The organism is Nocardiopsis sp. CNZ308 (genome assembly GCF_004217075.1).
The window spans coordinates 6,314,117-6,544,802 of sequence record NZ_SHKJ01000001.1; the positions used below are offsets into that span (position 1 = coordinate 6,314,117).

Consider the following 230,686-nt stretch of genomic DNA (forward strand, 5'->3'; position numbering starts at 1 on the left):
ACCGCCGCCCCGCATTCCCCGCGCGCGCTGCCCGGTGGGCCCGCGTTCATCCAGAGGCACGCTCCGTACCCACCGAATGTCACTCTCCCCTGGTATCCCTGGAAAAGCCGACAACGGCACGGTCACCGGGCGTCACGGCGACCGGAACGGCTGAACACGTGAAGGAGGAGGGCGCACACCCCCGGCCCGCGCGCCCGCAGCCCCATGGCCACCACCCTCGATCCCCGACGCCGCCTTCCCCACCAGGACCGAGACCGGACCGACCGCGACCCCGTGGTGCTCGCCGACGCGCTCGGCGACGTCATGACCGCCCTCACCGACGTGGACCCCGACCTGCTCGTCGTCACCGACCCCAGAGCCTGAGCTCCGGGCGCACGCCCGCGAAGGACCCCCGCGCCGGGGCGGTTCCCGTCTGGTGGGACCGTCCCGGCGGCCGCCGGCGTGCACCGCTCCCTCCCGGCGGCGACCCGCTCAGGCGCAGACCACGCCCTCGGGGTGCTCGGGCAGGAAGGAGCGCACCAGCTCGATCGGGCCGACGAGGCGGGCGTTGAACGCGGCCAGCTCCCCGGCGGGCACCCACAGCTCCAGGATCGTGCGCCCACCGGCCTGCCGCACCGGATAGCGGGAGGCGAAGCCCGCGTCCACGCGAAAGCGTGTGACGTGCCCCTCGCCGTCGCGTGGCAGGTTCCACTCGCGGGCGATGCGCACCGCGTAGTCCTCGTTGAGCACGGGGTAGAAGATCGGCTGCTCAGGCAGGCGCGGCGGCCACTCCCGCCAGCCCGAATCCCCCACCAGTGCGAGTTCCGCGGGCCCGGTGGGCCGCCACAGGGTGAGGGTCGCGGGCATGGGAACCGCCTCCTTGGGTAGGGCGTGGTCAGGAGCTTAGGAAGAGCGGGGACAGTCCGCACCCGCTTTTTACCGGACGATCCGAAAATCGGTCCGTCCAGCGGGAACACCTCCTACAGGCGAAGCGTTCTTACAGGTGAAGCGCCCCAGACCGAACCCCGATCCCCACCACCCGCACCCGATCCGCAGGTCCTGTGAGGCGCACACCACAATCCATGCGCGGATGTCAGCGCTCGTGTCGGCAATGGGGGTTTCCGGCACGTACTCAGTCGCTACATCCGCCTTCCCAGCGGCCAGACCGCACTCAGTGCATCCTGGCCGCGCCCGCTGTGGCCCGCGTTGGGGGACGCGGGCCACAGCCATGTCCGGGGGCTTTCACCCCCCTCCCCCGCCGGGCCCGCGGTCCGCCTCCGCACGAACGGGCTCCGGCACCCCACGGTCACCACAAGTGACACAGTGGGATGGACACACGCATCCCGCCCCCTCCCGGCTCCCGGACGTCCCCGTGCGCCGGGCCGCACCGGTCCGCCCCTCCCGGTACGGACGGACGACGAAGGCGTGCCCGCCCCACGACCGCGCGACGGGCCACGACCGCGGCGATGACGGGACCCCGGACCGGTCCGCGAGGGGCACACGGCGAAGGAGCCCTCCTTGAACAGACCGAACGAGTTCCCCTGGGGCCGACCGGTGGTGCTGCGCGGCGGCGCGGTGCTGCCCATGGACGACGCGCGCACGGTCCTGACCGACACCGACGTCCTGGTCGTCGGCGACCGCGTGGCCGCCGTGGGACCGCGCCTGCCGGTGCCCGAGGGCACCGCGGAGATCGACGCCTCCGGCGGCCTGGTCATGCCCGGCATGATCGACACCCACCGCCACATGTGGCAGACCGCCATGCGCGGCTACGGGGCCGGCTGGACCCTCGCCCAGTACTTCGTCTGGTACTACCTCGAACACGGCACGCGGTTCCGCCCCGTCGACGTGCACGCGGGCAACACGCTCGCCGCCGTCGAGGCCCTGGAGGCCGGGGTCACCACCGTCGTGGACTGGTCGCACGGCCTCCAGACCCCCGAACACGCCGACGCGGCCGCCGACGCGCTGCTCTCGGTCCCCGGCCGCCACGTCCTGGCCTACGGCAACATCCAGCGGGCGCCCGCCGAGTGGGCCACCAGCCCTGAGCTGCGCGCCTTCGTCGAACGCCACCGGGGCGACGACATGCTGGGCCTCCAGATCGCCTTCGACGTCACCGGCGACCCGGAGTTCCCCGAGAGGCCCGCCTTCGAGGCCGCCCGCGACCTGGGGGTGGCCGTCACCACCCACGCCGGGGTGTGGGGCGCCACCGGCGACGACGGCGTCCGGCTCATGCACGAGCACGGCTTCATGGGGCCCGAGACGGTGTACGTGCACGCCGCCTCCCTGTCCACGGACTCCTACCAGCGCATCGCCGCCACCGGCGGGTCGGTGTCGGTCTCCACCGAGAGCGAGCAGAGCGCGGGCCAGGGGTACCCGCCCACCTGGGCGATGCGCGCGCACGGCATCCCGGTGTCGCTGTCGGTGGACAGCAGCGTGTGGCAGAGCGGGGACCTGTTCAGCGCCATGCGCGCCACCCTGGGCGCCGACCGGGCCCGCGAGCACCAGGAGGCGCACGGGCGCGGCGACACCGTCACCCACAGCGCCCTGCGCGCCGACCAGGTGGTGGAGTGGGCCACCCGGGGCGGGGCCGCCGCCCTGGGCCGCGACGACCTGGGCCGGATCGCGCCCGGCGCCAAGGCCGACCTCGTGCTGATCCGCAACGACGACTCGCCCGTGTCCTTCCCCCTGCTCAACCCCTACGGGCACATCGCCCTCCAGGCCCAGCGCGCCGACGTGCACACGGTCCTGGTCGACGGCCGGGTGGTCAAGTACGAGCACCGGCTGGTGGGCGTGGACCTGGCGGCCGTGCGCCGCGGTGTGGAGGCCACCGTCGAGCACCTGCGCGCCTCGGTCGGGGAGGAGGCCTGGGCCGAGGGGATGGACCCCGACGTTCCCGCGTCCAAGGTGCTGGACAACCCCTACACCTACACCGACTACCGCGACTCCGGCACCCGCGGCCGGTGAGCGCGGCGCCCGCGCGGCGACGGGCCGGTGCCAGAATGTGGGTCCGGGCCCGAGGACGCCGGGCGGCCCCGCGACCGCCGCCGGTCGCGGGGCGGTCGGCGCCCCGGGGCGGCGGCGCGAACCGGAGGAGGCAGATGTCGGAGAACGGGACGGGCGCCCATCGGCACCCGACGATGGCCGACGTGGCCGCGCACCTGGGGGTCTCGCGGCAGCTGGTCTCGCTGGTGCTGGGCGACCGCCCGGGCCCGAGCGCGCGGACCCGGGAGCGGGTCCTGCGCGCCGCCGAGGAGCTGGGGTACCGGGCCGACACCGCCGCACGGCTGCTGCGCCGGGCGCGCAGCCGACAGGTGGGCGTGCTCTTCGGCCTGGAGTACCCGATGGACGCCCACCTGGTCGAGGAGCTCTACCCGGCCGCCGCCGAACTCGGGTACGGCGTGGTGCTGAGCGCGATGGCCAGCACGCGCAGCGAACGCGAGGCGATCGACGAGCTGGTGGGGCTGCGCTGCGAGGCGCTGATCCTGATCGGCCTGTCCGCGGAGGCGCCCGCGGACCTGGCGCGGGTCGCCGAACGGGTCCCCGTGGTGGAGATCGGCCAGCGCACCGGCGCGGAGGGGACCGACAGCGTGGGCACGGACGACGCCGTGGGCGTGGGCCAGGCCGTCGGGCACCTGGTGGAGCTGGGCCACCGGGACATCGTGCACGTCGACGGCGGCGGGCTTCCGGGGGCCGGCGGGCGCGCGCGGGGCTACGCCGAGGCGATGCGCGGGTACGGCCTGGGCGGACGCGTCGAGGTCCTGCCCGGCGACTACTCCGAGGAGGCGGGCGCGCGGGCGGCGCGGGTGCTCCTGGCGCGGGAGGCCCTGCCCACGGCCGTGGTCGCGGCCAACGACCTGTGCGCGTTCGGGCTGCTGGCGACCCTGGTCCGCGCCGGGGTGAGCGTGCCCGGGGACGTCTCGGTGGTGGGCTACGACGACAGCCGGACCGCGCGGCTGTCCTTCCTCCAGCTCACGTCGGTGCGCCAGGACGCGACGCGCATGGCGCGGCTCGCCGTCCGGTCCGCGTCCGAGCGCCTGGACGGCGGGCGCACCGAGAGCAGGCACCTGCTGCTGGAGCCCGCCCTGACGGTGCGCGGCAGCACCGCTCCCCCGCGCTGAAAGCCCTGCGGCCCGGGACGGCCGTGGCCGGTGGTCCGCTCCGCTCCCCCCGTGGCGGCGGGCGCGGCCCGTCGGGCGGGGCGCCGCGTTCTTCCACGACGGCAGGTGCCGCAGGGACGCCCGTGTCCGGTGTCCTGCGACGTCTCCGGCGCGGGCACGCCGCTAAGAGCCACATCACACGCGAGGACGGTTGGCACAGGTCAGGAAAAGTCCGACACTGGAATTGGCACGTGCCAAATCACCCTCCGCTGTCATCCGGCCCCGCCTGGCCCCGGGAGAGCCCGAAACCCCGCGACCCGCGGCGCCCGGCACCCGTGAAACCCCGACCGACCCTTCGAAGGGGACCCGCCCATGCCTCTGGCCCTGCTCGCCCTCGCCGTCGGCGCGTTCGCCATCGGCACCACTGAGTTCGTGATCATGGGACTGCTGCCCGAGGTCGCCGCGGACCTCGGCGTACCGGTTCCGACCGCCGGATACCTCATCTCCGCCTACGCCCTGGGCGTGGTGGTCGGCGCCCCGCTGCTCACCGCGCTGAGCACGCGGCTGCCCCGCAAGACGGCGCTGCTGGTCTTCATGGGGCTCTTCCTGGTGGGCAACCTCGCCACCGTCCTGGCCCCGTCCTTCGGCGCCGTGTTCGCCTCGCGGGTCCTGGCCGGGCTGCCCCACGGCGCCTACCTGGGGGTGGGCTCGCTGGTCGCGGCGCACCTGGCCGGTCCGGGGCGGCGGGCCACGGGCGTCTCGCGGATGTTCCTCGGCCTGACCGTGGCCAACATCGTCGGCGTGCCCGCGGGCACCTTCCTGGGCCAGGCGATGGGCTGGCACGCGGCGTTCCTGGTCGTGGCCGGGATCGCCCTGCTCGCCATGCTCGGCGTCGCGGTGTTCGTGCCGCACCAGCCCGCGGCCTCCGGTACGGGCCTGCGCCACGAGATGCGCGAACTGGGCCGCTCCCAGGTCGTCCTGGGCCTGGTCACGGCGGTCTTCGGGTTCGCCGGGGTGTTCGCCGTCTACAGCTACGTCTCGCCGATGATGACGGAGCTGGCGGGCATGTCCGCGTCCGGGGTGCCGATCGTCCTGGCCCTGTTCGGCACCGGCATGACCCTGGGTTCGCTGATCGTGGGGCCCCTGGCCGACCGGGCGCTGCGCCCGACCATCTACGGGTCGCTGGCCGCGTTGGCGGTGGTGCTGGTGGTGTTCACGGTGACCGTGCACAACCCCTGGACGGCCGCGGTGACGGTGGTGGTCCTGGGCGCGGTGGGGTTCGGCGTGGCCACCCCGCTCCAGGTCCTGGTGATGAACAAGGCCGTCGAGGCGCCGACGATGGCGGCGGCCTCCAACCACTCGGCGTTCAACCTGGCCAACGCCGCCGGGGCCTGGCTGGGCGGCATCGGGATCAGCGCGGGCCTGGGGTACACCTCCCCGGCCGCGATCGGCGCGGTGCTGGCCGTGGTGGGCCTGGGCATCGCGGTGTTCGCGGGCGCCCTGGACCGCCCGGGGCGGCGGCGCGACCGCGAAGGCCGTCCGGTGGAGATCCCGGAGCCCAGCGCCCTGCGCTGACCCCGGGACCGGGAGGGAGCCCCGTTCCGAAACCTCGGGCGGGACTCGCCCTCGGGCCGGGAACGGGGCGACGGGGGCGGCGGAAGCCTGCCCGGTGCCCTTCGGCGGCGCGGTCCCTGCGAGGACCCGGGCACGCGGTCCCGCCCGCGGGCACCCGGCGGCGCGGTCCCCCGACGAAGGTCCGCGCCGTCCGGGCCCGACCGTCCGCCTACTCCACCCGGACGAACCGGATGAGGACGGGCTCCCCGAACTCCAGTTCCTCCCAGCCGAACTCGCTCTCCCCGACGGAGGCGGCGGACGTGCAGGAGACCAGCGACCAGGGGGACTCCGCCCCCGACAGCCCGGGAACGAGCTCCCTCACCCCCATACAGGCCAGCTCGCCGTCCACGAAGTGGGTGTGCACCCCGGTGCCGGTGTACCCCAGGGCGAGCTCCGAGCGCCCGCCCTCGCTCCCCAGCAGTCCCGCCACCTCCAAGGCGCGGTCGCACGACATCTCCCAGGCGTCCGCGCGCACCTGCCAGACACGTTCGTAGAACTCGAACTCTCCGCAGGCGGGCGCGTGGAGCACCTCCAGGCGTCCGCCGCCGGACTCCTCCCCCTCCTGGGGGTCGACCACCTCCACGGTGCCGCCCACCTCGGTGAAGTCGGCCCGCACCCGCCACAGGGCTCCGGCGTACTCCATCCGCACCGGGCCGCCCCGCCCGTCGACCTCGACCAGGCCCTGCGCGTCCTCCTCGACCACCTCGCCGTCCACCACGAGCCGGGACGTGAGCGGGCCGGTGTACACCCGGCCGCCCTCCTCCCCGGCCCCGCCCGCCTCCAGGTCCGGCGACTCCGCCATCGTGCGCAGCGGGCCGGTGACCAGCTCGGGGCCCAGGTCCTCGGCGGTGGCCTCCCACGCGGGCTCCACCGGCTCGGAGGCCTCGCCCTCCGCCAGGGCGGGCCCGTACACGTACAGCCGTCCGCCGCTGTGGGCGGCCGCGACGGAGCCCTGCCCCATCACCTCGCCGCTGGCCAGGAAGACGTCGCGGTCGGCCGCGTAGCGGTACTCGACGGTGGCCGTGCTCTCCTCCAGCACCGCCTCGACCGCCTGGCCGGTCCGCGCGGCGACCTCCTCGGCGTGCGCGTCGCTGAAGCGGCGCTCGACCTCGACCACGAACCCGCCGCCCTCCTCCAGGGTGGTCGCGGCGGCGGTGACGGCCTCCGCCGGGGCACCGCTGACCCGGTCGTAGACCACGTACCCGCCGGTCGCGAGCCCGGCGGCGACCAGCACGCCCGCACCGGCCACCGCCGTCTTGGATCCGGCCAGGGCGGTGAGGGTGCCGCCGGCGGTCCCCGCCGCCGCGGTTCCGGTGGCGGCTCCCGCGGCCCCGCCCGTACCGGCCGCGGCACCGCCGGTACCGACTGCGGCCCCGCCAGCGCCCGTACCGGCCCCCGCGCCGCCCAGCGCGCCCGCGGTGATCCCGGCCGCGGAGAGCACGCCCACGGCGGTCGCCCACGCGGCGGGGTCGTGCCCCGCGGAGTCGACCCCGCGCCAGTAGCCGCGCAGCAGGGCGCGCAGGGTCTCGGCGGCCGGGACCGGGCCGCCGCGCCCGCTCAGGCCGACCTCCTCGGGTTCGGGCAGCAGGGCGCGCATGAGATCGACCGCGCGCGGGCGCCGCGCGGGGTCGGCGGCCAGGGCGGCCTCCACCAGCGGCAGGACGTCGTCGGGCACGCCCGCCAGGTCGTGCTGACCGGCGGTGACCCGCTGGCGCAGCTGCCCGGGGGTGCCGCGGCCGAAGGGTTCGCGTCCGGTGGCCGCGAGCGCCACCAGGGCGCCCCAGGCGAACACGTCGGCGGCCGGGTCGGCGACCGCACCGGTGTAGCGTTCGGGCGCCACCCAGCCGGGGGTGCCGTAGGAGGCGCCCCGGTCGTTCGCGCGAGTGGTGCCGACGGCGGTGGCGATGCCGAAGTCGACGATCTTGGGGCCGTCCGGGGACAGGATGACGTTGCCGGGTTTGATGTCGCGGTGCGCGATCCCGGCGGAGTGCAGCGCGGCCAGACCCTCGGCGGTGCCCGTCGCGAACGCGCGCAGCATCTCCCCCTCCAGGGGGCCGAAGGCGCGCACGTGGGCGCGCAGGTTCCGGCCGGGGACGTAGTCGAAGGCCAGCCAGGGCACGCGTGCCGTGGTGTCGGCGTCGTACAGCCGCGCGGTGCTCACACCCCGGGCGCGGGCCAGCATGTCCACCTCGCGGGCGAAGGCCTCGCGGTGGCCGCGCCCGCGCGCGAAGCGGGCGTGCACGGTCTTGACGGCCACGCACCGCCCGATTCCGTCGATTCCGCCGTAGACGGCGCCCATGCCGCCCGCGCCGATCCGCCCCACGATCCGGTAGGGGCCGAGCGTTCGCGGGTCGCCCTTCTCCAGGGGTTCGAGGCCGGGCGGGAGGCCGGTGTCGCGGGGCTGCGGGGGGACGGGGGCGGGCGTGACGCTCATGGGGTCCTTCTCGTGCGGCGGAGGACGGCGTCCTCCCTACGCCCGTGGGACGCGCGATCGCCCCCGCGTGTTCGCTTTCCCTGCCCGGCGGGACGAGCGGACGAGGTAGGGGTCGGGACCGCCCTCGCGGTCCCGACCCCTACCGGTCATTGCGACGGGGTGCCTACACCCCGGTCCTGGTGCTCCGAGGGCTCGACTAGACCCTCGGCAGGAGACCTTCCATCATGGTGTAGACGTCGTGGGGGAACGCGACTCCCTGGAGGAGGAAGACCGTGCCGAGAGCTCCCGTCCAGGGACGGTCGACGCCGTCCGCGTGTCCGGCGCCTCCGATCACCACGCCGCCGTCGGCGTGCCAGGCGCCCTGGCGTTCCGCGTCCTCCTGGCGGACACCGTCGACGTAGAGGGCGAGTGTTCCGTCCACGTGGTCGTAGATACCGGTCAGATGGGTCCACCTCCCCGTCTCCGCCCAGGCGGAGGCGACGCGGCTGACCTCGGCTCCCTCGGAGTCCCCGGCCGATGTCTCGAAGACCCACGCCTTCAGTTCGGCGTCGTAGCCGAGCGCGAACCCACCGGTGTGCTCGCCGCTCTGCGAGAGCGCGACGGCGTCGGATCCACCCTCGTCCAACCGCATCCACACCGAGGCGGTGAAGCTGCGGTCGGTGCGCACAGCCGCTCGGTCCGTGCGCAGGTGCTCCTGCGCGGTTCCGTCGAGAAGGACCGCGGAGGTGTAGGTCCAGTCGTTGAACGCCCCCTCCCACACCGTCGCGGGGTCACCGTGCAGCGTCGCGTCCAGGCCGTGGTCGGAACCGTCCGCGGCGACCGCACCGCCGCTCTCCTCCAACATCCACCGGCCCTCCAGGGCCAGCGGCAGGTTGGCGTGCTGCCACACCTCCGACCGGCCGGTGCTGGTGTAGGGCGCGTCCTCGGCGATGAGGAGGCGGTCCCACACCTTGACGTGATCGACCGCTCCCGGCCAACTGTCCGAGAAGGCGCCCGCTTCCCGACCGCCTCCGATGACGAACGGGCCCCCGGCGTTCCAGGCGGAATCCCACTCGGTGCTTCCCTGATGGGCGCCCTCGACGTAGAGGGCGATCTCTCCGGCAGCCGGGTCGTACTGACCGCTGAGCTGTGTCCACACACCCGTCTGAGCGGGAACGGTGGAGAGCACGCGCTGGTCGAACCCGGCCTGCGGTCCGTCCTGGGGGGCCACCTGGAACACCCAGGCCTCCTCGGAGGCGTCGTAGCCGAGCTGGAAGCCGCTCAGGTGTTCGCCGTCCTGGGAGAGGACGACGGCGTCGGTGCCGGTCTCGTCCAACCGGACCCAGGCCGACACCGCGAAGGCCTCCGAGGTGTCGACGACCGCCGTGTCGGTGCGCAGGTGCCCGTCCGCCGTGGCCACGGCCGCGCCCTCCAACCGGTAACCGCCCCCCTGGCGCTCACCCACGCGGCCACGGGTCCAGACGATGTCGCCGTCCCCCGTAGCAGAGCGGTCCTCTGACATGACGTCCGAGGCACTCGTCCCCTCACCTTCGTCGAGGAGGAAGTAGGCCGCGGGGGCGGCCAGGGTAGCCACCAGGACCTCGTACACCGACTCGCACGCGGAGGTGTTGCCGTAGGCGTCGACGCTCCGGGCGTAGATCCACTGGGGTCCCGACCTCTGCGGTGTGATCGAGACGGTGGCGGAGGCACCGGGCTCATCGAGTTCGACCCGGGTGTTGCACAGGGGTTCCAGCCCGAGGTTGTACTCGTAGGAGACCGCGTCCAGCGTTCCGTTGTTGGCGAAGGTGAACTCCGCCGTCCGGCCGGGAGATCCCTGGAAACCACCATTGGGCAGGTAGTCGTCGGAGGTGACCCGCGGAGGCGCTTCGGGTCCGTCGGTGTTGGCTTCGATCCAGCACCATTCGGACCACTCACCCGGCTCGTGGTCATCATGGCCGCGCGCGCGATAACGCATGAGGGTGTCTTCGGGCAGGCCGCTCGCGGTGACCGACAGCGGGTAGGGATCACGGCCGGGATGGTGCCAGGTACTGGTCGACTCGGCCGCGCCGAGGAGTTCGTCGGTGCCGTCCAAGGCCCACTCGAACTCGGCCCTGATCCGCTGTGCCCCGGTCTCGGAGTCGGGATCGCGGAAGACCCCTCTCAGGAGGGGCGCTGCGCTGCCGATAAGGGTGGGGGCGTCCCTGTCGGTGGAGCACACCCTTCCCCGCGCGGTGAGCGTGGCGGTGTCGGGCCGGTCCGGGGGACGGTTGTCGTCGGCCAGCGCCTGTGACGGGGAGAGGAGTGACAAGGCCAGCACCGAGGCGGCCGCGACCGCCGTCGAACGGGTCAGGGAACGACGCATGAGGGGGATTGCCTGTCTGGTCGAGGGCCGCCTCGTGGGCGCACCCGGGACACGAACGGGAAAAAGCTATCCATGTGCTCACATAAGCCACAAGGTTCGCTTTTCTCCATCAAGGCCCACACATGTACTGACCTCACCCCAAACACGGGTGACCGCTTGTGGACACCCGTCCCTGACCGCTGCCCGGACACGGCCGGGAACGGCGACGCGCACGGACAGAACCCGGCCCCACGCTCCCGCGTGCGGCCTCCCCGCCGATCCTCCGGCTCCGAGTGACCGGAACCGCCCTCCGCACTGCCGCGCACGCGGCCGCCCCGCTGCCCCACTGCTCCGCTGGCCCCCACGCGAAGGGGCCGGGACCGCCCTCGCCGTCCCGGCCCCGTACCCGCCCCGTCCCGGCGGTCAGCCGCGCGGGGGCAGCGTGCGGCTGCGGCCCCGGAACTCGGCGACGACCTCCTCGCCCCGGCGGACCGTGACGTCGTACAGGCCGCTGCGGCCGAACAGCGCCCGCTCCCGGGCGGTGGCCACCAGCACGTCACCCTCCTTCGCCGGGGCCACGAAGGTCACGTCCGCCCCGGAGGCCACGGTCACCCCTCCCCCGTCCACGTTGCACGCGCACGCGAACGCGGTGTCGGCCAGGGTGAACACGAATCCGCCGTGGGCGATCCCGTGCCCGTTGAGCATCAGCGGCCCCACGGTCATCTCCACGACCGCCAGCCCGTCGCTGGCCTCGACCAGGCGCATCCCCAGGTTCTTGGACGCCATGTCCGCCTCGAACATCCGCCAGGCGGTCTCGTTGCGCGCGCTCACGCGTCGTAGTCCACGGTCACGGCGTCGCTCTCGGGCAGTGCCTGGCACGACAGCGCGTACCCCGCCGCCACCTCGGCCTCGGTGAGCGCGAAGTTGCGCAGCATCCGCACCTCGCCCGCGCACACCTTCACCCGGCAGGTGCCGCACACCCCGCCCTTGCAGGCGAAGGGCAGGTCGGGCCGGTAGCGCTGCGCGGCGTCCAGCACGGGCACCCCGCGCGGCAGCGTCAGGGTGGTGGTGCGCCCGTCCAGCACGAGGGTCACCTCGCTGGCGGGTCCCTCCACGCCGGGCTCCTCGTGGCGCGCCTGGGGCGGCGGCTCGGCGCCCTCCACGAAGAACAGCTCCTGGTGGATCCGCTCCCCCGGCACGCCCCGGCCCGCGAGCACCTCCTGGGCGTCGGTGACCATGCCGTAGGGTCCGCACAACCACCAGTGGTCGACGGCGTCGGCGGCCACGACCGTGTCCAGCAGCGCCTCCAGCTTGGCGCCGTCCAGGCGCCCGGTGAACAGCTCGGCCTCGCGCGGCTCGCGGGAGAGCACGTGCACCAGCTCGAAGCGCGTTCCGAACGCGTCCTTGAGGTCGGCGATCTCGTCGGCGAACATCACCGTGTCGCTGCGGCGGTTGCCGTAGAGCAGGGTGACGCGCGAGTCGGTGCGGCGCAGCAGCGAGGAGGCCATGGACAGCACCGGGGTGATGCCCGAACCGGCGGCGACCATCACGTGGCGGGCCGCGGTGTCCAGGTCGGGGACGAAGCGGCCGGTGGGCGCGCCCACCTCCACCTCGTCGCCGGGGCGCACCTCGTTGACCAGCCAGTGGGAGAACAGGCCGCCCGAGACCAGGCGCACGCCCACGCGGGGCGCCTGGCCGACGGGGGCGCACACGGAGTAGCTGCGGCGCTCCTCCACGCCGTCCACCTCGCGGCGCAGGGTCAGCGACTGCCCGGGGGCGAACGCGTACTCCTCGGCCAGGTGGTCGGGGACGTCGAAGGTGACGGCGACGGCGTCGTCGCACAGGCGCTCGACGGCGGCCACGCGCAGCCGGTGGAACGCGCCCCGGCGGCGCGCGGCCGCGGGCGCGGTCTCGGTGACGGGTGTGGTCACGGTCAGATCTCCTTGACGTGCTCGAACGGTTCGAGGCAGGACCGGCAGCGGTGCAGGGACTTGCAGGAGGTCGCGCCGAAGCGGGACAGCTCCTCGGTCCGGCCGGACCCGCACAGCGGGCAGCGCGGGGCGGTGCGGGTGGGCAGCAGGGTCAGCGGCACCGGCCCGGCGGCCCGCGCGGGCGCGCCGCCCGGCGGGGAGATGCCGTGCTCGGCGAGCTTGCGCCTGCCCTCGGCGGTGATCCAGTCGGTGGTCCAGGGCGGGGAGAGCTCGGTGCGCACCTCGACCCGGTCGAACCCGGCGGCGCGCACGGCGCGGTCCACGTCCGCGCGCATCTCGGCCAGGGCCGGGCAGCCCGAGTAGGTGGGGGTGATCCACACCGCGGCGGTTCCGTCGCCCTCGACCTCCACGCGGCGCAGGATGCCGAGGTCGGCCAGGGTGAGCATGGGCAGCTCGGGGTCGGTGACCGCGGCGGCGGCGCGCTCGGCGCGTTGGCGGGCCCGGTCCCGGGTGGTGGTCACCATGTCGCCTCCGGGTGCTCGCGGGCCACCCTCTGGAGTTCGTCCAGCAGGGGGGCCAGTTCGGCGGTGTGCTCGCCCCGGCGTCCGGCCAGGGCCGGCGCGGGGAAGGGCGCGGGGGCGTCCAGGGTGGCGGTGGTGAGCACCCGCGCCAGGACGGCGTGCACCTCCTCGCGCACGGTGGCCGGGTCCACGCCCACGCCCTGCCGTGCCATGCGGGCCTCGACGGGGTGGGTGGCGAACAGCTCGCCGGTGAGCGGCCACACCCCGGCGACGGCGGCGGTCATGCGCTCGCGGGAGTAGGGGGTGCCGTCGCCCAGGCGCAGGGCCCAGGAGACCGCGTACTCGCGGTGGTAGGCCAGCTCGTTGACCGCCTTGGCCGCGACGGCGGCCAGCACGGGGTCGCGGCTGTCGGCCAGGCGGGCGAACACGGCCAGGCGGGCGCTGGAGAGCGTCAGCAGGGTGACGACGGCGCGGGCGAAGTCGCCGCGGGGCGCCTCGGCCAGGTGGACGTTGCGGAACTCGGCGGGGCCGCGCCGGTAGGCGAAGGCGTCCTCGTCGCGTCCGGTGCCGTCGGCCTGTCCGGCGCGGGCCAGCAGCAGGCGGGCCTGTCCGAGCAGGTCCAGGGCGATGTTGGCCAGCGCGACCTCCTCCTCCAGTTCGGGGGCGTCGGTCACCCAGTGGACGAGCCGCTGGGCCTGGACGAGCGCGTCGTCGCCGAGCATCTGGCAGTACAGCGCCAGGTCGGCCCCGTCGACCCCCTCGGGCAGGGTGGTGTCCACCCCGGCGAGGGCGTCGGTGAAGCCGGTGCCGAAGGCCCAGCGGGTGTCGCCGCCGTGCTCCTCGCTCAGGGCCGAGTAGATGTGGTCGCCACTCAATGTCGTTTCCTTTGGCCTCGTGTGCGCCGGTCGTGCCGCCGCCCTAGATGTGCGGGACGTCCTCGGGGATGGGGTAGAACGTCGGGTGGCGGTAGACCTTGTCCCCGCTGGGCGCGAAGTAGGGGTCCTTCTCGTCGGGGCTGGAGGCGGCGATGTGCTCGGCGCGCACCACCCAGATGCTCACGCCCTCGTTGCGGCGGGTGTAGAGGTTGCGGGCGTTGTGCAGGGCCATGTGGTCGTCGGGGGCGTGCAGCGAGCCCACGTGGACGTGGTTGAGGCCGCGCTTGCCGCGCACGAAGACCTCGTAGAGCGGCCACTCGGGGCGGGCCGCCCCGGAACCGGCGGTGGTGTCGTCGCTCATACCGCGGCCTCCTCGGCGCTGGTGTGCTTGCGGGCGTAGGCGGTGGCGGCCTCGCGCACCCACGCGCCCTTCTCGTGGGCGGCCCGGCGGCGCTGGACGCGCTCGGCGTTCTTGGGTCCGGCGCCGGAGATGACCTGCTTGAACTCCACCCAGTCGGGTTCGCCGAAGTCGTGGTGGCCGCGCTCGGCGTTCCAGACCAGCTCGGGGTCGGGCAGGGTGACGCCGAGCTTCTGGGCCTGGGGGACGGTCATGTCCACGAACTTCTGGCGCAGGTCGTCGTTGGTGTCGCGCTTGATGCCCCAGGCCATGGACTGCTGTGTGTTGGGCGAGTCGGCGTCGGGCGGGCCGAACATCATCAGCGACGGCCACCACCAGCGGTCGACGGCGTCCTGGACCATCGCCCGCTGCCGGGGGGTGCCCTCCATCATGCGCATGAGCAGTTCGTAGCCCTGGCGCTGGTGGAAGGACTCCTCCTTGCAGATGCGCACCATGGCGCGGGCGTAGGGGCCGAAGGAGCTGCGGCACAGCGGGACCTGGTTGCAGATCGCGGCGCCGTCCACGAGCCAGCCGATGACGCCCACGTCGGCGAAGGTCAGCGACGGGTAGTTGAAGATCGAGGAGTACTTCTGGCGGCCCTCGATGAGGCGCTCGGTCAGGTCGGCGCGGTCCACGCCCAGGGTCTCGGCGGCGGCGTACAGGTACAGCCCGTGCCCGGCCTCGTCCTGGACCTTGGCCAGCAGGATGGCCTTGCGCCGCAGGCTCGGCGCGGAGGCGATCCAGTCGCCCTCGGGCTGCATGCCGATGATCTCCGAGTGCGCGTGCTGGGAGACCTGGCGCACGAGCGTTTTGCGGTAGCCCTCGGGCATCCAGTCGCGCGGCTCGATGCGCTGGTCGGCGGCGATCCTGGCGTCGAACTCGGCCTGGAGGAGGTCGGCGTCGGAGGACGCCTCCTGGACCGTCTGGGTGCTCACTGGTTTCTCACCTCATTCATAACCGAACGTTCGGTCAGTAATTAGTATCCCCGGATTCCCCCGCCCGGGCAAGTCCGCCGGGCGGGGAAACCGCCAGCTCAGCTCCCGGAGAAGGTCGGCTTCTCCTTGGCCAGGAACGCGCGGACCGCTCCGACGTGGTCGGCGGTCCGGCCCAGCTGGTTCTGGAGGTCGGCCTCCTCCTCCAGCAGCTCGGGCAGCTCGCGTCCGCCCACGGCGGCCGAGCGCACCTCCCGCTTGGCCGCCACGAACGCGCTGGTGGGCCCGGAGGCCAGACCCGCGGCCACGGCGTGGGCGCGCGCCTCCCAGGCGTCGTCGTCCACGACCTCGGTGACCAGGCCCAGCTCCAGGGCGCGCTCGGCGCCCACGACCGTGCCCAGCAGCATCAGCTCCATGGCCCGGGCCTGGCCCAGCGAGGCCACCAGGCGCGAGGCCAGCCCGGAGTCCGAGGCCAGGCCGATGCCGGTGAAGGCGGTGCCGAACTTGGCCCGGCGGGCCGCGATCCGCACGTCCCCGGCCAGGGCGAAGCCCAGCCCCGCGCCCACGCAGGCGCCGCCGATGCCGACCACGACCGGCACCTGGACGTCCTCCAGGGCCAGCACGACGCGGTTGTAGTGCTCGCGCACGGTGTCCAGTGCCTCCTGGGGGCGCTCCTCCAGGATCCGCGCGTGCTCGGCCAGGTCCTGGCCCACGCAGAAGGCCTTGTCCGAGCCCAGCAGCAGCACCGCGCGGGCGGTGGTGGACCCCGCCGCCTGACGCAGCGCCGCCAGCAGCTCCTCCTTGACCCGCCGGGTCAGGGCGGGCGTGTTCAGCCGTACCGTGGCCAGCCCGTCGGCCTCGGTGAACTCCGCCGCCGCCTGTCCGGCCGCCGTGTCCTCGCTCAACGCTCTACTCTCCCTCGTCCCAGGTGTGGAAGCCCTGTCCGCTCTTGCGGCCCAGCCTTCCCTCGGCGACCATACGGCGCAGCAGCTCCGGAGGAGCGAACCGGTCCCCCAGTTCGGCTGCCAGGTACTCGGCGATGGCCAGGCGCACGTCCAGGCCCACCAGGTCGGTCAGGCGCAGCGGCCCCATGGGGTGGCGGTAGCCCAGCTCCATGGCGGTGTCGATGTCGGCGGGCGAGGCCACGCCCTCCTCGACCATGCGGATGGCCTCCAGGCCCAGCATGACGCCCAGGCGGCTGGTGGCGAACCCGGGCGCGTCGCGGACCACGACCTCGGTCTTGCCCAGGGCGGCGACCCAGGCGCGCGCCGAGGCCAGGACGGCCTCGTCGGTCTCGGGGGCCACCACCAGCTCCACGAGCTTGGAGGCGGGGACGGGGTTGAAGAAGTGGGTGCCCAGGAAGCGCGAGGGGCGCTTGAGGGCGGCGGCCAGCTCGGTGACCGACAGCGAACTGGTGTTGGAGGCCAAGACGGTGTCCTCGCCCACGGCGGCCTCGGCGGCGGTGAGCACGGCGATCTTCAGTTCGGGACGCTCCGGCACGGCCTCCACGACCAGCCCGGCGTCGGCCGGGATGTCGGCGGGGGTGGTGACCGTGCGCAGCCGGGCCAGGTAGGCGGCCGGTTCGGCGTCGATCCTCCCGCGCTGGCGGGCTTTGTCCAGCCCGGCCGCCACACGGGCGCGACCGGCCTCGGCCGCCTCGGCGGTGGCCTCGACCAGCACCACGTCGGCGCCGCGGGTGAGGAACTGCTGGACGATCCCGGCGCCCATGGTGCCGCCGCCGACGACGGCGACGGTGGCGGGAACGCCCGGCGCGGCGCCGCTCCCCTGCTCGGTGGTGCTCAACGCTTCTTCCTCTCCAGGAAACGGGTCATGCGCTCGTGCTTGTCGGCGCTCTCGAACAGCACGGCCTGCGTCAGGTCGTCGGCCAGCGGGTGGGGGCCGTCGGCGTCCAGGACCATCTTGGTCATGCGCAGGGCCAGCGCGGAGGAGGCGGCCATGCGGTCGATCAGGGCGTGGGCGCGTTCGCGCAGCTCCTCGGAGGGCACGATCTCGGCGACCAGGCCGTGGCGCAGCGCGGCCTCGGCGTCCAGGCGGTAGCCGCCCAGCAGCACCTGCTTGGCCACCGAGGCGCCGACCAGCTCCCGCAGCCGCCAGCACGCGCCCGCCCCCGCGATGATGCCCAGACCCGGCTCGGGCTGGGCGAACACGGCGGCGGGGGTGGCGATGCGGATGTCGCAGGCGTAGGACAGCTCGGCGCCGCCGCCCAGGGCGTAGCCGTCCACGGCCGCCACGGTGGGCGCCCGGAGGCGGTGCAGGCGTTCGAACAGGCGGCTGTTGATCCCGGCCAGCGCCTCCTCGCGGCCGCGTTCGCGCAGCTCGGCGATGTCGGCGCCGCCCGCGAACACGGTGCCGTGCCCGGTCAGGAGCAGCGGCCTGGGCTCGGCCTCGATCCGCTCGCACACCCGGTGCAGTTCGGCGATCATCGTCGCGTTGATGGCGTTGCGGGCCTCGGGGCGGTGGAGCTGGACCACCACGCGGTCCTCGCGCCACTCCACGTCCAGGGTGGTGAAGTCCCCGTCGGCCCGGTGCGTAGTGCCGTCGTTCGCGCTCACGGGCGCTCCACCAGCAGTGCGACGCCCTGGCCCACGCCCACGCACAGGGTGGCCAGGCCGCGGGCGGCGTCCTCGCGCTCCATGCGGTTGAGCAGGGTGACCAGGATGCGGGCGCCGGAGCTGCCCAGCGGGTGGCCCAGGGCGATGGCGCCGCCGTCGGCGTTGACGCGCTCCTCCTCCAGCTTGAGCTGGCGCATCACGGCCAGGGACTGGGCGGCGAAGGCCTCGTTGAGCTCCACGGCGCCGACCCCGTCCAGGTCCCACCCGGCGCGGCCGAGCGCCTTGCGGGTGGCCGGGACCGGACCCAGGCCCATGACCTGCGGGTCCACCCCCGCGGAGGCGGAGGCGACCACGCGGGCGCGGGGGGTCAGGCCGTAGCGGCGCACGGCCTCGGCACCGGCCAGCACCAGCGCGGAGGCGCCGTCGGAGAGGGAGGAGGAGTTGCCCGCGGTGACGATGCCGCCCTCGCGGAAGACCGGGCGCAGCCCGGCCAGGCTCTCTATGCTGGAGCCGGGGCGCGGGCCCTCGTCCGCGGTGACCTCGCTGGTCTGGCCCTTGCGTCCGCGCACGGTGACGGGGACGGTCTCGGCGTCGAAGCGGCCCGCCTCGGCGGCGGCGACCGCGCGCTCGTGGCTGCGCAGCGCGAAGGCGTCGCACTCCTCGCGGGTGAGCCCCTCCAGGAGCGCGACCTCCTCGGCGGTCTCGCCCATGGACAGGGTGTAGCGCAGGTCGTCGGGGCCCGCGTCGGCGGGCGCCTCGGCGTCGGCCGCGGCGAAGCGCGGGTTGGTGAAGCGCCAGCCCAGGGAGGTGTCGGCGACCTCGCCCGGCTTGGCCCAGGGGGTTCCGGGCTTGGCCATCACCCAGGGGGCGCGGGTCATGGACTCCACGCCGCCCGCGACCACCACGTCGGCCTCGCCCGCGCGGATGGCCTGCGCGGCGGAGGAGACGGCGGTCAGGCCGCTGGCGCACAGCCGGTTGACGGTGTAGCCGGGCACGCTCGGGTCGAGTCCGGCCAGCAGCGCCGCCATGCGCGCGACGTTGCGGTTGTCCTCGCCGGCCTGGTTGGCGGCGCCCAGGATGACCTCGTCCACGGCCTCGCCGGGCACGCCCGCGCGGCGGACCGCCTCGGCCACGGCCGTGGCGGCCAGGTCGTCGGGGCGCACCGCTGCCAGGGCGCCGCCGTAGCGGCCCTGCGGGGTTCGCACCCCGTCGACCAAGTAGACCTCGCTCACGTGCGGCCTCCCGTGGTAAAGACGGTGGTCGGGGCCACCGTCGCCTGTGAAATCATCGACATTTCTCCTTGACACCGCTGCCCGGAGACTGCGTTAATGCATTAGTAACCGAACGTTCGGTCAGTAAGCAAGTCGGTCCGATCCGCGACGGACCGCACCGCCACGAGACCAGCGCACCCACCCGCCCACCCCACCCAGGCGCCCACGTCCTGGCGGGTCCCGCGCACAGTACACGGAGAGGCCCATGGCAAGCCACGACACCACCACGCTGCCGGCCGGAGCCACCGCCCGCCTGGGACAGGCGCCCGCACCCGAGATCCTGGACCCGGCCGAGCGCATGAGTGTCGACGAGCTGCGCGCCCTGCAGCTCAAGCGCCTCCGGTGGACCCTGGAGCACGCCTACGCCAACGTGCCCCTGTACCGCCGCAAGTTCGACGAGGCCGGGGTGCGCCCCGAGGACCTGCGCGAACTGGCGGACCTGCGCCACTTCCCGCACACCACCAAGGCCGACCTGCGCGACAACTACCCCTTCGGGATGTTCGCCGTCCCCCAGGACAGGGTCAGCCGCATCCACGCCTCCAGCGGGACCACCGGCCGCCCCACCGTCGTGGGCTACACCCGCGAGGACATCGACACCTGGGCCGAGGTGGTGGCCCGCTCCATCCGCGCCGCGGGCGGACGCCCCGGGCACAAGGTGCACGTCTCCTACGGCTACGGGCTCTTCACCGGCGGGCTGGGCGCCCACTACGGCGCCGAGAGGCTCGGCTGCACGGTCATCCCCGCCTCGGGCGGACAGACGGCCAAGCAGGTGCAGCTCATCCAGGACTTCGAGCCCGACATCATCATGGTCACCCCCAGCTACATGCTGACACTGATGGACGAGTTCGAGCATCAGGGAATCGACCCGCGCACGACCTCGCTCAAGGTCGGGATCTTCGGCGCCGAGCCCTGGACCGAGAAGATGCGCACCGAGATCGAGGAGCGCTTCGACATCCACGCCGTGGACATCTACGGCCTGTCCGAGGTGATGGGCCCGGGCGTGGCCAACGAGTGCGTGGAGACCAAGGACGGCCTGCACGTGTGGGAGGACCACTTCTACCCCGAGGTGCTCGACCCCGTCACCCAGGACGTGCTGCCCGACGGGTCCAACGGCGAACTGGTCTTCACCTCGCTGACCAAGCAGGCCATGCCGGTGATCCGCTACCGCACCCGCGACCTGACCGCGCTGCGCCCGGGCACGGCCCGGCCCATGCGGCGCATGGACAAGGTGACCGGCCGCAGCGACGACATGATCATCCTGCGCGGCGTGAACGTCTTCCCGACCCAGATCGAGGAGATCGTGCTGGGCCTGGACGGGCTGGCCCCGCACTTCCAGCTGGTGCTGACCAAGGAGGGGCGCCTGGACCGCATGGCGGTGCGCATCGAGGCGGCCCCGGACTGCACCGCCGAGCGGCGCGTGACCCTGAGCGAGCAGATCGTGGCGACGGTCAAGGACAGGGTCGGCGTGAGCGTGACCGTGGACGTGGTCGACCCCGAACAGATCGAGCGCTCGGTGGGCAAGTTCCGCCGCATCATCGACCAGCGTCCCAAGGAGTGACGGGACGCGGGTGACGCACGGCCGCCGCGGGGCGGATGGGAGGACTCCGCGGCGGCCGTGTCGTGTGCGGGCCGGTCACACCGGGCCGTTCAGCGGCCCGGGGCCGGGCGGAGGCGCCGCGCGGGGCGGGATGTCGCACCGCGCTGGCAGAGTGTCGCCCATGCCCGTGACGCACCCGTTGACCTTCCCCCGCCCTCTCGTGCTGCCCGGAGCGCACGAGGACGGCGCCTACTCCCACCTCTCCCACGTCGCCGCGGACTTCTCCCCGTCCGGGGACTGCTACGTCCTCTCCGCTCTGCGGCAGTACTCCGCGTGCGGGACGCGGGGCATCAGGGTGTGGACGCTCTCCCGCCACCGTCCCGACGGCACTCTCGCGTCCCACCTGGTGCTCCTCCACGACAGGGACGAGGAACCGCAGGCCCGTACGGGGCTCAGCTCATACGTGACGGACCTGTGCGTCCTGCCGGACGGCACCCTCGCCCTGTCCTCCGGCGAGAACCGGACCTTCCTCGTGGACGCGGACCTGACCACGCTCCTCGGCTCCTGGGAGGGCGCTCCCAGAACCGGCCGCCACCGGGAGCACCTGGACGTCGCCGAGCACGTGGAGGGCTCCTTCGCCGCGGCGATCCGCACCACCCCCTCGGGACGTCTGCTGTGCGTGGTGTCGGAGTTCGGGGTGCACAGGTGGTCGGGCGCTCACCCCAACCTCATCGGCCTGGCGGAGGGGCCCCTGACACCCGGCCACCGGCCGACGGTCGAGGTCTTCGCCTGCCTGCACACACCCGAGGAAACCCGCCGACTCCCCTCCGAAGGCGGCGACACGAGCCTGCCCGTCCCCCACACCGACCACCGCGGCGCCCCGGCCGGAGGCGGCAACCGCCCCTCCCCCGGCATCGTGGCGGCGGCGCGTGCGCGTTGGCCGGAACTGGGCAGACAGCTCCAGGCGAGGACGTTCCGTGCGCACCTGAACGCCTACGCGGTGGTGGCCGACGACCTGTTCGTCGTTCCCGTCTTCGACGACTGGCGGCCGACCAAGAGCAGCGCGTACGCCTACGCCCTCGTCGACGACACCGGGGCGCTGGTCGGACGGCTCGACGGACCGGGCACCGACAAGCGCTCCCCCGAGCCCGGCGACCACCACGCCGTCGCCGCCGACCCCGCCCGCGGGCGCATCTTCCACGTCAACCAGTCCGGCCTGTACGTGTGGTCCGCCAACGGCACGCTCCTGACCGTGCTGCCCACCACCGAGAAGGCCTACCGCCCGCTCAGGCACCTCAAGCTCATGGGCTGCGGGCCGGAGGGCGACCTGGTGCTCGTCCGTCCCGAGCACAACCTCCTCACCCGGGTGGAGGCGCCCGACGACCTGGACCGGCTCGGGGACGCGGTCGCGGCGGCCCTGGCCGACCACACCCGCCAGCGCACCCGCCTCAGGAAGCAGCTGGCGCCGACCGGCTGGCTGTGGACCGGCGAGGAGGCCCCGGCCTTCCTGTGAACCGTTCCGCCCGCGTGCCTCGCGGGGTTCCCGGGCGGCCGGAACCGCACCCGGTGGCCTGGTCGGGGGTTTCGCGGCCGGATCGCGCCAAGGCCGGTCCCGAGCGGTGCGCGCCGGGGGCGGCGCCTCAGGAGGCGTCGGCGCGTCCGTGCAGCAGGCAGAACTCGTTGCCCTCGGGGTCGGCCAGCACCGTCCACCGGGCGTCCTCGGGCTGGCCCACGTCCACCTTCACCGCGCCCAGTCCCAGCAGCCTCTCCAGCTCCTGGGCCACCGTCAGTCCGTCGGTGACACGCAGGTCCAGGTGCAGGCGGTTCTTGACGCTCTTGCGCTCGGGCACGGTGAACACGTCGACCCCCAGGTCCGCCCCCTCGTGCGGAGCGAGGCTGAACCCGTCCTCGGCCTCCTCCACGATCGGCCAGTCCAGCACACGGCTCCAGAACGCGGCCACGGTCTCGGCGTCGACCGCGTCGATGGCGATCACACAGATACGGCTTCCCATGCCCGCACCCTACGGGCGGCCACCGACAACCCGGGCACGGCTATCCCGCGCGGCCGTCCTCCAGGCGCGCGTCGCGCACCGCGTTGGCGACGAGCACCCGGTTCGGCGCGTCCAGCTTGGCCATCACCCGGCCGACGACCGCCTTGACGTTGCTGACGCTCATGAACAGGTCCTCGGCGATCTCGGTGTTGGACAGGCCCCGGCTCACGGCCAGGGCCACCTCGCGCTCGCGGTCGGAGAGCACGGCCACGCGTTCGCGGGCCCGGTCGCGCGCCTCGTCGTCCCCGCCGCCGACGGCCAGGCCGATGAGACGGCGGGTGGCCGAGTCGGCCAGGCGCGGGCGCCGCTGGTGGACCGCGAGGACGCCCTCGACGAGTTCGTCCGGGGGCGCGTCCTTGAGCAGGAAGCCGCTCGCGCCCGCGCGCAGGGCGCGCACCAGCGCCCGGTCGGAGTCCAGCGTGGTGAGCACGAGCACGGGCGGCGCGCCGGGAGCGCTGCGGATGCGCTCGGTCGCGGCCACCCCGTCGGTCCCGGGCATGCGCAGGTCCATCAGGACCACGTCGGGGGCGTGCTCGGCGACGACCCGCACCGCCTCGTCTCCGTCACCGGCCTCCGCGACCACCTCGACCGCGCCGCCTCCCAGGAGCAGGCGCAGGCCGCGCCGGACCATCGGGTCGTCGTCGACGACCACCACTCGTACGGGTTCGCTCACGGCGACCATGGTAGGCGCACCCTCAGTTCGAAGTGGTCCCCCGTCCGCCCCCAGAGCAGGGAGCCGCCGCAGATGGCGGCGCGTTCGGCCAGTCCCACGAGTCCGACGCCGGCCCCCTCTCCCGGATCCCCCTCCCCCGGGTCGGCGGCGGCCGGACGCGGGCGCACGGGGTTGCGGACCTCGATGAGGACCGCGTCGGTTCCGTCCGCGACGACGCGCACGCGCACCGGCCCGGGCGCGCCGTGCTTGCGGGCGTTGGTGAGGGCCTCCTGGACGATGCGGTAGGCGTGGCGGCCGGTGTTGGCGGGGGCCGGGAGGCGTCCGCTCACCTCGTCGTGCACCTCCAGCCGCATTCCGGCCCTGCGGTTCTCCTCCAGGAGCCGCCCGAGCCCGTCGAAGGTGGGCTGGGGCCGGTCCGCGTCCTCGTCCTGCCCCGAACGCAGGTCGGACAGGATCCCGCGGACCTCCGCGAGCGACTGGCGGGTGTTGGTGAGGATCTCCTCGGCCAGGGCGTCGCGGTCGGCGGCGGCCAGGTCGGGGCGGTGGGTGAGCGCGGAGGCGTTCAGCGAGATGAGCGTGAGCCGGTGCGCGAGGACGTCGTGCATCTCCCGGGCGATGCGGCCGCGCTCCTCCATCCTGGCGTTCTCCACCCGGAAGCGCTGCTCCCGCTCGGCGTCCAGCGCCCGTTCCCGCAGCACGCGGACCAGGTCGGCGCGGGCGCCCCGGTAGGCCGAGGCCGCGGCCAGGGCGGCGACGGCGGCGGCCACGAGCAGCAGTCCGACCCACAGGGGCCGGATCGGCTCCACCGGGGTCCAGGGGTTGTGCAGGCCCGCGGCCAGTGCGGCGGCCAGGACCCCGCACAGGGGCGCGGCCGTCCGCCACCGCCTGCCCGACGCCTCGCGGGCGGCCACGAGCGCGGCCAGACCGACGGAGGCGGTGGACACGGCCGGTGCCGCCGCGACCAGCCACCGGCCCCAGCCGCGGGCCGTCCACCAGCGGCTTGCCGTGACGAGCACCGCCCCCAGCACGGCGTCGGCCGCCAGCAGGGGCCAGGGGACGGTGATCATGTTGCCGAGGTGGGAGTCGACGGCCGCGAGGACGACGAACACCACGGTCGACCAGGGGAGGAGGTTGCCGAGAATCCGCACGGCCCCACCGTATAACCGCTGTTCACCGGGGCCTCCCGGGACGGAGCCCCCACCGCGGAAGGGGTACCGTGGCCGATCCGCGACGGTACCTGGGGCCACTCGGGCGAGACCTTCGGCCACCCCGCCGCGTCCCCGGGTCCGCGCTCCCCCGACCCCCGGCCACCCCGCCCGGGCCCCGCGCCACCGGACCCGGCACCGAAGACACTGCCGCCCGCCGGGGCCCCTGCCTAGCGTGGCCGGTGCTGCTCGGGAACACGTCCCGGGCACGTCCACGACGACAAGGAGTCGCATGTCAGCGGTGCTCTTGGTCGCGTCGATGATCGCGTTCGCGGGCGCGGTCACCATCGCGGCGGCCCGTTTCCTCTCACCCGGCGAGACGGGGAAGGGGGCGTACGTCCTCCCCGGCGTCCTCCTCCTCGTCTACGCCGTCCTCTTCGGCCTGTGGATCGTGGTCCCGTGAGCCTGATCGACATCCGCGACGTCTCCATGGCCCACGGCCGCCACCGCGTCCTGCACCGGATCGACCTGCGGGTCGAACCCGGTCGGGTCTACGGGCTGCTCGGCCCCAACGGCTCGGGCAAGACCACCCTGCTCAAGTCGGTCCTGGGCGCCAACGACCACACCGGCGCCATCGAGCGCGCGCCGGGCCTGCGCGTGGGCCGCCTGATCGAGTACCCCGCGTTCTACGGCGGCCTGACCCTGCGGGAGAACCTGGAACTGCACGCCCGCTACCTGCGCACCCCCCTGGACGAGGTCCCCGGCCTGTTGGCGGAGGTCGGCCTGGGCGAGCGGGCGGACCTGCGCTTCTCGCGCACCTCCCTGGGCATGAGGCAGCGGCTCGGCATCGCCCGGGCGCTCCTGGGCGAACCCGGGCTGGTGCTGCTGGACGAGCCCACCAACGGCCTCGACCCCATCGGCATCCGCGACATCAGGGAGCTGGTCCGGGCCGTCCAGCGCGAACGGGGCACGAGCATGATCGTCTCCAGCCACAACCTGACCGAGATCGCCTCCCTGGCCGACCACCTGCTGTTCATGAGAGCGGGCCGGATCGTACGGCGCATGGACGCCGACGAGGTCGAGGGCGACCTGGAGGACCTGTACGCGACGGTCCTGGGGGAGGACGCGTGAGGACGCTGCTGGCCAACGAACTCCGCAAGATCCGCCGGGAGCGCTTCGTCTGGGCCGTCCTCGTGCTCAACGTCGTCCCGCTGGCGATGGTGGTCGTCAACTACGCCGTGAACGGCGGGGAGCCCACCCTGGAGCGGTTCTACTTCACCTTCCACAACCAGTACACGATGGTCCTGCCCCTGGTGGTGTGCGCGACCGTCGCGGCCTGCTTCCACACCGAGTTCCGCAACGGCACCTACTTCGAGTGGCTCACCTGCGGCCGTTCCAAGCCCGCGCTGTGGGCCGCGAAGCTGGCCGTCGCGTGCGCGCTGGTGGCGGTGATGGCGGCGGTGAACCACGTGGGGTTGGTGGTGTTCCTGCTGCTGGAGAACCCCGGCGCCGGGATCGGGCGGATGAGCGCCGCCTACTGGCTGCTGGTCGGCGTGTGCGTCGCCCCGGTGGCGCTGCTGTGCGCCCTGCTGACGCTGGTGACCCGCAACGTCGTCATCGTGAACGTGTTCGGGATCGGCCTGACCGTGGCCACGCTGGTGTTCATGGCCGCCGACTTCTCGTACGTGGTCCCGACCTGCTTCGCCTACCGGCTCAGCGTGGGCGTGGTCGTGCCCGACGCGGCCTACCCCGACCTCGGACAGGCGCTCGCGGTCGGCTGGACGGTGACGGCGCTGTCCCTGCTGCTGCCGCTGGCGGCCAACCTGCTGGTCATCACCCGGCGCCGCTACCTGCGCTGACCCCGCCCCGCCCCCGACGGCGGCCGCGCCCGGCCGGGACCCCGCGGTCAGCCCGCCGCGGCGGCCCGCACGAGGACGTCGTAGCCGTCGGTGGTGCGCTCCAGGTCCGCGCCGAGCGAGCGCACCCACGCGTCGAGCCGGGCCTGGACCGCGGGGCCGTCGCGGTCGTCGTCCACGGTCATCTCGACCTCCAGGAACACGCCCACACCGCGCAGTTCGTCCACGCACACGGTGATCGCGCCCGCCCGGCCGACCCGGCGGGTCTTGACGATGCGCAGGACCGGGACGTAGCCGAACTGGAGGAGGACCCGGTGCATCTGCTCCCGGTCGGCGACGGCGGTCTCGTGCTCCACGTACTCCAGGGGGTTGGCGGCCGGGGTCTTGGCGGTGAGGACGTGCTCGCCGCCCTGGGTGCGCAGCCGGGCGAAGGCGCGTCCCGCCTTGGGCGTGCCGAACTCCCACCCGGGCGGGGCGTAGGCCTGGTCGTCCTGCTCGGCGGGCGCGGAGAGGGCGACCCCGGCGGAGTCGAGGGCGGCCAGGAGCGCGGCGGGGTCGGCGACGCGGTACTTGGCCTCGATCTCACGCATGCGTGTGCTCCTGGGCAGAGTGGTACGGGAGTTGCCCAGGAGCTTACCGAGGGTGAGGGCCGTCCCGCGCGACTGCCGCACGGCCCCTCCTGCGCGACGGACCGGGACGGCAGGTGCCGCCGCGAAGGCCCAGGTCGCCGGGGTGCGCGAAATCCCTGGCCGCCTCCGGCATGCGCGACCCCCTACCGGGCAGAGGGTAAAGACAGTCCCCCTGAACGGTGTGCTCCACCCCATGCACGGGCCGGTGACGCCGTCCGCGGACCGGGGGGACCACGCCGTGTGGCGCGCGGTGCGGCGCGCCACGCCCCCTGAAGGAGTACACCGGGTGGACGAGACAGTCGGCAGGGCGGGCTCGGGAGGACGGGTCGAGGACTACCTGGCCCTGCGCCGCCGCAGGTGGTGGCAGCGCGAGGCGCGCAGGCCCCAGGACGCCGTGATGGGCCGGGAGTGGACGATCGCTCCGGCGGACGAGGAGACCGAGGTCCCCGTGTCGTCGCTGGTGGTGGAGATGTCCGACCAGGAGGCGTGGTACTGGGGGTTTCGCGCTCCGGACAGCCTGCCCACGGACATGCGCTGGAGGGTGACCGTGCCCTACTCCCTGCCCGAGGGGCACCGGGGGCGGACCGCCGTGCAGGTGCTGCTCACCATGGGCAACAGGGCCGAACTGGTGACGCCGCTGCACCCGGCGACCGCGCCGCTGGACGTCCCGGTGGAGCGGATCGTGACGGACACCGACGTACCCGCCGAAGAGCTGCCGGGGATGTGGCTGAGCGTGGCGCTGCTGGGCGGAGCGGACGCACAGGGGTTCCGCGCGCTCTCCTGAGCGCCGCGTGCGCTCCCGGCCCCGGTTCGGCCGCACGCGCGGGCCCGCCGCCCCGCGCCGCCGGGTCCGGTGACCCGGCGGCGCGGCCGGTCAGCCCTTCAGGTCCGTGCGGCCGTCGGCGTCCACCCGGGTCTTCTGGGCGGTCCAGGCGCGGGCCTGCTCGCTGATCGTGCAGCCCAGCCCCGGCCGGTCCGGAACGAGCATGCGCCCGCCCGCGGTCTCCAGCCGCTCCTCGAACAACGGCTGGAGCCAGTCGAAGTGCTCCACCCAGGGGTCGAGTTCGTAGGCGGCGGCCAGGTGCAGGTGGATCTCCATGGCGAAGTGCGGCGCCATCCGCACCCCGGCCCTGCGTCCCTGGGCCATGACGTCCAGGAACGGGGTGATGCCCCCGACCCGCGGCGCGTCCGGCTGCATGAAGCCCACGGCCCCGGCCTGGATCAGCGCCTCGTGCTCGGCGGGGCTGGTGAGCATCTCGCCGGTGGCGATGGGCGTGGCCAGCTCGCGCGCCAGGTCCGCGTGCCCCCGGACGTCGTAGGCGTCCAGCGGCTCCTCGATCCAGACCAGGTCGAACCGGTCCAGGAGGCGCCCCATGCGCGCGGCCGAGCCCCGGTTCCACTGCTGGTTGGCGTCGACCATGAGCGGGAAGTCGCCCAGTTCCTCGCGCACGGCCTCCACGCGGGCCAGGTCCACCCGGTGGTCGGGGTGGCCGACCTTGATCTTGATGCCGCCGATGCCCGCGGCGCGGGCGGCCCGGGTGTTGTCCAGCACCTCCTCCAGCGGCGCGGACAGGAACCCGCCGGAGGTGTTGTAGCAGTCGACCGCGTCGCGGTGCGCGCCCAGGAGCTTGGCCAGCGGCAGTCCGGCCCGCTTGGCCTTGAGGTCCCACAGGGCGATGTCCATCGCGGCGATGGCCTGGGTGGCCAGTCCGCTGCGCCCGACCGAGGCCCCGGCCCACACCAGGCGGGTCCACAGGCGCTGGATGTCGCTGGGGTCCTCGCCGATCAGCTCGGGGGCCACCTCGCGGGCGTGGGCGTACTGGCCCGGGCCTCCGGCGCGCTTGGAGTAGGTGAAGCCGACGCCTTCGAGCCCCTGCTCGGTGGTGATCTCGGCGAAGAGCATCGACACCGAGGTGAGCGGCTTCTGGCGGCCGGTGAGCACCTTGGCGTCGCTGATGGGGGTGGACAGGGGCAGGTCGACGCGGGACAGCGTCACCGAGGCGATGGCGTCGGTGGCGGTGCCCCCCGCGGTGCCGGTGCGGGTGCCGCCCCGCGGCTCGGCGGGTGTGTTCATGGGGTCTCCGGAAGTGGGGGGGACGGGGGGAGGTTCAGCGCACCATCGCGGGGCGCTTGGGGTCGAAGGTCCAGTCGGGGATGAGGTGTCGCATGGCCGCGGCGTCGTCGCGCGCGCCCAGCCCGTGCTCCAGGTACAGCTCGTGCGCGGCGGCCAGGGCGTCGCGGTCCAGCTCCACGCCCAGGCCGGGGGCGGTGGGCACGGTGACGGCGCCGTCCTCGATCCGGAAGGGCCTGCGGGTCAGGGCCTGCCCGTCCTGCCAGATCCAGTGGGTGTCCAGGGCGGTGATGTCGCCGGGGGCTGCGGCTCCCACGTGGGTGAACATCGCCAGGGAGATGTCGAAGTGGTTGTTGGAGTGCGAGCCCCAGGTCAGACCGAAGTCCTCGCACAGCTGGGCCACGCGCACCGAGCCGCGCATGGTCCAAAAGTGCGGGTCGGCCAGCGGGATGTCCACCGCGTTGACGCGCACGCTGTGCGCCATCTGGCGCCAGTCGGTGGCGATCATGTTGGTGGCGGTGCGCAGGCCGGTGGCCCGCCGGAACTCCGCCATGACCTCGCGCGCGGAGTAGCCTCCCTCGGCGCCGCAGGGGTCCTCGGCGTAGGCCAGGACGCCGTGCAGGTCGGAGCAGAGCGCGGTTGCCTCGGCCAGCGACCAGGCGCCGTTGGGGTCGATGGTGACGCGTGCGTCGGGGAAGCGCTCGGCCAGGGCGCGGACCGCCGCGGCCTCCTCCTCGCCCGCCAGCACCCCGCCCTTGAGCTTGAAGTCGCGGAAGCCGTAGCGGCTCCGGGCCGCCTCGGCCAGGGCGACGACGGCCTCGGGGGTGAGCGCGGGCTCGGTGCGCAGGCGCTCCCAGTCGTCGGCGGGGTCCTCGGCCCCGGGGTAGGGCAGCGGTGTGCGGTCGCGGTCGCCGACGTAGAACAGGTAGCCCAGCATGGGCACCCGCTCGCGTCGGCGGCCCTCGCCGAGCAGGTCGCAGACGGGCACGCCCAGGTGCTGGCCCAGCAGGTCGAGCAGGGCCGACTCCAGGGCGGTGACCGCGTGCACGGTGGTGCGCAGGTCGAAGGTCTGCTCGCCCCGCCCGCCCCGGTCGCGGTCGGCGAAGGCGTCCTGGACACGGCGCAGGAGGGGGTTGAGCTCGGCCACGGGGCGTCCGACGAGCAGTTCGGCGGCGTCGGCGATGGTGGCGCGGATGGGCTCGCCGCCGGGGACCTCGCCCAGGCCGGTGCGCCCCTCGCTGTCGGTGAGGATGGCGATGTTGCGGGTGAAGAAGGGGCCGTGGGCGCCGCTGAGGTTGAGCAGCATGCTGTCGCGTCCGGCCACCGGCACCACGTCGACGGAGGCGATGGTGGGCGTACTCATGCGGGGTCTCCTCCGGGCACGACGGTGCCCTCGACTCGTCGGTTCAGCCGCCAGGGGTTGTCCTGGCGCAGTGCGGGCGGCAGCAGGGCGTCGGGCATGTCCTGGTAGCTGACCGGCCGCAGGAACCGGTGCAGGGCCAGGCTGCCCACCGAGGTGCCCCGGCCGTCGGAGGTGGCGGGGAAGGGACCGCCGTGGACCATCGCGTGGGTCACCTCCACCCCCGTGGGCCAGCCCCCGAACAGGACGCGGCCCGCCCGGCGCTCCAGCACCGGCAGCAGGGCGCGCGCCGCCGCCAGGTCGTCGGCGTCGCCGGTGTCGGCGTGCAGGGTGGCGGTGAGCTGGCCCTCCAGCCCCTCCAGCGCGGCGGGCAGCGCGGCGGCGTCGGGGTAGCGCACCACCGTGCCCGCGGCGCCGAAGACCTCCCCGCTCAGACGCGGGTCGGCCGTGAGGTCGGCCAGGGACACCTCTGCCAGGGCCGGGGCCGGCGCGTTGGGGCCCTCCCCCTCGCCGCCCCTGGCCCGCAGCACGACCTCCGAACGCCCCTCCAGCGCCTCCACCCCGTCGCGGAAGGCCGCGGCGATGGGCGCGGTGAGCATCGTCTGGCCGGTGGAGTCGGCCACCAGGCGCGCGGCGGCTTCCACGAACCGGTCCCCGTCCGGGGCGGAGGGGACGAACACCAGACCGGGGTTGGTGCAGAACTGCCCCGATCCCAGGGTGAGCGAGGCGACGTAGGCCCCGGCCAGGTCCTGGGCGCCCTGCCCGGCGAGCGCGCCGGGCAGCACGAACACGGGGTTGACCGAGGACATCTCGGCGAAGACCGGGATCGGCTCGGGGCGCTCGGCCGCCACCCGCATCAGGGCCAGTCCGCCGCCCCGCGACCCGGTGAAGGCCACGGCCTTCACGCGCGGGTCGGCGACCAGCTCCTGTCCGATGCCGTTGCCCTCCCCGAACAGCAGGGAGAACACGCCGCCGGGCAGGCCGCTCCCGCGCACCGCGTCGGCCACGGCGCGCCCCACGAGTGCGGCGGTGCCGGGGTGGGCGTTGTGGCCCTTGACGATCACCGGGCACCCGGCGGCCAGGGCCGCCGCCGTGTCGCCCCCGGCGGTGGAGAAGGCCAGGGGGAAGTTGCTCGCGCCGAAGACCGCCACGGGGCCGACGGGGATGTGCGCCAGGCGCAGGTCGGGGCGGGGCTGGGGGGTGCGGTCGGGCAGCGCCGGGTCGATGCGGGCGCCGAGGGCGTCGCCCTGGGCCACGACGTCGGCGAACATGCGCAGCTGGCCGGTGGTGCGGGCCCGCTCCCCCGTCAGGCGCTGGCGCGGCAGGCCGCTCTCGCGCACCGCCCGGTCCACGAGCGCGTCGCCCAGGGCGTCGATGTTGTCGGCGACGCGGCGCAGGAAGGCGGCGCGCTCGGCGGGCGGCTGGGCGCGGAAGGCGTCCAGGGCCCGCTCGGCGGCGCGGGTCGCCTCCTGGATCTGGCCGGAGTCCACCAGGCCCACGGGCTCGCCGAACTCCTCCCCCGTGGCGGGGTCGGTCGCGCGCAGGGTCCCGGCCCGGCCCTCGACGGGAGCGCAGGCCACCAGCGGTCCGAGGACGTCCGTGCCCGTGTTCGTGCCCGTGCCCTGCGGGTCCGGAGTGTGCTCGGCCATTCAGGCGACCTTTCCGACCAGCGCGGACAGCTCGTCGCGCTCGGCCTGGGTGAGTGCGGTCAGGGGCGGCCGGACGGGTCCGCCGTGGCGCCCCACGGCGTCGAGCCCGGCCTTGACGATGGAGACCGCGTAGCCGCGCATGCGGTCGCGGAGGTCCAGGTAGGGGATGACGAAGTCGTTGAGCTTGCGGTACACCGACTCCCTGTCGCGGGCCTGCACGTCGGCGAAGAAGCCCAGGGCGAACTCGGGCGCGAAGTTGTACATCGCCGAGGAGTAGGTGCTCACCCCCAGCTCCAGCAGCGGCAGCGCGAAGGTCTCCGCGGTGGGCAGGCCGCCGATGTAGGCCAGCCGGTCGCCGACCCGGGCGTAGATGCGGGTCATCGCCTCGATGTCGCCGACGCCGTCCTTGAAGCCGATGAGGTTGGGGTTGCGCTCGGCCAGCTCGGCCACGGAGCGGTCGTCGAGCACGGCGTTGGCCCGGCTGTAGACGACCACCCCCAGGTCGGTGGCCCGGCAGACCGCGCTGACGTGCTCGACCAGGCCGGGCTGCCCGGCCTCGGTGAGGTAGGGCGGCATGAGCAGGACGCCGTCCGCGCCCGCCTCCTGGGCGGCGCGGGCCTGAAGGGCGGCCGCCGCGGTGCCGCCGGTGGCCGGGGCGAGCACCGGGACCCGGCCCCCGACCTCGTCGACCGCCGTGCGCACCACGCGGTCGATCTCGGCCGGGGTGAGGGAGAAGCCCTCGCCGGTGCCCCCGGCGGCGAACAGCCCGGCCACGTCGTGGCTGGCCTGCCAGGCCAGGTGCTCCCGGTAGCGCCCCTCGTCGAAGGCCAGGTCGCCGTCGAAGTGGGTCACGGGGAAGGACAGGAGCCCGGACCTGAGCCGTCCGGCCAGGTCGTCTGGGTGCATCGCGTTCACGTGTCGTCCTCGGTTCTGCGGCTCGGGCCCCGGGGGTCGCGGGCCCGCACGGTGTTGCCGCTACCGTACGGAGCGTCGTTCGATGCTGTCCAAGATTCGTTGGGCATCAACTGATACCCACCGGGTATCAGGAGGCTCCTCCGTCGGCGGCGGGCCACGCCTGGAGCACCCTCGCCACGACGGGATTGGGCGAGTCGTGGGTCCAGATGAGGTGGAGTTCGACGGGGTTCTCGGGCAGCCCCTCCAGCTCGCGGTAGGCCACCCCCGCCACGCCCAGACCGGTCGCCGAGGCGGGCACGAAGGCGACCCCGCGCCCGGCGGCGACGAGCCAGACCATCGTCATGACCTGGCTGACCGTGTGCACCACGTTCTGGTGGGCGATGGGCAGCAGGCCGACCACGAGGTCGTAGAAGTAGCGGGCCTTGATCGGCGAGTGCATGATCAGCGGCACGTCCACCAGGTCCTCGGCGGACAGCGGACCCGTGCGGCGCGCCAGCGGGTGGGCCTCGGGCACCGCGACCAGCAACCGCTCGCGGAGCTGGACCCGCGACCCGAACAGGTCGGTGTCCAGGGGCGGCCGGGCCAGGCCCATGTCGATCTCACCCGAGAGCAGGGCCGCGGCCTGTTCCTTGGTGACCATCTCGAACAGCTCGACGGTGATCTCCGGCAGCTGCCTCTCCACGGAGTTGACCATGTCCCCGAGCAGGCCGTAGGAGGAGGCCGCGGTGAAGCCGACCCGCAGCGTGCCCCGCGACCCCTCGGAGATGCGCCGCGCCAGGTCCGGCGCGCTCTCGGCCAGGGACAGCAGGCGCCGGGCCTCGATCAGGAAGGCCTCCCCCGCCGCGGTCAGGACCACGTGGCGCCGGTCGCGCTCCAGCAGGCGCACGCCCACGACGCGTTCGAGCTTCTGGATCTGGCGGCTGAGCGGGGGCTGGGTCATGGACAGCCGCTCCGCGGCCCGCCCGAAGTGGAGTTCCTCGGCGACGGCGACGAAACCACGCAACTGGTCGAAAGAGAACATGATGCACGGAAGGTATCAGGTTATGCCGTATTCGACTTGGACATGCATGATCGCATGTTCCTATGCTGCCACTCACCGAAGTACGTGACCGCGTTCACACAGAACCCTCCGACGTGTGCGGACGGCGGCCACAAGAAAGGCGAGGAACCATGACCCATATACCGCGCAGGAGCCGCGCCCGCCGGGGCGCGGCCTCGGTCCTCGCAGCGGGGCTCACCGTGTCGTTGGCGGCCTGCGGCGGGAACCTGTCCGGTGGGGGCTCCGCCGAGGGCGAGTTCCCCCGGGGGCCGATCACCGTGATGGTCGGACAGGACCCGGGCGGCAGCACCGACCTCATCGCCCGAGCGCTGGCCGACGGCGCGCAGGAGGGGCTCGGCGTCGCGCTCCCGGTGGTCAACACCCCCGGCGCCAACGGCGCCCTGGCCGCCAACGAACTCGCCTCCCAGGAGCCCGACGGCCAGAACCTGCTCGTCATCAACGCCTCCCTCACCGCGATCACCCCCCTGGCGGTCTCGGAGGAGGAGGCGGTCGACATCGCCGACTACGAGGTCGTCACCGGCGTCTCACGCGACGACTACGTGCTCGTCACCGCGGCCTCCTCCGACTACGACACCCTCCAGGACCTCGTCGACTCCGGCGACGAGGTCGACTACGGCACCACCGGGGTGGGCACCGGCAGCCAGCTGTCCCAGGCGCTGCTGTTCGAGCAGGCCGGGATCTCGGGCACCCCCGTCCCCTTCGACGGCGGCTCCCCCACCCTGACCGCCGTCCTGGGCAAGCAGGTGGACGTGGCCTCGGTCCAGCTCGGCGAGGCGATCGCCCAGATCGAGGCCGGTGAGATCACCCCCCTGGCCACCTTCGCCGAGGAGCGCAACCAGTACCTGTCCGACGTCCCCAGCGCGGTCGAGGCCGGGTACGACGTGCGGGTCTCGCAGTACCGGGCCGTGGTCGCCCCCCAGGGCACGCCCGAGGAGGTCGTGGAGCGGCTGCGCACGGCGTTCACCGAGGTCTTCGCCAGCGACGCCTACCAGGAGTTCAATGAGAACAACCTGCTCACCCCGCACGAGCTGGAGCCCGCCGAACTGACCGAGGAGTGGTCCTCCTTCGCGCAGGAGTACGCCTCCATGGTGGAGGAGTACGGCATCGACATGGGCGAGGGCCGGTGAGCGCGCCCCGCACCCGGCGCGCGCAGGGGTCCGCGTCCGCCGCCGGGGAGCCCGCCGCGAGGGAACCCACCGCGCGGGAGGCCGCCGGGCGGGAGAGCCCCCAGCAGGAGAGCGCCCGGCAGGAGAGCGCTGCACGAGAAGGCGGCGCGCGGGAGAGCGCGGCGCGGCGGGCCGCCGCGGAGCAGGCCGGTCCGGAGCGGGAGACCGCGGCACGGGACGCCGCGCCCGCGGACCCGGAACCCGGCGCGGGACAGGCCGAACCGCAGCGTGTGGGGCCGGAGGGGGCCGCCCCGGAGCGGATCGTTCCGGAGGAGGTGGTTCCGGAGGAGGTGGTTCCGGAGGAGGTGGTTCCGGAGGAGGTGGTTCCGGAGCGGACCGCTCCGGAGGGGGCCGGGTCGCCGGAGGCCCAGCCGCAGGAAGCCGCGCCCGGCCCGGAAGAGGACGAGGAACCCCCGAAGCCCCTGGGCCCCCGGGCCAACACCGCGGTGGCCCTGACCGTCACCGCCCTGGGCGCGGCCGGGATCGCCGGGTCCTGGGCGCTCGGCCCGGGCACCCCCGCCGACCCGGGCTCGGGCACCTGGCCCCTGCTCGTCAGCGTGGCGATCGCCGCGCTGGGCGTGGTCCTGCTGGGACTGGCCCGCCGCACCGCCGACACCGAGGTCTTCTCCGCCTCCTCCTGGAAGGTCCTGGCCGGGGTCGCCACCATGGTCGGCTTCGTCGCCGTGGTCGGCGTGATCGGCTTCGAGATCCCCTCCGCGCTCCTGGCCTTCGTGTGGCTGCGCTTCCTCGGGGGCGAATCGTGGCGCCTGTCCGCCATCGCCTCGGTCCTGATCGTGGTCGCCTTCTACGTCGTCTTCGTCGGCCTGCTGGCCGTGCCGATCCCCCACCTCTTCTAGGACACAACGATGGATTCCCTGACACCCATGATCAACGGGTTCGGTGTCGTCCTCGAACCGGTCAACCTGCTCTACTGCCTGATCGGCGTCGTGGTCGGCATGCTGGTCGGGGTCCTGCCCGGGCTCGGCCCCGCGGCCACGATCGCGATCCTGCTGCCCCTGACCTTCGGCCTCGAACCGGTGACCGCGATCATCATGCTCGCGGGCATCTTCTACGGCGCCCAGTACGGGGGGACGATCACCTCGGTCCTGCTGCGCCTGCCCGGCGAGGCGTCCTCGGTGGTGACGGTCTTCGACGGCCACATGCTGGCCCGCCAGGGCCGGGCCGGGACGGCGCTGGGCATCGCGGCCGTAGGCTCGTTCGTGGGCGGGACCGTGTCGATCGTGGCCCTGTCCCTGGTCGCGCCCCTGGTGGCGAGTTTCGCCCTGGACTTCGGCCCGCCCGAGTACACCGCGCTGGCGCTGCTGGGCATCCTTCTGGTGTCCACCGTCGGCAACGGCAGCCGGATCAAGGCGATCATCGCCGCCTGCGTGGGCCTGTTGCTGGCCACGGTCGGCCTGGACACCTTCACCGGCGCCGAACGCTTCACCTTCGACTCCATGGCGCTGTCCGACGGGATCGACTTCGTGCCGATCGCGATGGGCCTGTTCGGCATCGGGGAGATCCTGCACAGCCTGGAGGAACACCACCGGGCGCCGAAGAAGCCCCTCAAGGTCACCAACACCTGGCCCTCGCGCAAGGACCTGCGCCAGTCGTCGGGCGCGATCGGGCGGGGTTCGGTCATCGGCTTCGTGCTGGGCATCCTGCCCGGCGGAGGCGCCACCCTGTCCTCCCTGGCGGCCTACGCGATGGAGAAGCGGCGCTCGCGCAACCCCGAGCGCTTCGGCAGGGGCGCGGTGGAGGGCGTGGCCGCGCCCGAAACGGCCAACAACGCCGCCGCCACCTCCTCGTTCATCCCGCTGCTGACCCTGGGCATCCCGGCGAACGCGACGATGGCGATCATCTTCGGCGCGCTGCTCATCCAGGGCGTACCGCCGGGGCCGGAGCTGGTGACCCAGGAGCCGGAGCTGTTCTAGGGCGTCATCAACTCGATGTACGTCGGCAACATCCTGCTGCTGATCATGAGCATTCCGCTGGTGGGGCTGTTCGTGCGGATCCTGCGGGTGCGCCCGACGATCCTGGCCCCCATCACGGTGCTGATCACGCTGGTGGGCGTGTACACGGTGCGCAACAGCGTGTTCGACATCGTGCTGGTGGTGGTCTTCGGGCTGTTGGGCTACCTGATGAAGAAGTTCGGCTTCGACCCGGGGCCGCTGGTGCTGGCCTTCGTCCTGGGCTCGCTGCTGGAGAGCTCGCTGCGCCGGTCGCTGCTGCTCTTCGACGGGGACCCCACGGGGTTCCTGACCCGGCCGATCTCGGGAACGCTGTTGCTGCTGTTGGCGGTGGTGATCGTGCTTCCGCTGGCGCGTGCTCTGTGGCGGTGGTACCGGGGCCGCGGTAGCGATAGCGGTGACGGTGGCGGTAGGGGTGGTGGTAGCGGCGACGCCGGTAGCAGTAATGGCCGTGGCGGTAGCAGTGGTGACGGCAGGACCGAGGAACCCGCAGGAAGGACGGACGCCTGACCGGTTCCCGTCCCTCTCCGTGTAGTGTTCCGGCCCCGGGCGATCGCCCGGGGCCGTTCCCGTGTTTTCCACAGGCGGGGGTTAGGGGTGGCCGTGGGTGGAGTGGTGATGGTTTCCTGGAAATAGGGGGGATCCCACCCAGTAGGCGTTTCGGCATGCCCTGAAACACTCGGCGCTCAATAAGGATAATGGATTGAGGGGCAGGGAGGGGCCGCCCACAGGTCTCTCCCCTACGCCATTCCTGTCGGGGGTTGCTGGCGGCAGCGAAAGCGCGCCAGCTGCCGCGAAGTGGAATGGTCTTCGGCAAGCGGCTGGTGTTGGGTGGGGGTGGACGCGGCCGACGAACAGCGGCACCAAAGGCGGGAGCGACCCCCGGAGGGCGGCCAACGCCCGGGGTGTGGAGGTGGTCGGGCTCTGCGACGTCGGCACCAACGGCAAGCGGACCCTCCAGCCTCGGGTAACGGATCCGGCCCCTGGGGTTGGGGCGGCTGGCGGTGACACCAACGGCGAGTTCCCGTTCTGGACGCTCGTTTTCGGACACCTTTTGAGTCCGCCTTAAATGTGGCCACCCAATCAAGTGAAGTCCTCGGAAGAAAGGCGTCTAATTCGGGGTTGTGAATAGTGGAGAAAGGGCGGATGCTCGCCTATAATAAGAAGTATGGAGATGATGATCGCAGCGCCCAAGGCGGCCCCCGGGGAATGTTCCCCGGCCGTGGCCGCGCTGGCCGGTGCGCGCGAGATCATCCACCAGATGTTGAACGCCGAGGTGCCGCCCGGGGCGGACGAGAGTGCGGCTGAGGAGGTCGCGGCGCTGTGGGCCCAGCTGGACCAGATCCGCTACCAGGCGCTCGCGCGGATGGCGCGCCTGTACGCACGCGGTGAGATAGCCCGCTACAGCGGTTATTCCACGCTGGACAAGTGGATCACCCATCGGTGCAAGGTCCCTACCGCTCAGGCCAAGGACCTGGCCCGTCTGGCCCAGCACGTGCACGAGGAAACGCTGCCTGCCACGGTGGAAGCGGTGGAGGAGGGTGCTCTGGCCTTGGGTGAGGCGGTGGCGATCGCCAAGGCCACCGATAAGGCCATCCAGACCCGGGACGAGGACCACTTCCCCGATCAGGCGGAGTACCGGCAGGGGTTCGAAGCGGCGCTGGTAGCCGCGAAAACGGAGCGGCCCGCGTTGTCGGTCAACCAGCTTCAGTCGGTGGCCCGCCAGGTCGCTTACCGTTTGGATCCGCACCGGTTGGACCGTGACCACGAGGCTGCTCACGCGGCCCGTGGACTAACACTCCATGACACCTTCCAGGGCAGCTACCAGTTGCAGGCCTGGGGCGGGTCTGGGGATGCGTTGATCGTGCGCGCGGCCATCGACACCTTCACCACCCCACCCGGGGAGGGTGACACCCGGTCCCGGTCCCAGCGTGAGCACGACGCGCTCATCGCCGCGCTGCGCTTTGCCACCACCCACACCGGATGCACTCATGCTCCGGCTCCGCTGGCGCAGATCCGCATCGTCGTGCCCGTGCAGACCTACTTGGACGCTCAGAGTCAGGAGGTTCCGGCGTTGGACGAGCACGGTCGGGTGATCCCGGTCGGACTGGTCCACGAACTCGCCGCTGACTCTGAGGTGGTGCGGATGCTCACCGCCCCGCCTACCGGACAGGTGCTGGATGTGGGCCATAGCCGCCGCTTGGCCTCAGCCCGCCAGCGCACGGCGGCCTTTCACGGGCACAGCACCTGCGCCCACCCGGGCGGATGCGAAGTACCGGTCGCCCTCTGCCAAGCCGACCACGTCACCTCCTTCTCCCGGGGCGGGCGCACGGTGGTGGCTAATCTGCAACCGTTGTGCGGGCCGCACAACCGGGCCAAGTACCAACGCGAACTCCGCACACACCCACACCACTACCCAGGACGGGACCGGGGACGGGACCACCCGCCCGGCAGGGACCCGGATCCACCACCCCGCACATGACCCCCGCGCCCACCGTGGTCGCTGCCTCCGTCGCTTGCCCCCGCCCCAGGGGCCCGGACCGCTGCCCGGGGCCCGACAGTCCCGCTGCCTTTGGTGCCAACGCAGCAGAGCCCAGCCGCCTCCAAAGGCCAACCGTTAACCGCCCTCCCGGGCCACTACGCGGCAGCTGACGCCGCTACCTCCCGCCACCATCAGCAGGTGGGGCGTTGAGCGGAGTCCCCGGACACCCGCCGCCTTTGGTGCCGACGCAGCAGAGCCCCACCACCCCCGAACCCCGACCGTTGGTCACCCTCCCGCACCACTGCGCGGCAGCTGGCGCCGCCGCCTCCCGCCACCATCAGCAGGTGGGGCGTTGAGCGGGGTCCCCGGACACCCACCGCCTTTGGTGCCGACGCAGCAGAGGCTGACCACACTCCGACCTCAGGCGTTGGTCACCTTCCCAGGTCACTTCGCGGCAGCTGATGCCGCAGGAGCGAGCAACCACACTCGCACAGCAAGCGTTGTCTGTCTGCGGGACCCGCTTCCCCGAACAGGTGTGGCGGGGAGCCCCGAAGAACTCCCCGCCACACCTTCACGGGCCCCGGCGCTCTTCGCCGACCGGCGGAACCAGCCCCATCACGTCATCTCGCGCCTCATTCCGCCCCACCCCGACCTGCCCCGACCTGCCCCGCCCCGGAACGTCCCGTCCCGGCCCGGACCGTCCCGTCCCGGACCGCCCAGCTCGGCCGACCCGTCACAGCGAGGCGCGCACCCTTTCCACGATCCGGGGCACGGACACGCCGTAGCGGTCGTAGAGGGTGGGCAGCGCCCCCGCGTCCAGGAACTCGTCCGGCAGTCCGATGTGCTCCACCCGCCGGGCCACCCCGCGCTGGACCAGGGCGGAGGCCACCGACTCGAACAGCCCGCCCACGACCGAGTGGTTCTCCAGCACGAACACCTTGCGGTCCCGGCCCACCTGCTCCAGGACCGTCTCCACGTCCAGCGGCTTGATGGTGGGCGCGTGCAGGACCGCCACGCCGATCCGGTCGGCCTCCAGCTCGGCGGCGGCGCGCAGCGCCCGCTCGGTCATCATCCCCGAGGAGACGAACAGGACGTCGTCACCGCCGCGCAGGAGCGCGGCCTCGCCCAGCCGGAACTCGTAGTCGTACTCGTCCAGCACCGTGGGCACCGCGCCGCGCAGGATGCGGGTGTAGGTCGGTCCCTCGTGCGCGATCAACTGCGGGACCGCCTGCTCGATGTCCACCGAGTCGCACGGGTCCACGATCACCATCCCGGGGATGCCCCGCAGCAGGGCGATGTCCTCGGTGGCCTGGTGGCTGGGCCCGTAGCCGGTGGTCAGGCCGGGCAGCGCCGCGACGACGTTGACGTTCAGGCGCGGCTCGGCGATGTCCAGGCACAGGAAGTCGTAGGCGCGGCGGGTGGCGAAGACCGAGTAGGTGGAGGCGAAGGGCACGAACCCCTCCATGGCCAGCCCGGCGGCGGCACCCATCATCACCTGTTCGGCCATGCCCATCTGGTGGAAGCGGTCGGGCATGGCGTCGCGGAAGACGTGCATGTCGGTGTACTTGGCCAGGTCGGCCGACAATCCCACGACGCGCTCGTCCTCGCGCGCGGCGCGTACCAGGGCGTGCCCCAGGGGCGCCTGGACGGTGCGTGCGCCCTCCTCCGCGATCGAGGCGATCATGGCGTCCGACGTCAGCTTCCTGCCGCCGACGCCACCGACGCCGCCGGTGCCGGCGCCGCTGGTGCTGCTGCTGGTGGTGGTGCTCATGCCGTGTACCCCTCGTATCCCTGGCGCAGCTGCTCGCGTGCGGTCTGCCACTCGTCCTCGGCCACCCGCATGAAGTGCAGCTTCTCCCTGCTCTCCAGCATCGGCACCCCCGCGCCGATCCTGGTGTCGCACACCAGCGCCGTGGGCGAGCCGCGGTGCTCGCGCAGCTCGTCCAGGGCCGCGGCGACGGCGGCCACGTCGTTGCCGTCCACCCGCAGGGTGTGCCATCCGCTGACACGCAGCTTCTCGTCGGCGGGTTCGGTGCCCATGACCTCCTGGGCGGGACCGTCGGCCACCTGGCGGTTCATGTCCACGATCGCGGTGACGTTGTCCAGGCGGTGGTGGGCGGCGGCCTGCACCGCCTCCCACGTGGAGCCCTCGCTGAGCTCGCCGTCGGAGAGCAGGTTGTACACGCGGGCGGGGTTGCCCTTGCGGCGCAGCCCCAGTCCGACACCCACCGCGATCCCCAGCCCGTGGCCCAGGGAGCCGCCGGAGATCTCCATCCCCGGCGTGTAGGTGGCCATGCCCGACATCGGCAGGCGCGAGTCGTCGGTGGCGTAGGTGGTCAGCTCCTCCTCGGGGATGATCCCCGCCTCGGCCAGGGCGGCGTAGAGGGCGATGGCGTAGTGGCCGATGCTGAGCAGGCAGCGGTCGCGCCCCTCCCACTCCGGCTCCTCGGGGCGCAGCCGCAGGTGGTCGGCGTACAGGGCGGCGAGCACGTCGGCGAACCCGAGGGCCTGGCCGATGTAGCCCTGTCCCTGGACCTGGGCCTGGGTGAGGGCGTTGAGCCGGATGCGGTAGGCGGCGGCGCGCAGCCGCTCCAGCCTGGCGGTGTCGACGCCGCCTCCGGGTCTGGTGGCGGTCTGGTGCATAGGGACCTTCCTCGGTGTACGAAGGGTGTGGTTCGGGGGGAAGGACGTGGTTCGGGGGAAGGGTGTGGTTCGGGGGCGGCGCGTCCCGTCCGGGGCGCGGGGGTTCAGACCAGCGCCCAGGTGAGGCTGACGAGGGCGAACCCGCTCGTGCCCAGGACCGTGACGAGCACGCTCCAGGTGCGCAGGGCGTCGCGCACCGACAGGCCCAGGTAGCGCGAGACGATCCAGAAGCCCGAGTCGTTGACGTGGGACAGGCAGATGGCGCCGCAGCCGATGGCGAGGTTGACCAGGGCGACCTCCAGGCCGCTGTACCCGCCCGAGGCGATGGCCTCGGCCAGGAGCCCGGAGGTGGTCAGGGCCGAGACGGTGGCCGATCCCTGGGCCGCCCGCAGCAGCGCGGCCAGGCAGAAGGCCAGGAGCAGCAGGGGCAGCCCCAGGCCGAGCATGCTCTCGGAGAGCACCTCGCCGATGCCGCTGGCGGTGAGCACCCCGGCGAACGCGCCGCCCGCTCCGGTCACGAACACGACCACCGCCGCGGGGGCGAGCGCGGCGTCCATGACCGAGCCGACCGAACGCATCGACCAGCCGCGGCGCACGCCCAGCAGGTACAGGGCCAGCAGGCAGCCGGTGAGCAGTGCGAAGGGCGGGGCCCCGACCATGGTCAGGAAGCGCAGGGACGCGGAGCCCTCCTCCAGGAACATCCCGGCGACGGTCTGGAGCCCGATCATGAGGATGGGGACAGCGATGACCGTGATCACCGCGGCGGCGCTGGGCGGGCGCTGCGGCTCCACCCGGGGGCGGGCGGAGACCTTGGCCGTGTCGGAGGCGCCCGCGCCGTCCGTCCCGCCGGCAGCGCCCGTGCCGCCCGGGCCCCCGGTGCCGCCGGAGGGCTCCGTGCCGCCGGTTCCGGGTTCACCGGTGTTCTGCTCGTACAGTGCGGCGGTGGAGGGCAGCATGGCGTACGCGCGCCGGTTGAGCAGCTTCGCGGTGTAGTGGGCGATCACGCCCACCGGGAGGATGAGCGCGGCGCCCAGGAGGGTGACCAGGCCCATGTCGGCGCCGGTGAGCACGGAGCTGCCGACGATGCCGGGGTGGGGCGGCAGCACCACGTGGATGAAGAGCATCAGCCCGGCGATGGGCAGGCCGATCCGCATGGGCGAGGGCAGGCGGGCCGCCCGCGAGAAGGCGTAGATGATCGGGACCAGGACGATGAACGCGACGTCGAAGAAGATCGGCACCGCGATCACCGACGAGGCGATCAGCAGCGCCACGCCCACCCTGGCCGGGCCGAGCAGCGCGCTGAAGCGTTCGGAGAGCGCGTCCGCGCCGCCGGAGTGCTCGACGATGGCGCCGAGCATGGCTCCCAGCCCCACCAGGAGGGCCACGTTGCCCAGGGTGCCGCCCAGCCCTTGCACGATGGTGGGCACCACGTCCTCGAAGGGCATGCCGGTGGCCAGGGCGGTACCGACGCTGACCAGCAGGAGCGCGACGAAGGCGGGGACGTTGAAGCGGATGATGAGGACGAGTAGCGCGCCGATCGCCCCCAGGGCGATCAGTGCGAGTACGAGGGCGTCCATGGCTCGGGTTCTCTCTGTCGTGGCGGCGCGGGTCCCGCGCACCGCTCCGGGAGGCGTTTTCCGGGCATGCTGGGGGGACCGTCGGCGCCGCGCGGGGACGGGGGGCGGTGAGGGGCCGGGTACGGGGCCCGGCGGGGGTCAGTCCCGGTAGACCCGGATGACCTGGGAGTCGTCGTGGTCGAGCAGACCGGCCTCGGCGGCCCTGGTGTAGGCGTCGCGGGCGGCCAGGAGCAGCGGGGCGGAGAACCCGGCCTCCTCGGCGGTGTCGGCGACGAGCCCGGAGTCCTTGACGAAGATCCCGATGGTGCTGGTGATCTCGTCGGGGCCGTCCGGCAGCATGCGCGGGCCGCGGTCGCCGAGCATCCAGGAGCCCCCGGCGCCGCCGGAGACGGCCTCCAGCACGTCGGCGGGGTCGAGCCCGAGGCGTTCGGCCAGGGCCAGCGCCTCGGCCGCGGCGGCGATGTGCACCGAGCACAGGAGCTGGTTGACGACCTTGTAGGACTGTCCGCGTCCGGCCTGGTCCCCGCAGTCGCGCACCGTGCCCATGGCCTCCAGCACCGGCCCGCACCGCCGGAGGGCCTCGGGGTCTCCGGCGGCGAACAGGGTCAGGGCCGCGCGCCGGGCCCCGGCCACCCCTCCGGTGACCGGCACGTCCAGCAGCCGCACCCCGCGTTCGCGCGCGCGGTCGGCGACCTCGCGCACGGGGCCGGGTCCGACGGTGCTCATGACCACGAGCACCGCGTCGGCGCGCATGGCCTCCAGGGCGCCGCCCGGGGCGGTGACGGCCGCGCGCAGCTGGTCGGGGGTGGCGACCATGACGATGACGACGTCGGCCTCACCGATCCCCTCGGTGTCGGGCTGGGTGCGCAGGCCCTGGTCCCGGGCCTCCTCGCGGCGCCGCGGCGAGGGGTCCACGCCGACCACGGTGTGCCCGGCCGCGGCGACCTGCAGGGCCATGGGCAGGCCGATGGCGCCGATGCCGACGAACATCACGGCCGTTTTCGGGCATGGCTGTGGAACTGGTGTGGTGTCCATGTGTCTTCCTTCTCCCCCGCGGGGGGTGTTTCGGGCCGGGCGGTGTCCGGCTAGCGCCCGTCGGCGGGCGCGGCGCCCTCGGTGATGCGGCGCCACAGGGTGAAGTGCTCCACCATCGCGGCCGCGGCGGCGCTGCGGTCGTGCGCCTCGACGGCGTCGACGATGGGCGTGTGGACGGTGTCCGTCCTGCGGGGCCCCTCGGCGTCGCCCTCGGCGGCGCGGGCCTCGATGTCCAGGGCCAGGGCCCGTTTGTGGGCGAGGACGTCCTTGAGCGCCAGGCTCATGCCGTCGACGAAGAACTCGATCACCGGGTTGTCGGCGATCTGGAACAGCTTCTTGTGGAAGGCGTAGTCGGCCTCGTGCCCGGCCTCGGCGTCGCCCGCGGCGGTGGCCCGGACCATGTCCTCGACGTGGCCGCGCAGCACGCGCACGTCCTCCTCGTCGGCGCGGTCGGCGGCCTCCTGGACCACGGCGACCTCCATCATCTCCCGGGCGCGTTCGACGCTGCCGTCGTCGATGTGGCCGAACTTCGACATCAGGCCGAACAGGAACTGGACGAAGGAGGCGTCGGGTTTGGTGAAGAACGTCCCCGCCCCCTGGGTGCGGCGCACCATGCCGAGCATCTCCAGGCTGCCGAGGTTCTCCCGGACGGTGGCCCGGCTCGTGCCCAGACGCTCGGCCAGCTCCCGCTCCGTCATCAGGCGCGACTCGGTGCCCGAGGCCCGGGCCTCCGGCGCCAGCGCCTCGACCAGGGCGTCGAAGTTCGTGTCCACCACACCTCCTGATTGGCCTGACCAATGTGAGGAAGCGTACAAGTCGCAGGTCGCGGGCGTCAATGGATTGGTAAGGCCAATATTTCCGCCATGTGAAGGACCGGTGTCGTACCTCCCCGAAAGGCCGATGCCGTACCGCCCCGCAGGGCCCGCGCCCGCCCGGATCCGGAACCGGGGCCCCTCCCCCGCCACGGGTGCCCCCAGCCCCGGCCGCATCCCGGACCGGCCCCGCACACAGCGCGGCGGGCGGCCCCGAAGGACTGCCCGCCGCCTCGGGCCCGGCTCGCGCCCGGCCCCACCAGCCTCACACCAGGTACAGGAACACCGTCAGCACCAACCCGGCGATGGCGATCACCCACGTGTAGGGCAGCGTCGAGAGCATCGACCGCTCCGGGCGCACCCCCGCGTACTGCGCGCTCCACACCGTCTGCGTGCTGGTGGGGTCCGACACCCCCAGCACCTGGCCGTAGGAGGCCATCAGCCCCAGCACCGCCGGAGCCGGGTAGATACCGCCGGAGATGAGCACACCGGCCACACCCGCGCCCAGGCCGAAGATGTTCATCGGCCCCCGGTACAGGGCCAGCGGCACCAGCACGGCGAAGACCAGCACGAACAGCCACGGGCTGCTGGGGCTGATCGCGGTCACCACCGGCGTGAGCGCCGAGACGGCCCCGGGCAGGTTCACCGCCGCCAGCAGCATGCCGATCGCGATGAACAGCACGATGGGCGGCGCCGCCACGTCGAAGGCCCGGTAGAGCGTGCGCAGCGCGGTGGAGGACATCTCCCGCCACGGCACGGCCGTCAACAGCGCGAAGACCACCCCGGCCAGCAGCGAGGGCACGATGGGCACGTGCAGCCCCAGCGCCAGCACGATCGGCACCAGCGGCGTGACCAGCGCGTACCAGGGCGCGTCCCCGCGCCGCCTGCGCCGCTCGGCGGCCCGCTGGCGGCGGCTCGGGGGCCTCGTCCCGGCGCCGCCGGAACCGCTCCCCCCGGCCCCGGCCGGGACCCGCACCGCCCAGGTGTGCCGGGCGCCCCTGCGGCGCATCTCGATGAGGATGTAGGCCAGCCCGCCCACCAGCGCGATCGGGAACAGGCGCAGCTGGAAGTGCTGGACGGTGGAGACCGGCACCCCGATGGCGTCGGACAGGAACTGCCAGTTGATCAGCTCCAGGGGCAGCCCGGCGGCGATGCCCACCAGCACGGTCCCGGCCGCGACGGTGGGGGTGACCCCCACCGCGATCATCGCGGGGATGCCCACCACACCGGCGAGCATGGCCGCGGGCGCCGAACCGGTGATGCTGCCGCACAGGATCGCGACGACGAAGACGCCGACGGCGACCAGCGAAGGGCGTTCACCGCCGAACTCCACGATCTTGCGCACGAGGGTGGAGGCGATCCCCGCCTCGGACATCAGCGTGCCCAGCCAGCTGCCCAGGAGGATGGCGATCATGGTCGCGGCCAGGCGCGGGGCGCCCTCCTGGATGACGGTCCCGGTGACACTGCCCTCCTCTCCCATGAGGGGGGCGCCCGCGATGAGCGCGATCGCGACGGAGAGCAGGACGAGGGCGAAAGCGGTGGGCAGGCGGCGCGTCAGCATCAGGCCGACGCCCACCGCCATGGCGAGGAGGATCGCGAAGGCGGTCACGGGCGTTCTCCGGGAGAGGTTCGCGGGGCGGGCCGGTCGTGGCCCGTACCCCGGTGGGCAAGGGTGGCGGCGATGGCCGCGGTGAGCGCGATCGGACTGCGGCGCAGCCCCGCGCGGCGGCGGGCGTAGGCGTGCGCGGCGATCTCGTCGGCGCCGACCACGTGGCCGCGCAGGCGCAGCGGCCCCAGGCGCACCAGGACGTGGTCGAGTTCGCGCCGCAGCGCGCGGCCCCGTCCCTCGTGCAGCATCCGGTGGGCGTGCTCGTGGGCCAGCGCGGTCTCGCGCAGGGCCGCGCGGGTGAGGTCGCGGCCCCATCCGGCGTCGCGGGCCACGCGGTGGGCGTGGTCGAGGGCGTCGGCGTAGACGACCACCCGGTCGCCGGAGGCCCGGTGCAGGTACTCGGCGAGCAGGACCTCGCCCGGACGCAGTCCGCCGGAGGCCCGCTCCTCCACGCGCGGGCCCGAAGGACCCGTGCGGCTCGGAGCGCTCACCGCACCCGAGAAGCCCGTGGCACCCGGGGCACCAGAGCCGCTGGGGCCCTCAGTGGTGTCTGAGGTGCCGGACCTGCTGGGGACATCTGAGGTCTCTGCGATGTCTGGCCTGCTCGGGCCCTCAGAGGCGCCTGAGCTGCATGAGGTCCCTTGAGGGCTCTCAGAGTCCCCTTGGGTCCTCGCGCTCCCTCCCGTCCTGGCGACCCCGGCGGGCCCAGCGGGCCCAGGATCCCCGGCCGCTCCTGTGCTCGCGGCGTCCTCCTCGGCCATCCGCTCACCGAAGCGCAGCGCCGTGGCTGCCCAGGACAGCAGCAGGTCGCGGTCGCGGCCCTCGTGGGTGGCGGTCAGCGCGAGCAGGTCGGCGGCCAGCTCCTCCTCGGAGGCGGCGCCGATGCGCGCGTACTCCTCGGCCAGCTCGGGGGCGAGGCCCGCGTCGTGCCCGCCGGGCGCCTGCGCCCGCTCCCCCGTTTCCCGCCGGTCCCGCCGGTCCGGGCGGTCCGTGTGCCACGGGGGCTTCGGTCGGCCCGCGCGCCCGGGGCGTTGCGGTGTCCCGGACGCGGGGGAACGCGGTTCGCGGGCCGCACGCGGCGGCGTGTGCGCGCTCACCGCCGCTTCTCCATGACCGCGATGACCGTCTCGTCGGGGGCGCGGCGGGCGATCTCCGCCGAGGCCAGCGCCACCAGGTGCCCCGGATCCAGCACCCCCGACAGGTCGGCGAACTTGGGCCCCAGCAGCAGCCACACCGCCGGGGGCAGCGCCCCGCCGTCGCCGTAGGCGGTGCGCTCGGCCACCAGGTCCTTGAGCCGCCCCTCGGCCTCGGCGGCCACCAGCGTGTCCACCTGGGCGTCGGCGCTGTGCAGGCGCACCACCCCTTCGGCGTCCACCACCCGGACGTGGGTGCGTTCGCGGGCGAAGCGCCCCAGCGGCCCGCCGGGCCTGCGCACCAGCCCGAACACCCGGTACTGATCGTTGGCCGCGTACTCGGTGAGTTCGGCCGGCGCGGCGCCCAGACTGGCCGCCGCGGCGGCCCGCGCCCCGGCCCCGGCGTCGGCGGTGGCGGTGCGGTCCTTGGTGCGCAGCTCGGTGGCGCCCGTGGCCACGGCCGCCACCAGGTTGCGCTGGGGGTCCACGGTCACGTCCACCTCGATCCCCGCCGGGTCCGCGCCCTGGCGCAGCACCGCCTGCTCGGCCTCGGCGCGCACCGCGAGCACGTCGGCGTGGGTGGCGCCGGGGATGATGCGCTCCACCGACTCGCGCACCAGCGCCAGCGCCACGCCCAGGGGGCTGATGACCTCGCTGTGCGCGGCGATGCGCGCCTCCAGCCCGGTGCGCTGGCCCAGGTAGGGGGTGACGGTGGCCGCGCCGCCGCCACCGCCGACCAGGGTGCACACCTGCCGGTCCAGGCCGTAGTCGCCCGCCATCTCGTCCACGACCGCGGCCACGCGCTCGGTGGCCTTGTGCAGCACCGCGCGGGCGGCCTCCTCCACCCCCACGCCCAGGGCCTCGGCCAGGGGCGCGAGGGCGGCGCGGGCCGCACGGGCGTCGGCGCGGGCGTAGTCGCCCTCGGGGACGAGCCCGGCGGCGTTGGCGGCGCAGGTCACGGTCAGGGCGAAGCGCCGCCCGCCGCTCTCCAGGACGGCGTGGTCGCCCGGGTCGGAGGCCATGGGGCTGATCCGCACCAGGCGGGCGCCCTCCAGCTCGGCCGGGTCGGCGAAGCAGGCGTAGGGCAGCCCGGCGATGTGGGCGCTGCGCGGCCCCACGTCGGTCAGGCCCGCCCGGCCGGGGCCCTCGCCCCCGCCGACGCGGACGAGGGAGCCGCCGCCCACGCCGACGGTGCGCACGTCCAGCGCCGACAGGTAGGTCTCCTTGCCGCCCAGGCGGGCGTGGCGGATCTGCACCCGCCCGCGCCGGATGACGCTGATGTCGGTGGAGGTGCCGCCGGTCTCCAGGAACACGCCCTCGCTGACCTTCTCGCCCATCAGGGCGCCCGCCACGCCCGCGGCGGGTCCGGAGAGCACGGTCAGCAGGGGCCGGTGGCGCATCTCGGGCAGCGACATCACGCCGCCGTCGCAGCGCATGACCATGAGCGGGGCGGTGACCCCGGCCTTGTGGATGCTGCGCTCGACCAGGTCGGCGGTCTGGAGCATGCGGGGCATGACCCCGGCGTTGAGCGCGGCGGTGCGGGCGCGTTTGCCCAGACCGTAGAGCTGGGTGATCTCGTGGGTGGCGGTGACGGGGATCCCGCGGGCGCGGGCGGCCTCCAGCACGGCCAGCTCGCCGCGGGGGTCGTCCACGCTGAAGGGTTCGACGGCGACGACGACCTCGGCGCCCTCGGCGATCACCTGGTCCACGCTGGCCAGGGCCGCGCCCTCCCGTTCGGGTTCGCGCAACGCGGCGTAGCGCACGGGCAGCGGGTGGCCCGAGTCCAGTCTCAGTTTGCCCAGGGAGCGCAGCCTGCGGGTGGCGAACGCGTCGTAGCCGCTGCCGACGCCGACGATGCCGATGGTGGCCACGTCGCCCTCCAGCAGGGCGTTGGTGGCCTGGGTGGTGCCGTGGGCGAGGAAGCCCACGTCCTCGGCGCGCACGCCGATGTCGCCGAGCAGGCGTTCCAGCGCGGTCATGATGCCGTGGGCCACGCCGTCGGCGTGGTCGTGGCTGGTGGGCACCTTGACCTGGCCCAGCAGGGCGTAGGTGGTGGCGCTGACGGCCACGGCGTCGGTGAAGGTCCCGCCGACGTCGATGCCGATGCGCACGGGACCGGGACGGGAACCGGGGCCCGGGGACGGGGTTGGGGTCGCGTCGCTCATGGTCACCCCTTCTGTGGGGAGTCGGGCGGTGGGGAGTGGGACAGCGGGGAGTCGGGCGGACGCCCGAACGGGGGGGAGGATGCCGCGCGCGGCGTCCGTCGCGGGTGGCGGCCCTCCCGCCGCCCGCCGGGGGCGGGCGGCGGCGGGTGACGGGCGGGCCGAGGCGGATGGGTGCGGGCGGGGTCAGTAGCCGCGCACGTCGGGCCAGTGGCGCTCGACGCCGGTGCGGTCCAGCACGGCGGTGAAGGCCTCCAGCAGCTCGTCCTTGGCGCGCACGGCGTGCGGCGTGGTGCCGTGCTCCAGGGCGAAGGCGGCCAGCCGCCCGGCGGCCTCGCCGATGTTCCACTCCACCGGGTGCAGCCGGAAGCAGCCGTTGGTGATGTGGGTGGTGCCGACGTTCTTGGCGGCGGGCAGCAGGTTGGTCTCCCGCTCGGGCAGCAGGGCCCCCAGCGGGATCTCGAACGGGACGCTGGCCACGTCCACGTAGTTGTCGCCGCCCGTGGAGGGGTGCAGGTCGATGCGGTAGCTGCCCACCCCCACCGAGTCGTGGCGGCGCACGATGCCGTGCGGGCCCAGCAGGTCCAGGGACACGTCGTGCTCGGTGACGGTGGTGACCGCCCGGACGCGCCGGGACTCGCGCACGTAGGCGGCCTTGGCCAGACCCGTCCGCGTACCGGTCACGTCGGGCCGCGGTCTGAGCCCGGGGAAACCGGTGCCGCCGTCGGCGCGGGGAGCCTCGGTCTGGAGCCAGTACAGCACCGACAAGGACAGCTGACGGGCCTCCTCGTGGGCCTCGCGGATGGTCTGGGCGTCCACCAGCCCCTCGATCTCCAGGGCGGGCTTGAGCCAGTAGTCGTTGAGCGGCCAGTTGGCCAGGGTGATGTCGGAGTCGAAGGCGCCGGGCAGGTGCATGCGCCGGGCCAGGATGCGCCGGAAACCCCACAGCTCCTTGTCGCCCGCGTCCGCGCTCTGGTCGGCGGCCACCGCGAGCGGGTCGGTGTCGGGGTTGGGCACGAACGTGCGCGCCACCGGCTCCAGCGTGCGCGGGTCGGGCGCGGAGAAGCCCAGCAGCGGACCCGGCCAGAACTCGGGCGTGTAGGAGCGCCAGAAGTCGTACATCGCCGGGCGCTCGATGGTGTGGTCCTCGCCCTGGTGGTGCGACATCGCGAAGCAGTAGGTGATGCCCTGGAGGTTGGTCGGGTCGGCCACCTCCGGGGCGTGCGGCTCGTCGTGCTCCGAGCGCGCCTCGGCGCCGGTGACGTGGTCCAGGCCCGCCATCGGCAGCAGGTCGCCGTTCTCGGTGGCGTCCAGGACGTAGGCGGCGCTCACCGTGCGGCGGCGCCCCAGCTCGTCCTCCAGCTCCACCGCGCTCACCCTGTCGCCGTCGGTGTGCGCGGCCACCGGCCGGTGGCGCAGCAGGACGGTCAGACGCCCGGCCGCCCGGTGCGGGCCCACCATCTCCTCCAGCACCGCCAGGGCCACACGGGGCTCGTGGCACAGCTTGCTGACCCGGCCCGCGCCGGGGTTGAGGGTGAGCGAGGAGGCGGCCTCGGCCCGCAGCGGGTAGGCGCGCCGGTAGTGGTCGCGGATGCCCTCGCGCAGGCGCCGGTAGGAGGCGGTGGAGCCGAAGCGCTCGATCCACGGGTTCTCGTCGGGCGGCACCGCCTGCGCGGTGAGCTGCCCGCCGATCCAGTCGGTCTCCTCGGTCAGCACCACGCGGCGGCCGGAGTCGGCGGCGGCCAGGGCCGCGGCCACACCGCCCAGCCCCCCGCCGACGACGAGGATCTCTGTGCTGGTCTCGGTCATCTGGGGCCTTTCTCAGGTGTGTCGTGTCCGGGGCGCGGCGAGGGTGCCGCCCTCCACCGGCTCGCAGGGCAGCAGGCGCCGGGGCGTCTGCCCGTGGGCGCCCGCGATCAGTTCCAGCAGCAGACGGACCGCGTCGCGGCCCATCGCGCGCAGGGGCGCGTCGAAGCCGCCGTAGGCCGCGCCGCCGCCCGGGGCGCGGCCCCGGGTCCCGGTCGGCGCCCCCAGCAGGGCCAGGGAGAGGTCCTCCGGGCAGCGCAGACCGGCCCGGTCCACGGCGGCGGCCAGGCCGTCCAGGGCGGCGCCGGTGTCGGTCTGCTCGACCACGACGGCGGTCACACCCTCCTCCAGCCAGCGCCGCAGCAGTCCGTCCAGGTCGGAGCCGTCGGTGCGCACCACCAGGCGCGCGGTGTCGATCCCGGCCGCGCGGGCGCCCCGCAGCACGCCCCGCTCGCGGTCGGTCGAGGCCGGGGCCTGGTCGTGCTCGCGCAGGTACCGCAGCTCGCGGTGGCCCAGACCGGCCAGGCGCGCCACCACCTGCGCCGAGGCCGAGACGTAGTCGGCGCCCACGTAGGGCACGCCGGGCTCGTCGCGGCGGCCGATGTAGACGAACGGGAAACCGTCCTCGACCAGACGCCGGATGGGCTCGTCGGGCACGTGGCGGCCGAAGAACAGGCAGCCGTCGGCCACGCGCACCCGCCGCACCGCGGCCGGATCGTCGGCGCTGGCGGCGGCCCGCGCGGACCCGGTGAACAGGATGAGGTCCTGGCCCTGGGCCGCGGCCTCCTCCTCCACCCCGACCAGGACCGGGTAGTAGGAGTGCGCCACGTCGGTGGGGAAGGTGGCGCTGAAGGTGTACAGCCCCAGCATCGCGTTGCTGGCCGAGGCCAGCCGGGTGGCGACCGGGTCGGGCACGTAGCCCAGCTCCTCGGCGGCGTCGAGCACCCGCTGGCGGGTCTCGCGGGCCAGGGACATCCCGGTGGGGGTACCCCGCAGCACCAGCGAGACCGTGGCCTGGGAGACCCCGGCCACCCGCGCGATGTCGGACTGGCGCGGGCGCCGCGGCCCCGCCCTCCTGACGTGCGTCACCTGTTTCTCCTCCTGCGAGCCGTGTTAATGCGCATTAGTTGACGACTGTGAGCCGCGCCACGGCAGATGTCAAGAGGATGACGGGCGGATTTCCACCCGGAAGCAGGATCTTTCGTTAATACGTATTAGAACCTTGACCGACGCATCGGCGCTGGTGAAGACTCTGGGGCCTCGGAGCCTCCCCCCGACCCGCTCCGGAAGGGAACCGTCATGTCCGGCGACGCTCACCCCCGCCGCTCCACCGCCGCCCCCGACCGCCGCACCGTCCTGCGGGGCGCCGGAGCCGCCGCGGCGGGCGCCCTCCTGGCCCCGGCACTGCTGACCCCCGCGTCCGCGGGCGCCGCGACCGCGACCCCGGCCGCCGGCGGCGCGGCGGCCGACGTCCTGCCCGCCTACCGGTTCCTGCGCGAGGCGCTCGACACCGCCGAACTCGGCTACAACCCGACCGGGGAGCTGATCTTCCCGTGCCTGCGCGGGACCGCGGGCCGCCTGCCCGACGCGCCCGGCCGCTTCCTGCTCTACTACGCCCCGCACGAGAGGCCCGGCGGCATCTGCCTGGCCTACGCCGACAGCCCCGACGGGCCCTTCACCGAGTACCCGCACAACCCCGTCGTGGCCAACGTGTGGAACCCGCACTACGACGTCAGCCACGTCTCCTCGCCGCACGTGATGTGGAACTCCGAACACCGCGAGATGTGGCTGTACTTCCACGGGGAGAACACCACCACGCGGCTGGCCCGCTCACGCGACGGCATCGACTTCACCTACGAGGGCGTGGTGCTGACCACGGCCATGGTGCCGGGCACCACCGAGGCCTCCTACGCGCGCGTCTTCGAGTACCGCCTGCCCGACCGGGGCGCGCGCTACGTCATGGTCTTCATGCGCAACGACACCAGCAACCACCGCTCCATCGGATGGGGGTGGTCGGCGGACGGGATCACCTTCGACTTCGACCCCGACCCGCTCGTGGACCACGCCGACGTGGGGGTGTCGGACCTGTCCGGCCCGCACCTGGTCGAACGCGCGGGCAGCACCTACGTCGCCTACCACACCAACCTGGGCGACATCCGCCTGACCGAGGTGGGGCGCGACTTCGGCCTGCGCCGCCACCTGGGCACGGTGCACACCCCCATGGCCGGACCGCCGGACTCGGGCCGCAGCGCGGCGCCCTCCTTCGGCTCCGACGGGGGCGTGCAGTACATGTTCTACGAGGCCGGGCACCGGCTCGGGGCGACCATCGCCATCGCCCGCGCCGACTGAACCGCGACGCGGCCGGGACCCCGCCGTCCGGAACCGGTCCCCTCGACCGGACGCACCACGGCGCCCCGCCCACGGGGGCGGGCGCCGTGGCCCACCCCCCGCGGGAGGCTCAGGCCTTGCGGGCCACGCCGCAGTACTCGGCCACCGGACGCGCCCCGCCCACCTCGGCGGGGGCCGGACGCCACAGGGAGCAGGAGACCACGCCCGGCTCCAGCAGCTCCAGCCCGTCGAAGAGCGCGCCGATCTGCTCGGCCGTGCGGATGGTGAGCTTGGGGGTGCCGCGCTCGTTCCAGGCCGCGGCCACCTGGTGGGCGCGTTCGCGGTCGATGTCGTCGGTGGGGTGGGACAGGACCAGGAAGCTGCCCGGGGCCAGGGCCCCCAGGAGCCCGTCCAGGATCGCGCGGACCTCGGCGTCGTCGGCGACGAAGTTGACCACGCCCAGCAGCATCAGCGCCACCGGCCGCTCCAGGTCCAGGGTCCGGGAGGCCTCCCGCAGGATGGCCTCGGGGTCGCGCAGGTCGGCGTCGACGTAGTCGGTGGCCCCCTGGTCGTGGCCGGTGAGCAGGGCGCGGGCGTGGGTGAGCACCAGCGGGTCGTTGTCGACGTAGACGACCCTGGACTCGGGCGCCACCGCCTGGGCCACCTCGTGGGTGTTGTTGTGGGTGGGCAGACCGGTGCCCACGTCCAGGAACTGCCGGATGCCCTCCTCACGCGCCAGGTGGGTCACGGCGCGCACGAGGAAGCCACGGTCGGCGACCGCGTTGTCCACGATCTCGGGGAAGAAGGAGCGGATCTGCTCGCCCATCTCCCGGTCCACCGGGTAGTTGTCCTTGCCGCCCAGCCAGTAGTTCCAGATCCGGGCGTTGTGGGGGACGGAGGTGTCGATCCGGGGGGCGGAAACCTCAGGGTTCTCAGGGGGCACGGGCCTGCCTTCTACGCTCGTTCTGGGGAGAAAAGGGGCGTACCCGGACAAGTAAAGGGCTCCCAGGGCCCACCGGCAAGCTCCCCCGGGCGTGTCCCCCGACCACGGGACCACCGGCCCGCCCGCCCCGCCCCGCCGCCGAAAAGCACTCGTGCCCCCGCCACCGAGGCCGATAGCGTGCCGGACAGCGCACCCACCAGCGCACCCAGCACCCGATACCCGACAGAAGGGAGCCGCGGGTGAAGCACTCCAGCCCCGAGTTCGCGCGGATCGCGCACGAGGGAACCGTCCTGCGGTGCCAGGTGGGCTCCGAGGCCCACGGCCTCGCCCTGACCGGCCGGGCCGACCGCGACGAGATGGGCATCTGCGTCGAACCCCCCGAGTACGTCATCGGCCTGCGCCCCTTCGAGCAGTACATCCACCACACCCGCCCCGAACACACCCGCTCCGGCCCCGGCGACCTGGACCTGACCGTCTACTCCCTGCGCAAGTGGACGCGCCTGGCCCTGGACGGCAACCCCACAGTCCTGCTCCCCCTGTTCGTCCCCCCGCACGAGATCGTCGCCATCACCCCCACCGGACACGACCTGCGCGCCAACGCCGCACGCTTCCTGTCCCGCCGGGCGGGCCAGCGCTTCCTGGGCTACCTGCGCGCCCAGCGCGACCGCATGGAGGGAACCCGCGGCGGCAAACACACCAACCGCCCCGAACTCGTCGAACGGCACGGCTTCGACACCAAGTTCGCCTACCACATGGTCCGCCTGGGCATCCAGGGCGTGGAACTGATGGAGACCGGCCGCATCACCCTGCCCATGCCCGAACCCGAACGCACCTGGCTGCTCGCACTGCGCCGCGGCGAGCACAGCCGCGACGACGCCCTGGACCGGGCGCGCGAACTCGAACAGCGCCTGGCCGAGCTGTGCCGGACCTGCGACCTGCCCGCCGAACCCGACCACGCCTGGGCCGACGGCTGGCTGGTCAGCACCTACCAGCGAACCTGGGCCCAACGCTGACCCCGCCCCGCGACCGTGGCCACGACCACGCTGGTCACAGCGGCCACCCGACGCGGGACCGGCACGGGACCGGGATAGGGTGAACCCCCGAAGAGGTAGGCGCCGCTCCCGGCTCCTGCGGGCGCTCCCCGCACGGCGGACGCCGCGCACCGCGCCCGGAAACAACGAACACTAAGGAAACACCATGGTCGGAACCATCGCCTTCGTGCTCATGGTCGTGGGCCTGACGATGATGCTCGCCACCGGGCTCATCGCGGCCGTGATCAAGACCCGCTAGGGCAGCACGACCCGGCTCGGTGACGGGTGCGTCCCCACGGCCGCACCCGTCAGACCGTCCCCCGCACACCCCACAGCCCCGAGAAGCGCTTTCGGCCCCCGCCCCCGACCACTACCGTGATCCCCGCGAACGACGCGTGGCTCGACAGCGGAGCACCCGGCTCGGGACGGCGGGGCGCGAGGGGCTGCACTGGATGCTCCAGACCGCCCCGCAGGGCGCGGACCGTTCCTGAAGTCCGGCAGCGCGCCGACAGCACGGCGTGACCGGTGCGGGGCATCCGTCCACGCTGCCCCGCACCGGCGGTACGGGCGCACCCGCACGGATCCATTTTACGGACTCGGGGAGAAGGGCGACCAGCGGTCCGGGAAATTCGTGCGGTGTTCGGTTCTCCGAAGCGGGGCCGCTCCGGTCGTCCACCAGGCGGAGGGTGTCCGATTCCCAGCCCCTTCTTCCGGCCGCCAAGGGTCGACATCGAACACCGTTTTCATGTGCGTTGTTACTCTTTGTTCCCCTTGTGTAACAATATAGGGAAGCTCTACCTTTATGTTGTAGATTTCTAGTTGTCGAAACCCGTATGCCCCCGGACACGGCGTCCCGCCGCGCGGACGCACCGCGGACCTGGGGCCGACCCGGGCCGCCTGGCAGGTGTGCACGCGGCCCGGCCGGCCGTGGTCCGTTCGGGTTCGCAGGGGAAGGTCGGGGCTCGTTGGCGCGGCTGGCATGGACCCGGGGACGCCCGGGTACGGCCCTGAAGCCGCCACGGAGTCCCCTGGAGCGCGGGCGTCGGCTCCGTCTCCGACACGCTCCCCCGACCAGCCGCGCCGGTCCGGTGGGTGCCGCCAGCATCCAACGGCACACCCCCGGCGGACAACCCCAGCGGCACCCCGGGGCACAGGCGTAGGCACCCTTCCCTCGCGTAGACCGCGATCCCAGGAAGGCCGGTGACGCCCGGCCGCGCCCTCGCGACGGCCCGGGGACCCACCACGCGGAGCCGGGCCGCGGGGTGGGGCCGCCGGAGCCGCTCCGGACGGGAAGGGGGCGAGCCAGGCCGCCCGGAACCGTGCGGGACGGGCACGGCGCCGCCGAAACCGCCGCACACGACCATGGGGTGAAAATCCCTTTTGTGCAATATGCAGAATAACTCCACCCAACACTGTCTTTAGGGTGTTTTTTTCTACCGAAAGACCACCATCAGAGGGTCTCACCAGGAAAGACATCCAATCGGTAGCCAATTCTCCCCCCAAGCGGTAAATTCTCGGACGGACTGATCTTGGGCCGCCGGACATAGGACACTGTCCGTTTCCATGTCATGCGCCCCCCATGGGTCAATTGTCCGATCGAGAAAAGAACTGGTCCGTTTCCGGCCGTGAGGAGAAACGTGTGAGCACGGCGACGACGCCCGAGGACAACACCGATCGGCGGGCCCGCGTCGGCGCCGCCGCGCGCGCCGCACCGCAGGAGGCCCTGGACGAGGGCCACTGGCGCTTCGTCACCTGGCTCGACGACGGCGGCTCCGCCGTCGGCCTCACCGTCCACGTGGCCCGGCACAGGATCGGGGGCGCGGGCGACGCCCTCCGGCACGCTCACGCCGCCACCTGGCACGTCCGCCACCGCGAGGCGGTCGACCGCGTGGACGCGTCCTGGACCGATGCCGGGTTCCTCGACCTGGTGCGCACCGCCACCGAGGCCGATCCGTTCATGGACCGCAGTGTGCGCGCCGCGATGCTGGACCTCCTCAAGCCCGGCGACGGGCTGTATCCCGACCGCGAACTCCCCGGACCCGCGACGGCGGCGAAGGACGGGAGCGACCTCGACCTCGGCGGCGTCGTCCGCCTGCGCGCCCGCGGAGAGCACCTCCTCCTCGACCTTCGCGGAGACGACGGGACCTGCTGGCGCCTGCGCCTCACCCCCGAAGTCCCCGCGGCCCCCCACACGGCCGTGGACGGCGCCCCCTCGGCGTGGCGGTCGCGGGTCGTGCCGCGCCTGGCCGTGGAGGGCTTTCGGGGCGACTCCGACGGTGAGCGGCCCGTCAGCGGTTCGGGCTGGTACGAACGTGTCCTGCCGGGCTCCCCCCGCGGCGCGGTCGAGCCGGTCATGGACGGCGAACCCGTGTGGACCCGTGCCGTGGCGCTCCTGGACGACGGATGGACCGTCACCGCCACGCGGCGCGGCCGGGTGGACGCGTCCACCGGCCGGACCCGCACCGACCCGGCCGAGGTCCTGCTGTGTTCACCGGAGGGGGAGCACACGGCGGTGAGGGCGAGCGTCTCCGACACCGCGACCTGGTCGTCCCTGGTCAGCCTGCGGACCCACCCCACCGAGTGGGTGGTCGAGGCCCGCGGGCTGCGCCTGCGGGTACGGGCGTGGTCCCCCGCCCAGGAGTCCCGCGCCCTCCTCCACGGCACCGGCGCGCTCGTGGCCCACGCCGACGTCGAGGGCACCCGGGACGGTGTGCCCGTCCGCGGGCACGGTCACCTGGAGTCCCGCCCGACCGGCAGGATCGCGCACTTCGAGTCGCACATGCGCGGGATAGGCACCGTGGTGGAAGAGGAGATCAGGCGCGTCTACCCCGACCACCCGGACCGGGCCGCCCTCGGTGCCCTCGCGGGTACGGAGGAGCGCCCCGAAGCACTCGACGCCTCGGTACTGGAGGACCTGCACGCCGCGCTCGTCCAACCGGTCCGCCACATCGCGGACGGTCCGAGCAAGGGCATGCGGTCCTATCTGTGGTTGCAGATCGTGGACCTGTACGGGGGCGACCCCGAACGGCTCCGGCCCATGCTCGCGGTCATCGAGGGCCTCCAGGCGGGCAACCTCATGATCGACGACATCCAGGACCGCTCACCCATGCGCAGGGGCAGGCCCGCCGCCCACACGGTGTTCGGGGACGCGCTGACGATCAACGCCGGGACGGACGCCTACTTCCTCGTCGACCAGGTGCTCCCCCCGATCGTGGCCGGGGACGAGGGCCTGCTCCTGGCCGTGTACCGGATCGTCATGGGCATGATGCGCGTGGGTCACGCGGGCCAGGCCCTGGACATCACCGGCCACACCGGGGCGATGGACGAGGCCGTGCGCACCGGCGAGCCCGGCCCCCTCCTGCGACGGATCCGCACCGCCCACCTCCTCAAGACGGCCCTGCCCATCAGCGGCCTGGCGGAGATCGCCGCGCTCCTGTCCGGGGCCTCCCGGGAACAGGTCCGGGCCGTCCGCGACTACGGCGAGAAGCTGGGCCTGGCCTTCCAGATCGGAGACGACGCGCTGGACCTGAGCGGAGTCACCGTGCGGGACCCCTCCGGAACGCTGGTGTCCACCAAGTACCGGGCCGAGGACCTGCGGGAGGGCAAGGTGACGATGCCCCTGGCCCACGCCGTCGGCCTCCTGCCCCCCGAACGCGCACGCGCGCTGTGGGGCCGGATACGGGCGGGGGTGGACGACCAGGCGGAGGCCGGGCGGATCGCCGACGAACTCATCGGGTGCGGCGCCGTACGGGCCTGCGAGGAGGAGTGCCGCGCGCTGGTCGCCCGGGAGTGGGACCGGCTGCGGGGAACCCTGCCCCGGCGCTGGTCGGCGCTGGGACTCCACGCCCTGGGCACCTGGACCGTCCACCGGAACGGGGAGTGGTGACCGTGGTACGCCTCCCGTGGCCTTCGGAGAGGACGGCCGACGCGCCCGCCTCCCACACTCCCACGCTCCGTGTTCGCGGGGTCCACAAGTCCTATGGCCGCCACCGCGTACTCGGCGGTGTCGACCTGGAGCTGCCTCCGGGGTGCCTGGGCGGAGTGGTCGGCGAGAACGGCTCCGGAAAGTCCACCCTCCTGCGGGTCCTCGCCGGACAGTTGGCTCCCGACCGGGGCACGGTGTCCTACGCCGGCCGGCTGGGGTACTGCCCGCAGCACACGGTCCTCAACCCGTCCTTCACCGTGGAGCAGCACCTGCGCTTCTTCCAGGTCGCCTACGACCTGCCGGACCTGACGCTGGCCCGCGAACTCCTGGAGACCCTGTCGTTCGCCGGGTACCTGCGCCACCGCGTGGGCGCCCTCAGCGGAGGCACCCGGCAAAAGCTCAACCTCGTCCTGGCCCTCATGCACGATCCGCCCCTGCTGCTCCTGGACGAGCCCTACCAGGGGTTCGACTGGGACACCTACGAACGGTTCTGGGAGCTGGCCGCCCGCCTGCGCGACCGGGGCCGCTCGGTGCTGGTGATCTCCCACATCGCCTTCGACACGGCCCGCTTCGACCGCCTGTGGCGCCTGGAACACGGACGATCGGTGCTGGTGTCCGCGGACGCCGGGGAGGAGCGGTGAACGTGCGACGTACCTGGACCCGCTACCGGACCGCGACGGTGTTCGCGGTCACCGAACACCTGCGCAACCGCCTGGCCCTCGTCCTGGTGCTGGGCTTCGTGCCGCTGTGGATCACCCTGGTCCACCTGGTGATCGCCGACGCCGACGTCACCTTCCTGCTGCGCGCCAACGACGAGTACGTGACGGTGAACGGCAACCACGTCAGCCAGATCTCGGGGGCGGTCAACGCCGTCACGCTCATCGTCGGCTTCATGATGTTCGTGGTGACGTTCCGTTCGGTCGGCTTCGACCACCGGCTGGTGATGGCGGGGTATCCCCGCGGCCACCTGCTGGCGGCCAAGCTCACCGCCCTGCTCCTGGCGACCGCGGTGGTGTGCGCCTACGCCGTGGCGGTGACGACCGTGTACTGGGAGCCCGAACGGCCGGTGGCGCTGTGGATGGCGGTGTGCGGGGCCGCGCTGGCGTTCGGCGGTATCGGGATCGCTCTGGGGGTGACCCTGCGCGGGGAGCTGGAGGGCATGTTCATCGTGATCATGCTCAGCATCATCGACATGGGGCTCCAGAACCCGGTGGCCAATCCGGCCGCCGACAGCGACGTCGTGCGCTACCTGCCCTCGTACGGGAGCATGCAGGCGGGAACGGCGGCGGGGTTCGTGGAAAGGGTTCCCTGGCCGCACATGGCGCTGGGACCGGTGTGGTTCGTGTGTGCGGTCGTGGCGGCGGGCACCGTGCTGTGGGCGCGTACCCGTGACCGCCGCTCGCCTCTGGCCGGGATGCGCGGGAGGGCGGCCCCCGGCGCCCCCGCGGGTGGGCGCGGCACCGCGTGAGCGCGTAGGACGCCCGGGACACCGGCCAAACGCACACCCCCGCCGCGTCGGCCCGGGGACGGGAGGTACCCGCTGGAACAGTTCCCACAGCTCGTCCGGCACCAGCCGTTCCACTATCGGCACGCGGCCGGGGGAAGCCCGACCCGGGCTTCAGTGGTCTCCGGCCTTCGCCCGTGCGGCAGGCGTCCCCCCTGCCGGGGAGGCGAGGAGCGTGAGGCGGTCCGCGCTCTCCGGATGTGCGTGGTCGGGGTGGTAGATGACGAGCAGTTGCTCGTCGGTGTCGTCGATGGCGAGTTTGGACACGTTCAGATCCATGGCCCCGACCCGGGGATGGTCGACGCGGACGAGGCCGCCGCGGGGTGGACGGACATCGTGACGTGCCCAGGCCCGCCGGAAGGCCACACTTGTCAGGGACAGCTCTTCCACCAGTTGTGCGACTCGCGGATCGCGCAGATCCGTTCCTACGCGTTTGCGGAACATCGCGACCATCTCCTGCCGGTCGAGGTACAGGTGGTGGTCCGTGTTGAGGAAGGCCGTGCGCAGCAGGTTCTCGCCCGGCCGCAGACCCGGGGAGAGCGCGCGTGCCAGAGGGTTGCTAGCGAGCACGTCCGTGTACCTCCCGGCGACGAACGCCGGTGCGTTGACCGTGCGGAGAAGGTCGAGGACCCGAGGAGCGAGGGTCTCCCGCCGACGGGGTCCACGACGCGAAGGCCGCGGGGCGGTGCTCAGTCCGAGCAGGTACTGGGTGGAGGACTCGTCCAGTTGCAGCACCCGCGCGATCGACCCGAGCACCTGGGCTGAGGGGTTGCGGTTACGTCCCTGCTCCAGCCGCAGGTAGTAGTCGGAGCTGATGCCCGCGAGCAGGGCGACCTCCTCGCGGCGCAGCCCGGGAACACGGCGGCGGGAGTCCTCGGGAAGGCCGACCGCCTGGGGGGTCACCAGCTCCCGTCGGGCACGCAGGTACTCACCCAACGGGTTCTGGCTATCGGCTCCGCGTCCTGTCATCACCCCGGATGGTATCCGCCCGGGCGGGGAGACTGCCTGGTCCCGTCACTCCCAGGATGAAGGCGGCCTACCCGGGGCCGGCGGCGATAGCGGATCGTCGCTGGGGAGCGCGGCGCATGCCGACGGGTGCCCGCGCTCGGCCCGTATGTCCGACCCGAACAAGGGAGGTCCTCGTGTCCTCGGATCGAATCGCTCTGGTTACCGGAGCCAACCAAGGTATGGGCAAGCAGGTCGCGAAGGAGCTGACCGCCGACGGGGTGACCGTGTTCGTCGGATCCCGCGACGCCGACCGCGGCAAGGCGGCCGCCGCCGAGATCGGAGCCGGCGCGACCCCGCTCCAGCTCGACGTGACGGACCCGGAGTCGATCGCCTCGGCGGCCCAGCGGCTCCGCGAGGAGGCCGGTCGACTCGACCTCCTCGTCAACAACGCCGCCGTCTCCACCACTCGGCAGGGTGTCGACATGGCCGAACTGCGCTCCTTCGCAGCGGCGAGCGTGGTCCCGCTGGAGGAGGTGCGGGCTGTCTGGGAGGTGAACGTCTTCGGGCCTGTGGCGGTGTACCAGGCCGTGCTCCCGCTGCTTCGCCTGTCGTCGGACGCACGCATCGTCAACGTCACGAGCGCGCTCGGTTCTCTGACGACCGCCACCGACCCGGCTCTCCCCTACCACGCGCTCTTCGAGCCGGTCTACGCGGCGTCGAAGGCGGCGCTCAACGCCGTGACGGTGGCGATGATGGCCGAGCTCCGGGACTCCGGTGTCAAGGTCAACCTCGTTTCGCCGGGGTTCGCGAACACCTCGCTGGTCAACTTCGAGGGCACGGAGTCGGTCGAGGACGCCGCTCGTGAGATCGTGCGTGTCGCCCGGCTCGGGCCCGAAGGGCCCTCCGGCACCTTCACGACGTGGGAGGGAGCGAACCTCCCGTGGTGAGTCCACAGGGCTGATCCGTCAGCGCCGCGTGCTCTCAGCCGTACGGGCACGACCCACCGATGACAGGGTGCGGCACCTGTCACACGGGACTTCGGGGGCATGGGCGGCGGGTTCCGGCGTTCTCAGACGGTGTGCGGGGAGGGTTCGCTGAAGGGCCGCCGATGCGGGCCGGGCCCCATCGGCGGGTGCAGCGGAGTTTGGTCACGCCGCGTTCGCGGCGGGCGGGGGTGAGCGGCGCGGACGGCTGGAGGCGTCGTCCATCCCGGCCTGGCCCTGGGCGCGGCAGCGGTCGGCCCGGCATTCGGCGGTGGACCGCGTGCGTGCGACCGTCAGCGGCGTCCGCCGTGCGTGCGCGGGTCGAACGAGCCGGGGACGTCGGCGTTGGTGTCATCGGCGGCGGAGAGACCGTGGACGGTGCGGGCCACCCCGTCGGCGGCCTGCCTCTGCGCCACGGCAACGTAGTCGAGGAGTTGCCAGAGGATCTTCTCCGCCTCGCCCAGGGTCTCCTGCATCCGCTTCGAGTACTCCCCCTCGTCCCCCCAGGGCGCCTTCTCGAAGGACGTGATCGCGTCGCGCGCGTCGGCCACCACCTCGTCCGTGAAGTCGGCGGCCTCGTAGACGAGCTTGTTGTGCCGTCCGATCCCGTCTACGTCGACGGAGAGCCGGCCGTGTGATGCGGACATCGTTCTTCTCCTGTTCGCTGTCTGATGGCTGCGGTCGGACCGTCACTCCAGGTCGCGTGGGGAGAAGCCCAGTGTGCGCAGGGTCTCCTCGACGTCCATCTCGCCGCGTAGCACGGCGGACGCGTCGACGCCTTCGGGGGAGGCGAAGTCGTACGCCTGCACGGCCCGCTCCGCCATCCGCCGCTGGGCGCGGGCGATCACCTCGACGATCGTAGCCGAGAGCTCGGCGGCGGCCATCTTCTGGTACCCGTCGGTGTGGAACACGAGCCCGGCGAGGTCACCGGTCGCGTCGACCTCCGCGGTCACCAGCCGGTTCCTGGACGTGGCCTCCTCGGTCTCCGACTCCAGGCCCTCGCCCGCCTCCATGAGCTCCCTCAGTGTCGTATCGAGCCGCCGCAGTTCGGCTTCCATCTGCTCCCGTATCGGTGAACTCATGCCTTCAGGATCTCCTTCAAGGTTTTACTCAGGTCGTTCACGACAGGAACGGCCCGTGGAAGCACGCTGCGGACGGCGCTCCGGACGGCGGCCGGGACACCACCCGGCCCCGCTGTTCCGCAGCGGCGCCCCGGACACCCGCCGAGCACCGCCGGCGCGTCCGCCCCAGGGCCGGGGAAAACCGACACGCCGGAAATCCGGTCTCGGTCACGCAGCCCAGCGCGACAAAGGACACCGCACCGGCACGCCTTCCGAATGGGACGGAGAACTCCGTTCGCGGTCGGTTCCCACCCGGCTTCCCGAGTGGGCGGTGCCGCCCCGCCCCGGGAGATCGGAGGCGTGCCCGGGCCGGCCCCGGCCAGCGATCCCGGTAGCCGCGGCCAGTCCGGGTCCCGGCAGGAGGCCCTCCCCCGGCGACGCACACCGGAAAAAGGAACAGGAAAGCAATCACGGACAACAGAACAGGGGACGGAGGAAGGGGAAGCGCCGCGCGGGACCGGGCCGCCCCGGCGAATCATTCCCTTCCGCCCGACACAACAGGTACCGCACCGGGTGAGGTGAATGCAACCCGCGGAGTCGTGACTATACATAGGGGTCATCCCCCTCCGTATTCGGCACCCGATCGGAAAAGCCCGGAAACACGGACGCAACAAAATCCCGCGTCCGCACCCGCGGAACACCTCGGAACCGGGGGGCGGCTTCCACTCCTGCGCGCGATGATGTTACCTTTACCCTCGCTTCAGATGCGCGTGGTGTGGAAAGGGGTCGGGAATGCTGTTCGACCCCCAGAAAATGGGTGACTCAGCACACGATTTCGTCAAAGTGGTGCTGGGCATCGACCTTCCCCGGGCCAGCGCACCGGCCATGCGCGCCGCTTCGGAGGTCTACGACCTCCTCGACAAGCAACTGCACGAGCTCTCCAACGTCATGGACACGACGCGCACCAACGTTCGGAGGCACTTCGGCGGAGCGGCCTCCGACTACTACAACCGCTCCCTGGCCGCCTTCACCAGCGGCGACAGGGACTACATCGGCAACGCGGCGAGCACGAGCCGCATGCTCTCGACCGAGCTGCGCAAGGCGGCGGCGAACGTCGACTACATGGTGGCGATGGTCTGGGTCCAGGTGGCCCAGCTCATCGCCGAGATCGCCTGGGCCATCGCGACGGCCAAGTTCACCTTCGGCGCCTCCCTGAAGTGGATCCCGGTCTTCAAGGCGATCCGGAGCCTGGCCATCCGGCGCCTCATCGCCTGGTTCCTCGTCACCGTTCCGAGTCACCAGGTCGTCAGCCAGGTCTTCGCGAGCTTCGGCGCGCTGATCCAGCGCGTCCAGATCGCCAACGGCGACCGGGACGGGTTCGACAAGCGCTTGGCGCACGACGCGCACGTGGGGGCCGTAATCGAGGGGCTCGTCTCCGCCGGCGTCTCCGGGGGCGTCGGAGCGTTCGTCAGCAGCGGTTTCGCGAACGCCTTCAGCCGCAGCATCGACGACCTGCGCGGTCTGCCGGACCCCGTGCCCCCGCCGCAGGTCAGGAACGGCGTGCCGGACCCCGTACCCCCGCCGAGCACGCTCAACGACGACCTCGCCGACCTCTTCACCCGCCACCGGGACGAGATGCTGGTCCCGTTCCACCCCAACTCCCCCACCGGGGCGCGCTCCTGGGACAACGTGGTCGAACAGAACGCGTTCCGCGCGGAGGTGGCGGACGTGTTCCAGCGTTCCTTCGCCGAACGCATGGGCGCCGACCAGGCGCGGCGGCTGGGCGACGACTACGCCGACACCCTGATCCGCTCGTGGGGCGACCCGGACCTGGGTTCCCGGCTCTCCCTGGCGATCGGCGACCGGCTGCCCCCGCCCCTGCGCGAGCACCTGTCCGACGTCCCGCAGAACCTCGCCGGGTCGCTGCACCAGAGTGCGCAGGGGTTCCTGCCCTACGTGCGGGGCCTGGGGCTGGGCGCGGGGACCGGGGCCGCGGAGGGCTCCCTGAGCGAGGGCCTGGGCAACCTCGCCAGCGGCCAGGGGTTCGTCGTCACCCCCTGGTCCGCCACGTCCGGCGCGACCATGAACACGACCCACCAGCTGACCACCGACTCGGCGCTGGCGGGCATCGACGCGCTCAGCGGCCCCGGCGGCACCCTCCTTCCCCCCGACCTCCCCCCGCCCCCGGAGCCGGAGCGGCCGGCCCGGGCCGAGGAGGATCCGGCGCGGGGCGGGGCTCCCGCGCCGTGGCCCGCCAGCGGCGACGGCGGCGGGAGGCCGACGCCCGTCGGCGGTCCCGTCGCCCCCGAGATCACCGTCGTACCGCCCGTCGGCGTCGATGAACCCGCCCCGGTACGGGACGACGGAGACGGATCGCGCGGCGGCGGGGACGAAGCCCCGGCGAGCGGCACGGACGCGCACCGCCCCGGCGGTTCCCCGGCCGCCGGAGACCGGGCCCCCGGAGACCAGGGCGCCCCCACGGTCCGGAGGTCGCAGGACCACGACTCGGACGGGGCCGACGGCGCGGACGCGAGCGGGTCCGCGAACCCTCCCGAAGGGGTTGCCGGAACGCCGGAGGGCCCGGCCGCCCGGACTCCGCGGGACCACGGACCCGACGGGGAGGACCGCACCGACGCGTACCGTCGCGAAGACACCCCAGGTCCGCTCACCGGCGGCCGGGACACCCCGGCCGCCGGGACTTCCCAGGACCGGGCTCCGGCCCCCTCCCACGAGGAGGGAGCCGGGGTCCCCCCACCGCCCCCGGCCGCCGTGACGCCCCCGATCGGCGCCGACCGCGCCGCACCCCCGCAGGGCACGACTCCCTCCGGCCGCCCGTCCGGCGAGGCGGGCCAGCAGCCCCGACCGGGAACACCGGAGGCGCCGCGGTTCCAACCGGAACCGGCCCCCGCCGGAGAGGCCGGTCTCGAGCGGGACGGCTCCCCTCCTCCCGTCACCAGCGGCTCCTCCTCTCCCGTCCCCGCGGAGTCCCCCGCCCCGGCCGACGGTCGCGATGCCGCGGTCCCGCCGACGGAGAGCACGCCCGTCCCGGGTGTTCGGTCCCCCGCCGGAACCGACCGGCCGGGGACGGACGCGCCCCCCGCGCCGCCGGCGGCCGCCCCCTCCCCCGCGGACCGGGGCGGGAGCGCGTCCCCGTACTCGTTCGACGCCTCGCTGAACCCCGTCGACGGTGTCCCGGACACCCTGGACGGAGCCGACGACAACTCCTCCCTCGGGGACACGGACTCCGACGCGTCGTCGCTGTTCGACGACGCCGCGTCCGAAACGTCGAGCCTGGACACCGCGTGGTCGGACACCGAGGAGGCACCGCTCGTCGAGGCCGCCGCGCACCCGGCCGTGAAGGACACGAAGGCCCCGGGGAGCGTTCCCGGCGTCCCGGACGCGGCCCCCGGGGGCGGACTCCTGGCCTTCCCCGTGACCGAGGACGGCCCGGCCCCGGCGGCCGTGCGCACCGACCTGCGGGCGCCCCAGCCCGACGCGACCGCCCCCTCAGCGGACCGTCACGACGCCCCCCGGAGCACCGGGCCCGGCGACACGGGCGAGGGGTCCGGAACCGGGCGTGACGCCGTCCGCGGCCAGGGCGGTGACGGTGCTCCTCCGGCCCGTTCCGGCACCGGCCCGTCCGAGGAGGGCGCGAACGGGACCGCGCCCCCTGAGTCGGACAGCGGCGAGGCGGCCCCCGGGAACGACCTCGCGGACGCACGCGCCGAACGCGCCGCGGACCTGGTCGCGCAGGCTCGACGGCACCTGGATGACGGGGACGTCGCGCGGGCGCGGGCGGTGGGCGCGGACATCCAGAACCTGCTCGCCCCGCGGCCCGACGACGGCTCCCCGCCGAACCCCTCCGTGCGCAGGGCCCGCGCCCTGGCGCTCGGGCTGGTCTTCACCCTGTCCGACCCGGCGAACCTGCGGGTTCCCGCCGCTCCGGACGCCTTCCCGGCGGACAAGGCCGAGGACGCCGCCACACTCCTGGGGGGCGTCGAACGCAACCTCCGGGACCGCCACGACCCGGCGCGTGCACGGCTCTGGCTCCCGGGCGGCAGCCTGACCACGCAGTACGTCCGCGACACCCTGCCCTCCGCCCCTCCGGCGAGCGCGACGCAGAACAGCGGGGCACCGGCAGCGGGCGCTGGGGACGCCCCGCCCGCCGCCGAGGCCACGACGCCCGACACCGCCGAGGGCACGCCGACCCCCGCCCGGAGCGCGGACACGGACGCGCCCGCGGCACCGCCCGCCGCCGGACCCGAGCACGCGGCGGACAACGGATCCGACACCCCCGCACAGACGCGCACCGACCCCGCCGCCTCCGGGATCGACCCGAGGGCCGACGCCCGCGCCGCGTCGGTCCTGGACCGCCTGCCCGAACTCACCCGGGCCCTCGCGGACAAGGACATCCCCAGGGCACGGGCGCTGGGAGCCGAGTTCTGGAGGCAGCTGCGACCGATCGACGGTCCGGTCCCGGAGAACCGCTCCATCCGCGAGGCGCGCACCCTGGCGCAGGCACTGGTGTACACCGTCTCCGACCCCTCCGACAGGCGCGTCCCGCTGAGCGGCGGGTCCGTCCCTCCCGAACGCGTCCGGGACGCCGAGACCCTGGCCCGCGGTATCGGCCGCCACCTCCGGGACCGCCACGACCCGGTCCGCGCCCGGCTCTGGCTGCCCGGCGGGCGGCTCACGACGGACTACGTCCGCTACGCGATGCAGGACCCGGCCAACCGGGGCCCCTCCCCCTACGGCGCACCGTCCCCGGTGACGACCGTCAACACGGCGCTGATGGACGGCGACGCAGACGCACCGGCACCGCGAGGACGGCCCGGTGAGCCGTCGACGCCGGACCGGACCGGGGCCCCCGAATCGCGCGCGACGGACGCTGACACCCAGGGCTCGCCGCCCCCGCTCTCCCCCTCCGAGGCCGAAACCGTGGCGCAGCGGGCCAGCGAGACGGCGGAGAACGCCCTGGGGCTGGCACGCGGGGCCGCGGACCGGGTGACCGCAGCTGCCCGGACGGCGGCCGACGCCGCCACCGGGACCGCGGACGCCGTGACCGCCGCCGAACAGGCCGCCCGGGCGCGCGAGGAGACCGCCCGCGCGGCCGGAGCGGCGCGGGACGCGGCGCGCCTGGCCGTCGAGGCCGCCCGCGGGACGTCCGCCGCCCTCGACCGTGCCGAGCAGGCGGTACGGGAAGCGGCTCCGGGCACGGACGCCCACCGCGCCGCCGCCGACGCCGAGGCCGCCGTCCGCGCCCGCCACGAGGAGACGGTGCGGCTGCGGGACGGGGCGCAGCGCCACGCGCGGGACGCCGACGCCGCGCTCCGCGACGCCGCCGCGACCGCGGACGACGCCCTGACGACCGTCTCCCGTCGCGTCGCCGGAGAAGCGGAGCGGACCGCGACCGCGGCGGAGCGGGCCGCCAACGGAGCCGCCAACGCCCTGCGCGTCACACGCGAGGCCGCGGACCGGGCCGCGCGGGCGGCTCGGGACGCGGCCGACGCGGACGACACCGCGTCCGCCGTCACCGCGGCGGAACAGACCGCCCGGGAACGGGACGCCGCCGCCAACGGAGCCGGATCGGTGCGGGTGGCCGCGGAACAGGCGGAGGGGTTCGCCGGTCGGACCGCCGCGTCGGTCGCGCTGGCCGAGCGGATCGCCCGGGCGGCCGCCCCCGGCACGGACGCCCACCGCATCGCCACGGACGACGAGGCGGCCGTCCGGGCCGGCCGCGACCGGGCGGACCGGCAGCGGACCGAGGCCCGGGCGCGCGTGGAGGAGGCAGCCACCGCACGCCACGACTCGACCACCGCGGCCGTCGAAGCCCTCACCGCGGCCGCGCACCGCGCGGCGTCCGACTCCGCCGGTATCCGGATGGCGGCCGACGACGCCTACCGGCGTTCCGGGATCGCGCGGAACCGGCTCGCGCGGGCGGAGGACGCCGTCCGGGCCGCGGTCCTGGCCGACACCGCGCGCCCCCGCCGGGCGCAGGAGTCCCGGGACGCGGCCCGGCGCCTCACCGATGCCGTCGGTGAGGCGCGGGAGGCCGCGGACGCCGCGCGGCGGGCGCGTACCGGCGCGGAGTCCTTCGCCGAACCCGCACGCGTCGCCGGTACCACCGCCGCTTTGGACTCCCTGGGCCGGGTGTCCGCCGCGCTGCGCTCAGCCCCGGACAGCGCCCATCCGGCGGCCGCGCGGGTCGAGACGGACCTGCGGCGGACGGACGCACTGGTGGGAGGCGCCCGCGACCTGCTCGAACGCACCGCGCAGGACCTCGCCGACGCCCGGCGCCACGCGCGGGACACCGCGCTCTCGGCCGACCGCGCCGAGGCGCTGCTCCCCCGGGACCTCCCGTCGGCGTCCCGCCTGCGCGAGAGGACGGACGCCCGGTACGACCTGGACTATCTCGTCACCTCGCGGCTGAGCGGCCCCGACCGCCTGTTCACCAGGGCGGTCCACCAAGCGGTCGCGGGCATCGTCGGACAGCGGATCGCCGACCCGCCGCCCGACCTCCCCCAGCTGGTCGACGCGGCCCTGAACCGGGTGGCGCACGAACACGGCATGTCCGCCTTCTTCGCGTCCGGGGGCCGGGAGATCACCGTCACCGACCCCGGGACGGACGGCGCCGCCCCCAGGTCCTGGACCGTCCGGGTCTCGCTGGCGTCCGAGGACCCCGCCGGGTACCGGCACCTGGACGTCGAGCACCGGAAGTCGGGAGCGCCCCTGGAGTCCCGGGAGGAGGAGCGCAGCCGCTCCGCCACCACCGGGGGCTCATCGTCCTACGACCCGCGCCGTATCCTCGCGGCGCGTTTCACGGGAAGCCCGCTGCTGCTCGGCGACGTCACCGGGTCCGCGGCGGGACCGTGGGTGACGGCCGGCGGCAGCTTCTCCCGCGGGCAGCGCGCGGCGTCCCACGGCGGGACGACCACCGCCGCCTCCAAGATCGAGTACACGACCTTCGCCAAGCCCGAGTTCTACGCCAACGACCTGCGGGTGTGGGCCGAGGTGACCGCACGGCCGGAAGTGGCCGGGGCGGCAACCGCCGCGGGCGAAACCAGCGGGAGGGACGCCGGTGAGGCCCCTGCGCCCGCCGTGGACCTCCCCGTCGGCTCCTCGGTGATCCGTGACGGCATGGTGTTCACCCTGGCCGGCGAGGTCCAGGGGCGGCCCGACGGGATGCCGGGGCGCATCGACCTCGCCCCGGGTGCCGGGGAGGGGGACGGCCCCGGTCGCCGGCCCCGCAACCTCGGCCCGACGGGCGGCCTGCCCATCGCCGTCCACAGCGTCACGCCGAACGCCCCGGCCGGACGGGGCCCGGCGCACACCGACCTGGGCTCCTGGGTCGCCGACTACCTGGTTTCCGACGCCTACCGGCTGAACAGGGAGGCGACCAGCGAGAACACCGCGGTCCAGTGGATGAAGGACCTCACCGGGCCTGGCACCGGCCAGGACATCGCGCGGTGGCAGCACGAGATTCGACACGTCCTCGACAACGACTCCTTCCAGGAGTACCTCCCCCACCTGGACCGGGGTCCGGTCACCGTGAGCGCCTCCCATCCCCGCCTGGGCGAGGTGATGATGGAGTTCTCCGCGAGGCCGCGCGACTACCGGATCAAGGACCACAGCCCGCTGATCGACGACGCGACCTTCAAGGAGAGCGTCAAGGACGGCACCAGCCTCACCCAGAGCCGCAACACGAGCTTCACCCTGACGGGGGGGACCGGTTTCGGCCTGGTGGCCGAGCTCCCCTCCGGAGGGACCCTGCGTGTCAACGCCCCCCATGTGGAGGCCACCTGGTGGCAGTCGCTGCACTCCGAGAGCCACAACGCCTCCGGCTCGGGCGAGCACCGGTCCCTCAGCCGCTACGTCTCCTCCACGGAGAGGTTCGCCGCCTACGAGGCTTCCCACGACCTGTTCGTCCACGTCCAGGGCGAGGCGGCGCCCCACCACTTCACCGTCACCGGTGTGGAGCTGCTCCCCGGCGAGACCGCGGGTCGGCTGGACCGGGCGGCACGGGGCGAGGAGTCCGCCGACAGCGGGGGCGAGGGCGAGCGGCGCCCGCCCTTCCCTCACCTGGACACCGAAAACCCCGTCCACTTCCGGGGGTCCCACTTCCTCGGCCTGGAGTGGAGCTCTCCCGCTCCCGGCGCCGGGAGCGACGGGGACTCCGACGGCTCCCGGGGGACCGATGCCCCAGGCACCTCCGGGGCGTCGGCACCGCCGGTCACGTCGGACGACCGGCGCGGCGTCCTGGACCGGTACCTGGACGACGTGCTGGCCGGGATCGCGCGTGAGCACCCGGGTCTGGTCATCCCCGAGCTGGCCCGTGACCGGGGCACCTACGCCCGCAGGCCAGGACGGGAGGAGGCCTCCTACTTCGAGCGTTCGTTCCGTGAGCGCTGGGGGTTCCGCCGCTCCTACGACACCGCCTACAAGAACACGATGCTGGTGCGCGACACCCTCCAGAGCACCCTGGGCAAGGACGGCCTCGAAAGACTCGCCCGCCCCGGGGAGGGCCTGCCCGTCCGGCTCCGGGAGTCGGCGACGGTGGACCCGACCCTGATGGCGAGGCTGAAGGAGTTCCTCCGCCCGGACACGGTCACCGTCCGGCTGCACGCGGAGTTCGGACGGCTGTCCCATGACGGGAAGAGCACCGCCGAGACGGGCCTTCGGGTGCGCGGCACCGCCTCGGCCTCCACCGAGTCCGCGACCGGGAGCGCGTTCACCCTCGCCGTCTCCGCGGGTTCGGGCATGGTGCGCTCGGCCGAGGGCGACGCCCGCGGATTCGCCCGGCTGCTCGGCGGGTTCATGGCCTCGGCGGGCTGGAACCGGGTCGACCACTTCGACGCGGCGTACGGCCTGGAGCACAAGTCCGACGCCCGCCTGTTCTTCCCCGAGGGCTCGGACCGGTGGAGCGGCGAGGTGATCCTCAGCGCCCGCCTGCACGACCACGACGCCGAGGAGCAGGCCGACGGCACCAGCCGGGGGACGGAGCTGCTGGACCGGCCCATCAGGGCCGCCTACTCCGTGGTCACGCCCACCACCGTCGGCGACAACCTGGTCTCCGCACGGCCGGACCCGGACCGGGCCGACCGGGACCGGTCGGGAATGACCCCCGACGAGGCGCGGGAGATGCTCGACCCCCGCCCGGGGCGCCGCGACTCCCCCGAGGAGGACGCCCCGGGCGCCGAGGACGGGACCGCACCGGCCGAAGAGACCTCGCGGACCTCCGGGGCCGAGGGGGAGACCCCTGTCGCCCCGCCGACCGACAACACGCGTGTCCTGCTGGACCACGGCGCGATCATCGAGCACGTCAACCCCCTGCTCCGGGAGGCGGGCGACACGGGACCGGGCCGCAACCTCCTGCGCCGCACCCTCGACGCGTTCTCCCGTCCGCGCCGGTTCTGGTCCGACGGGGGGCGGATGAAGCTCTCCTCCTTCCTGGACAGCGTCGGCGGATCGGCCCTCCTCTCCAACCTCGTGTCCCCCACCGCGGTCGCCTCCGACCCGGCCTCCTTCGCGGAGACCGGCCGCCGCAGGCGGATCGAGATGCGGGGCACCTGGTTGTCCCCCAACGACATGCGGGCCACCGGCGTCACCAAGGTCACGGTCGGTGAGATCACCGACCTGAGGCTGGCCAAGGCACAGGTCACCGTCCAGTCCGAGACGGTCTCGACGGCGTCCGCCGCCGTCACCAGGATCAGCGGCTTCTTCGCCCGGTTCACGGGCTTCGCCGGGGGACCACCAACTCCATCGAGGAGGGCGGGGCCGAATCCGGCGCCGACCGGTCCACCGCCGACGGCATCGTCCCCATGGCCGGTCCCTCCCACAACAGGAGCTTCCTCCGCCGCGGCGAGACCACGGACTCCGGGGTCTCCTCCGCCTCGGGACTCCTCCTGCTGCCCAAGGCGGCGGCCGTCTACGCCTTCACCGCCGCGGGCTCGATCGCGCAGGCGTGGGAGTTCAAGAAGCACCGCGGCCTCAACCTCCCCAACTGGTGGACCCACAGGTACGCCGGATGGAAGGCACGGGTCGACGACCTCGTCTCCGGCTACATCACCGCCCGCGACGCCGAGCAGGCCGGCGTCATCACCGACGCCGTGACCCACGGAGACGACGGCGCGCCCGAACCCTCGACCCAGGCCAACCCCGCACCACCGCCCCACGCCCGCGTCCGCGCCGGATTCGACAGCGCGGGCAGGCAGACCCTCCCCGTCGACCCGGCCCGCGCCGTGGACGCGTTGGAGACGAGGCTGCGCACCCACGGGCTCACCCTCAGCCGCGGGGGCAAGGAGCGCCTGCTCGTGACCCTGTCCGAGCAGTTGGGGACCGCGACGGACGCGCTCCCGCCGATCCCCGTCAACGTCGTGTCGACGGACCGCAACGCCCACTTCTCCAAGCCCGCACGGGTCCTGGTGAAGTTGGACAGGACCAATCCCCGGGTCGACTACGTCACCTCGGCGGCCGCCACCGTGGAGTCCCACTCCTGGCAGGCCGAGCACTCGCACGAGGACTCCCGGCAGACCTCGCACACCACGGGCCTGGACTTCGTTCCCTGGCAGCCCAGCGGCACGAACGGCGGCAGTGACCGGCCGCCGGACAGCAGCCTCCTCTTCGTCTCGCCCGCCGCGGGGGCCGGTGGAACCCGGAACGCGTCCGAGGGCTCGTCCTCGTCCTCGGAGACCACCCACACCATCGTGATGGAGTCCTCCGGCCCCTACGTGAAGATGACGGAGGACGCGTCCCTGACCCTGACCATCGAGGTCGACGGCGACGGGCTCGTGCCCACCGCGGGGGTCCGGCGGGGAGAGAGGGCGCCGTACCTGGAGTACAAGCGACCGATCGTGGAGACGGCGACGGTGGACGGCGGGCGGGTCCGCACCTTCCACCTGGGTTCGTCGCTGGACTTCACCCCGCCCGCGGTGCCCGCCGCACCGCTGGACACGGTGCCCGCACCGCCCACCGCCGCCCCCCGCGCGGGCGACACCCTCGCGGGCGCCCTCACCACCGCCACCGGGGAGCTCGCCCCGCCGCCGGACGCGCTGCGCGACGCCGTCATCATGCCCACCGCCGTCCACGGACCCGACCTGCGCGACACCGCGCTGCGGACCGTCGCCGCGTCGCTCGGCTGGGAGCCCCCGGCCGCCCCCGACTTCGGAGGCGACCCGACCGCCGAGCAGCTCGACCGGCTCCGCGCCCACCACGCCCGCGCCACCGACGACGCCCGCCGCCACATCGCCGACCGCCTCGAACTCGACCCCCGCTACACCCCCATCGACAACTCCCTCAACCCCGTGGCCCTCAAGGGTCTCCTCTCGCACAACCTCGGCCGCCCCTCCGGTACCGACATCCTGCGGATCGGGCGCACCCAGTGGCGTGTCGCCGCCACCCCCGACTTCACCGGCGCCCGTATCGTCACCGCGCGCCCCGACGCCCGGCTCGTCCACAAGGAGGCCGAAGGACGGAGCGTCTCCCACAGCCGCTCCCAGGGCGGCGGAGCCACCGCCACCACGGCCTTCCGGCCCACCGGCCACCACACCGTGGACCCCGACGACAGCGACCGCAACGCCTACCTCACCGGCTCCGGAGAGGCCACGGCCCGCACCATCACCGGTGACTCGCCCACCGGAGACGGCCTGGCCAGCGGAGAGCCCTCCGACATGGAGCGCCAGCGGCTCGGCACCGCCTACCTGGTGGAGTTCGACACCACCTGGACCACCGGCGCCCGAACCGACGAGAAGACGTTCTTCGGCGGCACCGCGCCCCGGCAGTTCACCTCCCACCACACCAACAGGACCAGCGCCTGGATCTCCCGGAGCGACGCCGTCGCCCTGGGCGTCCTCACCTCCGAGCAGGCCGACGCCGCCGAAGCGCCCATCACCGCCGAGTACGACGCCGCCAAGGCCATGGCCGACGCCGAGGCCGCCTACACCGAGCAGCGCGCCAAACTCCCCGCGCTGGTCAAGGCCTACCTCGACGCGTACAAGGCCCACGCCGCCGACCCCACACCCGCGAACCGCGCGGCCCTCGACGGCGCCCGCACCGCCTACGGAACCCAGGACACCGCCTACCGGACCGCCCTGGACGCCTACAACGACGCCGTCGCCGCCTGGACCACCGCGACCAACGCCACCGCCGCCCACCTCGCCGGTATCACCCCGCCCGACGCCCCGCCGGCGGCGTCCCGCCCCACCTCCAGCGCACCGCTGGGGGACCAGCTCCGCCCGGTGTTCGGCCTCACTCCCCGGGAGGCCCCGGCCGCGCCCGACCCGAGCGGCACGACGACGGAACCGGACCCGCGCACCCCGGCCCCCGCGGCCGGGCCGCCGCACCCCGGGACCACCTCCCGCACGACCGTCTTCGCCATGACCGACATCGCCGGAGAGGTCCGGGACCCGGACGGGGACGGCGCCGGGATGAGCGACACCGACCTCGACTCCCTGGCCCGCGGCCTGGGACTGACCGACCATGACGCCCCCGCCGCGTCCGGGTCCGGGACGATCCGCCGGCTGCCGACCGCTGCCGACACCGACCGCTACGGCGACCTCCTGCACGACCCCGACTACAACCCCAACACCTTCGACACGCTCCCCACCGCGACCCAGGACGCCGTCTCCGCCTACACCCGCTCCTCCTGGCTCAACCGCTTCGCTCGTCTGAGTCCGCTCAACGAGGCGACGGTGCAGGCCGAACTGGACCGGATCCGGGAGGAGAGCCGGTCCCACCCCGGATGGCAGGTCTACGAGATCGGCGGCGGCCGATGGCCCGACCTGGCACAGCTGCAAGAAGCCGCGCGGCAGGGGACACTGAGCCCCGAGCAGGTGCGGATCGTGCGGGGCGTCCTGGACAACCCCTATCCGCAGGCCGCACTGGACAACCTCCAGGTAAGCTCCGGAAGCGCGGGCCGGATCGCCGAATCCCTCGCCCTGGGCGGGGAACCGGCGCACTTCCCCGACGCCCCGGAAGTCCTGACGCTGCTCCGGCGCCTGGACCGCGCCACCGGCCACCCCTTCCCCGAGGGTTTCGAGGCCGTGCACGGCATGTACCACCACCAGCACCTGCTGGGCGAGAACAGCACCGACCCCTACACCCTCGCGGGAACCACACACGTCGAACAGGGCTACCTCTCGGTCTCCCTCGGTACCGTCCCGTCCGCGGCGGGCGGCTCCCCCATCGACCTGATGCGGCTGACCGTGCCGCAAGGCTCCCACGGGCTGTGGGTCGGCGACCGCAGCCAACACCCCCGCGAACGCGAGGTGATCCTCACCCGGGGGACCCGCTACCGGATCACCTCAGTCGAACCCTGGGGGCGCGGCTACCTCTTCCACGCCCAGATCCTGCCCTCCGCTCACGACGACGGGGCCACCACAGCACCCCCGGCCTGGACGGGCGAGGCGTTGGACCGCATCGACCGGGCCCTGAACGCGGACGACACGGCAGCGGCCCTGGACGGGATGGGCCAGGCGGCGGAACGCTTCACCGAGGACCTGGCCTCCACTCTCCGGGATGCCGCCGGCCCCGACCGGACCGCGACGATCGACCGCCTCGAAGGGCTGCGGGACGCCGCCGAGCACTTGGCGGACCGGGCCTGGGAGACCGCCGACACCGCCCCGGAGGCGGTCGCGGCCACGGTCGCCCTGGCCGCGGACCTGGCCGCCGCCGCGCAGAGCGTCGCCGCGCGCGCTGGCGCCGACGCGGCCGCGGCCCGCGACGCGGTCCCCGAACCGTCCGGGGTCGACCCCGAGAACCCGGACCGGATCACCGACGCCGCACGCGAGCGCGACACGGCCCTCACACGGGCCGGGGAGGCCGACACCGCCCGCCAGGACGCCGAACGCGCCGCCCACATCGCCTACGAGGCCGCCGACACCGCAGCCCGCACCACACGGACCACCGGGCACGATACCGGGACCCGGGCCGAGGAGGCCCGCGCGGCCGCCCAGAGGGCGGACACCCATCGCCGCGACGCGACGGCGGCCGCCCAGGACGCGGCCGACCGGCACGGGCGCCTCGCCCACGACGTCAACGTGGCCGCGAACATCGCCGTCGGTATCGCGCTCAGCGACGCGGCCTCCTCACGCGGCGACGCCGCCGCGCGGGCGGCCGCCCTGGACCGGGCGCGGTCCATCGCCGACCTGACCCCTCCGGGCTCCGTCGCGCGCGCGAGGCTGGACATGCGCGTGAACATGCCGGGGTTCTCCGGCCCGTTCGGCTCCGACAACCCCGTGGTCATGGCCGTGACCGACCTCGCCGGAGAGGTCCGGGACCCCGACGGGGAGGGCACCGAGGCGAGCGGCGCCGACCTCGACTCCCTGGCCCGCGGCCTGGGGCTGACCGGCACCGACGACGCGGAGCCGGCCCGGTCGGAGGCGCCCGGCCCCGCGACCGGCACACCCCCCAGCGCCCCGGCGGAGCGGGAGCCGGGGGCGCACCCCGCGGCGGACTCGCTCCTGGACACGTTCCACAGCGCCCTGAACACGCAGACCCCGCCCGGCCGGAGCGGACCGGTGACCGGAGAGGAGGCCTCCGACCCCGGAGCCGCGCCGTCCCCGCGGCCGGTTCCGGCCCGGTCCGCGCCCGAGCCGAACACGAGCGACGAGACCACCGTGTTCCTGATGGAGACGGCCGACGAGGACCCGGCCGAGGAGGGCGGACGCCTCCCCGAACCCGGGTGGACGCGCGAGCGCGAGGACGGGATGGCCGACCTCCTGGGGCTGGAGGATCCGGCCGCCCGCGCCGCGGGGCTCGACGATCCGGGCACCAACCCGCACACCTTCGACGCGCTGCCCCGAGAGCAGCGCGAGGCCGTCGTCGCGCAGGCGGCAAGCGGCTGGCTGTCGTCCCTCACATGGATCCCCTCGCTGGACACCGACTCCATCCAGAACAGGCTGGAGGACCTGACGTACGACGCGGGCGACAACGCGAGCGGTGACGACCTCAACGGCTGGCCGCTCTACGAGAAGAACGGGAACCGGTGGCCGACGCTCACCGAGATCCGGGAGACCCACTCCGACGGCGGGTCCACCCGCACCTTCGACCGGCTCGTCAACGACATCTTCAGGGCACCGGACCCCGGCCGACGGCTGCGCCACTGGTACGACAACGCGGACGAGGCCGGCGCCCTGGCCAAGGCCGGCGGCGGCGTCTACCCGACGGCCGACGAGGTCCTGGACACCCTGCGCACCCTGGACGCCGCGACCGACCGCCCGCTTCCCGGCCCCGTGGAGGTGACCTTCGCGCTGAGCGGGGACGAAGGCCTCCAGGGACTCGTCGGGTACGTCGAGGGCGACCCCTCCTCACTGGTCGGCACCGAGCAGCGGGAGGCGGGGTACCTGCGCACATCCCTGGACCGCTCACCGGCGACCGGCGGTGACGGCACGGCCCTGGTCCGCCTGACCGTGCCCGAGGGCGGGCACGGCCTGTGGATCGGCGACCGGGCGGACGCCTCCGACCCGTACACGCTCCTCCTCCCCCGCGGCACCGGCTACCGCGTCACCGGCGTCACGGAGTCGGACGGGGTCGTGGAGATCACCGCCGTGGCCCTGCCCGCGGAACCGCGACCGGTGGCCGCGGCACCGGCGGGGCCCGCCGCGGTCCACGACCACGCGGACCGCGGGGGCGACGAGACCGACGACGGCACGGAACCGGAGTCGGACGCCGAGGACTCCTCGGACGCGGAGTCGGACGCCTCGGATGACGAAGACTCCGACGGCAGGGGCACCCTCGACGAGGACGGCATCCGCCGTTTCGACTCGTCCGGGGAGATCGACGGGCAGGACCGGTGGCTCCAGGACCCGGCGAACAACCCCCACGCCTTCGACACCCTCACCCCCGACCAGCAAGGGATGGTCGACGCCTACACCAGGTCGGCCTGGATCACCCGTGTCGCCCGCATCCGGCCCTTCCTGCCCCAGACCGTCGCGCGACAGCTGATGGAGTGGCGCTCCCAGTCCCGGGCCGAGGCGGCCGACCCCGACACGGCGCAGACTGCCCACGGCTGGGACCTGTACGAGGCCAACGGTCTGGTCTGGCCGTCCGTGGAACGGCTGCGCCAGATCGCGGCCTCCCCGCGGCCGGTGCCCCCGCGGACCCGAGGGCTCATCCGGTACGTCCTCGACGCCCCCGACCCCCGTGCCGAACTCGACCACTGGTTCCACAACGCCGGTTACGCGGGGGTCATCGCCCGGCTCAACGGAGGCGTCTACCCCGACGCCGCCGCGACCCGGCGGCTGTTCCGCCTCCTGGACAGCGCGGTGGACCGCCCGCTGCCCGAGGGCATGGCCGTGTCCCGCGGCATGCAGTCGATCGACCACCTCCTGCGCACGACCGGGGGCACGGACCCCCGACTGCTGGTGGGCACCGTCCACACGGAACCCGGCTACATGTCCACCACCCTGGGCGACTCCCCGTTCAAGACGGACTCGGACGGATTCCCCTTCCTGCTGCGCCTGGACGTGCCCCAGGGGAGCCGCGGCCTCTGGATCGGTACGCGCAGCCACGACCCGGAGCAGATGGAGCTCACCCTCGGCCGCGGCACCACGTACCGCATCACCGGCGTCCAGGACAGGATCGACCCCGAATCCGGCGGTCCGCAGACAGTGCTCACCGCGACCGTGGTCGCCCTGCCGCGGGCGGTGCCCGACCTCTTCTCGGAGGGGAGCACCGGCGAGGACGGCGTCCGCAGGTTCTGGAGCCCGGAGGAGGCCCACTGGTACGGCCACCGCCTCCACGACCCGGCGCACAACCCGTACGCCGTCAACGCGCTCCCCCGGGCGCGGCACGACCTCGCCCGCGCCCTCAGCGCGCTCGCGGGAGGATTCGACCTCACCCGGACCGGCCCGGACGGCGCGCGGGAACTGCTGGAGTCCCTGCGCGCGGCGAGCCGTGTCACCCAGGCATCCACCCCGGCGGACCGGCAGCGGGTCCTCGGGTGGGAGCTGTACGAGGCGAACGGCCTCACCTGGCCCTCCCCCGACCGGCTGCTCCAGCTCCTGCCCGTGGAGCAGGGGCGCAACCCCGCGCGGGCGCGGTTCATCACCGACATCCTCAGGCACGGCCCCCAGGAGGCGGCACGCAGGCTCGGCGGGCTGTACAACACGGCCGGAGCCGCCGGGGTCCTGGCCCGCGCGAACGGGGGCGTCTACCCCTCTCCCGAGAGGCTGCTGGACATGCTGGCCTCCTATGAGGACGCCGTCCGCCGTCCGCTGCCCGAGGCGGTCGAGAGCACCTGGCACCTGGACCACGCGGCGGCGCGGGAGCAGCTGCGCGGATTCGACCCGCACGACCCCTCCGCGCTGGCCGGGACCGAGCAGACCACCCGGGGGTACACCGCGGTCGCGCTCAACCCGCGGCCGACCGGTCCGGGCGGAGGGACGGCCGCGGTCGTCCGCCTCGTCCTGCCGCCTGGGGCGCACGGACTCTGGCTGGGCGACGCGGGTCCCCGCCCCCAGAACCAGGAGGTCGTCCTCCCGCCGGGGACCGCGTTCCGGATCGACTCCGTGGACACCTCCGGCGACCGCCCCGTGATCACCGCGCGGGTGCACGCGCCGACGGGCGGCTCCCCCGCACCCGCGGTGGCGGACGGCACCCCCGCTCCCGCGGCGGTGAGTGCGCCGCCCGCCGCCGAGGCCGCGGCCGACGGGACGAACGACGCCGCCGGCGGGACGGACGCGCTCCGCACCGGGCGCGGGCCCGGCGACGGACGGGGGTACGTCGACGGGAACGGGATCCGCAGGTTCCGCACCGAGGAGGAGCTCGACGCCTACGACCTGTGGCTCCACGACCCGGCCAACAACCCGCACGCCTTCAGGGCCCTGGCCCCCGAGCACCGGGACCGGGTCATCGGCTACACCATCGAGGGCTGGCTCAACACCGTGGCCCGGGAGTCCATGAACGCGGGCCAGGTGGCGATCGTGCTGGACCTGATGCGCCAGGACACCGTCGCGGCGTTCGAGACCAACCCCATGGGCTCGCGCGGCTGGGAACTGTACGAGATGAACGGCCTCGCGTGGCCGACCCTGGACCGGCTGCGCGAACTCCTGGCGCAGGGGGGTGTTCCGGAGAGGGCCGAGGGCTTCGTCCGGTACATCCTGGACGCGCAGGACCCGCAGGAGGAACTCGACCACTGGTACGTGCACGCCGGTGAGGCCGGGGAGATCGCCAGGTCGAGCGGCGACGCGTTCCCGACCCCCGAACGCGCGCTCGAACACCTGCGGACCCTGACGGAGGCCATCGACAGGCCCCTGCCCGAGGGGCTCGAGGTGATCCGCGGCCTGGAGGAACTGGACCACCTCGAAGGCTTCGACGGCAAGGACCCCTACTCCCTCGTGGGCACGGTCCACACCGAGCGCGGGTTCATGTCCACGTCGCTGGGGAACGAGCTCGCCGGGGTCACGGCCAGGTACGCGCACGCGGTGCACCTGGTCCTCCCCCGCGGTTCCCGGGGCCTCTGGATCGGTTCGGAGAGCAGGTACCCCGGAGAGCGCGAGCTGATCCTCCCCCCGGGTACGGCCTACCGGATCACCCGAGCGGGTTGGGGAGGCTCCCGCGGACTGGAGGGCCTGTACATCGAGGCCGAGGTGATCGTGCCGCCGCGGCCGGGTACCGACCCGGCTCCGCCGCGGGTCGAGGAGTCCGCCGACCTGCACGTGTTCACCGCGGAGACCGACACGGACGCCACTGTCACCGATGCCGACGAACCCGGCCTCGGCGCGGACGAGGAGGCCGGGCTGGCCGCGCTCCTCGGACTGGAGGACTCCGGGCACGAGAGCGACGACGACGCGTACGACGACCGGCCGCTCCTGGACCGCTACGACTCCGACGACGACGCCTACGACGACCGCCCCCTCCTCGACCGCTACGACTCCGACGACGACGCGCCGACGGCCTCGGCCCCGCTCGGCCGCACGGACGACGACACCGCGGTCGCGGCCCCCGAGACGAGCGGCGGGGAGGCCCGCGGGTTCCGCACCCGGGAGGAACTGGACGCCTACGCGGAGCGGATGGACGACCTGGACGGCGCCCCGCACACCTACGGCGCCCTCCCGCCGGAGCTGCGCGCCCTCATCGGCGCGCACACCGCGAACCCCTGGCTCAGCGACCTCTCCCGGCTCGCGGCCTCCGACCCGGCGTTGGTCCAGGACCGGCTCGACCGGTGGAGCAGGACCAGCCTGGAGAAGGCCGCCGACCCCGACCGCCCCAACGGGTGGGTGCTCTACGAGGCGAACGGCCTGTCGTGGCCCTCGCTCGACCGGGTGCGGGAACTGTACGCCGGGGGAGTCCGCTCCCCGGCGTTCGCGGCGATCGCGGCGGACGTCTTCGGGTCCTCCGACCCGAAGACGCGGCTGGACCACTGGTACCGGAACGCGGACGACGCGGGGGAGATCGCCCGGGCCAACGGCGGTGTCTACCCCACCGGGAACAGGGCCCTGGAGCTCATCCGGGACATGGACTCGGCCGTGGACCGGCCCCTGTCCGGCCCGATCGCGGTGTCCTTCGCGTTGGACGTCGACCGGGACCTCGCCGAACTCGACGGATACGACTGGGACGACCTGACCGCCGTGGTGGGCAGGGTCCAGCGCGAGCGGGGATACACCACCGTCTCCCTGGGCGACTCGCCCTTCACCACCGCACCGCGCGACACCGTGGCGGTCGTCCGCATGGTCCTCCCCGAAGACGCCCGGGGCCTGTGGGTCGGTGACCGGGGTTCGGCGGGCGACCGGTACGCGCTGGTCCTGCCCCGGGACTTCGCCTACCGCGTCACCGACGTCCGGATCACCGCCGACGGGATGGAGATCGACGCCGAGCCGGTCACCGCGGACATGTCGGCGCGGGAGCCGTCCGCGGAGGACCGGGACGACGACTCGGACGCCTCCACGGTCGTCGACGAGGGGACGCGCCTTCCGGCGGGCGACGGCCGCGGACACGTCGGCGACGACGGATACCGGCGCTTCCGCTCCCTGGACGAACTGAACGCCTACGACCGATGGCTCCACGACCCGGCCAACAACCCCCACGCCTTCGACACCCTGCCCGCCGACCGGCGGAGGGTGGTCGACGCCTACACCAGGTCCGCCTGGATCACCCGGCTGGCCCGGATCCGGCCCCTGTCCCCGGCCGGTGTGGCGAGCCAGCTGGAACTGGTGCGGACCGGGGCCCGGCACGAGGCCGGTCGTGAGGCCACCGTGGCGACCTCCCACGGCTGGGACCTGTACGAGGCCAACGGACTCACCTGGCCCACCCTCGACCGGCTGCGCGAGATCCGGGCGAACCCGGACGACCTCCCCCCGCGCACCGCCGGACTCGTCGACTACGTCCTCACCGCACGCGACCCCGCCGCGGAGCTGCGCCACTGGTTCCACAACGCCGGGTACGCCGGGGTCATCGCCCGCCACAACGGCGGGACCTATCCCGACGTGGACCGCGTCCTGGAACTCTTCCGCCTCCTCGACGACGCCGTCGACCGCCCCCTGCCCGAGGGCCTGGTCGTCTCCCGTGGCATGCACTCCATCGACCACCTGCTGCACGCGGTGGGCGGGTACGCCGCCAACGACCTCGAAGGCACGGTCCACACCGAGCCCGGGTACATGTCCACCACCCTGGGCGACCAGCCCTTCAAGACCGACTCCGCCCCCTTCCGCTACCTCCTGCGGCTCAACGTCCCCGAGGGAGCGCACGGCCTCTGGATCGGCTCCCGCAGCCACGATCCCGGGCAGCGCGAACTCACCCTCGCCCGCGGTTCCACCTACCGGATCACCGGTGTCCGGGACGCGTTCGACCCGAACACGGCCGGGGTCGTGACCGTGCTCTCCGCGGAGGTGGTCCTGGGTCCGGAGGCCTTCGCGGACCCGCTCTCGGACGGACGGGTGGACGCGTCCGGTGTCCGGCGGTTCCGAACGCCCGCTGAGGCCGACTGGTACGCGCACCGGGCCGCGCGCGCGGAGCGCGGTATGCCGGTGCCGGACACCCTCCCCTCGGAGGCGCGCCGCGTCGTCGCCGCGTTCTCGGACACCCCGTGGCTCGCGGACCTGGCGCTGGTGCCCCCGGGCGACATGCGGACGCAACTCGACCGGTTGCGCTCGATGAGCCGTATCGAGCGGCCCTCGGTCGTGGACCCCCGCGGCCGCAGCGGCTGGGAGCTCTACGAGGCCAACGGACTCACCTGGCCCACCCCGGAGCGGCTGCGGGAGATCGTGGACGCCGCTGAGGAGGGAACCCCCCGGACGCACTTCCTGTGGTCGGTCCTCACGCTGGGGCGTCCCGAGGAGCGGCTGGCCGAGCTGTACCGCAGGAGCGGTACGGCCGGGGCGCTGGCCGCGGCCAACGGGGGGAGCTACCCCTCCGTCGAGGGCGTGCGGGAACTGCTCGAAACCTACGACGAGGCGTTGGGGCGCCCGCTCCCCGAGGCGGTCGAGGCGACGTGGGTCCTGCCCCACACCCGCGGCCTCCGGTTCCCGGAGGGGTACGACGAGGGGGATCCCTCCGGCCTCGTGGGCACGGTCCAGAGCAGTCCGGGGTACACCACGGTCTCCGTGAACCCGGAACCGGTGGGCCTGGGGCACCCCGCGGCGACCGTCCGGCTGACCCTGCCCGCGGGCGCGCACGGGCTCTGGCTGGGGGCGGAGGGTCCGCGGCCGTCGAACCACGAGATCGTCCTGCCCCGGGGGATGTCCTATCGGGTCACCGGCGCGGAGAGGACCGCCCACGGCCTGCTGCTGTCCGCCGAGGCCATCCTTCCTGAGCGGGCCGGCACCGCGTCCGGGGCCCGGCCGCCGACCGTGGAGGACGCCCCTCCCGCGACCGGCGGGACCGGGAAGGACACGGCCGCTTCCGGCGGGGAGGAGGAACACACGGCCCACACCGACGCCTCCGCGGACACCTCCGTCACCGGGACCGGGCTCCCGGTCGACACCGTTCCCGCCGACGACGGCAGGGGGTACGTCGACGACCGGGGCGTGCGGCGGTTCCGCTCCGTGGAGGAGACCGACGCCTACGGCCGCTGGCTCCACGATCCGGCGAACAACCCGCACGCCTTCGACACCCTCCACGAACGGCAGCGCGAGGACGTGCGCGGGTACACGGCCGACGGGTGGCTCAACGCGGTCGTCCGCGGCAACCTCCCGGCCGAGCGCATCCAGGACTCCCTGGACAGGGTGCGGGAGTCGACCCGCGTCCAGGTCGGCACGGATCCGATGGCGGCCCGCGGCTGGAGCCTGTACGAGCTGAACGGCCTGTCCTGGCCCACCGTCGAACGCCTTCGCGAACTCCTGGCGCGGGACCTGGTCCCCGGACACACCGCGGGCTTCGTCGGGTACATCCTCGACGCGCCGGACCCGGAGGCGGAACTGGCGGGCTGGTACGCGAACGCGGGCGGGGCCGGTACCGTGGCGCGGTCCAACGGGGGCGTGTTCCCCACCGCGGCCGAGGTGGCCGCGTTCCGGGACCGCCTCGACCAGGCCGTCGACCGCCCCCTGCCCGAGACGGTCGAAACGGTCCGCGGCCTGTCCGACGTCGCGTTCCTCGACGGGTTCCGGGACATGGACCCCTACTCCCTGGTGGGCACCGTCCAGACCGAGCCCGGTTTCATGTCCGTGTCGCTGGGCAACCGGCTGGCCGGGCACCACAAGGCCGAATCCCGGCATGTCGTCCACCTGACCGTGCCCGCGGGCAGCCGCGGCCTGTGGGTCGGCGCGAGGAGCGACTACCCGGAGGAGCGCGAACTCATCCTCGCCCGGGGCACCACCTACCGGATCACCCGCGCGGGCTGGAGCGGATCGTTCGGACTGCCGGGGTTCCACATCGAGGCCGAGGTGGTGGTCCCGCAGCGGCCGGAGACCGTTCCGGCCCCGGAGCAGCAGGCGGGGGACACCTCGGACCTCCAGGTGTTCAGCGTGCAGACCAGCACGTACACCACCGTGACCGGCCCCGCAGCGGCAGAACCCGGCGACAGCACCGAAACCTTCCTGACCGCGCTCCTGGGGCTGGACGCCGCCGCCGGAACCGATGCCGCGGCCTCCGGGGGAGGTCCCGCCGGGCCGGACCTGCCCGACGACCGCCCCGGACACGTCGGCCCCGACGGCGTGCGCCGGTTCGCCACCGACGGCGACGGCGCGGGGTACGGCAAGCTCGTCCTCGGCGGCCGGTTCCCGTCCCTGACCGCGGAGCAGCAGAACTCCGCCCGGGCCTACACGAAGAACGCGCAGTTCTACAACGACTTCTCCCGGCACGCCAGCCCCGAGTCCGAGGTCCTTCGGCTCAGCGAGCACCGGTTCTTCGGCGCGTGGGTCGAGAAGTGGTTCGGCGGGCACATCCCGTCCAAGGAGAACGCGGAGGAGACCTGGGGCCTCCTGCGCGACGGGATGGACATGCTGGACCGGGCGATGGAGCCGGTTCCGGAGACGGTCGAGGTACGGCGCTCGGTGTTCAGCGTGGGCTTCATGGCCCCGCCGGGCCGGCCCTTCCACGACCCCACGGACCTGATCGGCACGGAGTTCGTCGAACGGGGCTTCCTCTCGGGGTCGCTGGGCGTCGATACGGTGAACCGGACCGCCGCCTACCAGTTCCACCTGGCCGTGCCCGCGGGGCACCCGGCCCTGTGGATCGGCGGCGACAGCGTGCACCGGTCCGAGCGGGAACTCCTCCTGCCGCGCGGAACGCGCTTCAGGGTCGACGACGCGCTCCAGGACCCCGACACCGGGCAGTGGACCCTGCGGGTCACCGTGCTGCCGTTCACACCGCGACCGTGACGGAGGAGGAGGGATGACCGACGAGGAGTGGGCCGCGCGGGACGGGTTCCGCCCGGACTTCGCGGGTGCCGAGCCCAGGTTCGCCGCCGACACCGACGGGCCGGTACTGCACGTCCCGGTGCTGCGGGGGGACGGGAGCGTGCTGGGCCGCCTCTGGGCTTCGCGGGACGGGGCCGCCGCGGGGTTCCTGCCCGTGCCCGGTCCGGCGGGGCTGAACGCCAAGGGCGCCTGGGTGCGCCGCCTGATCCTGGCCCGGGCCGAGGGGTTGGACGCCCTCGGCGCGCTGGCACGCTGGACCGGGGCCCCTCAGGACGACCGGGCCGGGGCGGTCCCACCGGGGAGCGTGCCCGAGCACGCCGACCGCCTGCTCGGAATCCCTCCCCCCTGATCCGGGCAGGGCCCCCGACACCGCGGTGACTGATGGAGACGAGAGGAAGTGAGGACGGCCATGGACGGTGGGAACTCACCCGAGGACGGGTACCGCACGGACCGGGGTGGGGCGGACTCCGAACCGTCCCGCGGGGCCGACGGCGCCGAGGGCTCCTCCCGCGCGCCGGGGGCGGGGCAGGAGGTGTTCGACCGGTGGAGCGACGAGGCGCTGGCCCCGGTGCTGGTCGGCCGCTCCTACGCCCCGACCACGGCAGGTCCCGTGCTGTACCTGCCCGTGCACCGGGACGGCGTCCTCATCGGCTACCTGTGGGCCTCCGATACCGAGGAGGCCAGCGACTTCCAGCCCCTCCTGCCGCCCGACGCGGCGGGCAACGCCGCCCGCGGCTGGTGGACGATGGAGCACGTGCGCCTGCGCGGTGAGGGGCTGACCGCGCTGGAGGCGCTCCGGTCCTGCGCCGGGAGGGTCGACGACCCCCAGGGGGGACGGGTGGACGCCGACGCCCCCGAGTCCCGTGCCGCGAGCCTGGAGGAACTGCGCGCCCTCGCCCGGGGCTGAGGCACCGGCCCCGGGCCTGCTAACGAGTTGGTGCGTGACAGCAGGTGAAGGTCTCGCTGGAGGACGGTGGCATGCTCTGGTCGTGAGTCCCAGCCAGGGACCGGCCACAGCACAAGCAGGCCCAAGCCCACGCGGACAGGGTGCCGCTGTGCTGGTGCACGCACGGCGGACGGCCTCCTCGACCACGGTGCGCGATCACGGGGGAGAGTCTTCTCAGGTCTGCTCGTCTTGGTGGCGAAGGGTCCGCGCCAAGGCGTCGGCACCGGCCGGTGGGTGTGCGTGCGCTACGGGGCCCACGACGGCGGCGGCCTGGCCCGCGCCGTGCTGGTGGCCGACACCGGCGGGGGGCGCCGACACCGTGGTCGCGGGCGAGCGCGAGGGCGGCTGGGAGTGCAGCAACCTCGACCGGCAGGTGGCGGCGGGCGCCTGGTGGCAGGACGGGGAGGGCCGGTGGCACTACCTGGCGGCGGCCTCCCGGGAGGCGGACCGGATCAGCGTGCGGGGCGCCGTCAGCGGCAGCGGGGAGGGCGGCGAGGCCCTCGCCGTGGAGGGGCCCGAGAGCGGGGAGCCGCCCGCCGGGGAGGTCGGACTCGTCGCCGTGGACGTGCGCGGGGAGGAGATGACCGTGCTCGCCCGCTGAGCCGCCCGGGCCCCGGGGGAACCGCCGCCGCGCGGCGGTGGCCGGTTCCGGCCAGCACGCGTGTGTCCGGACGCCGGAATACCCCGGGCCGCCCGGTGGTATCACTGGTCTGGACTCCCCCGCGCAGACCGGAGCCGACTACCGAAGCGCGACAGGGCCGGGGTTTCCCGGCCCTGGGAACAGTGGACTGCCCGGCCCCGGCCGTAGTGAGGTGTGACCTATGTCGATCTGGTCCCGTGGTGACCGCACCGGAAGGGTCGAGGAAGCCCTTCTGATGCTGGAGGGACAGGGGATCATCGACGGCCTGGAGATCCTGCCGGGCGAACCCAAGCCCTACCGGGTGCTCGTGCCCGCGGGCCTGGTCCACATGGACGAGGACGAGGCGTCGATGTTCGCGCTCGGCGCGGTCGTGGGGGCGTTCGGCGCCATCGCCCGCCAGCACGCCTGAGGCCGGGTCCGGCCCGGCCCGAGCCCCGCTACCGGGCGGCCTCCGTGCGGCCCATGGTGCGCAGCACCGCGTCCAGGAGCAGGTCCCGGACCATCGCGCGGTGCTCCTCGGTGTGCGCCGCGGTCAGCTCGTTGTTGAACGTGGACAGGCACAGGCCCACCACCATCTCGGCGAGCGGGCGGGCGGGGCGGCCGTCCTCGGGCAGCTCCTCCACGAAGCGGGCGATCTCCAGCGCCTCGCGCACGGCCTCCACCCACGGTTCGGTGCGCTCGCGCCACCAGTCGCGCTGCGGCCCGGGCTCGGAGCCCAGGCCGGAGGCGGCGGCGAGCAGCCCGCCCGACTCCAGCCACAGTCCCGTCCAGGCGTCCACGAGGCGGCCCATGTAGCCGTCGATGGTCTCCATGCGGCCGAAGGTGAGGTCGAGCCGGGAGGCGAACGCGGTCAGCCGCACGTCCACGGCGGCCTGGAGCACCTGGTTCTTGTGGTTGTAGTACCGGTAGACGGTGGAGCGGTCGATGTCCACGCCCTCGGTGATCTCCTTGTAGGTGATCCGGCTGAAGGGCTTGGCGCGCAGCAGCTCGACCAGGCTGTCCTGCAACTGGAGCATGCGCCGCGCGGCGCGCGGGCTGCCGCTCGTGCTCCGCCCCGCCTCCCTCGGCGCCGCCGTGCCCGACCCGTGCTCCGCCATCCGTCCCCACAGCCCTCGTCGACCGAACCTCCCCCAGCCTGCCGCACGGGGGGGCTTTCTCCAACACGGCGTTGGGGATGTCGGACACGTGGTCAGGCGCGGTGCCGCCCCGTGCGGGCGGGCCGGGCGGCGGGGGCGGGCCCACCCGGCGCGGTGGGCCCCCTCCCCGCGCGGAGGCGCCGGAGGGCGGCTAACCCTCCCACTGGGTGGCGAGCTCCTGGACCCTGCGGGCGCGGTGCGAGGTCAGGAAGTCGCGGTACCAGTGGTAGCTGTCCTTGGGGTGGCGCTCCAGGCGGTCGTAGTCGACGCGGACCAGCCCGAAGCGGCGGTCGTAGCCGTAGGCCCACTCGAAGTTGTCCAGCAGCGACCACACGAAGTAGCCGCGCACGTCCACCCCCGCGTCGATGGCCGTGGCCAGGGCGCCCAGGTGGTCGCGCAGGTACTCGACGCGGCCCGTGTCGCGGACCCGGCCGGTCTCGTCGGGCTGGTCGTCCTCGGCCGAGCCGTTCTCGGTGATGAAGATGGGAGGCAGGTTCGGGTAGCGCCGGTCCAGGTCGATGAGCAGGTCGGCGAAGGTGGCCGGGACCACCGGCCAGTCCATGGTGGTGTGCCGCACGCCCTCGATGCGCACCTGCTCGGTGCGGATGTCCACGGCGGTGCGCGCGGCCGGGTCGGCCTCGCTGTGGGGGGCGTCGCGCAGCATGATGGGCCGGTAGAAGTTGACGCCCAGGAAGTCCAGCGGCTGGCCGATGATCTCCAGGTCGCCGTCGGCCCGGTAGGAGCCGTCGGCCATGCCCTCCCAGACCTCGTCCTCGTTGTCGGGGTAGGCCCCGGCGAAGATGGGGTCGAACCACACGCGGTTGTGCAGGGTGCGGGCCCGCTCCACGGCGGCGCGGTCGGCCTCGGAGTCGGTGGCGGGCAGGAAGTGGTCCGGGTTGAGGGTGATGCCGACCTCCCCGGCGGCGGCCGCGCGCAGTTCGCCGGTGGCCATGCCGTGGGCGAGCAGCAGGTGGTGCGCGGCGGCCAGGGCGGGCGTGCCCTCCCGGGTTCCGGGGGCGTGGCGGCCGACGGCGTGGCCGACGAAGGCCGAGCAGAAGGGCTCGTTGAGGGTGATCCACCGGTTGACCCGGTCGCCGAGGCGGTCGGCGACGATGCGGGCGTACTCGGCGAAGCGGTAGGCGGTGTCGCGGACCCGCCAGCCGCCCTCGTCCTCCAGTCCCTGGGGCAGGTCCCAGTGGTAGAGGGTCAGGGCGGGTTCGATCCCGGCGCCCAGGATGGTGTCCACCAGGCGGTCGTAGAAGGCCAGCCCCTCCGGGTTGGGGCGGCCCTTGCCCGTGGGCTGGACGCGCGGCCAGGCCACGGAGAAGCGGTACAGGTCGACGCCCAGGTCGGCGAGCAGGGCGACGTCCTCGCCGTAGCGGTGGTAGTGGTCGCAGGCGACGTCGCCGCTCTCGCCGCGGGCGACGCGCCCCGGCGTGCGGCAGTAGGTGTCCCAGATGGAGGGACCCCGTCCGCCCTCGTGGACGCCGCCCTCGATCTGGTAGGCGGCGGTGGCGGTGCCGAAGAGGAGGCTGGCGGGCAGGGTGGGGTCTTCCATGGTGTTCCTTTCGCGGGAGCGCTCCCAATCGTAGCGAAGGCGACCTCCGACACCAATCATCCTTAAGTAGTCGAACAAACACCCTGAGCACGCGAAACACCGGCGCGCGCCCTCCTCCCGCGGCCTCCGCCCGCTCCGGCCCGACCGACGGCACGGCGGCGTCACGCGGACCGGACGGCCTCCCGTATCGTCGCACTGCACGCGCGCCCCCTTCCCCCGCCGGCCCCCGCCCGCCCCGCGCGAGAAAGGACCCCATGAGCGACTGGATCGACTACTCCCAGAACCGGAAGATCCGGGAACTGGAGGAGAGTCTCGGCTCGGCCCACTACCAGATGGCCGCCGAACGCCGCAGCATGCGCTCGGAGCTGTCCCGCGTCCGGGGCACCCTCGAACAGAGGCTGGACCGCGTCTCGGCCTCCCTGGACGCCTTCATCGAACTCAGCGACGTGCGCGCCGTCCTGGCGATGTTCGACGGAGCCGCCCTGGCCCGCCACCGCACCCTCCAGATGCTGGACGGCGTGCCCCCGGCCCTCCTGGACCTGGAGGACGTCCCCGGCTACTGGCTGGTCCCGGCCGCCCTCGGCCTGCACGCGCTGCTGGAGGGCGACACCGACGCCGCCCGCGTCCGCTTCGACGAGGCCGCCCGGCGCGACGCGGAGCGCGCGGGCCACTTCGCGGCGCTGGCCACCGCCCTGACCAGCGCGGGCCACGCCCGCGCCATGGACACCGCCGCGACCGCCGACCTGCTCCCGCACCTGCCCTCCCCCGCCGAGGAGGTGACCCGGGGCCAGCGCGCCCTGTGGCTGCTCACCGCCGACGGCTCCTTCGGCGACGACGCCCGAGAGCACCTGCTGCTGTCCACGCTGCGCGCCTGGTCCGAGGCACAGGTCCGCGTCCCGGCCTCCGCGGGCCTGTCCGCCCTGGCCGCGGACGCCTCCGACGCCCCGGCCCCCGACGCGGGGAAGCCCGGCGCCCCGGCCGCCCGGGGGAAGCGGACCGGCGGTCTGGCCGGGCGCGCCGAGGCCGCGCGGCGGATCACCGCGCTGCGCGAGGGCGTCGCCCGTGTCGTCGCGCTCGACGGGCAGGACGCCTCCCCCGCCGCGCTCGCCCCCGACGAGGTCAGCGCGGCGTTCCTCAACGAGACCCTGCGCCTGCTGGTGGAGGAGGGCAGCCCCGAGGAGGCCCCGCTGCTGGCCCGCGCCCGCGAACTGCGCGCGGTCATCGAGAGCAGCGGCGAGGGCGCGGCGCCGCGGCGGTGGACCGACCCCGTGGGCACCGTCGCCTCCCTGCTCGGCGACGACCTGGCCCGCCAGGACGGGCCGCCCCACCGCCGGACCTTCGCCCTGGCCCTGCAGCGCTCGGCCGTGGCCGAGCGCGCCGAGGAGCTGGTGCGCGAGGCCACCGCGCCGGTGGAGGACTCCACGACCCTCCAGGCGCAGGGCGTGCGGGTGACGGTCTCCTCCCACGGCGCCGAACCCCGGGAGCTGGAGCGCGCCCGCACCCAGCTGCGCGGGCGCTGGCGCGACACCGGCCCCGCCCGGACCTACGCCTGGGGCCTCCTCTCCATGGCGGGTCTGCTGGCGCTGCTGGGGCTGACCTCGGGCAGCGGCCTGGTCTGGTTCCTGTGCGTGGCCGCCGCGGTGGGCGCCGGGGTCGCGCTGGTGATCGACCGCTCCAGGCGCGCCGAGGCCCGCGACACCGCCGAGGCGACCGTGCGGCGGCTGGACGTGCAGGTCGCCGAGACCGCCGAGAGGTGGCGCGAGTCGCTGCTGGCCTCGGAGGAGCACGCCGTCACGGCCAGGCACGAGGCGGGACGGATCGACCGCCTGCTCGACACCGGAGAGAAGTAGAGGACACGAGGGGACATGGGACTGTTCTCGGCGCGGACCAGGCTCCGCAGCGACCCGCAGGGGTTCTTCCAGGGCCCGATGGCGCACGCGCTGGCCTCCGGCGCGCACATGCCCACGGCCAACGGCGGGGTGTGGAACGCGGTGCACTCCTCGTGCTCGTGCTGCGACGCCCAGGACGAGCGGGACAAGCTCCGCGACTCCTGGGGCGTCACCGACCACGCGGGCTGGGACCGGGCACTGCGCCGCCTGACCGACGACGCGTACTCCGCGACGGCGCTGTCGATCGTGCTGGACCTGCGCTCCCGGGCCATGGCGCAGGCCCCCGGGTGGCCCTTCGACGCGGGCGTCTGGCCGGACCTGATCGTGCGCTGGTGCCGGGAGCAGAACGCCGCCCCCGGCCTGTACGAGGAGCTCGTGACGGCGGCCGCGCAGGTCTGGGAGTACGAGGAGCGCATGGTGCGGGACGGGGTGCTGCCCCCGGGCACGCCGGTGCGCACCGTGCGCGCCTACGACTTCGGACGGGCGGTCAACCTCGCGCGGTGGGGCGTCAACGCCGGGTACGCCGACGAGCGCGCGGCGCACGCGCACATCCTGCGGGCGGGCGCGCAGTCCATGCGCTACCACGGGTCGTGGCAGGAGATGTCCGCCGGGTTCGTGCTGGGACGGGCGATGGCCTTCGACGAGGGCGCGTTCGGCCCGTACTACACCGACTCGGTGCGGGCGCACGCGGTACTGGTCAAGGACCCGCAGAGCCCGTGGCTCCACCTGCCCTGGCGGATGTGAGGGGCGGTGCGGGTCAGGCGTCTGAGTCCACCGGTCCGGCCGCGAGCAGGCGCATCTCCAACGGCAGGTCGCGGATCCCCCGCGTGGTCAGCCCGGCCGAACGCAGCAGCGCCTCGTACTCGCGCTCGGTGCGCTCGGCCCCGGTGGTCATCACCATCATGTGCGCGTCCAGGACGGCCGTGAGCCAGGGGGCGCCGTCGTCGGGCAGGACGCGCTCGGCGATCAGCACCAGCCCGCCGGGGGCCATCGCCTCGCGGCAGTTACGCAGCACGGCGCGGACGTCCTCGTCGGACCAGTTGTGCAGGACCCGGCTGAGCAGGTAGACGTCGGCGCCCCGGGGCACGCCACGGAGGAAGTCGCCCTCCACCAGCTCGCAGCGCCCCGCCTCGACGTACGCGCCGAGGCGGGCGCGGGCGGCGGCCAGCGCGGGCGGGCGCTCCACGAGCACCCCGCGGGTGTGCGGAGCCCGGGCCAGGACGGTGGCCAGCAGCTCGCCGTCCCCTCCCCCGAGGTCGACCACCGTGCGGGCGCCGGTGAAGTCGTGGACGTCGGGGACGGCGGTGGAGAAGCGGCCGCTCGCGGCCATCCCCGCCGTGTAGCGCGCCGCGTCGCCGGGGTGGCGCTCCAGGTGGGCGAACACGTCGGTGCCGTGGGCGGCCTCGAAGGCGGTGCCGCCGGTGCGCACGCTCTCGCCCAGGCGCGCCCACGCGGCGGTGAACATGTCGCTGTCGTAGAGCAGCGCCAGGTCGGCCATGCCCGAGGGGTGGTCCCGGTGCAGGGCGGCCCCGACCTCCGTGGGCCGGTAGCGCCCGTCGCGGTGCTCCACGACCCCCACGGCCGCGAGCAGGCGCAGCAGGCGTCCCAGCCGGTCGGGGTGCAGGTCCAGTTCGGCGGCCAGGGCCGCTGCGTCGGCGGCGCCACCGGCGAGGCGGTCGAGCACCCCCAGTTCGACCGCGGTGGCCACCGCCCGGGCCACCCACGGCCCGGTCATGAGCCGCAGCACCTCGCGCTCGGCGGATCCGTCCCCCGTCATCCCCACCTCCGTCAACAGGCTCTCAGAGCCAACCGTTGCGACGGAAGACAACGTAGAGGCTCAGGCTCGTCAGCGCCATGAGGGCCAGGGACAGCGGCCAGCTGAACGCCCAGTGGTAGTCGCCGCCCGGGGAGATGTTCATGCCGTAGACGGAGGAGATGAGGGTGGGCACGACCAGGATGCCGCCCCAGGAGGAGACCTTCTTCATCGCCTCGTTCTGCGCCTGGTCGATGAGGGCGCTGTTGACCGACATGATGTTCTGCAACAGCTGGCGGAAGCCGTCCACGCGCTCGCGCACGGCGGCGACGTGGTCGGCGACGTCGCGCAGGCGGTGGTGCAGCTCGCCGCGCCGTTCGGCGGGGATGCGGAAGGGGTCGGCGGAGGCCAGGCCCTGGCGGCGCGTCGGGGGGCGGGCCCCCTCCGGTTCGACGAGGGCGTCGGCGAACGGCCGCGGGTCCGGTGGGCCGGGGCGTTCGGGGTCGTGGGCCAGCGGCCCCATGAGCCTGTCCAGGACGGTTCCGAGGGGTTCGACGGCGCGGGAGAGCAGGATGACCTCGCGGGCGAGGCGGTAGGTGCGCCGGGAGGCCCGGGAGTCGCCGCCGAAGACCTGGTTCTCCACCTCGTCGATGTCGTCCTGGAGTTCGGAGACGACGGGCGCGTAGCCGTCCACGACCAGGTCCAGGACGGCGTGGACCACGGCCAGGGTGCCGTGCGCCAGGACGCGGGGCTCGGCCTCCAGGAAGTCGCGGACGCTCTCGAAGTCCACCTGTTCGGTGTGGCCGATGGTGACCACGAAGTCCCGTCCCGCGAAGAGGTGGATCTCGTCGACCTCGACCGACTCGCGCACGGTGTCGTAGCGGGCCGGGCGCAGCACGAGGAAGAGCACGCCCCGGTAGACCTCGGCCTTGGGGCGCTGGTGGGCGACGATGGCGTCCTCCAGGGCCAGGGAGGGCAGGCCGAAGAGGCGGGCGACCTCGGTGAGCTGGTCGCGGTGGGGGGCGGTCATGCTGATCCAGGCCATGAGGCCGGGGTCGCGCTCGGCGGCGCCGCGGGCTTCGGCGACGGTGTCGGTCTCGCGCTCGCGGCGCCCGTCGCGGTAGAGGACCGCGCGGACCGGGCCGGGCGAGCCGCGCTCGGGCAGCGCGGCCCTCCTGCGGCCCAGGTCCATGATGCGTTCCGGCGCGGAGTCGCTCATACGTGGTCTTCCCCTCCCGTGCGTGGTCGGACTGCGCGCCGCCCTGTCGGCACCGGACCGGCGGGCGGGCGCTCTCAGGAGGGACTGCCCCGAACGGGGCGGGGCAGTCCGGCCGGGGCCGTCCTCCACCGGGGAGGGCGCGGCGGTGCCGGGTCCCGGACGGGGGCCCTCAGCCGCGCAGCCCCGAGGCGCGGACCGTGATGTTGAGCCGCCCGTCCAGTCCCAGGGCGGGCGGCGCGGTGCCGGGCCGGGTGCGGGGGACGCCGTGGTAGGCCATACGGGAGGGGCCGCCGAAGACGAACAGGTCCCCGCTGCGCAGTTCGACGTCGGTGTGGGGGCGGTTGCGGGTCTCGGTGTTGCCGAAGCGGAACACGCAGGTGTCGCCGAGGCTGAGGGAGACCACGGGTGCGCCGGAGAGCTCGTCGCGGTCCTGGTGCATGCCCATGCGCGCGTCGGCGTCGTAGAAGTTGACCAGGGCGACGTCGTAGGGGTCGGCGTCCGGTCCGGGAGGGGCGCCGTAGGCGGCCTCCACGGCCCGGGCGGCCAGGTCGCCGAGCGGGTCGGGGAAGGGCTGGACGGGTGTGCCGTCGGGCAGGAGACGGGCGTAGGAGTAGGCCTGCCGGTGCCGGGAGGGCCCGGGGCCCCGCGCGCCCCGCCGCTCGGCGTGGGGGTTGGGCCCCGGCGACCAGTGCCAGCCCAGGCTGACCGTGCGCACGCTCATCACCCCGCCGCGCGGCATGGTGTGGCGGCGCATCCCGGCGGGTCCGCGCGCCCAGTCGCGGCAGCGCCGGACCAGGTCGGCCTGTTCCTCGGGGTCCAGCCAGCCGGGCACGTGCACGGCGCCGGGCGCCACCTGCGCGGGCGGGCGGTCGAACAGCGCGTCGCTCATGGGTCCCATGCTGCCCCGCGCGGGCGGTGGGCGCCAGCGCGGGGCGGAGCGGGTCAGCGGCGCAGGAGTTCGCGGACGTTGACCACGAGCAGCAGCACCACGATCACCGCGACGGGGACGGTGATGGCGATGCGCCAGTTGACCACGAACGCGGCCACGACCCCCACGACGAGTCCGACGACCACCGCGATGACCGCCAGCCCGATGAGGTACTGGACGAACTTGCGGCGGGCCACGGAGTCGACGGCGGCGAAGACCACGACCACGCCGATCATCGCGTAGAAGGTGTACTGCCCGTTCAGGACGAACATGGGCAGCGCGAGCGAGATCAGCAGGAGCGGGGTGCTCAGGGCCACCCACAGGTGCAGGAAGCGGGTGGAGCGCTGCGTCCCCGAGGAGTAGGGCAGGTGCGGGGCCTTGAGGTGCCCGGTGGGCGAGGGCACCAGGGGGGTGTCCGCGGCCAGGGCGCGCAGGTGGGTGTCGCGCTCGTCGGCGGTCAGCACGCGGGTCTCGTAGACCTCGCCCAGTTCCATCTCCAGGGCGGCGATGCGTTCGGCGTACTCGCGGGCGCGGGGCCGTGAGTGGGCCTCGCGCTCCAGGACGATGCGGGCCGAGTGCAGCTGGCGCAGGCGGTCGCGTCGGCTGATGACGTCGGCGTCCAGGGTGCGCAGCCGATCGTCCAGGGCGCGCACGTGGGCGCGCAGCTCGGCGCGGGCGGCGGGTTCGGTGGGGGCGACCTTCTGCAGGCCCACCCACGCCAGCGGGTCGGCCCAGGAGCGGCGGATGGTGCCGTCGCGCTCGTAGCGCGGGCCGCTGGGGGCGCGCTCGCCGTCGAAGAAGTCGCCGGTGTCGCGTCCCCACAGGCCGCGGTACCCCGTCAGCCAGGGGGTGTCGTCGTCGATGAGGACGGCCGACCACTCGCGGTCGCCGCCGGGGCCCAGGCGCATGCCGTCGCCGCGGGCGTAGTCGACGAAGGGGACGCCGATGCCGTGCCGGTTCAGGACGCTGTCGGCGCGGAAGATGCGGTGGGTGATCCACCGCCAGGCGCGCATGGGGCCGCGCAGGAAGGAGGGGTCGACCTGGATGAGGTAGTCGCCGGGGAGCATCTGGTGGGAGTGCGACCCCGCGCCGACGTAGACGATGGGGTGGTCGCCGTCCCGGTGCAGGTCGGGGTCGTCCCAGCTGCGGCGCAGGTCGTCGCCGTGGTACTCGTGCGAGGAGGCGCCCACCCAGACGGGGCGGGTGGTGCCGTCGGGGTTGTCCACGACGTAGACGGTGACGCGCTCCCAGTCGGCCTCGTGGTCGTTGACGCCGCCGTAGATGGTCCGCCAGTCGTTCATCGCGTAGAAGAACCAGTACTGGAGGATGGTGTAGCCGCCCTCGCGGGTGACGCGGCCGTAGTAGGTGACGCCGCCGTTGTCGACGCGCTCGCGGTAGCGGGTCACCGCGGCGAAGGTGAGGCCGCCGGGGACGGCCCCGCGGATGAGCAGGGAGAGCTTCATCAGGATGTCCAGGACCCGGCCCAGGACTCCGACGGCGGCCAGGCGGCCGCTCTTGGGGATGACGGTGCGGGCCACGCCCTTGTAGCGGCGGGCCTCCTCGCGCAGGGTCTCCTCCTGGACGAAGCGCAGGTGCTTGTGGCGTCCGGGCCACTCCGCCTCGGCCCGGCCGAGGCGGTCGAGGGTGAGTTCCCCGGCCGGGACGAGGCGGCGCTCGCCGCCGCCCGGCTCCTCGATCCACAGGCTGCAGTTGCGTACGTAGGCGTCCACGTCGGTGGGGAAGAAGAGCTCCCCCTTGGTGCACATGAGCACCGGTTCGTAGGCGCGGAGGAGTTCGAGATCAGATTTCGCGGCCATGGTTCGCACCAAGCTAGTGCATTCCGGAGACGCTCCGTACCGGCGCGGCGAAGTGGCGCGAGTGACGGATGTCGCTTGTGGGACGGGGCTGGCGCGCGCGTCCCAGGAGCGTGTTCCGTCGAGGAAATCACTTGCCAAGTTGGAAAGTGAATGCCATGCTGACAACAGGTTGAGCGAACGGAGAACGGCATGCGCAGGAACGAGGCGCTGGACGCGCTGGAGCGGGCGGAGACGGTGGGGACGCGGACGCGCTCGCGGGGCGGGTGGTACGCGGTCTACGGCGCGGTGTTCGGCGTCGCGACGATGGCCCTGGTGCTGGTGGTGGGCCTGTTCCCCTCCCCGCCGGTCATCGCCGCCTCCACCGCCGGGTTCGGGGCGGCCATGGCGGTGATGACGGTGTTCGCCGTGCGCCAGCCGGTGCACCCGCGTGGGTACGCGTCCCTGCACCTGTGGACGATGGGCGTGTGGGGCGTGCTGTACACGGTCACCCTCTTCGTCGGCATGTACGCCTTCCCCGGGGAGCCCGCCTGGTGGGTGCCCGGGGCCCTGGCCTGCGCGGCGCCGCCGCTGGTGGCGGCCTACGTGTCCCTGCGCCGGAGCAGGAGCGCCTGATGGAGCACCCCCGCGGCAGGCTGGACGAGGTGATCCACTCCCCCGTGCGCTTCTCGGTCGTGGCGGCGTTGGCCGCCGTGGACCGCGCGGAGTTCCGTTTCGTGCGCGACACCGTCGAGGTCTCCGACTCCGTGCTGTCCAAGCAGGTCACGGTGTTGGAGAACGCGGGCTACGTGAAGGTGCACAAGGCCGCGGTGGGGCGGCGCACCCGCACCTCCCTGTCCCTGACCGGTGAGGGGCGGGCCGCCTTCGACCAGCACGTGCGGGCGCTGCGCGAGATCGCCTCGGGAGCCCACGTCCGCGTCCCCGGGGCCGAGTGACCCCGCTCCCTCAGGCCGCCCGGCCCGACACCGCTCCGGCCTCCTCGGGCAGGGCCTCCCCGTCGGACGGGTGCGGGTCGGCTGCGGTCGCCGCCGCCAGATCGGGCACGGCGGGGCGGCGGGAGCCGTCGCCCCGGGCCGCGCCCGCACCCGCGACCACCACCAGGACCATGCCCGCGACCTGGATGGGGGCGGGCGCCTGGCCGATGACCACCAGGCCCATCACCAGGGCGACCGCCGGTTCCAGGCTGGAGAAGGTGCTGTAGGCGGTGCGGCTCATCCGCTGGAGGGCCACCATCTCCAGCAGGAACGGCACCATCGGGAACAGCAGCGCGATGAGCAGGGTGAACAGCACCAGGTCGAGGTCGGGGTCGGCGACCAGGCCGGGGGCGCCCAGCGGCGCGCTGACCAGCGCGCCCACGGTCATGGTCAGGGCCAGGCCGTGCACGGCGCCGAACCCGGCGCCCACCCGCTGGGTCAGCACGATGTAGCCCACCACGCAGACCGCGCCGGCCAGGGCGAAGCCGACCCCGACCAGGTCGAGTTCGCCCTGCCAGGGGCGGGTCAGGCAGAGCACGCCCGCGACCGCGGCGAGGATCCACACGAGTTCGCGGCGGCGGCGCATGGCGGCCACGGCCACCACGAGGGTGCCGAGGAACTCGATCGAGGTGGCGGTGCCGAGTTCGATCCGCGCCGTGGCCTCGGAGTAGAACAGCATCATCCCCGCGCTCGCTGTGCCCAGGATCACCACGGCGCCCAGTTCGCGCCGCGACGCCGCGCGCACCGCCCGCCACAGGGAGCGGCCGCCCAGGGCCAGCAGCAGGAGCGCGGCCCAGCTCAGCCGGAGCCAGGTGACGGTGGCGGGGCTGGCCTGGGCGAAGGCCGTGACGGCCAGCGCGCTGCCGGTGTGCAGGGTGAACATGCCGATGAGCAGCATGAGGGGCGCCGGGACCCCGAAGCGGGCACGGCGGAGCGAGGGAGCGAGAGAGCGGATCACCCGACCATTGCACCGACGCGGTTCGTTTCTGTCCACGGACCATTGGTTGATGGATCGTGTAGTTCCGGTGGATGGTCGGGTAGCTTCTGTGGATGGACTTCACCCGGTTGCGTCTGCTGGTCGAACTGGAACGGCTGGGCACGATGGCCGCCGTGTCCGAGGTCACGGGCATGAGCACGTCGGCGGTCTCCAAGCACTTCGCCGTCCTGGAGCGGGAGGCGGGCGTGCCGCTGATCGCGCCCGACGGGCGGCGGGTGCGCCTGACCCCGGCCGGGCGGCGGCTGGCCGAGCACGCGGTGGGCATCCTGGCGCGGGTGGAGGCGGCGCGGGCGGAGTTCGACGGCGAGGGCGAGCCGGTCGGCCGCGTCGACCTGGTGATGTACACCACGGCGGCGCCCCTGGTACTGCCCGCGCTGCGCCGTCTGCGGCGCGACCACCCCGGGATCGACGTCCACCTGACCGAGCACGAGTCCGAGCACGCGCTGGAGCTGCTCCAGGACGGGCGTGCGGACCTGGGGGTGGTGTACCAGTACAGCCTGCTTCCCCGGGATTTTCCGGGGACGCTGACGGTGCACCCGATCGGGAGCGAGGACCTGCTGCTCGCCCAGCCCTCGGAGGGTGCCGACAGCCGCACGCTGACCCGTCGGCGGCTGCGGGAGCTGGCGGAGGCGGCGTGGATCGTCAGCCCCTACCGGCGCGACGAGGAGGCGCTGGTGCAGCGCATGTGCGCCGAGGCCGGGTTCACGCCGCGCGTCGTCCACCGCATCGACAACCTGGAGCTGTTCGAGCAGCTGGCGGCGGAGGGTCTGGGGGTGGGCGTGGTGCCGCGGTTGTCGGCGGTGACCCGGCGCGGGGTGGCCCACGCGCCCCTGGGCGAACTCGGCGGGGTCCGCCGCGTCCACCTGGCGGGCCGCACCGGCGGATGGGCGTGGAAGCCCATCCGCCTGGTGGCGGAGTACCTGCGCGAGTCGGCCGCGGGCGTGCTGGCCGGGTAGGGCGGCGCCTCAGCCCGCGATGGCGAAGGGCCCCACCGACGGCACGGGGACCTTGCTGGCGGCCTCGCGCATGGCGGTGAGCAGGGGTTCGGGCGAGGCGCCCGCGCGGGAGAGGGCCACGATGTGCCGACGCGCGCTCTCGCGCACGCCCCGCACCACGATCCGCGGCGTGCTCAGGCCGGTCCAGGCCAGGCGCGGCATCAGGGCGATGCCCAGCCCCGCCTGCACCAGGGAGAACACGGCGCTGAAGTCGTCCACGGTGTGCACCACGCGGGGCTGGAAGCCCACCTGGTGGGCGGCGCCGGAGACGCACTCGTGCCAGGCGGTGCCGGGCGCGGACAGGATCCAGTCCTCGTCGGCGAGGTCCTCGGCCAGGTGGAGGCCGGTGCGCGCGGCCAGCGGGTGCTGGTAGGGCAGGATCGCGTCGAACAGCTCGACCATGACCGGGTCGACGCGAAAGTCCGGGTCGCCGCTGGCGGGCAGGTGGCCGGTGGACATGGTCAGGGCCATGTCCAGGCGGCCCGAGCGCACCATCTCGGCGCTGTGCTCGGGTTCGGCCTGGACGACCTGGAAGGACCAGTCCGGGTGGCTCGTGCGCAGGCGCGCCAGGGCCGGGGCGATGAGGTCGCTGATCCCGGTGGAGAAGGCGCCGATCCGGACGACGCCGCGGTCGCCCTCGGCGTATTCGGCCAGGTCGGCGCTGGCGCGCTCCATCTCCGCGAAGATGACGTGCGCGCGCTTGAGCAGGACCCGGGCCGCGCCGGTGAGCAGGAAACGGCGGCCGTTGCGTTCGACGAGGGGGACCCCGGCCTCCTTGGCCAGGGCGGCGAGCTGCTGGGAGACCGCCGACGGGGTGACGTTGAGCGCCTCCGCGGTCGCCGCCACCGTGTGGTGGTGGTCGAGTGCCTGGAGGAGCTGTAGCCGCCGAACGTCGATCATGGCCTCCAACTTATGGCAGCACGTACAGATTTCAGGGTGGTTTCGTACGCGTTGCGCAGGTTAGGGGCGTGATTCCATGCACATCGTCAGCGGGGTCCGCGCTCAAAGAAAAAAACGAGCTTCTTTTCTTTCGGCAATCTCTGACGCCTCTTTCTCCGTGTCGGGCGCGTTCCGGTCGATACGGACACGTACAGTCGGTGCCACAGCTCAACCACGGGTGAGGCCCGGGGGGATCAGCACCCAATGCTGGTGGAACGGGTGAGAAAAAGATGCAAAATTCGCTGATGACCAAACCTCGACAGTCCGACGTCGGTGTGCTCAGCTTCCGCTACCTGGGAGCCCACGAGGTGGAGGAACTCGCGGACCTGTGGGGCGCCCTCCACCAGCAGCACACCCTGACGGCCCCGCACCTGGCGGACATCATCGGCCCCGTGAGCCTGGACGAGTCCTGGAGGCGCCGCCGCGCCCAGTACACGGCCTGGCTCGCCGACCCCGAGACCCTGGCGATCCTCGCCGAGAGCAACGGCGACCTGGCCGGGTACGCGATGGTCACCATCCGCGAGAACGCCCAGGGCAGCTGGGACCGCGGCGCGCGGGGCGCGGTGGTGCAGACCTTCGCCATCGACCCCGAGTACACCGGAAGCGACGTGGGCTCCAAGCTGCTGGAGGAGGTGCGCCGCCAGCTCGCGGGCATGGGCGTGCGCGACATCGAGTTCTCCGCGCTGGCCACGGCCTCCGAGGACATCCGCTTCCTGGAGGAGGAGGGCTTCCGCCCCTTCGTGACCACGATGGTCTGCCGCGTGGACGCCTTCGGCGCCCACGACTAGGACCCGCGGGCGCCCGAGCCCCCTTTCCGGCCTCCGGGGCCGGGAAGGGGGCTTTCGCGTCGGCCCGCGCCCGCGGGCCGCGGTCGGCCGTCCTCCCCCGGTGGAGCGCGGGTGCCCGGTCGCCGTGCCCGACACGCCTCCGCGCCGCGCGGGGGCGAACCGCTACGCTCACCCCGTGGCCTCCGACTCCAACACCTGCAACTTCCCCGGCTGCGACCGGCCCGTGCCCCGTGCCTCCTCGCCCGGCCGCCCGCCGCAGTACTGCGACCTCCCCGAGCACACCCGCTGGCGCGCCTGGAAGGAACGCCAGCGCCAGACCCAGGAGGCCGAACGCCAGGAGGAGCTGGCCCGCGCCGCCCAGGAGTCCTCCGCCGCCGACTCCGCCGCGCCCTCCCCCCACACCGCCGGCTCCTCCCCCGCTTTCAGCACCGAACCGGTCACCTCCGCCCGCCTGCGCGCCGACGACCTGCTCACCCGCTTCGCCGTCCAGAGCGAGCAGCTCACCGCCACCCTCCAGGCGGCCACCGAGGCCTTCTCCACCATGACCGACCCGGCCGCGGCCGAGGCCCAGGTGGAGGCCGCCCGCCTGGCCGGGGCCCGGCACGCCGCCGAGGCCGACGCCGCCCGCCTGGAGGCGGAGAACCGCCGCCGCGAGGCCGAGAGCGCCCGGCGCGTGGCCGAGGACGCCGCCGCCTCCGCCGTCTCCGCCACCCAGGAGGCCGAGCGCATCGCCGAGGAGGCCCTGGCCGCCCGGGACGCCGCCGAGGCCGAGCGCGACCGGCAGCGCGCCCTCGCCGACGGGGCCCGGACCGAACGCGACGCCGCCGTCGCCGAGGCCAACGCCGGGCTGGCCGCCGCCGAACGCCGCATCGCCGAGCAGGCCGCCCGCGCACGCGAGGAGCTGGAGCGCGAGCGGACCGAGGCCGCCCGGCGGCTCCAGCACGCCCGCGCCGAGGCCGAGGGGCTGCGCGCCGAGACCGCCGAGCACGCCCGTCGGCGCGACGAGGCCGTCCTGGCGGCCGAGAGCGCCCGGGCCCGCGCCGAGACCGCCGAGGAGCGCGCGGGCGAGGCCGCCCGGACCCTGGCCGCCGAACGGGACCGCTTCGACGCCGAACTGGAGCGGACCCGCGAGCGCCTGGAGTCGGACCGCGCGGCGGCCGCCGACGAGCGCGAACGCCTCACCGCCGAGCTGGAGCGGCTCCGCGCCGACCGCGAGCGCCTGGCGGCCGACCTGGACACCCAGCGCCGCAACGCCGAGATCACCCTGGCCGAGTCGCGGGAGGCCGCCGCCGCGCGCCTGGCCCTGGCCGAGGAGGCGCGCGATCGGGCCGTGGCCCGCGCCGAGCTGGCCGAACAGCGCGCGGAGGGGGCCGGGGCGTCCCCGGCCGGGCAGGACGCGGAGCGCACCACCACGTAACAGCCCGCTCCGAACTGCCGGGCCCCTGTCCACGGCCCGCCCCTACGGATGTTCAGTAAGTCACCTAAGTGCCGGTTCGTCCCGGTCTAGGATGGGAAACGTGCGAGATCTGGGAACCACTGGAGACACCGGACCGATGAACGTGGGTGGTTCCCCCGGCGAAGGACACGGACCCGAACGCGTCGAGGTGGGCGAACGCCCCCACCCCAGGGTGGACCTGCGGGCGCTGTTCGGACTCCAGTCCGGCGCCTGGGCGTGGACCACCGCGGTCAAGGCCGCCGTGTCCATGTCGCTGTCCTTCGCCCTGGCCACGTGGCTGTTCGGCTCGGAGGTCGGCACCCTGGCCGCCCTGGGCTCCATGACCGTCCTGTACGAGAAGAAGACGCCCTACGCCTACCGGTCGGCGGCCCTGGCCCTGGTCGGCCTGGGCTTCGTCGCCAGCGTCACCCTCGGCTCCCTGGCCTCGGCCCTGGCCTCCTGGGCGCCCGTGTTCTCCATCGGCCTGACCGCCGGGATCGCCACCTGGCTGTGCGCCGCCTGGCGGGTGGACAGGCCGGGCCCCCTGTTCTTCGTCCTGGTCGGCGCGATCTCCACCATCGCCCCCGGCGGCTTGGCCGACGTCCCCCTGCACGCCCTGGTGGCCGCCCTCGGCGCGGCCATCGGCTGGGCGGTGTCGATGTCGGGCGCGCCCGTGCGCGCCCGCCACCCCGAGTACCGCGCCGTGGCCGAGGCCTACCGCCAGCTCGCCTCCCTGCTGCGCGCCGTGGGCACGCCCGACCTGGACCACGCCCAGCACGAGGCCTCGGTGGCGGTGGCCGAGGCCTGGCGGATCGTCCTGCTGGCCCAGACCCGCGGCTACCGCACCAGCCCCGAGGCCGCCCGGCTGCGCTCCCTGCTGCGGTGGGTCTCCGACGTGCACCTGGCCACCACCCAGGTGTGCATGGCGCGCCCCACGACCCTGCCCGAGAAGGCCGCCGACTTCGCCGATCGCATGGCGCCGGCCGTGGCCGACCCCTCCCTGGGACCCGACCCCGACGAGCTCGACGAACTGCGCCGGGGCCTGCGCCCCCGCTCCCTGGAGGCCCGGCTCTACGGCCAGCTGGCCCGGGCCGCGCAGGCAGCGCGCCGCTCCTCCCACGATGACGACGAGCACGCCGCGACCCTGCACGACGAGCGCTATCCGGCGCTGTGGGACGCGCTGCGCTCCAGCCTGGGCTCGGACTCGCTGGTGCGCCCCACCGCGCTGCGCATGTGGATCACGGTGACCGCGGCGGGCGCGTTCAGCCTCCTGCTGGGCCTGGACCACTACTACTGGGTGGGCCTGACCGCGACCGCCGTCCTCCAGGCGGGCAGCGTGGTCCTGACCATGAACCGGGCCCTCCAGCGGTCCCTGGGCACCCTCGTGGGCGTGTTCATCGGCGCCGCGCTGATCGCGACGCACCCGCCGCTGGCGGCGGTCATCGTGCTCGCCGGACTGTTCCAGGGGCTCACCCAGCTGGTGGTGGGCCGCAACTTCTTCTACGCCTCGGTCCTGGTGACGCCGATGGCGCTGCTGCTGGCCGCGACCGCCGCGCCCGACCCCATCACCGACCTGGCCGGGTCGCGCATCATCGACACCGTCGTGGGCTCGGTGTTCGGCCTGCTGGGCTCGCTGCTGTTGTGGCGCAGGGCGTCGGCGACCCGCCTGCCCCAGGCCATCACGAGCGTGCTGGAGACCTCGCGCGAGTGCATCATGGCGGTCCTGGACCAGGACGTGGAGATCGGCCCCGAACGGCGCTACCGGCTGCGCAGGGACATGCGCGCGGCCCTGGTCAACCTGCGCGGGGTCTACGACAGCGCGATCGGGGACGCGCCGCGCGCGGCGTCCACGCTGCCGCTGTGGCCGGTGGTGGTGGCCACCCAGCGCACCGGCTACCTGGCGCTGTCGGCGCTGGCCCGGGACCGGCCCGAGTCGGCGGGCGTCATCACCCTGCAACGGGTGGACCTGGCCTTCGGCGAACTCATCTCCTCGATGAGGGAGCGCCGCACGCCCCGCATGGGCGCGATCCCCCGGCTGCCCGCCTACCCCAGGATCAACATGGAGCTGCGGGCGCTGTCCAACGCGATGACCAGCGCGGTCGCCCAGGACGAGCGCGCCGCGCGCCAGGAGGCCGAGCGGCGGGCCCAGCGCGAGCACCGCCGGGCCCAGAAGGACCTGGACGCCGACCTGTGAGCCCGCTCCGCGCCCGCCCCCGGCCTCCGGGGGCGCGGCCGGTCAGTCCACGAGGGCGAAGGCGCGCACGGGGAAGGCGGCCATCCCGCGGATCTTGGCGGGCACCGCGAAGAAGGTGAAGCCCTCCTCGGGGAGCTGGTCGAGCAGGCACAGGTGGGAGACGACGGGGACGCCGGCGGCGAGCAGGACGGCCAGCGCCGGGCGGGCGCCCTCGGCTGCGGGAGAGGGGTCGTCCACGCCGACCGCGTCGATGCCCACCAGGGTGGCGCCGCCGTCCACGAGCGCCTTGGCCGCCGCCTCGGTCAGGTAGGGGTGCTCGGGGTGGCCGTAGGACTCGGTGCGCCAGTGCCGGTCCCAACCGGTGCGCACCAGCACGGCGCGTCCGCGCACGTCCAGGCCGGAGAAGGCCTCCGGGCCGACCCGGGCGGAGCCGACGGAGACGACCACGCCGGGCAGATCGGCCACGCGGGCCAGGTCCAGGTCGGCCAGGTCCGCGCCGTCCCGGTAGCGGTGGGCGGGCGTCTCCACGTAGGTGCCGGTGGCGCCGACCATCGTGACGCGGCCGCTGCTGGTGGCGTGGCCGGGGACGGAGCCCGCGACGGCGGTGCTCTCCTCGACGGCGGGTTCCGGCAGGCCCGGAGAGGTGGTCATCCCGTCGGTGATCTGGTGGCTGACGTCGACCAGTTTCGGCATGGCTGTTCTTCCTCGCTCGCGCGTCCGGGGAAAGGACCCCTGACCTGCACCAGAGGTCTAGACCATAGCCTAGCGCGTGTGACCGGCGCCACGGCACCCGCGCCCGGCCCGGATCACGTCCTCCGGCCACGTCCTCCGCTCCGCGACCCCGATAAGCTCGGGAGACACGGACACGGGAGCCCTCCGCATGTCCGTCACCCCCGCGCGGACCACCCCACCCCACCCCGAGAAGAGGCGACCGAGTGACCCTGTACGGAGCGGCCAAGACCGTCATCGCGCCCGCCACCCGTGTCGTGTGGCCCCAGCGCGTGGAGGGCGCGCACCACGTCCCCCGTCGCGGTCCGGTGATCCTGGCCGTGAACCACCTGGCGCTGATCGACCCGCTCTTCATCGGCGTGGCCTGCCCCCGGCCGGTGCGCTTCATCGCCAAGCAGGAGCTCTTCGACGAGGGGACCCTGCCCCGGCGGCTGTTCACCCGCGCGCTGCGGGCCATCGGCCAGCTCTCGGTGGACCGGCGCCCGGGCCAGAGCGCCCAGGAGGCCATGGACAACAGCCTCGGGGTGCTGGAGAGGGGCGAGGTCTTCGGGATCTTCCCCGAGGGGACGCGCTCCCCCGACGGCCGCCTCTACCGCGGGCAGACGGGTCTGGCCTGGCTGGCGCTGACCACGGGCGCCCCGGTGGTGCCGGTGGCCCTGGCGGGCACCGAGCGGATCCTGCCCCCCGGCCGCAGGGTGCCCTCCCTGAACCGGGTGGGCGTGCGCTTCGGCGAACCGGTGGACCTGTCGCCGTGGGAGGGCCAGGCGGACCGGGCGCGCCCGCGCCGCGAGGCCACCGACGCCATCATGGCCGCCATCGCCAAGCTGTCCGGGCAGGAGCAGGTGCACCGGTTCGCCGCCTCGGTCAAGGCCGAGCTGGAGCGGGGACGCCCCTCGGGCGCGTAGGGTCGGCTCTCGGGGGAGTCGGACTCCCCCTCCCCCGGTGCGGCCCCCGGGACGCGGGACCGCTCCGGCGGGCGGTGACTTTCTTCACAGCCCGTTCGGAACTGGGGAACCGGTGACGGGGCGTTGACCTGTTGTTGAGGGACCTCTCGGGGCGCCGGCGACAGCCTCCCCACCTGGTCCTACCGGGTTCCGCCCGGGCCGACGGCCCCGCGGGACCTCCGGGCCCGCCGTGCGGGCCCGGGACGGGGAGCGGAATTCTCTACCTTTATAGTAGGTTTTCCCGGTGCCGACACCGGATAGATTAGGCAAGCCTTACCTTTTGATGGCGTCCGACTCTGGCGCGAAGACTTGGAGCTGTGCGATGACGCGACCACTGCGAGTGGGAATCGTGGGTGCGGGCCCCGCGGGGATTTACGCCGCGGACCTGCTCACCAAGGACGAGACCCTGTCCGCGTGCGGCACGTCCGTCAGCATCGACATCCTCGACAAGCTGCCCTCCCCCTACGGCCTGGTCCGCTACGGCGTCGCCCCGGACCACCCCCGCATCAAGCAGATCCAGGGGGCGCTGCACAAGATCCTGGACAAGCAGGAGATCACCTTCTACGGCAACGTCGAGTACGGCGTGGACCTCAAGCTGGAGGACCTGCGCCACCACTACGACGCGGTCGTCTTCGCCACGGGCAGCGACCGCGACCGGCCGCTGGACATCCCGGGCATCGACCTGCCCGGCAGCCACGGCGCCGCCGACTTCGTCTTCTGGTACGACTCCCACCCCGACGTGTCGCCGTCCTGGCACGTGGAGGGCACCAGCGTCGCCGTGATCGGCGCGGGCAACGTCGCCGTCGACGTCGCCCGCATCCTCGCCAAGAGCGCCGAGGACCTGCTGGAGACCGACATCACCGACAACGTGTACGAGGGGCTGCGCGCCAAGCAGATCACCGACGTGCACGTCTTCGCCCGCCGCGGCATCGCCCAGTGCAAGGCCACCCCCATGGAGCTGCGCGAGCTGGACAAGCAGCCCGGCGTCGAGGTCATCGTCTACCCCGAGGACTTCGACATGGACGAGGGGAGCCTCCAGGCCTGCGAGGACTCCAACCAGGTCAAGACCAACGTCAAGGTCCTGCAGAACTGGGCGATCCGCGACCCGCGCGGCGCCGAGCGCCGCCTGCACCTGCACTTCCTGCACAGCCCGGTGGCCGTGCTCGGCGAGGACCGCGTCACGGGCCTGCGGACCGAGCGCATGGAGCTGACCGGCGACGGCGGCGTCCGGGGGACCGGCGAGTACGTCGACCACGAGGTCCAGGCCGTCTACCGCGCCATCGGCTACCTGGGCTCGCCCCTGGCCGACCTGCCCTTCGACGAGGAGCGCGGCGTCGTCCCCAACGCCGAGGGCCGGGTCCTGGACCTGGACGAGAAGCCGATGGACGGCGTTTACGCCACCGGATGGATCAAGCGCGGTCCCGTGGGCCTCATCGGCCACACCAAGGGCGACGCCCTGGAGACGGTCACCAACCTGGTGGCCGACCGCGAGGCCCTCACCCCCGCCTCCGAGCCCGACCCGGTCGCCTTCCGCGCCCTGCTGGAGGACCGCGGCGTCCACTACACCACGTGGGAGGGCTGGCAGCGGATCGAGGCCCGCGAGGAGGAGCTGGGCGCCGAGCGCGGCCGCAAGCGCCTCAAGCTCCTCTCCCGTGACGAGCAGACCAGCATCGCGCGCCAGGGCTGACCCCCGGTTCGCGGGCTTCCCGGCCGGTCCCGCGCCCCTCTGCGGGACCGGCCACCGCATTCCCTCCCCCGGGCCGCGAGTACCGTGAGATTGCGCATGCGCCGCTTCTCGCGGTGGCGGAACAACGGCCCGGCCCGATGGGTTAGAGTCACTGTTGGTCGGTGTGGTAGCAAGTGTCCCCCGGGCCTCAACAATTGCCTTCGCGGAATACCGCGTCCGGCCCCGCCTCCGGGTGGGTGACCGTACGGCCAGGAGCCCCGTTGTGCCCCGCGCCGAGAGGCGACCGCCATGCCGACCCTCACTCTCGTGCCCCGCTCCCACCGAGGTGGGAGCGGGGCATCGTGGTATCTCCAGCCAACCCAGTGAAGGACGGTCAGGCGTGGACGAACGGTCCCCCCGGCAGCCGGATTCCTCCGGGCCGCCCGAAGCATCGCACGAGCCCCCGGCGTACCCCTCGCGCCCCGCCAACCCCTACCGCATCCCCCAGCGCACCCAAGGACCTCCGCCCGAGGAACCCGCGGCCCCGTCCGCTCCGGTTCCTCCCCCGCAGCCCGACCTCCCGCAGGGGTCCGCCGGGTCCTGGGACTCCCCCGCCGCGTGGGACGAGCCCCCACGTGGAGGAACCGCCGACGACGGATGGGGCGCCCCCTCCGCGCACGCCTGGGAGCCCTCCCGGCACGAGGGCCCCGGCGCCCACGGCAACGCCGGGCGCCCGCAGGAGCCCTCCTCGTGGGACGAGCCCCCGCACGGCCCCGACCGGGGCGGCGCCCAGGACTGGAACACCCCCTACCCCTCCGCGCAGGGCCCCTCCGGCGGCTGGGACGGTCCCCGGTCCCGAGGCGACGAGGAGCACGACGCCTGGCGGGACGAGGCGCACGACTCCTGGCAGGAGGCCCCGGCCTCCCGGCACGGCGTGCGCGAGCCCGCAGCCGGACACGGTCACCCGCACGGCCGCACCGACACCTGGGACGACGACCCCTACCCGGGTCAGCCCGTCCACCACGGCGACGCCCCCTATCCGGGCGACGCGCCCCATCCCGCGCCGGACCACGGCGGCCGCGGGGAGACCGGCCCCGGCCAGGGGTCCCCGGACGGCTTCGAGTACCTCTACAGCGGCGGCGGCCCCGGCTCGGGCGGACCGGGCGACCCCGACCCCCACGGGGACGACGGCTACGACCCCGGTCCCCCGCCGCGCAAGTCGCGGCGCGGACTGCTCATCGGCGTGCTCTCCGCCGTGGTGGTGCTGCTGCTCGTCGGCGGCGGCGCGTCCTGGTACGTCCTGACGATGCCCGAACCAGAAGAGGCCACCGCCGAGTACGAGGCCGCCTGGGAGGCGCAGGACTACGAGCGCCTGGCCGCGGTCACCCGGGGCGGCGACGCCGCCGCGGTGCTCGGCGGCATCGACTCCGGGCTGGGCGTCGACTCCATCGCGGTGGAGGTCGGCACGGTGACCGCCGACGGCGGCACCGGCAGCGCGCCCTACGAGGTCACCGTGTCGCTGACCAACGCCGACGACTGGGGCTGGGAGGGCGAGCTGCCGCTGGTCCGCGAGGACGGCGAGTGGTGGGTGGAGTTCTCCCCCGAGGTCGCCTACCCCGGCCTGGGCGAGGGCCAGGTCCTGGCCCGCACCGCCGTGTGGGGCGAGCGCGGCAGCATCCTGGCCGCCGACGGCACCGCCCTGGACGGCGGCAACGTCTCCGGTTCGCTCCAGATGATCGCGGGCTCCCTGGGCGAGGCCACCGAGGAGGACGTCGAGCGGCTGGGCCCGGCCTACAGCGTCGGCGACACCGTGGGCGTCAGCGGCCTCCAGCGCACCTACGAGGAGCGGCTGGCCGGAGAGGCCGCCACGACCATCCTCATGGTCGACGCGGCCGCCGCCGAGGACAGCGACTCCCTGGAGGCCACCGAGGAGAACACGGTGGCCACCCTGGACGGCGCCGACGGCGAGGACGTGGTCACCAGCATCGACATGGCCGTCCAGAACGCGGCCTCCAACGCCGTCATCGACTCCGCCGACCCGGTGGGCCTGGTGGCGGTGCGCCCCTCCACCGGCGAGATCCTGGCTGCGGCCAACGTGCCCGGCGGTTTCAACCGGGCCTTCGAGGGCCAGTACCCGCCCGGGTCGTCGTTCAAGATCATCACCTACAGCTCGCTGCTGGACAACGGGATGGGCATGGACGCCACGATGAACTGCCCCAAGGAGTACGACCTGGGCGGGTGGCCGTTCGTCAACGCGGGCGACGCCGAGTACGGCGCCCAGACGGTGACCGAGGCGTTCGCGACCTCCTGCAACACCGCGCTGGTGGAGCAGGTCGGCGACCGGCTCAGCTCGGACACGCTCCAGGCCAGCGCCGAGCAGTTCGGCATGAACGCGCCGCTGGACATCGGCGTGCCCACGCTCGAACCGTCCTTCCCGCCGGTGGACAGCGCCACCATGCTGGGCGCCCAGAGCATCGGCCAGGGCCAGATCCTCACCTCGCCGCTGCACATGTCCACGGTGCCCGCCGCGGTCGCCGACGGTTCCTGGCGCCACCCGGTCCTGGTGACCGAGCCCGCCCAGGAGGGCCTGCCCGAGCCCCGCGCGATCGCCCAGGCCGAGGCGCTGCGGACGATGATGCGCGCGGTCGTCACCGAGGGCACCGCCGAGGACGTGCCCTTCCAGGGCGAGGTGTACGCCAAGTCGGGTACGGCCGAGTTCGGCACCGCCGAGGACGCCGACGAGGACGGGGAGCTGCCCAGCCACGCCTGGATGGTCGGCTTCAAGGGCGACGTGGCCTTCGCCGTGGTGGTCGAGGGCGGTGGCGGCGGCTCGTCCGTGGCCGGTCCCCTGGCCGCCAGCTTCACCAACGGCCTCTGAGGCCCAATCCGCCGCGACGGCGCGCACCGGCACCGCCGGTGCGCGCCGTCGGCGTGCAGGGCGCCCGTGCGCCACGCGGTGCTCCCCCGGGGAAGTACGGGGTCCGCGGCCCCCCGGCGGTGCGGCGGGCCGCCCCCGCGAGGGGGTGCGGCCCGCGGTGAACCGCCCGGAACCGGTCCGGCCGCGCGCACCCGCGACGGCGTGGCCGGTGTCGGCGCCGGTTCCCGGCGTCTACGATTCCCCTGGTTCCGCAGAGTGCCGCGGCCCCGTCCCGGTCTCTTCCGGGGCCGGTCGGCGCCCTCTCCCCGGCCGTGGGCATGGGCCCACCTCAAGCAGGAAAAATCCGACCCAAAACAACCAAGTATTACTTTAAGCTATTTAGTAACTACTTAGAGTTAGCGAGCGGGGACCCGGGGCAGATCTACGGATGGCGCCAGGAGAACGGTTCTCCCGAGGGTCGAGCTGGGGGGACCGGTGCCACCGGACCGACAGATCGTCGTTCCGCCTCGAAAGGACACAGGATGAACCGCAAGACTCTCACTCGGATCGCCTTCGCCTCCGTCGCCGTTCCGGCCCTGGCCTTCGGCGCCCCGGCCACCGCTATGGCGGACAGCTTCTTCTCGGGTGAGTCCAGCGCCGCCGGTATCGACGGCGCCGCGAGCCACAGCGTGACCGCTGTCGCCTTCGACGGCAACGGCAACGGCCACGGCCACGGCCACGGCCACAAGGGTGGCAAGGGCGACAAGGGCCACGACCACTGGGACAACGGCGGCTCCTTCTACAAGAAGAGCGCCACCTGGGCGGGCCACGACGGCGCCGCCTCCCACAGCATCGTGAGCGGTGCGAACTAGGCATCCCGTTTCCGTCGGGCGCGGCGGCCGTGTCGGCCGCCGCGCCCGGCGGGCGTGACCCGACCCAACCCGAGGAGGGGAAGGACGATGGTCCGACTACGACGAGTGCTGTCCCTGACCGGTGTGGCCTTCGGCCTGGCGCTGGGTGCGCCCTCGGTCGCGATGGCCGACGCGGTCTTCGAGAAGGACTTCGGCAGCGCCAGCGCCGAGGGCGCCACCATGACCGTGGTCCACAGCCGCGTCGGCGACGACGGCAAGGTCTACTACGAGTACGTGACCTACACCGCCTCCATGCACGGAGCCACGGTGGACAGGACCACCAGCAAGGCGAACTGAGTTCCCGCGAGGTTGCGGGCGGACGGCCTTCACGGCTGTCCGCCCCTGGTGTGCGCGGGCGCGGCGCGGTACACGCTCCCCCCGCGCACGGGAGGTGGAAAGACATGCGAAACCTGCTTCGGGGCCGTGCCCTCGCGGGGATGGCCGCGGCGGCCGTGTGCTGCGCGGGTGTGACCGGCGCGGCCGACCCCGGCGACGTGTTCGCCGGTGGCGGGGCCCCGTCCGCGGTCCAGGGGACGGGATCCGGCGGCGGCTGGCCTCCGCCCTGGTCCCAGGAGGAGCCGGCCGACCCCTGGACCGAGGCCGAGGCCGAGGTCGTGCGGCTGGTCAACGACAAGAGGCCCGGGTACGGGTGCGGGAAGCTGAGCACCCACGAACTGCTCACCCAGGCCGCGCGGGAGCACAGCCAGGACCAGGCGGGCGACAGCGGGTTCCCCGGCGGCGGCTTCTTCGGCGGCAGCTCGTCGGCCAGGGACCGGGCCCGCGGCCTGGGCTACGCGCACCCTTCGGGCGAGATCGTGGCCAACGGCTTCGAGACGGCCGAGGAGGCGGTGGAGGCCTGGACGCGCCGCGGCCACAACCAGGTGCTCGCCGACTGCGAGGCCGAGCACATCGGCGTGGGCGTGGTGAAGGGCGACGGCGGCCCCTACTGGACCGTCGTCCTCGGCCACGGGGCCTGAGCCGCACGAGCGCGGTCCAGGGCACGTGACGGGCGGTGTGCGGCGGGTGCACACCGCCCGTCACGTGTCCCGGGAGAGGCCGCGCGGCCGCGGAGCGGGGCCGCGCTCAGGAGGTTCCGACGGTCTCGGGTCCCTCCGGCGCGGGCTCCGGGTCCGGGTCGGGCGCCGGGTCCCCGGTGGTCTGCGAGGTGTCGATGGGCGCCGCGGGCGCGGACGGCTGCGGCGTGCTCGGGGTGAGCACGAACAGCATCACGAGCAGGCCCGCGGTGACCGCGGCGATCAGGCCGCACGCCACCCACGGTTTCCAGCCGCCCAGGCCGGGGTCGACCGGAGCGTCGGGATCCCCCGACCCGAAGGACGCCAGCCGTCCGGCCAGGTCCGGTTCCTCCTCGCTGAGCTGCCGCTCGATCTCCGCGAGGATTCTTCTCTCGTGCTCTCTCAGGGACATGGAACCCTCCTCGGCCACGGGGGGAAGGACAGTCGTCGCCAGACTTACAGTCTCCCCCGGGTGTACCTGAGATATCCAGGTGTGCACAGGTTTTCCGATGTGGGTTCCTATGCCCGATTCTGGGTAGAAAAATCTGTTTCCTCTGCGGGGGATAACCCTCCGCCCCGGGCCCGAACGCGCTCCGCGCCGACGCGGCCCCGCGGGTCGGACCCGCCGGGGGTCAACCCGGGTAGCACTCGACCTCGGCGGCCTTGACCCCCGCCCACACCGCGTCCCCCCGGGCCAGCCCCAGCTCGGCCAGGGCCGCCGGACTGATGTCGGCGGCCAGGGAGGGGTTCCCCGCCAGGTGCACCCGCACCTGGTCGCCGAACCGCTCGATCCCCTCCACCGTCAGCCGCCACACGTTGCGTGGGCTGCCGTGCGGACGGTGCGGGTACAGGGCCACGGCGCGCGGCGGGAAGGCCACCAGGGCCGGTCCCCGGTGCGCCTCGTGCGCCTCCACCCGGACGGGCCCGCCGGGTCCGTCGCCGTCCAGGGTGACGGTGGTGCCCTCGGCCGTGCCCCGGAAGAGGTTGAGCCCCACCAGCCGCGCGACGTAGGCGGTGCGGGGGCGCCGCGCCACCTCGGCGGGCTCGCCCTGCTGGACGACCCGGCCCCCCTCGATCACCGCCACCCGGTCGGCGAGCACCATGGCGTCGAGCGGGTCGTGGGTGACCAGCACCGTGGCCCCGTCGAACTCCTCCAGCAGGTGGCGCAGCCGGGCGCGCACGTCGATGCGGGTGCTGGCGTCCAGGGCGGCCATGGGCTCGTCGAGCAGCAGCAGGCGCGGGCGCACGGCCAGGGCGCGGGCCAGCGCCACGCGCTGGGCCTGGCCGCCGGAGAGGCGGCGCGGCCGCACGCGCGCGTACGCGGACAGGTCCATGTGGGCGAGCAGTTCGGCGGCGCGCTCGCGGGCCGCCGCCCGCGACAGGCCCTGGCGGCGGGGGCCGAAGGCCACGTTGTCCAGGGCGCTCATGTGCGGGAAGAGCAGGTAGTCCTGGAAGACCATGCCGATGGGGCGGTGCTCCACGGGTGTCCTGGTCTGGTCGCGCCCGTCCACGAGGACGCGCCCGCCGCTGAGGGGCGCCAGTCCGGCCAGGGCGCGCAGCGCCGAGGACTTGCCCGCGCCGTTGGGCCCCAGCAGGGCGAGGATCTCCCCCGGGCGCACCGTCAGGGAGGCCTCCAGGGTGAAGGCCCCCCGGCTCAGGCGCAGGTCCGCCTCCAGCGCGGGCGTGGACACGGATGCTGGCGCGGACGCGCGTTCGGGCCCGGAGGCGGGTGCGGCCGGGATCGGGGCCGTGCGTTCGGAGGCTGGTGCGGGGCCGGATCCGGGTTCGGGTGCGGTCTCGTCAGGGTGGTGGTTCGGGGCCATCAGGCGTTCGTCCACCTCTCGCGCAGGGTGGCCAGGACGGCCAGGCAGACCGCCAGCAGGATCAGGCTGAGCACGATGGCGGCCTCGGGGTCGCGCTGCATGGCCACGTACACGGCCAGCGGCATGGTCTGCGTGGTGCCCGGGAAGTTCCCGGCGAAGGTGATGGTGGCGCCGAACTCGCCCAGGGCCCGCGACCAGCACAGGACCGCTCCCGCCGCGATGCCCGGCAGCACCATGGGCAGGGTGACCCGGGCGAAGACGGCCGCCCGGCTGGCGCCCAGGGTGGCGGCGGCCTCCTCGTAGCGGCGGTCCGCGCCGCGCAGCGCGCCCTCCACGCTGATCACCAGGAACGGCATGGCGACGAACACCTGGGCCAGGACCACGGCGGCGGGGGTGAAGGGCAGGGTGATCCCGAACCAGGCGTCCAGGTGGCGGCCCACGATCCCGTTGCGCCCCAGGACCAGCAGCAGCGCCACGCCGCCGACCACCGGCGGCATCACCAGCGGGACGGTGACCAGGGCGCGGACCAGGCGGCGCCCGGGGAAGTCGGTGCGGGCCAGCAGCCAGGCCAGCGGCACCCCGAGGAGCAGGGACACGGCCGTGGCGGCGGTGGCGGTGGACAGGGACAGCCACAGGGCCGCCAGCACCTCGGGCTCGGTCAGGCGGCCGCCCATGGTGGACCAGGGCGCGCTGACCAGCAGGCCCGCCATGGGCAGCACGAGGAAGGCCGCGCCCGCGAGCGCGGGCAGCACCAGGATCCAGGGCGGTCGGCCGAAGCGCCGTCCCCGCGGCGGACGGCGGCGCGGCGCCGCGGCGGCGGGCTCGGCGGGGGCGCGGTCGGGCGTCATGGCACCTCGAACCCGGCGGCCCGCAGGACCTCCCCGCCCTCGGGGGAGCGCACCAGTTCCACCCAGGCGGCGGCGAGCGCGGCGTCGGAGGTGGTGGAGACGACCCCGACGGGATAGTCGTTGACCACCTCGTCGGACTCGTCGAACACGATGCCCTCGACCCGGTCGCCCGCGGAGACGACGTCGGTGGCGTAGACGAGTCCGGCGTCGACCTCGCCGAGTTCGACCTTGGTCAGGACCGCGCGTACGTCCTCCTCGTAGGTGTCGGGGGTGATCTCCAGCCCGGCCTCGTCCAGGACCGCGGCGGTGGCCGCGCCGCAGGGGGCCTCCTCCGCGCAGAAGGCGACGGCGGTGCCCTCCTCCGCGAGGTCGGCCAGTTCCCCGACACCGGCCGGGTTGTCCGGGGGCACGGCGATGCGCAGGGTGTTGGCGGCGAAGACGACGCCCTGCGGGCCGTGCTCCGCCGCCCAGTCGGGGTGCAGCCCCTCGCCCTCGACGACCCGGTCCATGGTGGCGGTGTCGGCGGAGGCGAAGACGTCGGCGGGGGCGCCGGAGTTGATCTGGAGGGCCAGGTCGCCGCTGCTGGCGAAGTTGAGGACCACCTCCGTGCCGGGGTTGTCCGCCTCGAACCGCTCGGCGAGGTCGGTGAAGACGTCGGTGAGGGAGGCCGCGGCGAAGACGTTGAGCCGGTCGGCGGACCCCTCCCCGGGGGAGCAGGCGCACAGGACGAGCGCGGTCGCGGCCAGGACGCGGGCCAGCCGGGGAGCGCCGGACCGGGGGCCGCGGGGGGCGGGCTCACGCATGGCGCTCCCCGGTGGTCTCCACGACCACGTTGGTGGACTTGACCACCGCCGTGGCGACGCTGCCCACCTCCAGACCGAGTTCGTCGGCGGCCTCGCGGCTCATCAGCGAGACCACCCGGTGGGGTCCGGCCTGGATCTCCACGCTGGCCATCACCCGGTCGCGGACGACGTCGGTGACCAGGCCTCGGAAGCGGTTGCGGGCGGAGGACAGGCGCCGGGCCGGGTCCTCGTCGGCACCCGTGCTCATGAACCCGGCCAGGTCCGCGCCCTCGATCAGACGCCTTCCGGAGGCGTCGCGGGTGGCGGACAGGCGACCGGAGTCGACCCAGCGCCGGACGGTGTCGGCGCTGACGCCGAGGAGGTCGGCGGCCTCGCTGATGTGGAAGGTCGGCATGGGGCCAACCTATATCCGGCATCTGCTGGGGCAAAAGGGGCTTTCCGCTAGCAGATGCTTACTTTTTCGCCCTTGTATTGGGTTTTTGCGACAGACGGGCGCATGGAACCGGAGCGGCGCCGGAGCGCGCCCGGAAGGACGCCGGACCGGGCGTCCCGGAGAGGGACCGAGGGCCCACGCCCCGGCGAACGGAACGGGCTCCGGCCGGGGGACGCCTCCCCCGGCCGGAGCCCGCGCGCTCCCTGTGCGGTCATCCGCGCACGTCGGCGGCCTCGCTGACCGGCCCCTGGGCGCGGTAGTCGTCCAGCGCGGTGACCACGTACCCGGCGCCGTCCTCCAGCGGCGCGGTGTCGGTCAGCGCGGTCCGCCCGGTGAGGCCCACGAGGTTGTCCGCGGCGACCGCGGCGCAGCGCTCCTCCTCGGACCCGGCGGCCGCGTCGGCGGGCAGCCGGTAGACGGCGTAGAAGCGGGCGCCGTCCACGGCCTCCCACGCCACGTCGACCCCCTCGTCGGCGGCCCGGGCCGTGACGCCGCCGACCGTGCCGACCAGCGGGCCCCGGCCCTCGGGCGCGTCGGAGAGCGGCGGCAGGGCGGGGGCGCCGTAGTGCTCGTCGGCCAGCGCGGCGTAGGCGTCGGCGGCCCGCTCGCGCAGGTTCTTGATGGAGAAGTAGACGTCGCCGTCCACCTGGGGCAGCTCGCCGGAGTAGTCCAGCTGGGTGCTGAGGGCGTCCTCGCCGGTCCAGCCGTCCTCGCCCACCCGGTAGGCGGCCTGGCCGATGTACAGGTCCACGCCGGTGCCCTCGACCTCCCGGGCCCACCAGTCGGCCAGGACCTCGTAGTCGGCGGTCTCGAAGCCCCGCTCCCAGTACAGCTGCGGCGCGACGTAGTCGACCGTGCCCTCCTGGATCCAGGTGCGGGTGTCGGCGTGCTGGGCGTCGTAGGACTGAAGGCCCGAGCTGGCCGAGCCGCTGGGGTCGGTGGAGTCGTTGCGCCAGATACCGAACGGGGAGATTCCGAAGCTCACCCAGGGCTTGGCGGCCTCGATGCCCTCGTGGACCCCGGCGATGAGCTGGTTGACGTTGTCGCGGCGCCAGTCCTCACGGTCCTCGAAGCCGTCGCCGTGCTCCTCCCAGGAGGCGTCGTCGTCGAACTCCTCGCCCTCCTTGGGATAGGGGTAGAAGAAGTCGTCGAAGTGCACGCCGTCGACGTCGTAGCGCTCCACGACGTCGAGGATCACGCGGGTCACCCACTCGCGGACCTCGGGGTTGCCGGGGTCGAGGTAGGCCTCGACCCCGTAGTCGACGAGCCACTCGGGGTTCTCCCTCGCCGGGTGGTCCCCGGCCAGGTTCTCGACGTCGGGGTCCTGGAAGCCCACCCGGTAGGGGTTGAACCAGGCGTGCAGCTCCAGGCCGCGCTCGTGCGCCCCGGCCACCGCGTACTCCAGCGGGTCGTAGCCGGGGTCGCCGCCCTGCTCGCCGGTGAGGTAGCGCGCCCACGGCTCCAGGTCCGACTCGTAGACGGCGTCGGCGGTGGGCCGCACGTGCAGGAAGACCGCGTTGAGCCCCAGGGCGGAGGCGTCGTCGAGGTAGGCGTCGAGTTCGGCCTTCTGCTCCTCGGCGGACAGGCCCGGTTCGGAGGGCCAGTCGATGTTGCGGACCGTGGTCAGCCAGGCCCCGCGCATCTGCCGCCGCTCCCCGCCGTCCCCGCACCGGAGGACGGCGGCCGCCCCGGAGGCGCCGTCGGACGGCGGCTCCTCGTCGGCGCCCCGGCCGGTGCACCCCGCCAGCAGGACGGTGGCCGCGGCGGCCGTCGCGGCCCACCGCAGCGCGGCGCGCGTCGGGGTCACGGCACGGGCCACTGAATCCATGGAACAGGTCTCCTCTGAGGGGATGGGTCGCGCACCGCCGTCACCGTGACGTCGCACCGCGAACCAGAGTAGGCCAGACAGTCAATTTTCGGACACGATTGCGCCCATCTGTGGACAACCTCGCATCCCCGGTACAGGAGGGACGTTCCGGCAGGTCGACGGAGCGCCCGCGCGGACGGCGACGGAGCGTGATCCCCGCCGGAGGGCGGCGGGGGCCGGGTCACCGCGGCGGCCCCGGCCCGGGAGGGAGCACGTGCGCACCCCGGCCACCACGGCCGATACCGGACACACCGCCCCAGACGAGGTTCTAGACTCGGGGACCGTGAACGCCCTCCTGAGCCCGCCCCGCCTGTCCGTCCGCACCGTCGCCCTGCGCGACGACACCGCCAGCCTGGTGCACCGCCTGCCCGCGGACTCCCCCCTGGCCTGGCTGACCGGCGACGAGGGCGTCGTGGGCTGGGGACAGGCCGCGCGGCTGGACCTGGACGGTGAACCCGAGTCGGCCGAGCCCACCGACACCACCCGCTTCACCGAGGCGGCCCGCTGGGTCGGCGCCCTCACCGAGCGCGCCGAGGTCCACGACGAGGTGGGGGTGCCCGGCACCGGCCCGGTCGCGTTCGGCACGTTCGCCTTCTCCCCCTCCTCCGCGGGATCGGCCCTGGTGGTGCCGCGCGTGCTGGTCGGGCGGCGCGGCGGCCGCTCCTGGCTGACCACCGTCACCGAAGCGCCCGGGGCGCACCCGGCCGAGCCGCTCGGCCCGACGCCGGAGCCGCGGCCCGTCGGCCCGCTCTCCTGGAGCGCGGGGTCGCTGACCGGCGAGCAGTGGATGGGCGCCGTGGTCGGCACCGTCGAGCGCATCCGCGCGGGAGAGCTCGACAAGGCCGTGCTGGCGCGCGACGCCCTGGCCGAGGCCGACGCCCCCATCGACGTGCGCACCCTGCTGGAGCGGCTGCGGCTGCGGTTCCCCGGTTGTTTCACCTTCTCGGTGGACGGCATGGTCGGAGCCACCCCCGAGCTGCTGCTGCGCCGCGAGGGCGACCAGCTCTCCTCGCTGGTGCTGGCCGGTACCCGCCCCCGGGGCGAGGACCCCGACGCGGACCGGCTCCTGGCCGAGGAACTGCTGACCTCGGCCAAGGACGTGGACGAGCACCGCATGGCCGTGGAGTCCCTGCGCACCGCGCTGGAACCGCTCACCGAGGAACTGGACGTGCCCGCCCGGCCCCGCCTGCTCGCCCTCGCCAACGTGCAGCACCTGGCCACGCCGGTGCGCGCCCGCCTGTCCCCCGGGGTCTCGGCGCTGGAGGCGGTCGCGGCCCTGCACCCCACGGCGGCCGTGGGCGGCACCCCCACCGCGGCGGCCATGCGGCTGATCGCGAAGTCCGAGGGCATGGACCGGGGCGGCTACGCCGGTCCGGTCGGGTGGCTGGACGGCGCGGGCAACTCCGAGTGGGGCATCGCCCTGCGCTGCGCCCGCGTGGAGGGCGCGCGCGCCCGGCTCTTCGCCGGAGGGGGCATCGTCGCCCAGTCCGAACCGGAGTCGGAGCTGGCCGAGACCGAGTCCAAGTTCCGGGTGATGCGCGAGGCCCTCACCGACCCCGTCTGAGCCGGGGCGGGACCGCGCTCCGGGCCGGGCTCAGCGGTACGCACGCGTGCGGCGCTGCGCGGGGGTGACACCGCGCACAGAGGCCGTTGCCCACGCGGATTTCACGGCCGCGAAACACGGCGCCGCTAGCGTGGCGCCCATGCGTGTCCACGAGGTTTCCTGGGACGATTCCGACGCCGTCGCCCTGCGGGCCGGCCAGCGGGCGGAGATCGCCGAACGGTACGGCACCACCGACTCCGAGCCGGGGGTGGCCCCCTCCGCCGGGGACATCGCGGTGTTCGTGGTGGCCCGCGACGCCTCGGGCGCGGCCGTGGGCTGCGGCGGCCTGCGCGAGCTCGGCGACGCGGCGGGCGAGGTCAAGCGGATGTACGTCCGGCCCGACCGGCGCGGCTCGGGCGCGGCGGCACTGGTCCTGGCGGCCCTGGAGGAGTGGGCCCGCGAGCGGGGCTGGAAGTGCCTGCGCCTGGAGACGGGCGACCGCCAGCCCGACGCGGTGCGGTTCTACACCCGTTCGGGGTACACGCCCATCCCCGGTTTCGGCGCCTACGCCGACGAGCCCTCCTCGCTCTGCTTCGAGAAGGTGCTCTGAGGGCTACGCGCCCCGGGCGGGGGCCCGGAGACGAGGAACCGGCCCCGGCAGCCCCCACGATGGAAGCCGGGGCCGGTGGTCGTCGTCCCTACCGGTGGGAGGGAAGCCCGGCTACCTGCCGACCTCGCGGCCCGCGGTGTGCCAGATGCACACCACGGAGGGGCGCGGGAAGTCGCCGTCGGGCCAGGTGCTGGTGGGCGCCTCGAAGGTGCCGCCGTCACCCGGGTGCTGGGGGCCCAGGAACACCGTCTTGCTGTCCTCGGTGACGAAGGGGCCGCAGGCCTCCGCGCCGACCGGGACGGTGGCGAAGGTCTTCAGCTCACCGCGGAAGCGGCCCTCGACCGGCATGACGTGCAGGCCGTCGTTGATCCCCAGGGCGCCGGGCTGGCCGTCCGTGGAGATCCACAGGTTGCCGTCCTTGTCGAAGGTCAGGTTGTCCGGCGCGGAGATCGGCATGACCTTGGACTTGTCGAAGCCCGCGTAGTAGGTGTCGTCGTCCTCGGGGTCACCGCACACCAGCGGCACGTTCCAGGCGAAGGTGGTGGCGGCGGCGTCGTTGCCGGACTCCACGATCTCCAGGACGTGGCCGTGCCGGTTGGGGCCGCGCGGGTTGGGCTCGTCGGCCTGGCCGGGCTCGCGGGCGGAGTTGTTGGTCAGCGCGCAGTAGACCTTGCCGGTGACCGGGCTGGGCTCGAAGTCCTCGGGGCGGTCCATCTTGGTGGGGCCCATGACGTCGGCGGCCAGACGGGTGTGGACGAGCACCTCGGCGACGCTGAAACCGGGGACGAAGCTCTCGGTGTCGGTGCACAGGGCGATCCACTCGCCGGAACCGTCGAACTCGCCGTCCGCGGGCAGCGCGCCGGAGCCGTCGAACTCCTCGGCGGGGCTGTTGCCGGAGAGGCGGGCCACGTACAGCGTGCCGGTGTCCAGCAGGGAGAGGTTGTGGCGCCGGGAGCCCTCGACGTACTTCTTGGCGCTGACGAACTTGTACATGTAGTCGAAGCGCTCGTCGTCGCCCATGTAGGCCACGACCCGGCCGTCGTCGGCCAGGCGGGTGGTGGCGCCCTCGTGCTTGAAGCGGCCGAGCATGGTGCGCTTGAGCGGCTCGGACCCGGGGTCGAGCGGGTCGACCTCGACGATGTAGCCGAAGCGGTTGATCTCGTTGGGGTGCTTGGAGAGGTCGAAGCGCTCCTCGAAGCGCTCCCAGCGGCGTCCCGTGGCGCCGGTGCCGACGCCGTAGCGCCTGGTCTCGGCGGACCCGGAGCCGTTGGCGAAGTACTGGTTGAAGTTCTCCTCGGCGGTGAGGAAGGTGCCCCACGGGGTCATGCCGCCCGCGCAGTTGTTGAGCATGCCCCTGACCAGGGTGCCGGTGGGGTCCTCCGCCGTCTTGAGCAGGGCGTGCCCGGCGGCGGGGCCGGTGATGCGCATGGGGGTGTCGGCGGTGATGCGGCGGTTGAAGGAGCGCTCGCCCGTGGAGAGCACCCACTTGCCGGTGCGGCCCTCGCGCTGGAGCTCGACGATGGAACCGCCGTGGGCGGCCATGGCGATGCGGACCTGCTCCTCGGTGGCCGCGTCGCCTCCGGCGTACCCCGGGAACATGAGTTCCTCGTTGGTGTACTCGTGGTTGACCCACATCAGGGCGTGGTCGTCGTCGAGCTGGTGGAAGCCGACGTAGTCGCAGTTGTAGCCGAACTGCTGGGCCTGGGCCTCGGCGGTCTGGTCGTACACGTCGAACTCGGGCGCGCCGGGCAGGACCGGCTCGCCCCAGCGGATGATGACGTGCTGGTCGTAGCCCCGGGGGATGGTGACCTTGTCGTCGTTGTTGGGCTGGACGCTGGTGAAGGTGGGCCGCGGCGAGGGGTGGGGGCGGTCGGGGCCGCGGCGGTCGGCCGAGGCCGGGCTGAGCGCGGCGAGTCCGAGCGCGCCCGCTCCGGCGCTCACGGCGCCGGCCTGGATGACGGAGCGGCGGGAGAGCGCCTTGGCGAAGATGTCCCCGAAGTAGGGGTTGTCGCTGGTGTTGGGAGCCGGGTGGAAACAGGCGTCGCCGCAGCGCAGTCTGCATGTCGCACGGGAACGACCGCCACCGACCTGGCCGATCAACGGCAGCTGGCGGCGGCGGGGCGCGGATTCGGGCACACCTTCTCCTTGGGGATCGTGCTGCTCCCACGCGCTCCGTCGGTGCGGGGTCTGACCGGGGCGCGCGGATTGTCTCCTGGTCCGGCGGGGTGCTCCCCCGGACGCTCTCGACCTTGGCCGAAATTCCAAACGCGCAGGTGAAACCAAGATGAACGCGCCTACAACTCCGGCGCATGCCCTGGTAGGTCACGCTGGGCGTCCATAGGGCCACACATCGTCGGGTTCCGGTCGTGATCATGGCGCACCGCACCCGCCGGGTCCACGTGACACGCCCGTAACCGTCCCCGGAGTTGTCGGCCCTCCCGTGATTCGGCGCCGGGCACAGCGGTGCGGCGCGGGGCCGGGGCGGGGCGGAGGCGGGAAAACGGTTGCCGGTCGAAGGGGTTTTAGGGCATGCCGACGCCGGGGCGGGCGAGGGGTCGAAAAGGGGAGCGGGTGCGACGCCCGGCGCCCCGGTGGAGGGTCCGGCCCGCGCGGTGGCCCCCGCCCGCTTCGCTCAGGGGCGCGCGCTCAGAGCGCCTCGTCCACGGCGGCGTCCACCGCGGCCTGGACCCGGCGGCGCAGCGCGGCGCTGCCCGCGCGGTGCGTGCACACCTCGATCAGGCGCGGCCCCTCGCCCAGCAGCGCCTTGGGCAGGTCGGTCGCCCACTCCAGGCGGGTGTAGGGCACGTCGGACACCGCGGCCACCCGTTCCATCGACGCCCCGTGCGGGGTGCCGAACACCCGCTCGAAGTCGGGGTGCCCGGCCTGCTCCAGGCCGGAGAAGATCCCGCCGCCGTCGTTGTTGACCACCACGATCGCCAGGTCCGGGCGCGGCTCCCCCGGACCGATCAGCAGCCCGTTCTGGTCGTGCAGCATCGCCAGGTCGCCCAGCAGCGCGTAGGCGTGTCCCCCGCCCCCGGCCTGGTGGGCCAGCGCCGCGCCGATCGCCGTGGAGACCGACCCGTCGATCCCGCTGACGCCCCGGTTGCCCACCAGGCGCACGCCGCAGCGCGCCCGCATGGTGGCGTCCAGGTCGCGGATGGGCATGCTCGAACCGGCGAACAGCAGCGAACCGGCGGACATGTGCGCGACCAGGTCGCGGGCCAGCCGGGGCTCGCTGAGCACCTCCTCCTCGTCCAGCACCGCGTCCAGGGCGGCGCGGGCCACCGCCTCCGCCTCCGACCAGGTCCGCGACCACTCGGTGCTCCGCGGGGAGCCGGGGTCCAGACCGGCGGGCGGCGCGACCGCGGCCACCACGTCGGTGGCGGTGCGCACCGGGTCGGAGAAGGCGTTGAGGGAGCTCGCCGACGGGTCGCCCAGCGCTCCCGCGCTGACCACCACGTGCCGTTCGGCCCGGCGCAGGTAGGCCAGGATCTGCCGGGACAGGTTGGGGCGTCCCACGCTCACCACCAGCTCCGGCGCCGGCCGCGCGACCACGCGCGGCGAGGCCAGCAAGTGCCGGTAGGTGGACAGCGCGCCCGCCCGGCGGGCGTTGGAGGTCGGTTCGGCCAGCAGCGGCCACCCGGTCGCCTCGGCCAGCGCCAGGAACGGCACCGGGTCGTAGTCCCCGTCGCCGCACACGATCACACCGCGCTCGACGTCGGGCAGGGCGAACGGCGCGGGTTCGGTCAGCGGCCCCGGGCGGCCGATCCACGCCCGGCCGCCGTCGCGCCCCTCCAGGGGCTCGGGCCACGCGCCCGTGTCGGCGTCGGGGGTCAGCGGGTCGCGGAAGGCCACGTTGAGGTGGACCGGGCCGGGGCGTCCGCCCAGCGCCGAGCCCCACGCGCGGCAGGCGAGCGAGCGCCAGTAGGCGACCATGCCGGGCACCGGGTCGGGGGTGCCGACCTCGGCGAACAGGCGGACCGCGCCGCCGTACAGGCCGATCTGGTCCACCGTCTGGTTGGCGCCGGTCCCGCGCAGCTCCGGGGGCCGGTCGGCGGTGAGCACCAGCAGCGGCACCCCGCTCTCGTCCGCCTCCATCACCGCCGGGTGGAAGTTGGCCGCGGCCGTGCCGGAGGTGCACACCACCGCGACCGGGCGGCGCGAGACGCGGGCCAGGCCGAGGGCGAGGAAGGAGGCCGAGCGCTCGTCGATGCGCACGTGCACCCGGATTCCGGGGTGGGCGACCAGGGCCAGGGCGAGCGGCGTCGAGCGCGACCCCGGCGCGACGACGGCCTCGGCCAGGCCGCAGCGGGCCAGCTCGTCGACCAGGACACGCGCCAGGGCGGTGGACGGATTCATCAACTCTCTCGATCGTCTCAAGGTGTACCCAGTATCACCATGTGGACCCGGCCCCTACAGTCAACCCCCACTCGGGGCCCGCGGAGGACGAACACGACTGTTACCCCCCACACACGCCAACCGGACATTCGGCCCCCCGTCACCGGGCGCCCCAGGCGTAACATCAACGCCGGTCACGGCGCGGTCATCCGGCGCCGGGGACCTCGTCGGCGGCCGACCGCGCGGCCTCGGCGCGGGCCCGCCAGGCGGCGGGGTCGACCTCCACCGCGCGCAGGCTCGCCTCGTCCACCGCCACCGGGCGCACGGGCAGGAACCCGTTCTCGGGCAGCAGGGGGTCGGCGGTGACGTCGGCGGTCAGCATCTGCATGGTGGCCAGGCCGCACGCGTGGGGCAGTTCCGGCAGCGCGGCGGCCAGGGCCACCCCCGCCGCCAGGCCCACCGAGGTCTCCACGGCGCTGGAGACCACCACCGGCAGTCCGCACGCCTCGGCCACGCGCAGCGCGGCGCGCACCCCGCCCAGCGGCTGCACCTTGAGGACCACGATGTCGGCGGCGCCGGCGGCGCGCACCCGCAGCGGGTCCTCGGCCCTGCGGACGGACTCGTCGGCGGCCACGGGGACCGACACCCGGCGGCGCACGGCGGCCAGCTCGTCCAGGGTGGCGCACGGCTGCTCGACGTACTCCAGGCCGAAGCGGTCCAGTTCGCGCACCATCCGCACGGCGGTGTCGACGTCCCAGGCGCCGTTGGCGTCCACCCGCACCAGCCCCGAGGGGCCCAGGGCGTCGCGGACCGCCTCGACGCGGGCCAGGTCCTCGGCGGGGTCCTGGCCGCGTTCGGCCACCTTGACCTTGGCGGTGGCGCAGCCGCCCGCGGCGACGATCGCGTGGGCCCGCTCGGGGTCCACGGCGGGCACGGTCACGTTGACCGGCACGCGGTCGCGGACGGGCGCGGGCCAGCCGTGGTGGGCGGCCTCCTCACAGGCGGCCCACCAGCGGGCGCACTCGCGCGGGCCGTACTCGGCGAAGGGGGAGAACTCCCCCCATCCGGCGGGCCCGCGCACGAGCATGCCCTCGCGGACGGTGATGCCGCGGAAGCGGTTGCGCAGGCCGATCGAGAAGGCGCGTCCCCCGGCGGGCGTACCCGCCGGGTCGGGTTCGGCAGCGGTCACGGACGACGCGGGAACTTGTCGAACTCCGGGCGGCGCTTCTCCTTGAAGGCGTCGCGGCCCTCCTGGGCCTCCTCGCTCATGTAGTAGAGCATCGTGGCGTCACCGGCGAACTGCTGCATCCCGGCCGCGCCGTCGCTGACGGCGTTGATGGCGCCCTTGAGCATGCGCAGCGCCAGCGGGGACTTCTCCAGCATCTCCCGGGCCCAGGCCACGGTCTCCTTCTCCAGGTCCTCCAGCGGCACGACCGTGTTGATCATGCCCATGTCCAGGGCCTCCTGCGCGCTGTACTGGCGGCACAGGTACCAGATCTCGCGGGCCTTCTTCAGGCCGACGGTCTCGGCGAGCAGCCAGGAGCCGTAGCCGCCGTCGAAGGAGCCGACCTTGGGGCCGGTCTGGCCGAACTTGGCGTTGTCCGCGGCGATGGTCAGGTCGCAGCAGACCTGGAGCACGTTGCCGCCGCCGATGGACCAGCCGGCGACCATGGCGATGACGGGCTTGGGCAGGCGGCGGATCTGCACCTGGAGGTCGAGCACGTTGAGGCGGCCGATGCCCTGGCGGGCCACGGCGTCGTCGCCCATGTAGCCGTCCTCGCCGCGGATCTTCTGGTCGCCGCCGGAGCAGAACGCCTGGTCACCGGCGCCGGTGAAGATGATCACGCCGACCGAGGAGTCGTCGCGGGCGAGGTTGAAGGCGTCCTGGAGCTCGAACAGCGTCTGGGGCCGGAAGGCGTTGTGCCGCTCGGGGCGGTTGATCGTGATCTTGGCGATGCCCTCCGCGGTCTCGTAGATGATGTCGGAATACTCGCCCGACCGCTGCCAGTCGATCACGCTGCTCACGGCTACTGCTTCTCCTCAACGGGGACACTGTGGACGGCGCGGACGTGTCACCACGTCCACGCGACAACCCTACGCATTGTGCCAGGCGGGCGGGGACGGGCGGGCAGGGCGGTACTCCTTGCGCCCGGGTCCGCCGCCCGGCGCCGGACCCGACCCCCGGGGCGGGCGCGCCGGACACGGGCGTACCCTTGCCGTCGTGGCACGCGAGAGACAGGTCGAGGCAGGCGCAACACACCCCCGTGACCTGGAGGGGCGCCCCCTCCAGGCGGTGCGCGGACTGGCGCCGGAGCGCCTGGGCGACCTGTTGGCCCGGGCCCTGGACGGGCACGGCCCCGCCCTGCTGCCGATCCCCGACGGGACCCCCGACGCGCGCGTGGACGAACTCCTGGCCGCCATGCGCCCGGCCTCCCTGCGCACCCCGGACGGGGTCGCCGCGCTGGACGGCGCCCGCCCGGCGCTCGGGGACACCGCACTGGTCATCACCACCTCGGGCTCCACCGGCGCGCCCAAGGGCGTGGAGCTGTCCGCCGCCGCGCTGCGCTCCTCCGCGCGGGCCTCGGTGGCGCGGATCGGCGCCGCCCCCGGCGACGCGTGGCTGTGCGTGCTGCCCGCCGGGCACATCTCCGGCATCCAGGTGATCATGCGCGCCCTGGCCACGGGCGGCCGGGTCGAGCACGCGGCCTTCTCGGTGCGGACGGTGGTCGGGCTCGCGCGCGGATCGCGACCGCACGTGTCCCTGGTGCCCACCCAGCTGCGGCGCCTGCTGGCCGCCGGGACCGACCTGTCGGTGTTCGGGACCGTCCTGCTCGGCGGCGCCGCCGCCGACCCCGCCCTGCTGCGGGAGGCCCGCGGGGCCGGGGGGCGGGTGGTCACCACGTACGGCATGAGCGAGACCTGCGGCGGGTGCGTCTACGACGGCGTTCCGCTGGACGGGGTGCGGGTGCGCGTGGAGTCCCCCTCGGCCGACGGAGCCGGGCGGATCCTGCTGTCGGGGCCGGTGCTGCTGGGCGGCTACCGCCTGGCGCCCGGGGTCCGCGCCGATCCGGGCGCCCTGGTCACCGACGCCGACGGGACGCGGTGGCTGCGCACCAACGACCTGGGCCGCCTGGACGGGGACGGGCGGCTGAGCGTGCTCGGACGCGTGGACGAGGTGGTCAACACCGGCGGCCACAAGGTGGTGCCGGGGCAGGTCAACGCCCGGCTGCTGGAGCACCCCGCGGTGGCCGACTCGGTGGTGGTGGGCCGCCCCGACCCCGAGTGGGGCGAGCGGGTGAGCGCCGTCGTGGTGCCCGCCGACCCCGACGCGCCGCCCTCCCTGGAGCAGCTGCGCTCGTGGGTGCGCGAGCGCCTGCCCGCCTACGCCGCGCCCCGCGAGCTGGAGGTGCGCGCCTCCCTGCCGGTGCTGGCCTCGGGCAAGCCCGACCTGGTGGCCCTGCGCGGCCCGCGCGCCTGAGCGGCGGGAGCGTCCCCGGGCGCGTGTACCGGCACGCCCTCCACCCGTGGGACCCTGGGGCCCGTCGGGTACCGCGCCCCACCACGTCGGTGCCCGTCGAACAGCAGTGACGGCCCGGGGTCGGGCGGTCCGGCCGCTCCGCGCGGAGCGGCCGGTCACGGACGTGTCGGACAAAAGGCGGGGAACTTCCCCGGGCCCTTCGACGTCTACCTGAGTAATCCGGCCCCTCGGCCCCTCTCCCAAGGAGGTCCGCAGTTGGTGACAGCCCTCGGCCCACACGTTCGTGCCCCTGCGCTCTCCCCCCAACCGGCCCCCCTTCCCCGCCCGCAGCGGTTCCGGGCACGCTCCTTTACCCGCTCCCTACAGCGTTTGGCCACTCCCGCCGCAGTGATCTACGCCACTTCGGCTGATATCCAATCGAGACAGGGAACATTTGACTCCCCAACACGTTGGACATATTGGCGCGTCCAGCCGGCGGGAACCGTCCGCCGCGTGCCACACGTCTTGGAAGGGAGGGAGGTGCCCCGATGACGAGCACTGCCCCAGCCGCTCCGGCACCCACCGCCGGAGCCCCCGCTGACACCGCTCGCAGCGACGACGCGTCCGCCGACGCGGTCCTGACCGACCTGCTCGACCGCGGACGCGCCCAGGGTTACCTGTCCCTCTCCGAACTGCGTGCCGCTTTCACCGCGGCCGCCGTCTCCACCGGCGACGGCCGTTCCATCCTGCGTGAACTCACCGAGAACGGGGTCAGGCTCGCCAACGGGGGCGACGACTCCGCACCGGTGGCCGATCCCGACGCCGAGGACGACGTGCTGGAAGACACTCTCATCGCCACGGTGCCCGACACCGACGAGGCACCCAGGGCCGAAGGCAAGACCGCGCCGCGCAAGGGCCCCTCCCCCCGGAGGAAGACCCGCTCCACACGGCGCGTCAAGAAGGCCGAGCCCGCCCAGACCACCACCGACGCGGAGACCGGCGAAGCCGACCTCGACGACCAGTCCCCCGCCATGGGCGACTCGGTCCACACCTACCTCAAGGCCATCGGCCGCCGCCAGCTCCTCACCGCGGAGCAGGAGGTCGACCTGGCCAAGCGGGTCGAGGCCGGGCTCTACGCCGAGTACCGGCTCGGCCTGCACGGCGAGGTGGACGACTCCGCTCCGCTGGCCGAGGTCGAGGTCGAGGAGCTGGAGTGGGTGGCCGAGGACGGCCGCAAGGCCAAGTCCCACATGCTGGAGGCCAACCTGCGCCTGGTGGTGTCGGTGGCCAAGAAGTACAGCGACCGGGGGATGTCGCTGCTCGACGTGGTCCAGGAGGGCAACCTCGGCCTGATCCGCGCCGTGGAGAAGTTCGACTACACCAAGGGCTTCAAGTTCTCCACCTACGCCATGTGGTGGATCCGCCAGGCCATCCAGCGCGGTTTCGCCGACTCCGCGCGCACCATCCGCCTGCCCGTGCACGTCCTGGAGCTGCTGAGCAAGGTCAGCCGCCTGGAGCGCGACATGCACCAGGCGCTGGGCCGCGAGCCCACGCCGGAGGAGCTGGGTCTGGAGCTGGACAAGACCCCGGCCCAGATCGAGGAGCTGCTGCGGGTCACCCGCCAGCCCATCAGCCTGGACTCCACCATCGGCGAGGACGGCGAGACCCGCATCGGCGACCTGATCGAGGACGTGGACGCCTCGGAGGCCTCCGAGGTGGTGGACCGCCAGCTCATGGCCGACCAGCTGCGCAACGCGCTGTCGGACCTGGAGCCGCGCGAGGCCACCATCATGTCCCTGCGCTTCGGCCTCATGGACGGCCGTCCGCGCACCCTGGACGAGATCGGCAAGCACCTGGGGCTGACCCGCGAGCGCATCCGCCAGCTGGAGAAGCAGTCGCTGTCCAAGCTGCGCCACCCCAGCCGCGCCCAGCAGCTGCTGGACTTCGCCAGCTAGTTCCGGGGCCGGACCGAAAGTCGACACGGGGCCGCTCCCCAAACGGGGGGCGGCCCCGAGCCGTGTCCGAAACCCTCAGGGCGAACCCTGGTTCGTCCCCGGTATCGCGCTCGTCCCGGACCGCCGCGGACGCCCCGGTGCGACGATGGTGCCCATGACCGACCACCCCCAGCGCCACAGCGACGAGATCGCCGCCGCACTGCGCGCCAGCCGTGAACTCGGCCCCGAGTACGACGAGGCCGTGGCGGCCTCCCTGGTCGAACGCATCGACGGCACCGTCGAGGCGCGCGTGCGCCACCACATGGCCGCCCAGGCGCGCACGGAGACGGCCAAGGCGGGCCTGCCCTCCAACACCGTGCGCTTCGTGCTCTCCCTGGTGTGCCTGGGCGTGAGCATCCCGGTCTCCGCGATCACCGCGGCCGTGGGCAGCCCGGCGGCGCTGCCGCTGGTCTGGCTCGGGCTGATCCTGTTCTACGTCGTCTCGGTCGTGGGCCTGCGCCGCTGACCGGTCGCCGGACGTGACCTGGAACATATCGATTCCGCCACGGATCATCCCCGCCGCTTAACTGCCCGTATGCACCCTGTGTCCGAACCCCTACAGTCGTGCCCACCACGGACCAGACCGGTCCCACCAGGGGGAAGGACACGATGGCAGCCATCGAACAACGCAGGACGACGTGGAAACAGATCGGTCCGGGCATCGTCGTCGCGGCCACCGGCGTGGGCGCGGGCGACATGGTCGCCACACTCATCGCTGGCAACCAGTTCGGCTACGCCCTGCTGTGGGCCACCATCGTCGGCTGCCTGGTCAAGATCTCCCTGGCCGAGGCCACCGGACGCTGGCACCTGGCCACGGGGACCACCATCTTCGCCGGCTGGAGCAGCCTGGGCAAGTGGACCACCGTCTACTTCGCGCCCTACATCGTGCTCTGGGGCTTCGTCTACGGCGCCAGCGCCATGTCGGCCACGGCCCTGCCCCTGGCCGCGCTGATGCCGGGCGTGCCGCTGGAGGTGTGGGCCGTCCTGGCCGGGGTCTCCGGCCTGGTGATCGTCTGGTTCAACCGCTACGCGGTGTTCGAGAAGATCATGACGGTGCTCGTGGGCGTCATGTTCGTGACCGTGGTCGGCCTGGCCATCTACGTCGTCCCCGACATCGGCCAGACCCTGCGGGGCCTGGTCCCGATGCTCCCCGAGGGCTCGGTGTTCTACACCATGGGCCTGGTCGGCGGCGTCGGCGGCACCATCACCATGGCGGCCTACGGCTACTGGGTCAACTCCAAGGGCTGGCGGGACTCCTCCTGGATGCGGATGATGCGGCTGGACAACCGCGTCGCCTACATCACCACCGGCGTCTTCGTCGTGGCGATGCTCATCGTGGGCGCCGAGCTGCTCTACGCGAGCGGCATCACGCTCCAGGAGAGCGACCAGGGCCTGATCCAGCTGGGCGACGTCCTGCGCGAGCGCTTCGGCGGGTTCGTGGCGACGGCCTTCCTCATCGGCTTCTTCGCCGCCGCCTACTCCTCCATCATCGGCGTGTGGAACGGCGTGAGCCTGCTGTTCGCCGACTTCGTCAACCACCTGCGGGGCAAAACCAACACCGACCCGGGGGAGAACCAGAAGAGCTGGGCCTTCCGCGGCTACATGCTCTGGCTGACCTTCCCGCCGATGCTGCTCCTGCTGATCGGCAAGCCCTTCCAGCTGGTCATCGCCTACGGGGTGCTGGGCGCCTTCTTCATGCCGTTCCTGGCCTTCACCCTGATGTGGCTGCTCAACTCCTCGCGCACCCCCCGCGAGTGGCGCAACGGCTGGCTCAGCAACGCGGGCCTGGCCCTGGCCGGATCGCTGTTCGTGGTGCTGTGCGTCTACGAGCTCTACGGGATCGTCACCGGGGCCTGAAGCCTCGGGGAGGCGCGGCGGGCGCGCGGGGCGGTGTCAGCCCCGCAGCGCCGCGCGCAGGATCTCCACCGCCTCGTCGTGGTCCAGCCCCACCCGGGAGATGACCTCGGCGTAGGCCCGGGCGGCGGCCAGTGCCTCGGCGCGCTGGTCGTCGCCGCCCGCCGCGACGAACGTCCCCGAACGGCCGCGGGTCTCGACCACACCGGCCTGCTCCAGCTCGCGGTAGGCGCGGGCCACGGTGTTCACCGCCACCGACAGCTGACCCGCCAGCGCGCGCACCGTGGGCAGCCGGTAGCCCACCGGGAGTTCACCGTTGGCGACCGCGATGGCCACGATCGACCTGATCTGCTCGTAGGGCGGGACCCTCGACGTCGGATCGACACGGATGAAATCCGCCATGTGCCACTGCGCTCCCCACCGTCGCCTGCCGCGGTGTCCGGCCGCGGACCGGACCGGACCGGACACCAAGTTACCGTGCGTGCACCGGCCCCAGGTTGGGGGTCGGGACCGCCGGTGTCAGACCGCTTGGCGCGGCACCCGCTGGATCCCGTGCAGGCGGTGGGTCTCCCGGGCGGTGAGCAGCCGCTCGGCGACCCGGGTGGCCTCGCGCACCTGCGGACGGGCCAGCCGCTTGCGCCGGTAGATCCGGTCCTCGTACCCCTTGGCCCCCACCAGGGTGCGCTCGCGGGCGTAGGCGGCGCGCATCGCCTCGGTCAGCGCCGTGTCCAGGTCCACGCCCCGCTGGTTCAGCTCCTCCACGGGCGCGTTGTGGGTGCGGGCCCGCTCCAGCGCCTCCTGCGCCTCGGCCACCGCACGCAGGAGTTCGGGCAGGCGCTCCGCGCGCTCCTGGTCGGAGGCCAGGCTCTCCCGCGCCTGAGCCGTGCTCTGCTTGGCAAGTCCCATGTGTGTGCTCCAGACCACGCGTAACGTCGGACGGGGCCACTCTAGAGGTGACCCATATCATCTGGCGAGCCGGGCCGCGCGTCGTGGTGGCCGCGCCGCCCGCGATCTGCCACCTTTACGGCGCACACCCCCGAAAGGACCATCGTGAGCAGGAACTACGCCGGACTCAGCCGTGAGCGCATCATCTTGGAGGCGCTCCACATCATCGCTGGCCGCGGGCTCGGCGGCCTGTCCATGCGCCGCCTGGGCGACGCGCTGGAGGTGGAGGCCATGGCCATCTACCACCACTTCCCCCTGGGCAAGGAACAGCTGTTCAACGCCATCGCCGCCTACGTCACCTCCCCCGCGGCCACCGGCACCGTCCCCCTCGACGACGAGGCGGAATCGGAAGGGGCGGAGGGGGCGGAGGAGCCCGAGGAGGACACCCGGCCCTGGGACGTGCGCCTCACCGAGTGGGCCGAGGCCTACCGGGAGCGGCTGCTGGAGTTCTCCGGGGCGCTCTCCCTGCTGGTGCACCGCGCCCCGCGCACGCCGAGCAGCGACGCCACCCGCGCCCTGGTCCGCGACGCCCTCACCGAGGCGGGCCTGGAGGGCGAGGACCTGGAGCGCGCCGCCGACGCCCTGCACTCCCACTGCGTGGGCGCGGTCGTGCACCAGGTCCGCCACCAGGACGAGGAGGACGCACCCGACGCCGCGGAGTCCCTGGCGCGTTTCCGGTACGGGCTGCGCGCCCTGCTGCGCGGGCTCACCTCCTGAGCCGCGCCCGGGCGGGGCGGACGGCGGGGTCCTGCGCGGATCGGTCCCGAGCCGTGCCCGGGCGGGAGGGCCCCGGCGTGATCGGCCTCCGCTGACCCGCCCGCCCCGCCCCGGACCGGAGCGGGCGGAGACGGCCGATGCGCCCGGCTCCAGCGTCCCGCCCCGGGAAACAGGGACCTTCGTCGGGGAACCGAGCGCGCTCTCCCGGCGTCGTTACCAGGAGACAGCCCCCGACCCCGCCCCTCCTCCCGGCGCGGGGCGGTACAGAAAGGTCATCCATGGTTCTCAAGCGCCTGCTCGCCGGTATCGGATTCGGCGGGGCCTCGGTGGAAACCACCCTGCACTCGGCCGTGGCCACCCCGGGCGGCACCCTGCGGGGCACCGTCGTCATCGAGGGCGGCAACGTCGAGCAGCGGGTCGAGCGGCTCACCGTCGGCCTCCAGGCCCGGGTCGAGGTCGAGAGCGGCGACCACGAGGGCGTCCGCGACCTGGAGTTCCACCGCGTCCAGGTCGGCGGCGGCGTGACCCTGGCCCCCGGCCAGCGCTTCGAGGTGCCCTTCGAGCTCTTCGTGCCCTGGGAGACCCCCGTGACCGTCCACCGGGGCCGCCACCTGCACCGTATGAACGTCGGTGTGAACACGCGCCTGCACGTGGCGGGCGCGGTCGACCCCGGCGACCTGGACCCGGTGGCCGTGGAGCCGCTCCCCTCGCAGCTGGCCGTGCTGGACTCGCTGGCCTCCCTCGGGTTCTCCTTCAAGCAGGCCGACCTGGAGCAGGGCCGCATCCTGCGCACCCGCCAGCAGCTGCCCTTCTACCAGGAGATCGAGTTCTTCTCGCCCAGCCGCTACCGGGGCCTGAACGAGCTGGAGCTGTCTCTGGTCACCGACGAGCGCGGCATGGACGTGGTGCTGGAGCTGGACAAGAAGCCGGGTCTGCTCTTCTCCGAGGGCCGCGACACCTTCCACCGCTTCAGCGTCGACCACCACGAGGGCGCCGGACGCGACTGGTCGGGCCACCTGCACCAGTGGATCGACTCGCTGGCGGGCAAGCGCAGCATGTTCTGATCCCGGCGGGGCTCCGGGGGCGGGCGTCCCCGGAGCCCCGGCGCCGTCGGCCCGCGGTTCACCCGGCCCGGGCATTCACCCCGTCCGCTGGCGGGCGCGCTCCGCGCGCAGTTCGCGGGCCTGGTCGGGGTCCAGCACGGGCGCCGCGTTGAGCAGTTGGCGGGTGTAGTCGCTGGCGGGGTTCTCGTACACCGCGTCGCTGTCACCCATCTCCACCACCTCACCCGCACGCATCACCGCGACCCGGTCACTCACCTGACGCACCACCGCCAGATCATGGGCCACGAAGATGTAGGTCAACCCGAAGTCGTCCTGCAACTCCGACAACAACCGCAGCACCTGGTCCTGCGTGGACACGTCCAACGCCGACACCGGCTCGTCACAGATGATCAGCTTCGGCTTGAGGATCAGCGCCCGCGCGATCGCGATCCGCTGACGCTGACCACCCGAGAACGCGTGCGGGAACCGGTTGTAGTGCCCCGGCTCCAACCCCACCCGCTCCAACAGCTCCTGCACCTGGGCGCGGATCTTCTTGCCGTCCCTCTCCCCCTGCACCCGCAGCGCGGTCCCGATCGCGTCGCCCACCGTCACCCGCGGGTTCAGCGAGGAGTAGGGGTTCTGGAACACCATCTGCACGTCCCGGCGCAGCGGACGCAGCGCCCGCTCGGGCATGTGGGTGATGTCGCGGCCCTCGAACTCCACCCGGCCCCGCGTGGGCTCCAGCAGACGCATCACCATCCGCGACAGCGTGGACTTACCCGACCCCGACTCCCCCACGATCCCCAGCGTCTCACCGCGGTGCAGGTCGAAGGAGACCCCCTTGACCGCCCAGAAATCCGTGGCCCGACCCCACATACCGCCGCGCACCTTGAACCGCTGCGCCAGATCCTCCACCCGCACCAGGGGCTCGCCCCGCTCCTCCTTCGGTTCGGGGATGAAGGGCCGGAAGACCTCGTCCGGCCCCCGGCGCCCCGCCTCGCCCGCCGCGGCCGAGCCCGACCTGCGGCGCTTCTCCTGGTCCTGGCGCTGGTCGCGCTCGGCCCGGTCGCGCGCCCGCCTCCGTGCCCGGGAGACCTCCACGCGCGGCACCGCGTCCAGGAGCCCCCGGGTGTAGGGGTGCTCGGGCTCGGAGAGGACCTTGCGCACGTCGCCGCGCTCGACCGCGACGCCGTGGCGCATGACCACGACCTCGTCCACCGAACCCGCCACCACCGCCAGGTCGTGCGAGACCAGGATCAGCGCCATGCCCAGGTCGCGGCGCAGCTCGTCCAGCAGGTCCAGGATCTGCGCCTGCACCGTCACGTCCAGGGCGGTGGTGGGCTCGTCGGCGAGCAGCACCTTGGGCTCGCACATCAGCCCCATCGCGATCAGCACGCGCTGGCGCATACCGCCGGAGAACTCGTGCGGGTAGGAGTTGATCCGCTTGGCGGGCTCGGGGATGCCCACCCGCTCCAGCGACTCCACCGCGCGCTCGCGGGCCCGGGACCGCGACACCCCGGACCGGTGCACGCGCAGCGCCTCCACCAGCTGGTTGCCGACGGTGAACTGGGGATGCAGCGACTGCATCGGGTCCTGGAAGACCATGGCGATGTCGTTGCCGCGCATCCGCCGCAGCCCCTTGTCCGGGGCGCCGATCACGTCGGTACCCGCCACCTCGACCTCCCCGGTGATCCGCGCCCGGCTGCCCCGGTGCAGGCCCATGAGGGCCAGCGAGGTCACGCTCTTGCCCGAGCCCGACTCGCCCACGATGCCCAGCGCTCCCCCGACGGGCACGGCGAAGGACAGACCGTCCACCGCCCGGACGTCGCCGTCCATGGTCGGGAACACCACCCGCAGGTCCTCCACCCGCACGACCGGCCCCGACGCCGCGGACTCGCTCACACGACCCCTTCCTTTCCGTTCCCCGGGCACGGCGGCCCGGGCCGTGTTCGGCGCACCTGTGCGACCGGCACGGTTATCCGTGGATGCGCACGCGCGGGTCGATCAGCGGGTACAGCAGGTCCACCACCAGGTTGCAGAGCACGATGAAGAACGCGCCGAACAGCGTCACGCCCAGGATCACCGGCAGGTCGCTCTGCATGATGGCGGTGACCGCGTACCGGCCGATCCCGTTCAGGGAGAAGACCTGCTCGGTCAGGACCGCGCCGCCCAGCACGAGCCCCAGGTCCAGGCCGAAGATGGTCACGATGGGCGTCAGCGTGGGGCGCAGCGCGTGCTTGAGCACCACGCGGCGCTCGCTCAGTCCCTTGGCGCGGGCGGTGCGGATGTAGTCCTCGCCCAGGGTCTCCAGCATGCCCGCGCGCGTCTGGCGGGCGTACATGGCCGCGTGCAGGAAGGCCAGTGTCAGCCACGGCAGCAGCAGTCCCTGCGCCCACCTGGACGGGTCCTCGGTGAGGGGGACGTAGCCCGGCGTGCCGAACAGCCCCCAGGCGTGCACGAGGAAGGCCAGGGCCAGCAGCCCGGTGAAGAAGATCGGCAGCGACACCCCCGCCAGGGCGACGGCCATCGCCAGCCGGTCGAACAGACTGCCCTTCCACACCGCCGAGACCACGCCGACCAGGATGCCGCCCACCAGCCAGACCACCCCCGCGCCGAGGGCCAGTGAGGCCGTGACCGGCAGACGCGCCACGATCTCGGGGAAGACCTCCTGGTAGGTCTGGAAGGAGTAGCCCAGGCACGGCGCCGCGCACTCGATCGTGTCGTTGCCGAAGCGGTACTCCGCGCCGAGGAAGAGGCCCCGGACGAACTCCCCGAACTGCACGACGACGGGCCGGTCCAGGCCCAGCCGGTCGATGGTGGCCTGGATGGCCTCGGGGGTGGGGGCGCGGCCCACGTACATCGTCGCCAGCTGTTCGACGGTGCGCCCCGCCCACCGGGGCACCACGTAGAAGATGGCGAAGGTGACCATGGTGACCACGGCCAGGAGCAGGAGTCCGGCGCCCAGGCGGCGCAGGATGTAGGTCAGCAACGCGCGTGCTCTCTGTCGTCGGGGCCGGGGCGGGGGCGGGACGGGTCCGCGAACGGTACCCGCCCGCAAGCAGACAGTAACCCACTGTGATCATCTGGTCGCGCCCACCCGCCCAAAAGGCCTCGGCGCGGTTCTTCACCATCGCCCGGAGCGCCGAGATGTGGTCCGGGTGGGACGAGATGGCCGCTGCTCACCGAAACCACTGACAGTAATCGTGCGGCGGGCTACTCTCAGTGACAGGACCCCTCACCCCTTGTGGAGGACACCGTGGGACGACACGCCGATCCCGACAAAACCACCGATGGCGGTAGCGGAGGCAGCGCCGCAGGTGACGGCAAGGACCCCAACGAACACGGGGCCGAACCCATCCCGCCCCAGTCCGGCGACGGCAAGGACCCCAAACGGTGACCGCACTCCCCGGCGCCCGGCTGGCCCGCGCGCTCACCATCGCGGGTCAGGTCATCGACCCCCAGTGGCATCGTGCGATCCTCGCTGTGGACCGTGCACAGTTCGTCCCCGACACCGTGTGGGTCACCTCCACAGAACACCCCGGCTACTACGTACCGGTCACACGCGATGACCCCGACCACGCCCGTTGGGCGCATGAGGACTACGCGCTCGCGACCCAGGTGGACGACGGCGACCCCGCCGGGGGCCCGGACGGGGAACCCGGGTGGGGCAGGTTGCGTACCTCCAGCCTCAGCCAGCCCTCGCTCGTGGTCGCGATGCTCCAACAGCTCGACGCCGTCGATGGGCACCGGGTACTGGAGATCGGGACGGGCACCGGGTACAACACGGCGTTGCTGTGTCACGCGCTCGGGGAGAAGGCCGTGGTGTCCGCCGAGATCGACAAGGAGCTGGCCAGGGTCGCGGTCGACAACCTCGCGCGGGCCGGGTACGCGCCGATGGTGTTGGACACCGACGGGACAGGCCCCCTGGAGACGGGTGTCGGCGCGGATATGTACCACCGGGTGCTCTCCACGGTCGCGGCCCGCGGGCGGATACCCCACGCCTGGGTTCGGCAGGTGTGGCCGGGCGGGGTGATCGTGACCCCGTTCGAGGTGGGGAACGTGCCGGGGGTGCTGGTGCGCCTGGTCGTCCAGGAGGACGGCACCGCGACGGGACGAATCGTGGACGACGCGCCGTTCATGGTGTTGCGCTCGCAGCGGCCCGACCCCCGTCGGGTCCGGGAACTGGTGGACGAGGACGCCCCCGGGGTGCGGGCCGGGAGTACCGACGTGAACCCGCGTCTGGTCGCCTACCGCGACCAGGGGTGGCAGCTCGTCCTAGGTCACCTGGCACCGGACCTGAGGTACGCCGTGTACGAGGCCGCCGAGGACCGCCCCGAGTGGGCGGGTGAGGCCAGCGTGTACGTCGCCACCCCGGACGGGTCGTGGGCGCTCGGAGAATACGTTCCGGCCGGTGGCCCCTACAGCACGAAGCGGGCCGGGCCCCGGGACCTGTGGGCGGAGATCGGCGCCGCGTGGGAGGAGTGGACGCGGTGGGGGAAGCCGGGCCGGGACCAGCTCGGCGTGACCGTGGACCAGGAGGGAACTCGACTGTGGGCGGACGCCCCGGCAGGGGTCCTTCGGCCTCTGGGCACGGCCGCCGCTGCGGGGTAGCCTCACCCCGTGTCAGCACGAAACCGACCCCGCCCAATGTGTCTGGGCGGGGTCGGTTCTTCGTACTTGGCTACTAGCTGCGGATTGCCGCGAGCAGGGCCGTCCACTCAGGGGCCGGTGCCGACAGGTAGCCCAGTTCCCGGTTCTGGGTGTCACGGATGTCCGCACCCTCCGCAGACTCCCGGGCCTCAACACAGTTCTGCCCACCCGAACTGTATTTGGACTTGTGCCAGTCAGACCTCACAGATCACCCCTTCGTGACGGCGAGAACAGCAGTCCACTCCTGGGCCTGAAACTCAAGGTGCCCGGCGTGCCGGTTCTGCGTGTCCCGAACCAGCGTCTCGGCACCCTCGCAGACCTCGACACAGTTTTCCGCAGCGTTGCTGTATGAGGACTTGTGCCACTCCGTTGTCATCGGGATTCCTCAGCCTTCTTCATCAGTACTTTGACGGTCGCTTCCGGGGCCCGGGCCCTGGCCTGCAACTCACTAAACAGCATCCCATACTGGCGTACTCGGCCAGGGTCATCGGTGGTCTGACCGAGGTACAGGGACTCGGTGTAGAGCACATCCGGCGCGTCCGCACTCGACAGGAGAGAGAACGGTCCGCCTAGCCCGAGCTGGGGAAGCACCTCCCATGGATACACCTGGAGGATGATCCTGTCGGACTGCACCAGGTTCACCAAGGCGTTGAACTGGTCGGCCATCACCTTAGGATCAGCTACTCCTCGGAGCACCACGGCATCGTCGAGAACGACATGGTAACGCGGCTTTTCTCCCTTGAGGATCTCTTCACCCTGCGACTTTCGCAATTCCACACGCTCGTCAACTTCTTCCGAACTGAACCATGGAGCACTCGCGCGAATCACTGCGCGCGCATAGTCCGGGGTTTGGAAGGCAGCAGGAACGATGTTCGGATGGTATTCGCGAATGAAGTGAGCAGACTTCTGGAGTCCGTGAAACTCGTCTAGCCAGTCAACCGTTTCCGGCTGGTACAGCTCATCATACTGTCGCACCAGGACACCGCCCGCTTCGAGCACTTGGTCGGTTTTTTCAACTCGCGCCGGATTTAGGGGACAGTGTCCGTTTTCGACGTTGCCAACGTGAGACGAGCTGCAACCAAGCTTGTCAGCAAGCCACTGCTGGGTGCGTCCACGCTTTTTGCGCGCACGCATCAAAGCTGCACCAAAACGGACATCCGAGGAGGCTTTTTCCTTCACCATGCCGTCACTGTAATGGAACCCTTGAAAACCCTCAAGATCTATTATTCCAAAATCAGGAAGCTTCAGCTTTCCTGGAAGTCCTTTCCAAGAGCTTCCACAGCGGTGTTTTCTTGTGACATAGCAAGGGCCGCCCTGTCACCAAGCCAAGGGGTCAAGGGCGGCCCTGCATGAAAAGCCCCGGCGGTCGAAGTGGAGAGCGACCGCCGAGGCCAAGTGCCCCACCCCGAGTCAGCCGAGGTGAAACATGCAAAAGTCTACCGTTCCGCCCATCCCGCTTCCACGCCGACTGTGCGGAACCAGCACCAAATCAGGCATTCTGCTCGGCCCCGACCTCGGCCACGTCAGGATCGCCCGCCGCTGGGCCGCCCAAGCCACCCGCTCCCGGCCGAGCCTGGCCGAACCCGTCGGCATCGCCGTCTCCGAGTTGGTCACGAACACCCTGCGCCACTCGGCCTCCGGGCTCCCCGGCGGCACCATCCGCGTCGAGATCGAACGCACCTTGCGCCACCTCGAACTCCGCGTCACCGACAACGGCCCCCGCCCCGGCGAACAACCCACCTTCCCGGCCGTACCCACCTCAGAACCCCTGCGCCCCAGCGGCAACGGACTGCGCCTGGTCGAGGCCCTGTGCTCCTACTGGGACTGGAAGCAGCACTCCTGCGGCGCGATCACCGTCCGCGCCGTCTTCCCCTGGTAGCCCGCTTCCCGGCAGGCGAGCCCTTCCAGACTCCGCACCACCCGATCTGTCCCCCGGGCCGATGCGGACGGGCCGATGCGGAAGGCACCGGCCCCGTGGCCTCGCCCTCCCCTTCCCCGGGAGGGCGGGGCCACCCCACCAACCACAGAGCACAGAGCACAGAGCAAGAACATCGAACACGGAAAGCCCCTCATGCCCGACTACAGCTACCTCCTCGACGGCCGCCCCGACGTCCTCACACCCAGCGAAGTCGCCGCCCTCTTCAACATCCGCCCCCGCAGCCTCCACCGAGGCGAATGGGACACCGTCCTCAAACCCTTCCGCACCCCCGGCGGAGCACGCCGCTACCCCAAAGAACACATCGCCACCCTGCTCAACCAGCCCGACCCCCCGACCTCACCCTGAGCCGGTACGGCGCTGGTGGCGCTGGCACGGCGGCTGAGGCGCCCGCCCGGGCGGGCGCCTCAGCCGAGCACGGCCCGCCCCGCGCGCAGCGCGGCGCACGTCTCGGGGTAGTCGAACAGCTCCCCTTCGAGGAGTTCCAGGACGCGGGCCACCCCCACCGCAGGAACCCCCCGCACCTCCAGCACACCCCGGGTCCAGGCCAGGAAACGGGTGAAGACCGCACCGTCGCCCACGTACAGCGACGTCAGCAGGAAGTCGGTGATGTGCCCCAGGTCCTCGACCGTCCGGTCCAGGTCCGCGCCCTCCAGGCTGGCACCCCGGGCCGCGTAGAGGGCCCGCGCGTGCTCCACGCCGGTCCGCACCAGGTCGCGGCGGCGCTGCACCAGGCTCGCGTACTCCGCGGCCGGGGTCAGCGCCTCCCCCCTCGGCCGCAGGGACGACAGCGGCAGGCGCCGCTCCAGCAGATCGGCGGCGGAGCGGGCATCGGCCGCCCACAGGCTCGCGCCCAGCCGGAGCGCGAGGGAGGAGTCCGGCCCGAATCCGCGCCCCCCGGCGATGACGGGCACCCCGGTGCGCGCCGCGGCGGTGATCATGGCGTGCGCGTTGACCAAGTGCGAGGGCAGGGAACAGCTCAGCGCCACCGCGTCGGGCGCGGTCTCCTGGAGGTGCAGGGTCAGGTGGTGGGCGGGCACGCTCGCCCCGAGGAAGGTGACCCTCCACCCGCGCAGGCGCAGCACGTCCCCGAGCAGCCGCGCGGGCAGGCCGTGCCACTCCCCCTCGACACAGGCCACCACCACCGAGCCCAGCGGGCGTTTCCCGGCGACGCGCGCCAGCCCGTGTTCGAGGACCAGGCCCAGGGCGAGTTCGCCGATGTGGGTGGCGGCGTGCTCCCCGGCCACCGAGAGATCGTTGGTCTGCCACATCATGCCCACGCGCATCTGGGACACCGCGATCACGTCCAGGACCAGCGACTCGTGGTCGACTCCGGCCGCCAGCGCCTCCCGCACCACGGCCAGGGCCCCCGCGTCGTCGATGTCGCGCACGCGCGCGAAGAAGTCGTCGGCGACGTCGGCGGGCGACACGGGGGCGGCCCCGTCCAGCAGGGTGTCGTGGTCAGCGGTCATCGGCGCCGCCTCCCCGGGCGGAGCGGGCCTGCACGGTGAGCACCGTGATGTCGTCGTGTTCGCCTCCGTCGAGCCAGTCGCCGACCACCTGGGCGATCCGGTCCGAGACGGCCGGGGCGGGCATGCCCCCGCACTCGGAGAGCAGCCGGGCCAGGCGTTCCTCGCCGAGCATCTCCCCGCCCAGCAGGGGGTTGCGCGCCTCGGTGACCCCGTCGCTGTAGACCACCATCGTCTCGCCGGGGGCCAGGGTGAACTCGGTCTCCCGGAAGAGGGCCTCCTCCACCGCGCCCACGAACAGGCCCCCGATGGACACCTCCCGGACCGCGCCGTCCACGCCCACGACGAGCGGGGGCGGATGGCCTCCCCCGGCGGCGCGGACGCGCAGCCCGCCGCCGGGCAGAGGGCTGGCGAGTCCGAGGAGCATCGTGCTGAACTTCTCGGGGTCGGTGCGCAGCAGCAGGACGTTGAGCAGCTCCAGGAGCCGCCGGGGGTCCTGTTCGACCAGCCGCAGCGCCTCCAGGGACTGGCGGATCATCCCGGTCAGGAGGGCGGCGTCGTTGCCCTTGCCGCACACGTCCCCGAAGGAGAAGTCGAAGCCCTCCTCCAGTTCGTTGACCTGGTAGAAGTCGCCGCCGATGCGCTCGGCCTCGACGGCGGAGCGGTAGGCCGCGCCCAGTGCGGCGTGCGCGACGCCGGGCAGGGGCGCGGGGACCAGCGCGGCCTTGAGGGTGGAGGCGGTGCGGGCCTGGTACTGGTACATGCGGGCGGCGCTCAGGGCCGAGCCCACACGCTCGGCGTACTCGGTGAGCGCCTCGGTGTCCGACGCGTCGAAGTACCCCCGGGCGCGGTGGAACAGCAGTGCTCCGGCGGTTCCGGACAGGCCGGGGACGGCCACGGCGCACAGCGCGCCCCGGACGCCGCCGTACCCGGCCAGCTCCAGGAGGAGCTTCTCGACGGGGTCTCCGGGGGTGGGTTCGGCCACCGTGCGCGCCCCGTCCACGACCTCGTGCAGCCAGGCGGCGCCGTCCACCGTGCCGCGGTCCCAGACTCCCTCGCCGGTCCCGACGCGGCGGCGGCCGCCCTCGGAGGTGAACGCCGCGGTCCAGCGCACCGAGCCGTCGGGCTGGGCGAGGAAGAGCGCGCACAGGTGGGCCGCCTCCGGTACCGGGAAGCGCACCGTCTGCTCCACGAGGCGGGCCGGGTGCAGGATGTTGCCCAGTTCGCGGGCGGCGCGGCGGAGTCTGGCGGCCGCGGCGGGCGCCGGGGCCGCGCCGGTCCGTCGTCCGCCGACCGGCCCGGCCCCGTCGTCCTCCAGAGGAGCGCGGTCGCTGGTCCCCGAAGCAAGCACTGGTGTTCCACTCCCCACGCGTCGCGGCGTACGGCCCGTGCCGGGCCGTACGGGCGGCTCCGCCGAGCACGTTCACGTACGCGCGGTGCGCGTGTGGTCGTGGGCGGGTGCCGCGGAGCGTCGTTCCTCCGCTGGCGCAGAGGGCGCACAGGGGGGCGTAGGGGCCACCGGCAGCGGGGAGACGACGCCCGGATTGCCACGCTACCCGCCATACTCCGCTGACACACGGTCCGGGAAGCGAAAGTTGCCGTCCGACAAAATTTCAGTGCCGTGTGTTATCGTGCGGGCCCGCGGCCCCGGGGCCGGCCCGGCTCCAGCGGGGTCGGCAGGCCCCCGGTTCCGCCCCATGGTTGCCCCACAGGGGTCGGAGGGGGCCTGCCGACCCGCACTGCACGAGGTTCTACCTGCCGTTTCTCACTACCGCGTGGTTCCCAGCGCCATGTAGTCGTACATGGAGTAACCCGAGTGGTAGTACACGTTGGTCAGGTTCGGCGGCCGGTAGAGCACCGTGCGCTCGAACACCGCGGGCAGGATCGCCGCCTGCTCCATCGCCCGCCGGTCGATCCGCGTGTAGACCGAGGCGCGCTCCTGGGGGTCCCGCACGGTGATGACCTCGTCGAACCACCCGTTGATCCGCTCGTCGTCCAGCTCCGAGATGTTGGCGTTGCCCGCGTCCTGGATGGCGTCGCCGTCCAGGATCTTGCTCATGAACCCGTAGCCGCTCGCCCAGTCCGGGGCCCACCCGTACACGGTCAGGCCCAGGTCGTTCTCCTCCACGAAGGACGGCGACCCGGCCTGGGTGTTGGTGTAGGTGTCCGAGGGGTACTGCTTGATCCGCGTCTCGATGCCCACCCTGGCCAGGGCCTGCTGGAGCGCCTCGGCGGTGCTCACCTCGGAGGGCCGGTCGGCCCGGACGCCGATGGAGGTGGAGAACCCGTCGGGCTCGCCGCACTCCTCCAGCTTCTGCCGGGCCTTGTCCAGGTCGCCCTGGTTGTCCTGGGAGGCGTACAGGTCGATGCCGGGATCGGCGCCCGGCAGCGACGCGGGCATGATCTGGGTGGCGATGTCGCCGCCGGTGTCGCCGCCCCAGGCCCGCTGGAGGGCGTCGCGGTCGGCCGCGTACATGACCGCCTCGCGGCAGGCCAGGTCGTCCAGGGGTTCCAGGACGGTGCTGACGTTGACGTAGCGCAGCGTGTTGCTCTGCGGGTTGTCCACGCTGTTCCTGCGCGCCTCGTCGGTGAGCAGGGTGCCCCGCATGGCGGGTCCCACCCCGGCCCCGGCCAGGTCCACGTCCAGGTCGCCGCTGGCCAGGCGCTGGTCGATCTCGTTCTGGTCCACTCCCAGCTGCACCTCGACCCGGTCCGGCAGCGCCTCGCGGGTCGGGTCGGTGGCGGGGTCCCACTGGTCGTTGCGCACCAGGTTCAGGGAGACGCCGGGGCGGTACTCGCCGTCGAACTTGTAGGGCCCGGAGGAGACGACGCGGCTCTGGTACTGCTCACCCCGGTCGGCCCCGGGCGGGACCGGCGCGGTCTGCGGCTGGATGAGCAGGTACGGGAACTCGGCGAAGGGGTCCTTGAGGTGGAAGACCAGGGTGTGGTCGTCGGGGGTCTCGATCCCGTCGAATCCGGCCAGCGGGTCGTCCTCGTTGGCGTAGGGGCCCTCGTAGTCGTCGCTGTCGGCCAGCAGGTCCTGGAAGTACTTGGGCCCGTTGGGCAGGGCCTGCGCGCCGAAGTTGCCGCGCGCGATGGCGTACTCGATGTCGGGCGCGGTGATCTCGGAGCCGTCCTCGTAGCGCAGCCCCTGTTTGATGGGCACCGTCCACTCGGTGAGGTCCTCGTTGGGCCGGGGCATCTCCGCGGCCAGGTCGGGCTGGAGTTCGGTGCCCTCCTCGCCGGGCGCGCCGACGTAGGTGAGCAGGGTGCGCGCGTAGTAGCGGCTGAAGTTCCAGCTGAACGCGTAGTAGGTGTTGCCGGGGTCGGGCGAGTCGAAGTCCGAGGAGATGGCGTAGCGCAGGGTGCCGCCGGTCTGGTCGGAGGGGTTGACCACCTCGGTCTCGCCCTGGTTGAACTCGGCGTCGACCGGGCCGCCTCCGCCCCCGCCTCCGCCGTCCGCGCCCCCGCAGGCGGCCAGCAGCAGCGCCGCGGCCGTGCCCGCGGCCAGGGACGCGCTCGCCCGGCGGCGTCCGCGGCGCCGCGAGGGCGCCGCGCCTGTGTGGTGGTCGGTGGTCAAGCTTGCCTCCTGGTCGGATTGGCTGGCGGGGGCCGGTGCCCGGCCCGTGACACGCGACGGGCGCGGCCCGTCAGTCGGAGGAGCGGGGGTCGAAGGCGTCGCGCAGCCCGTCGCCGAAGAGGTTGAAGGCCAGGACGGTGACGAAGATGGCCAGCCCCGGGATCAGCACGAAGTGCGGTGCGATGGTGTAGAAGCGCAGGGCGTTGTCGAGCATGCCGCCCCAGGTCGCCATGGGCGGGTTGATGCCCACGCCCAGGAAGCTCAGGGCCGCCTCGAACAGGATGTTGGTGGGGATGAGCAGCGTGGAGTAGACCAGGATCGGCGTGACGAGGTTGGGCAGGATCTCGCGGAAGACGATGTGGGCGCTGCCCGCGCCGAGGCTGCGGGAGGCCTCCACGAACTCGCGCTCCCTGAGGGTCAGGGTCTGCCCGCGCACGATGCGGCCGATGTAGGGCCAGTTGAAGAACCCGATGATGAAGACCAGCACGCCGATGCGCAGGCCGTTGCCGCTCAGGCCGAAGGAGCCGTCGGGGATGACGCCGACCAGGGCGATGGCGAAGAGCAGCAGCGGGAAGGCCAGGAAGATGTCCATGGCCCGGCTGATGACGGTGTCGACCCAGCCGCCGAAGTACCCGGCGACCATGCCCAGGACGGTGCCGATGACCACGCAGACCAGGGTGGCGACCGTGGCGACCAGCAGGGAGGTGCGGGCGCCGTGGACGATGCGGCTGAACAGGTCGCGCCCGTTGACGGGTTCCACGCCGAGCAGGTGGTCGGCGCTGATCCCGCCCCAGGGGTCGAGCCCCAGGGAGGGGTTGGCGGGGTCGCGCAGGACACCGCCGGTGAGCGGGTCGATCAGCTCCTGGTTGAACTGGTTGGGCGGGTAGCCGAACCAGGAGGTGAGCAGGGGCGCGAAGACCGCGACCAGGATGAGCAGGATGACGACGACGCCCCCGGCCATGCCGATGCGGTCCCTGCGGAAGCGCCGCCAGGCGATCTGGCGCAGGGACCTGTTCGCCGACCCGCGTCCTCCGGCGGCCGCCGCCTCGGGGTCGGCGTGTTGGGAGGACTCGGGCGCGTCCATCGGCACGGACATGTGCACCCCTGCCAGTTGACATGACTTTTCGTATCCATGAAGACACGAAGAGTTTGCACGAGCGGCGCGGGGGTTTCCAGCCTCCGCGCCGGTGTCCCCGCACGGGGTCGGGTCCGGGCCTTGACCGGAGCGGTCCGCCGCTCCCGGGCCGCGCGCGGGGCGGGCGGCCCGGGAACGGCCGGGAGGGCTACACTCCGGCCGTGTCCTGCCCGGCCACGGCGCCGTCGGCCAGCCGCAGCTCCGACCAGGCCCAGTTGCGGCGCAGCCACCGGTCGTGCGAGGCCACCACCACCGCGCCGGGCGCGGTGCCCAGCGCCTCCTCCAGCTCCTCGGCCAGTGCCAGGGACAGGTGGTTGGTCGGCTCGTCCAGCAGCAGCACGTCCGGGGCGTGTCCCACCAGCATCGCCAGTGCCAGGCGTCGCCGCTGCCCCACACTGAGCCTGCCCACCGGCCGGTCCAGGTCGCGCGGTGCGACCAGGCCCAGGTCGGTCAGGCGGGGAGCGCCGGGCAGGGCGCCGTTGAGCCCCTCATAGAGCGAACGCGGGGTCCGCTCGGGGTCGGGGAAGACCACGTCCTGTTCCAGCAGGGCGACCGCGGCCCCGCGCCGCCACAGCACCTGGCCCGACGCGGGGCGCAGCCGGTGCCCCAGGGCGTACAGCAGCGTGGACTTGCCCGCACCGTTGGGCCCGGTGACCAGCAGGCGCCCGTCCGAGGGCACGTCCAGGCGGTCCAGGCGCAACCGGCCCGGCACGACCAGGTCGCGCACGGTGATCGCGTGGCCGTCGGCCGTGCCCGGGTCACGGGTCAGCGAGGCGCTGAACTCCAACGGCCTGGGCGGTTTGCGCACCTGGTCGCGCTCCAGTTCCTCCAACCGGTTCCGGGCGTTGCGCACCCGACGCGAGACCTGCTTGTCCACGCGCCCGCCCAGGAAGTCGTAGCCCATCTTGTCGTTGTCCCTCGGGGCGCGGTTGTGCGAGACCTGCCGGGAGGTGGTGCGCACCGACTCGCGCAGGCCCTTGAGGGTGTCCTGCTCGTCCCGGTAGCGCTGCTCCCAGCGTTCGCGTTCCAGCTGTTTCTCCCTCAGGTAGAAGGAGTAGGCGCCGCCGTAGTGGACGGGACCGTCCACGGCCGGGTCCAGGTCGAGCAGGCCGGTGCACACCGCGTCCAGGAACACCCGGTCGTGGCTGGCCAGCACCACCACTCCCGGCAGGCCGCGCAGGTACCCCTCCAGGAACTCCAGCGCCTGGTCGTCGAGGTGGTTGGTGGGCTCGTCCAGCAGCAGGGCGCGCGGGCGGCGGATGAGCAGGGCCGCCAGACCCAGGCGTCCGCGCTGGCCGCCCGACATCCGTCCCACCGGCCGGTCCGGGCCGACGCCGTCCAGGCCCAGTCCCGCGACCACCAGTTCGGCTCGGCGTTCGGCGTCCCACACCTCCAGCAGTTCGGCCTCGGCCAGGGCCTCGGAGTACTCCCGCAGGGCTTCGGCGTCCTCGGGCGAGCCGTCCAGCGCGGCCGCGCTCGCGGTCAGCCGCCGCTCCACCCGCCGGGCCGGTTCGAGGGCCTGGGCGATCACCCGGGCCAGGGTCGTGTCCGGGGCGTGGGGCAGCTCCTGGTACAGGAATCCGGTGTCGGCGGGGCGTTGCACCCGTCCGGCGTCGGGTTCCTCCTCCCCGGCCAGCAGCCGCAGGAGGGTGGACTTGCCCGAGCCGTTCTCCCCCACCAGGCCGAGCCGCTGGCCGGGGGCGGCGTCGACGTCCACGCCGTCGAACACCACGTGGTCGCCGTAGGACCTGGCGAGGTCGCGGGCGCGCAGCAGGGGCGGGCCGGTCGGGGCGGTATGCGGTGCGGAGGCGGCGCCGGTCGTGTCGCCGAGGGTCATAGGGGTGGACCACCCTTCGTTTCGGGGTGGGCCTCGATGCGCGGAACCGGTGCGCCCGCACGGCGCGGTCCGGGGACGACACGGAGGTCGCCGACATCGAGACCGCACCGGGGACAGTGCCAGTACACGCCGAGCGGGGATCCGGCTCCAGCCACGGTGGGCGAGCCCCGCGCGCTCGGCGGTCGTCGGTCTCGATGTCACATGCGCATGTTGCGCCCAGGCTAACCCGCCGGGGCGGCGCGGGCAACGGAATTACGCGGGTGTCCGGTCAGGTGCGCTGACCGGCTCCGCCGCGCGGCGCCGTGCGCCCGGAAGGGTCCTCTCCCCCCGGCCCCTGCCGGGTGCGTCGGCCCTGGCGGGCGGATCACCGGCCTCGCCCGTCCCGGAGGGACACAGGGCTCCTCCGGAACGGGCGGGGCGAGGGGTCAGGCCGCGGCGCGGGCGCCGTCGGGGAGGAGCCCGACCAGGGTGTGGGCGGCCTGACCGGGATCACCCAGCATGTCCACGGCGGGGTCCCGGTCGGCGACCTCGCCGTCCGACCGGTGCCGCGCACACGCTGGAGCGGGCCCGGTGGCGGTGCGACCGGCGCGATCCGCCGGTCACACCGCCGCCGCCGTGGTCAGCCCCTGCCGCGCATGGAGCGGTAGCGCCGCACCAGGGAGGTGGTGGAGGCGTCCAGACCGGACACGTCGGCGCCCTCGGTGAGGGCGGGCTCGACCCGCTTGGCCAGCACCTTGCCCAGCTGCACGCCCCACTGGTCGAAGGAGTTGATGTTCCACACCGCGCCCTGGACGAACACCTTGTGCTCGTAGAGGGCGACCAGCTGCCCGAGCACCGACGGGCTGAGCCGGTCGGCGAGGATGGTCGTCGTGGGCCGGTCGCCCTCGAAGGTCCGGTGCGGGACCAGGTCGGCGGACACGCCCTCGGCGGCGACCTCCTCCGCGGTGCGGCCGAAGGCCAGCGCCTGCCCCTGGGCGAACAGGTTGGCCATGAGCAGGTCGTGCTGGGGCACCAGGTGCTCGGGCAGGTCGGGGGCCGGGTTGGCGAAGCCGATGAGGTCGGCGGGCACGAACCGGGTGCCCTGGTGCAGCAGCTGGAAGTAGGCGTGCTGGCCGTTGGTGCCCGGGGTACCCCACACCACCGGGCCGGTCTGCCAGTGGACGGGGCGCCCGTCGCGCTGCACCGACTTGCCGTTGGACTCCATGTCGAGCTGCTGGAGGTAGGCGGGGAACTTGGACATGTGGTGGCTGTAGGGCAGCACCGCGTGGGTCTGGGCGCCGTGGAAGTTGCCGTACCACACGCCGAGCAGGCCCAGCAGGAAGGGCAGGTTGCGCTCGACGGGGGCCGTCGCGAAGTGGGTGTCCATCAGGTGGAACCCGGCGAGCATCTCCCGGAACCGCTCGGGGCCCACCGCCACCATCAGGGACAGGCCGATGGCGGAGTCGTAGGAGTAGCGGCCGCCCACCCAGTCCCAGAACCCGAACATGTTGCGGGTGTCGATGCCGAACTTCGCCACCTCCTCGCCGTTGGTGGAGACGGCGGCGAAGTGCCTGGCGATGGCGCCGTCGTCGTCGCCCCTGAGGCCCAGCCCGTCCAGCAGCCAGGTGCGGGCCTCGGTGGCGTTGGTGATGGTCTCGACCGTGGTGAAGGTCTTGGAGGCGACCACGAACAGCGTCGTGGCCGGGTCGGCGTCCACGAGCGCCTCGTGCAGGTCGGTGCCGTCCACGTTGGAGACGAACCGGAACTCCAGTCCGCGGTCGGTGTAGGGGCGCAGGGCCTCGTAGGCCATGGCGGGCCCCAGGTCGGAGCCGCCGATGCCGATGTTGACGACCCGGCGCACCGGCTGGCCGGTGTGGCCGAGCCACTCCCGGGCGCGGATCCGGTCGGCGAACTCCGCCATCCGGTCCAGGACCTCCTGGACCTCGGGGACGACGTCGCGGCCGTCGGTGGTGACCACCTGCCCGCGCGGCGCGCGCAGGGCCGTGTGCAGAACGGCCCGGTCCTCGGTGAGGTTGACGTGCTCGCCGCCCAGCATGGCGTCGCGCAGGTCGGCGACCCGGGTGGCCCCGGCCAGGTCGGCGAGCAGGCGCAGGGTCTCGTCGGTGACGAGGTTCTTGGAGTAGTCCACGTGCAGGTCGCCGACGTCGAGCGTGTACCGTTCGGCCCGGCCGGGGTCGTCGGCGAACAGCCCGCGAAGGTCGGTGGAGCCCCACCGCCGGTGGTGCTCGCGCAGCGCGGTCCACTCGTCCCGCTGGTCCAGGGGAACGCCCGGGCGGGCGCGTTCTCCGGTGTCCTCAGCGCGCGGGAGAGGTGTACTGGCAGACATCCGGCGGCTCCTCGTCGGTCGGCGCTCCGGCGGCACGGCGCGGGTGCTCGGTCCGCGCGCCGCCCCGGTGCGCGGCTGTGCTTGCGACCCCAAGCCTCCCACGAAAGACCGGCCCCGCGGGGGTTGTCCACAGGCCCCGTCGCGGACTTTCGCGCGCGGCGCGGCACCGGTTCGGGCACGCCGCTCAGCGCAGGCCGCTGGCCTCCTCCTCGCGCTCCCGCCGCAGCACGGCCACCTCCGCGCGCAGCGCCCGCAGCTCGGCCAGGATCACGGCCTGCCCCCCGTCGGGGCCGCCGTCGTCGGGGCCCCCGCCCGTCCGGCCCGCGGAGCCGCCGCCCCCGACAGCGCCGCCGTTCTCCTCGTCGTCCTTCTCCAGGGCCTCCACGGCCACGGCGATGAACAAGTTGAGCGCCACCAGCGTGGACACCAGCACGAAGACCACGAAGAACACCCACGCCATCGGCTTGTGCTCCATCACGTCCTTGGCGATGGTGCCCCAGCCGTCCGCGGTGGCGATCTGGAACAGGGTGAACAGCGACGAGGGCAGGTCGGCGAAGTACTGCGGCGAGACGTCGGCGAAGAGTTCGGTGGCCATGACCGCCGACACGTACAGCAGCAGCATCACCAGGAACAGGATGGACATCATGCCGGGCAGGGCCCGGAACAGGCCGGTGACGACGTGGCGCAGCGTCGGGATGACCGACAGCAGGCGCAGCACCCGCAGCACGCGCAGGACCCGCAGCACCGAGAAGGGGCCGGAGGCGGGCAGCAGCGCGATGCCGACGATCACCAGGTCGAACCAGCTCCAGGGGTCGCGGAAGAACTCCCGCCGGTGGGCGTACATCCGCATCCCCAGTTCCAGGACGAACAGGGCGAGGATGGTCAGGTCGACGGCACGGAGGAGGCGGCCGTAGGAGTCCGTCACCCGGGGTGAGGTCTCCGCGCCGAGGATGACGGCGTTGACGAGGATGAGGGTGATGACGCAGGCCTGGAACCAGGGGGCGTCGACGATGACTCGAACGCGCTCGCGCACGACAGAGGGGGCTCCGTTCACATATCGGACAGCGCGGCAGAAGCCTACCGTGCGTCACCTCGCCCGGTTTCACACCCGCCTCTCCCCCCGCCTCAGCCCCTGGCGTCCTCCGGCCGGAGCGGGCATGATCGGAGTGAGGAACCGAGCGTGAGGGGGACGCCGGTGACAGAGTCAACCGAGGGCTTCGACGAGTTCGACACGGGGGCCCGGGACCCCGGCTACGACGACGACGTGGACGCGGACACGGACGTGGGAGCCGCGGACCAGGACTCCGCGGTGGCCGACTTCCTGCGGTACTTCCCGGAGGGCCACCGGATCGAGGAGATCGAGGACCACGACGTCCTGGGCATCGACGCGGAGCTGGGCCAGGAGATCCCCGAACAGGCGCCCGAGACCGCCGGGGAGCGCCCGCCGACCGCCCGGCGCGAGGACCTGGCGCGGCTGCTGCGGGCCGAGGAGTTCGCCGACAGGATCCGCGACCGCGGCAGGTGACCCGGCCGGGCCGAGGAGCGGTGGCGCGGCGACGCCGCGAAAAGGCGGCGCGGTGAAACGGCGGCGCGGTGCGCTCAGTCGGCCAGTTCCGCGCTGAGCCAGCGCTCCACGCGCAGGACGTGCACGGTCGCGGCGGCCCGGGCGGCGTCGGGGTCGCGTGCCATCAGGGCCTCGTGGATGCGCAGGTGGTCCTCGCGCAGCTTGGCGGTGAGCCCGGCCTCCCGGTGCCCCGCCCACACGCGGGCGTGGAAGGTGCGCGAGGACAGGCCGTCGTTGACCGCGGCCAGGGTGGCGTTGCCGGTGCTGGCCACGATGGCCTGGTGGAAGCCCAGGTCGGCGGCGACGGTGTCGGCGCGGAGGGCGTCGTCCCCGCCCCCGATCCGCTCCAGCAGGGCGCCGATGCGGTCGAGGTCCTCGGCGCTGGCGCGCGCGGCGGCCAGGGCGGTGGCGGCGGGTTCGAGCATGCGCCGCACCTGGAGGACCTCCAGGAGGGTGTGCCCCTGGGAGACCTCGGCCAGGACGGAGAAGGTCTCCAGCAGGTCGGCGGGGCGCAGCGCGGTGACGTAGACGCCCGCGCCGTGGCGGGACTCCAGGACGCCGAGCGTGGTCAGGGAGCGGATGGCCTCGCGCATGGAGCTGCGGGACACCCCGAGCTGCGCGGACAGGTCGCGTTCGGTGGGCAGGCGCTCCCCCGGTCCGACCTGCCCGTCGGCGATCATCGCCTTGATCCGGTCGGCGGCGCGCCGGGTGACGGTGGTGCGCCCGGCGTCGGGTTCGCTCACGGGAAATCCCTCCAGTCCGTCCGGTGGTCCGGGTCGTCCGTCCGACGGCCCGACGGAGCCGGGGTCGGGGTCAAGATCGGGGCCGGGTGCTCGCGTGACCCACGCCACCGCCCTCTCCAAGAGATCATACCAATTCTCCACCGCCTCGCCCGGCATCACCCTTTTCGCCCTTCTTCTTGCCCACATGCTTATCGGCGTGCGAAAGTGGTCCGACCACCCCAGGCTCGTGGCGAGCAGTTCCGCCATGGCAGCGCACCGCGTGGTCCGTCCCGGCGGATCCGCACGCGCGCGCCGGTCAGCGGGGCACGAAGGAGGCACATGCGGATCGCGCTGTTCATCACCTGCGTCAACGACACACTGTTCCCCGACACCGGGCGGGCGGTCGTGCGCCTCCTGGAGCGCCTGGGGCACGAGGTGGTCTTCCCCGAGGGCCAGACCTGCTGCGGGCAGATGCACTACAACACCGGCTACCGGCGTTCGGCGAGCCGTCTGGCCGTGCGCTTCGTACGCACCTTCGAGGGCGCCGACGCCGTCGTGGTCCCCTCCGCCTCCTGCGCGGCCATGGTCCGCGACAACTACCCGCGGCTGGGCGCGAGCGGAAGCCGCCTGTCGCGCAAGGTGGCCGACCTCGCCCCGCGCGTGTACGACCTCACCGAGTTCCTGGTGGACGTACTCGGCGTGACGGACGTGGGCGCCTACTACCCGCACAAGGTGGCCTACCACCCCACATGCCACGGGCTGCGCATGCTCGGCCTGGGCGACCGCCCCTACCGGCTGCTGCGCGCCGTGCGCGGCCTGGAGCTGGTGGAACTGCCCGGGGCCACCGAGTGCTGCGGCTTCGGCGGCACCTTCGCGGTCAAGAACGGCGACGTGTCCTCGGCCATGGGCGCGGACAAGGCCCGCCACGCCGTGGAGACCGGTGCCGAGGTGCTGTGCGCGGTGGACAACTCCTGCCTGATGCACATCGGCGGCACCCTGTCCCGGCAGCGGTCGGGGATGAGGGTGGCGCACCTGGCCGAGATCCTGGCCAGCACCGAGAAGGAGGGCGCATCCCGATGAGCGCGACGTTCCTGGGCATCCCGCCCTTTCCCGAGGCCGCCGCGGGCGCGGTCAACGACGCCCGGCTGCGGCACAACCTGCGCAAGGCCACGCACACCATCCGCGACAAGCGCGCCTCCGTCGTGGACGAGCTGCACGAGGACTGGCAGCGCCTGCGGGCGGAGGGCGCCGCGGTCAAGGAGCACACCCTGCGCCACCTGGACCACTACCTGGAACAGCTGGAGGAGTCCGTCCACCGGGCGGGCGGACGGGTGCACTGGGCCTCCGACGCGGCCGAGGCCAACGAGATCGTCACCCGGCTGGTCCGGGACACCGGCGAGACCGACGTGGTCAAGGTCAAGTCGATGGCCACCCAGGAGATCGAACTCAACGACGCCCTCGCCGCCGCCGGGATCACCGCCTACGAGACCGACCTGGCCGAGCTGATCGTGCAGCTGGGCGAGGACCTGCCCTCGCACATCCTGGTGCCCGCCATCCACCTGGGCCGCGCCCAGATCCGCGAGATCTTCCTGGAGCAGATGGCCGAGTGGGGCGTGCCCGCGCCCCGGGGCCTGACCGACGACCCCCGGGCGCTGGCCGAGGCGGCCCGCGTGCACCTGCGCGAACGCTTCCTGCGCACCCGCACCGCGATCTCGGGGGCCAACTTCGCGGTGGCCGACAGCGGCACGCTCGTGGTGCTGGAGTCGGAGGGCAACGGGCGCATGTGCCTGACCCTGCCCCAGACGCTGATCTCCGTGGTCGGCATCGAGAAGATCGTGCCGACCTGGTCGGACCTGGAGGTGTTCCTCCAGCTGCTGCCCCGTTCCTCCACCGGCGAGCGGATGAACCCCTACACCTCCACCTGGACCGGGGTGACGCCGGGCGACGGCCCCCAGGAGTTCCACCTGGTGCTGCTGGACAACGGCCGCACCGACGTGCTGGCCGACACCGTGGGCCGCCAGGCGCTGCGCTGCATCCGCTGCTCGGCGTGCCTGAACACCTGCCCGGTCTACGAGCGCGCCGGCGGGCACTCCTACGGCTCGGTCTACCCGGGCCCGATCGGCGCGATCCTCACCCCCCAGCTGCGGGGGATGTCCTCGCCGGTGGACGAGGCGCTGCCCTACGCGTCCTCGCTGTGCGGGGCCTGCTACGAGGTGTGCCCGGTGGCCATCGACATCCCCGAGGTGCTGGTGCACCTGCGCGAGGAGGTCGTGGAGCGCTCCGGGCACGCCGGGGAGAAGGCGCTCATGGCGGGCGCCGAGGCGGTGCTGTCCTCCCCGCGGACGCTGGGCGCGGTCCAGCGGGCGGCGGGGCTGGGGCGCCGCGCGGTCCCGCGCCACCTGCCGGGCCCGGCGGGGGCCTGGACCGACACCAGGGACGTGCCCGACGTCCCGGCCGAGTCCTTCCGCCAGTGGTGGGGCAGGCGCGAGGGGGAGGGCCGATGAGCAGCCGCGAGCGGATCCTGGCCAGGGTCAGGAGGGCGCTGGCCGACGTGCCCGCCGACGAGTCGCCGGTGCGGGAGGCGGGGCGCGGCTACGCCGACAGCCACGGCGCGGGCCCCTCGCTGGAGGTGTTGGAGGACCGGCTGCTGGACTACCGCGCGCTGGTGCGCCGGGTGGGCGCCGACCGCGTGGCCGCCGAGGTGGCCGCCGCGCTGGAGCGCCGGGGTGCGCGGCGGGTGGTCGTCCCCGCGGACGCGCCGCCGGAGTGGTTCGCGCACGCCTCCGCCGAGCGGCTGCCCGACTCGCGTGAGGAACCGCTGGCGGTCGCCGACCTCACCGGCGTGGACGGCGTGGTCACCGGCTGCGCGGTGGCCGTCGCCGAGACCGGCACGATCGTCCTGGACGGCGGGCCGGGCCAGGGGCGCCGGGCCGTCACCCTGGTGCCGGACTACCACCTGTGCGTGGTGCGCGCCGAGCAGGTGGTGGACGGGGTGCCGCAGGCGGTCCGGCTCCTGGACCCGTCGCGCCCGCTCACCTGGATCAGCGGTCCCTCGGCGACCAGCGACATCGAGCTGAACCGGGTGGAGGGGGTGCACGGTCCGCGCACGCTGGAGGTGCTGCTGGTGGACCCAGCCCTCTGAACCCGCCGGGGGCGGGGCGCGGGGGGACCGCCCTCCCCCCGCCCCGGTGGGAACCGGCCCGTGGGCGGTGGCGTGTCCTCTCTTCCCGAACCCGCTGGTGGGGCGCCGCGAGGTAGGGCTGCCCCCACCCCCCTCCTCCGGGGCACACCCGGGGGAAGGGGGTGGAGGCCCCGATGGCGCCGCCCGGGCCGCCTTCCTAGCGTGGGCGGTGACCACGACGGCACCGAACGACGGGACACCATGCCCCCCACACCAGGCCCCTCACCCTCCACCTCCGTCCGCGCGCTCCGGTCCGGTACCGCGCTCGCCACGGCCGCCGCGCTGGCGCTGCCGCTCTCCCTGGCCGCGTCCGGAACGGCCGCGGCCGACACCGGGCCTTCCGGCGCCGCCTCCGCCGACACCCTCCGAGCCGCCCTGCCCGAACCCACCGGGGACCACCCGGTGGGCAGGACGACCCTGCACCTGGTGGACGGGGAGCGCGAGGACGTGTGGGCGGGCGGGCCCCGCCAGCTGATGGTCACCCTGTGGTACCCGGCGCGGGCGGACGCGGGCCGACCCGCGCCGTACATGACCGGGGCCGAGTCCGCGGCCATGATCGCGGGGCTGGGGCTGGACCTGCCCGCCGACCTCATGCACAGCGGGGTGCGCACCTCCTCCCGCCTGGACGTGCCGCCCGCGCGCACCCGCGACGGGTTCCCCCTGGTGGTCCTGTCCCCCGGCGCGGGGCACAACCGGATCGAGCTGTCCTCGCTGGCCGAGGAGCTGGCCAGCCACGGCTTCGTGGTGGCCGGGGTGGACCACGCCCACGAGGCCGCGCCCGTGGAGTTCCCCGACGGGCTGATCACCGAGTGCACCGGGTGCCAGAGCGGCGAGTGGGCCCTGGGCGCGACCAACCGGGCCGAGGACGTCTCCTTCCTCCTGGACCGGCTCACCGGCCCCGACCCCGCGTGGCGGTGGTCGCGGGTCATCGACGCCTCCCGGGTCGGGATGGCCGGGCACTCCTGGGGCGGCACGGCCACCGCCGAGACGCTCCGGACCGAGGAGCGGGTGGACGCCGGGATCAACCTGGACGGCCCCTACTACCCGCCCGCGGTGGAGGAGGGGCTGGACAAGCCGCTGGCGCTGATCGAGAACGGCCAGGGCAACTCCTGGGACGGCGTCGAGCAGATGTGGCCGCGCCTGGAGGGGTGGCGGCAGTGGATCCGCGTGGAGGGCTCGGGGCACTCCAACAGCATCGACCGGGGCGTGCTGGTGGAGCAGCTCGGCCTGACCGGGCTCTTCACGCCCGAGCAGTGGCGGAACCTGTACGGCGACGTCGGCGTCGAGCGCGGCCTGGAGCTGGTGCGCACCTACAGCCTGGCGTTCTTCGACCACCACCTGCGCGGCGGGGACCAGCCCCTGCTGGAGGACCCCGGGGCCTTCCACCCCGAACTGGTCGTGGTCGACCCCGACGAGGGGTAGCCGACGCGGGACGGGCCGCCGGTGCCGCCGCGACCGGTCGCGGCGGTGCGCGCGTGCCCGAACGCCCGCAGTCGCCCGCGCGGCCGGTCAGTCCCGCGACCGCCAGGCCGCCAGCAACCGCTCCAGGGCGTCGGGGTCGGCGCGTTCCGTCGCGAACGGCGCCTGGTAGCGGGCCCCGGCGCCGCGCGCGACCCCGCGGGACCGCGGGGCGGGAGCGGGCGCGGGCCGCTCCTCCCGTGCCCGCTCGCCGTCCTCCCCCGCCAGGGGCGCCTGGTAGCGCGCCCCGCGCGGGGCGGGCCCGCGCTTCCTGCGCAGGCGCCGCGTCACCGGGGCCGGGGCGCGCTCGCGCACCGGCTCGTCGGGCTGAACGCGCTCCCCGGTGGGGGTGAACCGCACCGGCAGCTCCTCCAGACCGTGCACGGCCACGGACGCGCGCCAGCGCAGCTCCTCGGGCTCGACGGCCAGGACCATGCCGCGCAGCCGGTCCACGGCGGTGTCGATGGCGGTGCGCGCCAGCTCGCGGGTGAGGCCGGTGGCGGGGCAGCGGTGCGCGCCCGCGCCCCAGGACAGGTGGGAGCGGTCGCCCGCCCGGGCCATCGCGTCGTCGCCGCGGGCCACCGACGGGTCGGTGTGCGCGGAGGCCAGGCCCAGCAGCAGCGGCTCGCCCCTGCGGACGCGGGCCCCGGAGAAGCGCAGGTCGGCGACCGGGTAGCGCCCGGCGAGCACGCGGATCGGGGAGTCGGTCCACATCACGTAGTCGATGAAGTCCTCGGGGGTGAGGGTGCCGCCCAGGTAGGCGGTCCACACGCCCGGGTCCTCCAGCAGCCGGAGCAGGGCGTTGCCGATCAGGTGGGTGGTGGGCTCGTGCCCGGACTCCCACAGCAGCGTCAGCGCCCCCGCCGCCTCGTCGTCGGTGAGCCCGGCGGGGTGGGCGAGCAGCCAGCTGGCCATGTCCTGTCCGGGGTCGGCGCGCTTGCGCGCGACCAGGCCCGCGAAGTAGGAGCGGACCGCGGCGGCGGCGGGACCGGCCCGGTCGGGTTCGCCGCTCCACAGCCGCGGGGCCAGGTCGGCCAGCAGGCGGCCGTAGGCGTCGGGCAGTCCGAAGAGTTCGTTGAGGACCAGGGCGGGCAGCGGGGCGGCGAACCCGCCGATGAGGTCGGCGGCGCCGTCGGCCGCGACCCGGCCGAGCAGGTGCACGGCGGCGCGTTCGACGACGGGGACCAGACGGGGCGTGTCCACTCCGGCCAGGGTGTCGACGAGGGCCGCGCGCAGCCGCCGGTGCTCCTCGCCGTCGCGGGCCAGGGCGGCGCCGCGGGCGGGCGCGGCGTCCTCGGCGCCCCACGGGCGCGGGTCGGCGGAGAAGAGGGTGTGGTCGCGCAGCGCCTGGAGGTTCTCCCGGTAGCCGAGCAGGAGCCATCCCGGCACGCCCGGACCCACCTCGACCGGGACCAGGCCGCCGTGGCGGTCGCGCAGCGCGTCCCAGGGCGTGTCGGCGCCGGTGTCCCCGTGCGGGGGGAGGGCGACCGGGCAGCGGGCGCCGCCGGACCCGGCTGACGGGGGGTCGTCGCGGCCGTCGGTCCCGGTTCCCTGGCGCATGGAGACTCCTCAGTGGCTGCGGATGCGAGGCGACGGTACGCGCCCCGTGTTTCCGCCGTGCTTCGGACAGGAAAGCTCCGCCTTTCCGGACGGGGCACCCGGTGCCACGGAGGGCCAAGGCGGGATTACCCGTCACGGCGCCCAGAGGAGCAGGTGTCGGCGCACCGGTGACGTTCACGCCCCTTCCTCCCCCGGCCGGGACGCCCCGCTCCGGCACCGGCGGCGGCGCACTCCCCTACGCCGGGGAGTGTCCCCCGCCACCGTCCCGCGGGGTTCGCGCCCGCCCGCCGCGGACCCGCCGGTCGGTAGGATGGCCTGCTGGTCGCACACCAGCGCCGAACGGAGGACCACGTGGGCAAGAAGGGCCGCGGGCGACAGCGCGGCGGGGACCGCCGCACGGCCGGGCAGGGCGCCCAGCCCTGGGCCGGTCCCGCGCCCGGGGACTCCCCCGAGCAGGTCGTCTCGGAGGCGGTCGACGCGCTGGTGCTCGGCCGGGAGGGCGGCGGCGTGGACCTGGCCGCCGCGCGGCTGGCCGACGCCGAGGACCCGGCGCGGGCCGGGGCGGCGGACCGCGCCGTCCGCGACGCCCTCCTGGCGGGGGTGGCCTCGGCGTGGGCGCGCGGGTGGCAGCCCGCCGAGACGGTCCGCCAGGCGGGCCGCGTACTGGACCCGGTGGCGGCGGCGGTGTGCGCCGACGCGGTGACGGCCGACCTCGACCGCCACTCCCCCGACACGGTGGACCCGCGCTGGACCGCGCAGGTGCGCGAACTGGGCGCCGCTCCGGCCTGGGGCGGCGGGGACTACCTGGCGCACGTGGGCGCCGAGCACGGGCTGCTGCGCTTCGAGGCGGTGGAGACGGCGCTGCGGCTGCTGGCCGCGCTGCGCGTGCTGCCGCCGCTGCACCGGCTGTGCCCGCCGCCGGGGGCGTTCCGTCCGCGGCCCGAGGGCTCCGCGCGGACCCCGGAGGCGGTGGACCAGGGCAAGCTGGCCCGCGTGCGCGCGCTGCTGGCCAAGGCCGAGTCCACGGAGTTCCCCAGCGAGGCGGAGGCGCTGAGCGCCCGCGCGCAGGAGCTGATGGCCCGGCACAGCATCGACCGCGCCCTGCTGGCCGAGGAACCCGGGCGGGCGTCGGAGGCCGCCTCGGGGCGGCGGCTTCCGGTGGACGCGCCCTACGACGAGCACAAGGCGGTGCTGCTGCACGAGGTCGCCGAGGCCAACCACTGCCGGGCCGTGTGGGACCGGGAACTGGGGCTGTGCACGGTGATGGGCTTCCCGGGCGACGTGGAGGCGGTGGACCTGATGTTCACGTCGCTGCTGGTGCAGGCCGAGACGGCGATGCGGGCCAGCGGTTCGGTGCGCGACCGGTCCGGCAGGGCGGCGGGCAGGGCCTTTCGCGCCTCGTTCATGTCCGCGTTCTCGGTGCGGGTGGGCGAGCGGCTGGTGGAGTCGGCGCGCTCCGCCGAGGAGGCCGCCGCGGCCGAGACCGGGACGGACCTGGTTCCGGTGTTCGCCGCGCGCGAGCGCGAGGTGGAGGCGGCCGTGGCCGAGGCCTTCGGCGAGCTGACCTACTCGCGGGTGCGCGGGCCCGCCAGCGAGGACGGCTGGTACGAGGGCCTGGCGGCGGCCGACGCCGCGTCCCTGGGCGCGCACCGCCGCGTCGCGGACAGCTGAGCCCGCCGCGGCACCGCCGGGGGGCCGGCGCCCTCGGGCGGACCGGGCGGCGGAGCGGCCGAGGCGGCCGGTGGGACGGTGCGACCGGCACGGGAGGACCGGCCCCTCAGCACGGCCGGCGCGGCGAAAACCGGTGGCCGCCCGACCGGACGAACCGGTACAACCGTGGCCATGCGCAAGTACCCGCGGACCCGGCACATCCGGGGCTCCCGTCTCCAGACGGGCGACCACGACCTGGCGGCCGTGCCCTTCTCCGCGCTGGCCGGACGCCACGTGGTGGTGGAGGAGAAGCTGGACGGCGCCAACGCCGGGATCAGTTTCGGCCCCGGCGGGGAGCTGCGCCTCCAGAGCCGGGGCCACTACCTCACCGGCGGCCCCCGCGAGCGGCACTTCGCCCCGTTCAAGGCCTGGGCGGCGACGGTGGCTCCGCTGCTGCGTCCGCGCCTGGGCGAGCGGTACGTGCTGTACGGGGAGTGGCTGTACGCCAAGCACACCGTGTTCTACGACGCGCTGCCGCACCTGTTCTGCGAGTTCGACGTCCTCGACACCCGCGAGGACGTGTTCCTGTCCACGCCGCGCCGCCGGGAGCTGCTGGAGGGCGCCCCGGTGGTGTCGGTGCCCGTGCTGCGCACCGGTCCGCTGGAGCGGTTGGCGGACCTGACCCGCCTGGTGGGCCCCTCCACCTGCCGCACCCCCGGCTGGCGCGGGGCCCTGGCCGAGGCGGCGGGGGCGGCGGGCGCCGACCCCGGCCGCGCCCTGGCCGAGAGCGACGGCTCCGACCTCATGGAGGGGCTCTACGTCAAGGTCGAGGAGGGCGACCGCACGGTGGACCGGTACAAGTGGGTGCGCCCGGGGTTCACCTCCGCCGTCCTGGACTCGGGGACGCACTGGCTGGACCGGCCGCTGATCGCGAACGGGCTGGCCGATCCGGAGGTGCTCTATGCGGGTGTTCGCTGAGCTGTGCCCGGCGCCGCCGCGCTGGGGCCTGGACTGGGCGCGGGTGCGCGAGGCCCTCCCCTGGGTGCGCGGCCTGGCCGGGGTGGAACAGGATCCGGTGCACCACGCAGAGGGGGACGTGGAGACGCACACCCGCATGGCGTGCGAGGCGCTGTCCGAGCTGCCCGCGTGGCGGTCCCGCCCCGCCGCGGAGCGGGAGCGGTTGTTCGCCGCCGTGCTGCTGCACGACGTCGCCAAACCGCTGTGCACCCGCCGGGAGGAGGACGGCAGGGTGACCGCGCACGGCCACTCGCGGCGCGGGGACCTCCTGGCGCGCCGGCTGCTGTGGGAGGCCGCGGCCGAACCCGGGGCGGCCGCCTCGCCGCTGGAGGCGGTGCGCTGGCGCGAGCACGTGGCGGCCCTGGTGCGCCACCACCAGGTGCCGTTCTGGGCGCTGGAGCGCCCGGACCTGCGCCGCATCGCGTTCCGGGTGAGCCTGGTGGCGCGCAACGACGACCTGGTGCTCCTGGCCACCGCCGACATCCTGGGCCGCCGCTGCGGCGACACCGCGGAGGTCCTGGAGAACATCGGGCTGTACGGCGAGTACTGCCGGGAACTGCGGTGCCTGGACCGGCCGAGGGGGTTCCCCTCCGACCACGCCCGGTTCTGGTTCTTCCGCAAGCCCGACCGCGACCCGGACTACGCCGCCCACGACGACACCCGGATGACGGTGACCGTCATGTCGGGGCTGCCGGGTTCGGGCAAGGACACCTGGATCGCGCGCGAGCGGCCGGGAGTGCCGGTGGTGAGCCTGGACGCGCTGCGCGCCGAGCTGGGCGTGCGCCCGACCGCCGACCAGCGGCCGGTGGCCGCGGCCGCGCACGCGCGCGCCCGCGAGCACCTGCGCGCGGGGCGGTCGTTCGTGTGGAACGCCACCAACGTCTCGCGCTCGCTGCGCGACCAGTGCGTGGATCTGGCGGCCGCCTACCGGGCGCGCGTGGAGATCGTCTCGGTCGAGGCCCCGCCCCGGGTGCTGCGGGCCCGCCTGGACCGCAGGCGGGCGCCGGTCCCGGCCGCCGCCGTGGAGCGCCTGGTACGGCGCTGGGAGTGCCCGGACCCGACCGAGGCGCACCGGCTCCTGCGGTGGACCAGCGCCTGAGGCGCCGCCGGACCAGGGGGCCGGGGACCGGTCGGGGTCTCCTCCGTCCCCGGACCGCCTGCGCCGGTCCGGGGAGGGGGACGGCCCCACGGGCGCGAGCGGCCCCGGACCGGTGCTTCGGCGCGCGGAGGCGGCCTCCTCCCCCGCTTCGGACAGCCCCCGCCGGGGGCGAGGGGTGATTTCGGCGTTCTTCCGCGCGGGCCCGCGCCCCGCGGTTAGCCTGATCCCGTTTCAGTGGCTCACGGCACTTCGGGTGGTATGTCAATGACTGAGCGCATCTACTCCGCCGTGCACGCGTGCCTGGACTGGGCCGAGACCATCGAGCCCCGGCCCGCCCTGAACACCGACAGCCTGCTCTTCCTGCTGGCCGCCCACCTGGACGCCGGCGCCCCCGATCCCGGGGACTGGTCCACCGCCGACGTCCACGGCATCGCCCGTACCGTCCGCGACTGGGACCGGGTGCCCGACAGCCTCAGGGACACCTGGCTGACCTGGTGCGACTTCCTGGTCGACCAGGACCGGTTACTGTCCGCGGAGAGCCCGCGCCGCCTGCGCGCCGCCATCGCCGCGGTCGACCTGGCGCCCGGCGCTCCGCCGCCGCCCGAGGACCGGACCGACAGTGCCGCCCTACCGCTCCTGGACCGGCTCGGGGTCGGCTCGGACGGCGAGCCCGAGGCGCTGCCGACGGTCGTCCCGGCGGATCCGGCCGACCTGGACGCGGCGGCGCGCCGGTGCCGCCCCCTGTCCGACGCCGCGCGGCTGACGGCGTGGACGGGCGAGGGAAGGCCCCTGTGCGCCGAGGGGGACGACGCCCTCACCCCGGACGACACCGCCGGGGCCGCCGCCGACCTGGGGGTCGCGCCCGCGCGGGTGGCCGCGCTGTTCGCCGTGGCCAGGGACGCGGGTCTGCTGCGCACCACCTACACCCGGGTGCTGCCGGGCCGGGCGGCGCGGGCCTGGCGGGACGGTGTGCCGGGGGCGGCCGCCGACGCCTGGGCCGACGCCCTGCTGGCCATGACCGACCTGCGCGGGGTCACGGCGTTCCTGCTGCTCACCGACCTGTTCGTGCACGGGGACGCGCGCACGCCCGCGCAGCTGGTGGCCGTGTACGGGCCCGGGATCGCCCTGCGCGGGGAGGACCCGGTCGGACACGTGCGCCGGGTGCTGGGGACGCTGGAGGGCCTGGGCGCGGTCCGCCGGGTCGGCGGCGGCCGGTTCCGCGTCACGGGTCTCGGCGACCACTTCATGGTGCGCCAGCTGCGCCAGTCCGGGGCCGACATCGCGCTGGCCCGGCCCCTGTCCGGGATGGACGCCGAGGAGGTGCTCGCCCTGGCGGAGCGGGGCCGTCCGGTGGACACCGAGCGCCTGCTGGAGCGGTGGGTGGCCGCCCGCGACACCGAGAGCGCGGTGTGCGGCCTGTTGGAGGCCTGCGACGCCCCCGGTTCCTGGCGCCTGCGCGAGCGGGTGGCCCGGGTGCTCGCCTCGCTGGAGGAGGACCTGGCCCCGGTGCTGGATCTGTACGTGCACCACCCCGTCCTGGGCGGGTGGGCCCGGCGGCTGCGCGGCGGAGCCGCGGGGACGCCCACGTCGCACCAGGAGGTCTGGGCGGTGCTGGACGACTACGCGATCCTGCTGGAGGGCGGCGGGCTCCTGCCCGGCCGGGACCGGGACAGGTACGCCGGATGCGCGGAGCGGTTCGTCCGCACCGTGTGGCTGACGGGCCACCCGGCCTCGGACACGGTGCTGGACCTGCTGGCGGAAGGGGCGCTGGGCGCGCCCCTGGCCGAGGCCGCGCGGCGGCTGCGCCCCGCCCCGGTCACCCCCTGAGCGGTGTCCCCTCCCCCGCCCCGGACCGGGGCGGGAGGACGGGCGTGCGCGGGCTCAGGCCTTGACGACCAGTTCGTGGACGAGCGCCTCGACGCCGGGCAGCGGGGCGCAGTCGCGCTCGGGCACCCGCTCGAAACCGCGGGCGCGGTAGACGTACTGGGTCGAGACCATCTCGGGCAGGGTGGCCACCAGCAGCCGGGAGACCCCCTCCTCACGGGCGCGGTCGACGAGCGCGTTGACCAGGTCGCGCCCCACGCCGCGCCCCCGCGCCTCGGGAGCGACGGCGAAGGCGCGGATCTCGGCCTCGTCGGCGTTGCGGGCGATCTCGCTCTCCGGAGACCAGGGCTCGAACACGGCCGTCCCCAGGAGCCGGTTCTCGTCGGCGGCGACCAGGATCTCGCCGCGGCCGTCCGTGCCCAGGAGCCGGAGCGTCTCGACGTAGGCCGGGTTCACGTCCATGAGGCCGTCGGCCGTGTAGGCCGTCAGGCGCAGCTCACTGACGGCGTTCATCTCATCAGGAAGTACTCGACGCACGATCATGGACGTCATTCAACATGATGGGAGGGCTCCCCGCCGTTGATCGCCGCACCACCCGGAGCGTCGAAAACATCACCGTGAGTGACTCTTTACGGAGGTTTATCCCCCGCTCCGGACACGCCGGACCCCCCGGGCGGAGTTGTCCACAGGCCTCCGGCGGCGCGGCCGCGATCGTGCCACCCTTCTGGTGAGGGAGGCGCCCATGTCCGACCACACCAGCGGGGAACCCGTTCCGGCACCGACCGTCCGCCTCTTCAGCGGCTCCGCGGCGCTGGCCTCGGGGGGATGCCCGGCGCACCGCCGGTTCAGCGCCGACCCCTCCCTCGGCGCGGACCCGCCGCCGCGCGACACTCCCGGGGCGGTTCTGGACGCCGTCCTGGACCTGGTCGAGCACGCGGGCATGGCGCCGGAGGAGGCCTGCGCACGCCTGTCCGCGCCGAAGGGGCCGGGCCGCGCCCTCCCGGGCGGGCGCCCCGCGCCGCCGCACCCGGGGCTGTTGGTCTGGGTCCGGCACGCCGCGCGGTGCTACCTGGAGGCCCTGGCCGGGGACGGCGGGAGCGACGGCCCGCACCGCGCGCCGGTGTTCGACTTCTGGGTCCGCCAGTACCTGCCCGTGCCCGGCTCCCCCAACTCCCGGCCCTACGAGCTGTGCGCCCGGGGCCGCAGGTACGCCTACGCGCAGGGGTCGGAACGGGTACGGGAGCTGCGCGTCCCGGTCATGGGCGCGGCCGGTGAGCGGGCCCGCCCGCGGGCGGAGGTGGCGGTGGCCGCGTACGTGCTCGCCACCGGGACCCCGGTGGACCGCGACGCCTGCGCGGCGCGGCCCGGGCGGTACCGGGGCGGCGCCCCCTACCCGATGCGCGCGCACCGCGGCGGCGACGACGCCCGGCCGCCGGACCGGGTGCGCGTGGTGGAGACCTCCTGTCTGGACTCCTCCACCGCCGTCCTCTACGACGGTTCGGCCGCCGAGGCCGGGGAGGCCTTCGCCTCGGCGGGCCGCGAGGGGCTGCGCTCGGCCCTGGTGGGCGGGGCCCGCTCCCCCGGCCGGGACTGCCCGGCCTGTGCGGGGCGCCCCGGCTGCGGTCGGCTGCCGCGCGCGCCGGGGCTGCTCGGCACGGGCGGCGGGCCGTGGCCCCGGCGCTCCTGGTCGGTCTCCCTGGGGCTGCGCCACCGGGGCTGTCCCGCCCGGGCGCACTTCCAAGCCCTGGGCCTGCCCGGGGACCCCGGCGCCGAACCGGCAACGCTGCGGCGCGACCGCGCCGTGCGCGCCTGGCTGGAGCGGCTGCACCGGCGCCTGCCCCGGAGGCCCTGCACGGCAGGGGACCTGCCCGGGGACCGCTCGTCCTGGTCCGCCGGGAGGTGGCGGTTGGAGGGCGGGCAGGCGCGCCTGGGGGCCGCCATGATCGCCGCGCACGTCGGGGTCTGCCCGCTGCGCGGGCTGGCCTCGGGCAGCCACGTGCGGGTGGGCCACAGGCTGGCCGCCGACGACACGCGGGCCGACGTCCTGGTTCTGGCCAGGGCCGAGGTGCTCCACCACCGGGGCCGGTCCTGGATCCACCGCTCCGTCACCACCGCCGACGAAGCGCCAGCCCCTGCGGGGGACGGGCCCGCTCCGGCGGAGGCCCGGCCTTCCCCGGGCGGGAACGCGCTTCCCGGAGAGGAGGGCGCGCTCTCCCCGGGCGACCACGCGCCCCTCCCGGGCGAAGGTACGTCCTCCCCGGGCGGTGGCGCGCTGCTCGGACACGGGGGCGCGGGCCCCGCGAGCGGCGCCGGACCCTTCCCGGGCGGGAACGCTCTCCTGGAGGCCGGGAACAGGCCTGCTCCGGAAGGGGCTCCGCCGCCTCGGGGAGAGGGCACGTCTCCACCGGACGAGAACGCCCCTCGCTGGAACGGGGGCGCTGCTCCCGCCCTCGCCGGAGGCTCGCTCTTCGGGGACGAGGAGGCGCTGCTGGCGGCGGAGCCCCGGCTCGCCCTGGCGGTGGGGCTCTTCGCCTGCGGCGCCCTGCCCGCGGGCCCGGAATCGGCCGTGGAACTGGAGGTCCTCAGTCCCCGGGGCGCGTCCGTACGGTCGCTGGATCCGGGGTCGGCACGGGTCCGGGCCCTGGCCCGGCGGGTGGTGCACGGACTCGCCGGACCCTGGCACGGCGACACCTCCCACCCGCCCGCCCCGGGCGAGGCCTGCCTGGACTGCCCCTACCGGCGCTGGTGCCCGGCGACCGGTGTTCCCGACGCCCTCCACACCCCGGGCGCACGGGCCCGGAACCCGCGAGGCGGTGCCGCTCCCGGACCCGTGCGCGACCCTCCGCCGGGTCAGGCCGCCGGTTCGCCCTCCTCGGCGAAGCGGTAGGCGCTGGCCTGGAGGTCCCACAGCTCACGGTAGAGCCCGTCGGCGGCCAGCAGTTCGGCGTGGCCGCCCTGTTCCACCACCCGGCCCCGGTCGAGCACGACGATGTGGTCGGCCATGCGCACCGACGCCAGCCGGTGGGTGATGAGGACGACGGCGGCGCCGGTGCGTCCGGCGTGGGCGTGCAGGGAGGAGAAGAAGGCGTGCTCGGCGCGCGCGTCCAGTGCGGCGGTGGGCTCGTCGGCGATGAGCAGTGGCGTGCGCTCACCGTCGTCGCCCCGGTAGAAGCCCCGGGCGGCGGCCAGGCGCTGCCACTGACCTCCCGAGGGTTCGGCGCCGTCCACGAAGCGCTTGTCCAGGAGGGTCTCCCACCCCCGGCCGAGTTCGGCGACCACCGCGTCGGCCCGGGAGGCGCGCGCGGCGCGTTCCAACCGCTCGGGGTCGGCACCGGGGCTGCCCATGACCACGTTGCGGCGCGCCGTCAGCGGCCAGTGGGTGTGGTCCTGGGCGATGACCGCGATCCGCTCGCGCAGGCTGGTGCCGTCCACCGAGGCCAGGTCGGTGCCGTCCCAGCGCACCCGCCCGGCGCTGGGCAGGTACAGGCCCGACAGCAGTTTGGACAGCGTGGTCTTGCCCGACCCGTTCTCCCCGACCAGGGCGACGGTCCGGCCGCGCCGCAGGGTCAGGCTGACGTCGTCCAGGGCCGGGCGCTCCCCGTCCTGCCCCGGATAGGAGAAGGTGACGTGCTCGACGCGGATCTCGTCGAAGCCCTCCGGCGCCGGGTCCAGTCCCGCCCGGGGCAGCCGCCGCCGGGCCTCCTCGTCGAAGGCGACGAAGTCGGAGAAGTACAGGCCCGACTCGTAGACCAAGGTGAGGGAGGACAACGCGTTGCCCAGGGCGCCCTGCGCGACCCGGATGGCGACCACGGCGGCACCGGCCACGGCGATCTCCACGACCCCGTCGACCAGCAGCAGCGCCAGGGCCCCGAAGACCGCGCCGGTCACCAGCCCGCCCGCGGTGTCCCCGGCCAGCCGGATGAGGGACTGGCGGGTGGCCAGGCCCAGCTGGATGTCCAGTTCCCGGCCGCCGACCCGGTCGAACTCGGCGAGCAGCCTGCCCTCCATGGTGAAGGAGCGGACCTCGGCCGCGCTGCGGCGGTCGGTCATGAGATTCTCCAGCAGGATCTTGCGGCGGCGCCCCTCGGTGAAGGCCATGAGCATCCTGTAGCGCATGCGCGCCGCGGCGGCCGAGCCCCACCACTGGGGGACCACGGCCAGGGCCAGCAGCGGCAGCAGGACCGGGTGCAGCACGCCGAGCACCCCCGCGGCGGCGGCCAGGCCCACCGCCCCGGTGAGCACGTCGGCGGTGTGCCGGACCAGCGCCCCCGCCTCGTCGCTGCCGCGCACGTAGCACCGGTACAGGTGGTCGTGGAACCCGCTGTCGTCGAAGGCCCGCAGCTCGACCGCGGTGCAGTGGCGCAGCAGCTGCTTCTCCGCGGTGAGCACGACCTGGGGTTCCAGGCGTGCCTGGGCGCGTCCGGCGGCGGCCGAGCAGACCCCGCGCAGGACCAGCGCCGCACCCAGCAGCGCCAGGGAGGGCAGGGCGGCCAGGACGCGGTCGGGGGTGGGCACGGCGGCGAAGAGCGCGCCGAGCACGTCGGTGGTGGCCACCAGCGCCCAGGCCGTGGCGGCGCCGACGCCCGCGTTGAGCGCGGCGGTCGCGACGACGTCGCGCGGGCTGCTGCGCCAGGCCAGAGCGAAGGCCTGGCGGACCAGCGCGGGCATGCGGCGCCCGATCACGCCCCAGGTGGCCCGGGACGCCTGGTCGCCGAAGTGCCACCACCTGGGCGTGGTGAGTTCGGGCAGGGACAGTCCCTCCCCGACGTCGTCGGTGTTGCTGTCGGTGTCGGTGGGAAGTGTTGTGCCGTGCATCCTCGGCGTCCTCCGGTGGTGTCGTGGACCTCGGAACCCGTGCGCGGACACACGAGGGGAAGCGACGCCAGGTGATGGCATCGGTCCTCTCGGTGACCGCTGCTCGGATGGTGCCGATCATGACCCCGGCGCACGACAGCCGAAAGCGGCTTCCCCCGTTGCGGTCGGACCGGATACCGGCGCCCTCCCCACGGGACGCCCGACGGGGCCCGTGGGCCGGGGCGGCCGCGCACGGCACCGGATTCGAAAACCTGTCGGATAGCTGCCACCCGGATCGGCCCGGGATACGGACCGCCCCGAAGCGGGCCGGGACGCCACCGTTCACTCACCGGCACCGGCCCGAATCCCCGGAGGGGGACGTGGACGCGGGACCGCGGCCGGCAGAACCCGGGGTCTTCGCACTCCCGATGCACTCGCCCGATGCCGGGAGGACCGGTGCGGCGGTCCCGTCCGGAGCGGCGGACGCACCCTCGCGAACACCGTGGGGCGAGAACGGCGGACCGGCGGCGGACGCGGTCCGGCGAACCCGGACACGCACGCCGAGGGGCCGCGACGCCGGACGGCCGCGCCGGTGCCCGAGGGCTCCGGCGCGGCCGTCCGCACGGCTGTCGCGGTGGTCGGTACGCGGTCTATCCGGCCGGTCGGGCCTCGACCTCGTCGAGCCAGGCCCGCACCGCGTCGTTGTGCTCGCCCAGGGCGGGCGGCGGCAGGTGGCCCGTCCCGGGGGGCCGCGGCGCCTCGTCGGCCACGGGGTCGAAGCGCAGCGCGGACCCGGGCAGCTCGATCGGGCCGAGCACCGGATGCTCCACCTCCAGCAGCAGCCCCTGGGAGCGCGTCTGCTCCCACTCGTAGACCTGGTCGATGGTGCGCACCGCGCCGCAGGGCACCCCCACCTCACCGATCCGGTGCAGCCACTCGTCGCGCGTGCCCTGGCCCAGCACCGCCTCCACCTCGGCGATCAGCTCCTCGCGGTGCTCCACCCGGGAGGCGTTGTCGGCGAACCTGGGGTCGCGGGGGTCCAGGCCGAGCAACCCGGCGAAGCGCTCCCACTGCGCCTCGCCGCCCACCGCCACCTGGAGCACGCCGTCCATGCAGGCGAAGGCTCCGTAGGGGGCGATGGAGGGGTGCTGGTTGCCCAGGGCGGCGGGCACCTCGCGCCCGACCGTCCACCGGGTTCCCTGGAAGGCGTGCACGCCCACGATCGAGGACAGCAGCGAGGTGCGCACCACCCGGCCGCGCCCGGTGCGCTCGCGCTCCAGGAGCGCGGCGAGCACGCCCTGGGCGCCGTTCATCCCCGCCAGCAGGTCGCCGATGGCCACGCCCGTCTTGGTCGGCTCCTTGGGCGAGGGGCCGGTCAGGCTCATCAGACCGGCCTCGCCCTGGGCGATCTGGTCGTAGCCCGCCCGTCCGCCCTCGGGGCCGTCGTGCCCGAACCCGCTGATGGAGCAGACCACCAGGCGGGGGTTGAGCTCCTCCAGGCGGCCGGCGGGGAACCCGAGCCGGCCCAGGACGCCGGGGCGGAAGTTCTCCACCAGGACGTCGGCGGCGCGCACGAGCCGGGTCAGCTGCTCCACGCCGTCCTCGGACTTCAGGTCCAGTTCGATGGACTCCTTGTTGCGGTTGCAGGACAGGAAGTAGGTGCTGACGCGCTCCTCCTCCGGCCCGACGAACGGCGGGCCCCACCCGCGCGTCTCGTCTCCCCTGCCGGGCTGCTCGACCTTGATCACCCGCGCGCCGAGGTCTCCCAGCAGCATGGCCGCGTGCGGTCCGGCCAGCGCCCGCGACAGGTCGATGACCACGATCCCCTTGAGCGGCCCTTGCGAGCGGTCCACGTTCCCTACCTCCTGGTGATGGGTACTGCTCCGGTGTTCGTGTCCTGGGCGGTGCGCGCTCAGGGCGCGGCGCACAGGCGGCGGTAGCGCGCGGCGCGCCCCGCGGGCGGTTCGGCGCCACCGCGCGGCTGGACCGCGGCGAGTTCGCGGGCGATCGCCTCCCCCATGCGCGCGCAGAACGCGCCGTCCTCGTCGGCCGCGTCGCCGAACTCGGGGACCACCCGGTCCACGAGTCCGCGGGCGCGCAGGTCGGCGGAGCCGATCCCCTGCGCCTGGGCCAGCTCCCCGGCGCGGTCGGCGGTGCGGTGGACGATCGCGCTGGCCCCCTCGGGCGGCAGCGGGGCGAGCCAGGCGTGCTGGGCGCACAGGACGCGGTCGGCGGGCAGGAGCGCGATCGCGCCCCCGCCGGTGCCCTCCCCCAGCAGGACCGAGACGGTGGGGGCGGCCAGGGAGGTCATCTCGGCCAGGCAGCGGGCGATCTGACCGGCCGTCCCCCGCTCCTCGGCGTCGGCGGAGAGCGCGGCGCCGGGGGTGTCGATGACGGTGACCAGGGGCAGCCGCAGCTCGGCGGCCAGGCGCATGCCCCGGCGGGCCTCGCGCAGCGCGTCCGGTCCCATCGGCTGTTCGGCGCTCTGGCGGGAACGGTCCTGGCCGACCAGGACGCAGGGCCTGCCACCGAACCGGGCCAGCGCGGTGACCAGGGCGGGAGAGGCCTCGCCCTCGCCGCTGCCGCGCAGGCGCACCACGTGGCTGGCCGCGTGCCGGAGCAGTTCGCGCACGCCCGGGCGCTCCTTGCGGCGGGAGCGGGTCACCGAGTCCCAGACGGGGGCGGGGGAGTCGGGTTCGGCGGGCGGCGGTGTGGGCGCGGCGGGGGCCGGGCGGTCGAGCAGGACGCCGAGGGCGAGCCCGGCGGCGTCCCTGAGCTGGTCGGGGGGCAGGACGGCGTCGACGAGGCCGTGCCGCTGGAGGTTCTCCGCGCGCTGGACGCCCTCGGGGAACGGTGCTCCGCGCAGCGCCTCGTAGACGCGGGGGCCCAGGAAGCCGACGAGCGCTCCGGGTTCGGCGGCGGTGAGGTGGCCGAGCGACCCCCAGGAGGCCAGGACGCCTCCGGTGGTGGGGTGGCGCAGGTAGACGAGGTAGGGCAGTCCGGCGGCCTTGTGCGCGGTGACGACGGCGGTGATCGCCGCCATGGCCACGAAGGCGGGGGTGCCCTCCTGCATGCGGGTGCCGCCCGAGGCCGGGGCGGCCAGCAGGGGGAGGCGCTCGGCGGTGGCGCGTTCGACGGCGGCGACGATGCGCGCGGCGGCGGCGAGCCCCACGGACCCGGCGAGGAAGCCGAACTCGCTGGCCACGATGGCGACGCGGCGACCGTGCAGCCGCCCCTCCCCCGTCAGGACCGCCTCGTCGCATCCGGTGGCGGCCCGCGCCCGGGTGAGCGCGTCGGCGTAGGCGGGGTCGGGGTCCACGTCCAGGGGCGCCTCGTCCCAGGAGACGTGGGATCCCGCGTCGAGCGTGCGGTCCACAAGCTCCCGGGCGGTGTCGTGGGTCTCCACAGCAACCTCCAAATGGTTCAGTGGCTAGGCCACTAGGCCTCACGTCAGGGTGGCACGAAACCACACGTTTTGTGAAGTCCCCGCCGCACCCGATCGCGGGGAGGTCCGATGCGCCGGTTCCGGGAGCCCGCCGACGGGATGCTCTAGCCTGGAAGTCCCTCACCGCAGTCAGATCCGAGGATCAGGAGCCAGCGAGCGTGCCTACCAAGCCCCGACCCCGGCCCCCGGCGCGCCCGCGCCTGTACGAGCAGCTCGTGGAGCGTCTCGTGGAACACATGCGGGACGCCGGTCTGGGCGTGGGCGACCGCCTCCCGCCCGAGCGCGAGCTGGCCGTCGCGCTGGAGGTGAGCCGGGCCTCGGTGAGCCAGGCGCTGGTGGCGCTGGAGGTCCAGGGGGTCATCGAGGTGCGGCACGGGGACGGAGCGATCATCCGCCAGACCGTCTCCGAGCAGGGGGTTCTCGCCCTCCTGCGCGACCGGGCCAACCGGCGCGCGGAGATCATCGAGGCCCGTCAGGCGCTGGAGGTCAAGCTGACGGAGCTGGCCGCCGTGCGCCGCACGCCCGAGGACCTGGTCGCGATCGACACCGCCCTGGAGCTGATGCGCCAGGAGGTGGCCAACGGCGACCGCGGCGTCACCGGTGACGAGCGCTTCCACGCGGCGATCACCACGGCCGCGCGCTCGCGCCTGCTGGCGCGGATGATGAACGAGATCGCCCCGATGATCCGGGAGACCCGCCTGGAGTCGCTGTCGCAGCCGGACCGGCCCCGGGCCTCGCTCGACGGGCACGAGCGCATCGCCTCGGCCATCCGCTCGGGCGACCCCAAGGCGGCCGCCGACGCGATGCGCGACCACCTCCTGCTGGTCTCCGCCGTCAACGGGGACGCCCCGGTCACCCCCTGAACCGGCTCAGTGGCGCACAGGACAGGCCTTCGAGCCGCCTGGGCGCCGCCGCCCCGGTCACGGGGCGACGGGGGCGGGCGCCGACGGGCGCGGAGGGGTCCGGCAGACCGGACCCCTCGCGTTCCCGGGGCCGCCGAGCGGCCCCAGCCGCCCTCGAAAGGCACTGCCGTCACAGCAGTCCCGGCACCACCAGCACGCCCCAGGCGACCAGCGGACCCACCACGACCACGATGCCGCTGTAGACGAGCATCTGGCGGTAGAAGCGGGACGGGTCCACCCCGGTCGCGTTGGCCAGCACCAGGGCGCCGTTGGTGGAGAAGGGGCTGACGTCGACGATGGTGGAGGAGATGGCCAGGGCCACGATCACACCGGTCGCGCTGATGTCGCCCATGAGCAGGAACGGGATGGCCAGCGGGATGGTCGCGCCCAGGATCGCGGTCGAGGAGGCGAAGGCCGACACGACGGCGCCGATGTAGCACAGCAGCAGCGCCACCAGGAGCGGAGCGCCCAGGCTGGCCGCCCCGTCGCCGACGTACTCGATGGTCCCCGCGCTCTCCATGACGCCGACGAAGGTCAGCATGCCGGTGATCAGCAGGACCGTGGACCAGCTGATCTGGGAGAGCACGTTCTTCTGCGACTGCGGCGCGATCAGCGCCAGCACCACGCTGACGGTCAGGGCGACGAAGCCGACGTCGAGGCCCACGCCCAGGGCCAGGACGCCCAGCGCGACGATGCCCAGCAGGGTGGCGATCTGCTCGAACCGGACCGGGGTGCTCTCGGATGCGGCCCCGCCGCTCCCGGCCGCCGCTCCGCCGTCAGCCCCGCTCCCGGCGGAGGCGTCGGCGGGACCGCCGGTGGCCAGCGCGACCGATCCGGACCCCGAACCGCCGGAGGCGCGGGCGGCCCCGGTGGCGGCCTCGGCCTCGTGCGCGCGGACGCCGAAGAGGCGGTTGCCGCCCAGCGAGACGAACAGGACCAACGCGATGCCCAGGTTGAAGACCAGGCTGCCGAGGAACAGCGTGATGGGGGACACCGAGAGCCCGCTGTCGGCGACGATCCCGTTCACCGTCACCCCGTAGACGCTGACCGGGGAGAAGCCGCCTCCCTGGGCGCCGTGGACCACCATCATGCCCATCAGCAGCGGGTTGATCCGGTACCGGGCGGCGAAGCCCAGCGCGATCGGCGCGACGATCGCCACGGCCGCCGGGCCGAGCGCTCCCACACCCGTCAGCACGGCGGAGATGCCGAACATGATCCACGGGATCGCGGCCACCCGGCCGCCGACCATGCGGGTGGCGCCGCGCACGAGCAGGTCGATCGTCCCGTTGTTCTTCGCGATGGCGAAGAGGTAGGTGACACCGACCAGGGTGAGGAAGAGGTCGGCGGGGAAACCGCCGAGGACCGCGTCGGCGTCCATCCCGAGGACCAGGAGCCCGACCATGAAGGCCGCGACGAAGGCCAGCGCGCCGATGTTGATCGGCAGGACGGTGGCGATGACGAACATCGCCAAGAGGACGAGGATGGTGAGAAGCTGAGGGGTCATGACATACCGATCAGAGGGGCAGTTGGGGCTGTGATCTGGGCCATAAGACTAGTGGCCTAGCCAATAGGCCTTTAGGTCTCCTGTCAAGTCCCCCGGCCGCGCCTTCCCCCGGTCCCGGTGCTGGAAGCCCTTTGCGTTCAGGTCGGCACGTTCCACGAGGTGAGCGCCGGACGGCCGTGCTCGTGGCCCAGCGTGCTCACCGTGGCCGTCTCCAGCCGGAACAGCGCCCCCGCCGCGGGCGGCAGGCCCAGCCAGCGCGCGGTGAGCACCCGCAGGACGTGGCTGTGCGCCACCAGCACCACGTCGGCCCCCGCTCCACCGTCGAGCAGGGGCGTCAGCCGGTCCAGGACCCGGTCGACGCGCTCCCCGACCTGTTCCACGCTCTCCCCCGGGTGCCCCGGGCCGCCCGGCACGATCCCGTCGTGCCACAGGTACCAACCGGGACGTCCGACCTGGATGTCGGCGGTGGTGATCCCCTCGTAGCCGCCGTAGTCCCACTCGGTCAGGTCGGGGTCGGTCTCGTCCACGCGCAGCCCGGCCAGTTCGGCGGTGCGCGCGGCCCGCCGCAGCGGGCTGGTCACCACCCGGCCGACCTCGCGCTCGGCCAGCAGCGGGCGCAGCGCCCGCGCCTGCCGCTCGCCCTCCTCGGTCAGGGGGATGTCGGTGAGTCCGGTGTGGCGCCGCGTGCGGCTCCACTCGGTCTGTCCGTGCCTGATCAGCACCATGTCGCCCATGGCCCTGTTCCTGCCCCGGAAGGGGACGGGAAACTCCCCGGCCGCGGCCGGGGCCGACCGCCTTCGAACCGCGCTCCCGGTGAGCCCGGGGCGCGAATCCGCCGGATACCGGGCACGGGGGAGCTTTCGTCGCTACGCTCCTGACCATGACGCAGCACACCGCCACCAGCGACCTGCGGGATCCCCTTCCCGACGAGATCCCCCAGCCCCGTTTCCACCGGCCCAACGAGGACCTGGCCGCGGCCATGGAGTGCGCGCGCTGCAAGGAGCTGGGCATCAGCGTGCCGCCGGGGGGCGCGCCCGAGCGGCTGACCAACTCCGAGGCGAAGAAGGCCAAGAAGGCGAGGAAGCGCGCCCTGGAGGAGGCCAGGCGCAGGCCCCAGGAGAAGATCCCGGCCGACCGCAGGCGCGTGCCGCGGATGGGCCCCCACCACGCCGAGTTCTTCCGCGAGCTGTGGGAGCGCGTGGCCTCCGAGGGCGCGGGCTCCTCCCCCGACAGCCGTCTGCTCGCCCTCACCTTCACCCTGCGGGGCGCGCTGAAGGGCTGGGCGAACTTCACCGGCCAGGACCTGCGCGTCCTGCGCCTGGAGGACGCCCACGCCGCCCTGAGCGACCTGACCTCCTCGGGGTGGCTGGGCACGACGCCGGAGACGGTGATCGAGTCCGACGCCGCGAACCCGGCCCGGTGCGCCCTGCCGAGCCTGGACGGCAACACCTGGAAGCTGGGCAACGGCGTCCGGTCGCGGGCCTCGGGCTGGTTCTCGCGCACCCTCGCCCACAAGAAGATGCGCAAGAAGCCCAACCGGCTCCGGCTCGTGGGGGCCTACCTGGCCCTGTGGGCCGAGCCCGACGGCCGCGTCCGCGTCCCGGCCGCGGACATCGTGACCTCCTGCGCCCTGTCCGGCACCGACGAGCTGGCGGAGCTGCTGGCGTGGCTGACGGAGATCTCCTGGGTCGAGGGCCTGGGCGTGGACGGCGGCGCGGTGGTGGCCTCCCTCACCGAGGCCACCCTGCCGCTGGCCTACGTGCCCCTCCCGGAGCCGACGCCGCCGGGCACCGCACCGGCGACCACGCCGCTGGACGTGCCCGTGGCCGACCGCGCCCGTGAGCTGGTCTCGGGCCGCGGGGAGCGGGTGGCCCGCTGGGTGGACGGCTACCGGGAGGAGCACGGGCACGGCCCCAGCTGGTCGGCGGTGGCCGAGGCCTTCGGGTGGCCGCCGCGCCAGGCGCCCGACCACGACGTCACCCACGAGGCGTTCCGCCTGCTGGCCGAGGACGGCTGGCTGACCGGTTTCGGCGTGCCCTTCGGACTGCGCTCGGGGCCCGGCGGCCCGTCGGCGGGCTGATCCGGCGCGCGGGCGGGGCGCCGCGCGGCGCCCCGCCCGGTACCGCCCCTAACCCGCGGCGTCGGACAGCAGGTCGGGGCAGTCGCCGCCGGGTTCGGTGAGCAGTTCGAAGTGCCACATCTCGTTGGCGTAGACCTGGCACAGCCCGTAGGCCGAGCCGCGGCGGACGAGCCAGTCGGCGGCGTCGGTCGGGCCGATGTCGATCGCCTCCCCGGTCACGTGCCTGGACTCCTCCGGGGTGCTGACCAGCCTCCTGGCCTCCTCGCGGGAGCCGTGGTCGAGGACGGCCCGGTCGAGCAGGTGCCGCTGGTACTCCCCGCTGCGCCAGCCCGAGGTGACGTGGAGGACGATCCCCTCCTCCAGGGCGTCCCGGGCCGCCTCCCGCACGGCCTCCAGCAGCGCACCGTCCAGGCGGGCGATCGAGGGGTACCGCGTGTCGAACGGGGTGACCGACAGGTCGTCCGGAAGGGCGCCGTCCTCAGCGGTGAAGGCCGCCTCCTCCCGGTCCGGCACCACCGCGTTCACCGACCAGGCCGCCAGCACGACGGCCACCGCGGCGCACAGGGCCGCGGCCAGCCAGTACCGGGGCCGCCGCCCGCGGCCGGGCGGGCCGCCGCCGGGGCTCCCGGCCGGGTTCTCGGCGGGGAGGCCCTCCAGCGTCTCCCGTTTCGTCACTGCGCTCATCCTTCACCTCTCGGGCATCGCGTGCGCGATGTGTGGGGTCCTGGTCGCCCCCGAGTGAAGTACGAGCGGTGTTGCACGGATGTGTCGTTTCCCGGCACGGCCCCGGTGCGCCTTCGGAAGAAGACCGCCGGGGCCGTGCCGAGGCCGCTCAGGCGTCGGCGTCCTCCAGCAGGGTTCCGGCCGAGGACAGCGGGGCGAACCGGCTGGGGGTGATGCCCAGCAGCCGCGCGGCCAGCTCCTCGTTGCCGGAGAACCCGGCGTCGGCGTCGATGGTCTGGGCGCCGTCCCAGAGCATGAGCATCGCCGAGACGGTGTGCGCCCCCTTGTCGTGGTGCATGTCGTAGTGGGCGGCCATGGGCACACTGTCGTAGTGCACCCACAGGTCGTGCCCGGTCATGAACATGTCCAGGTCGAAGGTGACCGTCAGCCCCATGAGCTCGGGCTTGTAGCGGTCGTCGATCCCGGCGAAGGCCTCGTCCAGGGCCACCATCCGGGGGCAGGTGGGCGCGGCCGAGGTGTACAGGGCGTTGGCGGCGGCGAACAGCGGCAGGTGGATCGCGGCGGACTTCTCGCCGCCCGACATCTGCTCGTGCTTGTTCCTGGTGAGCTTGACCTCCTCCTGGCCCGGCACGGCCAGGCGCAGCTCGAACCGGTACCAGGTGCGGTAGTCCAGCACCGCCGACAGGACCTGCTTGTAGGTGGCGCGCGGGTGGGCGGCGTGGTGCTCGCGGATCATCTCCCGCAGGACCTCGCGCAACCGGGTCAGCCCCGAGGCGCCCAGCTCCTCGGTGTCGCGCCGGACCAGGCGGGCGGCGGTGGCCTGGTGCTCGCTCACGCGGTCGGAGCGGCTCCAGCGGATGCCGATCCGGGTGCCCGAGGACATGGGCCGCGAACGGGTGTCGCGGTCCATGCTGACGACCAGGTCGCGGGCCGCCCGCACCCGCTCGTGGATCTGCTGGGCGATGCCGGTGAGCAGTTCGTCCTCCAGCACCCCGCGCTCCTCCTCGCGCAGCAGCGCACCCTGCTCCTCGACGCGTTCGGCGATGACGCGGGCGAAGGCGGAGACGGGGTTGCGGCCGGTCTCGTCGTTGACGAACACCGTGATGACGCCGCTGACGCCGAGGTCGTGGTCGACCCGGTAGCCCTCGGCGTCGCCGCCCAGCGTGTCCTGGAAGGCGCGCAGGGCGTTGGAGATGCGCGTGGAGACGGACTTGAGGTCGCCGTCGGTGACCGCGGCCCCGGAGCCGACGGCGGCGGTGAACGCGTCGAGCAGCTCCGCGGCGCGGCCGGGCAGGACCGCGCGCACGGCGGCCTCCGGGTCGTCCGGGGCCGCGGCCAGGACCTGTCCGGCGGCCTCCTCGGGGGCGGGCCAGGAGCGCCGGTCCGGCCAGGCGTGCGCGGTGTCCACGCCCAGGGCGGCGCGCAGGTCGGGGTGGGTGAGGGCGGCGAAGGCGTCGGCCTGCTCGAACAGCGCGGCGAGGGAGTCGGTGAGGGCCCGCTGCCCGCCCTCCAGCTTCTCGTCGGCCCGGATCATGGCCTCGTGGGCGGCCGCGGCCTCCTTCTGGGCGCCCTGGTGCTCCTCACGGGCCCGGTGCAGCTCCTCCTTGACCTGTTCGAGCTCGGCCATGAGCTCGCGGACCGGGGCGTCGATGCCCTCCTGCTTGGCGGCCAGCTCGGCCGCGGCGCGCTCGTGCTCGCGGGTGCGCTCCTCGTGGCGCTCGCGGTCCTCCTCCAGCCGTGCGCGCAGACGGGCCAGGGTCTCCTCCCTGCCGTCCAGGTCCGCGGTGTGCCGCTCGACCTCGGCGCGGGCGGTGTGCAGGCGGCGCGCGGTCTCCAGGAAGTCGTCCACGGCACGGGCGACGGCGTCCACCGCCCCGGGCTGGGCGGGCATGGCGCGTTCGGCGGCCACCGCGCGCACCTGGTGGCGGTGGGCGTCGACCTCGGCGACCGCGGCGTCCAGGTCGCGGCGGCGCTCCTCGCTCTCGGCCCGCGCCGAGGCCAGGAGGGTGGACTGCTGCTCGACCCGGCGCACGGCCCGGTCGATCGTGGCGGTCTCGGGCAGGGCGGCGCGGGCCCGGGTGAAGGCCTTGAGGAGTTCGCCCGCCCGGTCGAGCTGTTCGGCGACCCGCGCGCGCCGCTCGTCGAGTTCGGCGATGCGGGCGTCGCACTCGGCCAGGCGTTCGCGGCGGCGGTGGGCGCGGTTGGTGGCGCCGATGAACTCGGGGGCGGCCTTGGGGCTGACGCCCACCAGCATCCCCTGGGAGAACCGCGCGCCGGTGCCGACGGTGTGCGCCGCCGCTGCCCCGGCGCCCGTGGCGTCGGCGGCGCCCCCGGTACCGGCCGTCCCGAGGGGCTGGACGGGGTCCGTGGCCCCGGCCGAACCCCCGCTGTCGCGGACCAGGCGCACCGACGCCAGGACGCGGGCGATGACGTGCTCGGGGACCCGGTCCTGCCGCTCGGGCACCAGCACGTCGGCCAGGGTGGGCCCCTCGGGCGCGGCCGCGCCCTCGGCGGGCAGCAGGTAGGCGTCGGCCCCGCCCGAGGCGAGCGCCGCGCGGGTGGCGTCGGCGTCGGGGTGCACCCAGGCGGTGAGCAGGCCCGCGCCGTACAGGGCGCCTTCGACGGCGGCGGCCTCGTCGTCGCCGACCGCGTCGGCGAAGCGGACCAGCTGCCACAGCGGGGCGCCGGGGCGCCCCTCGCGGGAGGCGGTGCGCAGCGCGTCGGCGGGCGGGGCGTCGTCGCGTTCGGCGGCGATGTCCGCGCGCTCGCGGGTGAGGCGGTCGATCTCGGCGCCGAGCCGGTCCCGGTCGGTCTCCAGGGTGCGCGTGTGCGCGGCGGCGTCCAGGCGCTGCTGGTCGGTGTGCTCGCCGTAGACCTCCGACACCGTGGGGGTGCCGGGGCGTCCGACGCCCTCCAGGGCCTCGGTCAGGGCGGCGACGCAGGCGGCGTCGGTGACCGGGGCGGGCCCCTCCACCCAGTGCGCGGCCCAGGCGGTGAGGGCCTCGGCGGCACCGGCACGGGCCGCGGCCAGGTCGTCGGCCGCGCGGGCGCACTCCGCCTCGCCACGTCCGAGCCTGTCCTCGGCCTGGGCGCACGCCCGTTCGGCGGCGCCGCGCGCGGTCTCGGCGCGGGCGAGGTCGGCGAGGCGCTCGCGGACCGCGGCCACGTCGGCGCGGCGGGCGGTCGCGCGCGCCCGCGCGGCGGCGGACAGGTCGTCGCCGGTGTCGGCGGGGCCCTCCCCGTCGTGGTCGAGCCCGGCCTGTGCGGCGTTCTCGGCCAGCTCCGCGGCCAGTTCACCGGTGCGCGCCCGCCCGTGTTCGAGGTCGGCGGCGACCCGGTCGGCCTCGCGCTGGAGGGCGGTGACCTCCCCGGCCTGGTCGTCCAGTCTGGCCTGCTGTTCGGCCAGGGCGCGGGCGGTCTCGGCGCTGTGCGCGCGTTCGATCTCCAGGGCGGCGTGGCTGCGGAAGGCCTCGTGCGCCTCCAGTCCGCCCCTGCGCGCGGCGAGCCGACGGATCCGGGCGTCGTGCTCCTCGGCCCGGCCGGTGGCGGCGGCGTGCGCGAGCGTGGCCCGCTCGCGGGTGTCGCGGGCCTCGGCGATGGCGCGGGCCTGCTCGGCGGCCTGCCCGGCGGCGGTGTGCACGCGGGCCAGGCGGTGGCGGGCGTGGGCGGTGAGGTAGGCGGCGTACTCCCCGACGAAGGCCGTGGTCGCGGCGTGCGCCGTGCTGGCCTGGTCGAAGCGGCGCTGGACGGCGGCCAGGTTGGTGAAGTCGCGGGCGGCCTGGTCGAGGAGTTCCTCGTCCAGGGGGCTCAGGCCGCTGGTGAGGGTCTCGGAGACCTTCTCGGGGTCCAGGTCCTTGGCCAGCAGGGGGCGGCGCAGCGCCAGGAGCAGGTCGAGCAGCTGGACGTAGCGCTCGCCCAGGCCGAACAGGCGCGCGTCCACGGCGCGGCGGTAGTCGGCCGCGGTGGAGCGGAAGGCGTCCTCGCCGAGCACCCCCTTGAGCTGCCGCTCGGTGAGCGGGCGGCCGTCGGAGGCGAGCAGGCCGAAGTCCACGCCCAGGCGCTGGTCGGTGACGAAGAAGGAGGGGGTCACGCCGTCGCGGTGGCGGTGCGCGCGCAGGCCGATGACCAGGGTGACCGTCTCGGTCCCCTCCCCCGGCCCGGTGCGGGCGAACTCCATCCACACGTACCCGTACTCGGAGTCCTGGCCGCGGTAGAGCAGGTTGGACTTCATCGTGCGGTTCTGGCCGCTGAAGGGGTCCAGGCGGCGGGCGTCGGTGTACCCGTCCAGGATGAACGGGAAGAGCACCTCAAGCGCCTTGGTCTTGCCCGAGCCGTTGTGTCCGCGCAGGACGAGGCGCCCGTCGGCGAACACGAACTCCTCGTCGACGTAGTCCCAGACGTTGATCACACCGGCGCGGCTGGGCCGGAATCGGTCGCTCCTGGGGGACATTACTTTCCTTCCGCGGAGGTGGAGGCGGCTGCGGGGGTCGGGGCGGGCGGGGCGTGGGAGGAGGCGGGCTCCCCCGGCCGGGGGTCGGTCAGCCCCAGGGGCAGCTGCCCCCCGTCGGCGCGCTCGGGCAGCGCGCCCTGGATGTTGCGGTAGCGGGAGGCGGCGGGGAGCACCAGGGCGCCGCCGGGAACCGGTCTGATGAGGGAGAGTTCGGCGAGCAGGGTCAGGGCGGCGTCCAGCAGGCCGTAGGGGTCCTGCTGCCAGGCTCCGCCGAAGGAGGCGGCGCCGAACTCCGCGTAGAGCTCGTGGATCATGGTCTCCCACCGGCCGCGCTCGACCAGGGGGACCTCCAGCGGCGCGGCGGCCTCCTCCCGCTCCCCGGCGGGCTCCACGGTCCAGGCCAGGTCGGCCACGACGCCGTCGCGGGGCAGACCGGCGTCCACGAGCCGGACGAGTTCGGCCTGGTCGTCGGCGTGCGGGGGCACCTGGAGCCGGACCAGCGCGGCCAGGGAGGTCTCCAGCAGGTCGGCCACCTTGGCCAGCAGCAGCCCGGCGGTGCGGTTGACCGCTCCGCCCCGGCCGGGGAAGGGCCGGTCGGTGAAGGTGCCCGCCGGGTCGGCCAGCAGGACGCCCTCGGCGCGGCGCTCGACGCTGAGCCCGGTGGCGCGGGCCAGGTCCTCGGCCACGCCCCGGCCGCGCAGGACCGCGGCCACGGCCGGTTCGACGTCGGCGTAGTACACGACCGGCCGCTCCACCAGGAGCCGCCGCGCCCGCCGGGCCGCCTGCTCGCGCGGCGAGGCCTCGGTGAGCGGGTCGGCGAGCAGCCCGGCGACGCTGCCCAGGTGCTGGACCGGGCGCGCCGGACGGAACAGCAGCTCGCACACCTCGTGGTCGATGTCGAACAGGGCGTCGCCCTGCTCTCCGCCCGCCGCCCACGCCTCCAGGGACCCGTCGGACAGGTGGAGCGCCCCGCGGTCCACCAGCCAGTGGGCGACGTCGACCAGCGCGGCCTTGTGGGCGCCGTCGGTGGGGTCGTAGCCCAGTCCGCCGACGGCGTTGGCCCCGGGGGTGAACCGGGCGACCAGGTCGGCGAGGCTGATCTCGATCTGGGAGCGCTGGAAGGCGGCCAGCACCAGGCACAGGTAGGCGAGTCTGCGCCGGTCGAAGGGCTTGCCCCGGCGCGAGAAGGTCTGGCGCTGGGTGGGGTCCAGGGCGTCGAGCTCGCGGACCAGGCGCACGTGGTCGGTGGTGGCGACCAGGGTGTAGCCGAAGAGCCGCTCCAGGTCGGCGGAGAGTCCGTCGGCCCAGCGCAGCACCTGCTCCAGGACACCGGGGCGCGGGCGCGCGGCGGTGATGAGGTCGCAGGTCAGGACGCGGCGCATGGCCTGTTGGTAGGAGCCCAGGTCGGCGGGTGCGACCGTGCGGGCGAAGAGTCGGGGCATCAGGTGTTCTTCGTTCGGGGCCGGTGGCCGGTGGCCTCCAGGCGCAGGCCCGGCAGGTGGATGCGGCCCTGGCTGGTGTGGACGGTGCTGCCCGCCGGGTCGGGGACCAGGCGGACCATGGTGCCGTCGCCCTCGCCGCTGGCCGAGGACAGGCGTCCGGCGACGACGCTGCGCGACTCCAGGGCGCGGGTGACCAGGCGCAGCAGGACGCGGGTGTCGGTCTCGTCCAGGACCCGGCCGTGGGCGCCCAGGTCGACCAGGCGGGCCGCGGCCTCGCGTTCGGCGGTCCGGCCCGCGGCCTGCTGTCCGCGCAGGCGCGCCTGGGCGCCGGGGTTGCGCCGCACCGGTTTGGGCACGCCCGCGTTGGGGGCGTTGCCGCTGCGGAACAGGGTGACCGACACCTCCACGCCGGGGGCGTCCCACCAGGTCGTGTTGGGCGGGATCTGTTCCTCGTCGTCGTGGGCCGCGCCCAGGTGGCGGGCGGAGCGGACGTTGAAGGCGGCGCCCATGAGGGCGTGCGCGGCGCCGTCGTCGGGGGTGTGGAACACCCACTCGGCGAGGTGGCGCAGCTGGGTGGAGCGGTTGACCCCGCCGCGCTGGGCCTCGGTGATCTGGCGCAGCAGGGCGATGACGCCCGAGACGGCCGACCGGGTGGCCTCGTGGAGTTCGGCGGCCCGCGCGGGGATGGCGTCGTCGGAGGCGAACCAGGCGCGCAGGGCCCGCCAGCGGCGGCGCCAGTCGGCCAGGCGCTCGTCGCGCTCCATGAACAGGCGCTCGTCGGAGTCTGCGGCGCGGGAGAGCAGCGTGGCCAGCCCGGTCTCCTCCACCTCGCGCACGGCGCGGTCCAGGCGGGGCAGGTAGCGGTCGAGTTCGGCCATGAAGTCGCTCATGTGCACCAGCAGGGCGTTCTTGTGGCGCAGGAAGATGTCCGGGGAGGTGTCGGTGGAGCGCAGGATCTCACCGAGGGTGACGTGGAACTGGGCGGAGCGGCGCCCCATGTCCTCCATGACCGCGTCCAGGCGCGCGAGCCTGCGGTAGACCTGTTCGGCCCGGCCGGTGCGGTTGGCCTCGGCCAGGGCGCGCAGGTCGTCCAGGACCTCGGAGAAGACCAGCCGGGACAGGTTGACGTCCTCGATGCGGGCGCCGAGCAGGTTCTCGACCGACTGGTAGGCGCGGTAGCCGAGTTCGCTGAACTGGTAGACCGACTGGCGGTTGCGGTAGCGCGCCAGGTTGCCCGCCCGTGAGGCGTCGTCGAAGCGGTGCACGACGCGGTCGGCGTGCAGCTCGTCCAGGCGGTCGCGCAGGCTCCGGTCGGGCACGGGCACCCCGTCGTGGGACCGGGCCAGCTCGCGCAGGGCCTCGGCGACGTCGTCGGGGGCCACCTGGACCTGGTGGACCTCGCGCAGGCGGTCCATGGCCCGCAGGATCCACAGGTAGGTGACGTGGTCGTCGCGACGGGTGAAGTTGAACAGACGGAACCGGTCGCTGACCGCGAGCGGGTCCATGTCGAGGGCTCTGCGTTCGACCACGGGCCGCCCCTTCGGTTGGTGTGCGCGTTGCCGGGGCGGACCTCGGACCGGTCGCGCCTCCCCCACTAACGCTAGGTGACCGAAGGGACGGTACACCCGTTTTCCACAGGCCCGGTTCCGGGAGAGGCGCGCCGCCCCGGCGGAAGCCGCGTCCGGCGCCCGAAACGCGTCGCGCTACCGGAGCACCGGACCGGTCCCGACCGCTGGGCCCGCGCCCCGCTCCGCCGCGGCCGGGGCAGCGGGCGCGTGCGCCGGGTCAGGGCACCGGCTCGGCCTCCTCTGCCTCCCGTTCGGGCGCAGCGGCCCCGCGCGACCTGCGACGGAGCACGAGAAGGCCCGTGGCGAGGCTGGCCGCCAGGACCACGGCCATGATCGCCAGGAAGCCCACCGCTCCCACCTGCGGACTGATGATCAGCGGGATGGCGGCCGCGGTGACCAGCCCGCCCCCGAAGAACGGCTCGAAGATCAGCTGCTTGTAGCCGAACGCCGGGTAGGCGGGCGACTTCATCTCCGGATCGACGACGCGCATCAGCACCAGGCCCGTGGCGGTGACGCCGAGCGACTGCCCGAACTCGCCGATGCCCCGCTCGAACCAGTGGCTGGGCATCATCCGCGGCGCCAGGAACAGGAATCCGCACAGCGACCACAGGACGCCCGCCGCGGCGAGGATGGCGAAGGCGGCGAGGTTGTCGGCGATGGCCTGGAGCGACAGGGTGGCCATCGCGGCGATGATGAGCACGTCCAGCGACAGGCCCTGGATCCGCTCGACGGTCCCCTGGTCCACCACCTCGTTGCGGTCGAAGCGGTCGATGAACACCTGGAGGACGATGCCGCCGATCATGGCCAGCGGGAACAGCGGCACGTAGGCCATGATCTCGATGGTGTCGGCCCACAGCACCCGCTCCAGCCACTGCAAACCCATGAGGATGAGCTGGCCGATCAGCACGGCGAGGGCGACCAGCCCGAAGTGGAGCGTCATCGGGTCCATGGACGAGGGGTGGACGGTCATGGTCGAGCCCGCCGGGCGCTTGCCGGGTTCGACCAGCCCGGCCTGCTCGGTGTCGCTGCCGCGGGAGTCGTCGCTGATCACGTTGGACTTGCCGCGGCGCACGCCCCAGTTGATGAGGACGATGCCGACGATGATGCCCGACAGCAGTCCGACGGTGGCCATGCCCAGGGCCAGGTCCTGCCCCTCGGCCCAGCCCGCCTGCTCGAAGGTGTCGCCCAGGCCCGCCGCGGTCCCGTGCCCGCCGAGGAAGCCGATCTCGATCAGGGCGCCGGAGATGACCGGCACGCCGAACAGGGGTGCGAGCACGAGCAGGGCGAGCACCAGGCCGATCACGTACTGGCCGCTGGCCATGGTGACGCCGAAGGCGAGGTTGGGGCCCGCCAGGGAGGCGGCCTCCCGGAAGCGCGGCAGGGGCTTGCCGAGGAAGAGGCTGGCGAAGACCACCGAGATCAGCAGGCCGGGCAGGGCGGACCAGACCGCCATCACGTCCGCGCCGAAGAGCCCGCCCTCGGCCGCGCGCTCGGCGAAGCCCCCGCCGACGCCCCGGTCGGCCAGCCAGCCCATGAGGCGCCCGAACACATCGGGGCCCAGGAGCAGCGCGACACCGCCGCCGATGATCGACGCGGGCAGGTAGAGCCTCTGCGTCAGCTTCCACCTGACCCGTACCAGCTTCGCTGTCAGCAGCAGCACTCCCAGCAGCAGGAGTGCGAGGCCGACGGTCTCAGGGCTCATCCTCTACCTCTCGTGTGTCGGTTCCGCGAGCGCGTGCGCACCCGGACACGAGCGGGTCGGGGCGGCACGCCTCGGCTCGGCGCCGTGGCGGGGAGGTAGGGGGAGGGCGCCACGGCTCGGGTGACCGTGCCGTCACGATCACCCGCGGCATCCTACACACGTCGTCGTGGTGTCGGACACGGACTGAGCGTGACCGGGCCGGGAGCGGCGCACGGGTCCGGTCACAGCGAGCGGGCCCCGACGGCCGCGACCTCCGGCGCTCCCACCCGCGGCAGGACCCGGACGCGGCCCACGGGCGGGTCCGCGGCGACCGCGGGGCGGGGCGCCCGCCCCGCGGGGCTTCGTCCGCCCTACCCGAGCCGGTCCGCCCGGCGGTCCGCCGCCGGGATGGGAAGTGTCACGCGGGGCCCGCCGGCAACCGTGGGCCCCGTTCGTCACCACCCCCCCATCTTTCCATTGACAAGTTCCGTCGGCAGGAGGAATATTGCCAGTGGAAAGATCACGGGGACGGAAGAATGAACCGGGAGGAAGCACCATGGAACCGCTCATCGCCCTCGTCGGCGTGACGGCGCTGCTGCTCGCCCTCGGCGCGGCGGGCGCGCGCCCGCTGCGCTCCTGGCCGCTGGCCCTGCGGGGCGGGATCGCGGCCATGTTCACCCTGACCGGGGTGTCGCACTTCGTGGGCATGCGCGAGGACCTGATCGCGATGGTCCCGCCCGCCCTGCCCGCTCCCGCCCTGCTGGTCACCGTCACGGGCGTCCTCGAACTGGCCGGGGCGGCGGGGATCCTGTGGGCGCGCACCTCGCCCTGGGCCGCGGCCGGGCTCAGCGCCCTGCTGGTGGCCATGTTCCCGGCCAACGTGTACGCGATCACCGCCGGGACGGTCGCCGGGACGACCGAGAGCCTGCCGGTGCGCACCGCCATGCAGGCGGTGTTCCTGGCGGCGACGCTCGCCGTGCTGGTCCACCACCTGCGCGCCCGGCGGCGCGCGGCGCCTGGCGTCCCCGCGCGGGCGCCCCGCGCCGGAACCGTCGCGTGAGCCGCCCGGCGGCGCGGCACGGGCCGGGCCCCGCGTGCGCCCCGGGGCGCACGCGGGGCCCCTCGCCTGTTTGTGTGTAGGGTGGCCGCGGACCGGTGCCGACACGGGGAGACGGTGGGATGGGCCTGTTCGCCATCAGCGACCTGCACGTACGGCACGGCGACAACCGCGCCTTCACCGAGAAGCTGCGGCCGGAGTCCGACGACGACTGGCTGCTGGTGGCCGGGGACGTCGCCGAGACCAGCGGGGACGTCCTCTGGGCGATGGAGCTGCTGGCCGACCGGTTCGCCACCGTGGTCTGGGTTCCGGGCAACCACGACCTGTGGACCACGCCCACGGACCCCGTCCAGCTGCGCGGGGAGGCGCGCTACCGGCACCTGGTCGAGGGCCTGCGCGGCCTGGGCGTGCACACCCCCGAGGACCCCTATCCGGTGTGGCCGGGGCCCCGGGGGCCGGTCGCGGTGGCCCCCCTGTTCGTCCTGTACGACCACACCTTCCGGCCCGAGGGGACGCGCACCAAGGAGGAGGCGCTGGCGGTCGCCCACGAGGCGGGCGTGGTGTGCACCGACGAGTACCTGCTGCACCCCGACCCCCACCCCGGGCGCGACGCCTGGTGCCGCGCCCGCCTGGAGTACACGCGCGAGCGGCTGGACGCGCTGGACGCCGACCTGCCCACCGTGCTGGTCAACCACTTCCCGCTGGTGCGCGAACCCACCCGGATCCTGCGCTACCCCGAGTTCGCCCAGTGGTGCGGGACCGAGGCCACCGCGGACTGGCACGTGCGCTACCGGGCGCGCGCCGTGGTCTACGGGCACCTGCACATCCCCCGCACGATCGTGGTCGACGGCGTGCCCCACGTGGAGGTCTCGCTGGGCTACCCCCGCGAGTGGGGCGCCCGTCCGCAGCCGCCCGAGGGGCCGCGCCGCATCCTGTAGGCCGCGGGCGCGAGGGGCGTGCGCTCCGTTCGTCGGCCCTCGGCGCCCGGCCGGGAGCCCCGTGCCGGTCCTGTCCGCCCGGCTCCGCGTTCGGCCCCCTGCCTGACCCCCGTCCGGGTGCCGGGACGAAGGCACGGCCCGCGGCTGCCGGGGACTACCAGCCCGCGTCGGGCGCCAGCTCGCGCACCGCGGGCAGAGCGGCGTCGAACACGGTCGCGAACCACGCCGAGACCGGGTACTCCCCGCGCAGCCGCGCGAGCCCGTCCGGGTCCACGAACGCGGTCTCGGCGATCTCCCCGGGGTCGGGGCGCGGGTCGTCGCGCACCAGGCCCGCGAAGAGGTGGTTGTACTCCTGCTCCACCAGCCCGGAGACCGGGTCGGGGTGGTTGTAGCGCACGGTCCCGGCCTCGCGCATCAGGACGGGGGCCACGCCCAGCTCCTCGCCGGTGCGCCGGGCGGCGGCCGCGAAGGGCGTCTCGCCGGGGTAGGGGTGGCCGCAGCAGGTGTTGGACCACACGCCGGGAGAGTGGTACTTGCCCAGGGCGCGGCGCTGGAGCAGCAGGCGGCCCCGCCCGTCCAGCAGGAAGACCGAGAAGGCCCGGTGCAGCCGGCCGGGGGGCAGGTGGGCGGAGAGCTTCTCCGCGGTGCCGATCGTCGCCCCGTCCTCGTCGACCAGTTCGAGCATGACCGGCTGCGCGGCGCGGTCGTCCGGGGCGGCGGCGGAGCGGTGGTCGGTGTCCGTTCTGGCGGTCATCGGTGTCCTTCGTGTTCGGCGTCGGGGTGCGGGCGCCCGTAGGGGTACGGACGCTCGGAGGGGCGGCGCGGCCGGGGGGCCGCGCCGCCCCCCGGGAGGTTCAGACGCGGTCGGCCGCGATGAGCAGGTAGTGGAAGCTGTTCTCCTTGTAGGCGGTGAGGAAGGGCTCCTCGATGCCGGTGGCCACGGAGGACTTCGCGCGCAGCTCCCAGTAGGGGATCGTGGCGGCGGTGAGGTCCACGACCTCCATGGGGACGAGTCCGTTGGCGGCCATCGCCCGGAAGTACTCGCTCCGGGGGTGGATGTTGCAGGTGTAGTGCTCGTCGATGCGGCTGACCGCCTTGGAGCGGCCGCCGGTGACGTCGTTGTAGCAGCCGGTGATGGTGACGTAGCGGCCGCCGTACTCCAGCAGGCGGGCGTGCTCGCGGAAGAGGTCGAACAGGTCCACGTACATGGTGGACTCGTTGTTCCAGCTGGCGCGCAGGGAGCCCGTCTCGAAGCCGGTGTCGAGCATGTTGCGGAAGTGGAAGCGCACGCGGTCGGCCACGCCCCGCTCCTCGGCCTGGCCGTTGGCGAAGGCGACCTGCTGCTCGGAGATGCTGATCCCGTCCACGTGGCAGCCGAAGCGCTGGTTGGCCATGAAGCTGGTGCCGCCGCGGCCGGAGCCGGTGTCCATGATCCGGTCGCCGGGCGCGACCGGGCCCAGGTAGTCCAGCAGCACGTTGGCCTGCGCGGTCTCCAGGCGGTGCATCTCCCGGATGATGCGCTCGTCGCGGGTCTCCTCCGGCCCCTCCAGTACGGACGGGTCGTAGTCGCCGATCCCGTAGTGGTGGTGGTAGAGGCCGTCGACCTCGCCGAGGCGGATGTTGACGGGGTCCTTCTCGGCGTTCCAGTACGCCGCCACGGACTCCTGGTAGGCGGTGCGCAGGACGTTGGCCGATCGGCTGAGGGTCTCGGTCATCGCGGAGGAACTCCTTGTCGTGGTGTGTCGGTCGGGACCGGCCCGTGCCCGGGGCCGGGCCGGTCCGCTGCGGAGGGAGGGGCCGCGCCGGGTGCGCGGCCCGTTCAGTCGGCGCCCGCCCCGTGGTAGCGGGGGCTGCGGGCGTGCCATTCGCGGCTGCCGCCGAGCCAGGCCCACAGGCCCCACAGGAAGCGGCGCAGCTCCGGCGAGCCGGTGAGCGCCAGGGCGGCGGCCTCGGCCTCGAAGGCGTGCATCAGCTCGTCGTGGATGTCGACGGTGCGCCGCACGGCCTCACCCAGCGAGCACCCGTCCTCGGTGGCGATCAGCCGGGGCAGGCTGAGGTCGGTGACGTCCTCCTTGCCCATGGAGTACAGGTCGTTGACGATCACGCTCGCGCTGCCCGCCAGGGTGAACACGCGGCGCACGCTCGGCTCGGAGAACGCCTGGTGCGGCAGCTCGTACCCGGCGACCGCGTCGATGAGCGCCATGCACGGCACGAAGCTGTTCTCGTGGCGGTGCATGAGGAACTCCCAGACCGGCGGCCGGTGGCCGGTGGCCAGCCAGACGCCCTCCTGGTTGTAGGCCACGAACATGATCGCCAGCTCGTGGCGGAGCCTGCGCACCTGCGAGGCGGTGGCGTAGAGGCCCAGGTTGTCCAGGCTGGAGCGCAGGGCACGCATCACGGGGTCCGCGCGCACGACCTCCTCCAGCTGGGGCGCGTAGCGCAGCGGCAGGTGCGCCTGGTCAATGACCGAGTGGGCGATGGCCAGGCGCTGGCCGAGCAGCTCCGGGTGCGCCTCCTCCGCCTCGCCGTCGACGTAGTGGTCGTCCACGGACCACTCGGCCAGGGCGCACTTGGCCGCCGCCAGCAGCCGGTCGGGGTCGTCGGTCTCGGGGTGGGCGAGCATGATGAGGCGACCGAACCCGGCCGAGCGGACCCGGTCGAGCTGGCCGGGGTAGATCCCCATCTCCTCGGCCCACAGCAGCAGCCGGTCGTCGACCTCGTCCCCCAGGGCGGGGTCGTCGCGGACGGCGGGCGGGCAGTACAGCGCCGGGATCCGCTCCCCGTCGACCTCGGGTCCCTCGGGTTCGGAGGCGACGGCCGGCCCCTCGGGCGGGGCGCCGGTCCCCGGGCGCCCGGGCGCCGGGGCGGTGGGGCCCGAGGCGCCCAGGCCGCCGGGGTGGCCGGGGAGGCGGAGTCCGGTGCGCGCGGCGAGGGCGCCGGGGCTCTGGTCGGCGGCGTGGGAGTCGGGCAGCCGGAGCCGCAGCGCCGACGTGCCGACCTCGCGGGGCCCCACGGGCAGCCGGGGCGCGGGAGGCGTGCGCGGGGCGGCCGCGGACACCAGCAGGTCCGGTCTTCCGGGGCGCCGCGAATCACGGAGCAGGTCGTCCACCAGGGCCGCCACCTCCGGAGAGGCGACGGAGGCGGACATCCTGGGCAGCGGTGGCACCGTCTAGACCTCCTTCCCTGACGGTGTCGGGTGCTCAGCCACGCGGGTGGACCTCGGCGTTCTCCAGGATCCCGATGGCGTCGGGGACGAGCACCGCGGCGGAGTAGTAGGTGCTGACGAGGTAGGAGATGACGGCCTTGTCGTCGATGCCCATGAAGCGCGCGTTGAGGCCGGGTTCGACCTCGTCGGGCAGGCCGGTCTGGTACAGGCCGATGACGCCCTCGTTGTCCTCGCCGGTGCGGACCGCGATGATCGAGGAGGTCTGGTGCTCGGTGACCGGGATCTTGCCGCAGGGCAGGAGCGGCACGCCGCGCCAGGCGGGCAGGTGGTGGCCGTTGACCTCGACGGTGCCGATGTTGAGCCCCCGGCTGTTGCACTCCTTGCCGAAGGCGGCGATGGCGCGGGGGTGGGCGAACATGTACTGGGTGTTGCGGCGCATGCTCAGCAGGTCGTCCAGGTCGTCGGGGGTGGGCGGTCCCGAGTGGGTCTGGATGCGCTGCTTGAACTCGGCGTTGTGGAGCAGGCCGAACTCGCGGTTGTTGACCAGTTCGTGCTCCTGGCGCTCGCGCAGGGCCTGGATGGTCAGCCGCAGCTGCTGCTCGGTCTGGTTCATCGGCTTGTTGTAGAGGTCGGCGACCCGGCTGTGCACCCGCAGCACGGTCTGGGCCACGCTCAGCTCGTACTCGCGCGGCCGCAGCTCGTAGTCCACGAAGGTGCTGGGCAGCTCGGCCTCGCCGACGTGGCCCGAGGACAGGGCGATCTCGGCCTCGCCGTGCTTGTTCTGCCGCTCGCCGGGCAGGGACAGGTACCGCTGGACGTGGGCCTGGAGGGCGGGCGAGTCGTCCAGGATCGCGATGAACTCGCGGCGGGGCAGCTCCAGCAGCGTGCCCGCCGTCGCGGCCTTGACGGTGAACTCCCACACCGGTTCGGTGCCGAGCAGGTGCTGGTCGCCGAACCTGTCGCCGTCGGCCAGCACGCCCAGCCGGACGACCTCGCCGTAGGGGCCGGTGCCGGTCTTGTGCACGCGCCCGTGCGCCAGCAGGAACAGGCTGTCGACCGCCGTGCCCTCCTCCACCAGGACCTGGCCGGTCTCGAAGTCGCGCTGGACGAAGCGGTCGGCCAGGGCCCTCAGCACCTCCTCGTCGTCGAAACCGCGCAGCAGGGCCAGCTCGCCGAGTTCGTGGGGGATGACCCGGACCTGGGCGCCGGTCTGCTCGAACTCGATCCGCCCGTCGCCGACGGTGTAGGTCAGTCGCCGGTTGACCCGGTAGGCGCCGCCGTCGGTGTGCACCCACGGCAGCATCCGGGTCAGCCAGCGGGAGCTGATGCCCTGCATCTGCGGTGTGGACTTGGTGGTGGTCGCCAGGTTCCGCGCGGCCGCGGTCCCCAGGCTCTGCTGCTTGCTGCTCCGGACCTCAGGAGCCGAGTCGATCGACATCCGCCGTGTCTCTCCTCATGGTGGTAGCGCGCCCGTCCCGCGGGGCCGGGGGAGGTGGCCCCGCGGGCGGGAGCGCGCTGGGAAAGGTTGCGCGTATTCGGATACATGGCGTGACCTGGGCAGTTGACGCACGGGCCAGCTTTCTCCGTAAACCGCTGATCACCCTAGGAGCACTCATTCGGGCTTCGCAGGGAAATGAGAATTTTTCTCAACAGAAGCGGAGGAACACCTGTCCCATATCCGCGCGGCCTCCACCGAACCCGGGACGCACACCCAGCCAAAGGACACCACTCGACCACACCACAAGCCCACGAACAGGTCATACGACCCCAAAAAACACCCGCACCCTTCACACCTGAGTGCGAACAGAACCACGAACAGAAACCACAAATTCGGGACATTTCGTGATGTGAATTTCCCATGAGGAAAAACCGGGCACGCCGCCTCCCGGTCACCGAAGAGGGGAATTACGGCCGGCCGATGCCACGCCCGCACCGCGGCTCCGACGCGAGCGGCGGGAGAGCCCCCGGACGGACAGTGGCGCGGATCACACCGACCCGGCCGCACACCCCCTCACGCCGCCCGCACACCGCCCCCGCGGCGCCTCCGCGGCGTCTCCGCGCCCCGGCCCGCCGACGCCCCGATGTGAATTCGTGTGCCCGGATCTGACATCATCCCAACTTGTACGTACAATCTGTACGGACAACATGTGTACCGGCCTCCGACCTCCACGGGCCGCCCGCCGGGCCACCCCTGCGAACGGATACTTATGCGCGACGACCACGGGTCCCTGGTGCCCCTCTACCACTGGATGAACAAGATCCCCGGCGGGGCGATGCTGATCCCCCTGGTCCTGGGGTCGGTCATCGGAACCTTCGCCCCCGGGGCGCTGGACATCGGCAGCTTCACCACCGCGCTGTTCAAGGACAGCGCGATGCCCCTGATCGCCCTGCTGATCTTCGCCACCGGCACCCAGGTCACGCTCCGCACGAGCGGACCCGTCCTGGCCACCACCGGTGTCGTGCTCCTGGGCAAGAGCGTCGTCCCCGGCCTGCTGATCATCGCGCTCGCCGCGGTCACCGGCCCGGAGGGCCTCCTGGGCGTGTCGATCCTGGCGATGATCGCCGCCGCCACCAACGCCAACGGCGGACTGTGGCTGGCCATCACCGGCCAGTACGGACGCGCCCGCGACCGCGGCGCCTACATCGCCGGAGCGGTCAACGACGGCCCCTTCTTCGCCCTGCTGTTCATCGGGGCCTCGGGGCTGGGCCAGATCCCGCTGACGACCCTGCTCGCCGCGATCATCCCGTTCGTGCTCGGCGTCGTCGTGGGCAACGTGGACACCCAGTGGCGCGAGGTGCTCAAGCCCGTGCCCGGCATCGTCATCCCGTTCTTCGCCTTCGCCCTGGGCACGGGGATCAACCTCGCCGACGTGGCCCGGGGCGGACTGACCGGCGTCCTGATGGGCGTGGTCATCACCCTGGTCACCGGCGGGTTCGTCTACCTCGGCTACAGGTTCCTGCTGCGGCGCGGCAAGGAGTCCGGCGTCGGCTTCGCCGCCGGTACCACCTCCGGCAACGCCGTGGCCACCCCGGCCATCGTCGCCGCGGCCGACCCGTCGTTCGCCGCCTACGTGGGCACCGCGACCTCCCAGGTCGCCGCGAGCGTCCTGGTCACCGCCCTGCTGGCCCCGCTGGTGACCACGTGGGTCCTGCGCCGGGCCGGGGCCTCGCCCGCCGAGGCCGAGAAGGAGGAGCAGGCCCGCGCCACCGCTTCGGCCGCGCCCGCCGGGGCCCAGGAGGACGACTCGTGAGCACACCCGAAGAGCCCCGCGTGGCCGTGGTCGCCGACGACCTGACCGGCGCGGGCGACACCGCCGTGCAGTTCCTGCGCGCGGGGTGGAGCACCGAGCTCCAGCTCTCCCCGGCCCCCTCCACCGCCGAGGTGGTGGCGGTCAGCACCGACTCGCGGGCCCTGCCCGCGGAGCGGGCCGCCCACGCCGCCGACGAGGCCGTCCGGCGCCTGCGCGGGGCGGGCGCGGCCCGCCTGTACAAGAAGGTCGACTCCACCCTGCGCGGCCCCATCCGCGCGGAGATCGACGCGACGCTCGCGGCCTGGTCGCCCGGTGCGGTCGCCGTGGTCTGCCCGGCCTTCCCGGCCACGGGGCGCACGGTCCGCGACGGGGTCCTCCTGGTCGACGGGGTCGAGGTGCACCGCACCGCGGTCGGCCGCGACCCGGTGACCCCGGTGACCGAGAGCCGGATCGCGGTCCTGCTGGGCGCCGAGCACGTCCGGCTCACCGGCGGCGACGCCCGCGCCGACGCCGAACTGCTGCGCGCCGGCGGCCCGGTCGTGGTCGCGGACGCCGAGACCGAGGAGGACCTGGACCGGCTCGCGGCGGCCGTCACCGCCCTGGGGGCGGACGCCGTGCCGGTGGGCTCGGCCGGGCTCGCCTCCCGGCTGGCCCGCTCCTGGGCCGAGCAGGAGGCCCCGGCGCCCGCGCTCGTGGTCGTCACCTCGCTGCACCAGACCGCACGCGGCCAGGTGGAGGAGCTGGTGGCCGACCCGCGCACCCGCATCGAGCAGCCCGCGCCGGGCGACCTCGCCGACGAGGAGGCGTGGCTCTCCTGGACCCGCGGGGCTCTGGAGCGCTTCGACCCCTCGACGGCCCACACGGCGCTGGTGGCGCCCGAGGACCGCGACGGGCAGCTCGACCCGGCCGCCGTGGCCCGCCGCATGGGCGAGTTCGCCGCGGCGCTGGCCGGACGGCACGAGCTGTCCGGGTTCGTCGTCACCGGAGGCGACGGGGCGCGCGCCCTGACCCGGGCGCTGGAGGCCCGCGCCATCGCCCTGACCGGCGAGGTCGCGCCCGGCATCCCGATCGGCACGCTGTCCGGCGGGCCCCGGCACGGCCGCGCCATCGTCACCAAGGCCGGGGGATTCGGATCCCCCAGCGCACTACTGGAGGCCGCCGAGGCGGTCCGCCACCCGAAAGGCAGGAAGGCATGAGCCGTCCCACACTGGCAGTCACCCTCGGCGACGTGGCGGGGATCGGCCCCGAGATCACGGCCAAGGCGCTGCTGCACCACCCCGAGGTCCGCGAGTACGCCAAGCCGGTCGTGGTCGGTGACGCCGACGCGCTGCGGCGCGCCGTCGCCGCCGTCGGCGGGGACCCGGAGGCGGTCAACACCGTCGCCTCCCCGGCCGAGGCCGCCGACGAGCCCGGCGTGATCGACGTCGTGCAGACCGGCCCCTCGCTGGGCCACGTCCCCCCGGGCGAGCTGAGCGCGGAGGCGGGCGACGGGGCGGCCCGGTTCGTCATCGCCGCGGTGGACCTGGCCAAGCGCGGCCTGGTGGAGGGCATCGTCACCCCGCCGCTGAACAAGGCCGCGATGCACCTGGGCGGCCACGCCTGGCCCGGGCACACCGAGCTGCTCGCGCACGAGTTCGGGGTGAAGGACTACAGCCTGGTGCTGTCGGCGGACGAGCTGTCCTTCTTCCACCTGACCACGCACGTGTCGCTGCGCCAGGCCATCGAGGGCGTCACCCAGGAGCGCACCCTCCAGGTACTGCGCCTGATGAGCGCCTTCGCCCGCGCCCAGGGCAACCCGGACGAGCCCATCGGGGTGGCGGGCCTGAACCCGCACGCGGGTGAGAACCGCCTGTTCGGCGACGAGGACGCCGACGTCCTGGCGCCCGCGATCGCCCGCGCCCGCGAGGAGGGCATCAACGCCCACGGCCCGCTCCCGGCCGACGCCCTGATCCCGGCGGCGGTCAAGGGCAAGTGGAACCTGGTCGCGGTCTGCTACCACGACCAGGGACACGCGCCCTTCAAGGCGGTCTACGGGGACGACGGGGTCAACATCACCGCTGGCCTGCCGGTGGTGCGGGTCTCGGTCGACCACGGCACCGCCTTCGACATCGCGGGCCGGGGCATCGCCCGCGAGGCCAGCCTCGTGCTGGCGATCCGCCGCGCGGCCGAGCTGGCCCCCGGCTGGGGCCACGTGTGGCAGGCCACCCGCTCCGAGGGGTGACCGGTCCGGGGGTGCGCGCCCGTGCGCACACCCCCGGTCCCCGTGGTGCGCGGGGGCGCCCGCACGCCACCGCGGTTTCGGCACCGACCGGCCTCCCGCGGGGACCAGGGGACCGCCTCCGCGTACCACCGTGTCCCCCGGCCGACCGGTCCGTTCCACCAAACCCCTGCCCCGGACAGCGTGTCCGCCGCGCGGTCCAGCAGCCGGACGCACCTCGCCGCACGGGGCTTCCCCGCCCCGGGGCGACCGCCCCGGGAGGAGGGACGACCCTAGAATGATCCGCATGCCCGTGGACCGCACCGACCCCCGACCGCTGCACGCGCAGATCGCCGGAGCGCTGCGCGCGGAGATCCGCGACCGCTCGATCGCCCCCGGCGACACCCTGCCCAGCGAGGCGGCCCTGCGCGAGCGGTTCGGGGTCTCGCGCAGCGTCGTGCGCCAGGCGCTGGCGACGCTGGAGGACGAGGGCGCGGTCCGCCGGACCCGGGGGCGCGCGGCGGTCGCCGCCGTGCCCACCGAGCACCACCGGTTCGTGCAGCGCGTGACCGGGCTGTTCGACCAGTTCTCCGCCGACGGCCTGCGCCTGTCCACCGCCGTGCTGTCCCTGGAGGCCACCCGTTCGGGCGTACCCTCCGCGACGCGCCACCTGGGCACGCGCGAGCTGCTGCGCCTGGAGCGGATGCGCTCCCTGGACGGCGACCCCCTGTCCTACGTGCGCACCTGGCTGCCCGCCGAGCGCTTCGCGGCGCTGGACGCCGCGATGCTGCGCGACGCCTCCCTGCACCGGTTGATGGAGGAGCGCTTCGCGGCGGTGCCCACGAGCGGGCGCAGGCAGATCCGCGCCGTGCCCGCCGACCCCCGCATCGCCCGGGAGCTGGGCGTGGCCGCCGACGCTCCGCTGCTGCTGCTGGAGGGCGGGACCTTCGACCAGCAGGGCGCGCCCCTGGAGTGGTTCGAGAGCTGGCACCGCTCCGACCGGGTGGTCTTCGACATCGAGGCCGAGGGCGCCGCCGACCAGGTGCGCATCGCCCCGGACCCGTCGCTGACCGCCTCCCGGCCCGAGGCCCCGGCGGGCGCGGCCCGCGAGCCGGGCCTGGACCGCGCCGTGCGGCTGGCCGAGGAGCTGCGCGCCGAACTGGACCGCCTGCGCCGGGAGGACTGAGCGCTCGCGGGGAACCCCCGCGTGTACCCGAACGGACAAGGCCGTACAAGGGCCGTCCGTCACGCGCGCGCCGTCCCCCGGCCATGCGGGCGGCCAGGACACGGAACCGGCAGGTGGCGGCGGCGGTCCTGTCCGCAAGCGGTCAGCGGGCTTTCGGCCGGACCGGGGCGGGGTATCCCCACCTCCCGGGCTCCGGGAGGCGAAAGGAGACCGGGGACGACGGGCTCTCCCCCGCCCCGACGGCCACGGCTCCTCCCCCCCACCGCCTCCGGCGCACCTCCCGCCACCTGACGCGCGGGCGGGGCAGCGACCCCTCCCCCCGACACGACCCCTCACAGCGAACCGCGAAGGCCCTCCCCCCGAGAACCCCAGCGAAGGCCAGGAGAGGAAACACCATGCCCCACACCCTCAAGCGGGCGGCCGCGACCCTGGCGCTCGCCGCCGGGCTCACCGCCGGGACCGCGGGCGTCGCCGCGGCGGCCGTCAGCTACGTCGGCGGCGGGACGTGGTACCACGGGCTCACCTCCTCGGTCGTGTACTCCGACTACTTCCACGGGTCGCGCTGCCACGGCTCCACTGCGGTGGGCAGGTACACCGTCACCTCCGCCGCGTACCTGCCGGGGTACACCTCCCGGGCGTCGGCCCCCCGCGCCCTGTCCAACAACGAGAGCTACTGGAGGCACTGCGGCTAGCCGACCGGGACAGACCCGCTGACGTCCCCCCGTCAGCGGGTCGCCCACGTGTCCGCGACCGCCCCAGGAGACCATGCCCAACCGGACCATCGCCTTCGCCCACACCGCGTTCCTGCTGCTCGCCGCGCTCATCGCCGCGCTGCTGCTGGCCACGTGGGAGCTGACGATCCCCACCGCGCAGCACTCGGCGGTGGTGTGGATCGTCGGGGACGAGGGCACCTCCGACAGCGCTCGGGTCGCGGAGACCGTCGAGCGCGTCGCCGCCGAGCAGGGCGTGGCCATCGGCTTCACCGCCCCGGACGTGCGCACCCCCGAGTCCCTGTCGCACCTGTACCTGGCCGTGGGCGACCCCGACTCCCGGTACGCCGACTGGCTCACCGAGGGCTACCCGTCCTTCAACCCGGCCACGGAACTGCGCGTCCATCCCGTCGAGGCGCTCGCCGAACACGGTCCGCGCGGCTACTACCTGGTCTTCGGACCGCCCGAGAGCGCGCGGGTGCTCACCGACGCGCTCGCCGAACACGGCCTGCGACCGGACGAGGGCGGCAGCCAGGCGCGGCTGTGGCAGTCCTTCCTGGGCGGCCCGCTGTTCAACGTCCTGGCCCTGGCGCTGCTGGTGGGCGTCACCGCCGTCAGCGCGGGGGTGCTGCTCGGCTCCCGCGACTACGCCGTCCAGCGGCTGCTGGGGCGCTCCTACGGACGGATCCTGCTGCGCGACCTGGGCCAGGTCGCCCGGCTGTGGGCCGCGGCCCTGCCCGGCGTCGCCCTGGTCGCCCTGGCCTGCCTGGGCCTCTACAACGGCTGGAACCAGCTCGGCTTCTTCGCCCTGGTCGCCCTGGTGTTCGCGGGGGTCCTCGCCGCCGCGGCGGTGGCCGTGCACGCCGCGGTGCTCGGGCTGGTGCACACCACCGCGATCCTGCCCGCGCTCAAGGGCCGCATCCCCGTCCGCACCGCCCAGGTGGGCGCCTACCTGGTGCGCGTGCCCGTGCTGCTCCTGGTGCTCGCCGTCCTGGGGTCGGTCGTCCACCTGGCGCAGACCACCCGGGAGCAGCGGGCCTCGCTGGAGGCCTTCGCCCGGACCGGCCAGACCTCGCACACCACCCTCGACGGCAGCGTCGGCATGGAGGACTCCGAGGCCGCCAACGCCCTCCTCGGCCCCTGGCTGCGCCGGGCCGACCGGGAGGGCGAGGTCGTCATCGCCGACCAGCACGCACCCGAGTCCGTGGTGCCGGTCGGCTCCGGACGGCCCGGGTTCGACGTGCTCGTGGTCAACGACACCTACCTGGAGAAGCAGGAGATCGTGTCCCCCTCGGGCGAGCGCTACGGCCCCGCCGCCTCCGAGGAACAGGTCCGGGTCCTGCTCCCGCGGGCGCACGCCTCCCACCGCGAGGACATCGAGCGGGCGATGCCGGACTGGCTCCGCCTCCAGAACGGCGGCGGGGAGTCCGGGGCCGACGTCGAGGTCCTGCCCTCGGCCGACGGCCAGACGGTGTTCACCTACGGGTCGCGCGCCCCCTTCGCCCAGCGGGAAACGCCCTTCCTGCGCGACCCGGTCGTCATCGCCCTGCCCAACGGTTCCGTACTCTCCGACAGCGCCTACGTCGCCTACATGACCCACGAGGCCGTGCTGTTCCCCGATCCGGGTGTGGTGGAGCGGGCGCGCGAGGCCGATCCGCGGATGGCCGAGTACGTCAACGGGGTCCAGCCGATCCTCAACAAGGCGGCCGGAGCCTACGCCGCAGACCTGAACCTGCTGCGGATCGAGGCGTTCAACCTGGTCGCCGGGACCGCCCTGCTGCTGTTGACCGGCATCGCCTCGTGCGTCATCCACACGCGCACCCGGGCCCAGACCGTCTTCGCCCGGCACATCAGCGGGTGGGGGTTCCTCGCCACGCACCGGCGGTTCCTGGCCGTCGAGGCGGGGATCTCGCTCGGCTTCGCGGGCTGGGCCGCGTGGGACTCGCTCACCACGCTGCGGGCGCTGCGCGACCCCGCCAGGATGCTACCGCCCGAGCTGGTGCCGACCACCGGCCTCGAACCCCTCTACGCCGCGGCCATCGCGGCGACCGGACTCGCCCTGACCCTGGGCGCGCTCGCCTTCTTCCACCGCCGTATCGTCCGCGAAGGCTCCTCGCAGGCCTGATGACCCCCGGGAAGCAGCATGATCACCGTCGAGAAGCTCACCAAGTCCTTCGGCTCCCGCGTGCTGTGGCAGGACCTGGACCTGACCGTGGAGGCCGGGCGGATGCTGGCCCTGGTGGGCGCCAGCGGATCGGGCAAGACCACCCTGCTCAACTGCATGGGGCTGCTGGAGAGGCCCAGCGCGGGCCGGATCCTCTTCGAGGGCACCGACATCACCCGTCTGGGACCGGGCGGGCAGCGGCGCTTCCGCGCAGACAAGCTCGGCTACCTGTTCCAGGACTACGCCCTGGTGGAGAGCGCGTCCGTCCGGGCCAACCTCGACATCGTCAAGCGGTCCGGCACCAGGTCGCACCAGGCCGCGGCGCTGGAGCGGGTGGGCCTGGCGGGACGGGAGCAGGAGAAGGTGCACCGGTTGTCGGGCGGTGAGCAGCAGCGCGTGGCGCTGGCCCGCGTGCTGGTCAAACAGCCCTCCCTGGTGCTGGCCGACGAGCCCACCGGCGCGCTGGACCACGACAACGGCGCGATGGTCGTGGAGGTGCTGCGCCAGATGAGCCGGGAGGGCTGCGCGGTGGTGATCGCCACGCACGACGACGCCGTCCGGAACGCGTGCGACGCCGCCTTCGACGTGGGCGCGGGGCGGGAGGCGGACGCGGCCGGCGGCCGGTAGCGGCAGGACCGGGGGCCGGGGGCCGGGGGCGAGGGGTCCACCCGGCGACGGGCGCTCCCCGCACCGGTGGCGGCGGGCGGTCCGGCGCCCCGCCGGACGCGGCCCCGCCTCGCGGACCCACGACTGTCCGCGACCGCTGGAATACTGCCGCACATGCCCCTTCCCCTCCCCCTCCCGGCGGACCCCTCCTCCTCGACGCTCCTGCTGGACCGGGCCCGGGCCCAGGATCCCGGCCTCCGGCAGCAGGCCCTCGACCTCCTCGACGCGGTCGGGGCGCGGCTGGCCCTGCGCCACCGCGCCCGGGGACGGCTCATGTCCGACCTGGCGGACCGCTTCGCCTCCTCCGACCTGCCCGAGGCGTACCTGCCCTGGTTCTGGGACACGGTCGGCCACCGCCTGGCCGGACCGGACAGGAAGCGCGCGGGGTCGGCCTTCACCCGGGCGCGCGAGGCGGAGGCCGCACACGCGCTCCCCCTCGACCCCCACCACACGGTGGAGAACGCCCTGCTCTTCGCCCGGCACGGCGCCCTCGCCGCCAAGGAGCTGGGCGCCCACCGCGCCAGGCTCGCCGCACTCCTGCCGCCGCGGGAGGCGCACCGGGAGTTCCTGCGCTTCCTGGACTCCTGGACGGCCGGTGGCGCGCCGGTCCCCGCCGGGCTGCCCTCCGGGTTGCGCGCCTCGGCCGGGGCGGCGGGGCTGGGGGCGGCCGAGGAGGCGCGGGCCCTGGGCCGGGTGCTGGCCGCCTCCGGAGGGCGCGACGTCCCGGTGAGCGTGCTGGAGGCGGCGGACCGGGTCTTCGCCAAGGCACCGCCGTCCGAGGAGGACCGGCCAGGCCTGGCCGTCCTCTTCCCCGCCTCGGTCACCGACGGCTCCCCGTGGCTGCGCCTCCTGGAGACCACCGGCGTCGCCGAGGACATGGCTCAGGGGCGCCTGCGCCCGGAGGGCGGTTACGGCGCCTGGCTGTCGCGCTACTTCTTCATGTACGGCTACCGGTGGGTGGGCCAGGGCGTGACCAGGCAGCGGATGCCCGGGGAGCTGTACGCGCTGCTGGAGCGCATCGCCCCGCGCGTCCGCGAGGAGAAGGCCCCCGTGCGCCTCTACGAGGGCCGGTACCGGCACGGCCGCGTGGACGGCGAGCTGGTGAGGGCCTGTGAGTCCCACGGCATCGGGGTGGACCTGCCCGCGGGGGTCGGGCGCCCCCTGCGCGGGCCCCAGAACACCGAAGGCGGGACGAGGCCGCACCCGCGTTTCCTGGAGCAGATGAACGCCGAGGTCGAACGGGTCCGGGGCGGTCTGCTGGAGTCGGCGGGCAGGGGGCTCACCGAACTCGACGCCTGCCTCTCCCACGAGGTCATGCGGAACCTGGACGAGGTCGAGGAGATCCTGGACGGGCTCGACCTGGCCGCGCCGCTCGCCCGCACCCTCCGGTTCGGGGTGCCCGGCGAGTACGGGTGGCGGGCCTTCGAGGAGGCCGTGGCCGAGATCGGCGCCCGCGACGGCGGCGTACGGGGCATGACCTCCACCTGGCCGGTGCTGACCGTCTACGGCAGGGACGCGGCGGTGGCCGTGGACCACCGGGAAAGGCGCGGATCCTGCGTCTTCGCCCTGCCCGAGGACGCCGACGAGCACACCGTGCACTTCGTGGGCGGGGACTTCCAGGTGGCCTGGACCACCAGTGGGAGGAGCGACGGCCGGCGTTCGCAGCGGGCGCTGTGGTGCTCGGCGCCCGAGGACGTGTTCGACACGGCCTCCTCCCCGGCCCTCTTCGACTACGGCACCGCCCACTGCTACGACCTCGGCCTCGTCCTGGCCTCCCCGGACGGGGGCCGCTACGACCAGGACGGCGTCCTGCGCCCCGGGGACCGCAGGGGCGTCGCCCGAGTCGGCGACCACCTGGGCGACGGCACGCGCGTCTGGTCGAACACCGGCGAGGGCGACAGCGGCTTTCCGGAGGTGGACGCGGCCACCGGCGTCAGCGGAGACCACACCCGCCCCGACTTCCTCACCCCGGACCCCCGGCTCGATGACGCCGACTACCTGGACACGCGCCTGCACCTGGTCGGCCTGCCGGAGGGGGTGGACGGCTCCCCGCTGGGTTCGGCGGACGGGCTCGCGGGCTTCCGCGTCGTCTGGACCGGCCCCGGCGCGGAGGGGGACAGGAAGGCCCAGCGGGCGCTGGAGGGCACCGACGGACGGCGCGCCCGGCTCCCCGCCCACCTCGACCTCAGGTACTGGGGCGTACTGCGCATGCCCGGCGGTACCGCCGGAGGGCTGTTGGCCTACCGCTGGAAGGCGGGCCACACGGTGGTCCAGTGCCGGGACGCCGACGACCACTCCCTGATCTGGGAGACCTGGGCCTACCCCAAGGCCCGGCTGAGGAACCACGAGGACAACGGCCTGGTCCCCCTGATGCCGCCGCCCGCCTTCTGGCACTTCCTGTCCCCGCGCGACCCGGCCGCCTCACGCGCCCTGCGCCGGGTGGACGAGGCCACCGCGCGCCAGCTCATCGAGGCGGCCCTGCACGCGCCCGGCGCCGAGGACCCCTCGTCCCCCGAGTCCCTGCTCGCCTCCTCGGCCCGGACCTCGCCCGCCCGCGCGGCCGCCGTGCGCGAGGCCCTGTCCCGCCTGCTGCCCGAGGTCACCGACGAAGCTCTGCTCGACGGCACGGGCGGTGTGGTGTGGGCGGTGCTGTGGGCCGCCGAACTGCGCCTGCGCCGCGAGGAGGCGTCCCGGCGCACCGCGCTCGTGCGCGCCGGCGCGCTGACAGGTCCCGTCGCCGAGGCCACCGACGCGGACCTGGAGAAGGCGCTGGCGGGACTGTTCGACTCCCCGGAGACGGCGTTCCACTCCTCCTCCCGCGACCTGGCGGCCACGGTCACCGCCCTGACCGCCGACGGCGCACGACTGCGCGGGGGCATCGACGAGCACGTCCGCAGGCTGAGCCCGCCCGGCGCACCCGCGCGCTGGGACCCCCTGCTCGGCCGCACCGACGCGGTCCTGTGGCGTCTGGCCACCGGCGGCGCGGGCCCCCGCGAGCGCGGGGCGCTGGTGGCACTGCTGCGCGTGTGGGCCGAGCAGCCCTTCGTCGAACGGGGGACGGTGTGGGTGCGGGGCCTGGCCACCGGCGCCTCGCTCGCGCCCCTGCTGGCCTCCGGACGCGCCGTCATCGTCGAACCGCCCTCCCCCCTGCCGCGCGGGCACGGCAGGGCGGCGCGGCACTGGTCGGGGCGCTACCTGCCGGACCGGCGCTATGTCTACGTGCGCGCGGGGTCGGCACCCGTGCCGGAGGGCGCCGAGGAGCAGGACCCGGTGCGGATCGAACGCGACGAGGCCGCCCGGCTGCACCGCTTCCTGGAACTCCTCGACCAGCGGGGCCCGGTGGTGTTCGGCCCCGAGGCGGTCGCGGCCTTCCGCGCGACCACACGGGTCGCGAGGGCCACCGCCGAGTTCGTCCTGTCCGGGGAGTTCGGCCGATCCAAGGCCGCGCCGGAGAAGGGCGCCGCCCGCGCGGAGTACCAGAGGACGGGCGCGAGTCTGAGCACAGAGCAGCGCCGCCGCATGCTCGTGGCGGCCGTGCCCGACGACCCGGCCGGCCTGTGGGGGCCCGGCGGCACCGCCGCCGCGGCCGAGCGCATGGCCCGGGTGTGGGTCGAGGTCCTCGGGGCCCAGCCGACCAGGGCCGAACTGGCCGCCGCGAAGGCCGAGGCCGAGGTGCCGGACCTGTTCGCGGCGGACCTGGCCATGGCCCCCTTCTGGACCGGCCTGCTCGCCGACCCCTCCGGGGAGGGCCACGCCGCCGCCGACCAGCCCCGCCACCTGGTCCAGAACTCCTGGGGGAGCCTGGAGGTCCGTCGCGATGACACCAGGGAGAGGATCCACGGTGTCGGCGCCCTCGCCCTGCCCTTGCGCGACCCGGCCACCGTGCTCTCCTGGGCCGCGCTCCAGCTGCCGGTGGGCCATCCCGCCGCCGCGGGCGCGGCCCAACTGCACGCGCGCCTCTCGGCGGGGCTGCGCCGCCCCGGGTCGTACGTTCCGCTGTCCTGCGACGTGCCCGCCCCCGCGGTCCGGGCGTGGGCGGAGCGGACCGGGGCCGTCCCCGTCCGGGTCGGGCCCGAGCGCGCCCTCGAACCCGGCTCCGCCGCGTGGCCGATGCACGGCGACGGCGTTCTCGTCCTCCACGAGCCCAGGATGGACCGCCCGGTCGTGCCCGTGCTGCTGACCGCGGGGCTGTTCGACGCCGCCGCCGTGGAGCGCACGGTGGAGGCGCTGGCCGGGCTGGACCTGCACGACGCCGCCCGGGAGGTCCGCCGGGCGGCGGCGCTGTACGGCGGGCTGGCCCGCACGGCCGCGCGCGCGTCCGACACCCCGGTTCCGGCGGGCGGTTTCGAGGCCGACCCGCGCCTGAGCGTCCCGGACCTGGTGGAGGAGGTCGCGGGCGAACTGGACGCGGACGCCGACGCGGCGGCGCTGTACCTGCAACTGCTGACCCTGTCCCGGCCCACCGACCGCAACGTGCGCCGGTGGAACGGCTGGGCGCCCGCGCACCACAAGAGGACCGCCGCCCGCCTCCTGGAGACCGGCGCGGTCGAGCAGGGCAGGCGTTCGCGGGCCGGGCGGACGCTCTTCGTCCCCGGCGGCTGGACCGAGCTCAAGGCCCCGCACCTGCCCCTGGAGACGGCCAAGCTCGGCTCCCATCTGGCCCGGGCCAGGATCGACGGGCAGATCGAGGGGCCCCTCAACGGGGTGTGGCCCGTGGCGCCCGCGCACGAGATGTTCTCCCGGGCCTGGAGGGAGCGCGGCCTGGCGTGAGGGCGGGTCCGGCCCGGGCCCGTGGCGAGGTCGCCGGGCAGCCCCGGATTCAGCGCCCGCGGCGCCGACCCGTCGCGGCCAGCGCCCGATGCCACCACCCCTGGGCCTCGTTGGGCCTGCCCCGCCCCTGAAGCAGCACGCCGAGGTTGTACATGGCGGCGGTGTGGCCGAACTCTGCGGCACGGCGGTACCAGGTCTCGGCCTCGTCCTTGTCCCCCTCCCTGTGAAGCAGGAACGCGAGGTTGTACATGGCCTGGGTGTTGCCCTTCTTGGCAGCGCGCCGGTACCACACATCGGCCCCGCCGAGCTCGCCCCGGTCCTCCAGCAGGGACCCGAGGTTGTACATGGCGTGCGCGCTGCCGTTCTTACCGGCGGCGTTGCGGAACCAGGACTCGGCTTCGTCGAGCTGCCCCCGTCCCCGCAACAGGACGCCGAGGTCGTTCATGGCCTGGAGGTGTCCGTCCTCGGCGGCGCGGCGGAACCACCCCTCGGCCTCGTCCAGCTCACCCTGTCCCCGCAGCAGGGCACCGAGGTTGTTCATGGCGTCGGTGTGACCGTCCTCGGCGGCGCGGCGGAACCACCCCTCGGCCTCGTCCGCCTCGCCCCGGTCCTCCAGCAAGCTCCCGAGGTTGTTCATGGCGTCGGTGTGACCGTCCTCGGCGGCGCGGCGGAACCACCCCTCGGCCTCCCCCGGCTCGCCCCGGTCCTCCAACAGACTCCCGAGGTTGTTCATGGCCTGGGTACTGCCCGCGGCGACGGCACGGCGGTACCAGGGCTCCGCCTTGTCCTTCTCGCCCCGGACCTCGAATCTGAGGCCGATGCTGACCATGGCGTCGGGTTCACCGGCCTCGGCCCTTTCCCGCCACTCCCGGGGTACGTCGCCCCACTCGTGGGGCTGCTCGTCCCCGCCCTGTTCGCCGCCGGGCGGAGGCTGGAGCGCCGGGGGCGGGGACGGTGCTTCGGCCCGGGGTCGGCCGGGTGTCGCGGAAGAAGAGGACAGGGTGCCGTGGGAGGCGTCCTGCCACAGGCCCAGGAGGCGCTCGACCTCGGTGTCGGCGTCGGCGCCGCGGATCGCCTCCGCCAGGACCTCGGTGATCATCTCGACCGCGCCCTTGGGCGGCAGGTCCGGCTTGGTGAGGGTCTCATGGACCTTGGTGTGGGACATGGGCACCCCCTTGGCGTCCAGGGCGCGCTGGATCTGCCGGGAGGAAGGCCAGCCGGCCCGGTGGTGCAGCTCATGCAGCGCACGGTTGAGCTCGTCGAGCCCACCCGGGGGCAGATCGGGACGCTTCCAGGGCCGGGGCACGCCAGTCCTTCCGGATCGGTGCGGTCTGTGACAGAAACCGTCAGACATCCTGCCACCAGAGGCCTCACGGCGTCTTCCGCTGTCAATGATTGTCAGCTCTTGGCCGCTCCTGTACTGCCTTGTCAATACCGCCCCGGGCCCGGTTCAAGCTGATCGCGTCCCGATTCGCTCACCCCCTGGTGGAGGAACCCGATGCCCCTGCTCGCCGCTTCCGACACGGCCGTCGTGGACCTGACGGTCGCACTCCTGGGGACGGCCGACAGCTGGCCGCTCCTGCTGCTCGTGGTCCTGGTCATCGTGCCGGCGGTGTGGTCCCGCGACACCCGCCGCCGGCGCCGCGCCCGTCAGGTCCTGGGCCTGCTGCGCCCCCCGCACCGTCACCGCGGCGACGAGGAACCGCGCCCGTAGGCGCCGGTGGGCTCCTCGGGCGCCGACGGCGCCCGAGGAGCCCGGGTCCACCAGGGCCCGGGTGGCCCGATGACGACGCGGTCGGCCCCGTCACATCCCCTGCATGTACCGTGCGGTGGCGCCGAAGAGGTACCTCTCCAACCTCTCCTCCGCCAGACCCTCCTGCTTCGCGGTGTAGAGGGCGAGCCTCGCCATGTCGCTGACCAGGTTCGGCCCCGTCAACAGGTAGGACTGCCCCGGGGGCGGTGCTTCGGGTCCGATCTGCTCCAGGACGAACACCGCCATGCGGACCGGTTCCAGCGAGTCCAGGGCGGAGGGGTAGCAGCGCTTGAGGTCCTCGAGGTATTCGCGTACCTGGATGCCCGGTTCGTGGCCGGTGAACGCGTACTCCATAACATTTCTAAAGAAAGCGGACAAAACTCCAACAAAGGCCGCACCCGCCGTCTCGACGTCCGCCCGGTGGTCCTCGATGCGCCCGCCGCGAAACAGGCAGTCCAACAGCACGCGGTGCGCCGCCATGATCTCCGGTGGCACCGGCCCCCTCCTCGCACTCGCCGATATGACGACACATCATGTCGTGGCGTTTCCCCGCACAGGGGAGAACCGGACCAGGTGTCCGGAAGCGGCCACGGTGCGACTCAGGATTCGGCGTGACAGGAACAGCGCGGCACAGTAGAACGGCATCGAAGCCATTGGTACGGCGGCTTTTCTGGTAACCGGTGGACAGGGCCCTGAGGCGATCACGTTCTCCTTCGGCTCGTTCGGCGCGAATGGAGAGGGGTCCGGGCTGTGAGTAGTGAGAAGCGCGAGGTCTGGGGAATTCTGGAGGTCAGGGCGATCACGGAGGGGGAGGACCGCGAGGCCGGGGCGCTGAGGTGGCGTGGTTTCCAGGCCACACATCCGACCTACGAGGAAGCGCTGTCGTGGGCCCACCACGGCTCGGCGGTGTTCGGGCGCCCCTCCGACACGCGCTTCCCCCATCCGACGATCAAGAACGCGCAGGTCATCGTCGACCAGGGCTCCCTGTTCATGGTGTTCCCGATCCCGGCCGGGGCCGACCGACGGGAGCACTCCGAGAGGATCTACCGTGCGGCTCCCCAAGAGTGGCTGGGCAGTCTGCTCGGCGTCTGACCGGGCCTCGCCGGGGGTGCGGGCGCCGTCGGGTGCGCCCGGTACGGCCCCGGGGCCGCGGGCTCCAGGCCCCGGAGTCCGCGCACGGCCGGGCGAGGGGTTAGAGTGCCCCGCATGCCATCGGATGACCTCTCCCAGCCCGGCCGCCACGACCCCGGAGAGGGCCGGGCGGGCCGCGCCGTCCTGGTCACCGGTGCCGCCCGGGGCATCGGCCGGGCCGTGGCCACCGCGTTCGCGGAGCTGGGCGACCGGGTCGCCGTGCACTACGCGACCCGCCGCACCGAGGCCGAGGCCACCCTGGCCGGGCTCCCCGGCGAGGGGCACGTCCTCCTGCGGGCCGACATCGCCGCCCCCGACGCGGCCGCCGACCTGGTCGAGCGGGCGGGCGCCCGCCTGGGCGGGCTCGACGTCCTGGTCAACAACGCCGCGGTCAACACCGCCCACCCCCTGGCCACGACCTCCTACGAACAGTGGCAGCGGGCGTGGCGGACCACCATGGACGTGAACGTGTTCGGCGCCGCCAACACCAGCTACCTGGCCGCACGGCACATGATCGACCACGGGGTGCGCGGCCGCATCGTCAACGTCGGGTCGCGGGGCGCCTACCGGGGCGAGCCCGGCCACCCGGCCTACGGCGCGAGCAAGGCCGCCCTGCACTCCCTGGGCCAGTCGCTGGCCGTCGCCCTGGCCCCGCACGGCATCACCGTGGCCTCCGTGGCGCCCGGGTTCGTGGAGACCGAACGCGTGGCCGACCGCCTCACCGACCGGGTGCGCGCCGACAGCCCCTTCGGGCGCGTGGCCTCCCCCGAGGAGGTCGCCGCGGCCGTGCGCTACCTGGCCTCGCCCGAGGCCGTGTGGTCCTCCGGCGCCGTCCTGGACGTCAACGGCGCCTCGTACCTGCGCTGACCGGCGCGGCCGGGACGGGAAGCCCCCGCGGGGCCTCCACTCCCGCGAACGAATTCCGCGAAACACCTGACGGGGAGGCGGCGCGGGTCTAGTGTGCTGGGTGCCAGCCGCACGACCCGCTTCCGCAGCACGGTTCCCGGATCGCCCCCAGGTGAGGCCATGCCCGAACACACCGAACCCCGCACCTTCGACGCCGTGCTCCAGGAGTTCCAGCGGAGAAACCCCGGCTGGACCCTGCGCTGCAACCCCGGCGCCGTCCCCGGCCGCCGCTGGGCGGCGGACAGCATCGAGCTGCTGACCGCCGAGGAGATCGACTGGGGTTTCAGGAACACCGTCCTCGGCCCCGAGATCGCCACGGTGCAAAAGCGCCTCACCCGGGAGCGGGAGGCCCTGGAGCGGTGGGAGCGGGCCCGTCAGGAGGAGTGGGACGACTGAAGGGGCCGGGGAGGCCGCCCCCGCGTCCTGAGGCCCGCGCCCCGAGGAGGCCGCCCCGGCCTGCCGTTCCCCGTCCGGTGGCGCGCCCGGCCGGAGGAGCCACGCCCCGCACGGCCTGAACGTCAGTCGCAGCAGTTGCAGCACTCACAGCAATGACAGCAGTTGCAGCACTCGCAGGCCTCACACCAGGAGCTCCGCGGTTTGCCCGACCACGGCCCGGGGTGGGGGTCGCGGCAGCAGAACTGGCATGTTCCGCACATGAACAGCGCCACCGCGCAACCCGCCAGGACGCCCCTCGGCTTGGGCGGGTGCCGGAGCTCGGGGGTGTCGCACGAACAGGAGTCGCAGCAGCCGCTCTTCTTCCGCGCCCCACCCGAACCGGAACCCTCACCGCCGGAGCCGCCCCCGTGCCCTCCGCCGTGGTGACCGCCCCCGTGCCCGCCGTGGGCCCCGCTCCCGTCCTCTCCCCACTGGTGGGGCGGCTGCTGGTGGTAGTGGTGCTGGTGGTTGTGGTGCTGACCCTGGTGCGGATACCCGCCGTGGGCGAAGACGCGGTCGACGGCCCGGCGCAGCTCCACCACCAACAGCGCGCGGACCAGACGGTCGTCGACGAACTCGGCCTCCTCCAACGCCAGCCGCACGCCCAGGACGGCGTCGTCGCACAGTTCACGGGCCCGGCCGAGCCCGGTGCCGGTGGCCGTGAGCGGGTTCCAGGCGCCCTTGCGCCCGTCCTCCTCGCGGTCCTCCACCGCGTCCAGCAGGTGGGCGACGCGGCCGAACAGGCGTCCCGCCTCGCGCAGGGGTCCGGCGTTGGCGGGCCGTCCCGCCAGGACGGCGGTGTGCGCGAACGCCTCGCCGGTGGCCTCCTCGGTCGGCCGGGTCACCGTCAGGACGTCGGTGCCCGGTCCCGCCGAGGACTCGGCCTCACGCTGCCGGTCGACCACCGCGACCAGCCCCGCGCCGTCGAACCCGAGCCCGGCGCCCGCCTCACGCGCGTCGCGCCGCCAGCGCTCGGCCACCCGTCCGGCGAGCGCGCGCACGCCGCGGCGGGCGTAGGGGCCGTCTCCGTCCTCGATGTGGTCGGCGATCTTGGCCGAGGCCAGCATCAGCGACACCGCCGCCGCCAGGCGCGCGCCGGAGCCGTCGGCGACCTCGGCCCCGCGCATGCCGCGCAGGGGGCAGCGGCCCGCCCGGCGCGTGCCCGCGCACGCCTCGGACTGCGCCGAGGCCAGGACCGACACCACCAGGCCGTCGTAGTTGGTGGCGATCCGGGACGCCTGGCCGTGGTCGTCGCGCAGTGCCAGGCACAGCCCGCACATGTGCGACATCCACTCCTCGGCCAGCCCCTCGGACAACGTGTGCCGACAGGGACGCAGGATTCCGAACACGTGCTGACACCTCGTCTTCCGACGCCACGGCGGTGGCGGACTGTGCTGAACACCGGGGTTCGATGCCCGCTCCGCGCGGGAGGTTCCGGCCGTTCGGACTCCTTCCGCACGGCTTCGGTGCCACGCTCCCGTTCGCGCGGCCGGACTCCGGCCGCCGGGGTCGGTGCCCGTGCGGCGGGGCGATCCGAGACGAATGGACGGCACTGTCTCTCACATCGGCCACAAGTGGAGGATTGTCTCCGTTTAGGCCGTAGCGTGCACGACGAGGACCCCGCACGGACCCGACGTGCGGCGGCTGACGAGGGGGACCAGAACAGTGAGTCAGATGCGCGCGGCCCTGTACGACCGGTACGGCGGCCCGGAGGTGCTGTACGAGGGCACGGTCGCCAAGCCCGGCACCGGTCCGGGAGAGGTGCTGGTGCGCGTGCACGCCGCCAGCGTGAACGGCGGCGAGCTGCTGGGCCGTGCGGGCAGGGTGCGCCCGGTGACCGGGCTGGCCGGGAGGGGCTTTCCGAAGCGGACCGGGATCGACTTCGCGGGCGAGGTGGTCGAGACGGGTTCCGGCGTCTCCGAGTACGCGCCGGGGGACCGGGTGTGGGGCGCGCTGCCCAGAACGTTCGGCAGCGCGGCCGAGTTCGTGGCCGTCGCGCCCCGGCAGCTGGCCCCGGCACCGGCCGGAACCGGCCTGGTCGAGGCCGCGGCCCTGCCCGGCGTCGGCACGACGGCCGTCACCGCGCTGCGGGACAAGGCCCGCCTCGCCCCGGGTGAGCGGCTGCTGGTGCGGGGCGCGAGCGGCGGGGTGGGCAGCGTCGCCGTCCAGCTCGGCCGGGCCTACGGCGCCCACGTCACCGCGCTGGCCGGGGCCGGGAACCTCGACCTCGTGCGGGAGCTGGGCGCCGACGAGGCCTTCGACTACACCAGCACCGAACCGGAGGACCTGCCGCCGTTCGACGTCGTCCTGGACACGGTGGGGACCGGAATGGGCGCCTACCGCAGGCGGCTGACCAGGAACGGGCGCATGGTCACGATCACCTTCGACACCAAGCGCGTGCTCGCGTCGCTCTCCTACGTCGGGGCCTCGGCCGTCTTCGGTCCGCGCCGGATCCGCGCGTTCAGAGGCGACCCCGGACACGAGCTGTTCGCCGAGCTGACCCGCCTGACCGAGTCCGGAGCCGTGCGCCCCGTCGTGGACAGGGTCCTTCCCCTGGCCCAGATCGCCGAGGCCCACCGGGCGCTGGAGGCCGGAGGGATCCGGGGCAAGGTGGTGGTGCGCGTGGTCGAACCGCGGGCCTGAGACCGGCGCCCGCGACCGGTTCGGCGGTCCGCGAGCGTGTCGCCCGTCCGCGCGGGCGGCACGCCCACCACCTTCCCGGCGCACCGGCGTGCACGCCGCACCCCCCGCGAAGGCGCGGGGCACGCCGACCACGCCCGGAAAACAGGTGGTGCGGAGCGGCCGCGCGGGGGACACTGTGGTCCCCGTCGTCAGGAGAAGCACGTGCCCACCGACCACGAGCGTCCGCCCCCGCTGCCGCGACCGATCACCGGCGTCTTCGTCCGCCACATCATGCAGACCGCGTGCCCCGGGTACTTCGCCATGGTCTGGGTGGACGCCGAGCCCCTGCCGGAGGAGGCCGCCGGGGACTTCGCGTTCGTCGACGACCTTCCCCCGACCTGCCGGTACACCGGGGAACCGCTCCCCCGGGAGTTCGTCGAGGCATTCGCCGAGGCCGCGCGCGAGACGTGGCGGGAACGGGAGGACGGCCGCCCCGCCTTCGCCGCCCGGATCGTGCTGCGCGACGCCCTGTGGCACTGGACCGACTCCAACGTCCGGAGTTTCCAGGAGGCGGGACGGCTCGCCGCGAGGGAGATCCTGAGCTGCGCCGCCGAGGGCCGCGAACCGAGGGAGGTCGGGCGCAGCGCCCGGCGCGACCGGCCGGTCCCGCCGATGCCCAGGACGCCGCCGCCCTCCGGCACGGCCCCGCCCGTCTGAGGCGGTCGGCGGCGCCCGGCCCCGCCCGGGGAGAGCGCCGCCCGTGAGGACGGGCGGCGCACCGGGCCTCCGTCAGGGCCGGACCCCCGCGGCGCGGGAGGCCTCCTCCAGCCACCCCAGGTACCAGCCCGTGAAGGTCAGGGGTGCTCCGTCCCCGCCGGTGAGCGGCTTGAGGTCCTCATCGTCGACACGGCCGTCGCTCCACATCCGCCCGGCCTCGGGGCCGGTCACGACCAGCCACTGCCGCAGCGCGCAGCCCAGATGGCACAGGCACAGCGCGCCGACGGTACGCTCCTCGGCCCACAGCAGGTCCGCCATACGCGCGTCCCAGGCCTCGTAGACACGGTCGAACTCCTCGGCGTCCCCGAAGTCCTCCTCGACGGGCTCCCCGGCCCGCAGGGCCGCCAGGGTCTCCGGGCCGGGACCGGCGGCCGGGAACGGCTCCGCCAGCCGCGCCGGGGCGGCCAGGTCCGCGCCGTCGCCGTGCCACCGCCACCGGCCGTCCGCCCCCCTGGCCAGGGGGAAGAGACCGTGGGCGGGCCCCGCTCCGCCGGCGCCCACCCTGAGCAGGAACTCCCGGTACCCCGTGGGCAGGCGTGCGCCCCACTGCCCCTCCGCCTCGGCCAGTTCCTCCGGCGTCAGCGGTTCCAGCAGTTCGAAGCGGTGGGAACCGGCGCCGAAGACCTCCCGGGCACCGGGCGCCCGCGCCAGTTCCCGCACCCGTTCGCGGACTCCGGCCCACACATCCGTACTCGTGTCCATGGCGGCATCGTAGGAAGCCCCGCCGACAGTGCGGCGGCGACGGGACGGAGGGGCGGCCGGGAGGCGCTATCGTCCGGTGGGGCCGCAACCGTCCCGGCACGCCGCGGGAGCCCCGTCCCGCGGCCGCACACAGTGAGGAAGAACCGGCTTGCACACGAGCACCACACCGCCCGGGTCCGCGCGCCCCGACCGCGGCGGCGGCATGCCGCGCTGGCTCCCCCGGGCCATGCTGCTGGCCCTGTGGCTGGTCACCGCGTTCGGCCTCGCCCTGTGGCTGTTCGTCCGGTTGCAGAGCCTCATCATGCTGCTGCTGATCTCGCTGTTCCTCGCGCTGGCGCTGGAACCCGCGGTCAACTGGCTCCACCGGCACCGCTGGCCGCGCGGGCCCGCCACCGGGCTGGTGATGCTCATGGTGCTGGCGCTGACCGTGGTGTTCCTCAGCATGCTCGGGTCGATGCTGGTCGGCCAGATCCTGGCCTTCGTCTCCGAGATCCCCGCGATGATCCGCGCCGCGCTGGACTGGGTCAACACCACGTTCGACACCTCCTACTCCCCCACCACCCTGCTCAACGAGATCTCCAGCGTCAGCGGGTTGGTCGAGCAGTACGCCTCCGGTATCGCCAACAACGTCTGGGGCGCGGGGACGACCGTCCTGGCGCTGCTGTTCAACGCGCTGACGATCGCGCTCTTCACCTTCTACCTGTGCGCCGACGGCCCGCGCTTCCGCCGTGTGATCTGCTCGGTCCTGCCGCCGCGCACCCAGCGCGAGGTGCTGCGGGCCTGGGAGATCGCGATCGCCAAGACGGGCGGCTACCTCTACTCCCGGGCGCTGCTGGCCCTGGTCTGCTCGGCCGCGCACTACGTGGCGCTGGTCGCGCTGGACATCCCCTTCGCGTTCGCCCTGGCGCTGTGGGTGGGCGTGCTGTCGCAGTTCATCCCCACCGTGGGCACCTACATCGGCGGGGTGGTCCCGGTGCTCGTGGCGCTGATGGAGGGCATCTGGCCCGCCGTGTGGGTGCTGGTGTTCATCGTCGTGTACCAGCAGTTCGAGAACTACCTGCTCCAGCCGCGCATCACCGCCAAGACCCTGGACATGCACCCGGCGGTGGCGTTCGGCTCGGTCCTGGCGGGCGTTGCCATCCTGGGGGCGCCCGGCGCGCTGCTCGCGCTGCCGATGGGTGCGAGCATGCAGGCGTTCCTGGGGACCTACATCCGGCGCTACGCGGTCGCCGAGCACCCCCTGCTCTCCGACGCCGAGGAGGACGGGAAGGGCGAGAAACCGTCCCCGTCCCCGGCGGCCCCGGCGTCCGAGGACGACGGGGGCGACGCGCCTCCCCCCGGTCCGCGGGAGCGGGAGGGCGGGGAGGGGCCGTGACCGCCCCTTCCCCGGCCGTGCGGGCCGACGCGGGGCCGTGATCCGCAAACCCGGGGGAAACGGGGAGCACTCCGACCCGACCGCCCCGGTCCGCGCCGTCTGAGGAGATGACGGACACGTCCGTTTCGGCACCAGAAACACCCCGTGGGATCGAGTACCGTTCTGGTGCGGGCCGACGTGAGGAAAAGAGCGGTCGACATGGACATCCTGCGCAGGAACAACGTCACCGTCACCGGTGCGGCCGACGGGCCGACGGTCGTGCTGGCCCACGGGTTCGGCTGTGACCAGAACCTGTGGCGCCTGGTCGTCCCGGCCCTGGCCGAGCGGTACCGGGTGGTGCTGTTCGACTACGTCGGTTCCGGAGGGTCGGACGCCTCCGCCTGGAGCGAGGACAGGTACTCCTCCCTGGAGGGCTACGCCCGGGACGTGGTGGAGGTCTGCGAGGCCCTCCACCTGGAGCGGGCGGTGTTCGTGGGGCACTCGGTCAGCGCCATGGTCGGCGTCCTGGCCTCGCGGGCGCTGCCGGAGCGGATCCGGGCGCTGGCGATGGTGACCCCCTCCCCCCGCTACATCGACGACGAGGGCTACCGCGGCGGCTTCACCGCGGCCGACATCGACGAACTGCTGGCCTCGCTGGAGTCGAACTACCTGGGCTGGTCGTCGGCGATGGCACCGGTGATCATGGGCAACCCCGAGCGGCCCGAACTGGGACAGGAGCTGACCACCAGCTTCTGCGCCACCGACCCCGACATCGCCCGGGTCTTCGCCCGCACCACCTTCCTGTCCGACAACCGCGAGGACCTCGAGGGCGTGGAGGTCCCCACCCTGGTCCTGGAGTGCGCCCAGGACGCCATCGCCCCGCCCGAGGTGGGCGCCTTCATCCACGCCGCTATCCCCTCCTCCACGCTGGTCACCCTGGACGCCACCGGCCACTGCCCGCAGCTGAGCGCGCCGCGGGCCACCGCGGCGGCGCTGCTGGAGTTCCTGGAGTCCCTCCGGGGCGCCGGATGAGCGGGGAGACCGGGCCTCCGCTCGGCAACGGCTCCGCCACCGACGCGGCCCTCAGCGCACTGCTGGAGGACAGCGCCGAGGAACTCTACGAGTCCGCGCCGTGCGGCTACCTGTCCACGCTCATGGACGGCACGGTCGCCAGGATCAACGCGACGCTGCTGAGGTGGCTCGGTCTGGAGCGCGCCGCCGTGGTGGGCCGCATGCGCTTCACCGACCTGCTCACCGTGGGCGGCAGGCTCTACCACGAGACGCACTTCGCGCCCCTGCTGCACCTGCGGGGCGAGGTCAACGGCATCGCCCTGGAGATGCGGGCGGCCGACGGCGGCCGCCTTCCCGTGCTGGTCTCCTCCACCGTCAAGCGCGACGGCGGGGGACAGCCGCTGCTGGTCCGCACCACCGTCTTCGACGCCACCGACCGCCGCTCCTACGAGGAGGAGCTGCTGCGCCGCCGCAGGGAGGCGGAGCAGGCCCGCGCCGAGGCCGAACGGGCCCGTGAGGAGGCAGAGGAGGCGCACCGGCGGGCCGAGGCGGACCGGGCGCGTCTGGGGGAGGCGCTCGTCATCCTCCAAAGGGCCCTGCTGCCCGACACCCTGCCCGACGTTCCGGGCATGGAGGCCGCCGCCTACTACCACACCGCCTCCCCCTACCGGCTGGGCGGCGACTTCTACGACCTCTTCCCGCTCGGTGACGGGCGCTGGGCGTTCTTCCTCGGCGACGTGAGCGGCAAGGGGCCCGAGGCCGCGACCCTGACCTCCCAGGCCCGATACGTCCTGCGCACCACCGCCCTGCACTCCTCCGAACCCGCGGACGCCCTGGGCACGCTGAACACCGCCCTCCTGGAGCGCTACGCCGACAACGGCGACCCCCGTTACTGCACCGCCGTCTTCGGCGTCCTCGAACCCGACGGCGACGCCGGGTACGTCCGTGCCCGCCTGGCCTTCGGCGGCCACCCTCCGGCGCTGGCCCTGCGCGGGGACGGCCGGGCCGAGTTCCTGTTCGCCTCCGGCGGGATGCTCGTCGGCGTGCTGCCCGACGCCCACTTCGCCACCGTCGAGACCACCCTCGCCCCCGGCGACACCTTCGTGCTCTACACCGACGGCCTGACCGAGGCCCGCACCGGTGCCGGGCCCGAAACGATGTACGGCGAGGAGGCCCTGCTCTCCTTCGCCGCGCGGCACGCCCCCTCCACGGCCCGCGGCGTCGTCAGCGCGCTGACCGAACTGCTGGAGGGTTTCGGCGAGGGCCTGGAGGACGACACCGCCATCCTCGCGCTCGGCGTCCCCGCCCCGCCCTCCACCGCCCCGTCCGGAACCGGACACCACACGATGAGCGGTCCACGATGAGTACCCTGACCGTCACCCGCCGAGACAGCGCGACGGGTCCCGTCCTGGACGTGACCGGTTCGCTGGACTACGACCACGCCGCGACCCTGCGCCACGAGGTCCGGCTCCTGGCCCTGGACTCCGGCCAGTGCCTGTCCATCGACCTGTCCGGCCTGGACTTCTGCGACTCCAGCGGTATCAGCGCCCTGCTGGCCGCCCGTCAGCACGTCCTGGCCGCAGGGGCCGACATGGTCCTGTTCTCCGTCCCCGCCAACACCCTGCGCATCATGACCATGGTCGGTCTGAACCGGGTCTTCACCATCCACCCCGGCACCGCCTGACCCGCGGCGGGCCCTGCGGCCGACAGGGTTCGGCCGGTGCCGTCCCGTCGCTTCGGCGGCGACCGAAACGACGCGGCCCTAGCGTCGCCGTATGGCTTCCCGAACAGCACCCGGCAGCGGATCCGCCGACCGCGACCGCCCGCCTCCGCGCCCCGGCGCCGACCTCCCGGCAGAGCCGGAGAGCCCCGGCGAGCGGTTCCGTGCCCTGCACCTGCGGGGCGCTCCCCTGCTGCTGCCCAACGCCTGGGACCACGCGTCGGCCGCCGCCCTGGCCGCCGCGGGGTTCCGCGCCGTGGGGACCACCAGCCTGGGTGTGGCCGCGGCGGCCGGGCTGCCCGACGCCCGAGGGCTCGCGCGCGAGGAGACGCTACGGCTCGCCCGCGGCCTGTCCCGGCTGGACGTGCCGGTCAGCGTGGACGTCGAGGGCGGCTTCAGCGCGTCACCGGCACGGGTCGCCGCGCTGGCCGCCGAACTGGAGCGGACCGGGATCGCCGGGATCAACCTGGAGGACGGCCTCGCTGACGGCGGGCTCGCCGACACCGGACACCAGCGGGCGGTGATCCGCGCGGTCAGGGAGGCGGCGCCGACGCTGTTCCTCAACGCGCGCACCGACACCCGCTGGCTGCCCGGCCACGCGGAACAGACCGCCGACCGGGCCGCCGCCTACGAGGAGGCCGGTGCCGACGGGGTGTTCGTGCCCGGCCTGCGCGACGAGGAGGAGATCGCGGCCCTGGCCGCCGCGCTGCACGTCCCGCTCAACATCCTCCACTCCCCCGACGGCCCGCCGCCGCGGGTCCTCGCGGACCTGGGCGTGCGGCGTGTGAGCTGCGGTTCGCTGCTCTTCCGCGCCGCCCTGCACGGAGCACTCGCCGCGGCCGAGGCGGTGGCGTCGGGCCTTCCCCTCCCCGAGGGCATCCCCGGCTACGGGGCGGTCCAGGGCCTCGCGCGGCGGTTCGACCAGGGCTCCGCGGAGGGATGAGGCGCACGGGGCCGCGTTCCGCACGGCGAGTCACGCGGCACGTCCGAAGGCGGATGCCCGAGGACGGGGGCTTCGCGGTCGGGGGCGCGGTGGAGGGCTCAGCTGTCGCCGGTGTCCAGCAACCGCTCGAAGCGGCCCGCGGGGTGCGCGCGCGTGGGCATGGCCTCCACGAACGGCAGCAGCTCCCGCTCGGCGACCCCGTGGATCCGGCGCAGCTCGGCCACCGGGTCGGGGTGCTCGTCCACCCTCAGGTCCAGGTGGGGATAGGGGTGGCCGGTGTGCACGTACAGCGCGGCGCTCTGTCTGCCGCGCCTGTCGCCACCGGCCGCCTGCCCCGCCTCCAGGGCGCCCAGCAGCCGCCGGTCCATCCGCTCCCCGGCACCGGCCTCGAACCGCTCGACCATCGCGTCGAGCGTGTCGGCGCCGGTCAGGATGTTTCCCGCCACCGCGTACCCGTCCCCCACCCCGTGGCCGCACCACGGGTGCGCCTGCGCGCCGGTGTGCGCGGCGGCGCGTCCCTCGCGGTCGACCACGGCGACCTGTCGCGAGTCGGCGTCGGGGTCGGCGTCCAGGACCCGGCGCAGCGCCTCCTCGGCCGGGTGGGACCGCAGCAGCTCCAGGGCGTCCGCGCCCAGCAGCGGGTTGATCAGCGCCTGTGTGGCGACCGCCCCCGCCTCCGCGTGCGCGAACACCGACAGCGCGCCGATCGCCGGGAAGCGGCTGCTGACCGCGACACCGCACGTTCCGGTGGCGACGTCGTAAGCGACGACGGAGAAGGTGCCTGCGTACAACCGGCCTCGCTCTCGTAGGTTCGGGTGGATCGGACGCCCGGCCGGTGCGGTGGGGCTTCAGCGCGATGGGGCGCTCCCGCCGGGGCCGGAGCGCTCGTGCGGGCCACGGGAAGGCTACCGTGCGGGAGCTCATCGCTGAACGCCCTCGCCCGCACCGGGGACCCGGACGAACGGGGATTTCCACTTCGCCCCGGCGCTTTCCGTGCCGCTCTGCTTGACTGGGCCCATGCCTGAGCTCTCCCGCGATCTGCTGTTGGAACTGGCTGGCCGGAAGTCCTTCGACCGGGGCCTGGACTACCTCGGACGGATGTCGGGGCTACGCCGGGACGCAAAGACCGTGCGCGCCACCGTCCGCGGACAGCGGCGCTACCGGGTGCGGCTCACCGCCGAGGGAGCCTTCTCCTGGCGCTGCGACTGCCCCTGGGCCGAGGAGGGCAACTGCTGCAAGCACGTGGTCGCGGTAGGGCTGGTGCACCTGTACGAACGCGAGCACGGCGGAACCGCGTCCTCCGTACCCGATGTCGCCTCCTACCTGCACACCCTGGACCGCGAACGGTTGGTGGAGCTGCTGCTGGAGGAGGCCGACCGCTCCCCCGGGCTCACCCTGGACCTGGAGGCACGGGCGGCGGTGGCGGTCGGGAACTCCGAGGCGCTGCGGACCCTGTTCGAGGGCGCGTTGCACGTCACCGAACCGGTTCCCTGCGAACAGGCGGCCGAGTACGCCCGGGCAGTGTACAGCGCCGTGGACGCGGTACAGGAGCTGGAGCGTTCCGGCCGGATCGAGGACTCCATGGAGTTGTTCAACGCGGTGCTCTCCTTCACCAGTGAGGCGGAGGAGATGGTGGAGGACCCCGACGGCGAGGTCCTGTCGGCGTTGGAACGCCTGCACGCGTAAGGGCGGACGATTGCGCCGTGTCTGGTGCTGGCCGCCCGAAACCATTCCGCACACGCTCCGGGCGAGCTGACGAGGTCGGTTCGGCCAGCCCCGCAGAATTTGCCGCATGTGGTTGTAACCCTTATGGTTACGACTAGAACCGAGGGGTGGGGGAGGCGGAGTCCGACGTGAGCGCCAACAGCAGACTGACCATCGCGGCGCACGCCCTGACATGGATCGGGCTGTATCAGCGGCGCGGACACGAGGTCGCCACCTCCGAGCAGATCGCGACGAGCGTCAACACCAACCCGGTGGTGATCCGCCGCCTGCTGGCCAAGCTGAACAAGGCCGGCCTGGCCGATTCACGGCGGGGGGCGGGGGCGGGCTGGATGCTCGCGCGGGACCTGGCGGCGATCACCCTGCTCGACGTCTACCAGGCGATCGAACCAGGGCCGGTCTTCGCCCTGCATCGCGCGACGCCGGACCCCGAGTGCGTCGTGGGCCACGGCATCGGGCCGGTGATGACCGCCCTGTACGACGACGTGGAGGCGGCCCTGCGCGGAGAACTGGCCAAGACCACGCTGGAGGACGTGCTGCGGGACGTCTTGAAAGCCGCCTGACCTCGGACCGCCGGCTTCCCCTGAGCAAGGGGGTCGCGTCCCCCGCCCAACGATGTAACCAAAATTGTTACATCAGGAAATCGGAGAGTTCCATGTGACAGCTGGACGCCAGGACCGCTTCACACGGCCACTGACCGAATCCGGGTTCGCGCCGGTCGATCTTGGCACGCTGCGCGAAGGCGGGGCGCTCATGCCGCTCGGCGGAGCGCTGAGCGGCAAACACTTCCCGTTCCAGGGCTGAGGCCCGACCGGCACGCCCCATACGAACGAAAAGACAAAGGACAAGGACGATGGCAACAGATACTCAGACCTCGCGGACCGTGGCCGAGAAGTTCGTGGAGCGCCTCGGCAGGCAGGACCCCGCCGGCATCCAGGAACTGTTCGCCGAGGAGATCGACTGGTACGTCCCCGGCAGTGACACGTTGTCCTGGGCCGGGCGCCGTACCCGCCGGGAGGAGGTCGCGCCGTACTTCACCACGATGTGGCCGCACTTCGTGCACGGCAGGAGCGAGGTCGTGCTGGAGCGCGTCATCGTCGACGGTGGTGACGTCGTACTGCTGGCGGTCTGGACGCACACCGTCGCGGCCACCGGGAAGGAGTTCACCACACCGGCGGCCATACACCTGACGGTCGAGGACAACCGGATCGTCCGCATGCACCTGTACGAGGACACGCTGACCGTCGAGAAGGCGTTCAACGCCGACTGAGCGAAGGGTGCTCAGGGGCCTGGTGGCCCACCGCCGCCATGGCGGCCAGGGCCCCATGGCGGCGGTGGGCGGTGCCTGAGCCGGGAGTTGGCGTTGCGCATGGTCCTCCGCGTGCGCGGAGCTTGGGCACACCCGGGAGATCCGCGCCTCCCACTCGCCCATGGTCCTCCGCGTGCGCGGAGCTTGGAGTAAACGGCCTGCGGAAACACAGGTCGTTATCTCCTCGCAGCCTACCTGGAGAACATGCCGCTCCCCCGCCAACCTTCGATCCGGACTCATCCTCACACAGCCAGGACAGCCGGGTAAGAGCCGGGAGCCACGTCAGGCCCGCCTCTGCTCGGGACGCGCCCGCCTCAACCAGCGGTGCGAACGCCCCGGGCGATGAACGCCGCCTCCCTGGCACGGGCCCGGGTGACCACACCGCGCAGGGCGGGGTCGGTGAGCAGCACCACGGGAGCGATCCGGTTCGGCGCGGTGGGGCGCCACCCGGGCAGGGCCTCCTCGATCACGGCCCAGGCCTCGTCCCGGGCGCCCCGCGCCGCCAGCCCCCGGGCGGTCTCCAGCGCCTCCTCGAACTCCGGGGGCTCAGGCGTCCGGTGCTCGTCCAGCCACGCCTTCCAGACGGGGCCCTCCGCCTCGTCCTCCTCGGGCAGCCCCGGCACCGCCTCGCGCAGAAACCCCGGCGCGGGGCTCATGTGACCTCTGGAGTCGAGGGAGAGGCCGTACAGAGCGAGCGGGACCGCCTCGGCCCGGATCTGCTCCACGCCGACCTCGTCCACCACCCGGGACGACAGGACGTTGCGCAGCTCGTGGTGGACCCACCGCGGCTCCAGGAAGGCGGACAGGACCACCTTGAGGTAGGCGGCCGCGGCCGACCCCCGGGTCTCGGCCCGGTCGAAGGCCGTGAGCGCGAGGTCCACGTTTCCGGCCAGTGCCTCACGGCGCCCCAGCTCCAGCAGTTCCTCGGCGCCGTCGGAGCGCACGGGGTGCCCGTCGCCGCCGCTGAGCTCCTCGAAGGAGACGCGCTCGGCGTGGACGAGCGAGGCGAAGGAGCGGTGCCGGTCGCCCAGACCGGGGTACCAGCTCGCCCAGATGTAGGCCGCCCACTCCCCGTCGGGGGAGACGTCGCCCGCGTCCAGGATCCAGTACTGGGCGTCGGTCTCGGAGGAGACCAGCAGCAGCGGCCCGACCAGCCCCTCGTCTACCAGGTGCTCCTCGTCCAGACCGATGAGGTCCTCCAGACCGCTGAGGTTCTCCAGACCGAGCATGCTCGCCAGGCCGGA

At 74.0% G+C, this 230,686-nt stretch carries 178 protein-coding genes and 1 pseudogene (1 of these 179 only partly in view); 87 read left to right on the plus strand and 92 right to left on the minus strand.

All coding sequences use genetic code 11. The features are described from left to right. Positions 1-204 precede the first annotated feature (204 nt). Positions 205-363 (plus strand): hypothetical protein, encoded by a 159-nt coding sequence (locus tag EV372_RS29190; RefSeq protein ID WP_013153496.1) that lies wholly within the window; start codon positions 205-207, stop codon positions 361-363. A 108-nt stretch (positions 364-471) separates the two neighbouring features. Here EV372_RS29190 and EV372_RS27260 read toward each other — a convergent pair whose 3' ends face one another. Beyond that, positions 472-846, minus strand: coding sequence for an ADP-ribosylation/crystallin J1 (locus EV372_RS27260; protein WP_130398416.1), 375 nt, complete (start codon positions 844-846; stop codon positions 472-474). A gap of 651 nt (positions 847-1,497) precedes the next feature. Between EV372_RS27260 and EV372_RS27265 the strand changes: the two genes are divergently transcribed. The 3 genes from EV372_RS27265 to EV372_RS27275 all read left to right on the plus strand — a co-directional run bounded on the left by EV372_RS27265 (position 1,498) and on the right by EV372_RS27275 (position 5,648). Beyond that, on the plus strand, positions 1,498-2,940 hold the full coding sequence (locus tag EV372_RS27265; protein ID WP_130398417.1) for an amidohydrolase family protein: 1,443 nt from the start codon (positions 1,498-1,500) through the stop codon (positions 2,938-2,940). 134 nt (positions 2,941-3,074) lie between these two features. Next, the gene (locus tag EV372_RS27270) at positions 3,075-4,094 is read left to right on the plus strand and encodes a LacI family DNA-binding transcriptional regulator (RefSeq protein ID WP_130398418.1); all 1,020 of its coding nucleotides are present in this window, start codon (positions 3,075-3,077) and stop codon (positions 4,092-4,094) included. Positions 4,095-4,445: 351 nt separating this feature from the next. Further along, positions 4,446-5,648: an MFS transporter gene (locus EV372_RS27275; RefSeq protein WP_130398419.1), complete on the plus strand. Its 1,203-nt coding sequence runs from the start codon at positions 4,446-4,448 to the stop codon at positions 5,646-5,648. 208 nt (positions 5,649-5,856) lie between these two features. Here the strand turns inward: EV372_RS27275 and EV372_RS27280 are convergent, their stop codons facing one another. The 12 genes from EV372_RS27280 to EV372_RS27335 form a co-directional block, all read right to left on the minus strand. Next, positions 5,857-8,121 carry a serine/threonine-protein kinase gene (locus tag EV372_RS27280; RefSeq protein ID WP_130398420.1) on the minus strand — a complete coding sequence of 755 codons (2,265 nt, stop codon included), beginning with the start codon at positions 8,119-8,121 and terminating at the stop codon, positions 5,857-5,859. Positions 8,122-8,317: 196 nt separating this feature from the next. Beyond that, the gene (locus EV372_RS27285; protein ID WP_130398421.1) at positions 8,318-10,462 is read right to left on the minus strand and encodes a LamG domain-containing protein; all 2,145 of its coding nucleotides are present in this window, start codon (positions 10,460-10,462) and stop codon (positions 8,318-8,320) included. A 402-nt stretch (positions 10,463-10,864) separates the two neighbouring features. Then, the gene (paaI, locus tag EV372_RS27290; protein ID WP_013153503.1) at positions 10,865-11,272 is read right to left on the minus strand and encodes a hydroxyphenylacetyl-CoA thioesterase PaaI; all 408 of its coding nucleotides are present in this window, start codon (positions 11,270-11,272) and stop codon (positions 10,865-10,867) included. Continuing rightward, positions 11,269-12,372, minus strand: a complete 1,104-nt coding sequence (gene paaE / locus EV372_RS27295; RefSeq protein WP_130398422.1) for a 1,2-phenylacetyl-CoA epoxidase subunit PaaE — start codon at positions 12,370-12,372, stop codon at positions 11,269-11,271. The genes paaI and paaE overlap by 4 nt, the downstream gene beginning before the upstream one ends. 2 nt (positions 12,373-12,374) lie before the next feature. Next, a complete protein-coding gene (gene paaD, locus EV372_RS27300; protein ID WP_130398423.1) occupies positions 12,375-12,896 on the minus strand; it encodes a 1,2-phenylacetyl-CoA epoxidase subunit PaaD in 522 nt (173 codons plus the stop codon). Further along, positions 12,890-13,768 carry a 1,2-phenylacetyl-CoA epoxidase subunit PaaC gene (gene paaC, locus EV372_RS27305; RefSeq protein ID WP_130398424.1) on the minus strand — a complete coding sequence of 293 codons (879 nt, stop codon included), beginning with the start codon at positions 13,766-13,768 and terminating at the stop codon, positions 12,890-12,892. The genes paaD and paaC overlap by 7 nt, the downstream gene beginning before the upstream one ends. 43 nt (positions 13,769-13,811) lie before the next feature. Next, on the minus strand, positions 13,812-14,129 hold the full coding sequence (gene paaB / locus EV372_RS27310; protein WP_130398425.1) for a 1,2-phenylacetyl-CoA epoxidase subunit PaaB: 318 nt from the start codon (positions 14,127-14,129) through the stop codon (positions 13,812-13,814). After that, entirely contained in the window at positions 14,126-15,100 is a 975-nt protein-coding gene (paaA, locus tag EV372_RS27315) for a 1,2-phenylacetyl-CoA epoxidase subunit PaaA (RefSeq protein ID WP_130398426.1), read from the minus strand. The genes paaB and paaA overlap by 4 nt, the downstream gene beginning before the upstream one ends. A gap of 98 nt (positions 15,101-15,198) precedes the next feature. After that, positions 15,199-16,002, minus strand: a complete 804-nt coding sequence (locus tag EV372_RS27320) for an enoyl-CoA hydratase/isomerase family protein (protein ID WP_130398427.1) — start codon at positions 16,000-16,002, stop codon at positions 15,199-15,201. 4 nt (positions 16,003-16,006) lie between these two features. Beyond that, positions 16,007-16,900, minus strand: a complete 894-nt coding sequence (locus EV372_RS27325) for a 3-hydroxyacyl-CoA dehydrogenase family protein (protein ID WP_130398428.1) — start codon at positions 16,898-16,900, stop codon at positions 16,007-16,009. Further along, positions 16,897-17,670, minus strand: a complete 774-nt coding sequence (locus EV372_RS27330; RefSeq protein ID WP_130398429.1) for an enoyl-CoA hydratase/isomerase family protein — start codon at positions 17,668-17,670, stop codon at positions 16,897-16,899. The genes EV372_RS27325 and EV372_RS27330 overlap by 4 nt, the downstream gene beginning before the upstream one ends. Further along, the gene (locus EV372_RS27335) at positions 17,667-18,902 is read right to left on the minus strand and encodes a thiolase family protein (protein ID WP_130398430.1); all 1,236 of its coding nucleotides are present in this window, start codon (positions 18,900-18,902) and stop codon (positions 17,667-17,669) included. Before EV372_RS27335 ends, EV372_RS27330 begins: the two co-directional genes overlap by 4 nt. A 244-nt stretch (positions 18,903-19,146) precedes the next feature. On the opposite strand from EV372_RS27335, the gene paaK reads away from it, so the two are divergent. Together paaK and EV372_RS27345 are read left to right on the plus strand one after the other, a co-directional pair. Beyond that, on the plus strand, positions 19,147-20,499 hold the full coding sequence (gene paaK / locus EV372_RS27340) for a phenylacetate--CoA ligase PaaK (RefSeq protein WP_130398431.1): 1,353 nt from the start codon (positions 19,147-19,149) through the stop codon (positions 20,497-20,499). A gap of 160 nt (positions 20,500-20,659) precedes the next feature. After that, positions 20,660-21,991, plus strand: a complete 1,332-nt coding sequence (locus EV372_RS27345; protein WP_130398432.1) for a hypothetical protein — start codon at positions 20,660-20,662, stop codon at positions 21,989-21,991. Positions 21,992-22,118: 127 nt separating this feature from the next. Here the strand turns inward: EV372_RS27345 and EV372_RS27350 are convergent, their stop codons facing one another. From EV372_RS27350 to EV372_RS27360, 3 genes are read right to left on the minus strand one after another with little or no spacing between them, the layout of a single operon-like run. Beyond that, positions 22,119-22,490, minus strand: a complete 372-nt coding sequence (locus EV372_RS27350; protein WP_165436044.1) for a VOC family protein — start codon at positions 22,488-22,490, stop codon at positions 22,119-22,121. A 40-nt stretch (positions 22,491-22,530) separates the two neighbouring features. After that, positions 22,531-23,211, minus strand: coding sequence for a response regulator transcription factor (locus tag EV372_RS27355; protein ID WP_130398433.1), 681 nt, complete (start codon positions 23,209-23,211; stop codon positions 22,531-22,533). After that, positions 23,199-24,350, minus strand: coding sequence for a histidine kinase (locus tag EV372_RS27360; RefSeq protein ID WP_130398434.1), 1,152 nt, complete (start codon positions 24,348-24,350; stop codon positions 23,199-23,201). Before EV372_RS27360 ends, EV372_RS27355 begins: the two co-directional genes overlap by 13 nt. Positions 24,351-24,639: 289 nt before the next feature. Between EV372_RS27360 and EV372_RS27365 the strand changes: the two genes are divergently transcribed. The 3 genes from EV372_RS27365 to EV372_RS27375 are packed head-to-tail and all read left to right on the plus strand — an operon-like array spanning position 24,640 to position 26,206. Then, positions 24,640-24,810 (plus strand): histidine kinase, encoded by a 171-nt coding sequence (locus EV372_RS27365; RefSeq protein WP_130398435.1) that lies wholly within the window; start codon positions 24,640-24,642, stop codon positions 24,808-24,810. After that, on the plus strand, positions 24,807-25,478 hold the full coding sequence (locus EV372_RS27370) for an ABC transporter ATP-binding protein (protein WP_130398436.1): 672 nt from the start codon (positions 24,807-24,809) through the stop codon (positions 25,476-25,478). Before EV372_RS27365 ends, EV372_RS27370 begins: the two co-directional genes overlap by 4 nt. Continuing rightward, complete coding sequence (locus tag EV372_RS27375; protein ID WP_130398437.1) at positions 25,475-26,206, plus strand: ABC transporter permease; 732 nt, start codon at positions 25,475-25,477, stop codon at positions 26,204-26,206. Before EV372_RS27370 ends, EV372_RS27375 begins: the two co-directional genes overlap by 4 nt. 47 nt (positions 26,207-26,253) lie before the next feature. Here EV372_RS27375 and EV372_RS27380 read toward each other — a convergent pair whose 3' ends face one another. After that, complete coding sequence (locus tag EV372_RS27380) at positions 26,254-26,793, minus strand: class IV adenylate cyclase (protein WP_130398438.1); 540 nt, start codon at positions 26,791-26,793, stop codon at positions 26,254-26,256. A 325-nt stretch (positions 26,794-27,118) separates the two neighbouring features. Here EV372_RS27380 and EV372_RS27385 point away from each other — a divergent pair, with 325 nt between their 5' ends. Next, positions 27,119-27,616, plus strand: coding sequence for a hypothetical protein (locus EV372_RS27385; protein WP_019611429.1), 498 nt, complete (start codon positions 27,119-27,121; stop codon positions 27,614-27,616). 90 nt (positions 27,617-27,706) lie between these two features. Here the strand turns inward: EV372_RS27385 and EV372_RS27390 are convergent, their stop codons facing one another. The 5 genes from EV372_RS27390 to EV372_RS27410 all read right to left on the minus strand — a co-directional run bounded on the left by EV372_RS27390 (position 27,707) and on the right by EV372_RS27410 (position 33,848). After that, positions 27,707-28,906, minus strand: a complete 1,200-nt coding sequence (locus EV372_RS27390; RefSeq protein ID WP_130398439.1) for an L-talarate/galactarate dehydratase — start codon at positions 28,904-28,906, stop codon at positions 27,707-27,709. A gap of 34 nt (positions 28,907-28,940) precedes the next feature. Continuing rightward, positions 28,941-30,266 carry an enolase C-terminal domain-like protein gene (locus EV372_RS27395; RefSeq protein ID WP_130398440.1) on the minus strand — a complete coding sequence of 442 codons (1,326 nt, stop codon included), beginning with the start codon at positions 30,264-30,266 and terminating at the stop codon, positions 28,941-28,943. After that, the gene (locus EV372_RS27400) at positions 30,263-31,912 is read right to left on the minus strand and encodes an aldehyde dehydrogenase (NADP(+)) (RefSeq protein WP_130398441.1); all 1,650 of its coding nucleotides are present in this window, start codon (positions 31,910-31,912) and stop codon (positions 30,263-30,265) included. Before EV372_RS27400 ends, EV372_RS27395 begins: the two co-directional genes overlap by 4 nt. Beyond that, positions 31,913-32,818: a 5-dehydro-4-deoxyglucarate dehydratase gene (kdgD, locus tag EV372_RS27405; RefSeq protein WP_165436092.1), complete on the minus strand. Its 906-nt coding sequence runs from the start codon at positions 32,816-32,818 to the stop codon at positions 31,913-31,915. A gap of 136 nt (positions 32,819-32,954) precedes the next feature. Further along, the gene (locus EV372_RS27410) at positions 32,955-33,848 is read right to left on the minus strand and encodes a LysR family transcriptional regulator (protein WP_130398443.1); all 894 of its coding nucleotides are present in this window, start codon (positions 33,846-33,848) and stop codon (positions 32,955-32,957) included. Between the two features lie 149 nt (positions 33,849-33,997). On the opposite strand from EV372_RS27410, the gene EV372_RS27415 reads away from it, so the two are divergent. The 4 genes and pseudogenes from EV372_RS27415 (at position 33,998) to EV372_RS27430 (ending at position 39,505) form a co-directional block, all read left to right on the plus strand. After that, positions 33,998-35,014: a Bug family tripartite tricarboxylate transporter substrate binding protein gene (locus tag EV372_RS27415; RefSeq protein WP_165436045.1), complete on the plus strand. Its 1,017-nt coding sequence runs from the start codon at positions 33,998-34,000 to the stop codon at positions 35,012-35,014. Continuing rightward, positions 35,011-35,910, plus strand: a complete 900-nt coding sequence (locus EV372_RS27420; protein WP_130398444.1) for a tripartite tricarboxylate transporter TctB family protein — start codon at positions 35,011-35,013, stop codon at positions 35,908-35,910. The genes EV372_RS27415 and EV372_RS27420 overlap by 4 nt, the downstream gene beginning before the upstream one ends. 27 nt (positions 35,911-35,937) lie before the next feature. Beyond that, a pseudogene (locus EV372_RS27425) lies at positions 35,938-37,533 on the plus strand (tripartite tricarboxylate transporter permease). Positions 37,534-38,200: 667 nt separating this feature from the next. Beyond that, positions 38,201-39,505 carry an HNH endonuclease signature motif containing protein gene (locus tag EV372_RS27430; protein ID WP_130399149.1) on the plus strand — a complete coding sequence of 435 codons (1,305 nt, stop codon included), beginning with the start codon at positions 38,201-38,203 and terminating at the stop codon, positions 39,503-39,505. A 733-nt stretch (positions 39,506-40,238) separates the two neighbouring features. Here the strand turns inward: EV372_RS27430 and EV372_RS27435 are convergent. The 10 genes from EV372_RS27435 to EV372_RS27480 form a co-directional block, all read right to left on the minus strand. Continuing rightward, on the minus strand, positions 40,239-41,276 hold the full coding sequence (locus EV372_RS27435; RefSeq protein WP_197044330.1) for a transketolase family protein: 1,038 nt from the start codon (positions 41,274-41,276) through the stop codon (positions 40,239-40,241). Next, on the minus strand, positions 41,273-42,148 hold the full coding sequence (locus EV372_RS27440) for a transketolase (protein WP_130398445.1): 876 nt from the start codon (positions 42,146-42,148) through the stop codon (positions 41,273-41,275). The genes EV372_RS27435 and EV372_RS27440 overlap by 4 nt, the downstream gene beginning before the upstream one ends. A gap of 104 nt (positions 42,149-42,252) precedes the next feature. Continuing rightward, positions 42,253-43,725 carry a GntT/GntP/DsdX family permease gene (locus tag EV372_RS27445; protein ID WP_130398446.1) on the minus strand — a complete coding sequence of 491 codons (1,473 nt, stop codon included), beginning with the start codon at positions 43,723-43,725 and terminating at the stop codon, positions 42,253-42,255. Between the two features lie 138 nt (positions 43,726-43,863). Next, complete coding sequence (locus EV372_RS27450; protein WP_130398447.1) at positions 43,864-44,760, minus strand: NAD(P)-dependent oxidoreductase; 897 nt, start codon at positions 44,758-44,760, stop codon at positions 43,864-43,866. Positions 44,761-44,810: 50 nt separating this feature from the next. Continuing rightward, positions 44,811-45,533, minus strand: a complete 723-nt coding sequence (locus EV372_RS27455) for a FadR/GntR family transcriptional regulator (RefSeq protein WP_130398448.1) — start codon at positions 45,531-45,533, stop codon at positions 44,811-44,813. A gap of 304 nt (positions 45,534-45,837) precedes the next feature. Continuing rightward, entirely contained in the window at positions 45,838-47,181 is a 1,344-nt protein-coding gene (locus EV372_RS27460; protein ID WP_130398449.1) for a transporter, read from the minus strand. Continuing rightward, complete coding sequence (locus tag EV372_RS27465; protein ID WP_130398450.1) at positions 47,178-48,278, minus strand: hypothetical protein; 1,101 nt, start codon at positions 48,276-48,278, stop codon at positions 47,178-47,180. Before EV372_RS27465 ends, EV372_RS27460 begins: the two co-directional genes overlap by 4 nt. Then, positions 48,275-50,479: a hydantoinase/oxoprolinase family protein gene (locus EV372_RS27470; RefSeq protein WP_197044331.1), complete on the minus strand. Its 2,205-nt coding sequence runs from the start codon at positions 50,477-50,479 to the stop codon at positions 48,275-48,277. Before EV372_RS27470 ends, EV372_RS27465 begins: the two co-directional genes overlap by 4 nt. A gap of 183 nt (positions 50,480-50,662) precedes the next feature. Further along, the gene (locus EV372_RS27475; protein ID WP_130398451.1) at positions 50,663-52,285 is read right to left on the minus strand and encodes an FAD-dependent oxidoreductase; all 1,623 of its coding nucleotides are present in this window, start codon (positions 52,283-52,285) and stop codon (positions 50,663-50,665) included. A gap of 12 nt (positions 52,286-52,297) precedes the next feature. Next, complete coding sequence (locus tag EV372_RS27480) at positions 52,298-53,371, minus strand: LacI family DNA-binding transcriptional regulator (protein ID WP_130398452.1); 1,074 nt, start codon at positions 53,369-53,371, stop codon at positions 52,298-52,300. 210 nt (positions 53,372-53,581) lie between these two features. On the opposite strand from EV372_RS27480, the gene EV372_RS27485 reads away from it, so the two are divergent. Continuing rightward, the gene (locus EV372_RS27485) at positions 53,582-54,631 is read left to right on the plus strand and encodes a glycoside hydrolase family protein (RefSeq protein ID WP_130398453.1); all 1,050 of its coding nucleotides are present in this window, start codon (positions 53,582-53,584) and stop codon (positions 54,629-54,631) included. Between the two features lie 109 nt (positions 54,632-54,740). Here the strand turns inward: EV372_RS27485 and EV372_RS27490 are convergent, their stop codons facing one another. Further along, positions 54,741-55,553: an SAM-dependent methyltransferase gene (locus tag EV372_RS27490; protein ID WP_130398454.1), complete on the minus strand. Its 813-nt coding sequence runs from the start codon at positions 55,551-55,553 to the stop codon at positions 54,741-54,743. A 239-nt stretch (positions 55,554-55,792) separates the two neighbouring features. Between EV372_RS27490 and EV372_RS27495 the strand changes: the two genes are divergently transcribed. The 4 genes from EV372_RS27495 to EV372_RS27510 all read left to right on the plus strand — a co-directional run bounded on the left by EV372_RS27495 (position 55,793) and on the right by EV372_RS27510 (position 61,977). Beyond that, complete coding sequence (locus EV372_RS27495; protein ID WP_130398455.1) at positions 55,793-56,566, plus strand: nucleotidyltransferase domain-containing protein; 774 nt, start codon at positions 55,793-55,795, stop codon at positions 56,564-56,566. Positions 56,567-58,223: 1,657 nt separating this feature from the next. Beyond that, the gene (locus EV372_RS27500) at positions 58,224-60,470 is read left to right on the plus strand and encodes a polyprenyl synthetase family protein (protein ID WP_130398456.1); all 2,247 of its coding nucleotides are present in this window, start codon (positions 58,224-58,226) and stop codon (positions 60,468-60,470) included. 2 nt (positions 60,471-60,472) lie between these two features. Continuing rightward, a complete protein-coding gene (locus tag EV372_RS27505) occupies positions 60,473-61,150 on the plus strand; it encodes an ABC transporter ATP-binding protein (protein WP_130399152.1) in 678 nt (225 codons plus the stop codon). 2 nt (positions 61,151-61,152) lie between these two features. Continuing rightward, positions 61,153-61,977, plus strand: a complete 825-nt coding sequence (locus EV372_RS27510; RefSeq protein ID WP_253793768.1) for an ABC transporter permease — start codon at positions 61,153-61,155, stop codon at positions 61,975-61,977. 150 nt (positions 61,978-62,127) lie between these two features. Here the strand turns inward: EV372_RS27510 and EV372_RS27515 are convergent, their stop codons facing one another. Then, on the minus strand, positions 62,128-62,982 hold the full coding sequence (locus EV372_RS27515; RefSeq protein WP_130398457.1) for an MmyB family transcriptional regulator: 855 nt from the start codon (positions 62,980-62,982) through the stop codon (positions 62,128-62,130). 116 nt (positions 62,983-63,098) lie between these two features. On the opposite strand from EV372_RS27515, the gene EV372_RS27520 reads away from it, so the two are divergent. Next, positions 63,099-63,908, plus strand: a complete 810-nt coding sequence (locus EV372_RS27520) for an SDR family NAD(P)-dependent oxidoreductase (RefSeq protein WP_486484065.1) — start codon at positions 63,099-63,101, stop codon at positions 63,906-63,908. 329 nt (positions 63,909-64,237) lie between these two features. Here the strand turns inward: EV372_RS27520 and EV372_RS27525 are convergent, their stop codons facing one another. Together EV372_RS27525 and EV372_RS27530 are read right to left on the minus strand one after the other, a co-directional pair. After that, entirely contained in the window at positions 64,238-64,591 is a 354-nt protein-coding gene (locus EV372_RS27525) for a hypothetical protein (protein WP_130398459.1), read from the minus strand. A gap of 42 nt (positions 64,592-64,633) precedes the next feature. Continuing rightward, a complete protein-coding gene (locus tag EV372_RS27530; RefSeq protein WP_130398460.1) occupies positions 64,634-65,026 on the minus strand; it encodes a YbaB/EbfC family nucleoid-associated protein in 393 nt (130 codons plus the stop codon). A gap of 792 nt (positions 65,027-65,818) precedes the next feature. Here EV372_RS27530 and EV372_RS27535 point away from each other — a divergent pair. From EV372_RS27535 to EV372_RS27590, 6 genes are all read left to right on the plus strand, one after another. Then, positions 65,819-75,115 (plus strand): hypothetical protein, encoded by a 9,297-nt coding sequence (locus EV372_RS27535; protein ID WP_130398461.1) that lies wholly within the window; start codon positions 65,819-65,821, stop codon positions 75,113-75,115. A gap of 1,802 nt (positions 75,116-76,917) precedes the next feature. Continuing rightward, positions 76,918-88,755, plus strand: a complete 11,838-nt coding sequence (locus EV372_RS29580) for an ADP-ribosyltransferase (RefSeq protein WP_486484411.1) — start codon at positions 76,918-76,920, stop codon at positions 88,753-88,755. 13 nt (positions 88,756-88,768) lie between these two features. After that, the gene (locus EV372_RS27575; RefSeq protein ID WP_486484066.1) at positions 88,769-89,143 is read left to right on the plus strand and encodes a hypothetical protein; all 375 of its coding nucleotides are present in this window, start codon (positions 88,769-88,771) and stop codon (positions 89,141-89,143) included. Positions 89,144-89,203: 60 nt separating this feature from the next. Beyond that, on the plus strand, positions 89,204-89,701 hold the full coding sequence (locus tag EV372_RS27580; protein ID WP_130398462.1) for a hypothetical protein: 498 nt from the start codon (positions 89,204-89,206) through the stop codon (positions 89,699-89,701). A gap of 358 nt (positions 89,702-90,059) precedes the next feature. Then, positions 90,060-90,341, plus strand: coding sequence for a hypothetical protein (locus tag EV372_RS27585; protein WP_197044332.1), 282 nt, complete (start codon positions 90,060-90,062; stop codon positions 90,339-90,341). 220 nt (positions 90,342-90,561) lie between these two features. Further along, entirely contained in the window at positions 90,562-90,789 is a 228-nt protein-coding gene (locus tag EV372_RS27590) for a hypothetical protein (protein WP_130398463.1), read from the plus strand. 28 nt (positions 90,790-90,817) lie between these two features. Here EV372_RS27590 and EV372_RS27595 read toward each other — a convergent pair whose 3' ends face one another. Together EV372_RS27595 and EV372_RS27600 are read right to left on the minus strand one after the other, a co-directional pair. After that, a complete protein-coding gene (locus EV372_RS27595; protein WP_130399154.1) occupies positions 90,818-91,396 on the minus strand; it encodes a TetR/AcrR family transcriptional regulator in 579 nt (192 codons plus the stop codon). Positions 91,397-91,667: 271 nt separating this feature from the next. Further along, entirely contained in the window at positions 91,668-93,074 is a 1,407-nt protein-coding gene (locus tag EV372_RS27600) for a GH1 family beta-glucosidase (RefSeq protein WP_130398464.1), read from the minus strand. A gap of 254 nt (positions 93,075-93,328) precedes the next feature. On the opposite strand from EV372_RS27600, the gene EV372_RS27605 reads away from it, so the two are divergent. After that, positions 93,329-94,924 (plus strand): hypothetical protein, encoded by a 1,596-nt coding sequence (locus EV372_RS27605; protein ID WP_130398465.1) that lies wholly within the window; start codon positions 93,329-93,331, stop codon positions 94,922-94,924. Between the two features lie 15 nt (positions 94,925-94,939). Continuing rightward, positions 94,940-95,707: a DUF1266 domain-containing protein gene (locus EV372_RS27610; protein WP_130398466.1), complete on the plus strand. Its 768-nt coding sequence runs from the start codon at positions 94,940-94,942 to the stop codon at positions 95,705-95,707. 13 nt (positions 95,708-95,720) lie between these two features. Here EV372_RS27610 and EV372_RS27615 read toward each other — a convergent pair whose 3' ends face one another. The 4 genes from EV372_RS27615 to EV372_RS27630 form a co-directional block, all read right to left on the minus strand. Continuing rightward, positions 95,721-96,740, minus strand: a complete 1,020-nt coding sequence (locus EV372_RS27615) for a methyltransferase (RefSeq protein ID WP_130398467.1) — start codon at positions 96,738-96,740, stop codon at positions 95,721-95,723. 22 nt (positions 96,741-96,762) lie between these two features. Continuing rightward, a complete protein-coding gene (locus EV372_RS27620) occupies positions 96,763-97,935 on the minus strand; it encodes a magnesium and cobalt transport protein CorA (protein ID WP_130398468.1) in 1,173 nt (390 codons plus the stop codon). Between the two features lie 169 nt (positions 97,936-98,104). Beyond that, positions 98,105-98,824, minus strand: a complete 720-nt coding sequence (locus EV372_RS27625; protein WP_130398469.1) for an alpha-ketoglutarate-dependent dioxygenase AlkB — start codon at positions 98,822-98,824, stop codon at positions 98,105-98,107. A 53-nt stretch (positions 98,825-98,877) separates the two neighbouring features. Beyond that, positions 98,878-100,680 (minus strand): NPP1 family protein, encoded by a 1,803-nt coding sequence (locus EV372_RS27630; RefSeq protein WP_130398470.1) that lies wholly within the window; start codon positions 100,678-100,680, stop codon positions 98,878-98,880. Between the two features lie 189 nt (positions 100,681-100,869). On the opposite strand from EV372_RS27630, the gene EV372_RS27635 reads away from it, so the two are divergent. Both EV372_RS27635 and EV372_RS27640 read left to right on the plus strand, forming a co-directional pair. After that, complete coding sequence (locus tag EV372_RS27635) at positions 100,870-101,292, plus strand: hypothetical protein (protein ID WP_130398471.1); 423 nt, start codon at positions 100,870-100,872, stop codon at positions 101,290-101,292. After that, complete coding sequence (locus EV372_RS27640; protein WP_130398472.1) at positions 101,292-101,612, plus strand: winged helix-turn-helix domain-containing protein; 321 nt, start codon at positions 101,292-101,294, stop codon at positions 101,610-101,612. Before EV372_RS27635 ends, EV372_RS27640 begins: the two co-directional genes overlap by 1 nt. Before the next feature lie 10 nt (positions 101,613-101,622). Here the strand turns inward: EV372_RS27640 and EV372_RS27645 are convergent, their stop codons facing one another. Beyond that, positions 101,623-102,609 (minus strand): EamA family transporter, encoded by a 987-nt coding sequence (locus EV372_RS27645; protein WP_130398473.1) that lies wholly within the window; start codon positions 102,607-102,609, stop codon positions 101,623-101,625. Positions 102,610-102,701: 92 nt separating this feature from the next. Here EV372_RS27645 and EV372_RS27650 point away from each other — a divergent pair, with 92 nt between their 5' ends. Beyond that, a complete protein-coding gene (locus EV372_RS27650; protein ID WP_013153570.1) occupies positions 102,702-103,604 on the plus strand; it encodes a LysR family transcriptional regulator in 903 nt (300 codons plus the stop codon). A 9-nt stretch (positions 103,605-103,613) separates the two neighbouring features. Here the strand turns inward: EV372_RS27650 and EV372_RS27655 are convergent, their stop codons facing one another. Then, on the minus strand, positions 103,614-104,543 hold the full coding sequence (locus EV372_RS27655; protein ID WP_130398474.1) for a LysR family transcriptional regulator: 930 nt from the start codon (positions 104,541-104,543) through the stop codon (positions 103,614-103,616). A gap of 284 nt (positions 104,544-104,827) precedes the next feature. On the opposite strand from EV372_RS27655, the gene EV372_RS27660 reads away from it, so the two are divergent. From EV372_RS27660 to EV372_RS27670, 3 genes are all read left to right on the plus strand, one after another. Continuing rightward, a complete protein-coding gene (locus tag EV372_RS27660; protein WP_130398475.1) occupies positions 104,828-105,370 on the plus strand; it encodes a GNAT family N-acetyltransferase in 543 nt (180 codons plus the stop codon). Between the two features lie 175 nt (positions 105,371-105,545). Beyond that, positions 105,546-106,787, plus strand: a complete 1,242-nt coding sequence (locus EV372_RS27665; protein ID WP_130398476.1) for a hypothetical protein — start codon at positions 105,546-105,548, stop codon at positions 106,785-106,787. Positions 106,788-106,923: 136 nt separating this feature from the next. Next, positions 106,924-108,999 carry an FUSC family protein gene (locus EV372_RS27670; RefSeq protein WP_130399155.1) on the plus strand — a complete coding sequence of 692 codons (2,076 nt, stop codon included), beginning with the start codon at positions 106,924-106,926 and terminating at the stop codon, positions 108,997-108,999. A gap of 42 nt (positions 109,000-109,041) precedes the next feature. On the opposite strand, the gene EV372_RS27675 is transcribed toward EV372_RS27670, so the two are convergent. After that, positions 109,042-109,692, minus strand: a complete 651-nt coding sequence (locus tag EV372_RS27675; RefSeq protein ID WP_013153575.1) for a cyclase family protein — start codon at positions 109,690-109,692, stop codon at positions 109,042-109,044. 242 nt (positions 109,693-109,934) lie between these two features. Here EV372_RS27675 and EV372_RS27680 point away from each other — a divergent pair, with 242 nt between their 5' ends. The 6 genes from EV372_RS27680 to EV372_RS27705 all read left to right on the plus strand — a co-directional run bounded on the left by EV372_RS27680 (position 109,935) and on the right by EV372_RS27705 (position 117,083). Next, positions 109,935-110,633 carry a lysophospholipid acyltransferase family protein gene (locus EV372_RS27680; RefSeq protein WP_130398477.1) on the plus strand — a complete coding sequence of 233 codons (699 nt, stop codon included), beginning with the start codon at positions 109,935-109,937 and terminating at the stop codon, positions 110,631-110,633. Between the two features lie 379 nt (positions 110,634-111,012). Then, positions 111,013-112,359: an FAD-dependent oxidoreductase gene (locus EV372_RS27685; RefSeq protein ID WP_130399156.1), complete on the plus strand. Its 1,347-nt coding sequence runs from the start codon at positions 111,013-111,015 to the stop codon at positions 112,357-112,359. 379 nt (positions 112,360-112,738) lie between these two features. Further along, positions 112,739-115,216, plus strand: coding sequence for a penicillin-binding transpeptidase domain-containing protein (locus tag EV372_RS27690; RefSeq protein WP_130398478.1), 2,478 nt, complete (start codon positions 112,739-112,741; stop codon positions 115,214-115,216). 521 nt (positions 115,217-115,737) lie between these two features. Next, the gene (locus EV372_RS27695) at positions 115,738-116,067 is read left to right on the plus strand and encodes a TrbG/VirB9 family P-type conjugative transfer protein (RefSeq protein WP_130398479.1); all 330 of its coding nucleotides are present in this window, start codon (positions 115,738-115,740) and stop codon (positions 116,065-116,067) included. A gap of 87 nt (positions 116,068-116,154) precedes the next feature. Further along, positions 116,155-116,403, plus strand: a complete 249-nt coding sequence (locus EV372_RS27700; RefSeq protein ID WP_013153580.1) for a hypothetical protein — start codon at positions 116,155-116,157, stop codon at positions 116,401-116,403. A gap of 104 nt (positions 116,404-116,507) precedes the next feature. Next, positions 116,508-117,083, plus strand: coding sequence for a CAP domain-containing protein (locus EV372_RS27705; protein ID WP_253793797.1), 576 nt, complete (start codon positions 116,508-116,510; stop codon positions 117,081-117,083). 106 nt (positions 117,084-117,189) lie between these two features. Here EV372_RS27705 and EV372_RS27710 read toward each other — a convergent pair whose 3' ends face one another. From EV372_RS27710 to EV372_RS27735, 6 genes are all read right to left on the minus strand, one after another. Next, positions 117,190-117,531 carry a DUF3040 domain-containing protein gene (locus EV372_RS27710; RefSeq protein WP_130398480.1) on the minus strand — a complete coding sequence of 114 codons (342 nt, stop codon included), beginning with the start codon at positions 117,529-117,531 and terminating at the stop codon, positions 117,190-117,192. 220 nt (positions 117,532-117,751) lie between these two features. After that, the gene (locus EV372_RS27715) at positions 117,752-118,942 is read right to left on the minus strand and encodes an ABC transporter ATP-binding protein (RefSeq protein WP_486484067.1); all 1,191 of its coding nucleotides are present in this window, start codon (positions 118,940-118,942) and stop codon (positions 117,752-117,754) included. After that, entirely contained in the window at positions 118,942-119,790 is an 849-nt protein-coding gene (locus EV372_RS27720) for an ABC transporter permease (RefSeq protein ID WP_130398482.1), read from the minus strand. Before EV372_RS27720 ends, EV372_RS27715 begins: the two co-directional genes overlap by 1 nt. Continuing rightward, positions 119,787-120,593 (minus strand): molybdate ABC transporter substrate-binding protein, encoded by an 807-nt coding sequence (gene modA / locus EV372_RS27725; RefSeq protein ID WP_130398483.1) that lies wholly within the window; start codon positions 120,591-120,593, stop codon positions 119,787-119,789. Before modA ends, EV372_RS27720 begins: the two co-directional genes overlap by 4 nt. Continuing rightward, positions 120,586-120,987, minus strand: a complete 402-nt coding sequence (locus EV372_RS27730; RefSeq protein ID WP_130398484.1) for a TOBE domain-containing protein — start codon at positions 120,985-120,987, stop codon at positions 120,586-120,588. Before EV372_RS27730 ends, modA begins: the two co-directional genes overlap by 8 nt. A 250-nt stretch (positions 120,988-121,237) precedes the next feature. Then, on the minus strand, positions 121,238-122,854 hold the full coding sequence (locus tag EV372_RS27735) for a family 10 glycosylhydrolase (RefSeq protein ID WP_130398485.1): 1,617 nt from the start codon (positions 122,852-122,854) through the stop codon (positions 121,238-121,240). A gap of 322 nt (positions 122,855-123,176) precedes the next feature. On the opposite strand from EV372_RS27735, the gene EV372_RS27740 reads away from it, so the two are divergent. Further along, the gene (locus EV372_RS27740; RefSeq protein WP_130398486.1) at positions 123,177-124,457 is read left to right on the plus strand and encodes an isochorismate synthase; all 1,281 of its coding nucleotides are present in this window, start codon (positions 123,177-123,179) and stop codon (positions 124,455-124,457) included. A gap of 139 nt (positions 124,458-124,596) precedes the next feature. Beyond that, entirely contained in the window at positions 124,597-125,046 is a 450-nt protein-coding gene (locus EV372_RS27745; protein WP_130398487.1) for a GNAT family N-acetyltransferase, read from the plus strand. A gap of 111 nt (positions 125,047-125,157) precedes the next feature. Here the strand turns inward: EV372_RS27745 and EV372_RS27750 are convergent, their stop codons facing one another. The 4 genes from EV372_RS27750 to menB form a co-directional block, all read right to left on the minus strand. Then, positions 125,158-127,182: a PhoX family protein gene (locus EV372_RS27750; protein ID WP_130398488.1), complete on the minus strand. Its 2,025-nt coding sequence runs from the start codon at positions 127,180-127,182 to the stop codon at positions 125,158-125,160. A gap of 510 nt (positions 127,183-127,692) precedes the next feature. Next, positions 127,693-129,405: a 2-succinyl-5-enolpyruvyl-6-hydroxy-3-cyclohexene-1-carboxylic-acid synthase gene (gene menD / locus EV372_RS27755; protein WP_130398489.1), complete on the minus strand. Its 1,713-nt coding sequence runs from the start codon at positions 129,403-129,405 to the stop codon at positions 127,693-127,695. A 184-nt stretch (positions 129,406-129,589) separates the two neighbouring features. Next, positions 129,590-130,573: an o-succinylbenzoate synthase gene (locus EV372_RS27760; protein WP_130398490.1), complete on the minus strand. Its 984-nt coding sequence runs from the start codon at positions 130,571-130,573 to the stop codon at positions 129,590-129,592. Beyond that, a complete protein-coding gene (gene menB / locus EV372_RS27765) occupies positions 130,570-131,409 on the minus strand; it encodes a 1,4-dihydroxy-2-naphthoyl-CoA synthase (RefSeq protein WP_130398491.1) in 840 nt (279 codons plus the stop codon). The genes EV372_RS27760 and menB overlap by 4 nt, the downstream gene beginning before the upstream one ends. Positions 131,410-131,605: 196 nt before the next feature. Between menB and EV372_RS27770 the strand changes: the two genes are divergently transcribed. The 4 genes from EV372_RS27770 (at position 131,606) to EV372_RS27785 (ending at position 136,692) form a co-directional block, all read left to right on the plus strand. Continuing rightward, the gene (locus EV372_RS27770; protein ID WP_486484068.1) at positions 131,606-132,862 is read left to right on the plus strand and encodes an AMP-binding protein; all 1,257 of its coding nucleotides are present in this window, start codon (positions 131,606-131,608) and stop codon (positions 132,860-132,862) included. Between the two features lie 527 nt (positions 132,863-133,389). Further along, the gene (locus EV372_RS27775; RefSeq protein WP_130398492.1) at positions 133,390-134,796 is read left to right on the plus strand and encodes a sigma-70 family RNA polymerase sigma factor; all 1,407 of its coding nucleotides are present in this window, start codon (positions 133,390-133,392) and stop codon (positions 134,794-134,796) included. Positions 134,797-134,941: 145 nt separating this feature from the next. Continuing rightward, positions 134,942-135,301 carry a hypothetical protein gene (locus EV372_RS27780; RefSeq protein WP_130398493.1) on the plus strand — a complete coding sequence of 120 codons (360 nt, stop codon included), beginning with the start codon at positions 134,942-134,944 and terminating at the stop codon, positions 135,299-135,301. A 143-nt stretch (positions 135,302-135,444) separates the two neighbouring features. Further along, positions 135,445-136,692, plus strand: a complete 1,248-nt coding sequence (locus EV372_RS27785) for an Nramp family divalent metal transporter (protein ID WP_130398494.1) — start codon at positions 135,445-135,447, stop codon at positions 136,690-136,692. 36 nt (positions 136,693-136,728) lie between these two features. Here the strand turns inward: EV372_RS27785 and EV372_RS27790 are convergent, their stop codons facing one another. Continuing rightward, on the minus strand, positions 136,729-137,091 hold the full coding sequence (locus tag EV372_RS27790) for a GntR family transcriptional regulator (RefSeq protein WP_013153598.1): 363 nt from the start codon (positions 137,089-137,091) through the stop codon (positions 136,729-136,731). A gap of 117 nt (positions 137,092-137,208) precedes the next feature. Further along, positions 137,209-137,595 carry a hypothetical protein gene (locus EV372_RS27795; RefSeq protein WP_130398495.1) on the minus strand — a complete coding sequence of 129 codons (387 nt, stop codon included), beginning with the start codon at positions 137,593-137,595 and terminating at the stop codon, positions 137,209-137,211. 144 nt (positions 137,596-137,739) lie between these two features. Between EV372_RS27795 and EV372_RS27800 the strand changes: the two genes are divergently transcribed. Continuing rightward, positions 137,740-138,351: a TetR/AcrR family transcriptional regulator gene (locus tag EV372_RS27800; RefSeq protein WP_130398496.1), complete on the plus strand. Its 612-nt coding sequence runs from the start codon at positions 137,740-137,742 to the stop codon at positions 138,349-138,351. 278 nt (positions 138,352-138,629) lie between these two features. Further along, the gene (locus EV372_RS27805; protein ID WP_130398497.1) at positions 138,630-139,415 is read left to right on the plus strand and encodes a sporulation protein; all 786 of its coding nucleotides are present in this window, start codon (positions 138,630-138,632) and stop codon (positions 139,413-139,415) included. Between the two features lie 75 nt (positions 139,416-139,490). Here the strand turns inward: EV372_RS27805 and EV372_RS27810 are convergent, their stop codons facing one another. Together EV372_RS27810 and EV372_RS27815 are read right to left on the minus strand one after the other, a co-directional pair. Then, a complete protein-coding gene (locus EV372_RS27810; protein ID WP_130398498.1) occupies positions 139,491-141,296 on the minus strand; it encodes an ABC transporter ATP-binding protein in 1,806 nt (601 codons plus the stop codon). A gap of 73 nt (positions 141,297-141,369) precedes the next feature. Continuing rightward, the gene (locus EV372_RS27815; RefSeq protein WP_130398499.1) at positions 141,370-142,383 is read right to left on the minus strand and encodes an ABC transporter permease; all 1,014 of its coding nucleotides are present in this window, start codon (positions 142,381-142,383) and stop codon (positions 141,370-141,372) included. 404 nt (positions 142,384-142,787) lie between these two features. Here EV372_RS27815 and EV372_RS27820 point away from each other — a divergent pair, with 404 nt between their 5' ends. Next, positions 142,788-144,005 (plus strand): methyltransferase domain-containing protein, encoded by a 1,218-nt coding sequence (locus EV372_RS27820; protein ID WP_197044334.1) that lies wholly within the window; start codon positions 142,788-142,790, stop codon positions 144,003-144,005. Between the two features lie 73 nt (positions 144,006-144,078). On the opposite strand, the gene EV372_RS27825 is transcribed toward EV372_RS27820, so the two are convergent. Genes EV372_RS27825 through EV372_RS27835 form a run of 3 tightly spaced genes read right to left on the minus strand, consistent with a single transcriptional unit; the run spans position 144,079 to position 145,226 of the window. Beyond that, positions 144,079-144,249, minus strand: a complete 171-nt coding sequence (locus EV372_RS27825; protein ID WP_130398500.1) for a DUF397 domain-containing protein — start codon at positions 144,247-144,249, stop codon at positions 144,079-144,081. A 3-nt stretch (positions 144,250-144,252) separates the two neighbouring features. Next, positions 144,253-144,420: a DUF397 domain-containing protein gene (locus EV372_RS27830; protein ID WP_130398501.1), complete on the minus strand. Its 168-nt coding sequence runs from the start codon at positions 144,418-144,420 to the stop codon at positions 144,253-144,255. Continuing rightward, the gene (locus tag EV372_RS27835) at positions 144,417-145,226 is read right to left on the minus strand and encodes a helix-turn-helix domain-containing protein (protein WP_130398502.1); all 810 of its coding nucleotides are present in this window, start codon (positions 145,224-145,226) and stop codon (positions 144,417-144,419) included. Before EV372_RS27835 ends, EV372_RS27830 begins: the two co-directional genes overlap by 4 nt. A 244-nt stretch (positions 145,227-145,470) precedes the next feature. Here EV372_RS27835 and EV372_RS27840 point away from each other — a divergent pair, with 244 nt between their 5' ends. Both EV372_RS27840 and EV372_RS27845 read left to right on the plus strand, forming a co-directional pair. Next, positions 145,471-145,923, plus strand: a complete 453-nt coding sequence (locus EV372_RS27840) for an ATP-binding protein (protein WP_130398503.1) — start codon at positions 145,471-145,473, stop codon at positions 145,921-145,923. 192 nt (positions 145,924-146,115) lie between these two features. Next, positions 146,116-146,328: a hypothetical protein gene (locus EV372_RS27845; RefSeq protein ID WP_130398504.1), complete on the plus strand. Its 213-nt coding sequence runs from the start codon at positions 146,116-146,118 to the stop codon at positions 146,326-146,328. A gap of 59 nt (positions 146,329-146,387) precedes the next feature. Here EV372_RS27845 and EV372_RS27850 read toward each other — a convergent pair whose 3' ends face one another. The 7 genes from EV372_RS27850 to EV372_RS27885 all read right to left on the minus strand — a co-directional run bounded on the left by EV372_RS27850 (position 146,388) and on the right by EV372_RS27885 (position 157,360). Continuing rightward, the gene (locus EV372_RS27850) at positions 146,388-147,452 is read right to left on the minus strand and encodes a cobalamin B12-binding domain-containing protein (RefSeq protein ID WP_130398505.1); all 1,065 of its coding nucleotides are present in this window, start codon (positions 147,450-147,452) and stop codon (positions 146,388-146,390) included. Further along, positions 147,442-148,800 (minus strand): PP2C family protein-serine/threonine phosphatase, encoded by a 1,359-nt coding sequence (locus tag EV372_RS27855; protein WP_130398506.1) that lies wholly within the window; start codon positions 148,798-148,800, stop codon positions 147,442-147,444. The genes EV372_RS27850 and EV372_RS27855 overlap by 11 nt, the downstream gene beginning before the upstream one ends. A 417-nt stretch (positions 148,801-149,217) precedes the next feature. Continuing rightward, positions 149,218-151,029 (minus strand): ABC transporter substrate-binding protein, encoded by a 1,812-nt coding sequence (locus EV372_RS27860; protein ID WP_130398507.1) that lies wholly within the window; start codon positions 151,027-151,029, stop codon positions 149,218-149,220. 70 nt (positions 151,030-151,099) lie between these two features. Continuing rightward, complete coding sequence (locus EV372_RS27865) at positions 151,100-152,125, minus strand: ABC transporter permease (RefSeq protein WP_130398508.1); 1,026 nt, start codon at positions 152,123-152,125, stop codon at positions 151,100-151,102. A 187-nt stretch (positions 152,126-152,312) separates the two neighbouring features. Further along, positions 152,313-154,001 carry an ABC-F family ATP-binding cassette domain-containing protein gene (locus EV372_RS27870; RefSeq protein ID WP_130398509.1) on the minus strand — a complete coding sequence of 563 codons (1,689 nt, stop codon included), beginning with the start codon at positions 153,999-154,001 and terminating at the stop codon, positions 152,313-152,315. Positions 154,002-154,620: 619 nt separating this feature from the next. Beyond that, the gene (gene pgi, locus EV372_RS27880; protein ID WP_130398510.1) at positions 154,621-156,327 is read right to left on the minus strand and encodes a glucose-6-phosphate isomerase; all 1,707 of its coding nucleotides are present in this window, start codon (positions 156,325-156,327) and stop codon (positions 154,621-154,623) included. A 184-nt stretch (positions 156,328-156,511) separates the two neighbouring features. Then, complete coding sequence (locus EV372_RS27885; protein WP_130398511.1) at positions 156,512-157,360, minus strand: ion transporter; 849 nt, start codon at positions 157,358-157,360, stop codon at positions 156,512-156,514. Positions 157,361-157,522: 162 nt separating this feature from the next. On the opposite strand from EV372_RS27885, the gene EV372_RS27890 reads away from it, so the two are divergent. After that, positions 157,523-157,852 carry a hypothetical protein gene (locus tag EV372_RS27890; protein WP_130398512.1) on the plus strand — a complete coding sequence of 110 codons (330 nt, stop codon included), beginning with the start codon at positions 157,523-157,525 and terminating at the stop codon, positions 157,850-157,852. A gap of 74 nt (positions 157,853-157,926) precedes the next feature. Here the strand turns inward: EV372_RS27890 and EV372_RS27895 are convergent, their stop codons facing one another. Continuing rightward, positions 157,927-158,634, minus strand: a complete 708-nt coding sequence (locus EV372_RS27895; RefSeq protein WP_130398513.1) for an FCD domain-containing protein — start codon at positions 158,632-158,634, stop codon at positions 157,927-157,929. A gap of 318 nt (positions 158,635-158,952) precedes the next feature. Between EV372_RS27895 and EV372_RS27900 the strand changes: the two genes are divergently transcribed. From EV372_RS27900 to EV372_RS27915, 4 genes are all read left to right on the plus strand, one after another. Then, complete coding sequence (locus EV372_RS27900) at positions 158,953-159,693, plus strand: (Fe-S)-binding protein (RefSeq protein WP_130398514.1); 741 nt, start codon at positions 158,953-158,955, stop codon at positions 159,691-159,693. Further along, complete coding sequence (locus tag EV372_RS27905; protein WP_130398515.1) at positions 159,690-161,117, plus strand: lactate utilization protein B; 1,428 nt, start codon at positions 159,690-159,692, stop codon at positions 161,115-161,117. Before EV372_RS27900 ends, EV372_RS27905 begins: the two co-directional genes overlap by 4 nt. Further along, a complete protein-coding gene (locus EV372_RS27910; RefSeq protein WP_130398516.1) occupies positions 161,114-161,755 on the plus strand; it encodes an LUD domain-containing protein in 642 nt (213 codons plus the stop codon). Before EV372_RS27905 ends, EV372_RS27910 begins: the two co-directional genes overlap by 4 nt. Before the next feature lie 240 nt (positions 161,756-161,995). Next, on the plus strand, positions 161,996-163,216 hold the full coding sequence (locus tag EV372_RS27915; protein ID WP_253793854.1) for an alpha/beta hydrolase family protein: 1,221 nt from the start codon (positions 161,996-161,998) through the stop codon (positions 163,214-163,216). An 87-nt stretch (positions 163,217-163,303) separates the two neighbouring features. Here EV372_RS27915 and EV372_RS27920 read toward each other — a convergent pair whose 3' ends face one another. Further along, positions 163,304-164,812 carry a cytochrome P450 family protein gene (locus EV372_RS27920; protein WP_130398518.1) on the minus strand — a complete coding sequence of 503 codons (1,509 nt, stop codon included), beginning with the start codon at positions 164,810-164,812 and terminating at the stop codon, positions 163,304-163,306. A gap of 351 nt (positions 164,813-165,163) precedes the next feature. On the opposite strand from EV372_RS27920, the gene EV372_RS27925 reads away from it, so the two are divergent. The 4 genes from EV372_RS27925 to EV372_RS27940 all read left to right on the plus strand — a co-directional run bounded on the left by EV372_RS27925 (position 165,164) and on the right by EV372_RS27940 (position 170,405). Then, positions 165,164-166,483: a DUF2786 domain-containing protein gene (locus tag EV372_RS27925; protein ID WP_130398519.1), complete on the plus strand. Its 1,320-nt coding sequence runs from the start codon at positions 165,164-165,166 to the stop codon at positions 166,481-166,483. A gap of 171 nt (positions 166,484-166,654) precedes the next feature. Further along, on the plus strand, positions 166,655-167,440 hold the full coding sequence (locus tag EV372_RS27930; RefSeq protein WP_130398520.1) for an RNA ligase family protein: 786 nt from the start codon (positions 166,655-166,657) through the stop codon (positions 167,438-167,440). Next, positions 167,424-168,578, plus strand: coding sequence for an AAA family ATPase (locus EV372_RS27935; protein ID WP_130398521.1), 1,155 nt, complete (start codon positions 167,424-167,426; stop codon positions 168,576-168,578). Before EV372_RS27930 ends, EV372_RS27935 begins: the two co-directional genes overlap by 17 nt. 264 nt (positions 168,579-168,842) lie before the next feature. After that, positions 168,843-170,405 carry a hypothetical protein gene (locus EV372_RS27940; RefSeq protein ID WP_130398522.1) on the plus strand — a complete coding sequence of 521 codons (1,563 nt, stop codon included), beginning with the start codon at positions 168,843-168,845 and terminating at the stop codon, positions 170,403-170,405. Positions 170,406-170,459: 54 nt separating this feature from the next. Here the strand turns inward: EV372_RS27940 and EV372_RS27945 are convergent, their stop codons facing one another. Further along, positions 170,460-170,915: a GNAT family N-acetyltransferase gene (locus EV372_RS27945; protein WP_486484140.1), complete on the minus strand. Its 456-nt coding sequence runs from the start codon at positions 170,913-170,915 to the stop codon at positions 170,460-170,462. A 229-nt stretch (positions 170,916-171,144) separates the two neighbouring features. Here EV372_RS27945 and EV372_RS27950 point away from each other — a divergent pair, with 229 nt between their 5' ends. Beyond that, positions 171,145-173,289, plus strand: coding sequence for a hypothetical protein (locus EV372_RS27950; protein WP_130398524.1), 2,145 nt, complete (start codon positions 171,145-171,147; stop codon positions 173,287-173,289). Here EV372_RS27950 and EV372_RS27955 read toward each other — a convergent pair. The 3 genes from EV372_RS27955 to EV372_RS27965 form a co-directional block, all read right to left on the minus strand. Next, the gene (locus EV372_RS27955) at positions 173,253-175,217 is read right to left on the minus strand and encodes an ABC transporter ATP-binding protein (protein ID WP_130398525.1); all 1,965 of its coding nucleotides are present in this window, start codon (positions 175,215-175,217) and stop codon (positions 173,253-173,255) included. The two genes, EV372_RS27950 and EV372_RS27955, sit on opposite strands and share 37 nt — an antisense overlap. A gap of 629 nt (positions 175,218-175,846) precedes the next feature. Then, positions 175,847-177,049, minus strand: a complete 1,203-nt coding sequence (locus EV372_RS27960; RefSeq protein WP_130398526.1) for a CoA transferase — start codon at positions 177,047-177,049, stop codon at positions 175,847-175,849. A gap of 59 nt (positions 177,050-177,108) precedes the next feature. Further along, a complete protein-coding gene (locus EV372_RS27965; protein WP_130398527.1) occupies positions 177,109-178,602 on the minus strand; it encodes an acetyl-CoA carboxylase carboxyltransferase subunit alpha/beta in 1,494 nt (497 codons plus the stop codon). 197 nt (positions 178,603-178,799) lie between these two features. On the opposite strand from EV372_RS27965, the gene EV372_RS27970 reads away from it, so the two are divergent. Then, positions 178,800-179,504: a FadR/GntR family transcriptional regulator gene (locus tag EV372_RS27970; RefSeq protein ID WP_486484069.1), complete on the plus strand. Its 705-nt coding sequence runs from the start codon at positions 178,800-178,802 to the stop codon at positions 179,502-179,504. Between the two features lie 169 nt (positions 179,505-179,673). Here the strand turns inward: EV372_RS27970 and EV372_RS27975 are convergent, their stop codons facing one another. Further along, the gene (locus tag EV372_RS27975; protein WP_130398528.1) at positions 179,674-181,047 is read right to left on the minus strand and encodes an SLC13 family permease; all 1,374 of its coding nucleotides are present in this window, start codon (positions 181,045-181,047) and stop codon (positions 179,674-179,676) included. A gap of 137 nt (positions 181,048-181,184) precedes the next feature. Further along, entirely contained in the window at positions 181,185-181,781 is a 597-nt protein-coding gene (locus EV372_RS27980) for a histidine phosphatase family protein (protein ID WP_130398529.1), read from the minus strand. 146 nt (positions 181,782-181,927) lie between these two features. Between EV372_RS27980 and EV372_RS27985 the strand changes: the two genes are divergently transcribed. Then, positions 181,928-183,127: a hypothetical protein gene (locus EV372_RS27985; RefSeq protein WP_130398530.1), complete on the plus strand. Its 1,200-nt coding sequence runs from the start codon at positions 181,928-181,930 to the stop codon at positions 183,125-183,127. Between the two features lie 48 nt (positions 183,128-183,175). Here EV372_RS27985 and EV372_RS27990 read toward each other — a convergent pair whose 3' ends face one another. The 5 genes from EV372_RS27990 to EV372_RS28010 form a co-directional block, all read right to left on the minus strand. Further along, complete coding sequence (locus EV372_RS27990; protein WP_130398531.1) at positions 183,176-183,811, minus strand: M15 family metallopeptidase; 636 nt, start codon at positions 183,809-183,811, stop codon at positions 183,176-183,178. A 148-nt stretch (positions 183,812-183,959) separates the two neighbouring features. Next, complete coding sequence (locus EV372_RS27995) at positions 183,960-188,261, minus strand: TIGR02680 family protein (protein WP_130398532.1); 4,302 nt, start codon at positions 188,259-188,261, stop codon at positions 183,960-183,962. Beyond that, positions 188,261-189,703 (minus strand): DUF2398 family protein, encoded by a 1,443-nt coding sequence (locus tag EV372_RS28000; RefSeq protein WP_130398533.1) that lies wholly within the window; start codon positions 189,701-189,703, stop codon positions 188,261-188,263. The genes EV372_RS27995 and EV372_RS28000 overlap by 1 nt, the downstream gene beginning before the upstream one ends. Next, a complete protein-coding gene (locus EV372_RS28005) occupies positions 189,703-191,232 on the minus strand; it encodes a TIGR02677 family protein (RefSeq protein WP_130398534.1) in 1,530 nt (509 codons plus the stop codon). Before EV372_RS28005 ends, EV372_RS28000 begins: the two co-directional genes overlap by 1 nt. Before the next feature lie 256 nt (positions 191,233-191,488). After that, positions 191,489-192,973 carry a sodium/glutamate symporter family protein gene (locus tag EV372_RS28010; RefSeq protein WP_130398535.1) on the minus strand — a complete coding sequence of 495 codons (1,485 nt, stop codon included), beginning with the start codon at positions 192,971-192,973 and terminating at the stop codon, positions 191,489-191,491. Between the two features lie 535 nt (positions 192,974-193,508). Here EV372_RS28010 and EV372_RS28015 point away from each other — a divergent pair. Together EV372_RS28015 and EV372_RS28020 are read left to right on the plus strand one after the other, a co-directional pair. Continuing rightward, positions 193,509-194,012, plus strand: coding sequence for a DoxX family protein (locus EV372_RS28015; protein WP_130398536.1), 504 nt, complete (start codon positions 193,509-193,511; stop codon positions 194,010-194,012). Between the two features lie 119 nt (positions 194,013-194,131). Further along, the gene (locus EV372_RS28020) at positions 194,132-194,947 is read left to right on the plus strand and encodes a metallophosphoesterase family protein (RefSeq protein ID WP_130398537.1); all 816 of its coding nucleotides are present in this window, start codon (positions 194,132-194,134) and stop codon (positions 194,945-194,947) included. A gap of 154 nt (positions 194,948-195,101) precedes the next feature. Here the strand turns inward: EV372_RS28020 and idi are convergent, their stop codons facing one another. From idi to EV372_RS28040, 4 genes are all read right to left on the minus strand, one after another. Further along, positions 195,102-195,701, minus strand: a complete 600-nt coding sequence (gene idi, locus EV372_RS28025) for an isopentenyl-diphosphate Delta-isomerase (protein WP_130398538.1) — start codon at positions 195,699-195,701, stop codon at positions 195,102-195,104. Between the two features lie 100 nt (positions 195,702-195,801). Then, on the minus strand, positions 195,802-196,662 hold the full coding sequence (locus EV372_RS28030; protein ID WP_130398539.1) for a geranyl diphosphate 2-C-methyltransferase: 861 nt from the start codon (positions 196,660-196,662) through the stop codon (positions 195,802-195,804). 104 nt (positions 196,663-196,766) lie between these two features. Then, the gene (locus tag EV372_RS28035) at positions 196,767-198,095 is read right to left on the minus strand and encodes a family 2 encapsulin nanocompartment cargo protein terpene cyclase (RefSeq protein WP_130399161.1); all 1,329 of its coding nucleotides are present in this window, start codon (positions 198,093-198,095) and stop codon (positions 196,767-196,769) included. Between the two features lie 52 nt (positions 198,096-198,147). Continuing rightward, complete coding sequence (locus EV372_RS28040; RefSeq protein ID WP_130398540.1) at positions 198,148-199,551, minus strand: family 2B encapsulin nanocompartment shell protein; 1,404 nt, start codon at positions 199,549-199,551, stop codon at positions 198,148-198,150. Between the two features lie 769 nt (positions 199,552-200,320). On the opposite strand from EV372_RS28040, the gene EV372_RS28045 reads away from it, so the two are divergent. The 8 genes from EV372_RS28045 to EV372_RS28080 all read left to right on the plus strand — a co-directional run bounded on the left by EV372_RS28045 (position 200,321) and on the right by EV372_RS28080 (position 213,057). Next, a complete protein-coding gene (locus EV372_RS28045) occupies positions 200,321-201,364 on the plus strand; it encodes a 2-keto-3-deoxygluconate permease (protein WP_130398541.1) in 1,044 nt (347 codons plus the stop codon). Then, complete coding sequence (locus EV372_RS28050) at positions 201,361-202,560, plus strand: four-carbon acid sugar kinase family protein (RefSeq protein ID WP_130398542.1); 1,200 nt, start codon at positions 201,361-201,363, stop codon at positions 202,558-202,560. The genes EV372_RS28045 and EV372_RS28050 overlap by 4 nt, the downstream gene beginning before the upstream one ends. Further along, positions 202,557-203,585: a 4-hydroxythreonine-4-phosphate dehydrogenase PdxA gene (gene pdxA / locus EV372_RS28055; RefSeq protein WP_130398543.1), complete on the plus strand. Its 1,029-nt coding sequence runs from the start codon at positions 202,557-202,559 to the stop codon at positions 203,583-203,585. The genes EV372_RS28050 and pdxA overlap by 4 nt, the downstream gene beginning before the upstream one ends. A 274-nt stretch (positions 203,586-203,859) precedes the next feature. Continuing rightward, a complete protein-coding gene (locus EV372_RS28060) occupies positions 203,860-204,747 on the plus strand; it encodes a GntR family transcriptional regulator (protein WP_130398544.1) in 888 nt (295 codons plus the stop codon). A 395-nt stretch (positions 204,748-205,142) separates the two neighbouring features. After that, on the plus strand, positions 205,143-205,439 hold the full coding sequence (locus EV372_RS28065) for a lactococcin 972 family bacteriocin (protein ID WP_019608505.1): 297 nt from the start codon (positions 205,143-205,145) through the stop codon (positions 205,437-205,439). A 73-nt stretch (positions 205,440-205,512) separates the two neighbouring features. Continuing rightward, a complete protein-coding gene (locus EV372_RS28070; RefSeq protein ID WP_130398545.1) occupies positions 205,513-207,582 on the plus strand; it encodes a hypothetical protein in 2,070 nt (689 codons plus the stop codon). Between the two features lie 18 nt (positions 207,583-207,600). Then, complete coding sequence (locus EV372_RS28075) at positions 207,601-208,248, plus strand: ABC transporter ATP-binding protein (RefSeq protein ID WP_130398546.1); 648 nt, start codon at positions 207,601-207,603, stop codon at positions 208,246-208,248. Positions 208,249-208,401: 153 nt separating this feature from the next. Further along, positions 208,402-213,057: a hypothetical protein gene (locus EV372_RS28080; RefSeq protein WP_130398547.1), complete on the plus strand. Its 4,656-nt coding sequence runs from the start codon at positions 208,402-208,404 to the stop codon at positions 213,055-213,057. Between the two features lie 49 nt (positions 213,058-213,106). On the opposite strand, the gene EV372_RS28085 is transcribed toward EV372_RS28080, so the two are convergent. Further along, positions 213,107-214,363, minus strand: a complete 1,257-nt coding sequence (locus EV372_RS28085; RefSeq protein WP_130398548.1) for a tetratricopeptide repeat protein — start codon at positions 214,361-214,363, stop codon at positions 213,107-213,109. 192 nt (positions 214,364-214,555) lie between these two features. Between EV372_RS28085 and EV372_RS28090 the strand changes: the two genes are divergently transcribed. Further along, the gene (locus tag EV372_RS28090) at positions 214,556-214,771 is read left to right on the plus strand and encodes a hypothetical protein (protein WP_130398549.1); all 216 of its coding nucleotides are present in this window, start codon (positions 214,556-214,558) and stop codon (positions 214,769-214,771) included. Between the two features lie 90 nt (positions 214,772-214,861). On the opposite strand, the gene EV372_RS28095 is transcribed toward EV372_RS28090, so the two are convergent. After that, positions 214,862-215,305 (minus strand): hypothetical protein, encoded by a 444-nt coding sequence (locus EV372_RS28095; RefSeq protein ID WP_130398550.1) that lies wholly within the window; start codon positions 215,303-215,305, stop codon positions 214,862-214,864. A 255-nt stretch (positions 215,306-215,560) separates the two neighbouring features. Here EV372_RS28095 and EV372_RS28100 point away from each other — a divergent pair, with 255 nt between their 5' ends. From EV372_RS28100 to EV372_RS28110, 3 genes are all read left to right on the plus strand, one after another. Next, a complete protein-coding gene (locus tag EV372_RS28100) occupies positions 215,561-215,902 on the plus strand; it encodes a hypothetical protein (RefSeq protein ID WP_130398551.1) in 342 nt (113 codons plus the stop codon). Between the two features lie 114 nt (positions 215,903-216,016). Next, positions 216,017-216,808, plus strand: coding sequence for an SDR family oxidoreductase (locus EV372_RS28105; protein ID WP_130398552.1), 792 nt, complete (start codon positions 216,017-216,019; stop codon positions 216,806-216,808). A gap of 159 nt (positions 216,809-216,967) precedes the next feature. Next, entirely contained in the window at positions 216,968-217,243 is a 276-nt protein-coding gene (locus tag EV372_RS28110) for a hypothetical protein (protein ID WP_130398553.1), read from the plus strand. 122 nt (positions 217,244-217,365) lie between these two features. Here the strand turns inward: EV372_RS28110 and EV372_RS28115 are convergent, their stop codons facing one another. Then, positions 217,366-218,631 (minus strand): DUF5685 family protein, encoded by a 1,266-nt coding sequence (locus tag EV372_RS28115; RefSeq protein WP_130398554.1) that lies wholly within the window; start codon positions 218,629-218,631, stop codon positions 217,366-217,368. Positions 218,632-218,956: 325 nt separating this feature from the next. Here EV372_RS28115 and EV372_RS28120 point away from each other — a divergent pair, with 325 nt between their 5' ends. Further along, positions 218,957-219,925 carry an NAD(P)-dependent alcohol dehydrogenase gene (locus tag EV372_RS28120; protein WP_130398555.1) on the plus strand — a complete coding sequence of 323 codons (969 nt, stop codon included), beginning with the start codon at positions 218,957-218,959 and terminating at the stop codon, positions 219,923-219,925. A 201-nt stretch (positions 219,926-220,126) separates the two neighbouring features. Then, a complete protein-coding gene (locus EV372_RS28125) occupies positions 220,127-220,621 on the plus strand; it encodes a hypothetical protein (RefSeq protein ID WP_130398556.1) in 495 nt (164 codons plus the stop codon). A 72-nt stretch (positions 220,622-220,693) separates the two neighbouring features. On the opposite strand, the gene EV372_RS28130 is transcribed toward EV372_RS28125, so the two are convergent. Then, positions 220,694-221,383: an SMI1/KNR4 family protein gene (locus tag EV372_RS28130; RefSeq protein WP_130398557.1), complete on the minus strand. Its 690-nt coding sequence runs from the start codon at positions 221,381-221,383 to the stop codon at positions 220,694-220,696. A 148-nt stretch (positions 221,384-221,531) separates the two neighbouring features. Between EV372_RS28130 and EV372_RS28135 the strand changes: the two genes are divergently transcribed. From EV372_RS28135 to EV372_RS28155, 5 genes are all read left to right on the plus strand, one after another. Continuing rightward, complete coding sequence (locus tag EV372_RS28135) at positions 221,532-222,758, plus strand: AI-2E family transporter (RefSeq protein WP_372497197.1); 1,227 nt, start codon at positions 221,532-221,534, stop codon at positions 222,756-222,758. Between the two features lie 198 nt (positions 222,759-222,956). Next, positions 222,957-223,769 (plus strand): alpha/beta fold hydrolase, encoded by an 813-nt coding sequence (locus EV372_RS28140; protein WP_130399163.1) that lies wholly within the window; start codon positions 222,957-222,959, stop codon positions 223,767-223,769. Further along, positions 223,766-225,112, plus strand: a complete 1,347-nt coding sequence (locus EV372_RS28145) for a SpoIIE family protein phosphatase (RefSeq protein ID WP_130398558.1) — start codon at positions 223,766-223,768, stop codon at positions 225,110-225,112. The genes EV372_RS28140 and EV372_RS28145 overlap by 4 nt, the downstream gene beginning before the upstream one ends. Continuing rightward, positions 225,109-225,432, plus strand: a complete 324-nt coding sequence (locus EV372_RS28150) for an STAS domain-containing protein (RefSeq protein WP_130398559.1) — start codon at positions 225,109-225,111, stop codon at positions 225,430-225,432. The genes EV372_RS28145 and EV372_RS28150 overlap by 4 nt, the downstream gene beginning before the upstream one ends. Before the next feature lie 91 nt (positions 225,433-225,523). Next, the gene (locus EV372_RS28155; RefSeq protein ID WP_130398560.1) at positions 225,524-226,411 is read left to right on the plus strand and encodes an isocitrate lyase/PEP mutase family protein; all 888 of its coding nucleotides are present in this window, start codon (positions 225,524-225,526) and stop codon (positions 226,409-226,411) included. 98 nt (positions 226,412-226,509) lie between these two features. Here the strand turns inward: EV372_RS28155 and EV372_RS28160 are convergent, their stop codons facing one another. After that, positions 226,510-227,202, minus strand: a complete 693-nt coding sequence (locus tag EV372_RS28160) for a DUF1028 domain-containing protein (RefSeq protein WP_130398561.1) — start codon at positions 227,200-227,202, stop codon at positions 226,510-226,512. Positions 227,203-227,428: 226 nt separating this feature from the next. Here EV372_RS28160 and EV372_RS28165 point away from each other — a divergent pair, with 226 nt between their 5' ends. The 3 genes from EV372_RS28165 to EV372_RS28180 all read left to right on the plus strand — a co-directional run bounded on the left by EV372_RS28165 (position 227,429) and on the right by EV372_RS28180 (position 229,403). Then, complete coding sequence (locus EV372_RS28165) at positions 227,429-228,097, plus strand: SWIM zinc finger family protein (RefSeq protein ID WP_130398562.1); 669 nt, start codon at positions 227,429-227,431, stop codon at positions 228,095-228,097. Between the two features lie 167 nt (positions 228,098-228,264). Continuing rightward, the gene (locus tag EV372_RS28170) at positions 228,265-228,696 is read left to right on the plus strand and encodes an Rrf2 family transcriptional regulator (protein WP_130398563.1); all 432 of its coding nucleotides are present in this window, start codon (positions 228,265-228,267) and stop codon (positions 228,694-228,696) included. A 290-nt stretch (positions 228,697-228,986) separates the two neighbouring features. After that, entirely contained in the window at positions 228,987-229,403 is a 417-nt protein-coding gene (locus tag EV372_RS28180; RefSeq protein WP_130398564.1) for a nuclear transport factor 2 family protein, read from the plus strand. Between the two features lie 353 nt (positions 229,404-229,756). On the opposite strand, the gene EV372_RS28185 is transcribed toward EV372_RS28180, so the two are convergent. After that, positions 229,757-230,686 carry the end of an SMI1/KNR4 family protein gene (locus EV372_RS28185; protein ID WP_130398565.1) on the minus strand. 1,242 nt of this gene lie beyond the right edge of the window, so only the last 930 of its 2,172 coding nucleotides appear in the window; its start codon lies beyond the right edge, outside the window; its stop codon occupies positions 229,757-229,759.

Coding starts and splice junctions, on each gene's coding strand:
- EV372_RS27260 (WP_130398416.1), bottom strand. CDS start 846: ATGCCCGCGACCCTCACCCTGTGGCGGCCCACCGGGCCCGCGGAACTC.
- EV372_RS27615 (WP_130398467.1), bottom strand. CDS start 96,740: ATGACGGGGGACGGATCCGCCGAGCGCGAGGTGCTGCGGCTCATGACC.
- pgi (WP_130398510.1), bottom strand. CDS start 156,327: ATGTCTGCCAGTACACCTCTCCCGCGCGCTGAGGACACCGGAGAACGC.
- kdgD (WP_165436092.1), bottom strand. CDS start 32,818: ATGCACCCAGACGACCTGGCCGGACGGCTCAGGTCCGGGCTCCTGTCC.
- EV372_RS27630 (WP_130398470.1), bottom strand. CDS start 100,680: ATGGCCGCGAAATCTGATCTCGAACTCCTCCGCGCCTACGAACCGGTG.
- EV372_RS28045 (WP_130398541.1), top strand. CDS start 200,321: ATGCGCGACGACCACGGGTCCCTGGTGCCCCTCTACCACTGGATGAAC.
- EV372_RS27790 (WP_013153598.1), bottom strand. CDS start 137,091: ATGGCGGATTTCATCCGTGTCGATCCGACGTCGAGGGTCCCGCCCTAC.
- EV372_RS27985 (WP_130398530.1), top strand. CDS start 181,928: ATGACGCAGCACACCGCCACCAGCGACCTGCGGGATCCCCTTCCCGAC.
- EV372_RS27395 (WP_130398440.1), bottom strand. CDS start 30,266: ATGAGTACGCCCACCATCGCCTCCGTCGACGTGGTGCCGGTGGCCGGA.
- EV372_RS28020 (WP_130398537.1), top strand. CDS start 194,132: ATGGGCCTGTTCGCCATCAGCGACCTGCACGTACGGCACGGCGACAAC.
- EV372_RS27535 (WP_130398461.1), top strand. CDS start 65,819: ATGGGTGACTCAGCACACGATTTCGTCAAAGTGGTGCTGGGCATCGAC.
- EV372_RS27785 (WP_130398494.1), top strand. CDS start 135,445: ATGGCAGCCATCGAACAACGCAGGACGACGTGGAAACAGATCGGTCCG.
- EV372_RS28000 (WP_130398533.1), bottom strand. CDS start 189,703: ATGCCCCGACTCTTCGCCCGCACGGTCGCACCCGCCGACCTGGGCTCC.
- EV372_RS27470 (WP_197044331.1), bottom strand. CDS start 50,479: ATGAGCGACGCGACCCCAACCCCGTCCCCGGGCCCCGGTTCCCGTCCC.
- EV372_RS29190 (WP_013153496.1), top strand. CDS start 205: ATGGCCACCACCCTCGATCCCCGACGCCGCCTTCCCCACCAGGACCGA.
- pdxA (WP_130398543.1), top strand. CDS start 202,557: ATGAGCCGTCCCACACTGGCAGTCACCCTCGGCGACGTGGCGGGGATC.
- EV372_RS27650 (WP_013153570.1), top strand. CDS start 102,702: ATGGACTTCACCCGGTTGCGTCTGCTGGTCGAACTGGAACGGCTGGGC.
- EV372_RS27990 (WP_130398531.1), bottom strand. CDS start 183,811: ATGAGCGCAGTGACGAAACGGGAGACGCTGGAGGGCCTCCCCGCCGAG.
- paaB (WP_130398425.1), bottom strand. CDS start 14,129: ATGAGCGACGACACCACCGCCGGTTCCGGGGCGGCCCGCCCCGAGTGG.
- EV372_RS27430 (WP_130399149.1), top strand. CDS start 38,201: ATGATCGCAGCGCCCAAGGCGGCCCCCGGGGAATGTTCCCCGGCCGTG.
- EV372_RS27270 (WP_130398418.1), top strand. CDS start 3,075: ATGTCGGAGAACGGGACGGGCGCCCATCGGCACCCGACGATGGCCGAC.
- EV372_RS27655 (WP_130398474.1), bottom strand. CDS start 104,543: ATGATCGACGTTCGGCGGCTACAGCTCCTCCAGGCACTCGACCACCAC.
- EV372_RS28140 (WP_130399163.1), top strand. CDS start 222,957: ATGGACATCCTGCGCAGGAACAACGTCACCGTCACCGGTGCGGCCGAC.
- EV372_RS27715 (WP_486484067.1), bottom strand. CDS start 118,942: ATGGCCCCGAACCACCACCCTGACGAGACCGCACCCGAACCCGGATCC.
- EV372_RS28105 (WP_130398552.1), top strand. CDS start 216,017: ATGCCATCGGATGACCTCTCCCAGCCCGGCCGCCACGACCCCGGAGAG.
- EV372_RS27580 (WP_130398462.1), top strand. CDS start 89,204: ATGGACGGTGGGAACTCACCCGAGGACGGGTACCGCACGGACCGGGGT.
- EV372_RS28180 (WP_130398564.1), top strand. CDS start 228,987: ATGGCAACAGATACTCAGACCTCGCGGACCGTGGCCGAGAAGTTCGTG.
- EV372_RS27720 (WP_130398482.1), bottom strand. CDS start 119,790: ATGACGCCCGACCGCGCCCCCGCCGAGCCCGCCGCCGCGGCGCCGCGC.
- EV372_RS28015 (WP_130398536.1), top strand. CDS start 193,509: ATGGAACCGCTCATCGCCCTCGTCGGCGTGACGGCGCTGCTGCTCGCC.
- EV372_RS27365 (WP_130398435.1), top strand. CDS start 24,640: ATGTCAGCGGTGCTCTTGGTCGCGTCGATGATCGCGTTCGCGGGCGCG.
- EV372_RS27710 (WP_130398480.1), bottom strand. CDS start 117,531: ATGTCCCTGAGAGAGCACGAGAGAAGAATCCTCGCGGAGATCGAGCGG.
- EV372_RS27775 (WP_130398492.1), top strand. CDS start 133,390: ATGACGAGCACTGCCCCAGCCGCTCCGGCACCCACCGCCGGAGCCCCC.
- EV372_RS27995 (WP_130398532.1), bottom strand. CDS start 188,261: ATGTCCCCCAGGAGCGACCGATTCCGGCCCAGCCGCGCCGGTGTGATC.
- EV372_RS27435 (WP_197044330.1), bottom strand. CDS start 41,276: ATGAGCACCACCACCAGCAGCAGCACCAGCGGCGCCGGCACCGGCGGC.
- EV372_RS27345 (WP_130398432.1), top strand. CDS start 20,660: ATGCCCGTGACGCACCCGTTGACCTTCCCCCGCCCTCTCGTGCTGCCC.
- EV372_RS27350 (WP_165436044.1), bottom strand. CDS start 22,490: ATGGGAAGCCGTATCTGTGTGATCGCCATCGACGCGGTCGACGCCGAG.
- EV372_RS27920 (WP_130398518.1), bottom strand. CDS start 164,812: ATGCGCCAGGGAACCGGGACCGACGGCCGCGACGACCCCCCGTCAGCC.
- EV372_RS27380 (WP_130398438.1), bottom strand. CDS start 26,793: ATGCGTGAGATCGAGGCCAAGTACCGCGTCGCCGACCCCGCCGCGCTC.
- EV372_RS27445 (WP_130398446.1), bottom strand. CDS start 43,725: ATGGACGCCCTCGTACTCGCACTGATCGCCCTGGGGGCGATCGGCGCG.
- EV372_RS27625 (WP_130398469.1), bottom strand. CDS start 98,824: ATGAGCGACGCGCTGTTCGACCGCCCGCCCGCGCAGGTGGCGCCCGGC.
- EV372_RS27485 (WP_130398453.1), top strand. CDS start 53,582: ATGTCCGGCGACGCTCACCCCCGCCGCTCCACCGCCGCCCCCGACCGC.
- EV372_RS27865 (WP_130398508.1), bottom strand. CDS start 152,125: ATGTCCGTGCCGATGGACGCGCCCGAGTCCTCCCAACACGCCGACCCC.
- EV372_RS27620 (WP_130398468.1), bottom strand. CDS start 97,935: ATGAGCGACTCCGCGCCGGAACGCATCATGGACCTGGGCCGCAGGAGG.
- EV372_RS27575 (WP_486484066.1), top strand. CDS start 88,769: ATGACCGACGAGGAGTGGGCCGCGCGGGACGGGTTCCGCCCGGACTTC.
- EV372_RS27700 (WP_013153580.1), top strand. CDS start 116,155: ATGGTCCGACTACGACGAGTGCTGTCCCTGACCGGTGTGGCCTTCGGC.
- EV372_RS28110 (WP_130398553.1), top strand. CDS start 216,968: ATGCCCGAACACACCGAACCCCGCACCTTCGACGCCGTGCTCCAGGAG.
- modA (WP_130398483.1), bottom strand. CDS start 120,593: ATGCGTGAGCCCGCCCCCCGCGGCCCCCGGTCCGGCGCTCCCCGGCTG.
- EV372_RS27745 (WP_130398487.1), top strand. CDS start 124,597: ATGCGTGTCCACGAGGTTTCCTGGGACGATTCCGACGCCGTCGCCCTG.
- EV372_RS28030 (WP_130398539.1), bottom strand. CDS start 196,662: ATGACCGAGACCCTCAGCCGATCGGCCAACGTCCTGCGCACCGCCTAC.
- EV372_RS27670 (WP_130399155.1), top strand. CDS start 106,924: ATGAACGTGGGTGGTTCCCCCGGCGAAGGACACGGACCCGAACGCGTC.
- EV372_RS28120 (WP_130398555.1), top strand. CDS start 218,957: ATGCGCGCGGCCCTGTACGACCGGTACGGCGGCCCGGAGGTGCTGTAC.
- EV372_RS27390 (WP_130398439.1), bottom strand. CDS start 28,906: ATGAACACACCCGCCGAGCCGCGGGGCGGCACCCGCACCGGCACCGCG.
- EV372_RS27795 (WP_130398495.1), bottom strand. CDS start 137,595: ATGGGACTTGCCAAGCAGAGCACGGCTCAGGCGCGGGAGAGCCTGGCC.
- paaK (WP_130398431.1), top strand. CDS start 19,147: ATGGCAAGCCACGACACCACCACGCTGCCGGCCGGAGCCACCGCCCGC.
- EV372_RS28040 (WP_130398540.1), bottom strand. CDS start 199,551: ATGTCGATCGACTCGGCTCCTGAGGTCCGGAGCAGCAAGCAGCAGAGC.
- EV372_RS27705 (WP_253793797.1), top strand. CDS start 116,508: ATGCGAAACCTGCTTCGGGGCCGTGCCCTCGCGGGGATGGCCGCGGCG.
- EV372_RS27675 (WP_013153575.1), bottom strand. CDS start 109,692: ATGCCGAAACTGGTCGACGTCAGCCACCAGATCACCGACGGGATGACC.
- idi (WP_130398538.1), bottom strand. CDS start 195,701: ATGACCGCCAGAACGGACACCGACCACCGCTCCGCCGCCGCCCCGGAC.
- EV372_RS27780 (WP_130398493.1), top strand. CDS start 134,942: ATGGTGCCCATGACCGACCACCCCCAGCGCCACAGCGACGAGATCGCC.
- EV372_RS28010 (WP_130398535.1), bottom strand. CDS start 192,973: ATGAGCCCTGAGACCGTCGGCCTCGCACTCCTGCTGCTGGGAGTGCTG.
- EV372_RS27660 (WP_130398475.1), top strand. CDS start 104,828: ATGACCAAACCTCGACAGTCCGACGTCGGTGTGCTCAGCTTCCGCTAC.
- EV372_RS27910 (WP_130398516.1), top strand. CDS start 161,114: ATGAGCAGCCGCGAGCGGATCCTGGCCAGGGTCAGGAGGGCGCTGGCC.
- EV372_RS28145 (WP_130398558.1), top strand. CDS start 223,766: ATGAGCGGGGAGACCGGGCCTCCGCTCGGCAACGGCTCCGCCACCGAC.
- EV372_RS27850 (WP_130398505.1), bottom strand. CDS start 147,452: ATGACCGCTGACCACGACACCCTGCTGGACGGGGCCGCCCCCGTGTCG.
- EV372_RS27805 (WP_130398497.1), top strand. CDS start 138,630: ATGGTTCTCAAGCGCCTGCTCGCCGGTATCGGATTCGGCGGGGCCTCG.
- EV372_RS29580 (WP_486484411.1), top strand. CDS start 76,918: ATGGCCGACGCCGAGGCCGCCTACACCGAGCAGCGCGCCAAACTCCCC.
- EV372_RS27595 (WP_130399154.1), bottom strand. CDS start 91,396: ATGCTCCAGTTGCAGGACAGCCTGGTCGAGCTGCTGCGCGCCAAGCCC.
- EV372_RS27845 (WP_130398504.1), top strand. CDS start 146,116: ATGCCCGACTACAGCTACCTCCTCGACGGCCGCCCCGACGTCCTCACA.
- EV372_RS27600 (WP_130398464.1), bottom strand. CDS start 93,074: ATGGAAGACCCCACCCTGCCCGCCAGCCTCCTCTTCGGCACCGCCACC.
- EV372_RS27525 (WP_130398459.1), bottom strand. CDS start 64,591: ATGTCCGCATCACACGGCCGGCTCTCCGTCGACGTAGACGGGATCGGA.
- EV372_RS27280 (WP_130398420.1), bottom strand. CDS start 8,121: ATGAGCGTCACGCCCGCCCCCGTCCCCCCGCAGCCCCGCGACACCGGC.
- EV372_RS27940 (WP_130398522.1), top strand. CDS start 168,843: ATGACTGAGCGCATCTACTCCGCCGTGCACGCGTGCCTGGACTGGGCC.
- EV372_RS28150 (WP_130398559.1), top strand. CDS start 225,109: ATGAGTACCCTGACCGTCACCCGCCGAGACAGCGCGACGGGTCCCGTC.
- EV372_RS27410 (WP_130398443.1), bottom strand. CDS start 33,848: ATGTTCTCTTTCGACCAGTTGCGTGGTTTCGTCGCCGTCGCCGAGGAA.
- EV372_RS27450 (WP_130398447.1), bottom strand. CDS start 44,760: ATGGACACCACACCAGTTCCACAGCCATGCCCGAAAACGGCCGTGATG.
- EV372_RS27440 (WP_130398445.1), bottom strand. CDS start 42,148: ATGCACCAGACCGCCACCAGACCCGGAGGCGGCGTCGACACCGCCAGG.
- EV372_RS27640 (WP_130398472.1), top strand. CDS start 101,292: ATGGAGCACCCCCGCGGCAGGCTGGACGAGGTGATCCACTCCCCCGTG.
- EV372_RS27830 (WP_130398501.1), bottom strand. CDS start 144,420: ATGACAACGGAGTGGCACAAGTCCTCATACAGCAACGCTGCGGAAAAC.
- EV372_RS27975 (WP_130398528.1), bottom strand. CDS start 181,047: ATGACCCCTCAGCTTCTCACCATCCTCGTCCTCTTGGCGATGTTCGTC.
- EV372_RS27605 (WP_130398465.1), top strand. CDS start 93,329: ATGAGCGACTGGATCGACTACTCCCAGAACCGGAAGATCCGGGAACTG.
- EV372_RS27635 (WP_130398471.1), top strand. CDS start 100,870: ATGCGCAGGAACGAGGCGCTGGACGCGCTGGAGCGGGCGGAGACGGTG.
- EV372_RS27905 (WP_130398515.1), top strand. CDS start 159,690: ATGAGCGCGACGTTCCTGGGCATCCCGCCCTTTCCCGAGGCCGCCGCG.
- EV372_RS27955 (WP_130398525.1), bottom strand. CDS start 175,217: ATGCACGGCACAACACTTCCCACCGACACCGACAGCAACACCGACGAC.
- EV372_RS28090 (WP_130398549.1), top strand. CDS start 214,556: ATGCCCCTGCTCGCCGCTTCCGACACGGCCGTCGTGGACCTGACGGTC.
- EV372_RS28070 (WP_130398545.1), top strand. CDS start 205,513: ATGCCCAACCGGACCATCGCCTTCGCCCACACCGCGTTCCTGCTGCTC.
- EV372_RS27870 (WP_130398509.1), bottom strand. CDS start 154,001: ATGACCCTCGGCGACACGACCGGCGCCGCCTCCGCACCGCATACCGCC.
- EV372_RS27275 (WP_130398419.1), top strand. CDS start 4,446: ATGCCTCTGGCCCTGCTCGCCCTCGCCGTCGGCGCGTTCGCCATCGGC.
- EV372_RS27400 (WP_130398441.1), bottom strand. CDS start 31,912: ATGGCCGAGCACACTCCGGACCCGCAGGGCACGGGCACGAACACGGGC.
- EV372_RS27475 (WP_130398451.1), bottom strand. CDS start 52,285: ATGACCGAGACCAGCACAGAGATCCTCGTCGTCGGCGGGGGGCTGGGC.
- EV372_RS27735 (WP_130398485.1), bottom strand. CDS start 122,854: ATGGATTCAGTGGCCCGTGCCGTGACCCCGACGCGCGCCGCGCTGCGG.
- paaD (WP_130398423.1), bottom strand. CDS start 12,896: ATGGTGACCACCACCCGGGACCGGGCCCGCCAACGCGCCGAGCGCGCC.
- EV372_RS27590 (WP_130398463.1), top strand. CDS start 90,562: ATGTCGATCTGGTCCCGTGGTGACCGCACCGGAAGGGTCGAGGAAGCC.
- EV372_RS27515 (WP_130398457.1), bottom strand. CDS start 62,982: ATGACAGGACGCGGAGCCGATAGCCAGAACCCGTTGGGTGAGTACCTG.
- menD (WP_130398489.1), bottom strand. CDS start 129,405: ATGAATCCGTCCACCGCCCTGGCGCGTGTCCTGGTCGACGAGCTGGCC.
- EV372_RS27980 (WP_130398529.1), bottom strand. CDS start 181,781: ATGGGCGACATGGTGCTGATCAGGCACGGACAGACCGAGTGGAGCCGC.
- EV372_RS27915 (WP_253793854.1), top strand. CDS start 161,996: ATGCCCCCCACACCAGGCCCCTCACCCTCCACCTCCGTCCGCGCGCTC.
- EV372_RS27695 (WP_130398479.1), top strand. CDS start 115,738: ATGAACCGCAAGACTCTCACTCGGATCGCCTTCGCCTCCGTCGCCGTT.
- EV372_RS28130 (WP_130398557.1), bottom strand. CDS start 221,383: ATGGACACGAGTACGGATGTGTGGGCCGGAGTCCGCGAACGGGTGCGG.
- EV372_RS28075 (WP_130398546.1), top strand. CDS start 207,601: ATGATCACCGTCGAGAAGCTCACCAAGTCCTTCGGCTCCCGCGTGCTG.
- EV372_RS28060 (WP_130398544.1), top strand. CDS start 203,860: ATGATCCGCATGCCCGTGGACCGCACCGACCCCCGACCGCTGCACGCG.
- EV372_RS27520 (WP_486484065.1), top strand. CDS start 63,099: ATGCCGACGGGTGCCCGCGCTCGGCCCGTATGTCCGACCCGAACAAGG.
- EV372_RS27610 (WP_130398466.1), top strand. CDS start 94,940: ATGGGACTGTTCTCGGCGCGGACCAGGCTCCGCAGCGACCCGCAGGGG.
- EV372_RS28165 (WP_130398562.1), top strand. CDS start 227,429: ATGCCTGAGCTCTCCCGCGATCTGCTGTTGGAACTGGCTGGCCGGAAG.
- EV372_RS27930 (WP_130398520.1), top strand. CDS start 166,655: ATGCGCAAGTACCCGCGGACCCGGCACATCCGGGGCTCCCGTCTCCAG.
- EV372_RS28035 (WP_130399161.1), bottom strand. CDS start 198,095: ATGTCCGCCTCCGTCGCCTCTCCGGAGGTGGCGGCCCTGGTGGACGAC.
- EV372_RS28065 (WP_019608505.1), top strand. CDS start 205,143: ATGCCCCACACCCTCAAGCGGGCGGCCGCGACCCTGGCGCTCGCCGCC.
- EV372_RS27835 (WP_130398502.1), bottom strand. CDS start 145,226: ATGGTGAAGGAAAAAGCCTCCTCGGATGTCCGTTTTGGTGCAGCTTTG.
- EV372_RS27935 (WP_130398521.1), top strand. CDS start 167,424: ATGCGGGTGTTCGCTGAGCTGTGCCCGGCGCCGCCGCGCTGGGGCCTG.
- EV372_RS27530 (WP_130398460.1), bottom strand. CDS start 65,026: ATGAGTTCACCGATACGGGAGCAGATGGAAGCCGAACTGCGGCGGCTC.
- EV372_RS27730 (WP_130398484.1), bottom strand. CDS start 120,987: ATGCCGACCTTCCACATCAGCGAGGCCGCCGACCTCCTCGGCGTCAGC.
- EV372_RS28080 (WP_130398547.1), top strand. CDS start 208,402: ATGCCCCTTCCCCTCCCCCTCCCGGCGGACCCCTCCTCCTCGACGCTC.
- EV372_RS27355 (WP_130398433.1), bottom strand. CDS start 23,211: ATGGTCGCCGTGAGCGAACCCGTACGAGTGGTGGTCGTCGACGACGAC.
- EV372_RS27945 (WP_486484140.1), bottom strand. CDS start 170,915: ATGAACGCCGTCAGTGAGCTGCGCCTGACGGCCTACACGGCCGACGGC.
- EV372_RS27285 (WP_130398421.1), bottom strand. CDS start 10,462: ATGCGTCGTTCCCTGACCCGTTCGACGGCGGTCGCGGCCGCCTCGGTG.
- EV372_RS28155 (WP_130398560.1), top strand. CDS start 225,524: ATGGCTTCCCGAACAGCACCCGGCAGCGGATCCGCCGACCGCGACCGC.
- EV372_RS27900 (WP_130398514.1), top strand. CDS start 158,953: ATGCGGATCGCGCTGTTCATCACCTGCGTCAACGACACACTGTTCCCC.
- EV372_RS27950 (WP_130398524.1), top strand. CDS start 171,145: ATGTCCGACCACACCAGCGGGGAACCCGTTCCGGCACCGACCGTCCGC.
- EV372_RS27840 (WP_130398503.1), top strand. CDS start 145,471: ATGCAAAAGTCTACCGTTCCGCCCATCCCGCTTCCACGCCGACTGTGC.
- EV372_RS27415 (WP_165436045.1), top strand. CDS start 33,998: ATGACCCATATACCGCGCAGGAGCCGCGCCCGCCGGGGCGCGGCCTCG.